General features: G+C 68.3%; 220 protein-coding genes, 1 tRNA gene and 1 pseudogene (2 of these 222 only partly in view). 94 read left to right on the forward strand and 128 right to left on the reverse strand.

Annotation, left to right across the window (positions count from 1 at the left end):
* The 5 genes from D7006_RS20100 to D7006_RS20120 all read left to right on the forward strand — a co-directional run.
* A protein-coding gene (locus tag D7006_RS20100) for an ABC transporter substrate-binding protein (protein WP_229643367.1) crosses the window boundary here: on the forward strand, nt 1–299 show its 3' end. Its footprint begins 724 nt before the window's first position; the window shows 299 of its 1,023 coding nt (coding positions 725–1,023); its start codon lies off the left edge, out of view; its stop codon occupies nt 297–299.
* A complete protein-coding gene (locus tag D7006_RS20105; RefSeq protein WP_237354317.1) occupies nt 296–1,102 on the forward strand; it encodes an ABC transporter permease in 807 nt (268 codons plus the stop codon). The genes D7006_RS20100 and D7006_RS20105 overlap by 4 nt, the downstream gene beginning before the upstream one ends.
* The gene (locus tag D7006_RS20110) at nt 1,099–1,851 is read left to right on the forward strand and encodes an ABC transporter permease (protein ID WP_169123737.1); all 753 of its coding nucleotides are present in this window, start codon (nt 1,099–1,101) and stop codon (nt 1,849–1,851) included. Before D7006_RS20105 ends, D7006_RS20110 begins: the two co-directional genes overlap by 4 nt.
* A gap of 5 nt (nt 1,852–1,856) precedes the next feature.
* Nucleotides 1,857–3,155, forward strand: a complete 1,299-nt coding sequence (locus D7006_RS20115; RefSeq protein ID WP_229643364.1) for an LLM class flavin-dependent oxidoreductase — start codon at nt 1,857–1,859, stop codon at nt 3,153–3,155.
* Between the two features lie 71 nt (nt 3,156–3,226).
* Entirely contained in the window at nt 3,227–3,628 is a 402-nt protein-coding gene (locus tag D7006_RS20120) for a VanZ family protein (protein ID WP_237354318.1), read from the forward strand.
* Here D7006_RS20120 and D7006_RS20125 read toward each other — a convergent pair.
* Together D7006_RS20125 and D7006_RS20130 are read right to left on the reverse strand one after the other, a co-directional pair.
* Nucleotides 3,585–4,190: a copper chaperone PCu(A)C gene (locus D7006_RS20125; RefSeq protein WP_237354319.1), complete on the reverse strand. Its 606-nt coding sequence runs from the start codon at nt 4,188–4,190 to the stop codon at nt 3,585–3,587. The two genes, D7006_RS20120 and D7006_RS20125, sit on opposite strands and share 44 nt — an antisense overlap.
* Nucleotides 4,191–4,292: 102 nt before the next feature.
* Nucleotides 4,293–4,652: a hypothetical protein gene (locus D7006_RS20130; protein ID WP_237354320.1), complete on the reverse strand. Its 360-nt coding sequence runs from the start codon at nt 4,650–4,652 to the stop codon at nt 4,293–4,295.
* A gap of 182 nt (nt 4,653–4,834) precedes the next feature.
* Between D7006_RS20130 and zigA the strand changes: the two genes are divergently transcribed.
* Nucleotides 4,835–6,073, forward strand: coding sequence for a zinc metallochaperone GTPase ZigA (zigA, locus tag D7006_RS20135; RefSeq protein ID WP_229643360.1), 1,239 nt, complete (start codon nt 4,835–4,837; stop codon nt 6,071–6,073).
* Between the two features lie 43 nt (nt 6,074–6,116).
* Here zigA and D7006_RS20140 read toward each other — a convergent pair whose 3' ends face one another.
* A complete protein-coding gene (locus D7006_RS20140) occupies nt 6,117–7,616 on the reverse strand; it encodes a CoA-acylating methylmalonate-semialdehyde dehydrogenase (protein WP_237354321.1) in 1,500 nt (499 codons plus the stop codon).
* A gap of 96 nt (nt 7,617–7,712) precedes the next feature.
* Here D7006_RS20140 and D7006_RS20145 point away from each other — a divergent pair, with 96 nt between their 5' ends.
* Nucleotides 7,713–8,615 carry a LysR family transcriptional regulator gene (locus tag D7006_RS20145; RefSeq protein ID WP_237354322.1) on the forward strand — a complete coding sequence of 301 codons (903 nt, stop codon included), beginning with the start codon at nt 7,713–7,715 and terminating at the stop codon, nt 8,613–8,615.
* On the opposite strand, the gene D7006_RS20150 is transcribed toward D7006_RS20145, so the two are convergent.
* Nucleotides 8,602–9,495: a LysR family transcriptional regulator gene (locus D7006_RS20150; protein ID WP_237354323.1), complete on the reverse strand. Its 894-nt coding sequence runs from the start codon at nt 9,493–9,495 to the stop codon at nt 8,602–8,604. The two genes, D7006_RS20145 and D7006_RS20150, sit on opposite strands and share 14 nt — an antisense overlap.
* Before the next feature lie 129 nt (nt 9,496–9,624).
* On the opposite strand from D7006_RS20150, the gene D7006_RS20155 reads away from it, so the two are divergent.
* Nucleotides 9,625–11,265 (forward strand): GMC family oxidoreductase, encoded by a 1,641-nt coding sequence (locus tag D7006_RS20155; protein ID WP_237354324.1) that lies wholly within the window; start codon nt 9,625–9,627, stop codon nt 11,263–11,265.
* 218 nt (nt 11,266–11,483) lie between these two features.
* Here the strand turns inward: D7006_RS20155 and D7006_RS20160 are convergent, their stop codons facing one another.
* Both D7006_RS20160 and D7006_RS20165 read right to left on the reverse strand, forming a co-directional pair.
* Complete coding sequence (locus tag D7006_RS20160) at nt 11,484–13,016, reverse strand: class I adenylate-forming enzyme family protein (protein ID WP_237354325.1); 1,533 nt, start codon at nt 13,014–13,016, stop codon at nt 11,484–11,486.
* A gap of 168 nt (nt 13,017–13,184) precedes the next feature.
* On the reverse strand, nt 13,185–14,666 hold the full coding sequence (locus tag D7006_RS20165; protein WP_237354326.1) for a PLP-dependent aminotransferase family protein: 1,482 nt from the start codon (nt 14,664–14,666) through the stop codon (nt 13,185–13,187).
* 198 nt (nt 14,667–14,864) lie between these two features.
* Between D7006_RS20165 and D7006_RS20170 the strand changes: the two genes are divergently transcribed.
* Nucleotides 14,865–15,389, forward strand: coding sequence for a CinA family protein (locus tag D7006_RS20170; RefSeq protein ID WP_229643353.1), 525 nt, complete (start codon nt 14,865–14,867; stop codon nt 15,387–15,389).
* A gap of 10 nt (nt 15,390–15,399) precedes the next feature.
* On the forward strand, nt 15,400–16,359 hold the full coding sequence (locus D7006_RS20175; protein ID WP_237354327.1) for a GTP-binding protein: 960 nt from the start codon (nt 15,400–15,402) through the stop codon (nt 16,357–16,359).
* Between the two features lie 64 nt (nt 16,360–16,423).
* Here the strand turns inward: D7006_RS20175 and D7006_RS20180 are convergent, their stop codons facing one another.
* Nucleotides 16,424–16,918, reverse strand: a complete 495-nt coding sequence (locus D7006_RS20180; protein ID WP_237354328.1) for a hypothetical protein — start codon at nt 16,916–16,918, stop codon at nt 16,424–16,426.
* 290 nt (nt 16,919–17,208) lie between these two features.
* Between D7006_RS20180 and D7006_RS20185 the strand changes: the two genes are divergently transcribed.
* The 10 genes from D7006_RS20185 to D7006_RS20230 all read left to right on the forward strand — a co-directional run bounded on the left by D7006_RS20185 (nt 17,209) and on the right by D7006_RS20230 (nt 26,969).
* A complete protein-coding gene (locus tag D7006_RS20185) occupies nt 17,209–17,958 on the forward strand; it encodes an orotidine 5'-phosphate decarboxylase / HUMPS family protein (RefSeq protein ID WP_169123722.1) in 750 nt (249 codons plus the stop codon).
* Entirely contained in the window at nt 17,955–19,412 is a 1,458-nt protein-coding gene (locus tag D7006_RS20190) for an aldehyde dehydrogenase (RefSeq protein ID WP_237354329.1), read from the forward strand. Before D7006_RS20185 ends, D7006_RS20190 begins: the two co-directional genes overlap by 4 nt.
* Before the next feature lie 119 nt (nt 19,413–19,531).
* The gene (locus D7006_RS20195) at nt 19,532–20,788 is read left to right on the forward strand and encodes an amidohydrolase family protein (RefSeq protein WP_237354330.1); all 1,257 of its coding nucleotides are present in this window, start codon (nt 19,532–19,534) and stop codon (nt 20,786–20,788) included.
* Between the two features lie 115 nt (nt 20,789–20,903).
* Nucleotides 20,904–21,776: a carboxylating nicotinate-nucleotide diphosphorylase gene (gene nadC, locus D7006_RS20200; RefSeq protein ID WP_210257822.1), complete on the forward strand. Its 873-nt coding sequence runs from the start codon at nt 20,904–20,906 to the stop codon at nt 21,774–21,776.
* Nucleotides 21,777–21,801: 25 nt separating this feature from the next.
* Entirely contained in the window at nt 21,802–22,557 is a 756-nt protein-coding gene (locus D7006_RS20205) for a pyrimidine 5'-nucleotidase (RefSeq protein ID WP_237354331.1), read from the forward strand.
* 2 nt (nt 22,558–22,559) lie between these two features.
* Entirely contained in the window at nt 22,560–23,687 is a 1,128-nt protein-coding gene (locus D7006_RS20210) for an ABC transporter substrate-binding protein (protein ID WP_169123719.1), read from the forward strand.
* Nucleotides 23,688–23,715: 28 nt separating this feature from the next.
* Nucleotides 23,716–24,600, forward strand: coding sequence for a branched-chain amino acid ABC transporter permease (locus tag D7006_RS20215; protein ID WP_237354332.1), 885 nt, complete (start codon nt 23,716–23,718; stop codon nt 24,598–24,600).
* Nucleotides 24,597–25,478: a branched-chain amino acid ABC transporter permease gene (locus D7006_RS20220; RefSeq protein WP_237354333.1), complete on the forward strand. Its 882-nt coding sequence runs from the start codon at nt 24,597–24,599 to the stop codon at nt 25,476–25,478. The genes D7006_RS20215 and D7006_RS20220 overlap by 4 nt, the downstream gene beginning before the upstream one ends.
* Entirely contained in the window at nt 25,478–26,248 is a 771-nt protein-coding gene (locus D7006_RS20225; RefSeq protein WP_237354334.1) for an ABC transporter ATP-binding protein, read from the forward strand. The genes D7006_RS20220 and D7006_RS20225 overlap by 1 nt, the downstream gene beginning before the upstream one ends.
* Nucleotides 26,241–26,969, forward strand: a complete 729-nt coding sequence (locus tag D7006_RS20230) for an ABC transporter ATP-binding protein (protein WP_237354335.1) — start codon at nt 26,241–26,243, stop codon at nt 26,967–26,969. Before D7006_RS20225 ends, D7006_RS20230 begins: the two co-directional genes overlap by 8 nt.
* A 48-nt stretch (nt 26,970–27,017) precedes the next feature.
* Here D7006_RS20230 and D7006_RS20235 read toward each other — a convergent pair whose 3' ends face one another.
* A complete protein-coding gene (locus tag D7006_RS20235; protein ID WP_237354336.1) occupies nt 27,018–28,733 on the reverse strand; it encodes a SulP family inorganic anion transporter in 1,716 nt (571 codons plus the stop codon).
* Between the two features lie 187 nt (nt 28,734–28,920).
* Between D7006_RS20235 and D7006_RS20240 the strand changes: the two genes are divergently transcribed.
* Nucleotides 28,921–29,415 carry a DUF2165 family protein gene (locus tag D7006_RS20240; protein ID WP_237354337.1) on the forward strand — a complete coding sequence of 165 codons (495 nt, stop codon included), beginning with the start codon at nt 28,921–28,923 and terminating at the stop codon, nt 29,413–29,415.
* 4 nt (nt 29,416–29,419) lie between these two features.
* Here D7006_RS20240 and D7006_RS20245 read toward each other — a convergent pair whose 3' ends face one another.
* The 3 genes from D7006_RS20245 to D7006_RS20255 all read right to left on the reverse strand — a co-directional run bounded on the left by D7006_RS20245 (nt 29,420) and on the right by D7006_RS20255 (nt 33,780).
* On the reverse strand, nt 29,420–30,655 hold the full coding sequence (locus tag D7006_RS20245) for an ABC transporter substrate-binding protein (RefSeq protein WP_237354338.1): 1,236 nt from the start codon (nt 30,653–30,655) through the stop codon (nt 29,420–29,422).
* A 75-nt stretch (nt 30,656–30,730) separates the two neighbouring features.
* Nucleotides 30,731–32,437, reverse strand: a complete 1,707-nt coding sequence (locus D7006_RS20250; protein ID WP_237354339.1) for a dihydroxy-acid dehydratase — start codon at nt 32,435–32,437, stop codon at nt 30,731–30,733.
* Between the two features lie 17 nt (nt 32,438–32,454).
* Nucleotides 32,455–33,780 (reverse strand): FAD-dependent oxidoreductase, encoded by a 1,326-nt coding sequence (locus D7006_RS20255; protein ID WP_237354340.1) that lies wholly within the window; start codon nt 33,778–33,780, stop codon nt 32,455–32,457.
* A 118-nt stretch (nt 33,781–33,898) separates the two neighbouring features.
* On the opposite strand from D7006_RS20255, the gene D7006_RS20260 reads away from it, so the two are divergent.
* Complete coding sequence (locus D7006_RS20260) at nt 33,899–34,951, forward strand: LacI family DNA-binding transcriptional regulator (protein WP_237354341.1); 1,053 nt, start codon at nt 33,899–33,901, stop codon at nt 34,949–34,951.
* A 22-nt stretch (nt 34,952–34,973) separates the two neighbouring features.
* On the opposite strand, the gene D7006_RS20265 is transcribed toward D7006_RS20260, so the two are convergent.
* The 6 genes from D7006_RS20265 to D7006_RS20290 all read right to left on the reverse strand — a co-directional run bounded on the left by D7006_RS20265 (nt 34,974) and on the right by D7006_RS20290 (nt 40,923).
* Complete coding sequence (locus D7006_RS20265; protein WP_237354342.1) at nt 34,974–36,584, reverse strand: MFS transporter; 1,611 nt, start codon at nt 36,582–36,584, stop codon at nt 34,974–34,976.
* Nucleotides 36,581–37,018 (reverse strand): DoxX family protein, encoded by a 438-nt coding sequence (locus D7006_RS20270; RefSeq protein WP_237354343.1) that lies wholly within the window; start codon nt 37,016–37,018, stop codon nt 36,581–36,583. Before D7006_RS20270 ends, D7006_RS20265 begins: the two co-directional genes overlap by 4 nt.
* Nucleotides 37,019–37,021: 3 nt before the next feature.
* Nucleotides 37,022–38,887 carry an amidohydrolase gene (locus D7006_RS20275; RefSeq protein ID WP_237354344.1) on the reverse strand — a complete coding sequence of 622 codons (1,866 nt, stop codon included), beginning with the start codon at nt 38,885–38,887 and terminating at the stop codon, nt 37,022–37,024.
* A 38-nt stretch (nt 38,888–38,925) separates the two neighbouring features.
* Nucleotides 38,926–39,213 (reverse strand): XapX domain-containing protein, encoded by a 288-nt coding sequence (locus D7006_RS20280; protein ID WP_169123707.1) that lies wholly within the window; start codon nt 39,211–39,213, stop codon nt 38,926–38,928.
* A 61-nt stretch (nt 39,214–39,274) separates the two neighbouring features.
* Nucleotides 39,275–40,105: an alpha/beta fold hydrolase gene (locus tag D7006_RS20285; protein WP_305852723.1), complete on the reverse strand. Its 831-nt coding sequence runs from the start codon at nt 40,103–40,105 to the stop codon at nt 39,275–39,277.
* Nucleotides 40,106–40,299: 194 nt separating this feature from the next.
* Nucleotides 40,300–40,923, reverse strand: a complete 624-nt coding sequence (locus D7006_RS20290; RefSeq protein ID WP_169123863.1) for a hydrolase — start codon at nt 40,921–40,923, stop codon at nt 40,300–40,302.
* Between the two features lie 118 nt (nt 40,924–41,041).
* On the opposite strand from D7006_RS20290, the gene D7006_RS20295 reads away from it, so the two are divergent.
* Nucleotides 41,042–41,404 carry a helix-turn-helix domain-containing protein gene (locus D7006_RS20295; RefSeq protein ID WP_169123705.1) on the forward strand — a complete coding sequence of 121 codons (363 nt, stop codon included), beginning with the start codon at nt 41,042–41,044 and terminating at the stop codon, nt 41,402–41,404.
* Nucleotides 41,405–41,596: 192 nt separating this feature from the next.
* On the opposite strand, the gene D7006_RS20300 is transcribed toward D7006_RS20295, so the two are convergent.
* The 7 genes from D7006_RS20300 to D7006_RS20330 form a co-directional block, all read right to left on the reverse strand.
* The gene (locus D7006_RS20300) at nt 41,597–42,493 is read right to left on the reverse strand and encodes an AraC family transcriptional regulator (RefSeq protein ID WP_169123704.1); all 897 of its coding nucleotides are present in this window, start codon (nt 42,491–42,493) and stop codon (nt 41,597–41,599) included.
* Nucleotides 42,494–42,629: 136 nt separating this feature from the next.
* The gene (locus D7006_RS20305; RefSeq protein WP_237354346.1) at nt 42,630–43,253 is read right to left on the reverse strand and encodes a HupE/UreJ family protein; all 624 of its coding nucleotides are present in this window, start codon (nt 43,251–43,253) and stop codon (nt 42,630–42,632) included.
* 46 nt (nt 43,254–43,299) lie between these two features.
* A complete protein-coding gene (locus D7006_RS20310) occupies nt 43,300–43,821 on the reverse strand; it encodes a DUF1097 domain-containing protein (RefSeq protein WP_237354347.1) in 522 nt (173 codons plus the stop codon).
* Between the two features lie 141 nt (nt 43,822–43,962).
* On the reverse strand, nt 43,963–44,301 hold the full coding sequence (locus tag D7006_RS20315) for a nitrile hydratase accessory protein (RefSeq protein WP_051678805.1): 339 nt from the start codon (nt 44,299–44,301) through the stop codon (nt 43,963–43,965).
* A 13-nt stretch (nt 44,302–44,314) separates the two neighbouring features.
* Entirely contained in the window at nt 44,315–44,941 is a 627-nt protein-coding gene (nthA, locus tag D7006_RS20320) for a nitrile hydratase subunit alpha (RefSeq protein WP_169123701.1), read from the reverse strand.
* 55 nt (nt 44,942–44,996) lie between these two features.
* Nucleotides 44,997–45,671, reverse strand: coding sequence for a nitrile hydratase subunit beta (gene nthB, locus D7006_RS20325; RefSeq protein WP_029555657.1), 675 nt, complete (start codon nt 45,669–45,671; stop codon nt 44,997–44,999).
* Nucleotides 45,668–46,039, reverse strand: coding sequence for a hypothetical protein (locus tag D7006_RS20330; RefSeq protein ID WP_237354348.1), 372 nt, complete (start codon nt 46,037–46,039; stop codon nt 45,668–45,670). Before D7006_RS20330 ends, nthB begins: the two co-directional genes overlap by 4 nt.
* A gap of 268 nt (nt 46,040–46,307) precedes the next feature.
* Here D7006_RS20330 and D7006_RS20335 point away from each other — a divergent pair, with 268 nt between their 5' ends.
* The 3 genes from D7006_RS20335 to D7006_RS20345 all read left to right on the forward strand — a co-directional run bounded on the left by D7006_RS20335 (nt 46,308) and on the right by D7006_RS20345 (nt 49,266).
* Nucleotides 46,308–47,459 (forward strand): transporter substrate-binding domain-containing protein, encoded by a 1,152-nt coding sequence (locus D7006_RS20335; protein ID WP_237354349.1) that lies wholly within the window; start codon nt 46,308–46,310, stop codon nt 47,457–47,459.
* 17 nt (nt 47,460–47,476) lie between these two features.
* Nucleotides 47,477–48,124, forward strand: a complete 648-nt coding sequence (locus tag D7006_RS20340) for an ANTAR domain-containing response regulator (RefSeq protein WP_229643328.1) — start codon at nt 47,477–47,479, stop codon at nt 48,122–48,124.
* Nucleotides 48,125–48,294: 170 nt separating this feature from the next.
* Nucleotides 48,295–49,266: an acetamidase/formamidase family protein gene (locus tag D7006_RS20345; protein WP_237356963.1), complete on the forward strand. Its 972-nt coding sequence runs from the start codon at nt 48,295–48,297 to the stop codon at nt 49,264–49,266.
* A gap of 64 nt (nt 49,267–49,330) precedes the next feature.
* Here D7006_RS20345 and D7006_RS20350 read toward each other — a convergent pair whose 3' ends face one another.
* The 13 genes from D7006_RS20350 to fmdA all read right to left on the reverse strand — a co-directional run bounded on the left by D7006_RS20350 (nt 49,331) and on the right by fmdA (nt 62,361).
* Complete coding sequence (locus D7006_RS20350; RefSeq protein WP_237354350.1) at nt 49,331–49,627, reverse strand: GNAT family N-acetyltransferase; 297 nt, start codon at nt 49,625–49,627, stop codon at nt 49,331–49,333.
* Nucleotides 49,628–49,682: 55 nt separating this feature from the next.
* The gene (locus D7006_RS20355; protein ID WP_237354351.1) at nt 49,683–50,765 is read right to left on the reverse strand and encodes a glycerol dehydrogenase; all 1,083 of its coding nucleotides are present in this window, start codon (nt 50,763–50,765) and stop codon (nt 49,683–49,685) included.
* Nucleotides 50,762–51,538 carry an SDR family NAD(P)-dependent oxidoreductase gene (locus tag D7006_RS20360; RefSeq protein ID WP_237354352.1) on the reverse strand — a complete coding sequence of 259 codons (777 nt, stop codon included), beginning with the start codon at nt 51,536–51,538 and terminating at the stop codon, nt 50,762–50,764. The genes D7006_RS20355 and D7006_RS20360 overlap by 4 nt, the downstream gene beginning before the upstream one ends.
* A gap of 19 nt (nt 51,539–51,557) precedes the next feature.
* Nucleotides 51,558–52,397, reverse strand: coding sequence for a carbohydrate ABC transporter permease (locus tag D7006_RS20365; protein WP_229643324.1), 840 nt, complete (start codon nt 52,395–52,397; stop codon nt 51,558–51,560).
* 7 nt (nt 52,398–52,404) lie between these two features.
* Nucleotides 52,405–53,265 carry a carbohydrate ABC transporter permease gene (locus tag D7006_RS20370; RefSeq protein ID WP_169123692.1) on the reverse strand — a complete coding sequence of 287 codons (861 nt, stop codon included), beginning with the start codon at nt 53,263–53,265 and terminating at the stop codon, nt 52,405–52,407.
* Nucleotides 53,266–53,419: 154 nt separating this feature from the next.
* A complete protein-coding gene (locus D7006_RS20375) occupies nt 53,420–54,748 on the reverse strand; it encodes an ABC transporter substrate-binding protein (protein ID WP_169123691.1) in 1,329 nt (442 codons plus the stop codon).
* Between the two features lie 50 nt (nt 54,749–54,798).
* Nucleotides 54,799–55,893: an ABC transporter ATP-binding protein gene (locus tag D7006_RS20380; RefSeq protein WP_237354353.1), complete on the reverse strand. Its 1,095-nt coding sequence runs from the start codon at nt 55,891–55,893 to the stop codon at nt 54,799–54,801.
* A complete protein-coding gene (gene xylB / locus D7006_RS20385; protein WP_237354354.1) occupies nt 55,886–57,442 on the reverse strand; it encodes a xylulokinase in 1,557 nt (518 codons plus the stop codon). The genes D7006_RS20380 and xylB overlap by 8 nt, the downstream gene beginning before the upstream one ends.
* Entirely contained in the window at nt 57,432–58,937 is a 1,506-nt protein-coding gene (locus D7006_RS20390; RefSeq protein ID WP_237354355.1) for an FAD-binding oxidoreductase, read from the reverse strand. Before D7006_RS20390 ends, xylB begins: the two co-directional genes overlap by 11 nt.
* 140 nt (nt 58,938–59,077) lie before the next feature.
* The gene (locus D7006_RS20395; protein ID WP_237354356.1) at nt 59,078–60,121 is read right to left on the reverse strand and encodes a LacI family DNA-binding transcriptional regulator; all 1,044 of its coding nucleotides are present in this window, start codon (nt 60,119–60,121) and stop codon (nt 59,078–59,080) included.
* Between the two features lie 70 nt (nt 60,122–60,191).
* Nucleotides 60,192–60,497, reverse strand: coding sequence for an FmdB family zinc ribbon protein (locus tag D7006_RS20400; protein WP_229643319.1), 306 nt, complete (start codon nt 60,495–60,497; stop codon nt 60,192–60,194).
* A 48-nt stretch (nt 60,498–60,545) separates the two neighbouring features.
* Complete coding sequence (locus D7006_RS20405) at nt 60,546–61,064, reverse strand: AmiS/UreI family transporter (RefSeq protein WP_237354357.1); 519 nt, start codon at nt 61,062–61,064, stop codon at nt 60,546–60,548.
* 70 nt (nt 61,065–61,134) lie between these two features.
* Entirely contained in the window at nt 61,135–62,361 is a 1,227-nt protein-coding gene (gene fmdA / locus D7006_RS20410) for a formamidase (RefSeq protein ID WP_237354358.1), read from the reverse strand.
* 269 nt (nt 62,362–62,630) lie between these two features.
* Here fmdA and D7006_RS20415 point away from each other — a divergent pair, with 269 nt between their 5' ends.
* Nucleotides 62,631–63,344 carry a winged helix-turn-helix domain-containing protein gene (locus tag D7006_RS20415; RefSeq protein ID WP_237354359.1) on the forward strand — a complete coding sequence of 238 codons (714 nt, stop codon included), beginning with the start codon at nt 62,631–62,633 and terminating at the stop codon, nt 63,342–63,344.
* Between the two features lie 6 nt (nt 63,345–63,350).
* Here D7006_RS20415 and D7006_RS20420 read toward each other — a convergent pair whose 3' ends face one another.
* The 3 genes from D7006_RS20420 to D7006_RS20430 all read right to left on the reverse strand — a co-directional run bounded on the left by D7006_RS20420 (nt 63,351) and on the right by D7006_RS20430 (nt 67,577).
* Nucleotides 63,351–64,514, reverse strand: a complete 1,164-nt coding sequence (locus tag D7006_RS20420; protein WP_237354360.1) for a response regulator — start codon at nt 64,512–64,514, stop codon at nt 63,351–63,353.
* Nucleotides 64,504–67,158: an ATP-binding protein gene (locus tag D7006_RS20425; RefSeq protein ID WP_237354361.1), complete on the reverse strand. Its 2,655-nt coding sequence runs from the start codon at nt 67,156–67,158 to the stop codon at nt 64,504–64,506. The genes D7006_RS20420 and D7006_RS20425 overlap by 11 nt, the downstream gene beginning before the upstream one ends.
* Before the next feature lie 182 nt (nt 67,159–67,340).
* Entirely contained in the window at nt 67,341–67,577 is a 237-nt protein-coding gene (locus D7006_RS20430; RefSeq protein ID WP_237354362.1) for a CoA transferase, read from the reverse strand.
* A 50-nt stretch (nt 67,578–67,627) separates the two neighbouring features.
* On the opposite strand from D7006_RS20430, the pseudogene D7006_RS20435 reads away from it, so the two are divergent.
* Nucleotides 67,628–68,371, forward strand: a pseudogene (locus D7006_RS20435) (transposase); the annotation flags it as partial.
* 87 nt (nt 68,372–68,458) lie between these two features.
* Here the strand turns inward: D7006_RS20435 and D7006_RS20440 are convergent.
* The 5 genes from D7006_RS20440 to D7006_RS20460 all read right to left on the reverse strand — a co-directional run bounded on the left by D7006_RS20440 (nt 68,459) and on the right by D7006_RS20460 (nt 74,682).
* Nucleotides 68,459–68,548 (reverse strand) — tRNA-Ser (locus tag D7006_RS20440).
* Nucleotides 68,549–68,958: 410 nt separating this feature from the next.
* A complete protein-coding gene (gene dapD / locus D7006_RS20445) occupies nt 68,959–69,807 on the reverse strand; it encodes a 2,3,4,5-tetrahydropyridine-2,6-dicarboxylate N-succinyltransferase (RefSeq protein ID WP_237354363.1) in 849 nt (282 codons plus the stop codon).
* Between the two features lie 57 nt (nt 69,808–69,864).
* Complete coding sequence (locus D7006_RS20450) at nt 69,865–71,472, reverse strand: peptide chain release factor 3 (protein ID WP_237354364.1); 1,608 nt, start codon at nt 71,470–71,472, stop codon at nt 69,865–69,867.
* 118 nt (nt 71,473–71,590) lie between these two features.
* Nucleotides 71,591–73,483: an autotransporter domain-containing protein gene (locus D7006_RS20455; RefSeq protein ID WP_237354365.1), complete on the reverse strand. Its 1,893-nt coding sequence runs from the start codon at nt 73,481–73,483 to the stop codon at nt 71,591–71,593.
* Nucleotides 73,484–73,719: 236 nt separating this feature from the next.
* Nucleotides 73,720–74,682 (reverse strand): YafY family protein, encoded by a 963-nt coding sequence (locus D7006_RS20460; RefSeq protein WP_237354366.1) that lies wholly within the window; start codon nt 74,680–74,682, stop codon nt 73,720–73,722.
* Nucleotides 74,683–74,766: 84 nt separating this feature from the next.
* Between D7006_RS20460 and D7006_RS20465 the strand changes: the two genes are divergently transcribed.
* Both D7006_RS20465 and D7006_RS20470 read left to right on the forward strand, forming a co-directional pair.
* Complete coding sequence (locus D7006_RS20465) at nt 74,767–75,426, forward strand: glutathione S-transferase family protein (protein WP_237354367.1); 660 nt, start codon at nt 74,767–74,769, stop codon at nt 75,424–75,426.
* A 135-nt stretch (nt 75,427–75,561) separates the two neighbouring features.
* Nucleotides 75,562–76,017, forward strand: a complete 456-nt coding sequence (locus D7006_RS20470; protein WP_237354368.1) for a hypothetical protein — start codon at nt 75,562–75,564, stop codon at nt 76,015–76,017.
* A 63-nt stretch (nt 76,018–76,080) separates the two neighbouring features.
* Here the strand turns inward: D7006_RS20470 and fdxA are convergent, their stop codons facing one another.
* The 3 genes from fdxA to D7006_RS20485 form a co-directional block, all read right to left on the reverse strand.
* Nucleotides 76,081–76,416, reverse strand: coding sequence for a ferredoxin FdxA (fdxA, locus tag D7006_RS20475; RefSeq protein ID WP_168462362.1), 336 nt, complete (start codon nt 76,414–76,416; stop codon nt 76,081–76,083).
* Nucleotides 76,417–76,498: 82 nt separating this feature from the next.
* Nucleotides 76,499–76,774 (reverse strand): RNA-binding S4 domain-containing protein, encoded by a 276-nt coding sequence (locus tag D7006_RS20480; protein WP_237354369.1) that lies wholly within the window; start codon nt 76,772–76,774, stop codon nt 76,499–76,501.
* A 3-nt stretch (nt 76,775–76,777) separates the two neighbouring features.
* Entirely contained in the window at nt 76,778–80,092 is a 3,315-nt protein-coding gene (locus D7006_RS20485) for a helicase-related protein (protein WP_237354370.1), read from the reverse strand.
* 319 nt (nt 80,093–80,411) lie between these two features.
* Here D7006_RS20485 and D7006_RS20490 point away from each other — a divergent pair, with 319 nt between their 5' ends.
* The gene (locus D7006_RS20490) at nt 80,412–81,146 is read left to right on the forward strand and encodes a creatininase family protein (protein WP_237356964.1); all 735 of its coding nucleotides are present in this window, start codon (nt 80,412–80,414) and stop codon (nt 81,144–81,146) included.
* Between the two features lie 194 nt (nt 81,147–81,340).
* Here the strand turns inward: D7006_RS20490 and D7006_RS20495 are convergent, their stop codons facing one another.
* The 9 genes from D7006_RS20495 to D7006_RS20535 all read right to left on the reverse strand — a co-directional run bounded on the left by D7006_RS20495 (nt 81,341) and on the right by D7006_RS20535 (nt 91,765).
* A complete protein-coding gene (locus D7006_RS20495; RefSeq protein WP_237354371.1) occupies nt 81,341–81,958 on the reverse strand; it encodes an NUDIX domain-containing protein in 618 nt (205 codons plus the stop codon).
* A 5-nt stretch (nt 81,959–81,963) separates the two neighbouring features.
* Nucleotides 81,964–83,601 carry an ABC transporter ATP-binding protein gene (locus D7006_RS20500; protein WP_229646544.1) on the reverse strand — a complete coding sequence of 546 codons (1,638 nt, stop codon included), beginning with the start codon at nt 83,599–83,601 and terminating at the stop codon, nt 81,964–81,966.
* Complete coding sequence (locus tag D7006_RS20505; RefSeq protein ID WP_237354372.1) at nt 83,598–84,032, reverse strand: type II toxin-antitoxin system VapC family toxin; 435 nt, start codon at nt 84,030–84,032, stop codon at nt 83,598–83,600. The genes D7006_RS20500 and D7006_RS20505 overlap by 4 nt, the downstream gene beginning before the upstream one ends.
* 11 nt (nt 84,033–84,043) lie before the next feature.
* Nucleotides 84,044–84,274: a hypothetical protein gene (locus tag D7006_RS20510; RefSeq protein ID WP_237354373.1), complete on the reverse strand. Its 231-nt coding sequence runs from the start codon at nt 84,272–84,274 to the stop codon at nt 84,044–84,046.
* 40 nt (nt 84,275–84,314) lie between these two features.
* Nucleotides 84,315–85,523: an ABC transporter permease gene (locus D7006_RS20515; RefSeq protein ID WP_237354374.1), complete on the reverse strand. Its 1,209-nt coding sequence runs from the start codon at nt 85,521–85,523 to the stop codon at nt 84,315–84,317.
* A gap of 3 nt (nt 85,524–85,526) precedes the next feature.
* Nucleotides 85,527–86,639, reverse strand: a complete 1,113-nt coding sequence (locus tag D7006_RS20520) for a microcin C ABC transporter permease YejB (protein WP_024277367.1) — start codon at nt 86,637–86,639, stop codon at nt 85,527–85,529.
* Between the two features lie 96 nt (nt 86,640–86,735).
* The gene (locus D7006_RS20525; protein WP_237354375.1) at nt 86,736–88,637 is read right to left on the reverse strand and encodes an extracellular solute-binding protein; all 1,902 of its coding nucleotides are present in this window, start codon (nt 88,635–88,637) and stop codon (nt 86,736–86,738) included.
* A complete protein-coding gene (locus D7006_RS20530) occupies nt 88,634–90,538 on the reverse strand; it encodes an extracellular solute-binding protein (protein ID WP_237354376.1) in 1,905 nt (634 codons plus the stop codon). The genes D7006_RS20525 and D7006_RS20530 overlap by 4 nt, the downstream gene beginning before the upstream one ends.
* Nucleotides 90,539–91,177: 639 nt before the next feature.
* The gene (locus D7006_RS20535) at nt 91,178–91,765 is read right to left on the reverse strand and encodes a cytochrome c family protein (RefSeq protein ID WP_229646538.1); all 588 of its coding nucleotides are present in this window, start codon (nt 91,763–91,765) and stop codon (nt 91,178–91,180) included.
* 216 nt (nt 91,766–91,981) lie between these two features.
* On the opposite strand from D7006_RS20535, the gene D7006_RS20540 reads away from it, so the two are divergent.
* Both D7006_RS20540 and D7006_RS20545 read left to right on the forward strand, forming a co-directional pair.
* Nucleotides 91,982–92,767: a 3-deoxy-manno-octulosonate cytidylyltransferase gene (locus D7006_RS20540; protein WP_237354377.1), complete on the forward strand. Its 786-nt coding sequence runs from the start codon at nt 91,982–91,984 to the stop codon at nt 92,765–92,767.
* An 8-nt stretch (nt 92,768–92,775) separates the two neighbouring features.
* Nucleotides 92,776–93,636 (forward strand): prephenate dehydratase, encoded by an 861-nt coding sequence (locus D7006_RS20545; RefSeq protein WP_237356965.1) that lies wholly within the window; start codon nt 92,776–92,778, stop codon nt 93,634–93,636.
* A gap of 15 nt (nt 93,637–93,651) precedes the next feature.
* On the opposite strand, the gene D7006_RS20550 is transcribed toward D7006_RS20545, so the two are convergent.
* The 3 genes from D7006_RS20550 to D7006_RS20560 form a co-directional block, all read right to left on the reverse strand.
* Nucleotides 93,652–95,457: a solute carrier family 23 protein gene (locus D7006_RS20550; RefSeq protein WP_169121577.1), complete on the reverse strand. Its 1,806-nt coding sequence runs from the start codon at nt 95,455–95,457 to the stop codon at nt 93,652–93,654.
* Nucleotides 95,450–96,388 (reverse strand): NAD(+) diphosphatase, encoded by a 939-nt coding sequence (gene nudC / locus D7006_RS20555; protein ID WP_237354378.1) that lies wholly within the window; start codon nt 96,386–96,388, stop codon nt 95,450–95,452. Before nudC ends, D7006_RS20550 begins: the two co-directional genes overlap by 8 nt.
* A 91-nt stretch (nt 96,389–96,479) precedes the next feature.
* Nucleotides 96,480–96,905, reverse strand: a complete 426-nt coding sequence (locus D7006_RS20560) for an HIT domain-containing protein (RefSeq protein ID WP_237354379.1) — start codon at nt 96,903–96,905, stop codon at nt 96,480–96,482.
* A 306-nt stretch (nt 96,906–97,211) separates the two neighbouring features.
* On the opposite strand from D7006_RS20560, the gene D7006_RS20565 reads away from it, so the two are divergent.
* The 5 genes from D7006_RS20565 (at nt 97,212) to D7006_RS20585 (ending at nt 104,657) form a co-directional block, all read left to right on the forward strand.
* Nucleotides 97,212–98,471 (forward strand): aspartate kinase, encoded by a 1,260-nt coding sequence (locus D7006_RS20565; RefSeq protein ID WP_229646533.1) that lies wholly within the window; start codon nt 97,212–97,214, stop codon nt 98,469–98,471.
* A gap of 95 nt (nt 98,472–98,566) precedes the next feature.
* The gene (gene ptsP / locus D7006_RS20570; RefSeq protein WP_169121581.1) at nt 98,567–100,834 is read left to right on the forward strand and encodes a phosphoenolpyruvate--protein phosphotransferase; all 2,268 of its coding nucleotides are present in this window, start codon (nt 98,567–98,569) and stop codon (nt 100,832–100,834) included.
* A gap of 81 nt (nt 100,835–100,915) precedes the next feature.
* A complete protein-coding gene (gene prfA, locus D7006_RS20575) occupies nt 100,916–101,998 on the forward strand; it encodes a peptide chain release factor 1 (protein WP_237354380.1) in 1,083 nt (360 codons plus the stop codon).
* Between the two features lie 63 nt (nt 101,999–102,061).
* Complete coding sequence (prmC, locus tag D7006_RS20580; RefSeq protein ID WP_237356966.1) at nt 102,062–102,940, forward strand: peptide chain release factor N(5)-glutamine methyltransferase; 879 nt, start codon at nt 102,062–102,064, stop codon at nt 102,938–102,940.
* A 559-nt stretch (nt 102,941–103,499) separates the two neighbouring features.
* Nucleotides 103,500–104,657: a DUF4167 domain-containing protein gene (locus D7006_RS20585; protein WP_237354381.1), complete on the forward strand. Its 1,158-nt coding sequence runs from the start codon at nt 103,500–103,502 to the stop codon at nt 104,655–104,657.
* A gap of 80 nt (nt 104,658–104,737) precedes the next feature.
* Here the strand turns inward: D7006_RS20585 and cynS are convergent, their stop codons facing one another.
* The 9 genes from cynS to D7006_RS20630 all read right to left on the reverse strand — a co-directional run bounded on the left by cynS (nt 104,738) and on the right by D7006_RS20630 (nt 113,061).
* Complete coding sequence (gene cynS, locus D7006_RS20590) at nt 104,738–105,226, reverse strand: cyanase (RefSeq protein ID WP_051678988.1); 489 nt, start codon at nt 105,224–105,226, stop codon at nt 104,738–104,740.
* A 44-nt stretch (nt 105,227–105,270) separates the two neighbouring features.
* Nucleotides 105,271–106,206 carry an ABC transporter ATP-binding protein gene (locus D7006_RS20595; protein ID WP_237354382.1) on the reverse strand — a complete coding sequence of 312 codons (936 nt, stop codon included), beginning with the start codon at nt 106,204–106,206 and terminating at the stop codon, nt 105,271–105,273.
* Between the two features lie 5 nt (nt 106,207–106,211).
* Nucleotides 106,212–107,051: a nitrate ABC transporter permease gene (gene ntrB / locus D7006_RS20600; RefSeq protein ID WP_169121585.1), complete on the reverse strand. Its 840-nt coding sequence runs from the start codon at nt 107,049–107,051 to the stop codon at nt 106,212–106,214.
* Between the two features lie 4 nt (nt 107,052–107,055).
* Complete coding sequence (locus tag D7006_RS20605) at nt 107,056–108,420, reverse strand: CmpA/NrtA family ABC transporter substrate-binding protein (RefSeq protein WP_169121586.1); 1,365 nt, start codon at nt 108,418–108,420, stop codon at nt 107,056–107,058.
* A 73-nt stretch (nt 108,421–108,493) separates the two neighbouring features.
* Nucleotides 108,494–109,672 (reverse strand): NAD(P)/FAD-dependent oxidoreductase, encoded by a 1,179-nt coding sequence (locus D7006_RS20610; protein WP_237354383.1) that lies wholly within the window; start codon nt 109,670–109,672, stop codon nt 108,494–108,496.
* Nucleotides 109,669–110,295, reverse strand: a complete 627-nt coding sequence (locus D7006_RS20615; RefSeq protein ID WP_237354384.1) for a 2-hydroxychromene-2-carboxylate isomerase — start codon at nt 110,293–110,295, stop codon at nt 109,669–109,671. The genes D7006_RS20610 and D7006_RS20615 overlap by 4 nt, the downstream gene beginning before the upstream one ends.
* A gap of 22 nt (nt 110,296–110,317) precedes the next feature.
* A complete protein-coding gene (locus tag D7006_RS20620) occupies nt 110,318–111,181 on the reverse strand; it encodes a sulfurtransferase (protein WP_237354385.1) in 864 nt (287 codons plus the stop codon).
* An 88-nt stretch (nt 111,182–111,269) separates the two neighbouring features.
* Nucleotides 111,270–112,403, reverse strand: coding sequence for an acyl-CoA dehydrogenase family protein (locus D7006_RS20625; RefSeq protein ID WP_229646525.1), 1,134 nt, complete (start codon nt 112,401–112,403; stop codon nt 111,270–111,272).
* A 91-nt stretch (nt 112,404–112,494) separates the two neighbouring features.
* The gene (locus tag D7006_RS20630) at nt 112,495–113,061 is read right to left on the reverse strand and encodes an OsmC family protein (protein WP_169121591.1); all 567 of its coding nucleotides are present in this window, start codon (nt 113,059–113,061) and stop codon (nt 112,495–112,497) included.
* Between the two features lie 220 nt (nt 113,062–113,281).
* On the opposite strand from D7006_RS20630, the gene D7006_RS20635 reads away from it, so the two are divergent.
* From D7006_RS20635 to D7006_RS20645, 3 genes are all read left to right on the forward strand, one after another.
* The gene (locus tag D7006_RS20635) at nt 113,282–113,917 is read left to right on the forward strand and encodes a TetR/AcrR family transcriptional regulator (RefSeq protein ID WP_237354386.1); all 636 of its coding nucleotides are present in this window, start codon (nt 113,282–113,284) and stop codon (nt 113,915–113,917) included.
* 154 nt (nt 113,918–114,071) lie between these two features.
* Nucleotides 114,072–115,199, forward strand: a complete 1,128-nt coding sequence (locus tag D7006_RS20640; protein ID WP_024277344.1) for a zinc-dependent alcohol dehydrogenase family protein — start codon at nt 114,072–114,074, stop codon at nt 115,197–115,199.
* Between the two features lie 82 nt (nt 115,200–115,281).
* Complete coding sequence (locus D7006_RS20645; protein ID WP_168462333.1) at nt 115,282–115,419, forward strand: hypothetical protein; 138 nt, start codon at nt 115,282–115,284, stop codon at nt 115,417–115,419.
* Between the two features lie 3 nt (nt 115,420–115,422).
* Here the strand turns inward: D7006_RS20645 and D7006_RS20650 are convergent, their stop codons facing one another.
* The gene (locus D7006_RS20650; RefSeq protein WP_237354387.1) at nt 115,423–116,484 is read right to left on the reverse strand and encodes a c-type cytochrome; all 1,062 of its coding nucleotides are present in this window, start codon (nt 116,482–116,484) and stop codon (nt 115,423–115,425) included.
* 177 nt (nt 116,485–116,661) lie between these two features.
* Here D7006_RS20650 and D7006_RS20655 point away from each other — a divergent pair, with 177 nt between their 5' ends.
* The 8 genes from D7006_RS20655 (at nt 116,662) to D7006_RS20690 (ending at nt 122,043) form a co-directional block, all read left to right on the forward strand.
* The gene (locus D7006_RS20655) at nt 116,662–117,264 is read left to right on the forward strand and encodes a 50S ribosomal protein L25/general stress protein Ctc (protein ID WP_024277343.1); all 603 of its coding nucleotides are present in this window, start codon (nt 116,662–116,664) and stop codon (nt 117,262–117,264) included.
* 78 nt (nt 117,265–117,342) lie between these two features.
* Complete coding sequence (gene pth / locus D7006_RS20660) at nt 117,343–117,951, forward strand: aminoacyl-tRNA hydrolase (RefSeq protein WP_229646522.1); 609 nt, start codon at nt 117,343–117,345, stop codon at nt 117,949–117,951.
* Between the two features lie 150 nt (nt 117,952–118,101).
* Nucleotides 118,102–119,199, forward strand: coding sequence for a redox-regulated ATPase YchF (ychF, locus tag D7006_RS20665; RefSeq protein ID WP_169121593.1), 1,098 nt, complete (start codon nt 118,102–118,104; stop codon nt 119,197–119,199).
* 9 nt (nt 119,200–119,208) lie between these two features.
* Nucleotides 119,209–119,670 carry a MaoC/PaaZ C-terminal domain-containing protein gene (locus D7006_RS20670; RefSeq protein WP_237354388.1) on the forward strand — a complete coding sequence of 154 codons (462 nt, stop codon included), beginning with the start codon at nt 119,209–119,211 and terminating at the stop codon, nt 119,668–119,670.
* Nucleotides 119,671–120,140: 470 nt separating this feature from the next.
* Nucleotides 120,141–120,473 (forward strand): hypothetical protein, encoded by a 333-nt coding sequence (locus D7006_RS20675; protein ID WP_237354389.1) that lies wholly within the window; start codon nt 120,141–120,143, stop codon nt 120,471–120,473.
* 192 nt (nt 120,474–120,665) lie between these two features.
* The gene (locus D7006_RS20680; protein ID WP_237354390.1) at nt 120,666–121,010 is read left to right on the forward strand and encodes a hypothetical protein; all 345 of its coding nucleotides are present in this window, start codon (nt 120,666–120,668) and stop codon (nt 121,008–121,010) included.
* An 86-nt stretch (nt 121,011–121,096) separates the two neighbouring features.
* A complete protein-coding gene (locus D7006_RS20685; protein WP_237354391.1) occupies nt 121,097–121,561 on the forward strand; it encodes a MaoC family dehydratase in 465 nt (154 codons plus the stop codon).
* Nucleotides 121,558–122,043: a MaoC family dehydratase gene (locus D7006_RS20690; protein WP_169121601.1), complete on the forward strand. Its 486-nt coding sequence runs from the start codon at nt 121,558–121,560 to the stop codon at nt 122,041–122,043. The genes D7006_RS20685 and D7006_RS20690 overlap by 4 nt, the downstream gene beginning before the upstream one ends.
* Before the next feature lie 6 nt (nt 122,044–122,049).
* Here D7006_RS20690 and D7006_RS20695 read toward each other — a convergent pair whose 3' ends face one another.
* Both D7006_RS20695 and D7006_RS20700 read right to left on the reverse strand, forming a co-directional pair.
* Nucleotides 122,050–123,879 carry an ABC-F family ATP-binding cassette domain-containing protein gene (locus D7006_RS20695; protein ID WP_237354392.1) on the reverse strand — a complete coding sequence of 610 codons (1,830 nt, stop codon included), beginning with the start codon at nt 123,877–123,879 and terminating at the stop codon, nt 122,050–122,052.
* A gap of 139 nt (nt 123,880–124,018) precedes the next feature.
* Nucleotides 124,019–124,198, reverse strand: a complete 180-nt coding sequence (locus D7006_RS20700; RefSeq protein ID WP_024277333.1) for a YdcH family protein — start codon at nt 124,196–124,198, stop codon at nt 124,019–124,021.
* A 178-nt stretch (nt 124,199–124,376) separates the two neighbouring features.
* On the opposite strand from D7006_RS20700, the gene D7006_RS20705 reads away from it, so the two are divergent.
* Entirely contained in the window at nt 124,377–124,583 is a 207-nt protein-coding gene (locus tag D7006_RS20705) for a YdcH family protein (protein ID WP_169121603.1), read from the forward strand.
* A gap of 91 nt (nt 124,584–124,674) precedes the next feature.
* Here the strand turns inward: D7006_RS20705 and D7006_RS20710 are convergent, their stop codons facing one another.
* Nucleotides 124,675–125,160 carry a peroxiredoxin gene (locus D7006_RS20710; RefSeq protein ID WP_237354393.1) on the reverse strand — a complete coding sequence of 162 codons (486 nt, stop codon included), beginning with the start codon at nt 125,158–125,160 and terminating at the stop codon, nt 124,675–124,677.
* Nucleotides 125,161–125,255: 95 nt separating this feature from the next.
* Entirely contained in the window at nt 125,256–126,161 is a 906-nt protein-coding gene (locus tag D7006_RS20715) for a protein-disulfide reductase DsbD domain-containing protein (protein ID WP_237354394.1), read from the reverse strand.
* Between the two features lie 170 nt (nt 126,162–126,331).
* On the opposite strand from D7006_RS20715, the gene D7006_RS20720 reads away from it, so the two are divergent.
* The gene (locus tag D7006_RS20720) at nt 126,332–126,949 is read left to right on the forward strand and encodes a YqgE/AlgH family protein (RefSeq protein ID WP_169121605.1); all 618 of its coding nucleotides are present in this window, start codon (nt 126,332–126,334) and stop codon (nt 126,947–126,949) included.
* A 120-nt stretch (nt 126,950–127,069) separates the two neighbouring features.
* On the opposite strand, the gene D7006_RS20725 is transcribed toward D7006_RS20720, so the two are convergent.
* The 3 genes from D7006_RS20725 to D7006_RS20735 form a co-directional block, all read right to left on the reverse strand.
* On the reverse strand, nt 127,070–128,443 hold the full coding sequence (locus D7006_RS20725; protein ID WP_237354395.1) for a cell wall hydrolase: 1,374 nt from the start codon (nt 128,441–128,443) through the stop codon (nt 127,070–127,072).
* A gap of 124 nt (nt 128,444–128,567) precedes the next feature.
* Nucleotides 128,568–129,491 (reverse strand): methylmalonyl Co-A mutase-associated GTPase MeaB, encoded by a 924-nt coding sequence (meaB, locus tag D7006_RS20730; protein ID WP_237354396.1) that lies wholly within the window; start codon nt 129,489–129,491, stop codon nt 128,568–128,570.
* A gap of 207 nt (nt 129,492–129,698) precedes the next feature.
* Nucleotides 129,699–130,031 (reverse strand): glycine zipper domain-containing protein, encoded by a 333-nt coding sequence (locus D7006_RS20735; RefSeq protein WP_169121607.1) that lies wholly within the window; start codon nt 130,029–130,031, stop codon nt 129,699–129,701.
* A gap of 275 nt (nt 130,032–130,306) precedes the next feature.
* Between D7006_RS20735 and D7006_RS20740 the strand changes: the two genes are divergently transcribed.
* Nucleotides 130,307–130,648 carry a rhodanese-like domain-containing protein gene (locus D7006_RS20740; protein ID WP_237354397.1) on the forward strand — a complete coding sequence of 114 codons (342 nt, stop codon included), beginning with the start codon at nt 130,307–130,309 and terminating at the stop codon, nt 130,646–130,648.
* A 136-nt stretch (nt 130,649–130,784) separates the two neighbouring features.
* On the opposite strand, the gene leuB is transcribed toward D7006_RS20740, so the two are convergent.
* The 7 genes from leuB to argE form a co-directional block, all read right to left on the reverse strand.
* The gene (leuB, locus tag D7006_RS20745; protein WP_169121609.1) at nt 130,785–131,897 is read right to left on the reverse strand and encodes a 3-isopropylmalate dehydrogenase; all 1,113 of its coding nucleotides are present in this window, start codon (nt 131,895–131,897) and stop codon (nt 130,785–130,787) included.
* Nucleotides 131,898–132,033: 136 nt separating this feature from the next.
* Nucleotides 132,034–132,885, reverse strand: coding sequence for an SDR family NAD(P)-dependent oxidoreductase (locus D7006_RS20750; RefSeq protein ID WP_237354398.1), 852 nt, complete (start codon nt 132,883–132,885; stop codon nt 132,034–132,036).
* 27 nt (nt 132,886–132,912) lie between these two features.
* Nucleotides 132,913–133,767 (reverse strand): DMT family transporter, encoded by an 855-nt coding sequence (locus tag D7006_RS20755; RefSeq protein ID WP_237356967.1) that lies wholly within the window; start codon nt 133,765–133,767, stop codon nt 132,913–132,915.
* A gap of 19 nt (nt 133,768–133,786) precedes the next feature.
* Complete coding sequence (locus D7006_RS20760; protein ID WP_237354399.1) at nt 133,787–134,191, reverse strand: (deoxy)nucleoside triphosphate pyrophosphohydrolase; 405 nt, start codon at nt 134,189–134,191, stop codon at nt 133,787–133,789.
* Nucleotides 134,188–135,429, reverse strand: a complete 1,242-nt coding sequence (gene argJ / locus D7006_RS20765) for a bifunctional glutamate N-acetyltransferase/amino-acid acetyltransferase ArgJ (protein WP_237354400.1) — start codon at nt 135,427–135,429, stop codon at nt 134,188–134,190. Before argJ ends, D7006_RS20760 begins: the two co-directional genes overlap by 4 nt.
* Before the next feature lie 123 nt (nt 135,430–135,552).
* Nucleotides 135,553–135,984, reverse strand: coding sequence for a heme-binding protein (locus tag D7006_RS20770; RefSeq protein ID WP_169121613.1), 432 nt, complete (start codon nt 135,982–135,984; stop codon nt 135,553–135,555).
* Nucleotides 135,985–135,992: 8 nt separating this feature from the next.
* The gene (gene argE, locus D7006_RS20775; RefSeq protein WP_237354401.1) at nt 135,993–137,114 is read right to left on the reverse strand and encodes an acetylornithine deacetylase; all 1,122 of its coding nucleotides are present in this window, start codon (nt 137,112–137,114) and stop codon (nt 135,993–135,995) included.
* A 95-nt stretch (nt 137,115–137,209) separates the two neighbouring features.
* Between argE and D7006_RS20780 the strand changes: the two genes are divergently transcribed.
* Complete coding sequence (locus D7006_RS20780) at nt 137,210–137,863, forward strand: DUF1028 domain-containing protein (protein ID WP_237354402.1); 654 nt, start codon at nt 137,210–137,212, stop codon at nt 137,861–137,863.
* A 43-nt stretch (nt 137,864–137,906) separates the two neighbouring features.
* On the opposite strand, the gene D7006_RS20785 is transcribed toward D7006_RS20780, so the two are convergent.
* The 7 genes from D7006_RS20785 to D7006_RS20815 all read right to left on the reverse strand — a co-directional run bounded on the left by D7006_RS20785 (nt 137,907) and on the right by D7006_RS20815 (nt 144,591).
* Nucleotides 137,907–139,064, reverse strand: coding sequence for an ABC transporter ATP-binding protein (locus tag D7006_RS20785; protein WP_237354403.1), 1,158 nt, complete (start codon nt 139,062–139,064; stop codon nt 137,907–137,909).
* On the reverse strand, nt 139,054–139,896 hold the full coding sequence (locus D7006_RS20790) for an ABC transporter permease (RefSeq protein WP_169121617.1): 843 nt from the start codon (nt 139,894–139,896) through the stop codon (nt 139,054–139,056). The genes D7006_RS20785 and D7006_RS20790 overlap by 11 nt, the downstream gene beginning before the upstream one ends.
* Nucleotides 139,896–140,747 carry an ABC transporter permease gene (locus tag D7006_RS20795; protein WP_237354404.1) on the reverse strand — a complete coding sequence of 284 codons (852 nt, stop codon included), beginning with the start codon at nt 140,745–140,747 and terminating at the stop codon, nt 139,896–139,898. Before D7006_RS20795 ends, D7006_RS20790 begins: the two co-directional genes overlap by 1 nt.
* 186 nt (nt 140,748–140,933) lie before the next feature.
* Nucleotides 140,934–141,965 (reverse strand): PotD/PotF family extracellular solute-binding protein, encoded by a 1,032-nt coding sequence (locus D7006_RS20800; protein WP_169121619.1) that lies wholly within the window; start codon nt 141,963–141,965, stop codon nt 140,934–140,936.
* A gap of 228 nt (nt 141,966–142,193) precedes the next feature.
* Nucleotides 142,194–142,613 carry a RidA family protein gene (locus D7006_RS20805; protein WP_237354405.1) on the reverse strand — a complete coding sequence of 140 codons (420 nt, stop codon included), beginning with the start codon at nt 142,611–142,613 and terminating at the stop codon, nt 142,194–142,196.
* An 11-nt stretch (nt 142,614–142,624) separates the two neighbouring features.
* Entirely contained in the window at nt 142,625–143,140 is a 516-nt protein-coding gene (locus D7006_RS20810) for a flavin reductase family protein (protein ID WP_237354406.1), read from the reverse strand.
* Nucleotides 143,137–144,591 (reverse strand): 4-hydroxyphenylacetate 3-hydroxylase family protein, encoded by a 1,455-nt coding sequence (locus tag D7006_RS20815; protein ID WP_237354407.1) that lies wholly within the window; start codon nt 144,589–144,591, stop codon nt 143,137–143,139. The genes D7006_RS20810 and D7006_RS20815 overlap by 4 nt, the downstream gene beginning before the upstream one ends.
* A gap of 226 nt (nt 144,592–144,817) precedes the next feature.
* Here D7006_RS20815 and D7006_RS20820 point away from each other — a divergent pair, with 226 nt between their 5' ends.
* Nucleotides 144,818–145,756: a LysR family transcriptional regulator gene (locus D7006_RS20820; protein ID WP_169121623.1), complete on the forward strand. Its 939-nt coding sequence runs from the start codon at nt 144,818–144,820 to the stop codon at nt 145,754–145,756.
* 6 nt (nt 145,757–145,762) lie between these two features.
* On the opposite strand, the gene D7006_RS20825 is transcribed toward D7006_RS20820, so the two are convergent.
* Nucleotides 145,763–146,251, reverse strand: a complete 489-nt coding sequence (locus D7006_RS20825; RefSeq protein ID WP_169121624.1) for a hypothetical protein — start codon at nt 146,249–146,251, stop codon at nt 145,763–145,765.
* Nucleotides 146,252–146,416: 165 nt separating this feature from the next.
* Here D7006_RS20825 and D7006_RS20830 point away from each other — a divergent pair, with 165 nt between their 5' ends.
* Nucleotides 146,417–146,851 (forward strand): YciI family protein, encoded by a 435-nt coding sequence (locus D7006_RS20830; RefSeq protein WP_237354408.1) that lies wholly within the window; start codon nt 146,417–146,419, stop codon nt 146,849–146,851.
* On the opposite strand, the gene D7006_RS20835 is transcribed toward D7006_RS20830, so the two are convergent.
* A complete protein-coding gene (locus D7006_RS20835; protein WP_237354409.1) occupies nt 146,845–147,807 on the reverse strand; it encodes a glyoxylate/hydroxypyruvate reductase A in 963 nt (320 codons plus the stop codon). The two genes, D7006_RS20830 and D7006_RS20835, sit on opposite strands and share 7 nt — an antisense overlap.
* Complete coding sequence (locus tag D7006_RS20840) at nt 147,804–148,265, reverse strand: type II 3-dehydroquinate dehydratase (RefSeq protein ID WP_237354410.1); 462 nt, start codon at nt 148,263–148,265, stop codon at nt 147,804–147,806. Before D7006_RS20840 ends, D7006_RS20835 begins: the two co-directional genes overlap by 4 nt.
* A 165-nt stretch (nt 148,266–148,430) precedes the next feature.
* Here D7006_RS20840 and D7006_RS20845 point away from each other — a divergent pair, with 165 nt between their 5' ends.
* Both D7006_RS20845 and D7006_RS20850 read left to right on the forward strand, forming a co-directional pair.
* Complete coding sequence (locus D7006_RS20845; protein ID WP_237354411.1) at nt 148,431–148,832, forward strand: response regulator; 402 nt, start codon at nt 148,431–148,433, stop codon at nt 148,830–148,832.
* A 24-nt stretch (nt 148,833–148,856) separates the two neighbouring features.
* A complete protein-coding gene (locus tag D7006_RS20850) occupies nt 148,857–149,264 on the forward strand; it encodes a response regulator (protein ID WP_169121628.1) in 408 nt (135 codons plus the stop codon).
* 73 nt (nt 149,265–149,337) lie between these two features.
* Here the strand turns inward: D7006_RS20850 and D7006_RS20855 are convergent, their stop codons facing one another.
* The 6 genes from D7006_RS20855 to ispH form a co-directional block, all read right to left on the reverse strand.
* Nucleotides 149,338–152,517, reverse strand: a complete 3,180-nt coding sequence (locus D7006_RS20855) for an efflux RND transporter permease subunit (protein WP_237354412.1) — start codon at nt 152,515–152,517, stop codon at nt 149,338–149,340.
* Between the two features lie 12 nt (nt 152,518–152,529).
* Complete coding sequence (locus D7006_RS20860) at nt 152,530–153,756, reverse strand: efflux RND transporter periplasmic adaptor subunit (protein WP_237354413.1); 1,227 nt, start codon at nt 153,754–153,756, stop codon at nt 152,530–152,532.
* A gap of 175 nt (nt 153,757–153,931) precedes the next feature.
* The gene (murJ, locus tag D7006_RS20865) at nt 153,932–155,491 is read right to left on the reverse strand and encodes a murein biosynthesis integral membrane protein MurJ (protein ID WP_237354414.1); all 1,560 of its coding nucleotides are present in this window, start codon (nt 155,489–155,491) and stop codon (nt 153,932–153,934) included.
* Nucleotides 155,492–155,563: 72 nt separating this feature from the next.
* On the reverse strand, nt 155,564–156,019 hold the full coding sequence (rnhA, locus tag D7006_RS20870) for a ribonuclease HI (protein WP_229646349.1): 456 nt from the start codon (nt 156,017–156,019) through the stop codon (nt 155,564–155,566).
* Nucleotides 156,016–156,981 carry a homoserine kinase gene (gene thrB, locus D7006_RS20875; protein ID WP_237354415.1) on the reverse strand — a complete coding sequence of 322 codons (966 nt, stop codon included), beginning with the start codon at nt 156,979–156,981 and terminating at the stop codon, nt 156,016–156,018. The genes rnhA and thrB overlap by 4 nt, the downstream gene beginning before the upstream one ends.
* Nucleotides 156,982–156,984: 3 nt before the next feature.
* Nucleotides 156,985–157,986, reverse strand: coding sequence for a 4-hydroxy-3-methylbut-2-enyl diphosphate reductase (ispH, locus tag D7006_RS20880; RefSeq protein WP_237354416.1), 1,002 nt, complete (start codon nt 157,984–157,986; stop codon nt 156,985–156,987).
* Between the two features lie 253 nt (nt 157,987–158,239).
* On the opposite strand from ispH, the gene D7006_RS20885 reads away from it, so the two are divergent.
* On the forward strand, nt 158,240–158,944 hold the full coding sequence (locus D7006_RS20885; RefSeq protein ID WP_237354417.1) for a DUF1013 domain-containing protein: 705 nt from the start codon (nt 158,240–158,242) through the stop codon (nt 158,942–158,944).
* A gap of 90 nt (nt 158,945–159,034) precedes the next feature.
* Here the strand turns inward: D7006_RS20885 and D7006_RS20890 are convergent, their stop codons facing one another.
* Nucleotides 159,035–159,865 carry a universal stress protein gene (locus D7006_RS20890; protein WP_229646346.1) on the reverse strand — a complete coding sequence of 277 codons (831 nt, stop codon included), beginning with the start codon at nt 159,863–159,865 and terminating at the stop codon, nt 159,035–159,037.
* A gap of 343 nt (nt 159,866–160,208) precedes the next feature.
* On the opposite strand from D7006_RS20890, the gene D7006_RS20895 reads away from it, so the two are divergent.
* Both D7006_RS20895 and D7006_RS20900 read left to right on the forward strand, forming a co-directional pair.
* A complete protein-coding gene (locus tag D7006_RS20895) occupies nt 160,209–161,243 on the forward strand; it encodes a glycosyltransferase family 2 protein (RefSeq protein ID WP_237354418.1) in 1,035 nt (344 codons plus the stop codon).
* A complete protein-coding gene (locus D7006_RS20900; protein ID WP_237354419.1) occupies nt 161,240–162,088 on the forward strand; it encodes a ChbG/HpnK family deacetylase in 849 nt (282 codons plus the stop codon). Before D7006_RS20895 ends, D7006_RS20900 begins: the two co-directional genes overlap by 4 nt.
* 118 nt (nt 162,089–162,206) lie before the next feature.
* Here D7006_RS20900 and D7006_RS20905 read toward each other — a convergent pair whose 3' ends face one another.
* The 7 genes from D7006_RS20905 to uvrC form a co-directional block, all read right to left on the reverse strand.
* Nucleotides 162,207–162,851 (reverse strand): CoA transferase subunit B, encoded by a 645-nt coding sequence (locus D7006_RS20905; RefSeq protein ID WP_229646343.1) that lies wholly within the window; start codon nt 162,849–162,851, stop codon nt 162,207–162,209.
* Nucleotides 162,851–163,564 carry a CoA transferase subunit A gene (locus tag D7006_RS20910; RefSeq protein ID WP_024277290.1) on the reverse strand — a complete coding sequence of 238 codons (714 nt, stop codon included), beginning with the start codon at nt 163,562–163,564 and terminating at the stop codon, nt 162,851–162,853. Before D7006_RS20910 ends, D7006_RS20905 begins: the two co-directional genes overlap by 1 nt.
* Before the next feature lie 107 nt (nt 163,565–163,671).
* Complete coding sequence (locus tag D7006_RS20915) at nt 163,672–164,439, reverse strand: glucose 1-dehydrogenase (RefSeq protein WP_237354420.1); 768 nt, start codon at nt 164,437–164,439, stop codon at nt 163,672–163,674.
* A gap of 145 nt (nt 164,440–164,584) precedes the next feature.
* Nucleotides 164,585–165,055 (reverse strand): molybdenum cofactor biosynthesis protein MoaE, encoded by a 471-nt coding sequence (locus D7006_RS20920; RefSeq protein ID WP_237354421.1) that lies wholly within the window; start codon nt 165,053–165,055, stop codon nt 164,585–164,587.
* A gap of 5 nt (nt 165,056–165,060) precedes the next feature.
* The gene (gene moaD, locus D7006_RS20925) at nt 165,061–165,312 is read right to left on the reverse strand and encodes a molybdopterin converting factor subunit 1 (RefSeq protein WP_237354422.1); all 252 of its coding nucleotides are present in this window, start codon (nt 165,310–165,312) and stop codon (nt 165,061–165,063) included.
* On the reverse strand, nt 165,309–165,950 hold the full coding sequence (pgsA, locus tag D7006_RS20930) for a CDP-diacylglycerol--glycerol-3-phosphate 3-phosphatidyltransferase (RefSeq protein ID WP_210257646.1): 642 nt from the start codon (nt 165,948–165,950) through the stop codon (nt 165,309–165,311). The genes moaD and pgsA overlap by 4 nt, the downstream gene beginning before the upstream one ends.
* 100 nt (nt 165,951–166,050) lie before the next feature.
* Nucleotides 166,051–168,327, reverse strand: coding sequence for an excinuclease ABC subunit UvrC (gene uvrC, locus D7006_RS20935; RefSeq protein WP_237354423.1), 2,277 nt, complete (start codon nt 168,325–168,327; stop codon nt 166,051–166,053).
* A 280-nt stretch (nt 168,328–168,607) separates the two neighbouring features.
* On the opposite strand from uvrC, the gene D7006_RS20940 reads away from it, so the two are divergent.
* Both D7006_RS20940 and D7006_RS20945 read left to right on the forward strand, forming a co-directional pair.
* Entirely contained in the window at nt 168,608–169,213 is a 606-nt protein-coding gene (locus D7006_RS20940; RefSeq protein WP_169121645.1) for an outer membrane protein, read from the forward strand.
* 246 nt (nt 169,214–169,459) lie between these two features.
* A complete protein-coding gene (locus D7006_RS20945; RefSeq protein WP_229646336.1) occupies nt 169,460–170,155 on the forward strand; it encodes an outer membrane protein in 696 nt (231 codons plus the stop codon).
* A gap of 65 nt (nt 170,156–170,220) precedes the next feature.
* Here the strand turns inward: D7006_RS20945 and panD are convergent, their stop codons facing one another.
* Nucleotides 170,221–170,670, reverse strand: a complete 450-nt coding sequence (panD, locus tag D7006_RS20950) for an aspartate 1-decarboxylase (protein ID WP_169121647.1) — start codon at nt 170,668–170,670, stop codon at nt 170,221–170,223.
* A 218-nt stretch (nt 170,671–170,888) separates the two neighbouring features.
* Between panD and D7006_RS20955 the strand changes: the two genes are divergently transcribed.
* Together D7006_RS20955 and D7006_RS20960 are read left to right on the forward strand one after the other, a co-directional pair.
* Entirely contained in the window at nt 170,889–171,896 is a 1,008-nt protein-coding gene (locus tag D7006_RS20955; RefSeq protein ID WP_237354424.1) for a Gfo/Idh/MocA family protein, read from the forward strand.
* A 97-nt stretch (nt 171,897–171,993) separates the two neighbouring features.
* A complete protein-coding gene (locus D7006_RS20960) occupies nt 171,994–173,148 on the forward strand; it encodes a DegT/DnrJ/EryC1/StrS aminotransferase family protein (protein ID WP_237354425.1) in 1,155 nt (384 codons plus the stop codon).
* A gap of 86 nt (nt 173,149–173,234) precedes the next feature.
* Here the strand turns inward: D7006_RS20960 and D7006_RS20965 are convergent, their stop codons facing one another.
* A complete protein-coding gene (locus D7006_RS20965; RefSeq protein WP_237354426.1) occupies nt 173,235–174,341 on the reverse strand; it encodes a polyamine ABC transporter substrate-binding protein in 1,107 nt (368 codons plus the stop codon).
* Nucleotides 174,342–174,447: 106 nt separating this feature from the next.
* Nucleotides 174,448–175,851 (reverse strand): glutamine synthetase family protein, encoded by a 1,404-nt coding sequence (locus tag D7006_RS20970; RefSeq protein ID WP_237354427.1) that lies wholly within the window; start codon nt 175,849–175,851, stop codon nt 174,448–174,450.
* A 287-nt stretch (nt 175,852–176,138) separates the two neighbouring features.
* On the opposite strand from D7006_RS20970, the gene D7006_RS20975 reads away from it, so the two are divergent.
* Genes D7006_RS20975 through D7006_RS20985 form a run of 3 tightly spaced genes read left to right on the forward strand, consistent with a single transcriptional unit; the run spans nt 176,139 to nt 179,207 of the window.
* Nucleotides 176,139–177,656: a CHASE3 domain-containing protein gene (locus D7006_RS20975; protein WP_237354428.1), complete on the forward strand. Its 1,518-nt coding sequence runs from the start codon at nt 176,139–176,141 to the stop codon at nt 177,654–177,656.
* A complete protein-coding gene (locus D7006_RS20980; RefSeq protein ID WP_024277276.1) occupies nt 177,649–178,086 on the forward strand; it encodes a response regulator in 438 nt (145 codons plus the stop codon). Before D7006_RS20975 ends, D7006_RS20980 begins: the two co-directional genes overlap by 8 nt.
* An 11-nt stretch (nt 178,087–178,097) precedes the next feature.
* Nucleotides 178,098–179,207 carry a histidine kinase dimerization/phosphoacceptor domain -containing protein gene (locus tag D7006_RS20985; protein ID WP_229646331.1) on the forward strand — a complete coding sequence of 370 codons (1,110 nt, stop codon included), beginning with the start codon at nt 178,098–178,100 and terminating at the stop codon, nt 179,205–179,207.
* Nucleotides 179,208–179,231: 24 nt separating this feature from the next.
* Here the strand turns inward: D7006_RS20985 and D7006_RS20990 are convergent, their stop codons facing one another.
* The 3 genes from D7006_RS20990 to D7006_RS21000 all read right to left on the reverse strand — a co-directional run bounded on the left by D7006_RS20990 (nt 179,232) and on the right by D7006_RS21000 (nt 181,976).
* Entirely contained in the window at nt 179,232–179,585 is a 354-nt protein-coding gene (locus D7006_RS20990) for a ferredoxin (protein WP_169121654.1), read from the reverse strand.
* Nucleotides 179,586–179,773: 188 nt separating this feature from the next.
* Nucleotides 179,774–180,796 (reverse strand): sulfate ABC transporter substrate-binding protein, encoded by a 1,023-nt coding sequence (locus tag D7006_RS20995; protein ID WP_210257602.1) that lies wholly within the window; start codon nt 180,794–180,796, stop codon nt 179,774–179,776.
* A gap of 193 nt (nt 180,797–180,989) precedes the next feature.
* A complete protein-coding gene (locus D7006_RS21000; RefSeq protein WP_237354429.1) occupies nt 180,990–181,976 on the reverse strand; it encodes an aldo/keto reductase in 987 nt (328 codons plus the stop codon).
* 141 nt (nt 181,977–182,117) lie between these two features.
* Between D7006_RS21000 and D7006_RS21005 the strand changes: the two genes are divergently transcribed.
* From D7006_RS21005 to D7006_RS21025, 5 genes are all read left to right on the forward strand, one after another.
* Nucleotides 182,118–182,726, forward strand: coding sequence for a TetR/AcrR family transcriptional regulator (locus D7006_RS21005; protein ID WP_169121656.1), 609 nt, complete (start codon nt 182,118–182,120; stop codon nt 182,724–182,726).
* 126 nt (nt 182,727–182,852) lie between these two features.
* A complete protein-coding gene (gene ndk / locus D7006_RS21010) occupies nt 182,853–183,275 on the forward strand; it encodes a nucleoside-diphosphate kinase (protein ID WP_024277270.1) in 423 nt (140 codons plus the stop codon).
* 180 nt (nt 183,276–183,455) lie between these two features.
* Nucleotides 183,456–184,163: a TerC family protein gene (locus D7006_RS21015; protein ID WP_169121658.1), complete on the forward strand. Its 708-nt coding sequence runs from the start codon at nt 183,456–183,458 to the stop codon at nt 184,161–184,163.
* A 170-nt stretch (nt 184,164–184,333) separates the two neighbouring features.
* Complete coding sequence (locus D7006_RS21020) at nt 184,334–185,077, forward strand: TerC family protein (protein ID WP_169121659.1); 744 nt, start codon at nt 184,334–184,336, stop codon at nt 185,075–185,077.
* A gap of 66 nt (nt 185,078–185,143) precedes the next feature.
* Complete coding sequence (locus tag D7006_RS21025; RefSeq protein ID WP_237354430.1) at nt 185,144–187,264, forward strand: molybdopterin-dependent oxidoreductase; 2,121 nt, start codon at nt 185,144–185,146, stop codon at nt 187,262–187,264.
* A 65-nt stretch (nt 187,265–187,329) separates the two neighbouring features.
* On the opposite strand, the gene purN is transcribed toward D7006_RS21025, so the two are convergent.
* Genes purN through D7006_RS21040 form a run of 3 tightly spaced genes read right to left on the reverse strand, consistent with a single transcriptional unit; the run spans nt 187,330 to nt 190,030 of the window.
* Nucleotides 187,330–187,989 carry a phosphoribosylglycinamide formyltransferase gene (gene purN, locus D7006_RS21030; RefSeq protein ID WP_237354431.1) on the reverse strand — a complete coding sequence of 220 codons (660 nt, stop codon included), beginning with the start codon at nt 187,987–187,989 and terminating at the stop codon, nt 187,330–187,332.
* Nucleotides 187,986–189,059 (reverse strand): phosphoribosylformylglycinamidine cyclo-ligase, encoded by a 1,074-nt coding sequence (gene purM / locus D7006_RS21035; RefSeq protein WP_169121662.1) that lies wholly within the window; start codon nt 189,057–189,059, stop codon nt 187,986–187,988. The genes purN and purM overlap by 4 nt, the downstream gene beginning before the upstream one ends.
* Nucleotides 189,060–189,100: 41 nt before the next feature.
* Nucleotides 189,101–190,030 (reverse strand): hydrogen peroxide-inducible genes activator, encoded by a 930-nt coding sequence (locus tag D7006_RS21040; RefSeq protein ID WP_237354432.1) that lies wholly within the window; start codon nt 190,028–190,030, stop codon nt 189,101–189,103.
* A 123-nt stretch (nt 190,031–190,153) separates the two neighbouring features.
* Here D7006_RS21040 and D7006_RS21045 point away from each other — a divergent pair, with 123 nt between their 5' ends.
* The gene (locus tag D7006_RS21045; protein ID WP_237354433.1) at nt 190,154–191,659 is read left to right on the forward strand and encodes a catalase; all 1,506 of its coding nucleotides are present in this window, start codon (nt 190,154–190,156) and stop codon (nt 191,657–191,659) included.
* A gap of 99 nt (nt 191,660–191,758) precedes the next feature.
* Here the strand turns inward: D7006_RS21045 and aqpZ are convergent, their stop codons facing one another.
* The gene (gene aqpZ / locus D7006_RS21050) at nt 191,759–192,448 is read right to left on the reverse strand and encodes an aquaporin Z (protein ID WP_029556870.1); all 690 of its coding nucleotides are present in this window, start codon (nt 192,446–192,448) and stop codon (nt 191,759–191,761) included.
* Nucleotides 192,449–192,868: 420 nt separating this feature from the next.
* On the opposite strand from aqpZ, the gene D7006_RS21055 reads away from it, so the two are divergent.
* On the forward strand, nt 192,869–193,150 hold the full coding sequence (locus D7006_RS21055; RefSeq protein WP_237354434.1) for a hypothetical protein: 282 nt from the start codon (nt 192,869–192,871) through the stop codon (nt 193,148–193,150).
* Between the two features lie 122 nt (nt 193,151–193,272).
* Nucleotides 193,273–195,840 (forward strand): carbohydrate-binding family V/XII, encoded by a 2,568-nt coding sequence (locus D7006_RS21060; protein ID WP_237357012.1) that lies wholly within the window; start codon nt 193,273–193,275, stop codon nt 195,838–195,840.
* A gap of 73 nt (nt 195,841–195,913) precedes the next feature.
* Here D7006_RS21060 and mdoH read toward each other — a convergent pair whose 3' ends face one another.
* Nucleotides 195,914–197,746 (reverse strand): glucans biosynthesis glucosyltransferase MdoH, encoded by a 1,833-nt coding sequence (gene mdoH, locus D7006_RS21065; RefSeq protein ID WP_237354435.1) that lies wholly within the window; start codon nt 197,744–197,746, stop codon nt 195,914–195,916.
* A 65-nt stretch (nt 197,747–197,811) separates the two neighbouring features.
* Here mdoH and D7006_RS21070 point away from each other — a divergent pair, with 65 nt between their 5' ends.
* The 4 genes from D7006_RS21070 to D7006_RS21085 are packed head-to-tail and all read left to right on the forward strand — an operon-like array spanning nt 197,812 to nt 201,181.
* Nucleotides 197,812–198,822 carry a zinc-binding alcohol dehydrogenase gene (locus D7006_RS21070; RefSeq protein ID WP_237354436.1) on the forward strand — a complete coding sequence of 337 codons (1,011 nt, stop codon included), beginning with the start codon at nt 197,812–197,814 and terminating at the stop codon, nt 198,820–198,822.
* A gap of 30 nt (nt 198,823–198,852) precedes the next feature.
* Nucleotides 198,853–199,263 (forward strand): 6-carboxytetrahydropterin synthase, encoded by a 411-nt coding sequence (locus D7006_RS21075; protein WP_024277257.1) that lies wholly within the window; start codon nt 198,853–198,855, stop codon nt 199,261–199,263.
* Nucleotides 199,260–200,318 carry a glycosyltransferase family 4 protein gene (locus D7006_RS21080; protein ID WP_237354437.1) on the forward strand — a complete coding sequence of 353 codons (1,059 nt, stop codon included), beginning with the start codon at nt 199,260–199,262 and terminating at the stop codon, nt 200,316–200,318. The genes D7006_RS21075 and D7006_RS21080 overlap by 4 nt, the downstream gene beginning before the upstream one ends.
* Nucleotides 200,315–201,181 (forward strand): SAM-dependent methyltransferase, encoded by an 867-nt coding sequence (locus D7006_RS21085; RefSeq protein WP_237354438.1) that lies wholly within the window; start codon nt 200,315–200,317, stop codon nt 201,179–201,181. The genes D7006_RS21080 and D7006_RS21085 overlap by 4 nt, the downstream gene beginning before the upstream one ends.
* Before the next feature lie 3 nt (nt 201,182–201,184).
* Here D7006_RS21085 and D7006_RS21090 read toward each other — a convergent pair whose 3' ends face one another.
* The 5 genes from D7006_RS21090 to dapF form a co-directional block, all read right to left on the reverse strand.
* Nucleotides 201,185–202,108, reverse strand: a complete 924-nt coding sequence (locus D7006_RS21090) for an SH3 domain-containing protein (protein ID WP_237354439.1) — start codon at nt 202,106–202,108, stop codon at nt 201,185–201,187.
* A complete protein-coding gene (locus tag D7006_RS21095) occupies nt 202,105–202,464 on the reverse strand; it encodes a hypothetical protein (RefSeq protein WP_237354440.1) in 360 nt (119 codons plus the stop codon). Before D7006_RS21095 ends, D7006_RS21090 begins: the two co-directional genes overlap by 4 nt.
* 131 nt (nt 202,465–202,595) lie before the next feature.
* Nucleotides 202,596–203,939 (reverse strand): signal recognition particle-docking protein FtsY, encoded by a 1,344-nt coding sequence (gene ftsY, locus D7006_RS21100; RefSeq protein WP_237354441.1) that lies wholly within the window; start codon nt 203,937–203,939, stop codon nt 202,596–202,598.
* Nucleotides 203,940–203,961: 22 nt separating this feature from the next.
* On the reverse strand, nt 203,962–205,248 hold the full coding sequence (gene mtaB, locus D7006_RS21105; protein WP_237354442.1) for a tRNA (N(6)-L-threonylcarbamoyladenosine(37)-C(2))-methylthiotransferase MtaB: 1,287 nt from the start codon (nt 205,246–205,248) through the stop codon (nt 203,962–203,964).
* Nucleotides 205,248–206,105 (reverse strand): diaminopimelate epimerase, encoded by an 858-nt coding sequence (dapF, locus tag D7006_RS21110; RefSeq protein ID WP_237354443.1) that lies wholly within the window; start codon nt 206,103–206,105, stop codon nt 205,248–205,250. The genes mtaB and dapF overlap by 1 nt, the downstream gene beginning before the upstream one ends.
* 165 nt (nt 206,106–206,270) lie before the next feature.
* On the opposite strand from dapF, the gene D7006_RS21115 reads away from it, so the two are divergent.
* The 4 genes from D7006_RS21115 to D7006_RS21135 all read left to right on the forward strand — a co-directional run bounded on the left by D7006_RS21115 (nt 206,271) and on the right by D7006_RS21135 (nt 210,199).
* A complete protein-coding gene (locus tag D7006_RS21115) occupies nt 206,271–206,918 on the forward strand; it encodes a GyrI-like domain-containing protein (RefSeq protein WP_237354444.1) in 648 nt (215 codons plus the stop codon).
* Nucleotides 206,919–207,009: 91 nt separating this feature from the next.
* The gene (locus D7006_RS25350; protein ID WP_305852686.1) at nt 207,010–209,034 is read left to right on the forward strand and encodes a DUF3300 domain-containing protein; all 2,025 of its coding nucleotides are present in this window, start codon (nt 207,010–207,012) and stop codon (nt 209,032–209,034) included.
* 175 nt (nt 209,035–209,209) lie between these two features.
* A complete protein-coding gene (gene thpR, locus D7006_RS21130) occupies nt 209,210–209,740 on the forward strand; it encodes an RNA 2',3'-cyclic phosphodiesterase (protein ID WP_169121674.1) in 531 nt (176 codons plus the stop codon).
* Between the two features lie 45 nt (nt 209,741–209,785).
* Nucleotides 209,786–210,199 carry a YkvA family protein gene (locus tag D7006_RS21135; protein WP_229645247.1) on the forward strand — a complete coding sequence of 138 codons (414 nt, stop codon included), beginning with the start codon at nt 209,786–209,788 and terminating at the stop codon, nt 210,197–210,199.
* A 3-nt stretch (nt 210,200–210,202) separates the two neighbouring features.
* On the opposite strand, the gene D7006_RS21140 is transcribed toward D7006_RS21135, so the two are convergent.
* Nucleotides 210,203–211,183, reverse strand: a complete 981-nt coding sequence (locus D7006_RS21140; RefSeq protein WP_237354445.1) for an NADPH:quinone oxidoreductase family protein — start codon at nt 211,181–211,183, stop codon at nt 210,203–210,205.
* A 339-nt stretch (nt 211,184–211,522) separates the two neighbouring features.
* Here D7006_RS21140 and D7006_RS21145 point away from each other — a divergent pair, with 339 nt between their 5' ends.
* Nucleotides 211,523–212,044: an invasion associated locus B family protein gene (locus D7006_RS21145; protein WP_237354446.1), complete on the forward strand. Its 522-nt coding sequence runs from the start codon at nt 211,523–211,525 to the stop codon at nt 212,042–212,044.
* Between the two features lie 119 nt (nt 212,045–212,163).
* Here the strand turns inward: D7006_RS21145 and D7006_RS21150 are convergent, their stop codons facing one another.
* Complete coding sequence (locus D7006_RS21150) at nt 212,164–212,610, reverse strand: YidB family protein (RefSeq protein WP_237354447.1); 447 nt, start codon at nt 212,608–212,610, stop codon at nt 212,164–212,166.
* Nucleotides 212,611–212,765: 155 nt separating this feature from the next.
* Here D7006_RS21150 and ccmI point away from each other — a divergent pair, with 155 nt between their 5' ends.
* The 8 genes from ccmI to D7006_RS21190 all read left to right on the forward strand — a co-directional run bounded on the left by ccmI (nt 212,766) and on the right by D7006_RS21190 (nt 219,627).
* Nucleotides 212,766–213,917, forward strand: coding sequence for a c-type cytochrome biogenesis protein CcmI (gene ccmI, locus D7006_RS21155; RefSeq protein WP_237354448.1), 1,152 nt, complete (start codon nt 212,766–212,768; stop codon nt 213,915–213,917).
* Nucleotides 213,914–214,393: a cytochrome c maturation protein CcmE gene (gene ccmE / locus D7006_RS21160; protein WP_229645837.1), complete on the forward strand. Its 480-nt coding sequence runs from the start codon at nt 213,914–213,916 to the stop codon at nt 214,391–214,393. Before ccmI ends, ccmE begins: the two co-directional genes overlap by 4 nt.
* Nucleotides 214,394–214,396: 3 nt before the next feature.
* Nucleotides 214,397–216,385: a heme lyase CcmF/NrfE family subunit gene (locus tag D7006_RS21165; RefSeq protein WP_237354449.1), complete on the forward strand. Its 1,989-nt coding sequence runs from the start codon at nt 214,397–214,399 to the stop codon at nt 216,383–216,385.
* Between the two features lie 5 nt (nt 216,386–216,390).
* A complete protein-coding gene (locus D7006_RS21170) occupies nt 216,391–216,885 on the forward strand; it encodes a cytochrome c-type biogenesis protein (RefSeq protein WP_237354450.1) in 495 nt (164 codons plus the stop codon).
* An 89-nt stretch (nt 216,886–216,974) separates the two neighbouring features.
* On the forward strand, nt 216,975–218,198 hold the full coding sequence (gene rlmN, locus D7006_RS21175) for a 23S rRNA (adenine(2503)-C(2))-methyltransferase RlmN (protein WP_229646868.1): 1,224 nt from the start codon (nt 216,975–216,977) through the stop codon (nt 218,196–218,198).
* Between the two features lie 28 nt (nt 218,199–218,226).
* Entirely contained in the window at nt 218,227–218,619 is a 393-nt protein-coding gene (locus tag D7006_RS21180) for a VOC family protein (RefSeq protein WP_229646235.1), read from the forward strand.
* Between the two features lie 4 nt (nt 218,620–218,623).
* Nucleotides 218,624–219,160, forward strand: coding sequence for a hypothetical protein (locus D7006_RS21185; protein ID WP_237354451.1), 537 nt, complete (start codon nt 218,624–218,626; stop codon nt 219,158–219,160).
* On the forward strand, nt 219,157–219,627 hold the full coding sequence (locus D7006_RS21190) for a hypothetical protein (RefSeq protein ID WP_237354452.1): 471 nt from the start codon (nt 219,157–219,159) through the stop codon (nt 219,625–219,627). The genes D7006_RS21185 and D7006_RS21190 overlap by 4 nt, the downstream gene beginning before the upstream one ends.
* Before the next feature lie 72 nt (nt 219,628–219,699).
* Here D7006_RS21190 and rpmB read toward each other — a convergent pair whose 3' ends face one another.
* Complete coding sequence (rpmB, locus tag D7006_RS21195) at nt 219,700–219,996, reverse strand: 50S ribosomal protein L28 (RefSeq protein ID WP_237354453.1); 297 nt, start codon at nt 219,994–219,996, stop codon at nt 219,700–219,702.
* 225 nt (nt 219,997–220,221) lie between these two features.
* On the opposite strand from rpmB, the gene D7006_RS21200 reads away from it, so the two are divergent.
* A complete protein-coding gene (locus D7006_RS21200; RefSeq protein WP_237354454.1) occupies nt 220,222–220,752 on the forward strand; it encodes an RICIN domain-containing protein in 531 nt (176 codons plus the stop codon).
* Between the two features lie 12 nt (nt 220,753–220,764).
* On the opposite strand, the gene D7006_RS21205 is transcribed toward D7006_RS21200, so the two are convergent.
* A complete protein-coding gene (locus D7006_RS21205) occupies nt 220,765–221,685 on the reverse strand; it encodes a LysR family transcriptional regulator (protein WP_169121688.1) in 921 nt (306 codons plus the stop codon).
* 162 nt (nt 221,686–221,847) lie between these two features.
* Between D7006_RS21205 and D7006_RS21210 the strand changes: the two genes are divergently transcribed.
* A protein-coding gene (locus D7006_RS21210; RefSeq protein ID WP_169121689.1) for a CoA-acylating methylmalonate-semialdehyde dehydrogenase crosses the window boundary here: on the forward strand, nt 221,848–223,324 show its 5' portion. The gene runs 20 nt beyond the window's last position; the window shows 1,477 of its 1,497 coding nt (coding positions 1–1,477); it begins with the start codon at nt 221,848–221,850; the stop codon falls past the right edge of the window.

Here is a 223,324-nt window from a genome sequence, read left to right on the forward strand (position 1 = left end):
CCTCCATCAAGGGCTGGAAGGATGCCTTCTCCGATCCCAAGGGCGCGGTGGACACCATCATGAAGGCCGCCCCCACGCTGGACCGCGCCCACCAGGAGTTCCAGCTCGCCGAGGCCGCCAAGCTGATGACGGCCGGCACGGTAAAGCAGAACGGCCTGTTCTGGATCGACATGGACGCGGTGAAGATCACCCAGCAGCTCTTCCTCGACGCCAAGGTCATCTCCAAGCCCGTCGACCTCGACGCCACCTTCAACCGCTCCTTCCTCGAAGCCATCCCGGTGGCGGACCGCCGTCCGTGAGCGCGGCAACCCTCCAGTCCCCGGCCGCACGGCCGGGGACCTCCCCGCTCGTCACGGCGCTCTTCCGCGCCGTGCGCGGGCTCGCCACCCTCCTCGCCGTGCTGGCGGCGGTGGAGGGGCTCGTCGTCGTCCTCAACGTGAAGCCCTGGTACGTGCCGCGGCCGACCTTGGTGCTGAACGCCATCCTCGCGACGCCCGAGCCCTATGTGCAGGGCTTCCTGCGCACCCTCACCGAGACGCTGATGGGCTTCACCTCGGGGGCGATCTTCGGCGTGGGCATCGCCATCGTCTTCTTCCGCGCGCGGGTGCTGCGCGAACTCATCTTCCCGGTGTTCGTGGTCTCGCAGACCATCCCGGTCATCGCCTTCGGCGCGCTGGTGGTGCTGTGGTTCGGCAACACGCTCATCGCCAAGGCCGCAATCTCCTTCTACCTCACCTTCTTTCCGGTGACGGTGAACGCGCTGCTCGGCCTTGAGAGCGTGGACCCGCGCCAGGAGGCGCTGATGCGCTCCTTCGGCGCCAGCCGCTTCCAACTCCTCACCCGGCTGCAACTGCCAGCGGCGCTGCCGCAGATTTTCGTGGCGCTGCGCCTCGCCTCGGCGCTGTCGCTGGTGGGCGCCATCGTCGGCGAGTGGTTCGGCGACACGGTGGGCCTCGGCGTGCTGCTGCTTCAGGGCATGTACAACGAGAACGTCGTCGCCATCTGGGCCGCCATCGCCATGTGCGCGCTCTTGGGCACCGGCTTCTATGCCGTGGTTGCGGCGGCCGAGCGCGCCCTCGTCTTCTGGGGGGCCGAACAATGAGCGCGCCCAAATCCTCCCGCGCGCTCCAGCGCGGCGCCCTCGGCATGGTCCTGCTGGTCGTCGCCTGGGAAGGCGTCGCCCGTGGCTTCAATCTGCCGGCCTATACGCTGCCCTCGGTTAGCGCCATCCTCGGCAGCATCTTCGACCACCGCTCGACCCTGTTCCTCGCTGGGGCCTACACCTTCGCCGAGGCGCTCTCGGGCTACGTCATCGGCGCGCTCATCGGCATCGGGCTGGCGGTGGTCATCACCCTCATCCCGATGACGCGCAACGCCATCGTGCCGGTGGCCACCTCCATCAATTCGGTGCCGGTGGTGGCGTGGTCGCCGCTCATCCTTCTGTGGTTCGGCATCGGCATGCCGTCGAAGGTGGTGATGGTGGCGCTCGCCGTCTCCTTCACCGTCTTCCTCTCGGCCCTCGCCGGCCTCGACCGGGTGGACCGCCGCTCCGTGGACCTGATGCGCTCGTTCGGGGCGGGGCGGCTCGCCATCCTGTTCCGCCTGCGCCTTCCCACCGCGCTGCCGCTGATCGCGGCGGGCCTGCGCGTCTCCACCGTGCGCGCGGTCATCGTCGCCATCGTCACCGAGATGCTGGGCGCCTATGACGGCCTCGGCTGGGTGATCTACCAGGCGGTGCTGCAGGTGGATTTCGTGAAGGTGTGGTCGGCCATCTTCATCGCCTCGGCCGCAAGCCTCGCCTTCTTCGGCCTCGTCGGCCTCGCCGAACGGCGGCTGGTGTTCTGGAAGTAGAGATCATGACCCGCAAGATGCATTTCGGCCTGTTCCTGCTGGGAACGGGGAGCCACATCGCCGGATGGCGCGTGCCGGGCGCCGTCGACACGTTCGAGGACATCGAGGCGGTGCGCCGCATCGCGGCCACCGCCGAGCGCGGGCTGTTCGACCTCATCTTCATGGGCGACAACCTCAACGCCGATCCGTCCGCGCACCCCTCCTACACCGCCCGCCTCGAACCGCTGACGCTGCTCTCCGCCGTCGCCGGCGCGACGAAGCACATCGGCCTCGGCGGCACGGTCTCCACCACCTATTCCGACCCCTATACGGTCGCCCGCGCCTTCGCCTCGCTGGACCACATTTCCGGTGGCCGCGCGGTGTGGAACGCCGTCACCACCGCCGCCCCGGCCGCCGCCGCGAATTTCGGCACCCAGCATCCGGACCATTCCAAGCGCTACGAGATCGCCGGCGAATTCCTCGACGTGGTGAAGGGCCTGTGGGACTGCTGGGCGGACGACGCCATCGTCGCCAACCGGGAGACGGGCCTCTATATCGACCCCGCCAAGGTGAAGGCGCTCGACCATGAGGGCGAGTTCTTCAAGGTGAAGGGGCCGCTCAACATCTCCCGCGCGCCGCAGGGGCACCCCATCATCTCGCAGGCCGGCGGCTCGGAGCCCGGCCAGCAGCTCGCAGCGCGAACGGCGGACATCGTGTTCGCCGTGGTGCAGGACATGGCGGAGGCGCAGGCCGGCTACAAGTCGCTGAAGGATCGCCTGCCCGCCCTCGGCCGCAAGCCCGAGGATGTCTGCGTGCTGCCGGGCGTGATGCCGGTGGTGGGCCGCACGGCACAGGAGGCGCGCGAGAAGCTCGCCGAGCTGATGCGCTTCGTGGACGCGAAGAACGCTCTGGGCATGCTCTCCGAGCGCTTCGGCACGGACATGAGCGCCTACGACCTCGACGGCCCCATCCCGGACCTGCCCGAGGCCGACACCTACAAGTCGTTCACCGGCGTCATGCTGGCCAAGGCCAAGCGCGAGGGCGGCACCCTGCGCGACGTCTACAACATGGTCGCCGCCGCCCGCGGCCACTGGGTGCTGGTGGGCTCGGCGGAGGAGGTGGCCGACACGCTCCAGCTCTGGTTCGAGAGCGGGGCTGCGGATGGATTCAACGTGATGCCGCCCTATTTCCCCGACGCGTTCGACGATTTCGTCGATCTGGTCATCCCGATCCTGCAGGAGCGCGGCCTGTTCCGCACCGCCTATGAGGGACCGACCCTGCGCCACCTGCTGGGACTGGAGCGGCCGGCCAATCCCAATTTCTGAGCCGGGGCTGGCCTTTCCTTCGCCGCGGTGATGGGCCAAACAAGTCCGTCACCGCGCCCCAGGGATCGCCCATGTCCTCCGTTCCTCCCCCCATGCTGCTCTCTTGGCTCCGGCCGGGAGGGCCGGTGCTGAAGGTGCTCGCCGCCACCTGCTGCCTCGTCATCACCGTGCTGTCGCTGCTGCCGGGGAACGAGCGTCCGCACACCGGCTATTCCGGCAACATGGAGCACGTCGCCGCCTATATCGGCACCGCCGGCTTCGTCGCGCTGGCGCTGCTACGATGGCGCGTAGCGACGATCGTCTTCGCCTTCTCGGCGGCGTCCGCCTTCTTCGAGATCTGCCAGATCTGGATTCCCGGCCGGACATCATTGGTGGAAAACTGGGTCGCCAGCACGCTCGGCGCGTTCGTCGGCGCCGTCGCCGCGCGCTTTATCGTGCTGCCTCTGATGCAGGCGTGGCTCGCCCGCCGCTAAGAGCGGGCACGCCGCTCACTGCCCCAGCGGGTGGTGCATCTTGTCGATGGCGGTCGCGCCGATGGCCTTCGATCTTGTACTGGATCTTGACCTTGCCGGCCTTCTCGAAAGTCAGCGTGGCGTCCATCATCTCACCCTCCTTGAGCTGCTCCTTCAGGTCGATGAAGACGAGGTGATGGCTGCTTGGCTCGAGCACGAGGGTGCCGCCGGCCGGAATCTCCAGCCCGCCCTTGATGGGCATCATGCGCATCAGGCCATCCTTCATGGTCATCTCCTGCAGTTCCACGCGCCGGGTGAAGGGCGCGAAGGCGGAGACCAGGCGGTCGGGCGTCGTGCCGGAATTGTGGATGGCGACATAGCCGGCCCCCATGTCCGAGCCGAGCGGGGTCGCCCGCGCCCAGGGGTGGTCGATGAGCAGGTCGCCGACCTTGTATTCATGGGCCAGAAGCTGCTGCGCCGAGACGAGCAGCAGGCAGAGCGCGAAGAGCGTCGCGGCAAGGATTTCCTCGCCATAGAAGCGGCCAGCCAAGCGGCTGCGCCGCGGGTGCGGACGTTGGGTCATGTTTCCTCCGGAAATGCGATCCGCCTTGGCGGACGTGTGCGTCTGGTCGGCGGCCGAGGCGGTGAACGCCTCAGGCCCAGGAAGCCTCGAGCGCAGGTCGCATCAGGCCGGGGGCGCGCGAGCCGGAGGGAGCGGTCGCGCCGGTGCCAGTCGGACGGCGACGCCATCGCCGCTCCCACGGACCGGCGCAGCGTGACCTTCAGGCAGGTGCGGCGCTGGCGGCGGCGGGCCTTCCAGCGCGTCAAGGATAAGGCAGGCGCCGATGCAGCAATCGTCGGCGGAGATCGCGTGGCCGGACACCCCGCCACTGTCCACATGCGCCGCCGAGACCGCGCAGAGCGTGCCCTCGCCCGTGCCGGCAACGGCCCCACCCGCCAGCCCCGCCAGTAGCAGCTGAAGGACCAGCACATAGGCGCTCAGGATCGCAATCGTCACGCGCGAGGCGGGACGCGGGGCTGCCATGTTGGAGGCCTCAGGCGGCGCAAATCGCGCACGAATCGAGCTTGCCATCGTCTTCAACAGACGAAAAGCACCGTCGTTACGGCACCTTGCTGCGCGCCTTGACGCACGCCCGGATCGCTTTATTGATACATTATATCAATTCTTGCGCGCATCATGTGTGCGCCTGTGTCCGGAGCCTGCCCATGACCCAAATCCGCCGCGACGTCAGTACGGACGCCCGCCTGCCCACCACCGTGCTCTCCGGCTTCCTCGGCGCGGGCAAGACGACCCTCCTCAATCACATCCTCGCCAACCGCGAGGGGCTGCGCGTTGCCGTCATCGTCAACGACATGAGCGAGGTGAACATCGACGCCGAGCTGGTACGCTCCGGCGGCGCCAACCTCTCCCACACCGAGGAGAAGCTGGTGGAGATGACCAACGGCTGCATCTGCTGCACGCTCCGCGACGACCTCCTCACCGAGGTGCGGCGTCTCGCGCAGGACGGGCGCTTCGACTACCTGCTCATCGAATCCACCGGCATCGCCGAGCCCCTGCCGGTGGCCGCCACCTTCGACTTCCGCGACGAGGACGGCCAGTCGCTCTCCGACGTGGCGCGGCTCGACACCATGGTGACGGTGGTGGACGCGGCGAACCTGCTCAAGGATTTCGGCTCCCGCGACTTCCTGCGCGACCGCGGCGAGGTGGCGGGCGACGAGGACGGGCGCACGCTGGTGGACCTCCTGACCGACCAGATCGAGTTCGCCGATGTCATCATCCTCAACAAGGTGTCGAGCATCGACGAAGAGCGGCTGAAGATCGTGCGCGGGGTGGTGAAGTCGCTCAATCCCGATGCGCGGCTGATCGAAACGGACCAGTCCCGCGTGCCGCTCTCCGAAGTGCTGGGGACCGGGCGCTTCGATTTCGAGAAGGCGAGCACGCATCCCGTCTGGTTCAAGGAGCTGAACGGCTTCAAGGACCATGTGCCGGAGACGCAGGAATACGGCGTGTCGAGCTTCGTCTATCGCGCCCGCCGCCCGTTCCATCCCGAGCGCTTCCAGGCCTTCCTGGCGCAGACCTGGCCGGGGCTGGTGCGGGCCAAGGGGCTGTTCTGGCTGGCGACGCGGCCGAAGCGCGTGGGCGAGATGAGCCTGGCCGGCAGCATCTGCCAGACCGGCACCGCCGGGCGCTGGTGGGCGAGCGTGCCGAAGGAGCACTGGCCGACCCAGCCGGACTGGCGCTCCTGGCTGCGGTCCCACTGGGTGCCGGGCTATGGCGACCGACGGCAGGAACTGGTGTTCATCGGCATGGGGCTGGACGAGGGCGCCATGCGCGCGGCCCTCGACGCCTGCCTCGTGGGCCCGGCGGACCCCAAGAGGTTCGACGCCAGCGCCTTCAAGAACCTGCCGGACCCCTTCCCCAACTGGGAAGCGGTGCCGGCCTGAGCCCAACGAAACAGGGAGGGACCTGAGGCCCCTCCCCTTTCGCTCACTTCATGGTGGGCATCACGAACTCGGCGCCGGCGCGGATGCCGGTGGGCCAACGGGTGGTGATGGTCTTGAGGCGCGTGTAGAAGCGCACGCCCTCCGGCCCGTGCATGTGGTGGTCGCCGAACAGCGAGGCCTTCCAGCCGCCGAAGGAGTGGAACGCCATGGGCACCGGGATCGGCACGTTGATGCCGATCATGCCCACCTTGATGCGGTGCGCGAACTCGCGAGCGGCATCGCCGTCGCGGGTGAAGATCGCCGTGCCGTTGCCGAACTCGTGCTTGTTGATGAGGTCGGCGGCGGTGTCGTAGCTGTCGGCGCGCACCACGGAGAGGACGGGTCCGAAGATCTCCTCCTTGTAGATGCGCATGTCCGGCGTCACGTGGTCGAACAGGGTGCCGCCGATATAGTAGCCGTCCTCATAGCCCTGAAGCTTGAGGCCGCGGCCGTCCACCACCAGCTTGGCGCCTTCCGCGACGCCCTGGTCCACATAGCCCGACACCTTCTCGAGGTGCTGCTTGGTGACGAGCGGACCCATCTCGGACTCGGGGTCCGTGCCGGGGCCGACCTTGAGCGCGCGCACCCGCGGCTCCAGCTTGGCCATCAGCGCCTCGGCGGTGGCCTCGCCCACCGGGACGGCCACCGAGATGGCCATGCAGCGCTCGCCGGCCGAGCCGTAGGCGGCGCCCATCAGGGCGTCCACGGCCTGGTCCATGTCCGCATCGGGCATGACGATCATGTGGTTCTTGGCGCCGCCGAGCGCCTGGCAGCGCTTTCCGGTGCGCGCGGCGGTCTCGTAGATGTAGCGGGCGATGGGGGTGGAGCCCACGAAGCTCACAGCCTGGATGTCCGGATCGTCGAGCAGCGCGTCAACGGCGGTCTTGTCGCCGTGGATGACGGTGAACACGCCGTCCGGCAGGCCGGCTTCCTTCAGCCACTGGGCGAGCAGCAGGGAGGCGGAGGGGTCGCGCTCGGAGGGCTTCAGGACGAAGCAGTTGCCGCAGGCCAGCGCCACCGGGAACATCCACATGGGCACCATGGCCGGGAAGTTGAACGGCGTGATGCCGGCGACCACGCCGAGGGGCTGGCGCACCGCGTGGCTGTCGATGCGGGTGCCCACGTCCTCGGTAATCTCGCCCTTCAGGAGCTGCGGAGCAGCAGTGGCGAACTCCACCACCTCCATGCCGCGCTGCACTTCGCCCTTGGCGTCGGAGAACACCTTGCCGTGCTCGGCGCTCACCACCTCGGCGATCTGGTCCACACGCTCTTCCAGGATGCGCAGGAAGGCGTTGAGGATGCGCGCGCGGCGCAGCGGCGTGGTGGCGGCCCAGCCGGGGGCGGCCTTGTTGGCGATCTCCACCGCCGCGCGCACTTCGGCGGCGGACGCGAGCGGCACTTCGCGGGTCTGCGCGCCAGTGGCGGGGTTATAGACCGGCGCCGTACGGCCGCTGGTGCCGGCGACGAGCTTGCCGCCGATGAAGTGGGAAATCTGCGTGGGCATGATGCGCCTCCCGTTTGAATTGCCTCCGTGATGGCGCTTCAAACGACGCGCAGCAATGCTATAGTCCGAGCAGCTGTTGTGCGAAAATTGTAGCCCATGAATCTCCCCCTCGACTGGGACCACCTGCGCGTCTTCCTCGCTGTCGCCCGGCGCGGGCAATTGCTGGCCGCCGCACGGCAGCTGGCGCTGAACCACGCCACCATCGCCCGCCGGCTCGATGCGCTGGAGGCGGCGCTGGGCAGCCCGCTGTTCGACCGCCGCCCCACCGGCTGCGTCCTCACCCAGGCGGGCGAGCGGCTGATGCCGGCGGCGGAACGGGTGGAGGCGGAGATGCTGGGCATCGCCGAGCGCTTCCGCAAGGAGGAGGCCGAGGTCTCCGGCACCGTGCGCATCGGCGCGCCGGACGGGCTCGGCAATTATTTCCTCGCCGCCGAGCTGGGGCGGCTCGCGCTGCTCCATCCCCATCTGGTGGTGGAGCTGGTGCCGCTGCCGCGCACCTTCTCCCTCTCCCGGCGCGAGGCGGACCTCGCCATCGTGCTCGACCGGCCCACCGAGGGCCGCCTCACCGTCTCGCGCCTCACCGACTACACGCTGGGCGCCTATGCCGCCGCCAGCTACATCGCCGCTTTTGGCGCGCCGGAGAGCGAGGCGGACCTTGCCGGCCGGCGGGTGGTAACTGGGGTGGAAGACCTCGCCTATGCCTCGGCGCTGGATTATTCCGGCGTGCTGGAGAAGCACGGCGGCCAGCCCTTCCGCTGCGCCAGCGTCACCGGCCAGATGGAGGCGGTGCGCTCCGGCGCCGGCATCGGCGTGCTGCACGATTTTGCCGCCGCCTATTATGGCGACGCGCTGGTGCGCATCCTGCCGCGCATCGCCTTCCGCCGCAGCTATTTCCTGCTCGCCCATCCCGACACGGTGGAGGTGCGCCGCATCGCCACCGTGCGCGCCTTCCTCGCCCGCCGCTTCCGCGAGGAACGCGCCCGCTTCATCGCCGAATGAACTGCGCGCGGTCCGCCCGAACGGCGGCGGTGATGGCATCGAGCACCGCCCGCACCCGGGCGAGGTGGGCGAGATCGTCATGCACGGAGAGCCAGTAGCTGCGGGTGAGGCGCACCTGCTCGTCCAGCAGCGGCAGAAGGTTCTTATGGGGCGCCGCGAGGAAGGCCGGCAGCACGCCGATGGCGGCGCCGGAGAGCACCGCATTCACCTGCGCGATGACGCTGGTGGAGCGGATGACCGGCTTCAGCTCCACCCCCGGCCCCAATTGCGAGAAGTCGAGGGCGCGGGTGAAGAGCAGTTCCGGGATGTAGCCGGCGAGCACGTGGTCCTTCAGGTTATCCACCGTTGCCGGCCGCCCGCGCCGGTCGAGATAGGCCTGCGTGCCGTAGAGCTGCAGCGTGTAGTCGGTGAGCTTGCGCACCCTGACCTGCCCGGCGATGGGGCGGTCCAGCGTGATGGCGATGTCCACCTCCCGGCTCGCCAGCGAATAGGACCGCGGCAGGGCGACCAGCTCCGTCTCCAGCTTCGGATTGTCGGCCGAGAGCGCGGCGAGCCGCGCCGCGAGATAGCCCACCCCCAGCCCCTCCGGCGCGCCCACGCGCACCCGCCCCGTGGGCTGGCGCTCGCCCTCGCCGAGGCCGGTGATCTTGCGCAGCACGAGGGATTCCATCTCCTCCGCCGCCTGCGCCAGCTTCTGCCCCTCCTCGGTGATGAGGGTCCGCCGCCCGGCGCGGGTGACGAGGGGGGCGCCCACCGCCGCCTCCAGCCGCGCGACCCGCCGGCCCACCGTGGTATCGTCCAGCCCCAGCGCCCGCCCGGCGCCGGCCATGCGCCCGGTGCGGACAAGCTGGAGGAAGATGCGCAGGTCGTCCCAATCCATGATGCGGTGAAGTCCCTGCGGGTATTGAGGCCATCCTGCAAAAATGCAGGATGGATCGGAAACTATCGTCCTTGCGTGCAGAAATCCAAGCTGGGATCACCAGCGGAGAGAAACAAGCGGGAGGCGCCGGTGGAACGGCTCGAAGGGGATTACGACTATATCGTCGTCGGCGCCGGCACGGCCGGCTGCATCGTTGCCAACCGCCTCTCGGCCGATCCGCGCACTCGCGTGCTGCTGCTGGAAGCCGGCGGGCGGGACAACTGGATCTGGTTCCACATTCCCGTCGGCTATCTCTTCGCCATCGGCAATCCGCGCGCCGACTGGATGTTCAAGACCGATGCCGAGCCCGGGCTGAACGGCCGGTCCCTCAATTATCCCCGCGGCAAGGTCATCGGCGGCTGCTCGGCCATCAATGCCATGATCTCCATGCGCGGCCAGTCGGCGGACTATGACCACTGGCGCCAGCTTGGCCTTTCCGGCTGGGGCTGGGAGGACGTGCTGCCGGCCTTCAAGTCGCTGGAGGACCATTTCCTCGGCGCCAGCGACATTCACGGCTCGGGCGGCGGCTGGCGCATCGAGCCGCCGCGCATCGAATGGGACGTGCTGAACGCGGTGGCCAACGCCGCCACCGAACTCGGCATCCGCAAGGTGCCGGACTTCAACACCGGCGACAACGAGGGCGTCGGATACTTCCATGTGAACCAGAAGTTCGGCCGCCGCTGGTCCTCCGCGCGCGGCTTCCTGAAGCCTGCCCTCGGCCGCCCCAATCTCCGGCTGGAGACGGACGTGCTGGCCGACCGCCTCATCATCGAGAACGGCCGCGCCGTGGGCGTGCGCTATCGCCAGAACGGGCGCTGGATCGAGGCGCGCTCCCGCGGCGAGGTCATCCTCACCGCCGGATCCATCGGTTCGGTGCAGATCCTCCAGCGCTCGGGCGTCGGGCCGGGCGAGTGGCTCGCCGAGCGTGGCGTCGAAACGGTGCTGGACCGGCAGGGGGTGGGGCGCAATCTGCAGGATCATCTCCAGCAGCGGGCCATCTACAAAGTCTCCGGCATCCGCACCCTGAACGAGACCTATTATTCCCTGCCCCGCCGCGCCCTGATGGGCGTGGACTACGCCCTGCGCCGGCGCGGGCCGCTCACCATGGCGCCCTCCCAGCTCGGCATCTTCACCAGGTCCGATCCGCATCAGGAGCGGGCGAACATCCAGTTCCACGTGCAGCCGCTCTCGCTCGACAAGTTCGGCGAGCCGCTACACCGTTTCCCGGCCATCACCGTGGCGGCGTGCAACCTGCGCCCCACCTCGCGCGGCGTCGTGCGCATCGCCAATGCCGATCCCGAGGCAAAGCCGCAAATCGCGCCGCATTACCTCACCACCGAGGAAGACCGGCAGGTGGCGGCGGACGCCATCCGCGTCACCCGCCGCCTCATGCGCCAGCAGGCGCTGGCCCCCTACCGGCCGGAGGAATATCTGCCCGGTCCGTCCGTGGGCGACGACGATGCCTCGCTCGCCAAGGCGGCGGGCGATATCGGCACCACCATCTTCCATCCCGTGGGCACGGCGAAGATGGGGCGCGTGGACGACCCCATGGCGGTGGTGGACGAGCGCCTGCGCTTCATCGGCCTCGGAGGCCTGCGCGTGATCGACGCCTCCATCATGCCCACCATCACATCCGGCAACACCAACACCCCCACCGCGATGATCGCGGAGAAGGGCGCGCGGCTGGCTCTTGAGGATGCGCGGGCCGGAGCCAGTTCGGCGGCGGCGTGAGAGCGACCGCGCCGTTGTGATCGCCCGTCCGTCCCTTCCCCCTGAACAGCTGTCATCGCCCGCCTCGTGCGGGCGATCCACGGATGGTCTGGTGGGGTGCCCGGATCACATCGAGCGGACACGCGAAAGGGGTGGATCCCCCGGACAAGCCGGGGATGACGGTGATGGCGGGAAAGGGCCGCTCCCGGTCTTAACCCGCCGCCCAAGCTCCCCCTTCCCTACCCCCTGAGCGCGCGGCGCATCACCTTGCCGGAGCCGGTGCGGGGCAGTTCCTCGATGAAGACATAAGAGCGGGGGCGCTTGTACTCGGCGAGGTGCTCTGCGGCATAGGCTTCGAGCGCCGCCGCATCGGCCTCGGCTCCCGCCTGCAGCACGACGAAGGCGGTGACGAGGGAGACGTCTCCCGATTGCACCTCCGCCACCGCCACCTCGGCCACGTCCGGATGGGCGGCAAGCGCGCGCTCCACCTCTTCCGGCGCCACGCGATAGCCAAAGGCGTTCATCTGGTCGTCGGCGCGGCCCTCGTACCAGAGGTAGCCGTCCGCATCGAAGCGGGCGAGATCGCCGGTGAGGAACCACTCGCCGCGCATCGCCGCCGCCGTCTCGTCCGGCAGTCCCCAATAGCCGAGCATCAGGCCGGGATCGGAGCGATGCACCGCGAGAACGCCGGTGTCGCCCGCCGGAAGCGGGTGGAGGGCGTCCGGGGCCTCGCCCTCGGGCGGCAGCACGACGACCCGCCGCCCAGCCTGCGGCTTGCCGGGACTGCCCGGCCGGGTGGGCACCGCGGGGCCGGAGGAGACGTAGGTGGAAATCTCGCTCATCCCCAGCGCCTCGTAGAGCGGGCGCCCCGTCGCCGCCACCCACTCTGTGTGCAGCGCCGCCTTCAGCGCCTCCCCGGCGGTGAGGCCATGGCGCAAAGCGGGGAAGCGGTCGGGCGTGATGTCGGCATATTTCAGGATGCGCCGGTAGAGGCCGGGCACGGCGGCAAACTGGGTCGCGCCGGTCTCCTCCAACAGATCGAGCCACGCACCCGGCGGGCGATCGCCGAGATGGACGATGCTGGTCGCCCCCACCGCCCACGGGTCCATGAGGCCGACGCCCAGCGTATAGGTCCAGTTGAACGCACCGGCGTGGAAGAGCAGGTCGTCGCCCTTCAGGTCATGCCAGCCGGCGCGCATGGGAATGCGCCCGAGCCCCACCCGCTGGGCATGGGCGACGCCCTTGGGGCGCCCGCTGGTGCCGGAGGTGAAGACCAGGAAGGCGAGGTCGTCCGCCCCCGTGTCGGCGAAATTCATGGCCGATGCCGCGCCCAGCCGATCCATGCCGGCGGCATCGATGACGCCAACGCCCGCGCGCGGCGCCGGCATCACGCCCGAACTGTCGCCCACCACCAGGGCCGCGCCGGAATCATCGAGGATCATCTCCACCTCGTGCGCCGTGAGCATGGTCGAGGTGGGAATGGGCGCGAGCCCGGCGGCGATGGCGCCGAAGAACATCAGCGGGAATTGCGAGGTGTTGCCCACCCGAAGCAGTACCCGCGAGCCGCGCGGCAGGCCGTATCCGGCAAAGCCGCCGGCCACGCGCAGCACGGCCTCCCGCAATTCACCGTAGCTCCACCGCTCGATGATGCGGCCCTTCGGCCCCTCGGCCACCAGCAAGGCCGGCTTGTCTGCCGCCGCGCCCGCCCCGGTGAGGCAGAAGCGGGCGAGGTTGAAGGGATGCGGGGCAGCCTGATTCACGGTGTCGGTCATGGTGCGATCATGGCTGGCGCGCCCCACCCACGCCAGCGCGATTGCAAAGCTTCACGTTGGTATCACCACCATGCCGGAACAGCGCCGAGGACGCCTGCCGCACGACACCCTCACTGACGCAAAAATCCCATTGGGATCAGGCCGTTGAGGTGCCGCCCGCAGGCGCATCTACAGCGCGCCGCGCAGGCGGTGGATGCCAGCCTCGATCTGCTCCTCGGCCAGGGAGGCGTAGCCGAGCAGCAGCCAGTCGTTGCTCACGTCGGCGGTGCCGTATTCATGCCCGCCGCCGTTCTGGATGGTGTAGAGGCCGACATTGCGGCTCTTGGCCAGCGCCGCCATCTGGTGGGCGCGCGGCATGCCCGGCGGCAGCTTCCAGGCGAGGTGGGTGCCCGCCTCCGTGCCGCGCAGTTCCACCCGCCCGAACGCATCGCGCAGGGCGGAGACCAGCACGTTGCGCCGCTGCTGGTAGCGCAGCCGCACCCGCCGCAGGTGGCGTACGAAGCCGCCGGTGTGGAGGAATTCGGCCAGCGCCGCCTGTTCCAGCCACACATGCCCGTTGTCGAGCAGCGCCTTCGCCGCCCCCGCCGCCGGGGCGAGGTGATCGGGGAAGATGGCGAAGCCCGTGCGCAGCCCCGCGCCCAGTGATTTGGAGAAGGTGCCGAGATAGATCACGTTCTCCGGGCTCATGGCCTTGAGCGCCGGCAGCAGCATGCCGCCATAGTGGAACTCGCTGTCGTAATCGTCCTCGATCAGATAGGCGCCGGTCCGGTCGGCCCAGGCGAGCAATTGCTGGCGCCGCTCCAGCGAGAGCACGCCCCCCATGGGGTATTGGTGGGAGGGCATCACATAAGCGAGCTGCGCTGCCACGCCGGCGAGGCGCGACGTGTCGATGCCGTGCTCATCCACCGGCAGCGGGTGGAGGTGCATGTTGACGCTCTCGAACAGATAGGCGGCGCCCTGGCTGCAGGGATTCTCCACCACCACCGCGTCGCCCTCCCGCGCCAGCACCCGCAGCGCGAGGTTGAGGGCGAGCTGGGCGCCGGCGACGATCACCACCTGTTCGGGACGCACATGGATGTCGCGCATCACCGCCACATGGTCGGCGATGGCGGTGCGCAGGGCCATGAGGCCGCAGGGATCGCCATATTCGGTCAGGTTGTGCCCGGCCACGGCGAGGGCATGCAGCACGAGGCGCCGCCACGTCTTCAGCGGGAAGGCGCGCGGATCGGTGCGCTGGGGCCAGAAATCGATGGGGATGCGGCTGGTGTTGAGGATGGAATGGGGCCGGCCGGTGAAGGCGGCGGGCGCCAGCTTCTCGGGCGAGCGCCGCTCCGCCGGAGCCGGCGCCTCCGCGCGCACCGACACAGCCGAGGCGGACGCGCTCACCGACGCGCTCATGGCTGTTTCGGGAACCACCGCCGCCACATAGGTCCCGACCATGGGGCGGGTGACGAGATAGCCCTCGTTGATCAGCCGCTCATAGGCGAACGTCACCGAATTGCGGGAGACGCCGAGCTGCTGGGCGAGATGGCGGGAGGACGGCACCGCCGCCTCGGCCTTCAGCCGCCCATCCAGGATCTGCTGGCGGATCTGCTCGAAGAGCTGTTCCTGAAGGCTCAGAGTGGAGGCGCGGTCGAGGGAGATCAGCACGGGGTCGCATCTCTTTGGTCCGGGCAACACCGCATGTTGGCACCTATTGGGGCCAGTTGCGAGAGGGCCAGTCGCTGACGGCGTTTTGGGGCCACCCCTGCCGCTTGCTTGACTTGACCGGTGGGGGACAACCATTTTCACCGTCGACGCGCGTGCTTTGCTGAATTGGCGGCCGCGCCCGCATCTGAGGCGACACTTATGCCCGACACCGCTTTGCTCCAGGCGGACGAAACCCTGTTTCCCGCGCCCCTCCTCACACTTGCCGCAGATGTGCTGGCGGCCGCGCGGGCGCGGAACATCCGGCTTGCCGCCGCCGAGACGGTGACCTCCGGCCTTGTCGCCGCCTGCCTCACCTCGGTGTCCGGCGCCTCGGAGATCTTCGAGCGGGGCTATGTGCTCTACCATTCCTCCGCCAAGGCCACCGGCCTCGATGTGCCGGCCGCCGTCTCCGCCGCCCATGGCGCGGTGAGCGCGGAGGTCACGCGCGGCCTCGCCCAGGGCCTGCTCGGCCATTCCGAGGCGGGCGCCACCGTCGCCATCACCGGCTATGCCGGGCCCGGCGGCGGCAATGCGGTCAATCCCGTGGGCACCATCTTCATCGCGGTGGCCACCCGGGACGGCGGGCTCGCGGAAGAACGCCACGTCTTCCCCGGCAGCCGGGACAATGTGCGCCTCTGCGCCGTGCAGGCGGCCCTCGCTCTGCTCAAGTCCCAGCTCGCCTGACGCGCCGCGCATGAGCGACATTCCGGTCGTCCTCGTCACCGGCTTCCTCGGTGCCGGCAAGACGACCCTGCTCAACGATCTCCTGAAGCGCCCGGCCTTCCGCGACACCGCCGTCATCATCAACGAGGCGGGCGACGCCGGCATCGACCATGCGCTCATCGAGACCGGCAGCGACGAGGTGATGCTGCTCGAGGGCGGCTGCATCTGCTGCCGCATGAAGGGCTCGCTCAACGCCACGCTCAACGGCCTGTTGCGCCGCCGCGCCATGGACGACTTCGCCTTCCGCCGGGTGGTGGTGGAAACGAGCGGCCTCGCCGATCCCGCGCCGGTGCTCCATGCGCTGATCGCCGATCCGCTGTTCAACCGGCATTTCTCCATCGCCGGCGTGACCACGGTGGTGGATGCCGCAAACTTCGCCTCAACCCTCGCCCATCATCCCGAGGGGATGACGCAGGTGGCCCTCGCCGACCGCATCCTCATCAGCAAGGCGGACCTCGCCACCGCCGACCAGCTCGCCGCCGCCGAGCGCGAGGTGGCGATGCTCAATCCGCTGGCGGAATGCCATGTGCTGCCGGCGTCGGCGCGCGACGGCACGCTGCTGTGGATCGACCCGCGCGAGACGCCGCGCCCGCTCAGCCGACGCTTCTCGGCCACCGGCGTCGGCCATGCGGTGACCACCGCCTCCCTCGCCTTCCCCGGCCGCCTCACCCAGGACCAGGTGGACGCCTGGCTCGACCGGGTGAGTGACCTGTTCGGCGCCGCCTTGCTGCGCCTCAAGGGCATCCTGCATCTGGAAGAGGTGCCGCAGCCGGTGGTGCTGCACGGGGTGCAGGGGCTGGTCTATTCCCCCGGCCTCCTCGCCAACGCGGCGGGGGACGAGAACCGCATGGTGCTCATCGCCCGCGGCATCGAGGAGCAGGACCTCGCCGACGCGCTGACCCTGCTCGCCGGAATGGCGCGCCCCGAGTGAGACCCTAGGCACCCGGGACTGGCCCGCTCGGCCCTCGATCGAAGACCGAGGCCGGTGGCACCAATTACCCGCCGTTGGCCTGGACGCACTGGTTGACGCGGGCCCACGCTTCCTTGGCGCGCTTGCCGAGATTGACCGTCCCCACATCCTCGGAATCCGGCAGCGAGAACTGGTAGGCGCCGGCGGCCACGATATGGTCGATGGCCACGAATGGCATGGTGAACCACATGCGCGTGCCATCTGCACCGCCCGGCACCGTCCATTCCAGCATGCCGCGCGGCTTGCCGGGGACGTTGACGATGGTGCCCTTGAAGTCGCCCTTGCGGCCCTCGGCCTTGACGCTCATGTAGACGTGGCCATCGGTGCGCCGGGCAATGATGTCGTCACGGTTGCCGACCTTGCGCGTGGCGCGGCAATTGATGATGCCGGATTTCTCCGTGGTGGCGGTGAAGGTCCAGCCATCGAAGCCCGCTCCATAGGGCTTGACCTGAGCCTGCGCCCCCGAGCTGGTGGCGAGCGTGGCGGCGACGGCGAGCGCGGCGAGAATACCCGTCTTCATGTGCGGCCTTCATAAGGTGAAAGGTGGCGGGACGGCCTGATGGCACTGGATCTTGCCGAGCCCGAACCATGGTCAAGCTCCAGCAGGGCCATGTTTATGAAACGCCGGCTGAATGCAAGTTGAACGAAGCGTGGCCGAATTGCGCGAAAAGCCGCCCGCGCACCCTCGCCCCGCCCGCAACTGGCCCCATGGGCCGGACTGGCTCCATAAGCCTGTAACAAGCCGGCGCTACCGCGTGTCCCTCCCCGCCCCTAGCGTTCGTGGACAGGATGGAAACGAGCGAGACCGCAATGGCCAGCACTTTTTCGGCGAAGACCTTTTCCGGCACCGTGGGCATCGTCCCCGCCCTCGACATCGAGACGCAGGAGAAGTTCGATGCGGTGGTGAAGGCGACGAGCGGCGTGCCCGGCGTCGCCGGCTACAAGCTCGGCCTCACCAGCGTGCTGCGCCATGGCCTGAAAGAGTCCATGCGGCGGGTGCGCGACCTCACCGACCTGCCCATCCTCTACGACCACCAGAAGGCCGGCCCGGACATGCCGGACATGGCGAAGAAGTTCACCGCCCTCTGCGCCGAGGCCGAGGTGGACGGGCTCATCCTTTTCCCCGTTGCCGGCCCCACTGCGGTGGACGGCTTCGTCGGCGAGGCGCTGAAGGCCGGCATCGCGCCGGTGGTGGGCGGCGAGATCCCGGTCGCCGACTATGGCGTCTCCGGCGGCGGCTACCTCCTCGACAATGCGCTGGACCTCATCCTGGAGCGCTCGGTCCAGGGCGGCGCCGATCATTTCGTCCTGCCCGCGCACGATGCCGCGAAGGTCACGCGCTGGTCGCGCTGGATCGCGGCGAACGTGAAGAACCCGCTGGTATTCCTCACCGGCTTCGGCTCGCTGGGCGGCACCATCGAGGGGGCGTTCGCCGCCGCCGAAGCCTGCCCGCGCCGCTTCGCCATCGTCGGCCGCCTCATCACCGAGGCGAAGGACCCGGCCGCCGCCGCCACCGCGCTCTATGAGAAGATGCAGGCGCTGGAGGCAACGGCGCCATGAACGCCGTGCTGCCGTCCCTCCACCGCGAGCCCTTCGTGGGCGGACGCTTCGTGCCCGCCATGGGCGGCGGCGTCGAGGCGCTGGTCGATCCCTGGACGGGCACGCCCCTCGCCGAGGTCGCGCTGGCGGGTCCGGTGGAGGTGGAGGCGGCGATCCGCATGGCGCGCCATGCCTTCGATGCCGGCGACTGGCCCCATCTTCCGCCCGTGGACCGCGGCGCGGTGCTCCACCGCATCGCGGCCGGGATCACGGCACGGCAGGACAAGTTTGCGCAGATCGAGGCGGTGAACGCCGGCAAGCCCATCTCCGGCGCCCTGCGCGAGGTGGAAGGGGCGATCCGCGTCTTCACTTATTATGCCGGGGCCATGGACAAGGTGTTCGGCGACACCATCCCCCTCGGCAAGGATCTTCTGGATTTCACCCTGCGCGAGCCCCTGGGCGTGGTGGCGCAGATCGTGCCGTGGAACTTCCCGCTGCTCGGCGCCTCTTGGAAGCTCGCGCCCGCGCTTGCCGCCGGCTGCGCCGCCATCCTGAAGCCCGCGCCTCTGACGCCGCTCACCGCCCTGCTCCTTGCCGAAGTGTGCCGCGAGGCGGGCGTGCCCGACGGCTTCCTCTCCATGCTGCCCGGCGGCGCGGACGTGGGGCGGCGGTTGGCGGAGGACCCGCGCATCGACGGCATTTCGTTCACCGGCTCCACCGCCGTGGGGTCGGAAGTGATGCGGCTGGCCTCCGCTTCCATCAAGCGCGTGGCGCTGGAACTCGGCGGCAAGAACGCCGCTTTGGTCTTCGCCGATGCCGACATGGAGAAGGCAGCAGCGAGCGCGGTGGCCTCGGGATTCGGCAATGCCGGCCAGTCCTGCTCCGCCCGCTCGCGCCTTCTGGTGGAGCGCGGCGCGCTGGAGCCCTTCGCCCGTGCCTTCACCGCTGCGGCCGCCAAGCTGAAAACCGGCAAGGCGCTGGACCCCGCGACCAATCTCGGCCCGCTCATCTCCGCCTCTCACCGCGATGCCGTGGACCGTACCGTGGCGCTGGCGCGGGAAGCCGGCGCGGACCTCGTGAGCGGCGGGGTGATGCCCGAGGGCGACGGGTTCTTCTACCCGCCCACCATCCTCTCGGGCGTGGGGCCGGACAATCCCGCCTTCAGCCGGGAGATCTTTGGCCCGGTCTGCTCGCTCACGCCGTTCGACAGCGAGGCCGAGGCCATCGCGCTGGCCAATGACAGCGACTATGGTCTCAATGGCTCCGTCTGGTGCCGCGACATCGGCCGGGCGCTCCGGGTGGCGCGGGCCATGCGCACCGGCATGGTGGCGGTGAACGGCCTGCCGAGCGCCTCGAAGACCAGCGTGTTCGCGCCTTTCGGCGGCTACAAGCGCTCCGGCATCGGCCGTGAGCTTGGCCTACAGGCGCTGGATTTCTACTGCGAGATCAAGAACGTGGTGGTGGACCTCACCTAGCGGAAGACAAAAGGAGCCACCGTCGGCGGGCTGGACCCATCGTTGCGTCGGCGGCTGGCTCTCAATGCCCGGCAAATGGCGTTGCTAACTTTTTGAACAGAGCGAAAGGCAAGGCGCGTATGGCCATCGCAATCGTCGGCGGAACCATGATCGACGGCACGGGGGCGGACCCGGTGCCGAATGCGGTCGTGGTGATCGAGGAAGGGCGCATCGTCGCCGCCGGCCCCGAGAGCCGGGTGAGCGTGCCAGCGGGCGCCCAGAAACTCGACGCGGCGGGGCGCACCGTGCTGCCCGGCTTCATCGACACCCATGTCCACGGCACCTACCGCGCCCGCGACATGCGCCAGCACCTCTTGAACACGCCCACCTACAACGTGCTGAAATCCATCGAGGTGTTCCGCGAGACCATCGCCTGCGGCATCACCACCGCGCGCGACATGGGCGGTGCCGATGCCGGCTTCCGGCAGGCCATCGAGGAAGGCATCATCGACGGGCCGCGCCTGTTCATCTCGCTGGGCATGGTCTCGCAGACCGGCGGCCATGGCGACTACTGGCTCCCCGCCGGCATGCGCATCCAGAAGCGCGCCTGGCTCCCCCACACGGTGGCGGACGGGGTGGAAGAGATCCGCCGCCTGGTGCGCGAGCTTCTCATGCGCGGCGCCGACTTCATCAAGATCTGCGCCACCGGCGGCATCACCTCGGTGACCGACAGCTGGGACGAGCCGCAATTCACCATTGAGGAGATTTCCACCGCCGTCTCCGAGGCCGCCGCCAAGGGCAAGCGCGTGGCCGTACATGCCGAGGGCCTCGCCGGCATCAAGAATGCGGTGAATGCCGGCATCCACTCGCTGGAGCACGGCTGGTTCATGGACGAGGAGAGCGTGGACCGCATGATCGCGGGCGGCATCTGGTGGGTGCCGACGCTGGCCCTGGTGCCGCTCTCCATCGAACATCGCCGCAAAAACACCGCTTGGGCCAGTCACCAATTGGGCCAGGAGGACGTGAAGGACGCGCAGATCTATTCGCTGATGCAGACGCAGATCCCCCTCTGGAAGGAGGCGGTGAAGCGCGGCGTGAAGGTGGCCATGGGCACCGACCAGTCGCACCGCCTGCTGGTGGGCGAGAACATGGCCGAACTCGCCTTCATGGTGGACTGGCTCGGCATGTCGCCCATGGAGGTGATCGTCGCCTCCACCACCAAGGCGGCGGAATGCATCGAGCAGCCGAACCTCGGCGCGCTGAAGGCGGGCTGCATGGCCGACGTGCTGGTGCTGGACGGCGATCCGCTCGCCGACATCCGCATCCTGGAGCAGCGCGACCGCCTGCATCTGGTGATGAAGGGCGGAAAGGCCTTCACGAACCGGCTCGACGGCTGAGCGCTGTCGATAAAATGATTTTGTCAATTGATATAGTAGAAAACAACTGCTAGGCAGCATCACAGAGCCGGGCCGGGAGCGCCCCAGGAGCCGTTTAATGAAGTTGAACCGCTTTATGATCCGGCCTCTCGTCGAGCTGGGCCTTCGCGAGGAGTTAAGCTCCGGCGATACAACCGGAGGCTTTCTCGTCGGCGACGATCCGGTTCAGACGGCCAATATCTACGCCAAGGCGAACGGGATCGTCTGCGGCATGCTGTTCGCCGACGAGACCATCCGTTCCATCGAGCCCGATGCGCGCATCGAATGGCTGGTGGAGGACGGCGCCACGGTGGAGCCCGGCACCGTGCTGATGCGGGTGCAGGCGCGCGCCTCCACCTTCTTCGTCATCGAGCGCTCGGCCCTCGACTGGCTGCAGCAGATGAGCGGCATCGCCACCAAGACGCGCCGCTATGCCGAGCTGGTGAAGCACACCGGCGTACGCATCACCGACACCCGCAAGGGCTGGCCGGGCCTGCGCATGGTGCAGAAATATGCCGTGCGTGTGGGCGGCGCCCACAACCACATCTTCAACCTCGCCAATTGCGTGCTGGTGAAGGACAACCACATCAAGATCGCCGGCTCCATCACCGAGGCGGTGAAGATCCTGCGGGCGAGCGCGCAGCACACCTTCAAGTTCGAGGTGGAGTGCGAGAGCCTGGAGATGGTTCAGGAGGCGCTGGATGCCGGCGTCGAGATCATCATGTTCGACAACATGGACCTCGACGAAATGCGCGAGGGCCTGAAGCTGACCAAGGGCCGCGCCATGACCGAGGCGTCCGGCGGCATCAACGAGACCACCATCGTACCCATCGCGGAGCTTGGTGTGGACGTGATCTCCATCGGCGACCTCACCCACACGGTGAAGGCCCTCGACATCAGCCTCGATGTGCGGGACATCAAGCCGAGCGCTCAGCGGACCATCGACCGCCTCAAGCAGCTCTCGAACTGAACACAGGCGGGCCATGCGCGGGGACATGCCCTTTCGTCTGAGGCCGGGAACGGAGACCTTCGTCTTCGACCTCGACGATACCTTGTACCCGCGCTCCGCCGGCCTGCACGGCCAGATGCTCGCCCGCGTCTGGCTGTTCATCCAGGAATTGACCGGCTGCACGCCGGAAGAGGCGGCGGCGCTGCACGCGCACTATTACGAGACCTACGGCACCTCCCTCGTCGGGCTCCAGCGCCACCACGCGGTGAAGCCGCAGGATTTCCTCGCCTTCGTCCACGAGATCGACCTCTCCGTTCTCGCCGAAAACGCGGAGCTGCGCCTCGCGCTGGAAGCCCTGCCCGGCCGGCGCCTCGTCTTCACCAACGGCTCGCGCGCCCATGCCGAGCGGGTGCTGGAGCGCCTCGGCATATCCGACCTGTTCGAGGGCGTGTGCGACATCGCCGCCTGCGACTATATCGGCAAGCCCGAGCGCGCCGCCTACGACACGCTCGTCGGCCGGCACGGCGTCGCGCCGGACCGCGCCATCATGTTTGACGACCGCGCAGTGAACCTCGCCGTGCCCCACGCGCTGGGCATGCAGACGGTGCTGATCGGCGATCACGGCCTTCCCGAGACGCCGGACGCCGCGCACGTCCATTTCCATTCCCTCGCGCTAGCGCCCGTGCTCGCCCAGATCGAGCCGCGCACGCCCCCGATACCGACGCCAAAGGCCGCACAAAGCCTTCATAAGGGCCCGCAAAATAAGGGCTCATCAACGACCGACCTTCCTCAGGAGCCATGATGATGCACGCCCGTCTCACGCGCCTACTCATCGCCGCCACTGCCGTCTCGCTCGCCGCCGCGCCCGCCTTCGCGGCCGACGTGAAGCTCGGCATCGTGCAGTCCACCTCGGGCGGCTCGGCCGCCCTCTACGGCACCATGCAGAAGAACGGCGCGGAGCTGGCTGCCGCCGAGATCAACGCCTCCGGCAAGCTCGGCGACCTCAAGCTGGTGCCCGTCCACCAGGACGATGCCGGCGATCGCGGCCAGACCGTCAACATCTTCCAGCGGCTCATCAACCAGGACAAGGTGACGGTCATCTTCGGGCCGACGCTGACCACCTCGGCCTTCGCCGCGGACCCCATCGCCAACGCCGCCAAGGTGCCGGTGATCGCCTCGTCCAACACCGCCCCCGGCGTGCCGGCCATCGGCGAATACATCTTCCGCACCAGCGCGCCCGAGGCGGCGGTGTTCCCCGGCGTGCTCGCCTATGCGGTGAAGCGCTACCAGCCGAAGACCGCGGCGCAGATCTACGGCATCGACGACGTGCTGATGAAGGCCGCCTACGGCGTGCACAAGGCCGCCCTCGACAAGGCCGGCATCAAGGTGGTGGCCACCGAGACCTTCCAGAAGGGCGACGTGGACTATTCCGCCCAGCTCACCAAGATCAAGGCAGCCAACCCCGACATCATCGTCGTCGGCGGCCTCGCGGAAGAGACTGCCAACATCGTGCGGCAGGCCCGCCAGCTCGGCATTCCGCAGTCCACCGTCTTCCTCGGCGCCAACGCCGCCATCTCCACCAAGCTCAACGACCTCGCCGGTCCCGCCGCGCAGGGCTTCCTCGTGGGCTCGGGCTGGTTCATCGACTTCGACACGCCCGCCAACAAGGCGTTCGTGGAGGCCTACAAGGCCAAGTACGGCAACGCCCCGGACACCTTCGCCGCCCAGGCCCACGCCGCCGTGACCATCTTCGCCGATGCGGTGAAGCGCGCGGGTGGCGTCTCCGATCCGGCGAAGCTGCGCGCCGCCATCGCCGACACCAAGGACCTCCAGACCGTGCTCGGCCCCTTCTCCTTCGACAAGGACCGCGAGCCGGTGCTGGTCGCCAAGGTGCTGGAGCTGAAGGACGGCAAGTTCCAGCTCGCCCAGTGATCCACCGGCCCGTCCGGGGGATCAGCGCATGACCACCTTCCTGCAGCAGGTCGTGAACGGGCTTTCGCTCGGCTCGATCTATGCCGTCTTCGCCATCGGCTGCACGCTGATCTTCGGCGTGCTGAACATCGTGAACCTGGCGCAGGGTGCCTTCTTCATGGTGGGCGCCTATCTGGGGCTCGAGATCGCCCTCCTCGGCCTGCCGCTGCCTCTGGCGCTCCTCGTGGCGCTGGTGGGCGGCGGCGTGCTTGGCATGGCGTCCGAGCTTCTCGTCTTCCGCGTGCTCCGGCTGCGCGGCGGGCACAAATGGATGGGCCTGGTCGCCAGCCTCGCCCTCGCCCGCCTGCTGGTGGGCGTCGCGCAGGAGGTGTTCGGCACCGCCGTCCACGGCTATCCGCCCAACCCCTTCACCGCCATCGTGTGGGAGATCGGCGGCGTGCGCGTGCAGCTGCTGCAGGTCATCGTGGTGATCACCGCGGTGATCCTCATGGGCATCCTCGGCTTCACCCTGCAGAAGACCTCGGTGGGCCGCGCCATCCGCACGGTCGCCTTCTCGGAGGACGTGGCCCGCATCGTCGGCGTGGAGGTGGGGCGCACCATCCTCATCACCTTCTTCATCGCCGGCGCGCTGGCGGGGGCGGCCGGCGTGCTGCTGGGCCTCCTCTTCAACGTGGTCTCTCCCTTCATGGGCGAGCACATGCTGGTGAAGGGCCTCACCGTGATGATCCTCGGCGGCCTCGGCAACATCCCCGGCGCGGTGGCCGGCGGCTTCCTGCTGGGTCTCGTGGAGGTGTTCTCCGTCGCCTATGTCTCGTCGGCCTTCCGGGATGCCATCGGCTTCGGGCTCATCTTCCTGATCCTGCTGGTGAAGCCCACGGGCCTCTTCTCCGGCTTCGAGGAGCGGCGCGCATGATGGCCGCCCTCGACGGATTTCTCGCCAGCTACGGCAACCTCGTGAACTTGTGCCTGCTGAACACCCTGCTCGCCTACGGCGTGTGGCTGGCGCTGGCGGCCAACATGTTCACGCTGGGCACCGGCGGCTTCATGGCGGTGGGCGCCTATTGCAGCGTCTATTTCACCATGCAGCTCGGCGCGCCCTTCGCCGTGGCGGTGGTGGCGGGCGGGCTGCTGGCGGCGGCGGTCGCGCTCGTCATCGGCGCGCCGGTGCTGCGGCTGAGGGGCGATTACTTCATGCTCGCCACCTTCGCCTTCACCGAGGTGGTGCGCGTGATCGCGCTCAACTGGGACGCCGTCACCGGCGGCGCCATCGGCATCTACGGCATCCCGCGCTACACCGAGACATGGCAGCTGGTGCTGCTGGTTCTCATCGCGCTCTATTTCGTCTTCGCCCTGCGGCGCTCCTATTTCGGCCGGTCCATCGCGGCCATCCGGCAGGACGACGTGATGAGCGAGGCCATGGGCGTCAACGTGTTCGGCCAGCGCCTGTCGCTGTTCGTCGCCTCCGGCTTCGTCAGCGGCGGCGTGGGGGGCCTTGCGGCGCATCTCAACTTCTTCGTCGGCCCCTCGGACTTCGGCCTGCTGCGCAGCGTGGATGCCCTCGCCTACCCCATCCTCGGCGGCGTGAACGCGCTCTTGGGGCCGATGGTGGGCGCCATCTTCACCACCCTGCTGCCGGAGCTGCTGCGCTTCTCCAGCCAGTGGCGGGAGATCCTGATGGGCCTCCTCATCCTCGCGGTGGTGCTGTTCCTGCCCGGCGGGGCGATGTCGCTCCTGCGCTGGCGGCCGCGCAAGGCGGCGGCCCGCCGGCCCTCCACCCAGGGAGCCGAATGATGGCGGCGGCGGAACTCGAACTCTGGCAAGTGGCCAAGCGCTTCCAAGGCGTGGTGGCGGTGGACAGCGTGTCGCTGACCGCCGCCGCCGGAAAGGTGACGGCCCTCATCGGCCCGAACGGCTCCGGCAAGACCACCACCATGAACATGATCACCGGCCTCTATCCCACCGACGCCGGCCACATCCGCCTCGATGGCGTGGACATCGCCCGCCTCGCCCCGCACAAGGTGGCGGCGCTGGGCGTTGCCCGCACCTTCCAGAACATCCGCCTGCTGGCGAGCGAGACGACGCTTGACAACGTGCTCCTCGGCGCCCACCGACACCAGTCCGCCAGCCTGCTCGACGTGCTGCTCGGCCTGCCGGCGGTGAAGCGCAGCGAGACGCGGGAGAAGGCGCGCTGCGAGGCGCTGCTCGATCTCGTGGGCATCGCCGCTCTGCGCGACGTGGCCGTGGGTGGCCTCTCCTACGGCGACCGGCGCCGGGTGGAGATCGCCCGCGCCCTCGCCACCCAGCCGCGCCTGCTGCTGCTGGACGAGCCGGCGGCGGGCATGAACTTCGCCGAGAAGCGCGCGCTGGCCGACCTCGTGCTCGCCATCCGCGACATGGGGATCACCGTGCTCCTCATCGAGCACGACATCGAGTTCGTGGCCCGGGTGAGCGACCATATCGTGGTGCTCAATTTCGGCCGCGAGATCGCCGCCGGCACACCGGAGGAGGTGCGCCGCATGCCGAGCGTGATCGAGGCCTATCTGGGGACCGAGGATGCTTGAGCTCGTCAAGGTCACCTCCGGCTACGGGTCCGTCGCGGCCGTCGAGGACATCGACATCACCGTTCCCGCCGGCGCCTGCGTCTGCCTCATCGGCGCCAATGGTGCGGGCAAGACGACGACGCTGCTCACCATCTGCGGCCTCGTGCGCGCCTTCTCCGGCACCGTGCGCATCGAGGGGCGGGACATGACCGCCCGCCCCGCAGACAGGATCGTCCGCGCCGGCGTGTCGCTGGTGCCCGAGGGACGGCGGGTGGTGGCCTCCATGTCGGTGGAGGACAATCTGAAGGTCGGCGCCTATGTGCGCGGCGGCGATCCGGCCATCGCCGACGACATGGAGCTGATCTACACCCGCTTTCCCCGCCTCAAGGAGCGCCGCTTCCAATATGCCGGCTCCCTCTCCGGCGGCGAGCAGCAGATGCTGGCCATGGGCCGGGCGCTGATGGCGCGGCCCAAGCTGCTGCTGCTGGACGAGCCATCCATGGGCCTTGCCCCCCATGTGGTGAACGACATCTTCGCCACCATCGCCGACATCAACGCCAAGGGCACGACCGTGCTGCTGGTGGAGCAGAACGCCCGCAAGGCACTTTCCGTCGCCAGCTACGGCTATGTGATGGAGCACGGACGCATCCTGTTCGCCGACACCGCCGAGGCGCTGGCCCGCGACCCGCGCGTCATCGCCGCCTATCTCGGCATGCGGGCGGCGGAGACGGCTTCAGCCTGAGTACCGCTTCCGCTCAGGCGCCGCGCGGGCTTTCCTAGTTGCCCTCGCTCATGCGCCGCGCGGGCTGAGAGCCTCGCCGCTCGCCTCGAAGGCGCGATAGGCGTCGTCGAGATCATCGAAGATCATGTCCGGGCCGATGGCATCGAGCAGCCCCGCGCGGTCGAGCAGGGTGCGGACCTCGTCGTGCATCTCGGCGATGCCGAACTTGAGGCCGCGGCGCTCCAGTTCCGCACGCACCTCCTCCAGCGCCGCGGCGGCGGTGGAATCCACCTGCGTGATGGCACTGGCGTCCAGCACCAGCCAGCGTGTGCCGCCGACCAGAGTGTCGGCGATGGCGTCGATGCGGCCCTGCATGCGGTCGGCATTGAAGAACAGAAGATCGCCCTGGATGAGCACGATGGCGAGCCCCGGCACCTGCCGCGCGTCGGCCCGCCGGTGCAGCTTGTAGAAGCCCTCGTGGCCCGGCACCCGCCCGAGCAGCGCGTCGCGCGGATACATCATCTTGTGCAGCAGGTAGGCGAAGGTCGCGCCGATGGCGATCAGCACGCCGTTCAGCACACCCAGGCTGATGGGCGCGAACAGCGCGATCATGGCGAAGGCGAACTCCATGCGGCTGATGCGCCATAGCTGGCGCAGGGCCGGCAGGTCCACGAGGCTCAAAGCGGCCGAGATCAGGATCGCCCCCAGCGCCGGAATGGGCAGGATGGCGAGCGCCGGCTGGAGAAAAAGCACGATGGCGAGCAGCGCCAGCGCCGCCACCACGCTGGCCAGCTGCGAGCGTCCACCCACGCTGGCATTCACCGCCGTACGGGAATCCGAGGCGGTGATGGGGAAGGCGGCGAACAGGCCGGCCGCGACGTTGGCGGCTCCGAAACCCACCATCTCGCGGTTGGCATCCACCGGATAGCCGCCGCGCTCGCCGAAGCTGCGCGCCGTGACGATGCCGGCCGCGAAGCTGACGAGGAAGATCGCCGCCGCGCCGATGAGCAATTGGTCGATCGCCGCGCCGCCCCCGGCCGGCAGCGCCAGCGCAGGCAGGCTGGAGGGGATCGACCCCACCACGGCGATACCGCGCCCCTCGAAATCGAACAGCGCGGAGAGCACCACCGAGAGCACCACGACCACCACCTGCCCCGGCACCGGCAGGCGCGTGCGGCGCACGAGATGGAGCACGGCGAACATGCCGAGCGCCAGAAGCAGCGAGGGCCAGTGCACCTCATGCGCCTTGCGCACCAGCTCGATGACCGGTGCGACGAGCCCGTCCCCGATGATGGGAATGCCGGTGACGCGCTTCAGCTGCCCGACGAGGATGGACAGCGAGATACCGGCGAAGAAGCCCACCAGGATCGGCCGTGACAGGAAGGTGGAAAGCACCCCCAGCCCCACCAGCCGCGCGGCGAAATAATAGCCGCCGACCACGAGGGCGATGAGGGCGGCGACCCCCGGCTTGTCGATGGCCGCGAGGTCCGGCATTCCGGCGAGCACGGCCGCGAGCACGGTGATGGTCGCCGCATCCGGCCCCACCACCAGCTGGCGTGACGGGCCGAACACCGCATAGGCAATGAGCGGCGCGATGGAGGCGTAAAGCCCCGTCTGCGGCGGCAGGCCGGCGATGGCGGGATAGGCGATGGCGCTCGGCAAGCCCACCGCGGCAATGGCGAGCCCCGCGGCGACATCCGTCTTGATCCAGCCTGGCCGATATCCGGCGAAGCTCGCCAGCAGCGTCCGTGGGGCTTCTTGAGAGGACGCGCTGTCCGCTGCCACCGGTCAATCTCCGTCCGCCGGCATGAACGCCGCCGGGCTGGCGGGACCATGCCACAGGCAGGGACGGCCCGGAAAGTCCGTCAAAACCCGGCGTTGCCCTCCTGCGCGCACCGCCTTGCCTCCCGGGCTGCCGCTTCTAGAATCGCCGCGGGAGCCGCATCAAGGCGGCGAGGCGGGGGCAGGAACGATGGTTCTGATCCGGCTGTGCAAGATCGCCCTCGTGGCGACGATCGCCGTCTTCTTCACGCTGGTCGCCTTCGGCAACATCACGGACTACGGGACGAACTGGGCCTTCGTCCAGCACGTGCTGGCCATGGATACCATCTTCCCGGACTCCACGCTGCGATGGCGGGCGATTACCGACGAGCGGCTCCAGACCGCAGCCTATGTCGCGATCATCGCCACGGAGGGGGCCATCGCCCTCGTGCTGTGGGCTGGCGTCGTGCGGATGTTGGCCGCGATCCGCACACCGGGCTTCCGCCGCGCCCGCGCGACGGCCGTGCTCGGGCTCTCCCTCGGCATCCTGCTCTATGGGGGCGGGTTCGTCGTCATCGGCGGCGAATGGTTCGCCATGTGGCAGTCGAAGACCTGGAACGGTCAATCCACGGCCTTCGCCTTCATCGGCTGGATCTCCGCCGTGCTCATCATCCTCCTCCTGCCGGAGCAGGAGGAGGAGCACTGAGCCGTTACTTCACCAGCGGGCAGTTGCCGGCCGCGAGGGGGCGGAAGGCCTTGTCGGCGGGAACGGTGGCGATGAGCTTGTAGAAGTCGTACGGCCCCTTGGATTCCGCCGGGCTCTTCACCTCGAACAGGTGCATGTCGTGGATGGCGCGGCCGTCCGGGCGCACCGCCCCCTTGCCGAACAGCGGATCGTCGGTGGGAATGGCCTTCATGGCCTCCACCACCTTGGCGCCGTCCTTGGCGCTACCCACCTTCTCCACCGCCTTCAGATAGTGCAGCAGCCCGGCATAGACGCCGGCATGGACCATGTTGGGATAACGCCCGCCATTGGCCTCGGCGAAACGCTTGGCGAAGGAGCGGGTCTGGTCGTTCAGGTCCCAGTAGAAGGCCTCCGACAGGAACAGGCCCTGCGCCGTCTCCAGCCCCAGCGCGCTGATGTCGTTGAGCACCATGAGCATGGCGACGAGCTTCTGCCCGGCCTTGACGATGCCGAACTCGGACGCCTGCTTCACCGCGTTGATGGTATCCGCCCCGGCGCTGCCGAGGCCGATCACCTTGGCGCCCGACGCCTGGCCCTGGAGCAGGAAGGAAGACAGGTCGGAGGTGCCGAGCGGGTGCCTGACGGTGCCGAGGATCTTGCCGCCGGCCGCCTTGATGGCCTCGCCCGCGTCGCGCTCCAGCGCATGACCGAAGGCATAGTCCACCGAGATGAAGTACCAGGTGTTGCCACCCGCCTTGGTCACGGCGGTGCCGACCGTGTTGGCCTGGGCCCAGGTGTCGTAGGTCCAGTGGACGGTGTTGGGCGAGCAATCCTTGCCGGTGAGGTCGGAGGTGCCACCGCCGGAGATGATCGCCACCTTGTTCTTCTGCCTGGCGATGCCGCTGACACCCAGCGCCACCGCGGAATTCGGCACGTCCAGCACCGCGTCCACGCCGTCCGTGTCGAACCACTGGCGGGTGACGTTCACGCCGATGTCAGCCTTGTTCTGGTGGTCGGCGGCGACCAGCTCGATGGGCATGCCGGCGACCTTGCCGCCGAAATCGGCGATGGCCATCTTCGCCGCCACCACCGATCCGGCACCGGCGAAGTCCGCCTGCACGCCGGCCTGGTCGTTGAGCACGCCCACCTTAACGCTCTCGGCGCTCGCGCCGCCGGGGAAGGCCGCGCAGACGAGGGCGGCCAGCGCGGTCGAGGCCAAAGCGGACCTCAGTGTCCCGGACCTTGCAGTCTTCCTGGGCATTTCAAACCTCCCGATCCTGTCTGTTCGTTCTTGTTTGTCGAAGGCGTTCAGGGCCGCCTTGTTTGTCGTCGGCCCTCAGGGCCGCATGGGCTTCAGCACGGCGCCCTTGGAGAGCGGCTGCACCATGGCCGCATACTGGCCGAGCCAGCCGCGGATCTGGCTGTGGTCCGGCGCACGCCACACCGCGCGGCGGGCGGCCAGCTCGCTCTCGGAGACTTCGAGATCGACACGGCGGGCGCCAATGTCGATGGAGATGACATCGCCCTCGGCGACGAGGCCCAGCGGCCCGCCTTCCGCCGCCTCGGGCATCACCTGGCCGATGGTGATGCCGCTGTTGAGGCCGGAGAGTTCGCCATCGGTCACCACCGCGACACCGGCGCCGAGACCCGCACCGATCAGGGCCGCCATGAAGCTCGCCGCGAACACCGTGCCCGGTCCGCCCTTCGGCCCGAGGCCGCGCAGCACCACCACGTCGCCGGGCTTGATGGAGTGGGTTTCCAGCGCCTTGATGGCGACGGCCTCATCCTCGAACACCCGCGCCTTGCCGGAGAAGGTGCGCACTTCCGCCGGCACGGCGGAGACCTTCACCACCGCACCATCCGGCGCGAGGGTGCCACGCAGGATGGTGAGGCCCGGCTCGTGGCGGAAGGGATCGGCTAGCGGGCGGATGAAGACGCGGTCGGGCTCCGGGACGTCGGCGAGGTTCTCGCCTAGCGTCTTGCCGGTGACGGTCATCACCGACAGATCGAGCACGTCGCTGAGCTCGCGCATCACGCCCCGGCAGCCGCCGGCCCGGTCGAGATCCTCGATGCGGTGGGGCCCGTTGGGCCGCACGGTGGTGATCTGGGGCGTGTCATTCAGCGCCTCCAGCTCGGCCACGATGTCGATGTCCATCTCGGCTTCGGAGGCAGTGGCCGCGAGATGGCGCACGCAGTTCACCGAGCATCCCGTCGCCACCGCCACGCGCAGCGCATTGCGGAACGCGGCGGGGGTGAGGATCTGCCGCGGCCGGATGTCCTTGAGGATGAGGTCGACGATGGCGGCACCCGCGCGGGCGGCATTCTCCATCAGCGCCTGCGAGCCGGCGCGGATGGGCGCGCTGCGCGGATGGGCCATACCGAGCGCTTCGGAGAGCACATGCATGGTGTTGGCGGTGGCAAGGCCGGCGCACACGCCCGGCCCGGTGATGGCACTGCAGGTCATCGCCTTGAGGTCCGCCAGCGAGATGGACCCTGCCTTCAGCGAGCCGACGCTCTTGTAGACCTCCTCGATGTCCACTTCCTTGCCTGCGCAGAGCCCGCCGAGCTGGTAGCCACAGGGCAGCACCACGGACGGCACGTTCAGCCGCGCGGCGGCCATCAGCTGGCCGGGGGTGGTCTTGTCGCAGGAGGCGAGCAGCACCATGCCGTCCAGCTCCGCGCCTTCCACCTGCACCTCGATGTCGTTCACCAGAAGATCGCGGCTCGGCATCAAATAGCGCGCCTGCCGGCCCGCGCTGGTGACGAAATCGGACGGGGCCACGGTGCGGATCTCGAAGGGCAGGCCGCCGGCATCGCGGATCGCCTGCTCCACCACGCGGCACACATCGTCGAGATGCGCGTAGCAGACCGACAGCTTGCTGGAACTGTTGACGATGGCGATCTTCGGCTTCAGCAGGTCTTCCTCGCTGTAGCCCATGGCGAGCCACTGGGCACGGCGCACCGCCCAGCGGGTGGTGCCCGGCTCGAAATTGCTGCGCAGCGTCGGCTGCAACGCGGACTTGGGCTGTTCGGCGTCGGACATGAAACGTCCCTGTCTCGTCAGTTGAGCTGAGCCCCGAGCGCGTTGAGCGCGGCGCGGATGTCGGAGCCGGAGGGCTGCGCCGCCGGATTGTCGCAGAGCTGGTCGGCGACGAGGCCCATGGCCTGCCCGTAGCCGAAGCACTGGGCGGTGACGCGGGCCGAGGCCATGGCCTCGTGCTCGGCCGAAAGGCAGCGCCCCGCCATCACGAGCCCCGTTCCGGTGGCGGGCAGGAAGCAACCGAGGGGGATCTCGTAATAATCATCGAGGATCCAGTGCAGCTTCGGCTTCTCGCCGGAATGCAGCTCGATGGGCCATGGCGAGCGGCAGATGCCGTCCGCGCGCTTGCGGGCGGAGGTCACATCCTCGTTCTTCAGGAGGTCGCGGCCGACGATCTGCCAGGTCTGGCGAATGCCCACCTGCACGCCGGTGTCGTTGACGAAGGAGGCCTCGCAGCCGGCGATGTGGTCGCGGATGAAACGCGCATATTCGCGCACCTGCTTGCGCCCCTCGATCTCCGCCTCGCTGAGGTCGGCAATGCGGGTGGCGTCCAGCTCGCGCCCGTCCGCGCCGACGATACGCGTGGCGTTGCAGATCAGCTCGCCGGGGCGGGGCGTGGGGAAGAGGAAGATCTTGGCGCGCGGCAGGCGGTAGGCGCCGGAGGCGTTCAGCTCCTGGATGAGCTTCATCACCCGTTCGTCGAGGATGGAATCCGGCCCATGCGCAGCGAGGAAGCGCGCCATGTCCACGCCCAGGATCCGGAAGATCATGGTTGGGTTCTGGATGGCGCCGTCGCGGCCTTTGGTGAGCGCTCGCCCCGCCATGGCCGCCACGTCCGCATCGCCGGAGGCGTCCACGGTGATTCTGGCGCGGACCTCCAGCGGCCCCTGCTTGGTGAAGGCGGTGACACCCCTCACATGGTCGCCCTCGGCGAGGACGCCAGTGACGGTCACGTGGTAGAGCACGCGGATGTTGCCCTCGGCGCCGAGCAGCGCGTCGCTCGCCTCGCGCCAGACCAGCGGATCGTGCACCCGCACATAGGTCTTGCCGTATTGCACCGGGCCGGTGAGCCCGCCGCGCGCTTCCATCCCCGCGATGAACTCGTCCACGAAGCCGTGGACCACCTGCTCCGGCTCTGCGTTGCGGCGGTCGGACGCCGCATAGAGGCCGCAGATGGTGCCGGAGAGGCCCGCCACCGCCGCGCCGCCGCTGAAGCCGTAGCGCTCCAGCAGGATGACGCGCCGCCCCTGCCGGGCTGCCGCAACCGCGCAGGCTAGGCCCGCCGCGCCGCCGCCGACCACCAGCACGTCTGTTTCCAGAACCTCCGCGGCCCTTACGTCGGGCATTTCCACCCATCCTGTTTTTAATTGTTAGCGCTATCATTTGTTAGCGCTAACGTGCTGCTATTGTCAAGCAGGCGGCAGGCCATATGGTGAGCCGGGGTCAGTGGTGACGGAATCGGCGATGCGGCAGAAAAGGGGGGGACGGGCGGCGGGCGTCACCATGGAGGACGTGGCCCGCGTGGCGGGCGTCTCCGCCATGACGGTCTCGCGCGTGCTGCGCCAGCCGACCCTCGTGAACGCCGACCTCAAGGCCCGGGTGGAAGCGGCGATCCGCGAGACAGGCTACATCTACAATCTCGTCGCCTCCTCCCTCGCCTCCCAGCGCAGCGGCATCATCGCGCTGATCCTGCCGACGGTGGCGTCATCCATCTTCACCGACAGCGTGAAAGGGGTCTCCGACGTTGCCCGCACCCATGCGGTGCAGATGATCATGGCGGAGACCAACTATTCCCCGGCCGAGGAGGAAAAGGTCATCGAGGCGCTGCTGCGGCGCCGGCCGGACGGCTTCGTCATCGTCGGCGTTTCCCACACCCGCGCCACGCGGGCCCTGCTGGAGAAATCCGGCGTGCCCGTGGTGGAGACCTGGGACAGCACGCCGACGCCCATCGACAGCCTCGTGGGCCTCTCCAACTTCGATGCCATGAAGGCCATGACCGAGGCGCTGGTGGCGCAGGGCTTCCGCCGCATCGTCTTCGTCGGCACCGCGACCCCCGACCGCCGCGCCCAGATGCGCGCCAAGGGCTATGAGGCCGGCATCGCCGAAGCCGGACTCGGCGCACCGCTCATCCTCAATGCGGGCGATCTCACCAGCATGGAATCCGGCCGCATCGTCGCCGAGCGCATCGCGGCGCTGCGGCCCCGTCCGGACGCGGTGCTGTGCCTCAACGACGTGCTCGCGGCCGGCGCGCTGCTGGCGTTCCAGCGCATGGGCATCGCCGTGCCCGCGGATATCGCGGTCGCCGGCTTCGGCGGGCTCGATTTTTCGAGCCACCTCAACCCGTCGCTCTCCACCGTGGACATCCCGCGCTACGAGATGGGCCAGAAGGCCGCCGAGATGCTGCTCGGCCGCATCGCCGGCACCGCCGCGCAGGGCGGCACCTGCGAGATGGGCTACCGGATCATGCTGCGCGAGAGCACCGGGGGCAGCCGCCCCACGGAGGCCAAGGCCTCCTGACGGGCGCGTCCTGATCGGCCGCCTATCGCGGCGGATCGACACCGATCCAGTGGCGCACCACCGGCGGCGCGTCGCCCTGGTGGAACGAGAGCACCTCCGCCTGCACGTCGGCATCGGCATGGGAGACCCGGCGGTGCTGGCGCCGATGCTCGGCCCAGGATTCCACCATGAACCACTCCAGCATCTCCTCCGGATTGGCGGAATCCTCGCTGATGCCCCAGGCATAGGCCCCGTCCCGGCGCCGGGCGGCAGAAAGGCGCTCCAGCGCCTTCAGGAAGGCTTCCCGGTCCGCCCGCGCCACCCGATACTCGATCAGGATCAGCACCGGCCCCCGGTCGTTGGGGATGGGCTCGGCCATGGCCGGCTCGGGCCAGTGCATGGAGGGCGTCAGATCGGCCTCGCCCGCGGGCAGCGGCATGCGGTGCATGATGAGGCCCACCACCGCGAGGCCGCCGGCCGCGATCACCAGAGCCGCCTGCAGCCCCACCGCCTGCGCCACGAGGCCCCAGGCGATGCTGCCGCCCGCCATCGCACCGTTGAAGACCGTGAGATAGACGGCGAGCGCCCGCCCCCGCACCCAATTGGGCAGGATGGACTGGGCGGTTGCGTTCAGCGTCGTCAGCGCGGTGATCCACGCCGCGCCCATGGCGAGCAGGATGGGCACCGCCAGCCAGCGCGGCGGAGCCAGCGCAAGGGCGACCGTCGCGACGGCGGTGACGAGCGAAGCGGCGAGGATGAGCCCATCCGCCGAAAGTCGGCCGCGCAGCCGTGGCATCAGCAGCGCCCCGCCGATGGCGCCCACACCCACCGAACCGAGCAGCAGGCCGTAATAGGCCGCATCCCCCTTGAGCAGCCCGCGCGCGACCAGCGGCAACAGCGCCCAGACCGCGCTGGCGAAGGCGAAGAAGAAGGCCGAACGCAACAGGACGACATGCATCTCCTTGCTGGACCGCGCATAGCGCAGCCCGGCCCGGAAGGCGCCGGGGAAGCGCTCGCCCAGTTCATCCTGCGGGGTGGCGGGCCGACGCCACCACACGAGGGCGGCGATGACGAAGACGTAGCTCGCCACGTCCGCCCCATAGGTCACCGCCGCGCCGAAGGCGGCGAGCAGCACGCCGCCCAGCGCCGGGCCGATGGAGCGGGAAATGTTGATGCCGAGCGAGTTGAGCGCCACCGCGCTCTTCAGGTCCGACCGCGGCACCAGCTCCGGCACGATGGACTGCCAGGTGGGCGCCATCAGCGCCGCGCCGATGCCGCCGAGAAAGGTGAGCGCGATCAGCGAGGAGACCGTCATCAGCCCGGTCAGCGACAGCAGCATCAGGACGCCGCTGACGCATGCCAGCCCGATCTGGATGGCGATGAGAAAGCGCCGCCGGTCGAGGATGTCGGAGAGCACCCCGGCCGGCATGGCGAGCAGGAACACCGGCAGCATAGCCGCCGCCTGGATGGTCGCCACCGCCGCGGGCGAGGCGGAAAGATCGGTGACGATCCACGCGCTCGCCACGTCGCGCATGAAGCTGCCGGTATTGCCCAGCACGGTCGCCACCCACAGCACGGCGAAGACCGGCCGCTTCAACGGGGCGAAGGCACCGGGCGCGGGCGCGGACGGCGGGGATGGGGGATTTTCGCTCATGCTCGCTGTCCCTCCGCTTTGCCCGCCAGATCGTACCACGCCACCAGCACCAACGCGCCGGCGAGGCCGAGATGCTCGAAGAAGGCGTTGGCGGCGGCGAAACGCTCGGCCCCCGCCATGCCCCAGAATCGGTTGGCGAGCAGGGTCGCCGCGACGGTGAATGCGGCGAGCGCCAGCGCGCCGGCCCAGCGCATGAGGCCGGAGAGGATCATGATCGGCGCGATGATCTCCAGCGCGATCACCCCGGCGGCGAGCGGGGCCGCCGGGGCAAGGCCGAAATGGGTCATTTCAGCGATGGCGCCGGGGAAATCCAGCGCCTTGGTGAGGCCGCCCTGCAGATAGGCCGAGGTCAGCGCGAGCAGCGCGAACGCCCGCACCGGCCGCGGCGACAGAAGCGGCCGGGCGGCCTGTGCGAGGCGGTCGGAAACGCCCATCGCTCAGAACGCCCAGCAGGCGCAGCCCAGCGCGCCGAAGAAGCTCTGCGGATCGCCCACCGGCACGCTTGCGCCCCATGCCCCCGCATGGGCGTGGCCGTGGACGCCGCAGGCCTTGGCGCAGCCGCAGGCGGCGGCGAAGGCGTATTTCTGCGCGCTGTCCTCCTTGCGCGGCTGGTAGCCGCCGAAGGTGCGCACCGGCGACCAGTCCGGCATGGCCGGCGGCAGCGGCGGCGCGAGGTCGCGGAAGGCGCCATCCCCATGCACCGGCACGCCGCCGAGCAGGGTCAGGACCGAGGTGATGTCCTGAATGCGGTCCTCGGACACGGAGAAGTAATCGTCCGAGAGCACGACGAGGTCGGCGAGCTGGCCGTCCTTGATCTGCCCCTTCTTGTCCGGCTCGCTGGAGAACCAGGTGTTGGCCTCGGTCCAGAGCCTGAGCGCGTCTTCCCGGTCCAGCCGGTTCGCTGGCGGATAGAGGGAGAGCCCGCCGAGCGTGCGGCCCGTCACCAGCCACGAGAGCGAGACCCAGGGATTGTAGGAGGCGACGCGGGTCGCATCCGTCCCCGCCCCCACCGGGATGCCGGCGTCCAGCATGCGGCGGATCGGCGGGGTGCGCTCGGCCGCCTTGGCGCCGTAGCGATCGACGAAATATTCGCCCTGATAGGCCATGCGATGCTGCACGGCGATGCCGCCGCCCAGCGCCGCGATGCGGTCGATGTTGCGGTCGGTGATGGTCTCCGCATGGTCGAAGAACCAGTTGAGGCCCTTGAGCGGCACGTCGGAATCGACCTTCTCGAACACGTCGAGGGCGCGCGAGATGGTCTCGTCATAGGTGGCGTGAAGGCGGAACGGCCAGCGGTTCTCGGCGAGCAGGCGCACCACCGGCTCGAGATCGCCCTCCATGGCGCCGGGCAGGTCCGGCCGTGCCACCTGGAAGTCCTCGAAGTCGGCAGCGGAATAGACCAGCATCTCGCCGGCGCCGTTGTGGCGATAGAGGTCGTCCCCCTGCCCCGGCGTGACGGTCTTCGACCAGCCGGCAAAATCCGCCAGCTCCGCCTTCGGCTTCTGGGTGAAGAGGTTGTAGGCGATGCGCACGGTGAGGATTCCCTCCCGGTGCAGATCCTCAATGACCGAATAGTCTTCCGGATAGTTCTGGAAGCCGCCGCCCGCATCGATCACCGAGGTGACGCCCAGGCGGTTCACCTCGCGCATGAAGTGGCGGGTGGAGTTCTTCTGGTATTCGGGCGGCAGCTTCGGCCCCTTGGCCAGCGTCGCGTAGAGGATGGTGGCGTTGGGCTTGGCCACCAGCAGGCCGGTGGGATTGCCGTTGGCATCGCGAATGATCTCGCCGGCGGGCGGATCGGGCGTGTCCTTGGTGTAGCCCACCACGCGCAGGGCGGCGGCGTTGAGCAAGGCGCGGTCGTAGAGATGCAGGATGAAGACCGGCGTGTCCGGGGAGACGGCGTTGATCTCCTCCAGCGTCGGCAGGCGCTTCTCGGCGAACTGGTGCTCGGTGAAGCCGCCCACCACGCGCACCCATTGGGGGGCCGGCGTGACGGCCACCTGACGCTTCAGCATGTCCATGGCGTCGGCGAGCGAGCGCACGCCATCCCAGCGCAGCTCCATGTTGTAGTTCAGGCCGCCGCGGATGATATGCATGTGGCTGTCGATGAGGCCCGGGATCACCCGCCGGCCGCCTACGTCGATGATCCGTGTGGTCGTTCCGGCAAGCCGCATCGTGTCGGCGGTCGTGCCGGCGAACACGATCACGCCGTCGCGCACCGCCACCGCCTCCGCCGTGGGATTGGTGCGGTCGAGGGTGGTCATCTTGCCGTTGAACAGGATGAGGTCGGCGATCTCGCTCATGGTGCGCGCCTTCTGCAGTGGGCGACGAGAATGAAAGCTCAGGATTTGGGAGGGGGCGTGTCGCCCGAGGCGGGCGCATCGGCCGCATCGCGCCGGCCCGGAAGCTGGCCCAGCACGTGGTCCTTGCAGTCGGCGAGGCCCACGGCACGGGCGAGGCCGTCGCCGTTCATCAGATGACGCGCCACCGGCAGGATCTGCTCGCCGACGAGAATGCCGAGCAGCCCCAGCAGCGCCACCACCGGCGGGGCCGGGGAGCGCACGTTGATGAGGCTGTAGACGATACCGACCAGCAGGCCGGCGCCCAGCGAGGCGAGATAGAGCTTCATGGGCCCTCCGGGGGTTCGAACATCCGGCGCCGGCCGGGGGGAGGCCGGCGCCGGAAGGAGGTCACGCCTTGATGAAGGCGAGAAGGTCGGCGTTGATCACGTCCGCATGGGTGGTGCACATGCCGTGCGGATAGCCGGGATAGACCTTCAGCGTGCCATGCTTCAGCAGCTTGGCGGAGAGCAGCGCGCTGTCGGCGATGGGGACGATCTGGTCGTCATCGCCGTGCATCACGAGGGTGGGCACCTCGCACGCCTTCAGATCCGCGGTGAAGTCCGTCTCGGAGAAGGCCTTGATGCCGTCGTAATGGGCCTTGGCGCCGCCGGTCATGCCCTGACGCCACCAGTTCCAGATGGCGCCCTGGGAGACCTGCGCGCCCGGACGGTTGAAGCCGTAGAACGGGCCGGTCGGGACGTCGAGGAAGAACTGGGCGCGGTTGGCGGCGAGCGCCTTGCGGAAGCCGTCGAAGACCTCCATGGGCAGGCCGCCGGGGTTGGATTCGGTCTTCAGCATGATGGGCGGCACGGCGCCGATCAGCACCAGCTTCGCGACGCGCGCCTTGCCGTGCTTCACGGTGTAGTGCAGCGCCTCGCCGCCGCCGGTGGAATGGCCGATGTGAACGGCATTCTTGAGGTCGAGATGGTCCATCACGGCCGCGGCGTCGGCGGCGTAGTGGTCCATGTCGTGGCCGTCGCTGACCTGGGTGGAGCGGCCATGGCCGCGGCGGTCGTGGGCGACCACGCGGTAGCCGTTGTTCACGAAGAACAGGAGCTGCGCGTCCCAGTCGTCCGAGGACAGGGGCCAGCCATGGTGGAAGACGATGGGCTGGGCGGTCTTCGGACCCCAGTCCTTGTAGAAGATCTCGACGCCGTCCTTGGTGGTCACGCTGGGCATGGGTTGAACTCCTTGGGGGGTAGAGACTGAGGGGTTGGAGGCTGCGAAGGCCGCGGCGGGAAAGTCGAGGCCGAGGGCGGCGGCGAGCGCCGCGGTGGCGCCGCCACCGAGCACGGTCCGGCGCGAGACAAGGGGGAACTGTTCCGGGAGGCGCGCGCCGCCCGGTGCATCACTTCCGGTCATGGTCTCGAACCTCAGTGGCCTTCGGAGGCGCCGAACATGGTCTTGGCGTAGATGATGCCGAGGCCGTAGGCGCCGCCATAGGTCTTGGCTATTCCCGTGGTCATGTCGTAGGTCGCGGTGCGGGCCCAGTCGCGCTGGAGCTCCAGCAGATACTGCAGCGAGGTCATGGGCCGGGCGCCAGCCTGGATCATCCGCTGCATGGCGCGCTCGTGCGCCTCGTCGGAGACATCGCCGCAGGCATCGGCGATCACGTAGACCTCGAAGCCCTGCTCGATGGCCGACAAGGCCGGGCCGACGATGCACACGCCGGTCCATAGGCCGGAGAGCACGATGCGGCCCTTGCCGATCTCGTTGACCCGGGCGATGACGGCTTCATCCTCCCAGGTGTTCATGGAGGTGCGGTCGAGCAGCTTCTCGCCCGGGAACGCATCGGTGATCTCGGAGAACATGGGGCCGGAGAAGCTCTTCTCGGCCACCGTGGTGAGGATGGTGGACACCCCGAAGCCAGCGGCGGCGCGGGCGACCAGAGCCGCATTGTTGCGCAGGTTCACGGCGTCGATGGACTTGGTCGCGAACGACATTTGCGACTGGAAGTCGATCATGATCAGCGTATGGTCCTTCGGGGAAAGGAGCATACCGCCGGGGGCGGCGACTGCGTTGGGCACGGTTCATCTCCTGTGTGAGAGCGGGCGCGAAGCTAGCGCCCGACTTGTGCTGAGACCATTAGTTACTGGCGGGATACCGGGCACATCCATGAATTCCCAAGACAAAATCGAGCCGCAGGCAGACAAGGCGTGCATGGCCGAACCCCTCCTGAAGTTCTTCGCTCAGGAGTGGATGGCACATGTGGTCGCGGCACTGTCGCGCCACGGCACACTGCGGTTCGGACAGCTCCGGCGAAGCTTGCCGGGGCCGATTTCGGCACGCGTCCTCTCTGCCCGGCTCAAGGCGCTTGAGGCCGGGGGATATGTGACGCGGCGGGAGATCGAGGGGCGGGTCCGTCAGGTGGAATACAGGCTGACGGACTCGGGTCGCGCCATCGACCTCCTTCTGTCGCAGGCGGAAACGGCCCTGTACCTCGAAGGCACGGCCGGCGCACTGGCTAGCGGGCGCTGACGGCGCCCACCTCTGGCGGTGGACCGCAGCATGTGGAGAACTTGAGCGGGGCAGTGCTCATCGGTTCGATCCCTTGCCGGAAGGCCCGAAGCGGGGCTGACGGGGCGGACTATGGCGTTGCAGCTGGAGCCCGTCTTGCCGAAAAGCCCGCATCCTTGAACGATGGGATTTCCCGAAGACGCCCCCGCTCGCTCAATGGCCGCGCCGCCACAGCCCCGGCGCCGATCCGGTGAGGCGCGTGAAGGTCCGTGTCATGTGACTCTGGTCGGAAAATCCGCAGGTGATGGCGATGTCCGCCAGCGGCAGGCGGGAGCCGACGATGAGATTCCGCGCGCGCTCCACCCGCAGGTGAAGCATCCACTGGTAGGGCGTGAGCCCCGTTTCATCCCTGAAGCACTTGATGAAATGGCCGCGCGAGACGCCGCAGGCGGCCGCGATGTCGGAGATCAGCACGTTCCCGTCGAGCCCCGCGGCGAGCCGTTCCTTGGCGATGGCGAACTGGCGCGGCGAGAGGCCGCCGGGAATGCGCACCGCAGCGCCGTGATAGCGCGTGGCAAGATGGGTCTGGATGGCCGAGACCACCTGATCCAGGAACAGGGGCACCTGCCGCTCCGGCGCATCGAGCATGGGCAGAAGCGCCCGCGAAAGGTGCGCCAGCACAGGGTCTTGCGTGCCGGGGGTGCAGGAAACGCACTCCGCCAGCGGCAGGCCCATCTCGGTGAAGGTCTGGTGCAGCGCCCCGTGCGACACCTCCAGCAGGAAGAAGTCGAATCCCGTCTCGATGTCGGCGCGATAGGTGTCGGAGAAGGAGCGGACATAGCAGCTGTCCGGCGCGAAATCATAGGCGGTCGCCACGCCATCGCCGAAGATGCGCCGGCGGTGCCCGCCAGAGAGTGCCACGCCCATCAGAAGGCCCCGGCCGCTCGGCGGGGTCTCGACCCGGCTCGTGGCCGAGCCCTCGTGCTGCTTGCGGTAGACGACGAAGCCGGTGCCGACCAGTTCCCTCTGGTCTTCGAGCGCCGCGACGGAACAGCCGAGGCTGTCGCGCCGGGTGATTCCACCGGGTGCCGCCGTGTCGAGTCGGGCCATCTGAAGCCTCGGGGCTGGCTTGCTGGTGCGCGAACCTACACCAGAAGCGGGACGGGTAAAATGAAGCGGCGCTGACCTAAGCTGTAGACAAAGGTTTAAAGCCGGCGCCCGTGGGTGGGCGCCGGCTCCCGATCGTTCAGGCCGGGATCAGCTGGGTGACCACCGCCGACAGGCCGATGCCGAAGGCGGCGGCGCCGGCGAGGCGCGGGGCCAGAGACGTGGGGGTCCAGGCGCGGCCCGACGCGACGAGGGCGACACCCGCGCCGATTACCGACTGCACCACCGCGAGGCCGGCGAGATAGGCGACGAGCTGGGTCGGTTCGGCGCCCACGATGGACTCGCCATAAGCGTAGCCGTGGAACAGGCCGGCGATGGCGAACAGGCCGATCCACACCCCGCGCGCAGGCTTTTCCCGGCCGGCGGCGAGCAGGCCGCCGATGGCCACCACGCTCAGCGCGATCACCGTCTCGGCGAACGGCAGGTTCACGAGCTGCACATGCAGCATGACGCCGGCGATGGAGGCCACCACGAAGGCCACCGGCACGAAGGCGCCGAGCCCCATCACCCCGGCGATGAGGCCGGCGGCGACGATGAAGCCGAGATGGTCGAGACCGATCACCGGATGGGCGAGGCCGGAGATGAAGCCTTCGCCGAAGGTCGCGGGCAGCCGCCCGCCCATGGCGTGGTGCGCCTCGGCGGAGGTGGCGGCGAAGAGGGGAACGAGGGACAGGAGCGCGATCCTGCTGACGAGACGGGACATGATGTTCTTCCTTGCTCTGGATGGTTGGAAACGAGGGGGACGGGTCTCAGACGGGGCTGCGCTCCGGCTGGAGCAGCGCCTGCCGGATGCGCGCCGCGCACAAGGCGGAGGCGTAGGCGAAGCAGGCGCCGAGGATCATGGAGAAGGGCACCAGCAGAAGCGCGTTGCGGCCCGTGAGGGACAGCATCGCGGCCGGGGTGAAGGCGTCCGCGTTCTGAGTGAGGAACGCGAAGGTGGCGGCATAGCCGTAGGTCACGGCCGGGATGGAAGAGAACGCCGGGATGTAGGCGGCGAGGATGTAGAGGGCGATGGACAGCCCGACGATGACGGCGCCCACCGTCGGCCCAGGCGCGAGAGTGGCGAGGACGAGCCCCGTCGCCCATGCCACCGCGATGCCGAACACGTTCGAGACGATGGTGGTCCGGAACGCCGCGGCGTCGCCGCCGGAGTGGAAGAAGCACGCCCAGGCGATGAACGCCGCCCAGATGAGGAACGCCTGCGTGGACAGGAACAGCCAGGTGCACAGGCCTCCCAGCACGCCGACGCTCAGGGCCAGGGAAATGATCATGTCGAAGCCTCCGCTGAGGCGGTGAGACAAGCCTCTCCCGTTCCGGCGCACGGGTGGCGCGCCGGGGGCAAGAGACGGCGGTAGGTTGACGGCGATTTATGGCTGGCGTGGCGGCGGACCCGATGCGGCCCGCCGCCCGTCTCAGATCACCTCTTCGCGGGTCCGGTGGAGGAATTCCTCCGTCCTGCGATCCAGCTCCTCGGCGCTGACGAGGCCGCGCTCCAGAGCGAGCTTCTCGAACGCCGCCAGCCACTGCTGGTAGTAGTTCCACGTCTCGTCATCGGGCGCGTGGGACTTGTCCCAGGTGCCGATGGTGCCGATCAGGCTCTGGCGGAAGTCCTCCCACTGGTAGGCCTTGGCCTCGGCGAGGGCGAGAGCCATGCCGAAGGCGCGGCCCTGCCAGGGCTCCTCGAACTGGAGGCTCTCGCAATTGCGCGGGATGGCGCCACGCCCGTCGAGCGATTCCACATAGATGTCCATGGCGGCGATCCCTTCAGGCGGAGACGAGGCCGAGACCCTGCATGGCCTCGGTGGAGACGAGGGCGGCGAGTTTCTCCTCGGGCCAGCCCTCGGTGCCGGCGGGCCGCTCGGGGATCACGAAGTAGCGCACCTGCGCGCTCGAATCCCAGATGTCGATCCTTTTGTCCTCGGGCAGGCTCACGCCGAAATCGGCGAGCACGCCGCGCGGCTCGCGCACGATGCGGGCGCGGAAGACGGGATCCTTGAACCAGTAGGGCGGCAGGCCGAGCAGCGGCCAGGGCCAGCAGGAGCACAGGGTGCAGCAGACCACGTTGTGCGCGGCCGTGGTGTTCTCCACCACGCGCAGGTTCTCGCCCTCGATGCCGTCCTTGAGGCCCAGTTCGGCGATGGCCTTGTTGGCATCCGCGAGCAGGCGCGCCTTGAAGGCCGGATCGGTCCAGGCCTTGGCCACCACCTTGGCGCCGTTGAACGGCCCCATCTCGTGCTCGAAGAAGCGGATGACGCGATCGACCGTGTCGACGCCGATCATGCCCTTCTCGCGGAACAGGGATTCGAGGGCCTTGGTGCGGGCGGCGTAATAGCTCTCGCTCTCCCGCAGATGGTGATGATGTTCGTGGTCGTGATCGTGATCGTCGCTCATGATTTTCCGCTCTGGCTATTGGGCGCGAGGCCGGTTGTTGTGATGAGGAATGAGATCAGGCGGCTTCGAGATAGACTTCGAAGCAGTCGTTATAGAGAACGTCGCCCTTGTCCGGGATGTCGGACCACAGGTCCCGCGTCTTGAACTTGACGAGATAGACCGGCTGGGTGGTGGAGATGCCGTCGGTGGGCACGTTGTCGGCGTAGAGATAGGCGCCCTTGTAGACGGTATCGATCACGCCGACCTTGTTGCGCAGATAGCCGGGCAGCCGGGTGTGGACGGCGGGCGGCATGTCCTTCACACGCACCTTGTCGCCGACCTTGAACAGGGGGTCCACCGCCACGTCCCGATAGGGGTTGGCGCCGGTGTAGAAATACTCGATCACCCGCTCGGTGACGGCGTTGTCCCCGGAATTGGGGAGCGGCGCGTCGGGGTGTTCCAGGAAGTGCTTGGTGCGTTCCTCAAGCTCTTTTTCCGAAATATAGTTTTTCGCCACGAGGAAATGGCACATGCCGCCGAGCCATTTGATGTAGTAGCGATACTTGAAGTAATCGAGCGGGCTCATGCCTTCGGCGAGCACCCGAAGATCCGGCCAGGCCCAGATGCCGGTGCCCATCATGGTGGTGTGGACCGCGAAGAGCTGGGCCTCCCACGGCTCCACGAACACGCGCTTCTCGACGGCCACGGGGCCGAGATTCTCGATGCCCCCGAGGAAATGCTGAACTTTCATGCCGACGCCTCTCTCTGCCATGCCTGCGATCCCAGGCGGATCGCGGGCCTCGGTTGATCCGCCCCTGCCGCCGCGACGGGCGGCCCGCGGAGCGGCGGAACACGAGGAGCCAGGCTTTCAAGGCCGACGAAGATGATCGCCAACGCAAAAAAGCCCGTCAGCACCTCGCTGCGGGCGGCTTTGCCACTGATCCATAAATCATGCTGGCGGCGTCTTGATGAGCGTCCTTGCTCGACGACCGTGAAAACAGTGCGACGCAGCAAAAGAACTGTCAAGCGCGAATTTTCAGGTGCCGGCTTTAGCGCGGAAGCCACGATTTCAGCCGGGGATACAGCCACAGCCGCGCCGTGCCCCGCGGCTTCCGCCATTTATTCCCCGCTTGAATGCGGGACAGTCGCATTTGCGCTTGACACAGCGCCGGCGCACAGTCAGGCTAATTCGTAGGCGATAGGCAAGGATGCCTATTAAGTCGCCATTTGCGAACAGACATTCGGGACAGACCCCGTGGCGATGCAGCCCTCAGGCCGAATGGCCCGAGGGCGTTTTTGTTTGCGGCAAGGCCAGTTCGAACAAGGCTACTTGCGGCGGGCGGGCATCGGCCGGGGCAACCGGGAACGGACACCTGCGGTGAGGGAAATGGCGAGACCCAGCTATCGGATCGGCCTGATGTTCTCCACCACGGGGCCCTACAGCACGGTTGCCGGCGCCATGCTCAACGGCGCGCTGCTCGCCGTGTCGGAGATTGGCGAGGCAGGGCCGGTCGAGCTGGTACCCGTGGTCGTCGATCCGGGCGGCGACCTCTCACGCTACACGGCTCTGAGCGGCCAGCTTCTCGCCGAAGGGGTGCGCCATGTGGTGGGCTGCTACACCTCGTCGAGCCGCAAGGAAGTCATCCCCTGCTTCGAAAAGCATGACGGGATACTCTGGTACCCATCCCACTACGAGGGCTTCGAGAGCGCCGACAATGTGGTCTATACCGGCGCGGCGCCGAACCAGCATATCCTGCCGCTCATCGACTACCTCATGTCCACCTTCGGCGACCGCGCCTTCTGCGTCGGCTCGAACTACATCTGGGCGTGGGAGAACAGCCGCATCCTTCGCGAGACCGTGACGGCGCGCGGCGGCACGGTGGTGGCGGAGCGCTATCTCCCCGTGGGCGAGACGGACCTGCGCAAGCTCGTGGATGCGGTGATCGAGGCGCGGCCCAGCTTCGTCTTTTCGTCGCTCATCGGTGTCAGCGGCCTCGCCTTCCTCAGCGCGCTGCGCCACGCCTGCCTCGCACGTGGCATCGACCAGCCAGGCACCATGCCGGTGGCGAGCTGCAACCTGTCCGAGCCCGATCTGGACGAGCTGGAGCCGGAGGCCCGCGACGGCCACATCTCCTCCAGCGTCTATTTCTCGGCCCTGCGCAATCCGGTGAACGACGCCTTCGTCTCCCGCCATGCCGCTGCCTACCCCTCCGCACCGCTGACCTCGGCGGATGCGGAAGCCTCCTACATCGCGGTGAAGCTGCTGGCCGGCGCGCTGGCCGAGGCCGGCACCGATGAAATCCTCGCGGTGAAGGCCGCGGTGGCGCGCCAGCGTCTCGCCGCGCCCCAGGGCGATGTGTGGGTGGATGCGGAGACCATGCATCTCCATCTCACGCCGCGCATCGGCCGCTCGCGCGGGACGGAATTCGACATCATCCGCGAGGAGCCGGTGCCCATCCGGCCCGATCCCTATCTGGTGCGCTCCGCGCCCACCGACAGCTGGTTCGCATCCGCGCCGCGGCTGCGGGTCGCCAAGTGAAGGGGGCCGGGCCAGCCATGTCGCGCAACCTGCTCCAGAACTTCCGCGGCGCCCGCGCGCTCATCGTCGCCTCCGGCGAGGGCGGCATCGATACGCTGGAGAGCGTGCTCGGAAAGCTCGGACTCGTGGTGGCCCGCGCGGACGTCCCGGAGGCTGGGCGCCATCTCGATCTCGCATTGGTGGAGGAGCGCGCGGACCTGCTCTTCATCGACGGCGACCTCGACAGCGTGCTGCCCTGCGACCTCGGCGCGGCACGCACGCCGCCGGTCCCGGTCATCGGGCTGGTCGGCATCGAGGCGCCGGGCCGGCTGAAGGCACTGATGAACCAGGGGGCCACGGCCTTCCTGCGAAAGCCGGTCTATGCCGGCGCCGTCTACACCACGCTGTTCCTCGGCGTGAACCAGTATCTCCTGCGCAAGGAGATGGCGAGCGAGCTCAACGCCCAGCAGGATCGCCGCCGCCGCCGCAAGGCGGTCATCAAGACCATCCTGCTGCTGATGGAAGAGCATCACGTCGATGACGACGAGGCCTATGTCATGCTCCGCCGCGACAGCATGCGTCGGCGCCAGAGCCTCGAGGATTATTGCGAGGACTACATCTCCGGCCGGTCGAAGCTGACCGCGTCCTCGCCTGAAGCCGAGCCGCGCACCGCGGCCCGGCGCTGACCTTACCGACCCACATCACGACGGAGCCGCCCGGCTCCGCGCACGTGGCAGCTGCCAGCGACGCCAGCCCGCCCGCAAGGAGAAGGCCCATGTCCCGGCAGCACGCATCACGGCCTCTGACGCCGCCCCCCTATTCCCCTCCCGATCCGGCCTGGCTCGAAGGCTCCATCATGGCCGCCCGCGGCGAAGCCAAAGGGCGCGCCGGCGAACGCCACGAGATCACCGAGGCGAGCCAGGGCAAGTATCACTACGTCTACGGCCCCTATGCCACGCCCGTGCTGCGCGTGGATCCGGGCGCGGTGGTGAGCGCCGAGACCCACGACGCTATGGAAGGGCAGATCAAAAACGAGAGCGACAAGCCCTCGGAAATCCTCAACTTTCCCTTCCTCAACCCGCAGAACGGGCCGATCTTCGTCAACGGGGCGGAGAAGGGCGACTGCCTCGCCGTCTACATCCACGACATCGTGCCGCGCGGGCCGCAGCCTATCGGCACCACCTGCATCATGCCGGAGTTCGGCGGCCTCGTCGGCACGGGCGACACCGCGGTCCTCAACGCGCCTCTGCCGGAGATCGTGAAGAAGCTGCACGTGGATCCCGCGACCGGCGTGCGCTGGAACGAGCGAATCAGCCTGCCCTACCAGCCCTTCATCGGCACCATCGGCACCGCGCCGGAGATCGAGGCCATCTCCTCCCTCGTCCCGGACTATTACGGCGGCAACATGGACCTGCCAGACGTGGCTCCTGGCGCCGTCATCTACCTGCCGGTGCATGCGCCCGGCGCCCTGCTCTATCTCGGCGACTGCCACGCGACGCAGGGCGACGGGGAGCTGTGCGGCTTCGCCATCGAACACCCCACCGTGACCACGGTGCAGATCGACCTCATCAAGGGGTGGAACTTCCGCTGGCCGCGACTGGAGACCCACGACCGCATCATGACCATCGGCTCAGGCCGCCCCATGGAGGACGCGGCCCGCATCGCCTATCGCGAGCTGGTGCGCTGGATGGCCGCCGATTACGGCTATGACGAGCTGGAGGCCTACATGCTGCTGACGCAGGCCGGGCATCTGCGCGTCGGCAACATGGTAGACCCGAAGTACACGCTCGGCGCCTCCGTCGACAAGACGCTCCTCGGCGCGGCCTGAGTCACGCCCGTCTGGCAAAGGCTCCGGCGATCACACGATCGCCGGCAGCCTCCGGCCGAGCCGCCTACGCCAGCAAATCCCGCCACTCGGGATGGCGACGGAACTGCGCGGCCACGTAGGAGCAGAGCGGGGTGATCTTGAACCCTTGAGCGCGCGCGTCGGCGATGAGCGCGTCCACGAGACGCGCGGCGATGCCCTGCCCCTCGAAGGCCGGCGGAACGCCTGTATGGGTGACGATGAGCGGGCCATCGCCGCGGCGCTGGTAGCTCAGTTCCGCTTCCGCGCCGCCGCCGAGGCGGATGACATAGCGGCCCCCGTTCGGGCCGTCCTCGCGCTGAACCTCGTGGCTGGCGTCGCTCATCATGCCTCCGTCGGTGGTGCTGCCCCCACCCTAACGGCGATGCTATCCCATCAGTTCATTCCGCGCGCCTCAAGCCCGCGAGCGTGCGGAACGCATCCGCCAGCCGCTCCTTGGAAAGCGGCTGCACGAAGTTGCGAATATAGGGCGCGGTGTCCCAGGACACGGAGACGATGCCGTCCACCACCGCCTCGGTCTCGACGCCGAAATCCTCCAGCGCGCGCGGCAGGTTGAGGAGGGCGTAGAAGGCCAGCATGTCGGCCATGAAATCAGTGTCCCGGCCTTCCGCCAGCAGTTGCACCAGAAGCCCGAGGGCCACCTGCTCGCCATGCAGCGCCCGCGCCACCTCCGGCACCGTGGAGAAGCCACGGGTCAGCGAATGGGCGATGGACAGGCCACCGCTTTCGAAGGCGAGACCGGAGAGGAGGATGGTCGCCTCCACCACACGCTCCACCGCATCATCAGCCGCCTTGCGGGCGACGGCAGCCACCGCCGCCTCGCCGTCCGCGCGGATGGCACGGTAGCAGGCATCGGCGATGGTGACGGCGAGGCTGGTGGGGCGGCCCTTGAAGAAATTCAGCCCCCCGGCGCCAGCGCACTGCTCCACCTCGAACTTCTTGGACAGCGCATCGCCGATGCCCGCCACGAAGAAGCGCGCCGGCGCCTGGACGATGACGGACGTATCCACCAGCACCGCATCGGGATTGGCATCCATCAGCCGCACTTCGCTCAGTACGTGCTGGGCGGTGTAGACCACCACGAGGCGCGAGGTCGGGCTGTCGTTGGACGCGATGGTGGGCACGATGACGAGAGGCGTGCGCAGTGCGATCCGAACGCCCTTGGCGGTGTCGATAGCCTTGCCGCCGCCGACGCCGATCACCACATCCGCGCCCGCCGTCCGCGCCGCCGCGGCGAGTTTGTCGATCTCCGCTGCCGTGCATTCCCCGCCGAAGGTGGCGAAGGTTACCGTCTCGGCCTCCGCCAGCTCGGCCTTCAGGCGCGCGCCGAGCAGATCCATGACGATGGCATCGGCTACCACGAAGGGCCGCCGGCCGTGCAGGCGCGCCAGCGCGCCCAGTTCGCTCAGGGCATCCGGGCCCTGGATGTAGCGGGCCGGAGACCCGAACGCGCGCACGCTCATGCGTCACCCCAGTGGAAATCGCGCTTGCCGCCATCCATGCAGATCAAGGCGCCGTTGATGAAGGCCGCCTGCGTGGAGCACAGGAAGGCGACGAGCGCGCCCACCTCCTCCGGCTGGCAGAAGCGGCCGACGGGATTCTGTCCGGTGATCACCGCCCGCTTCTCCGGCGAGAAGGTGGCGATGAAATCGGTGGCCACATAGCCGGGCGCGATGGCGTTCACCGTGATGCCATCCGCACCCACTTCCTTCGCCACCGTGCGGGTGAAGCCGAGCACGCCGGCCTTGGCCGCCGAATAGTTGGCGACGCCCGGCCGCCCGCCGCCGGTGACATTCATGGACGAGGTGTTGACGATACGGCCGAAACCGTTCGCGCGCATCAGCGGAATGGCGTGCTTGCTGCACAGGAAGGTGCTGCGCAGGTGGGTGGAGACGATGATGTCGAAATCGTCGATCTCCATCTCCACCACACGCCGCCCGAGATGGCGCCCGCCGGCTCCGGCATTGTTCACGAGAATGTCGAGCCGCCCGAAGGCGACCGCCGCCGCTGCCACCACGCCGGCCGCACCCGCCTCGTCGGCCACATCGCCCGGCGCTGCCGCCGCCTCGTGCCCGGCCTGCCGCAGTTCCTCGGCGCAGCGGGCGGCGGCGTCCGCATCGATGTCGTTGATCACGATGCGCGCACCCTCGGCGGCGAGCCCAAGCGCCTCCGCCCGGCCGATGCCGCGCGCCGCGCCGGTGACAAGGGCGACCTTGCCCTGAAGTCCCAGATCCATGTCGGTCTCCGATTGTCGCTCAGCCCTTCACCGCACCCGCCCCGAGCCCCTGGATGAAATACTGGCTCAAGAGTGCGAAGGCGCCGAACAGCGGCAAGGCGATGAGGGTGGAGCCGGCCATGATCTCGCCCCAGCGCAGATCGAACGAGCCGACCATGGAGGCGAGCCCCACCGGCACGGTCTTGTTGGCGTCGGAGCCGATCATGATGAGGGCGTAGGTGTAGTCCGTCCAAGACAGGAGGAAGGAGAAGATGGCCACCGTAATCAGCCCCGGCAGCGACAGCGGCAGCACGACCCGCAGGAAGGCGCCGAGCCGCGTGCAGCCATCCACCATGGCCGCCTCCTCCAGCTCGAACGGCATGCTCTTGAAGAAGCCCCACAGGAACCACACGCCGAGCGGCAACGTGAGGGTGAGGTGGGAGACGATGACGCTGGTGAGCGTGTCGCCGAGCCCGAGCTTGGCGAAGATGGAGAACATGGGGATGGCGATGAGCAGCGGCGGGAACATGTAGGCGTAGAGCATCGCCCCCACGATGATCCCCTTGCCCCGGATGCGGTGGCGCGTGACCGCATAGGCGATCATGATCGAGAACACCATGGTCACCACCACCGTCACGGCCGCGACGATGAGCGAGTTCAGGAACTGGGAGGGATAATCCGTCAGTTCCAGAAGGTTGGTATAGTATTCCCAGGTGAACGGACCCGGCAGCAGAGACGTGGAATTGATGAGCGCCTGTGGTGCGCGGGTGGAGGACACCACCATCCAGTAGATGGGGAAGGCCGAATAAACAGCGATGAGGGCGGCGGCGGCATAGAGCGCCACTCGTCCGGCGAGCGAGCGGGGGGAGGAGCGAGTCATTCCGGCATCACTCCGTGTCAAGCGGGAACAAGCGGAAATAGATGAACACCACCAGCGACAGGATGGCGAAGGAGATGGTCGCCACCGCCGCGCCGCCGCCGATGTCGAACTGACCGAAGGCCTGCTTGTAGGACAGGATGGCGAGATGTTCCGTGGCGCCCACCGGGCCGCCCTGGGTGAGCAGCCAGATGACGTCGAACTTGTTGAACATCCACACCGCGCGCAGCAGCACGATCACCGTGAGGATCGGCTTCAGCATGGGCAGCGTGATGTGGAAGAAGCGCTGCACGGCGTTCGTGCCGTCCACCTTCGCCGCCTCGTAGAGGGAGGACGGCACCGTCTGCAGCGCGGCGAGGAAGGTGGTGGTGACGAAGGGCGTCCACATCCACACGCTCACCAGGATCACCGAGGCCATGGCGGCGCCCGGGCTCTCGAACCATTGCACCTGGGGCAGGCCGAGCGCGGACATCATGGTGGTGAGCACGCCGATGGAGCCGTCCACCATCCACTTGAAGGTCAGCACCACCACCACAGTCGGCAGCAGATAGGGCAGGATGGAGAGGCCGCGCACGATGTTGCGGCCGGGGAAGACCTGGTTGAGCACCAGAGCGAAGCCGATGCCCAGCACCACTTGGAAGATGATGGTGCCGAACGAATAGATGAACCCGTTGATGAGCGCGCGCCAGAACACCCACTGCGAAAGCATGCGCGTGTAATTGTCGAGCCCCGCCCATTTGGGCGCGCCGACGAAGGAATCCATCTGGTAGAAGCTCAGCGACACCGCATAGACCACCGGCGCCACGATGAGCAGTGCGGTCACGGCGAGGCCCAGGAAGAGGAAAGAATAGATCGTCGCTTTGGAGCTCACCTGCGGCGCCTCGCTGGAGCGGCTTGTGACCCTAAGGGGTCAACACGGGAACGCCCGGCCCGGGACCGGAGCTGTGTGAAAGGAATGGCCGGCAGGCCACGATCAGGGCAAAGCCTGCCGGCCTTGCGTCTTCGGGGAAGCCCTCAGGACGCAATCAAGAGGCGATGACCTGCCGCATGCGGTCGGCGGCGGCCTTCACGCACTCGGCGGAGGACATGCCCTTCAGCACCTTGTTCTGAAGCATCTCCGGGAACACGAAGGCCTCGAAGATCTTGCCCGGCTTCAGGCTCGGCGAGGGGCCCTGCGTGTCGATGGAGGTGAGGATCATGTTCTTGTCGGTGAGGAACGACTTCATCATCTCCACCGCCGCATTGTGCTTCTCGATGAGCGGATGGGCCCGCCAGCGCGCATCGTCATAGACATCGAGGCGCGGCGGCTGGAAGTGCAGCGGGGCGGTGTGCAGGAAGTTGATGTACTGGTTCTCCGTGAACCACTTCATGAACTTCATGGCCTCGTCGGACTGGGGCGTCTTCAGCACCACCCAGCCGTCATAACCGTGGTTCACCGCCTGATGCTTACCGGCGGAATCCATGTAGGGCATGATGCCGTACTTGTCGGCCAGCGCCGGGTTGTTGCGCTCGATGGTCTCGATGATCCGGCCCGCATAGGCCGTGTGCGCCACCTTGCCCGAGGTGAAGTTCGACAGCACCTCGCCGAAGCTCGCCTGGCTCGTGCCGGACGGCATGGTCTTGTAGAGATCGCCGAAGAAGTCGAGATAGCGGCTCGCGCGCGGCGCCATGTCCGCATTGTCGAAGATGATGTTCCACTTGTCGTCGAACAGCTGCACGCCCTCGGCCCACATGAAGCCGGGGGAGAGCCAGTTGGTGGCGCCGTTCGAGCCGATGGGGAACAGGGAGCCGGCTGTGCCGTCGCCGTTCAGCGCCTGGCTGTTCTTCAGGAAGCCATCCCAGGTCTTCGGAACCTCCAGCTTGTTCTTCTCGTAGAGATCCTTGCGATAATAGATCCAGGCGAGGTTGTAGTCGTAAGGATACCAATAGACCTTGCCGTCCACCGGGAACAGGATGTTCGGACCCCACTTGTACTTGTCCGTCAGCTCGTTGAGCGGCATCAGCTGCCCCTCGGCGGCGAGGATCAGCACATGGCCGACGAAGGCGAAGGTGGCGATGTCGTAGGGCGTGCCGCCGCGCAGCGAGGTCGTCACCTTGGTGAAGATGCCGTCCAGCGGAACGGAATCCACCACCACCTTGGTGCCGAACTGCTTCTCGTATTCGGCTGCCGCCACCTTCAGCGCGCGGATGCTGTCGATGGAGGTCTCGGCATTGAGGAAGCGGATGGTCTTGGTGCCCTGCGCGCGCACCACGGCGGGGGCCGCGAGCCCACCCGCGGCGATGCCGGCACTCAAGGCTCCTGCGCCCTTCAAAAGGGTCCGGCGTGATAGCCCGTCCTTCTTGATCTCGTCCATGGCGTTCTCCCGATCGTCTTGTTCTGCGTTCTTGTTTTCACTCGGCAAATTCAGGCGGCGGGCCGCCGCCCCACGTCCGCGTCGGCGCGGTTGATCCGCGCTCCGGTTTCCTTGGAGAAGACATGCAGCCGGCCGGGCCGGAACTGGATGGGAAGGGTCGTGCCGTTGCGTACCGCGTCGGTGCGGTCCATGAGCACGCGCAGGCGGACGCCCGCGACCTCGCCGATGCACAGCGTCTGCGCGCCGAGCTGCTCGATCACCGCCACATGGAAAGCGTGCGCGCCCGGCGCCTCGCCGACGCCGATGTGTTCAGGGCGGACGCCGAGAACCAGCGGCGTCCCCTCCGCAGCGGCGATGCCCGGCGGCAGCTCGATGGAGAGGCCGCCGGCCTTGAGCGCGCCGCGCTCCAGATGCCCCTCGATCAGGTTCATCTCGGGCGAGCCGATGAAGCCGGCCACGAACAAATTGGCCGGCCGGTCATACACCTCCAGCGGCGCGCCCACCTGCTGCACATGCCCGTCGCGCATGATGAGGATGCGGTTGGCGAGCGTCATCGCCTCCACCTGGTCGTGGGTGACGTAGACCATGGAGGTCCCCACCTCCTGATGCAGCCGGGCGATCTCCTCGCGCATGCGCACCCGCAGCTTGGCGTCGAGGTTTGAGAGCGGCTCGTCGAGCAGGAATACGTCGGGGTCGCGGACCAGCGCGCGGCCCAGCGCCACGCGCTGCATCTGCCCGCCGGAAAGCTGCTTGGGCTTGCGCTCCAGATAGGGATCGAGCCCCAGCATGGCGGAGGCGGACTTCACCCGGCGGTCGATCTCCGCTTTGTCCATCCGGCGCATCCTCAGGCCGAAGGCGAGGTTCTCGTAGATGGTCTTGTGCGGGTAGAGCGCATAGTTCTGGAACACCATGGCGATGTTCCGGTCCTTGGGCTCGAGGCGGGTCACGTCGCGCCCGCCGATCTCGATGGTGCCGGTGGTGATCTCCTCCAGCCCGGCGATCATCCGCAGCGTGGTGGACTTGCCGCAGCCGGACGGACCGAGGAACACCACGAACTCGCCGTCGCGGATGTGCAGGTCCACGCCATGCACGGCCACCTGCGCGCCGTAGGCCTTGCGGACCTTGTTGAGCCTGACTTCAGCCATGGGTGACCTGCTCCCGGTGCGCGGCAGCGAGGGCGCGCTCGTCCTGTACGAAGGCGTGGATGCGATGGTTGATCGGGGCGAGTGCCGCCTGGATGTCGCAATAGAGCCCGTGGCCACGTGCATAGAGCGCCGCGCGCTCGGGATCGGGCGTGGCGGTGGAGACGATGGCGACGCGGCGCGCCGCATCCGCCTCGTCGCGATAGGCGCCGACGCCGACACCGGCCAGCAAGGCCGCGCCGAAGGAAGCTTCCGCCACCGCCGGCAGCTCCACCTTCACATCCAGCACGTCGGCCACGATCTGCCGCCACAGGGCGCTCTTCGCCCCGCCGCCGGTGAGGCGGGCGGTGGAGAAATCGAGCCCCTTGGCGCGTAGCGCCATGAGGCAGTCCTTCAGCGAATAGGCGATGCCCTCATAGAGCGCCCGCGCGAAATGTCCCGGCCCGTGGTTGAAGCCGATGCCGACGAAGTCCGCGCGCAGCAGCGGGTCCCAGTGCGGACTGCGCTCGCCGTTGAGATAGGGATGGAAGAACAGCCCCTCTGCCCCCGGCCGCACGGCGGCGGCCAAGCGGTCCATCTCGCTAAAAACCTCGCCGCCGTCCTCGCCCGCGCGCTTGAAGAAGGTGTCGCGCAGCCATTTGTGGGCCGAGGCGCAGGAATTGGTGGCCGCGATCACATACCAGTGGTCCGGCATGATGTGGGGATAGTTGATGACCGTGAAATCCGGCCGGGGATGGCGGGAGAGCACGCTCACCGTCGCGGCAGTGGCGAGCTTCACCACGCCGAGGCCCTCGCCGGTCATGCCCGCGCCATAGGTTTCAGCCGCCGTGTCGGACGTGCCGCACACCACGGGCGTGCCCTCGGCGAGGCCGGTCTGCCGCGCGGCTTCCGCCGTCACCTGCCCCACCACCGTCTTCGGCGCCACGATGGGCGGCAACGTCTCCAGCGGCCAGCCGATCATCGCGCACAGTTCGGGAGACCAGCCTCCGGTGGAGGCATCGGCCATCAGGGTGCCGACCGCATCGATGGTGTCCGTCTCCCAGGTGCCGGTGAGGCGGGAGCGCAGCCAGTCCTTGGCGACGTAGAGGCGGCGCACGCGGGCGAAGGCTTGCGGCTCGTGCCGGCGCAGCCACAGCATCTGCGGCAGGGTCCAGGTGGGATTGGCGCGGTTGGCGCCGATCTCCAGGATGCGTGCATCCCATTGCCGGCGCAGGTCTGCCGTCTCGGGGCCGGAGCGCTGGTCGTTCCACAGGATGGCAGGGCGGATCACCACGCCGTCCGCATCCTCCAGCACCTGGGTATGGGCGCCGGCGGAGAAGGAGATGCCGAGCACATCCTGGGGCCGCGCACCGGCTGCCGCGAGGGCGCGGGGCACGGTCTCGCACACCGCGCGCCACCAGTCATGCGGGTCCTGCTCGCTCCAGCCGGGATAGGGCGCGGAGGTGGCGATGGGCGCGGACGCCTCGCCCGCCAGCGTGCCGTCGATGCGGATCACGCTGGTCTTCAGCGCCCCCGCGCCGAGATCGATACCGATGAGGAGATCAGCCGCCACGGCGCACGTCCACCGCTCCGGCAGCCGGGCGCAGGCCCAGCTTGCCGGGATTCATGAGGTTGCCCGGATCCAGCGTGTCCTTGATGGCCTGCAGGACGTCGAGGCCGACGCCCAGCTCCCGTGCCAGCCACGGGTTGCGGAACACGCCGACGCCATGATGGTGGGCGATGGAGCCGCCGTGGTCCAGCGTCAGCGACTGGATGGCCTCCCACAGCCGCGCATGGAGCGGCAGCGCCTCGGCTTCCGGCATGGGCGGCAGGCGGATGGTCATGTATTGGCAGGCGCCCTCGGGATAGATGTGCGACCAGTGCGCGCCGAAATGGATGTTCGGATAGATGGCCCGCACCGCCGCTTCCATGGCGGCATACATACCGGGAATGGCCGACCAGTTGCCGGTCACCTCGATGGTGTCGTTGTAATAGCCCGCCGCCTGCCACTTCTGCGAATAGGCGACGTAGCGGTTTTCCTTCCAGTGATGGTACGGCCCGTCCGGCGCGACCACCGCGCCCTGCGACTTGGCGATGGCGAGGCTCATCTCCTGTTCCGCGCTCACCATGGGCTCGGTGCCGGAAAAGGCGAACACGCCCAGGATGGGGCGCGTGGCGAATGCCTCCAGCCCCTGCGTGCGCTCCGCGCTTTCCGCCGCGTCGTAGAGACGGGCGATGGTCGGGCGCAGCTCCGCCTGCATGATGAGGCGGGCAGTCTCCCACGCCGCTTCCAGCGAGGGGAAGGCCAGCACCACGCCGCGCTCCACCTCGGGCTTCTTCCAGATGCGCAGCGTGACCTCGGTGATGATGCCGAACGCGCCCTCGCCGCCCACCATCAGGTCGCGGATGGAGGGGCCCACCGAGCGGCGGGCGAGCGGGCGCACCTCCAGCAGGCGGCCGTCCGGCAGCACCGCCTTGAGGCCGAGCACGATGTCCTCGATCTTGCCATAGCGGCTGGAGGCCTGTCCGCCGCCCCGGCAGGCGACCCAGCCGCCCACCGTGGAAATCTCGATGGATTGCGGAAGGTGGCCGCAGGTGAAGCCCTCGGCATTCAGCGCCGCCTCGAACTCGGCGCCGTTCATGCCGGCCTCGACGGTGACCATGGCGTTCTGCGGATCGACCGAGACGATCTTGTCCAGCCGGCGCAGGTCCACCATCACCTCATGGGCGAGCGGGATGGCCCCGCCCAGAACGCCGGAGCCGTTGCCGAACGGGATGAGCTGGATGGCGTGCTGCCGGGCATGGCGCACGATGGCGGCCACCTCGTCCGTCGAGCCGGGACGCACCGCGAGGCGCGGCATGACGCCGGCGAGCCGGCCGGAGCGGGCGCGGAAATTGGCGAAGGGCAGGCGGTCATGGGCATAGGCGCGCCGGTCTTCGTCGCCGGTGAGCACGTTGTCGCGACCGACCAGCGCGGCAAGGGCCTCCACCAGCCCCGCATCGGCGCCCGGCGCGTGGGAACCTTCAGCTTCGGCGATGTTGGTTTGGACGGCAGCTGGACCGGTCATAGGCACCTCTTTGGGCGAGAGGCACGGCGATGCGATCCCTTGCGGGCTCCCATGCTGGCGTCCTCCCGGCGTCGTTTCGATCTTGAACAATCGTTTGTTCAAAGCTGTCAGAGAAAGCCGGAGGCGTCAAGCGGGGATGTTCAGAGGGGTGCGGGGCCGGTGGACCCGCGCACCACGAGGGCGCCGGGCGGCAGCGGCGCCACCGGGGCCGGGTCTTCCCCGCCGAGGGCGCGGATGAGGAGGCCGGCGGCGACGCGGCCCATCTCCTCGGTGGGCATGGCGACGCTGGTGAGGGCAGGATAGAGCATGCCCGCGACCGGCGCGTCGTGCAGGCCGATGACCGAGATGTCCTCGGGAATGCGCAGGCCCGCCTCGTGCAACGTCGCCATAGCACCGGCAGCCGAGACGAGGGTGGCGGCCAGCACCGCGGTGGGATGTTGCGGCAGCAGCGCCCGCATGGCCTGTGTGCCGCCTTCGGCAGTGTAGCCCGCCACGCCCACGAGCGCTTCATCGAAGGCGATGCCGGCCGCCTCCAGCCCGTCGCGATAGCCCTGCAGGCGCTCGCGGGCATTGAAGCCGCCCTCGCGGCCGGCGAGATGGGCGATGCGCCGATGGCCGAGGGCGGTGAGGTGTTCCACGCCCTTGCGCGCGGCGGCGCGGCTGTCCAGCACCACCGAGAGGGGCGCGCCGGGCAGGATGCGGTTCATGAGCACGAAGGGCACCCGCGCGGCGGCGAGGTCCGTACGCAGGACCTCGTCGTCGTCGAGGCTCGCGACGAGCAGGCCGTCCACCCGGTTGGTGCGGGAAATCTTGGCGATGGTGGTGGCCGTCTCCCCCGGCTCGCGATGGGAGATGAGCAGCGAATAGCCGCGCTCGGCCGCCTCCAGCTCCGCCCCGCGGATGGCCGAGGCGAAGACCGGGTTGTCGAGCTGGGGCACCACGATGCCGAGCGTGTCCGTGCGCTGGGTCCGAAGCCCGCGCGCCAGCGGATTGGCGAGGTATTGCATATCCTCGGCGATCTTCAGGATGCGGACGCGCGTCTCCTCGCGCACCCGCTGGCTGGCCTCGCCCCTGAGCACGCGCGAGGCCGTCGACATATCGACGCCGGCCGCCCGCGCCACATCCGCCAATGTCACCCGCGCCATCCCGCCGGAGCCCCCCGCCAGATCTCCCTTGTCCACCATCCTCCAGGCACGGGCGTCTTTGCAAGGCGGGCGAAATGCCCCGCCGACCGAGCCGACGGGGCATGGCGTCTCAGTGGCCGAGCGACCAGCGCCGCTCGATGGGGGTGGGCTGCTTCTTGCGGGTGGCGCACAAGGAGCAGCCGCAGCCGGCGAGGTGCTCGCGCTTGACCACCTTGGGCTCGGCGGAGGTCTTCTCCGAGCGGTCGATGGCCCGGCGCAGCTTGCCGTCCATGGTGCCGAGGCGAGGCATCGCCATCTCGCGCGGCGCCTCGCCGCTGCAATTGGGGCAGCAGGCGGGCTGTTCGGCCGCGCTCATGGAGCCCCAGTCGTCGAAGGGCCCGCAGGCCTCGCAGGAATAGGTGTAGAGGGGCATCATCTGTCTCCCGGGGGAAACGGGCGGCCCACGGGCCGCCCGGATGGAACGTCAGGGGTTGAGCCAGCCCTGCAGCAGCGAGAGGCCGGGCACCCAGCCGGTGAGAATGCCGATGAGCACGGTGAAGGCGCCGGTGAACTTCAGGATCGGCTGCTTCATCGTCAGCAGCAGGAAGTAGCAGAACCAGAGCAGGCCCCAGCCCACCCAGTTCCACCCCATCCAGAGCCCGATGGACGTATCCGCCCCCCGCAGCGACTGGATCGCCACCGGTGCCACGGTGATGGCCACGAACAGGCTGAACCAGCCGAGCCCGCGTCCGTCCACCTTGGTCACGCGGTTGTAGGCCACCCAGAAATAGGTGGCGGTGAACAGCAGCGTCAGCGCCGCCCCCTTGATGGAGGCCGCATCCGCCGCCGGGTTGAAGGCCCAGTACGCGGAGATGGCGAGCGTGACGAAGCCCGACACCACGTTCACGACGATGATCTCGCGGTCCTCGATCTTGCCCAGCAGCCAGAGGCCGTTGAGCACCAGAACCGCGCCCACATAGAGCAGGCCAAGTCCAAGCAGCATGATGGATCTCCTCAGCCCCGGCCGGTCGCGCGGCCGGGGCGCCAGGGGTTGCTCCGAAAGTGCCTGGACTTCAGCTCGCGCGGGCGACGTCGACGCCCGAGACCTGCCGGGTGGGACCGGTGGAGTTCGGGTTGATGTCGAATTCGAAGATCTTCGTGGGGATGGCCACCGTCGCGCACACGTTCGGGATGTCCACGATGCCGGCGATGCGGCCCTCCACCGGAGCAGTGCCGAGGATGGTATAGGCCTGCTCGCCCGAATAACCGAACTTCTTCAGGTATTCGATGGCATTGAGGCAGGCCCGCCGATAGGCGACGTGGGCGTCGAGATAGTATTGCTCGCCGGTGTGCTCATCCACCGAGATGCCCTCGAAGATGAGGTAGTCGTCGAAGTGCGGATCGATGGGGCTCGGCTTGAAGATGGGGTTGATGACCCCGTATTTCGCCATGCCGCCCTTGATGAGGCCGACACCGATGTCGATCCATCCGGCCATCTCGATGGCGCCGCAGAAGGTGATCTCGCCGTCGCCCTGCGAGAAGTGAATGTCGCCCATGGAGAGGCCGCCGCCCTTCACATAGACCGGGAAGTAGCAGCGCGAGCCGCGCGACAGGTTCTTGATGTCGCAATTCCCGCCGTGCTCGCGGGGCGGCACGGTGCGCCAGCCTTCCGCCGCCGCCTTGTCGCGCAGCGCGCCGGTCATCTGTCCCATCAGGGCAGTGTCCGCATAGGGCAGCGCCGCAAGCGGCGGCACGCGCTGCGGATCGGTGGCGACGAGGGCGGCCTCGCGGCGGTTCGCCTCGGCCATCAGCTTGTGGTCGGGCAGGCAGCCGATCAGGCCGGGGTGGATGAGGCCGGGATAGCGCACCCGCGGCACGTGGCGGGAGGTGGTATAGATGCCGTGGAAGTCCCAGCAGGACTTCACCGCCTCGGGATAATGCTCGGTGAGGAAGCCGCCGCCGTTCTTCTTGTCGAAGAGGCCGTTGAAGCCCCATTCGGAACCTTCGATGGGGCCGATGTCGAGAATATCCACCACCATCAGGTCGCCCGGCTCGGCGCCTTCCACGCCGAACGGACCGCTCAGATAGTGCACCTTGGTGAGGTCAACGTCGCGCACGTCGTTGGCGCTGTCATTGTTGCCGATCTGCCCGCCGGTCCAGTCGTAGCACTCGACCCGGAACTCGTCGCCCGGCTTGAACATCTCGACCATGGGCAGGTCCGGATGCCAGCGATTGTGGGTCTTGATGGTCTGCTGCTCGGGCGCCTTGTTGAGGTCGATCTTGAAGACGGTCTTTGCCATGGACTTCCTCCTTGGAGGGTGCCGCGGCCTTCGCGCCGCTCTGCGGGCAGCCTTGAAGCCGCCACGCCCGCACCCTGCCCGGAAGCTAGGAAGCCCATGTAATCGGCCTTCGGCATTTGCCCAGCGCCCCATGTAAATTTTTGTAAGCGGCGGCGGCTTGCCCGCCCACCGCGCGCCGGGCGCGCTATTATCCGGGGGCGAAGCGGAGGCTCAGCGCGAGGGTGCACGGCGGGATGATGAACGAGGCTGCGCGCAGTCCGAGAATCCTGATGGTGGACGACGACCGCCGGATGTGCGGCTTCGTCACCAAATTCCTGGCGCGGGAAGGCTTCTGCGCGGATTTCGCGCTGGACGGCAGCGCCATGCGCGATGCGCTGGCGGCGACGCGCTTCGACCTCATCATCCTCGACCTCACCTTCCCGCGCGGGGAAGATGGGCTCTCCCTCGCCCGTGCGGTGCGCGCCGGCTGGGACATGCCGCTGCTCGTGCTCTCGGCCAAGTGCGAGACGGTAGACAAGATCGTCTGCCTGGAACTCGGGGCGGACGATTACGTGACCAAGCCGTTCGAGCCGCGCGAGCTGCTCGCGCGGGTGCGGGCGCTGCTGCGGCGCGCCAACGGCGCCATCCGCGCCCCGGCCCCCTCCCCTGCCCCTGCCGCGCCGCCGGCCGGCCATCACCTGATGTTCGGCGTCTTCCGGCTGGACCTCGACCGCCGCGAGCTGACCCGGCAGGACGGCGCCCGCGTGGCGCTGACCAGCCACGAATTCCGCCTGCTTGCCGCCCTCGCCGAGCGGCCCGGCCGCGTGCTCACCCGCGACCAGATGCTGGACCTCGTGGCGAACCGGCAATGGGCGCCGTTCGACCGCAGCATCGACGTGCTGGTCGGCAAGCTCCGCCGCAAGCTGGAGGATGGCGGCGGCGGGGAGATCATCAAGACCGTGCGTGGCGAAGGCTATGTCTTCACCCCGCCGGCGCCCCACTGACGCTTCTCAAGCGCCGCGCGTGGCCGCCGGCAGCAGCAGCGTGACGCGGGTGCCTGCGCCCGGCTCGCTCTCGATGACGAGGTTGCCGCCCGACTGCCGCGCGAAGCCGTAGACCGTCGCAAGGCCCAGGCCACTGCCGCTCTCCGCCGGCTTGGTGGAGAAGAAGGGATGGAACGCCCGCTCCACCACGTCCGGCGCCATGCCGCATCCGGCGTCCTCCACCACCAGCGCCACATAGGCGCCGGGCAGCATGTCATCCAGAAGCACAGGTGCGCCGGGAGCGAGTTCGCGCGGCTCGGCGCCGAGGCGGATGGCGCCCTGCCCGTCGAGCGCATCGCGGGCGTTGAGCATGAGATTGAGCAGGCTCGCTTCCAGCTGGCGCGCGTCGACGATGGCGTGGCACGGCTCACGCGCGACCTGCCGATCCAGCGCGATGCCGGCGCCCAGCGCGGCGTTCGCCTGGTGGATCACCTGGTCGAGCACATGGTCGAGATCCACGAGGCGCGGCAGCAGCGGCTGCGCCCGGCCGACGGCGAGCAACTGGCGGCTGGCGGCGATGCCTTCCTCGACAGCGCCGAGCGCATCCGCCACCAGCTCGCGCATCACCCCGCGATCACCCGACGGATCACGCAGCACCTCCTCCTGAAGCAACTTGAGATTGCCGCCGACCACGGCGAGGAGGTTGTTGAAGTCGTGGGCGATGCCCGCCGAGAGCCGCCCGATGGCCTCCAGCCGCCGGCTGCGGCGCAGCAGCTCCTCCGCCTGCGCCCGCTCGTGGGCCAGCGCGTGGCGATCGAAGCAGCGGCCGAGGGTGGCGAGAAGGTCGTCGGGATCGAACGGCTTGCAGACATAGTCATAGGCGCCGGCCTGCAATGCCCGGATCGCGGTGGGCACCGAGGCATAGGCCGTCACCATCACCACCAGCAGGTCCGGCCGGATGCGGCCGAGTTCCGTGGCGAGGGCGACCCCGTCCTCCCGCCCGAGGCGGATATCCACCAGCGCGACGCCCGGCGCCTCCGCCGCCATGGCTTCCACCAGCGCCTTCGCGCCCGCGCCGTCATGGGCGACGGCGATGACATAGCCTTCCATCTCCAGCAGGGCGGCGAGGCTGCCGGCGAAGTCCTGGTCGTCGTCCACGATCAGGACGCGTCGTTCCTCCCTACGCGGCATCGGCATGCTCCCCGGCAGCCGGCAGCGTGATGTCGACGCGCGTGCCCCTGCCCGGCTCGGAGCTGATGGAGACGCTGCCGCCGTGGCGCTCGGTGATGCGCTTGACCAGCGCCAGCCCGAGACCAAGACCGAACGGCTTGGTGCTGAACAGCGGCTCGAACAGGCGCCGGCGCACCTCGTCATCCATGCCCACGCCATTGTCGGTGACGGTGATGCGCACCCGCTCGCCCTCCGCCGCGGTGGCGATGGCGACGCGTCCCGGTGGTGCCCCGGCGGGACGTTCCAGCACGGCCTGCATGGCGTTCTGCACCAGATTGACGAGCACCTGCCGGAGCCGCTCGCCGTCCGCCTCGATGATGCGGTCGCAGTCGAGGTCCAGCGCCAGCTCGACGCCGGACAAAGCGCGCAGGTCCGACGCCTGCTCGGCGATCCAGGCATCGAGCGCCAGCGGAACCATGCTGACATCGGGCCGGCGGGAGAATTCCAGCAGGTCCTCGATGATGCGCACGCAGCGCCGCACGTTGCGCTGGATGCGGTCCAGCTCGCCCCGCTCGCGATCGCCGGACAGGGTACTGGTCCGCTGCAGCACCGCAACGGAGGTGGCGAGCGTTCCCAGCGGGTTGCGCAGTTCGTGGCTCACCGTCGCCGTCAACTGGCCGATGGCGGCAAGGCGCTCGCTGCGCGTCAGTTCCTCCCGCGTCTCGTTCAGCTTCTCCAGCGAGCCGACGAGGTTGCGCTCGGCGAGTTCCCGGCTCTCGTTGGACAGCACGATCCACCACGCGCTGATGGCGAGCAGCGGGAGCATGGCGAGGAACACGCGCAGCAGCAGCCCGCCATTGTCCAGATGCGGTGTCTCCGCTCCCGGGTCGATCAGCCGGTAGGTGAGCAGGAACAGCGCCGCGGTGACCACCGTGAGGGCGACGAGGACGCCACCGACCTTGAGGAGGCGCTGGGGCATGTGCGGCGCGATGCGCCGTCGGAACCCCTCGCCGAAATAGCGCGAACGGGAGCTTTCGAGGTCCTGATGCGACTTCTTGCAGGCGTCGTGGCAATGCGCGTCGAGGCTGCAGCAGAGCGAGCAGATGGGACGCTCGTAGAAGCTGCAATAGGCCATGTCGTCCCGCTCGTAGCCGTGATCGCAAATCTCGCAGCGCAGGACGGGCCCGGTGCCCTGCGCCAGCGAGGCATCGACGGGCGGGCGGGCGAGATAATAGCGCCCGCGCGTGGCGAAGCCGATCGCGATGGCGGTTAGGAAGGCGATGAGGAAGGAGAGCGGCGCCGCATAGGCCTCGACGGCCGGACCGAAGACCCCGGTGAAGGCGAGGAGGGAGATCAGCGAGCCCGCCGCCATGCCGCCGCAGCCCACCGGGTTGAAATCGTGCAGGTGGGCGCGTTTGAACTCGATGAAGCCGGGGCTGACCTTGAGCGGCTTCAGCACCAGGAGATCCGCGATGATGGCGCCCACCCACGCCATGGCGATGTTGGAATATACCGCCAGTACCACATCCAGCGTCTCGAAGATGCCGAGCAGCATCAGCAAGAGCGAGATGAGGATGTTGAACACCAGCCACACCACCCGCCCGGGATGGTAGTGGGTCACGCGGGAAAAGAAGTTCGACCACGCCAGCGAGCCGGCATAGGCGTTGGTCACGTTGATCTTCACCTGCGACACCAGCACGAACAAAGTGGCGCAGAACAGGGCCAGCGCCGGATTGTCGAAGACGTGCTGGTAGGCCACGAGGTACATGTAGATGGGCTCAAGCGCCGTCTGGTGCGGCAGGCCGGCGCCGAGGACGAGCACCGCGAGCAGACCGCCGGCGAGGATCTTCAGCCCGCCGATGACGATCCAGCCCGGCCCCGCCATCACCACCGCGCCCCACCAGGCGAGCCGGTTCGAGGCCTTCTTCTCGGGCAGGAAGCGCAGATAGTCCGCCTGCTCGCCGATCTGCACCACCAGCGAGCACATGACGCTCACCGCCGCGCCGAAGGCCAGCGCATCGAACCCGGACGATCCGGTGTCGCGGCCGACGAAGCGGGTCCACGCCGCGACCTCGTCCGGCGCCTTCAGCCAGATCATCACGAAGGGCAGCACCATCATCGCCAGCCAGAGCGGCTGCGTCGCCATCTGCAGCCGCGAGATCATGGTGATGCCCATGAGCGTGACGGGGATGATGACGAGAGACGACATGATGTAGCCGAGCACGAGCGGCAGATCGAAATAGAGCTTCAGCGCCTGCGCCATGATGGCGCCTTCCAGGGCGAAGAAGATGAAGGTGAAGCTCGCATAGATCAGCGAGGTGATGGTCGAGCCGATATAGCCGAACCCCGCCCCGCGGGTGAGCAGATCGAGGTCGATGCCGTATTTGCTGGAGTAATAGGCGATGGGCAGGCTGGTGACGAAGATGAACACCGACACCACGAGGATGGCGAGGCTCGCGTTCGTGAAGCCGTAGTTCAGCGTGATCGAGCCGCCGATGGTCTCCAGCGCCAGAAAGGAGATGCCGCCAAGCGCGGTGTTGGCGATGACGAAGGGCGACCAGCGACGGAAGGACCGCGCCGTGTAGCGCAGCGAATAGTCCTCCAGCGTCTCGTTGGCGATCCAGGAATGATACGACCGCAGAGCGGGCAGTTCGGGCGTTTCCAACGCGTTTTCACCTTGTTATTGCCTCCAAGGCTAGAGGTTCGCGCACGCAGAGGCCAGCCCCTCCGTCCGCGTGTCGCGCCGGTGCCCACAGCCGCCGCCGGCGAGGGCGGTCCAGACAGCCTCGACGCTGTCGGAAAGGTGCGTGCAGAGGCAGAAACCCCGGCAATATCAAGCGACAGCGGTCACGCCTCCCCGCCGCATATGACACCCGCTTTTTTCAGGTCCTGATACTCTCCGGGGGACATCCCGATCTCATCAAGCAATTCGCGATTGTGCTGTCCCAGCCGGGGAGCCGCCAGCCTGATGGAACCGGGCGTCTGGTCGAGCCGCGGCACCACATGGTGCATCGGCAGCTGGCCCATCTCGGCGTCCGGATAGTCGGTGAGCAGTTCGCGTTCGGTGACATGGAGATCGGCCATGCTTGATCTGATCCCCGAACACTGGATCGTTCGGAGTTGAGTTTTCCGCACTGTCATCCCTTGGCCGGGAGGAGCGGAAGACGACGAAGGCATCGAAGTTTTCGGAGGCCCAGAAGGCGTTCATTCTCAAGCAGGGCGCCGATGGGATGCCGGTGGCGGACATCTGCCGCCGGGCGGGCATCAGCCAGGCGACCTATTTCAACTGGAAGAAGAAGTACGAGGGGATGGCGCCGCTGGAGATGCGGCGGCTGAAGCAGCTTGAGGACGAGAACGCCAAGCTGCGGAAGCTGGTGGCGGATCTGTCCCTCGACCGGGAGATGCTGCAGGACGTCATCCGCCGAAAAATGTAAGGCCTGGTCGCAAGCGCGAGCTCGTCGATGCGGTGCGCAGCGAGTGGCAGGTGTCGATCCGGCGGGCCTACGCGATCCTTGAGGTGGACACCTCGACCTATCACTACAAGCCTCATCGACCCGACCAGGCCGGCCTCGCAGCACGGATCAAGGCGATCTGCGAGACCCGCCGTGCGCTACGGCTATCGACGGGTCCAGGTCCTGCTCAGACGGGAGGAATGACATGTCAATCAGAAGCGAACCCGCCGGACCTACAATGAGTTGGGCCTCCAGTTGCGCAACAAGACGCCGAAACGCCGGGTAAAGGCGAAGCTGAGAGAAGACCGAACTCCGGCGGCGCGGCCGAACGATGTCTGGGCGATGGACTTCGTCCACGACCAGCTCGCCACCGGCCGCAAGATCGGCGTGCTGACCGTCGCCGACACCTTCTCGCGGTTCTCGCCGCCTTGTGTAGCAGGCGTGTGTAGCAAGCGACTTCGTAAGCTCTTGATCTTGCGTATCAAACAGGGATTTCAATGCGTTAGGGGAAACTGGCGGAGAGAGAGGGATTCGAACCCTCGATACGGTTTCCCGTATACACGCGTTCCAGGCGTGCGCCTTCAACCACTCGGCCACCTCTCCAGCCGCATGCGCCAAGCGCAAGCAGAACTTTACTCGGAGATGGCCGCCGAAGGCGATCTGTGCGCCTTCAAACACTCTGCCATCCCTTCAGCCGCATGCGCCAAGGCACACGCGGAATATCGGGGTTACGATCTTGAGGCGGGCTGGTTGAAGGCCCGCAATCCCGTCGCCCCTGTTTCCAGCCATCGCCGCAGGGGCGGGGCCGGGTCTCGCCGGTCGTCTCCAAGAAGGCTCGGGGAAGGGAGCGTGCCGCGAGGGCGGCGCATCCAGGCGAGGCGGCGGAATATAGCGGCTCGGCCTTGGTTGGCAAGCCGGAATCTCCGCCTTGCCAACAGGTCGCATCCGCCGCGCCACAGCCCCGGCAGGGCGGCGGCAAATACCGCCGTGGCCCCTCCCCGGCCGGCGCGATCTCAGTCGCGCAGAAGGTCGTTGATGGAGGTCTTGGAACGGGTCTGCTCGTCCACCCGCTTCACGATCACCGCGCAATAGAGCGAGGGGCCGGGCGTGCCGTCGGGCAGCGGCTTGCCGGGGAGCGCGCCGGGCACCACCACGGAATAGGCCGGCACCTCGCCGATGAACACTTCGCCGGTCTGCCGGTCGATGATCTTGGTGGAGGCGGAGATGAACACGCCCATGGAGAGCACGGAGCCGCGGCGCACCACCACGCCCTCCACCACTTCGGAGCGAGCGCCGATGAAGCAGTCGTCCTCGATGATCACCGGGCCGGCCTGAAGCGGCTCCAGCACGCCGCCGATGCCGACGCCGCCGGAGAGATGCACGTTCTTGCCGATCTGCGCGCAGGAGCCGACGGTGGCCCAGGTGTCCACCATGGTGCCCTCGCCCACATGGGCGCCGAGATTCACGAAGGAGGGCATCAGCACCACGTTGGGGGCGATGAAGGCGGAGCGGCGCACCACGGCGCCGGGCACGGCGCGGAAGCCGGCGGCGCGGAACTCGGTCTCACCCCAGTTGGCGAACTTGGAGGGCACCTTGTCCCACCAATGGGCGCCGCCGGGGCCGCCGGGAATGGCTTCCATGTCGTTCAGGCGGAAGGAGAGCAGAACGGCCTTCTTGAGCCACTGGTTCACCGCCCAGGCGCCGTTGGCACCCTGCTCGGCGACGCGGGCGGCGCCGCTGTCGAGGAGGGTGAGGGCCTCGTTCACCGCGTCGCGCACGGTGCCGGTGGTGGCAAAGCCGATCTCGGCGCGCTTCTCGAAGGCGTCGTCGATGATTGCGGAAAGGCGGGCGGCGTCGGTCATGTCATCCTCCGGTGGGGCAGCGTCGGCGCGCGCCCGGATATCAGTGCGGGAAAGGGATCAGGCGCGTTCCTTGACGGCCACGAACTTCAGCTTGGGCCACTCCTCGATGGCGCGGTCCAGCACCCACTGGCTGCGGGCGAGATAGACCGGCGCCTCGTCGCGGTCGCGCGCGGTGGAGGAGCGGTTGAGTTCCAGGAAACGCTCCACCTCGGTCCGCTCGCCGACGATCCAGCGGGCGGTGACGAAGGAGGTGGTCTCGTAGCGGATCGGCACGCCGTATTCCTTCTCCAGCCGCGCGGCGAGCACGTCGAGCTGGAGGGTGCCGACCACGCCGACGATGGGCGCGGGATCGCTGACGGGTTTGAGCACCTGCACGACGCCCTCTTCCGCCATGTCCTGCAGCGCCTTCTGCAGCTGCTTGGCCTTCATGGGGTCGGAAAGCAGCACGCGGCGCAGGATTTCCGGGGCGAAGTCCGGCAGGCCCTCGAACTTGATGCTCTCGCCTTCGGAGAGGGTGTCACCCACGCGCAGCATGCCGTGGTTGGGAATGCCGATGATGTCGCCGGCCACCGCCTCGTCCACCGTCTCGCGCTCCTGGGCGAAGAAGAAGATGGGGTTGGCGATGGCCATGTTGCGCTTCTCGCGCGGGTTGAACAGCTTCATGCCGCGCTTGAAGCGGCCGGAGCACAGGCGCACGAAGGCCACGCGGTCCCGGTGGTTCGGGTCCATGTTGGCCTGCACCTTGAAGACGAAGCCGGAGACGAGATCCTCGGCCGGCTCCACGGTGCGGTCGCCGGCGGCGGACCGCGGCAGGGGGCTGGGGCCGACGGAGCCCAGGCCGAACAGCAGTTCGGCCACCCCCGCCTCCTTCAGCGCCGAGCCGAAATAGACCGGCGAGAGATGGCCCTCGCGGAACGCCGCGAGATCGAACGGCGGCAGCACGCCCAGCGCCAGCGTCAGGCTCTCCACCGCCTCGTTGAGGATGCGCTCCTCCACCCCGTCGAGACCGATCAGGTCCTCCGGCGTCTCGAACGGCACCTCGCGCACCAGCGGGCCGCCGCGCTCGGTGGCGAGCAGCGCGCGCTTGTTGGCGATGTCGATGAGGCCGCGGAAATCCACGCCCATGCCGATGGGCCAGGTCAGCGGGGTGAGGTCCAGCGCCAGGGTGGAGGACACCTCGTCCATCAGCGCGATGGGGTCGAGGCTTTCCCGGTCCACCTTGTTGACAAAGGTGAAGATGGGGATGTCGCGCAGGCGGCAGACTTCGAACAGCTTGCGGGTCTGGCTCTCGATGCCCTTGGCCGCGTCGATCACCATCACCGCCGCGTCCACGGCCGAGAGGGTGCGGTAGGTGTCTTCCGAGAAGTCCGAGTGGCCGGGCGTGTCGAGCAGGTTGAAGACGATGCCGTCACGCTCGAACGTCATCACCGAGGAGGTGACGGAAATGCCGCGCTGCTGCTCGATCTCCATCCAGTCCGAGCGCGTGCGGCGGCGCTCGCCGCGCGCCTTCACGTGGCCGGCCATGCGGATGGCGCCGGAGGCAAGCAGAAGCTTTTCCGTCAGCGTGGTCTTGCCGGCGTCCGGATGGGAGATGATGGCGAAGGTCCGCCGGCGGGCAAAATCGGGCAGGTCCGCGAGGGCGGCGTTGGGCGTCTGGTCGAGCATGGGCGCCTTATAAGGGCAAATCGCGCGCCATGAAATGCCGTGTTGAAACGGCATCGGGGCACGGCGCCGCGCACCGCACCCCGATCCTGCGAGAATGGCCCCCGGCGGGGCCTGAGCCTCAGAACTTGTAGACGATGCCGCCGTTCACGTAGGCACTGGACACCTGGTCCTGGCCGAGCTGCTCACCCACGGTGAAGTTGCACGACAGGCCGTTGGCCGCCTCCACCGTGAGACCCGCCGCGAGGTTGGTCCACGAGCGGCCCGGCTGGTAGACCGGCATGGCGAAGGTGACGGGGGCGGTGAGCAGGCCGGCGGTGACGGAGCGGTCCTGGTTCAGGAAGTCGTAGTTCCAGCTCGCCTGCACATTGGGACGGATGGTGACGCCGGACACCACGAAGGCATAGCTCGCCTGCCCGCCGAGGGTCACATAGAACAGCTCGCGCAGCTGGTTGCCGAACGACATGGCGCTGGAATTGCCGGCGGTCTCCGCATAGCCGTCCACCGTCGCCTGCTGGTAGGTGAGCTGCGCCAGCGGCGTGAGCGTCGCCTGGCCGAAGGTGAAGTCGTAGCCGGTGGCGAGGCGGGCGCCGTAATAGACGCCGCTGGTATTGCCCATGTCGGTGCGCAGGGACGCGCCCAGCGCGAACTGGCGCTGGATCGAATTGTAGTCGATGGAGCCGATGGTGCCGGAGAGCTGGGCGAAGGCGCCGCCGAAGCGGGCATTGGCGTAGATCGTGCCGTTGAACATGTCGGCGTCGTAGCCGCCGCTCAGCGCGCTGAAATTGTAGCTGCCGCTGGCATAGCTCAGCAGGGCGCCGACGCTGATGCCGTTGCCGAAGCCGTATTCCAGGCCCACATAGCCGGCCGTGGCGCTGCCGTCCGAGCCGGAATGGTCGCGGGTCGGGTCGAGGCTGTAGGTGCTGTAATCGATGTTGGTATAGAGCTGGAAGCCCTTGGGCGTGCCCGTGCCGATGCGGGTGTCGAGGGTGCGGTAGATGCCGCGGCCCACATAGATCGGGCTTTCCGCCAGCATGCCGATGAGGCCGGGCGCATCGATGATGGACTCGATGTACTCAGCCAGCAGCGCATGGCCGGCGGGGGTCGGATGCACGACGTCGGCGAAGAGGTAGTCGTTCTGCGCGTTCGGGGCCACGAGGGTGTTCGTGGTGCAGGTGATGGAGAATTCCTGCTGGCAGGCCCGGTCGGTCACGTTGGTGAAGCCGTACATGTGCGGGTTGGCGATCACCTCGTTCACCAGCGCATAGTCGTCCACGAAGATGATGTTCGAGCCGCCAAGGTGGCGCAGGTCCTTGTAGAGGGTCGCGTTGTAGGCGGTGACGGCGGCGCTGAAGAACGGCCCCTCGGGCAGCACGCCGGTGACGGGCGCCTTGGAGATGTCCGGCAGGTTCGGCACGATGATGTAGCGCGCGCCGGCCTTCGAGAGCGTGTGGATGTTTTCCACGTGCTGGTTGGCGGCCGCCACCACATGCTCGATGGCCTTCTCCTCGCTGATGACGCCGAGGTCGAGCAGGATGGCCTGGGTGAAGATGTCGTTGGCGCCCGCCCACATGGAATAAAGGGCGTTCGGCCGGGCCACGCCGCCGGTGGAATCGAGATAGGCCTCGAGCTGCTGCGTCTCGCCGAGGGTATTATACTTGTAGGCCAGGCACTTGGGGATGGCATAGCCCGAATCCACGCAGGCGCCGCCCTGGGCGTAATTGTTGCCGCCCACCACCGTGCTGGTGCCGTTCACCGTGTCGATGGCGAGATAGGGCGAGACGTCGAAGCCGTAATGCTCGCCCACCCGCATGTCCCACACCTGGCCGGGGTTCACCGTGAACCGCACCGACTGGAGCTGGCCGTCGATCACCACATAATAGGTTCCCGCGTCGCTCAGGCTGTCGCCGAACACGTAGAAACTGGAGAATTCGTGCGCCTGGGCGGTCTCCAGCGCGCCGAACGAGACGGTTGAAAGCAACGCGGCAAGGGCAATCGACGAACGTGAAATCATGCTGTGTCCCCCCAAGGCAGCCCCCTTGGAAGGGCGATGGTCCCCGCCAGACTGTGAGAGGATACCGCCCGATCCCGCCGCAGAGGACCACGGCCAAGGTCGTGTTTCCACCAGGCCAAGCTGCCGCTTGTTCAATTTTGGCGATGTGATGCCGGCCCGACACACCCCAGCGTCGCCGGGGCGGGTGGCGGCGACCGGCCGGACACGCCTGAATCGCAGCCATCGCGCCGCCTCGCTCAGGGCGTGTAGCGCTGCCGCATCTGCTCCAGCGTCTGCGTCACGCGCGCCCGCAATTCCGGCGGTTCCAGCACCTCGGCCTCCGCGCCGAAGCGCATCAGCTCGCTCGAGGCCTCCCAGAGCGAGCCGACCCGTAGCGTGACGACCCGCCAGCCCTCGGCGTCCGGCTCCCCCACCACCATGCCCGCCCGCGAGAAGCTGGGGGTGACGTGCTCCAGCATGCGCAGGCCGAGGGGCGAGAGGCGCACCGTCGCCCGGTTCGGGTACATCTCCGCCTCCAGCCGCCTTGTGCTCTCGCCCCACCAGGCGGCGAGGTCGAAGCCGACAGGCGGCTCGAACCGCTCGGCAAGGGGCTCCAGCTCCCGGATGCGGCCGATGCGATAGGTCCGCACGCTGCCCTCGACGGAGCCGACCAGGTACCAGGCGCCGCTTTTCAGCACGAGGCCGAGCGGCGCGACGCGCCGGCGCTTCTCCGCCCGCCAGGACTGGTAGCGGATCTCGATGAGGTGCTGCTCCCACGCCGCCGCCGCGACGGCCTGGAGGAAGGGCGGCTCCTCCGCCTCATAGAACCAGCCGGGCGCATCGAGGTGGAAGCGCGCCCGCATCCGGGCGGCGGCGCTGCGCAGGTTGGCGGGCAGGCCGGCAGTGACCTTGGTCTGCGCCGCGGCCAGTACCGCGCCAAGCCCGAGGGCGGTGGCCGCGTCGCCGAGGCCGGAAAGGAACAGCGCCTGGGCCTCCTGCGCGGAGAGGCCGTTCAGTCGCGTGCGATAGCCCTCCAGCAGCCGGTAGCCGCCGCCCGCGCCCCGCTCGGCATAGACGGGCACGCCTGCCGCGCTCAGGGCGTCGATATCGCGATAGATGGTGCGCAGCGAGACCTCGCACTCCTCCGCGAGGGCCTGGGCGGTGACCGCGCCGCGGGCCTGGAGCACCATGAGGATGGAGAGGAGGCGGCTGGCACGCATGTGGATAGAGCTAGCAAACCTGACAGAAGGTGTCAGCCTTGGCCGGTTAGAGGATGGGTCTCGCCTCGCGCCACAGGAGTTCTCATGACCGCCGACGACACCGTGACCCTGTTCTTCTCGCCTAACACACGCGCCTCCTGCGCGCTCACCCTGCTGGAAGAGCTGGGCGCGCCCTACCGCCTCCATGTGCTCAACATGAAGGCCGGCGAGCAGCGCCAGCCGGCCTATCTCGCAGTCAATCCCATGGGGAAGGTGCCGGCCATCCTGCACCGGGGCGAGCTCGTCACCGAGCAGGTGGCGATCTTCATCTATCTCGCCGACGCCTTCCCTGAGGCCGGCCTCGCGCCTGCCATCGGCGCGCCGGGGCGGGGGGCCTATCTGCGCTGGCTCGTCTTTTACGCGGCCTGCTACGAACCCGCCCTCATGGACCGGGCCCTGGAGCGCGAGGCCGGGCCGGCCTCCATGTGCCCCTATGGCGATTTCGACACCATGCTCGACACGGTGACGCGGGAACTGGCGGGGAAGCCCTATCTGCTCGGCGACCGCTGCACGGCGGCCGACATCCTCTGGGGCAACGCCTTCCACTGGGGTGTGATGTTCAAGCTGGTGCCGGAAACGCCGGTGATCGCCGATTACATCCGGCGCATCACCGGCCGGCCGGCGGCGCTGAAGGTGGCGGAGCTGGATGCACGGGTCGCCGCCGAGCATCAGGCGGCGGTGAACGCCGCCGCATCGCCGGGCTGACCGCCGGACACGGGTCGCCCTCCCCTGCGAAAGGCGCCTTTGCAAAAGGCGGAAATCGCTCCAGAACTGACCGCAAGAAAAGCAGGGTGCCGCATCGGATGATGGCGGCGAGCGATAATCGTGCGGGAGGATCGAATGGATCACAGGACGGGCCACGGACGCGTCGCGGGGTTCGCGCCGCGAGCGCTCCGCCGCACCCTTCGCAATGCCGCTGGCGCCACGCTGCTGCTGCTCTGCGGCGCCGCGCCGGCGCTGGCGCTGATGTCGCCGCAGGTCTACGCCACGGCCCGAGACGGCGCGAAGAGCGTGATCGTTCTGGCGGTGGAGGGGGTGGTAATCACCCCGCGCGCGTTCGGCACCTGCGCGGTGACGGGAACGGTGAAGGTGGTGGAGCGCGGCACGGCCTACGCAGTCGATCAGAAGGTGACGCTCGACGTGCCTTGTGCCCGCCCCAACGCCCTGCCCCCGCTGGGCGGCACCATCTATCAGGAAACCGACAAGCTGCAGGCCGCCAAATTCGGCCGCGCCTATCTCGACGCTGACGGCAAGCTGGTGCTGTCGCAATATTTCCAGCTGGAGGCGCTGCCCTGAGGGGCGTCAGCCATCGGAGCAGACCGTCATGACCGGGCTTGTCCTGGCCATGACGCGCCCCGCTCAGTCGCCCTGACCGGGCTCCGGGGAGAACAGCTCTTCCTTGCCGGGCTTGCCGTCCCACTCCTTGGCGTCGGGCGGGGCGTCGCGCTTCAGGGTGATGTTGGGCCAGGTCTTGGCGTATTCGGCGTTGAGCGCGAGCCACTTCTCCAGCCCCGGCTCGGCATCCGGCTTGATCGCCTCGGCCGGGCATTCCGGCTCGCAGACGCCGCAGTCGATGCACTCGTCGGGGTGGATGACGAGCATGTTCTCGCCCTCGTAGAAACAGTCCACCGGGCACACGGACACGCAATCCATGTATTTGCAGCGGATGCAGTTCTCGGTGACGACGTAGGTCATGGGCAATCCCTTTCGAGGGGTCCGGGTAGCGCAGGCGCACGCGCCACGCAAGCGGCTGCAAGCCGCAGGCCCCTAAACACCGCTACGCTTCTGTTATTTCCTCGAAAAGCGCGAGGGCGGATGTAGCATCTCCCCGCCGCTCCGCAAAGGCGATCACCCGCAGCACCCGCACCTGCCGGTCGAGGGCGATGGTGAGCACCTGCCCCGCCCGCACCATGTGGCCGGGGCTGGTGACCCGCGCCCCGTCGAGCCGCACATGGCCCGAACGGACGAGATCGGCGGCGTCCTCGCGGGCGCGCACCACGCGGGCGTGCCAGATCCAGCGGTCGAGCCTCTGCCGCTCCGCCGGATCCGTCACGGGTCAGCCGCCCTTCTTCTCCGCCTCCAGCCGTGCCTTGAGCGCGGCGAGGGCGGCAAACGGGCTATCCGGGTCCGCCGGCTTCTCGCGGCGACGCTCCTGATGGGCGGGACGGTTGTCCGTCCGCTGCTCGGGACGCGGGCCGCGATGCTCGCGGTTGCCCTCGTTCTCGCGCGGGCCGCGGAACGGGCGGTCGCCGCGCGGCGGACGCGGCGCACGCTCGCCCTCAGGGGCACCGGCCTCGGCGGGGGCATGCTCGGGACGGCGGTGGGGCGGACGGCCATCGCGACGCTCGCCGCGACCGCCACCCTTCTCGCCACCGCGCTCGCCGCGCTCGCCACCCGGACGATCGCCGAAGCGGCGGCCTTCGCCGGCCGGACGCTCGCGACGCGGCGCGCCCGGCGGACGGCCGGGGCGCCACACTTCGATCAGCTCGGGCTCGGCGGGAGCGGCGTCGGCGGCGGGAACCTCGGCAACGACCTCGACGACACCTTCAACCGCCTCGGGGCCGCCGGGGGCAGCAGGCGCCTCCACCTCGGCCGCGACTTCGGCAGTGGTGGGATCGCCCGACACCTCGACCGCCTCGGCCGCAGCCTCAGCCTCGGCCGCATCGGCGAGCACCACGTCAGCGGGCGATTCCTCAACGGGAACGTCCTCTGCGGGCGCCTCAACCAGCGCCTCGTCAGCGGGAGCCTCGTCCACCGATTCGGCCGGCGCTTCCGCCGGGGCGTCGAACAGGAGATCCGCCTCGATGGCGCCTTCCGGCAGCGGGGCCAGCTCCACGGGAGCCGCTTCCGGCGCGGCGGCGGGGGCCTCGGCCTCCGGCGGCGGCGGAGGGCGGCGCTCCATGCGATAGCCCAGCGACTTCAGGATGGAGGCGAAATCCTCCCCCGAGCAGCCGGCCAGCGAGGTCATGCCGACGGTCACGGTGAAGCCGCGCCCGTCCACCGCTCCGGCCGGCTTGGGGCCGGGGGAGTTGGGCCGCCACGCCAGCGCGGGACGGATCAGGTCCGCGAGGCGCTCCAGAATGTCCACGCGCACCGCGCGCTCGCCGCACACGCGGAAGCCGACGGCACGGTAAAGCCCCTTCTGCACCTCGTGGTCCACCGGAATGGAGGTGCGGCCGGAGGCGGCAAGGTGGGGCAGCTCGTCGAGGCCCTTCTGGGCGAGGCCGCCGTGCTTCAGCGCATAAAGCTCCGCCGCCAGCGCGCGCGGGGCGGGCTTGAGCAGCGCCGGCAGGTAGATGTGATGGGCACCGAAGCGCACGCCGTGCCCACGCAGGGTGGCGCGGGCGGCCTGGTCCAGCCCCTTCACCTCGTCGGCGACGCGGGCGCGCTCCAGCACGCCGAGGCTCTCGACGATCTGGAAGGCGATGCCGCGGGCGATGCCGGTGATGTCCTCGGCGGTGCCGAGCTTCATCAGCGGGCCGAGCAGCTTCTCGATATGGGCGGCCACCCACAAAGTAAGGCGCGCCTCCACCTGGTCGCGGGCCGGGCCGGTGAGATGCTCGTCGGCGATGATCTTGAAGCGCGGCTTCAGCACCTCGTCGCCGGGGATGAGCTTGGCCACCGCCTCGCCCGTCCAGCGGATGGTGCCGTCGAAGGTGAGGACGAAGGCCTCGTCCACCGCCTGCGACAGGCGCTGGGCGCGCTGCTCGATCTCGCCGGCCAGTGCCTGCTGGGCGGCGGCGCGCAATGCCTTGGCCTCCTCGCCCCCGGCCGCGGCTGCGGGGTCGGGTGCGAACTGGAAGCCGTGGAGGTGGCCGATGACGTGGCCTTCGACGGTAACGTCACCGGTCTTGCTGATTTCAGTTTCGAGCATCGTGTTCTCTCGCAGGCGCCGCATGAGCACGCTGGTCCGCCGATCCACGAAACGCTGGGCTAGCCTTTCGTGCAACGCATCCGACAGCTTGTCCTCGACCCCTCTCGTGACGCCTTGCCAGTGCTCCGGATCCCTGAGCCAGTCGGGCCGGTTCGCAACGAAGGTGAGGGTCCTCACCTGCGCAATCCGGTTCGACAACGTGTCGATGTCGCCTTCTGCGCGATCGGTCAAGGCGATTTGACGCGCGAACCAGTCATCGGGGATGCGGCCACCCCCTTTTATGTGCCCGAAAAGGGTTCCCACCAGCTCCGCATGGGCGCCCGGGGAGACCTTGCGATAGTCCGGGACCTGGCAGGCATCCCACAGCCGTTCCACGTCGGCGGCGCCGTCGAGACGACCCGTCACCTCCATGTCCCGGCTCATGATTTCAAGCACCGCAACGTCATCGGCGGTGGGCGCGCGGGTCAGGCCCTCCTCCTTCGGCAGGCGCGAAAGGGAGGCGAGGAGCGCGGTGGGAGACTGGAAATCCGCGACGGCGTTGCGCCATTGCAACACCTTCGCAGTGTCGAACACATGTTCCTCCAGCCGCGAGACCAGTTCCTCCTCGAACGGTGGACAACGCCCCGTCGTGCCGAACGTGCCGTCCCGCGTCGCGCGGCCGGCGCGCCCCGCGATCTGCGCCATCTCGGAGGGATTGAGCTTGCGATACTGCCAGCCGTCGAACTTCCGGTCCGAGGCAAAGGCCACATGGTCCACGTCGAGGTTGAGGCCCATGCCGATGGCGTCGGTGGCCACCAGATAGTCCACGTCGCCGGACTGGTAGAGCTCCACCTGGGCATTGCGGGTGCGCGGCGAGAGCGCGCCCATCACCACCGCCGCCCCGCCCCGCTGGCGGCGGATGAACTCGGCGATGGAATAGACCTCGTCCGCCGAGAAGGCGACGATGGCCGAGCGCCGCGGCAGGCGGGAAATCTTGCGCTCGCCGGCGAAGGTGAGGGTGGAGAGGCGCGGGCGCACCACCACGTTCACGCCGGGAATGAGCTTTTCCACCAGCGGGCGCATGGTGGCCGAGCCGAGCAGCAGCGTCTCGTGCCGGCCGCGCCGGTTCAGGATGCGGTCGGTGAAGACGTGGCCGCGGTCGAGGTCGGTGGCGAGCTGGATCTCGTCGATGGCGACGAAGGCCACGTCGAGATCGCGCGGCATGGCCTCCACGGTGGAGACCCAGTAGCGCGGGCCCGCCCCGTGGCGCCCTTTGGGCTTGATCTTCTCCTCGCCGGTGATGAGGGCGACGTTCTCCGAGCCCACACGGTCGACGATGCGCTGGTAGACCTCGCGCGCGAGCAGGCGCAGCGGCAGGCCGATGATGCCGCTCTCATGGCCGAGCATCCGCTCGATGGCGAGGTGGGTCTTGCCCGTATTGGTCGGGCCAAGAACCGCGCTCACCCCCCGCGCCCTCAGATTGCGCGGCAGCACGGCCCATCGGGTGACGTCGTCCATCGGCTCAGGCGCAATCCACTGTCAGGAGGGGTGTCCTGTATCATATCGGGACGGGAGGGCCATGACGAAAGGGGGCCGGCGGACAATCGGCGAACGGGGCGAGACCGAATCACGTCCCGGCCGCGGTTCACGGGCCGTTCCGCGGCGGGGCGCCTGCGCCGCCAGCGCCACCTCCCAGACCCTTGACATCATGCGGCTTTTCCTTCCCATGGAGGTAGGGCGGCGCGGCAGCACGCGCCGGGGGGCGTGGAGGCGAACGGTGTTTCTGAAATGGGCTGAACTTTCCTCACCGGCACTCGCAGCGCTCGACAAGACCCGCATGGTCGCCGTCCTGCCCGTCGCCGCCGTGGAGCAGCATGGCCCCCATCTGCCGCTGGGCACCGACCTGTTCATCGCCGAGGCCTATGTGGAGCGCATCGCCTTCATGGTGCCGCGCGAGGTGGATGCGGTGTTCCTGCCGGTCCAGGCGGTGGGCAAGTCCGACGAGCACATCTCGTTCGCCGGCACGCTCACGCTCTCGCCCGCCACCGCCATCGCCGCCTGGGTGGATCTGGGCCGCAGCCTCGCCCGCGCCGGCGTGCGCCGCCTCGTGCTCATGAACACCCATGGCGGCAATGTGCCGGTGATCGACCTCGTGGCGCGCACGCTGCGGGTGGACCACAAGATGCTGGCCGTCACCTGCTCCATGCACCGCTTCGGCTACCCCGTGGGCCTGTTCTCCGACCACGAGCGGGCGCACGGCATCCATGGCGGGGAGATCGAGACCTCCTTGATGCTCGCCTTCCGCCCCGAGCTGGTGGACATGAGCCATGCCGGGCCGTTCCCACCCTATTCCATCGCCATGAAGAGCGAGTTCCAGCGCCTGCGCGCCAACCACCCCGTCGGCTTCGGCTGGCTGGCGGAGGATCTCAGCCCCGACGGTGCCATGGGTGACGCCACCCACGCCACCGCGCTGAAGGGCGAGGCCGCCTTCGAATACGGCTCCCGCGCCTTCGTGGAGCTGCTGAAGGACGTGGCGGCGTTCGATCTGGCGCGGCTGGAGCCGCATGCGTGAGGGTGGGGGCGCCCGCCATTCCTCGAGCCTGATGGCCTTGGTCCCGACGTCATCCCCCGGCTCGTCCGGGGGATCCAAGGCTCGGCTGGATCGATGTCTCGGGCGTGGTTCAGGCGGGACCGTGGATCGCCCGGACGAGCCGGGCGATGACAGCCTCGAGGGGCTGGCGCCAATGCCGAATGCGGCCAGCGCCCCTACCCCCGCTCCGCCGCCGCGATCAGCTCCGGCAGCCGCGCGCGGTTCAGTGCCAGCCACTGCAAGGCGAGGATCAGCACGCCGTTGAGGCAGCGCCCCTCGGCGATCGCGGCTAGGGCCTCGTCCACTGGCAGCGCGAAGGGCTGCGTCATCTCCGTCTCCTCCCGCGACCCCGCCCGCTCCGGCAGGCGGGAGGCATCGAGGACGCCGAGAAAGATGGAGGCCAGCTCGTCCGTGATGCCGGGGCTGGGCGTGAAGGTCAGGATGGGGAGCAGCGCGCGGGGCGCGACGCCCGCCTCCTCCACGCATTCGCGCCGGGCCGCGTCCTCCAGCGCCTCGCCCGGCTCCACCATGCCGGCGACGATCTCCACCAGATCACCCCGGTTGCTGGAAAGGTGCGCGGACAGGCGGAACTGGCGGATCAACACCACCAGGTCGCGCTCGGGATCGTAACCCAGCACGGCAATCACCTTCCCACCGCGCACGATGTCGCGCACCTGATGGTCGCTGGTGCCGTCGGTATGGTGCAGCACTAGGCGGTAGCGCTCATAGGGGCGGAAGCCCTTGGCCAAAAGTTCCGGGCCTTCCACGTCCACGCGCGCGGGGCGATCTTCCATCACCGTCACTGACGCACCACGCCGTGGCCGGTGGCGTCGAGATTGAAGGCGGCCGCGAACAAGGCGCGGGTGTAGTCCTCCTTCGGATGCTCGAACACGTCGTGCGCCGGCCCCTCCTCCACCATCTTGCCGTTGCGCATGACGAGGATGCGGCTCGCCAGCGCCGAGACCACGCGCAGATCGTGGGAGATGAACATGAAGGTGAGGTCGCGCTTCTTCTGGAGCGCGCGCAGCAGGTCGACGATCTGCGCCTGCACGATCATGTCGAGGGCGCTGGTGGGCTCGTCCAGCACCACGAAGGAGGGCTCCAGCGCCATGGCGCGGGCGATGGAGATGCGCTGGCGCTGGCCGCCGGAGAATTCGTGCGGATAGCGGTGGCGCGTCTCGGGATCGAGCCCCACGTCGGCGAGCGCCGCCACCACCCGCGCGTCCCGCTCGTCCGCGGAGAGCTGGCGCTGGTGGACCAGCAGCCCCTCCCCCACGATCTCCGCCACCGACATGCGCGGCGAGAGCGCGCCGAAGGGGTCCTGGAACACGATCTGCAGGTCCGAGCGCAGCGGCCGCATGGCCTTGAAGCTCAGGGCATCGATGGGCTTGCCGAGGAAGGCGATGGGCCCGGCGCTGGAGATGAGCCGCAGCAGCGCGAGGCCGAGCGTGGTCTTGCCCGAGCCCGATTCGCCCACCACGCCCAGCGTCTCGCCCCGGCGGATGGCGATGGACACCCCGTCCACCGCCTTCACATGGCCCACCGTCTTGCGCAGGATGCCGCGCTTGATGGGGAAATAGACCTTGAGGTCGTTCGCCTCCATCACGAGGGGGGCGTCGGGCGCGATGGGGGCCGGGTCGGGCTTCGGCTCGGCCTTGAGCAGCGCCTGCGTGTAGGGGTGGCGCGGATGCTGGAAGGTCTCCTCCGCCCCGCCCTGTTCCACGATCTCGCCCTTCTGCATCACGCACACCCGGTCGGCGATCTTGCGGACGATGCCGAGGTCATGGGTGATGAACAGCATGGCCATGCCGAGCCTCGCCTGAAGCTCCTTGAGCAGCTTCAGGATCTGCGCCTGCACGGTCACGTCCAGCGCCGTGGTGGGCTCGTCCGCGATGAGCAGGTCCGGCTCGTTGGCCAGCGCCATGGCGATCATCACGCGCTGGCGCTGGCCGCCGGACAATTGGTGCGGATAGGCGGAAAGCCGCTCCTCCGGCTGGGGGATGCCCACCTCGGCGAGCAGTTCCAGCGTGCGGGCGCGGGCGGCATGGGCGGACATGCCGCGATGGAGGATCAGCATCTCCCCCACCTGCCGCTCGATGGTGTGGAGCGGGTTCAGCGAGCTCATGGGCTCCTGGAACACCATGGTGATGTTGTTGCCGCGAATGCCGCGCAATTCCCGCTCGGAGACGGTGAGGAGGTCGCGCCCCTTGAACAGGATCTCGCCCGACGGGTGGCTCGCCGAGGGATAGGGCAGGAGCTTCAGCACCGACAGCGCCGTGACGGACTTGCCGGAGCCGGATTCACCCACGAGGGCCAAGGTCTCGCCCTTGGCGAGCTCGAACGACACGGTCTTCACCGCCAGCGCCGGCGGCGCGCCATCGCCACGGCGGAAGGCGACGGAGAGGTCGCGGACGGAGAGGAGGGGTTCAGCGGTCATTTGGGATTGACGATGTCGTCCACGGTGAAGGGAGAAAGAGGCAGTCGCGCCATGCCAGTCGGCACGGCGATCCGCTCGTCAGCAGAAACAAAGAACCCGCAGCCCCCCAATTGCGCCGTCGCGACATGGATCGCGTCCGGCAGCTTCAGGGAGGCGCGGCCGGCCCGAAGTCGCGCGGCGGCGACCAGAACGGCCCGGTCCACCGGAAACACATCGAAGCCGACGGAGGGCGCGATCATGCCCTGATAGGCTTCGACCACCGCGTCGGCTCCACGCTCCAAGGGTTTCACCAGCACCTCGGACAAGGTCCGTTCGCTGGTCACCCCCGCGAACTCCCCCGCCTCAAGGGAGGACAAGACCCACCAGGCATGATCGGACCGTGCGCCCGTCTGCTCCATGGCGGTGATGAAGACATTCGTGTCGAGATACACGCGAGGCGCCGTCATCGACGATCCCATTCGTCCCGCAGCGCCCGGACATGAACGACGATCTCATCGGTCGTCAGGAACTCCGTCCGGCGCAAATGCTTCCACCGTGTGAAATGACCTGCGGCGGGAGAGATATCAGGCACATCCTCTTCCAGAGACACCGTGACCGACGCATGCGTGATCCCGTCCCGCAAATCCTCGGGCAGCTTTTCCACCGGGTAGTTCTGGCGCACGATCCTGTTCATCTCAGTCAACCTCGCGCATTCATCCTACCACACCCGCCCCTCACCCGAACGTCTTGCGCGGATCGAAGGCGTCGCGCACCGCCTCGCCGACGAAGATGAGCAGGCTCAGCATCACCGCCACGGTGAAGAAGCCGGTGAGGCCGAGCCATGGCGCCTGGATGTTGTTTTTGCCCTGGGAGAGCAGCTCGCCCAGCGAGGGCGAGCCGGGGGGCAGGCCGAAGCCGAGGAAGTCCAGCGCCGTCAGCGTCATCACCGAGGATGACAGGATGAAGGGCAGCATGGTCAGCGTCGCCACCATGGCGTTGGGCAGCATGTGCCGCGTCATGATGGTGAGGTTGCCGACCCCGAGCGCCCGCGCCGCCTGCACATATTCGAAATTGCGCGCGCGCAGGAATTCGGCGCGCACCAGCCCCACCAGCGACACCCAGGAGAACAAAAGCAGGATGCCGAGCAGCACCCAGAAGCCGGGCACCAGCACCGAGGAGATGATGAGCAGGAGATAGAGCGAGGGGATGGCCGTCCAGATCTCGATGAAGCGCTGGAACAGCAGGTCCACCCAGCCGCCGAAATAGCCCTGCACCGCGCCCGCTCCCACGCCCACCACGGACGAGACGATGGTGAGCGCAAGGCCGAACAGCACGGAGATGCGGAAGCCGTAGATGAGGCGGGCCACCACGTCGCGGCCCTGGTCGTCCGTGCCGAGCCAGTTCATCTCAAGGCCGGCGCAGCCGGCGACGCCCTTCTTCTCCGCCGCCGCCTTGCACTGGGCCTCGGTGAGCATCCAGGTGGGTGGGGAGGGCGCGGGGGTGGGCAGGTCCAGATTGTGGGTGGAATAGGAGAAGCGGATGAACGGCCACACCATCCAGCCGCCCTTCTCCGCGATCAGCTTCTGGAGAAAGGGGTCGCGGTAGTCCGCGTCCGTCTCGAAGTCGCCGCCGAACGCGGTCTCCGGATAGGCGCGGAAGACGGGGAAGTAATAGCCGCCGTCGTAGGAGACGAGAATGGGCTTGTCGTTGGCGATGAACTCGGCGCCGAGGCTGAGCACGAACAGCACCATGAACACCACGAACGACCAGTAGCCGCGCCCGTTGCCGCGGAAGTTCGCCAGCCGCCGCCGGTTGAGCGGCGAGAGGGCGAAGCGGCTCTTCGGCTTGCTCTCGCCCGGAGGCGGCAGCGGGCCATGGGCGGTGTCGCGGGCGGCGGGCACATCGGTGGGCGCGCCGGGCTGGAGCACGGGGACGGCATCCATGGCTCAGACCTCCCGCGTCTCGAAGTCGATCCGGGGATCGACCAGCATGTAGGTGAGGTCCGAGATGAGGCCGACGATGAGCCCCGCCAGCGAGAAGATGTAGAGGGTGGCGAACACGACGGGATAATCGCGGTTGAGCACGCTCTCGAAGCCGAGCAGGCCGAGGCCGTCCAGCGAGAAGATGGTCTCGATGAGCAGCGAGCCGGAGAAGAAAGCGGCGATGAAAGCGCTGGGGAAGCCGGCGATAACGATGAGCATGGCATTCCTGAACACATGGCCGTAGAGCACCCGGCTCTCGGACAGGCCCTTCATGCGCGCGGTGGTCACGTATTGCTTGCGGATTTCTTCCAGGAACGAGTTCTTGGTCAGCAGCGTCATGGTGGCGAAGGCGCCGAGCACCATGGAGGTGAGTGGCAGCACTAGGTGCCAGGCATAGTCGGCGATGCGCTCGGGCCAGCTCATCTGCCAGAAATTCTCGGAGGTGAGGCCGCGCAGCGGGAACAGGTCGAGGAAGGAGCCGCCGGCGAACAGGATGATGAGCAGGATGGCGAACAGGAAGGACGGGATGGCATAGCCGACGATGATGACCGCCGAGGTCCATACGTCGAAGCGCGAGCCGTCGCGCATGGCCTTGCCGATGCCGAGCGGGATGGAGATGAGATAGGTGATGAGCGTCATCCACAGGCCGAGGGAGATGGAGACGGGCATCTTCTCGCCGATCAGCTCCAGCACCGAGATGTCGCGGAAATAGGACTTGCCGAAGTTGAAGGTGGCATAGTCCGTGATCATCTTCAGGAAGCGCTCGTGGGGCGGCTTGTCGAAGCCGAACTGCTTCTCCAGCTCCTTGATGAAGGCTGGGTCGAGGCCCTGGGCGCCGCGATACTTGGACGACATCTCCGCCGCCGCCCCCGCCTGTGCCGCCGCGCCCGCCCCGCTGAAATCGCTGCCGCCGCCGGAGACGCGGGAGGTGGCGGAGACGTCCTCGCCGGTCAGCTGCGCGATCACGCGCTCCACCGGTCCGCCGGGGGCGAACTGGATGACCACGAACGACACCAGCATGATGCCGAGAATGGTCGGCACCATGAGGGCGATGCGGCGGACGATATAGGCGAGCATCAGGTTTCCCGTTGCGGCACGTCTGGTGAGGCTAGACCATTCTGGCGGGAAAAGGTTGCCGCTTCACATGAAGAATAATCCATCCGGCGCGACCCCTCAGCCGCCACGGGCGGGCTCGGTTCCGGTGCTCCACCAGGTGTCGAGCACGCCCAGCTCGTAGCGCGGCTTGGTGGCCGGGTGGGCGAACTGGTTCCAGTAGGCGATGCGGTTCTGGCCCGAATACCACTGGGGAATCCAGTAGCGCCCGGCCCTGAGCACCCGGTCCAGCGCGCGGCAGGCGGTGACGAGGGCGGCCGCATCGGCGGCGGCCAGCGCGTCGTTGATGAGGCCGTCCACCGCCGGGTCGGCGATACCCGCCACATTGTAGGAGCCGCGGGTGCGCGCCGCCTCGGTGGAGAAATAGGCGCGCAATTCGTCCCCCGGATAGGGCGCGAAGCTGTAGCGGCGCACCACGAGGTCAAAGTCGAAATTCTGCAGCCGCTGCTGGAACTGGGCCGGGTCCACGATGCGGAAGGAGGCCTCGATGCCCACCTTCTTCAGATGGCCGATGAAGCGCGCGGTGTGGCGCTCCATGCTGCCGTCGCTGTCGAGGAACTCCATGGTGAAGGCCTCGCCCTTGGCGTCCACGAGGCGGCCCTGCTGCACGGTGTAGCCCGCCTCCTTCAGGAGGTTGAGGGCCAGCCGGCGCAAATTGCGGTCCTCTCCGGAGCCATCGGACTGGGGCGGCACGTAGGGCTCGCCGAAGACTTCCTCGGGCAGGCGGTCGCGGAAGGGATCGAGCAGCTTCAGCTCCGCCGGCGAGGGCAGGCCCTGCGCCATCATCTCCGAATTCTGGAAGAAGGAGACGGTGCGGGTGTAGCTGTCATACATCAGGTTCTTGCGGGTCCAGTCGAAATCGAACAGGAGCCCGAGCGCCTCGCGCACGCGGCGGTCGAAGAATTTCGGACGGCGGGTGTTGAAGAACCAGCCCTGCACGCCGGAGAAGCTTTCGTCCGGCAGCGTCTCCACCTTCACCCGGCCCTCGCGCACGGCGGGGAAATCATAACCGGTGGCCCATTCGCGCGCGGTGAACTCCTCGCGGAAGAGATAGGCCTTCGCCTTGAAGCCCTCGAGGCCGGCCACCCGGTCGCGGAAATATTCGTAGCGCACCTGATCGAAGTTGAAGCGGCCCTTCATCACCGGCAAATCGCGGCCCCAATAGGTGGGCACGCGGTTGTACTCGATATAGCGCCCCTGCTCGAAGCGGCCGATGCGGTACGGCCCCGAGCCCATGGGCACCTCCAGCGAGGACTGGCCGAAAGGGTGCTTGGCCAGGAACGCCTTGGAGAAGATGGGCAGCCCCGCCACCGTCAGCGGCACGTCCCGCGCGCGACCCGGCTTGAAGCGGAACACCACCTCGTTCGGCCCGTCCGCCTCGAATGAGGTGACGTCGCGCAGCGCCATGCGGATGGTCTCGTAACCCTCCGCCTTGAACGCCTCGAAGGTCGCCACCACGTCCGCCGACGTCAGCGGCGTGCCGTCATGGAAGCGCGCCTCGCGCCTGAGCTTGAACCGGTAGGTGAGCCCCTCGTCCGCGATGACCACGGAGGAGGCGAGCCGGCCGTACATGGCGCTCTTCTCGTCGCCGGCGGCGGTCATCAGGGTATCGTAGATCAGCTCGATGCCCTGCGCGCCATTGCCCCGCTGGTTGTAGGGGTTCAGCGTGTCGAAGGTGGTGAGCGACTGGTTGTAGTAGGTAGCCCGGCCGAGCTGGGAGAAGGGCCCGCCCTTGGGCGCCTCCGGGTTCACATAGTCGAAGTGGGTGAAATTTGCCGGATATCTCAGGTCGCCGAAGAAGGAGATGCCGTGCCGCTCCACCGCGGCGGCGGACGTGCCCCCCTCCCCTGCCGCGGACTCCGCCGCCGAGGGCGGGGCCGCGGGCGCGCCTTGCGCCCGGGCCAGAGCGGGCACGAGGAGCGCACAGGAGGACGCCAGCAGCGTGCGGCGCGTAAGGCTCATTTGCCCGCTCCCGCGCCGGTCTTCGACGCCTTGGCCGGATCGAACCACCAGATGTCGGGGAAGGCGAAGGAATAGGTGGGCAGCTGCGCCGGATGGGCGAAGCGGTCCCACCGCGCCGTGCGGGTATAGTTCAGCCCCCAGGCGGGGATGACGTATTCGTTCCACAGCAGCACGCGGTCGAGCGCATGGGTGGCGGCGACGAGGTCGGCGCGATCGGAGGCGTAGATCACCTTCTCGATCAGCGCGTCCACAGCCGGGTCCTTGATGCCCGCGAGGTTGCGCGAGCCGTCCCGGTCGGCGGCCTCCGAGCCCCAGAATTCGCGCTGCTCGTTGCCCGGCGACAGCGACTGGCCCCAGCCGGAGACGATGATGTCGTAATCGCGCGAGCGCACGCGGTTGATGTATTGCGAGGTGTCCACCATGCGGATGCTCACCTCGATGCCGAGGCGTTCCAGCGCCGGGCGATAGAACACCGCCACGCGCTCCATGGCGGGGCTGGAGAGCAGGAACTCGATGGTGAAGGGCTCGCCCTTGGCGTTCACCAGCTTGCGGTTCTTCACCTCGTAGCCGGCCTCCTTGAACAGACGCGCCGCCTCGCGCAGGTTCGCCCGCCGCGCCTCTTCCGATCCGCTCTCGGGATTGGTGTAGGCGGTGGTGAACACCTGCGGCGGCACCTTGTCCTTCACGCTGTTGAGGATCTCCAGCTCGCGGCCCTGCGGCAGGCCGGAGGAGGCAAGCTCGGTGCCGGAGAAGAAGGAATTGGTGCGCTTGTACTGGCCGAAGAACAAGGTGTGGTTCATGCCCTCGAAATCGAGCGCGTAATTCAGCGCGCGGCGCACGCGCGGATCCTTGAACTTGTCGCGGCGCAGGTTGGGAATGAAGGCCTGCATCACGCCGGATGAGCGGTTCTCGAACATCTCCAGCACCACGCGGCCATCGGCGCGGGCCGGAAAGTCATAGGCTGTCGCCCAGTTCTTGGCCGAGGATTCCACGCGGAAATCATACTGGTCGGCCTTGAAGGCTTCGAGCATCACCGTATCGTCGCGGAAATACTCGTAGCGCATCTCGTCGAAATTATCCTTTCCGACGTTCACGTTGAGGTCCTTCGCCCAATAGTCCTTCACCCGCTCATAGGTGATCGAGCGGCCGGCGATGAAGCTCTTGATGCGATAGGCGCCCGAGCCCAGCGGCACTTCCAGCGAGCCCTGCGCGATGTCGCGCGGCTTGCCGTTGGCGTCCGTGCCGGTCCACCAGTGCTTGGGCAGGATGGTGAGCTGGCCGACGATCTGCGGCAGCTCACGGTTTCCGGCCTGGTCGAAGGTGAAGGTCACGTCCCGGTCGCCGGTCTTCTCGGCCTTGGTGACGTGGCTGTAATAGAAGCGCTGGTTGGGGTTGTTCTTGGTCAGCGCCTCGAAGGAGAACACCACGTCCTCGGGCGTGATCGGCTTGCCGTCATGCCAGCGCGCATCCGCCCGGATGCGATATGTGACGGAGGAAAAGTCCGCCGGGTAGCTCACCCCCTCGGCGATCAGCCCGTACTCGCTCGCCACCTCGTCGGATGCGGGAACCATGAGCGTGTCGTAGATCAAATTGATGCCGGCCGCGGGCGTGCCGCGCGGCACCACGAAGTTGAAGGTGTCGAACGTGCCATCCTCGGCGAGGCGCAGCAGCCCGCCCTTGGGGGCATTGGGATTCACATACTTGAAATGGGGAAAGCCGGCCGGATAGGCCGGCTCGCCCATGAGCGACAAGCCGTGCTTGAACACGGGCGCGGCGGGGGTGGAGGCGGGAGCGGCCGGGTCCGGCGCCGGTTTCGCCTCCTCCGCGCTGCGGCCGGGCGCCGCGAAGGCGAGGCTCAGCGCGGCGGCGAGGGCAAGGCGGCGGGCGAGGGACGCAAGCATCGGCAACTCCGGTTGGATCGCGCTTCGATCCGGGAATAGCCGATTATGGCACCCGCCGCGACGGCAGAAACATGGCAGCGACGGGCGGGAGAGGCAGGCGCGGGGGCGGCGTGGCGCGGGCCGCGACGCAACGGAAGCCTTGATGCGACAGGATCGGCGGGCCGGGTGAGAGCCGCGGCGCGGAAGGCTGCCGGCGCGAGCGGGATGACAATGGCGTGAAACGGCACTGGGGGGCGGCGTGGGCTGGTGGCTTCCCCATTCACCGCCGTCATCGCCCGGCTCGTCCGGGCGATCCACGGCAGGGCCGGGTCGCGCCCTCGATCATCGCACAAATGGCACGGTAAATCGCCCGGACGAGCCGGGCGATGACAGATGGATAATCTGGAGCGGACAACCTGCGGCGAGGCGCGCGCATCGCCTTCTCTTGACCGTCCGGACGCCCTCTTCCGCAAGGGGAGAGGGGAGGTCGGACGATGACGACAGGAGGCAACAGCGCCGAGCCGCCGAACGCGGCGCGTCTTTCGGCGGCTTGCCGCCCCAAAAGAAAAAGCCCTCCCCCGCCCAGCGGGAGAGGGCTTTCAATCGTCCAGAGCGGTTCAGGCCAGAGGCTATCCCCGGCGCGGAGCCCTCGCGATCAGATCACTTGTGCCCGGCGGGGGCGGCGGCCGGCGCAGCAGCCGGAGCGGCGGCGGCGGTCGGCAGGGGCTTGGGATCGTGCGAGAGCGAGTTGAGATAGGCGATCAGGTCCGCGCGCTCGGCTTCCTTGCCGATGCCAGCGAAGGCCATGGCGGTGCCGGGCACGGCGGCCTTGGGATTGGTGAGGAAGGTGTTGAGCGCCAGCGCGGTCCAGTCGCCGCCCTTGGCCTTCATGGCCGCGGAATAGGCGAAGCCGGCGGCGGAAGCCACCGGACGGCCCACGATGCCGTAGAGGTCGGGGCCGACCTTGGCGCCGGCGCCTTCCTGGAAGTTGTGGCAGGCGGCGCACTTCTTGGCAGCGGCCTGGCCCTTCTCGATGGAGGCGGTGGCGAACAGCTGCTCGATCGGCACCTCGGCCGCCGCCTTGGGCGCGCCGGCAGCGGCTGCGCCTTCCTGCACGGCAATCTCGAAGCCGGGCTTGGCCGGCGCCTCGGGGGTGAACAGGATTTCGGACACGATCCCGAGGCCGAGGGTCAGCGTGAGCGTGCCCAGAACAGCACCCGCGATCTTGTTCAATTCAAAACTGTCCATCGGCGCTACGCCCCTCGGAGGTCCTGTGTCCCACCGGGCGCTGCACCGAAACGGCGCGCTGCCCGGCCCCAAGCATGTCGATGAATGGCGCGCGGGGGAGCCCCACGAACCGTCGGCGACACTAAGCACTTTGAACCGGTCGAAGCAACCCGTATAAGGCGCGCCCCAATGCCACTCCCCGCGTCTGTCCCGGCGCGGCCTTCCGGACCCCGCCCCATGCCGGCCGACACCCCTTCCCCCGCCCCAGCCCCCGCAGGGCATCAGGCCGGGCGCGTGCTCGTGCTCATCCCCGCCCGCATGGCGGCGACGCGCCTGCCGGGCAAGCCGCTTGCCGACGTGGGCGGCCGCCCCATGATCGTCGAGGTGGCGCGGCGCGCGGTCGCAGCCGGCATCGGCCGGGTCGCGGTCGCCACCGACGCCCCCGAGATCGCCGCCGCGGTCACCGCCGCCGGCCTCGAGGCGGTGATGACGCGGGCCGACCACCCGTCCGGCTCGGATCGCATTTTCGAGGCGCTCACCGCCCTCGACCCGGCGGGCGAGGTGGAGATCGTGGTCAATGTGCAGGGTGATCTGCCGACGATTCTACCGAACACCATCCGAACGGCACTGATTCCCCTACTGGAAACCTCGGCTGACATCGCAACATTGGCCGCCGAAATCACCCTGGCCGAGGAGCGCACCGACCCCAACGTGGTCAAGGTGGTGGGCTCGCCGCTGGCGCCGGGGCTGCTGCGCGCGCTCTATTTCACCCGCGCCACCGCCCCCTTCGGCGAGGGGCCATTATACCACCACATCGGCCTCTACGCCTATCGCCGGGCGGCTCTGGAACGCTTCGTCTCCCTGCCTCCGTCGCCCCTGGAGAAGCGGGAGAAACTTGAGCAGCTGCGGGCACTTGAGGCCGGCATGCGGATCGACGTGGCGGTGGTTGACGCGGTGCCGCTGGGGGTCGATACCCCGTCCCATCTGGAAAGGGCACGGGCCCTTCTCGCGCAGGAAAAATGAGCATGCCGATGACTCGACGCATCACCTTCCAGGGCGAGCCCGGCGCCAATTCCCACATCGCCTGCCGCGAGGTCTTCCCTGACTTCGAAGCCGTCCCCTGCCCCACATTCGAGGACGCGTTCGCCGCCGTGGAGAACGGGGCAGCGGCTTACGCCATGATTCCCATAGAGAATTCGGTGGCGGGACGGGTCGCGGACATCCATCATCTGATGCCGCAGTCGAGCCTTTCCATCGTCGGCGAGTACTTCCTGCCGCTCTCCCACCAGCTCATGGCGGTGAAGGGCGCGAGCCTCTCCACCCTCAAGACCGTGCAGAGCCACGTGATGGCGCTGGGCCAGTGCCGCAAGGCCATCCGCACTTTGTCGCTGACGCCGATTATCGGTGCAGATACAGCAGGTTCCGCCCGCGAGATCGCCGAGGCGAACGACGTGACCCGCGCCGCCATCGCCTCCCGTCTGGCGGCGGACATCTACGGCCTCGAGATCCTCGCCGAGAACATCGAGGACGAAGCCCACAACACCACCCGCTTCATCATCCTCACCCGCGGCGCCGACTGGGCTCCGGCAGGACGCGGGCCGGTCATCACCACCTTCGTCTTCCGCGTCCGCAACGTTCCGGCGGCGCTCTACAAGGCCATGGGGGGCTTCGCCACCAATGGCGTGAACATGACCAAGCTGGAGTCCTACCAGCTCGACGGCCAGTTCACCGCCACCCAGTTCTATGCCGACGTGGAAGGCCATCCGGACGACCGCTCCGTGAAGCTGGCGCTGGAGGAATTGGCCTTCTTCTCCAGGGAGATGCGCATCCTCGGCGTCTATCCCGCGCATCCCTACCGGGCGCGGTTCGGGGACTCAGATCCGTCGATCTGAGCAGTCCGCTGGCGTTCAGTGATCGAACCGCACCATGATGCGGGCGCGGCCGCCCGTGCGGCCGAAGCTCACGTGGTCGGACAGATGGGTGAGCATATAGGCGGCGAAGGAGGCCTGCTCCTGGGCGTCGCCCAAAAGCGCCTCCGGTGAGGGCCGCTCCTTCGGCGCCTCCATGACGATGCCGTCATAGACGACCGAGACATCGAGGTGGCTCTCGTCGAACCGCGCACGCAGCTCGATGGGGCCTTCTGCGATGCCGCTGTCAGCCACCAGCTCCAGCGCCTGGGCGACCGTTGGGATGGCCGCGGCGATCACGTCGCGCCGGGCGCCCCAGTTATCGCCCTGATTTTCAAGGAAATCCCGCACGAAGGGGAAAGCGTGCGCCCCCTCCGGCACCTCCTCCACGGCCTCCTGCGCGATGCCGATGCGGAACAGGAGGTTGAGCATGATCGCGCTCAGCGCCCCCACCGTCAGCGGCGTCGAAAACAAGGGCTGCAGCATCAGCGGCAATTGGCGGGTGATGGGCAGAAGCGCCACGGAGAGGCCCGCCAGCACCGAGAGCCCGACCACGAACACCCGCCGCTCGCTGAGGCGTCGGGAGGTCACGAGGTCCATGCCCGCCACCACCAGATAGGCGGAGGTGTAGAGCAGAATTCCGCCGATCACCGGCGAGGGGATGAGGGTAAGCGCCACGATCGCCTTGGGCACGAAGGCGATGGCGAAGATCATGATGCCGGCGGTGAAGCCGATGACGCGCGCCGTGGATTGGGTGGCGAAGGCGAGGCCCACGGAGGAGGACGAGAGCCCCGACTGGAAGCCGGAGGTGAGCCCGTTCAAGATGTTGCCGATGCCGCAGGCCGTCACCGCCCGTTGCGCCGCCGGCATGTGGGCGCGGCGCCAGTCGGCATCGTTCATCTTTTCCAGCGACACGGTGACGGAGAGCACGTCCACGAGGTTCATCACCACCAGCAGCGCCATCAGCGGGAACAGCGCTGGGGCGAACTGGAAGGACGGCAGGGTCAGGGTCGGCAAGGCGAGGAGCGGCGCCGCGGCGATGGCGTCCGGCGCTTCGGGACGTCCGGCCCCAAGCGAGAGCGCCACGATCCAGCCGATGCTCGCCCCCGCGAACACCGCAAACAGCTTCAGTCGCCGCGGCGCGAATACGGTGATGGCGACGATGATGCCTACGGTCGCCAGACTGGAGAGAACGGCATTCTCCTCAACCATGGGGCCATGGTCGAGCCCGAGCGCCCGCCTGAGCGCCGGGCTCGCGAGCGAGACGCCGAGCATGCTCACCGCGACGCCGCACACTTCCGGCGGCAGCAGCACGCGGAGGGGCCGCACCAGTCGGGCGATGAACAGTTGCGCGATGCCGACGAGGAGCGTCGTCGTCGCCATCAGCCCCAGCCCGCCCAGCGCCAGCGCCTGCACCGCCAGCGGGATCGCTCCGGGCGCGGGGATGTGCACGGCGAGATAGCCGGAGCCGAAGCGGGTGCGCATGCACTGGATGATGGTCGCGACCCCGATGCTCATGGCGCAGGCCGAAACCATCGCGGAGATCTGGTCCGCGGGCAGCTTCGCCTCGGTGGCGGCGAGCACCGGGTAGATCAGGAAGGTCACGGCCAGCATGGCGTGCTGGGCGGCGAGCGGGATCAGCGCCGCGGGCGGCACCTTATCGTCGAGGCCGTAGACGAGGGAGGGCGGTCGGCGACCGGTCCGCGTGCCACGGCGGGAATCAGGGAAAAAGCGGTCGAGCAGATGCGTCAGACGGGCAAGGCGCGCCGGGCGTGGAGCACCTTCGGGCGCCGCCGGTTCAAGCATGCCCGCCCTCGATGAAATTGCGGATCAGGTGGTGCGCGACGGCGATGGGCGGCGGCACGAACAGCCCGTCGGGATGGGTGCGGGTGAGCATCAGCGTCACCTCGTCCCGGCCGAACCAGCGGGCATCCTCCAGTTCATTGCGATCGATGACCAGTTCCTCGCTCGTCGCCTCAGCGATGCAGCCGATCATCAGCGACATGGGGAAGGGCCACGGCTGGCTCGCCAGATAGCGCACCTTGCCGGTCCGGACCCCGGCTTCTTCCAGCGTTTCGCGGCGCACCGCGTCCTCGATGGTCTCGCCCGGCTCCACGAAGCCGGCGAGCGTCGACCACATGCCCGGCGCGAAATGCGGCTGGCGGCCGAGCAGGCAGCGGTCGCCGCGGGCGGTGAGCATGATGACGACAGGATCGGTGCGCGGAAAGTGCTGGGCCCCGCAGGAGGGGCAATCCCGCCGCCAGCCGGCGTCCACGATGCGAGAGGCAGCACCGCAATTGGCGCAGAAGCCGTGCCGCGTATGCCAGGCGCACAGTGCCTTGCCGCAGGCCACAGGCCCGAGGTGTTGCGGCGCGATCAGGCCGCTGACGGCAATGGTGCGCAGGTCCGTGACCGTGAGCCCCTCGCCCTCCAGCGTCTCCCGCAGGCCGGGATCGAACCCCATGGCGAAGCGCGGCGCGCCGTCACCCTCGATGCCGAGGAACAGCGCCTCTCCGCGCCCGCGAGCCTCAGCTTCCGCCCGGTCGAAGAGGGGATCGAACACCGGGCCGGCGCCCTTCAGCGCGACCAGTTCTCCCCCGAGCAGGTAGAAGCGGGCTGAAGGATGATCGAGCAGATCGGCGGCGCCGGCACGCAGGTGGCAGGCGCGGTCAAGCGGGCTGTCCACATAACCGAGGGTCGGCCAGGCGCCGAGATCGGGACGGGAAATGAAGGACATGGGGAGACAGCGATTCCGGCGCGAGCGCCGCGTCGGCGGCGCGGACAGACGGTGGCACGCAGGCGCCCCGGAAGCAAGGTCGCCAGACCTGTTAGGTGATGGCGAGGGCGGTGGCGAGGGCCGCGATGCGGCGGTCGCGTTCTGTTTCGGCAAGCGGTACCCGTTCTCCCGCGCCGAACACCGGCCCAGGCCAAGCCGCATCGCCGGGGTCGCGTCCGACCACATGCACGTGGAGCTGGGGCACCACGTTTCCAAGCAGCGCCACGTTGAGCTTGGCACAGTCGGAGACGGTGCGCACCACAGACGAGACCACCGCGATCTCTTCCATCAGCAGGTGACGGTCAGTGAAGGCGAGGTCGATGAGCTCCACCATGCGAGTGCGCCGGGGCACGAGAACCACCCAGAAGAAGCGTGCATCGTCCACTAGGCGCAGATGACACAGAGGGAGTTCGCCGATCGCGGGACCGTCCGCCTCCAAGCGTGGGTCGAGGTGGAAGGCGGCGTGGCTCGTGGTCATGAACAGCTCCCCAAAGGGTAATTAAGTGCCGCACTATGAACCATCGGACAAGCCGAGGCAGTTGCCCCGGCTCCGTCTTGCGGTTATGGAGGCGCCACATGCACCGCACGGCCAAAATATGACGTGTGCGGCAAGGACGTTCAGGAATGTTCGGCTCGGCCACTTCCATTTGCCTAATCATGACCGCCGGCACTCGCTTCGCCGAGGCGCGCGGGCGAAAATGATGCCGGCTGACCCGGTCCGCCGCGGGCGGTGCCGGATTGTGCATGTCCCCCAAGCTTCAAAAGCTCAGGAAAGGCACGAGCGATGGCTCGGCTTGTCATGAAGTTCGGCGGCACATCGGTCGCCAATATCGAGCGCATCCGCAACGTGGCGCGCCACGTCAAGCGCGAGGTGGAGGCCGGCTACAAGGTGGCCGTCGTGGTCTCCGCCATGTCCGGCAAGACCAACGAACTGGTCGCCTGGTGCAAGGATGCCTCCTCGCTCTACGACGCGCGTGAATATGACGCGGTGGTCGCCTCCGGCGAGCAGGTGACCAGCGGCCTGCTGGCCATCACCCTGCAGGAAATGGGCATTTCCGCCCGGTCCTGGCAGGGGTGGCAGATCCCCATCTCCACCGACGATGCCCACGGCTCCGCCCGCATCATGGACATCGACGCCGACCGTCTGGCCACCTCCATCGAGGGCGGCGAGGTGGCGGTGATCGCCGGCTTCCAGGGCATGCACCTGCCCACGGGGCGGATCACGACGCTCGGCCGTGGCGGCTCGGACACCTCGGCGGTGGCGGTGGCCGCGGCGCTGAAGGCCGAGCGGTGCGACATCTATACCGACGTGGACGGCGTCTACACGACCGACCCGCGCGTGGTGCCCAAGGCCCGCCGCCTCGACCGCATCGCCTTCGAGGAGATGCTGGAAATGGCCTCGCTCGGCGCCAAGGTGCTGCAGGTGCGCTCGGTGGAGCTCGCCATGGTGCATAATGTGCGCACCTTCGTGCGCTCGAGCCTTGTGGACCCCGACGCGCCGGAGATGCGCGAGGTCGAGAAGGCGGGAACGCTCATCTGCGACGAGGAGGAAATCGTGGCAAGCCAGATGGAATCGCAGGTGGTCACGGGCATCGCCTTCTCCAAGGACGAAGCCCAGGTCTCCATTCGCCGCGTCGCCGACAAGCCCGGCATCGCCGCCGCCGTGTTCGGCCCGCTGGCGGACGCGCACATCAATGTGGACATGATCGTCCAGAACGTGTCGGCGGATGGCTATACCGACATCACCTTCACCGTCCCCACGGCCGATTTCGAGCGCGCCAAGGCGGTGATCGAGCGGGCCCGCGACTCCATCGCCTTCCAGGCGATCGAAGGCGCCGGGGACGTCACCAAGGTGTCGGTCATCGGCATCGGCATGCGCTCCCACGCCGGCGTCGCCGCCAAGGCGTTCGAGGCGCTCGCGGGCCGTGGTATCAACATCCGCGCCATCACCACGTCGGAGATCAAGATCTCCTTCCTGATAGATGCGGCCTATACCGAACTTGCGGTCCGGACTCTCCATTCGCTATACGGGCTGGACAGCTGAGGGCGGAACCGTTGACGGTAGCCCTGCGGGGGCGCGCCATCCGTTGGATAGCCTCGCGGGGATACTGAACCCGCTCATTTTTAAGGATGCGGCCGATGCGTGGCGCGCTCGGCGGTCCGCGCGTGCTGCTCCGGCGTCTCCGCGAGGTGATGGCGGAGCCGGTCAGCGCGCAGGACCGCCTCGACAAGATCGTTGTGCTGATCGCCGCCAACATGGTGGCGGAAGTCTGCTCGGTCTACGTGCTGCGCGTCGATCAGACCCTTGAGCTGTACGCCACAGAAGGTCTGAACCGGGACGCGGTTCACTTGACCGTCATGAGCGTGAATGAGGGCCTCGTCGGCCATGTTGCCCGCGAGGCCGAATCGCTCGCCTTGCTGGACGCCCAGTCCCACCCCGAATTTTCCTACCGTCCGGAGACGGGCGAAGAGGTCTACAACTCCTTCCTCGGCGTGCCGATCCTGCGCGGCGGCAACACGCTGGGCGTGCTGGTGGTGCAGAACCGCGCCCGCCGCACCTATACGGAAGAGGAGATCGAGGCCCTCCAGACCACCGCCATGGTGCTGGCGGAGATGATCGCCTCGGGCGAACTGACGGCGTTGGCCAAGCCCGGTGCCGAACCCGCCGTGCGCCGGCCGCTCCACCTCAAGGGCGTCGCCCTCGCCGACGGGCTTGGCCTTGGCCATGTGGTGCTGCACGAGCCGCGCATCCGGGTGACCAACGTCATCGCCGACGACGTGGTGAAGGAAACCGCCCGGCTCGACGCCGCCATCGGCAAACTCAGACATTCCATCGACCTGATGCTGGAGGACGACGGCCTCTCCAAGGCCGGCGAGCATCGCGACATCCTCGAAGCCTACCGCATGTTCGCCCACGACCGGGGGTGGATGCACAAAATGCGCGAGGCCGTGCTCTCCGGCCTCACCGCCGAGGGCGCGGTGGAGCGGGTGCAGTCGGATACCCGCGCCCGCATGATGCGCGCCTCCGACCCCTATCTGCGCGAGCGCCTGCACGACCTCGACGACCTCGCCAACCGGCTCCTGCGCGAACTGACCGGCCGGTCCCGCAGTTCGGAACGCGAGGCGCTGCCCGAAAACGCCATCCTCGTCGCCCGCAACATGAGCCCGGCGGCCCTGCTGGATTATGACCGCACCCGCATTCGCGGCCTCGTTCTGGAGGAAGGCGGCACCACCAGCCATGTGACCATCGTCGCCCGCGCGCTGGGCATTGCCGCCGTGGGCCAGGTGGAGAATGCCGCCGGCCTCGCCGATCAGGGCGACCCCGTGATCGTCGACGGCCAGGCCGGCGAGGTGCATCTGCGCCCGCCGGGGGACGTCGAGGAGGCCTATGCCGAGAAGGTGCGCTTCCGCGCCCGCCGGCAGGCCCAGTATGCCGCGCTGCGCACCCGCCCCTCCGTCACCAAGGACGGGGTGCATGTGGACCTTAACTTGAACGCGGGCCTGCTGGTGGACCTGCCGCACATCGCCGAGACCGGCGCTGCGGGCATCGGCCTGTTCCGCACCGAGCTTCAGTTCATGATCGCGTCGGCCTTCCCGCGCATCTCCGAACAGCTGAAGCTCTACCGCGCGGTGCTGGACGCCGCGGGCGACCGCCCTGTGACCTTCCGCACCCTCGATATCGGCGGCGACAAGGTGCTGCCCTACATGCGGACGGTGGAAGAGGAGAACCCGGCCCTCGGCTGGCGCGCCATCCGCCTTGGACTCGACCGGCCGGGCCTGTTGCGCAGCCAGATGCGCGCTTTGCTGCGCGCCGGCGCCGGACGGGAACTGCGCGTGATGTTCCCCATGGTCGCTGCGGTGGAGGAGTTCGATCGCGCCCGGGCCCTCGTGGAACGGGAGCTGACGCACCTGCGCCGGCACGGCCACGGCCTGCCGGACCGGGTCTATGTGGGCGCCATGGTGGAGGTGCCGTCCCTCCTCTTCCAGCTGGACGAGATTCTGTCCCGGGCCGACTTCCTGTCGGTGGGCTCCAACGATCTCGTGCAGTTCCTCTATGCGGCCGACCGCGCCAACGTGCGGGTTGCCGACCGATTCGATCCGCTCTCGCCCCCGGCCCTGCGGGCCTTCCGGCTGGTGGCGGAGGCGGGCATCCGCCATGGCAAGCCTGTGACGTTGTGCGGCGAACTGGCCTCCCGTCCCCTGGAGGCGGTCGCCCTTGCCGCCTTGGGCTACCGCTCCCTGTCGGTCTCCCCGGCGGCCATGGGGCCGGTCAAGGCGATGCTGCTCGAGACCGATGTCTCGGCCGCCCGCAAGGTGCTGCTGCCCTTGCTCGAGGACCGGACCGGCGCGGCCGATCCGCGCGCCGTGCTGACCAAGTTCGCGCGGGACTGCGGCCTGCCGCTCTAGCGGGCGCCCTCGCGCGCCTCTGCTCTTGTCTTGCCCCTTTTCTTGCCTTTCCCCCAAACCGTCCGGATCCGTCAGCCCCTTATGAACACCCTGCCCCTCGCCAAACTCGACCAGCTGGTCGCCCGGCATGCCGAGATCGAGGCCGCCCTGTCCCACGGGGCCGAGGGGGAGGAGTTCGTCCGCCTCGGGCGTGAGTTCTCGGATCTCTCCCCCGTGGTGGAGCAGGTGCGGGCCCTGCGCGACGCGGAACGCGACCTGGAGGGCGCCCGGGAGCTGCTCGCCGATTCGGCCGGCGACCCGGAGATGCGCACCCTGGCCGAGGCCGAGGTGGAGCGGCTGGATGCGCGGATCGCCGAACTGACGACCGCCGTGCGCCTCGCGCTTCTGCCCAAGGACGCAATGGACGAGCGCGGCGTCATTCTGGAGGTGCGCGCCGGCACCGGCGGCGACGAGGCGGCGCTGTTCGCGGGCGACCTCTACCGCATGTATACGCGCTACGCCGCCGACAAGGGCTGGAGCGTGGAGGTGCTGTCCGAGAGCGAGGGCACCATGGGCGGCTACAAGGAAATCGTCGCCGCCGTCCACGGCAAGGGCGCCTATGCCCGGCTGAAGTTCGAGAGCGGCGTCCACCGGGTCCAGCGAGTGCCGGCCACTGAGGCGGGCGGACGCATCCATACCTCCGCCGCCACCGTGGCCGTGCTGCCGGAGGCGGAGGATGTGGACGTGGACATCAACGAGGCCGACCTGCGCATCGACGTGTACCGCGCCCAAGGGGCCGGCGGCCAGCATGTGAACAAGACGGAATCGGCGGTGCGCATCACCCACATCCCCACCAACACGGTGGTGGCGGTGCAGGATGAGCGCTCCCAGCATCGCAACAAGGCCCGCGCCATGGCACTGCTGCGGTCCCGCCTTCTGGACGAAGAGCGCCAGCGCAAGGAGGCCGGCCGCGCCGCCGACCGCAAGGGGCAGGTCGGGTCCGGCGACCGCTCCGAGCGCATCCGCACCTACAATTTCCCGCAGGGGCGCGTGACCGACCATCGCATCAACCTCACCCTCTACAAGCTGGAGGAGGTGATCGCCGGCACCGCGCTCGACGACATCATCGAACCGCTGCTGACCGAGCATCAGGCCGCCCTGCTCGCAGCCGCCGAGGAGGCCTGAGCCGTGCCCGGCCCCGGCGACACACCCGCGGCCGACCTGACCATCGCCCAGTTGCGCCGGCAAATGACCGCGCGCCTCGCCGCCGCGGGCGTGGAGACGCCGGAACTGGATGCACGGCTGCTGCTGGCCCATGCCCTCGGATGCGCGCCAGGCGAGCTTCTAGAGCGCGGCACCACTTCCGCGACGCCCGAGATGTCTGCCGCTGCCCAGGCGCTCCTCGCCCGGCGGCTCGCGGGGGAGCCGGTGGCCCGCATCTTCGGACACAAGGAGTTCTGGAGCCTCACCTTCTGCCTGTCCCCGGACACGCTGGTGCCGCGGCCGGACACGGAGACGGTGGTGGAGGCGGCTTTGTCCCTCTTTCCAGACCGCGCCGCGCCGCTGCGCATCCTCGACCTCGGCACGGGCACGGGCGCCATCCTCGCCGCCCTGCTTGCGGAGCGGCCGACAGCAACAGGCATCGCCGTCGACCGCTCGGAGAACGCGGCCCGGACGGCGCTGGCCAACCTCGAGGCGAACGGCCTTGCGGACCGCGCGTCTGTTGTCGTCGGCGACTGGGGCAGCGCACTCGTCGGTGGCTTTGACCTCGTGGTTTCCAACCCGCCCTACATCGCGGAGGACGAAATGGCTGGGCTTGCCATAGATGTGCGCCTCCACGATCCCCATTTGGCTCTCGTGGCCGGCGCTGACGGCCTCGGCGCCTACCGCACCATCGCCGCCGACCTGCCGCGCCTGCTGAAGCCCGACGGCGTGGCTGTTCTCGAACTTGGCGCGGGACAGGAACCGGCCGTCGCCGCCCTCGTTCAATGCGCAGGGCTGAGGGTTCTCGGCCCGGCGCGCGCCGACCTCGGTGGCATCCCGCGCGCCCTTTGCGCCCGGTGGCACGGGGCCGCAAACGAGACGGCTGACGAAAAAAGGCTTGGAACCTTTGAGGGAAATGGCTAGTGTCAGTCGCAGGAATCGAACCGGGGCATCGGTCCAGAGGGCTGATGCGGGCTTCCGAAATCTCAAACGGATGTTTCGGTCGCTGAGGATGCGAGAGCGTGGAGCGCGCGATGGCGCAGCTCATGCAAGCATCCTGCGGTTGGATCGTTTCACGGTGCTGGATACGCGCGACTCACGGAATGTCGGTGGCGTCTTGGGCGATGTCGTCTCGGGTTGCCACCTCTCGTGTAACGGCGCCCGTGCTGGGGGCACGGAACGGGGCTCGATGATCGGACTGATCCTGATTTCTTGACGACTTTCGCTTTGGTCCAGCGCGGACGCCGGCGCAGGCGGCTTCCGCGGATCTGACGGTCTTGTCCTGCGGACAGAGCAGCGTGCCACGGGCCCATTCCGATGGGGTGGAATTCCGAGGGTTCGTTTCATGAGACGCGCACCGCCGGAGCGGGAAGCCCGGCGGGATATGCGGATTGTACCGGCGCGATGCGGCCGGGCGCAGACGGCGGCGTGAACGCCGGGCGAGTAGAGATCGATCCATATGAGAAATGGTCAGCAGAAGCGCATGCGCGGCCGCAACAACAACCGGCGCAGCTCAAACCCTTTGACGCGGGTGTATGAGTCGAACGGCCCGGATGTGAAGGTGCGTGGGACGGCCCACCACATTGCGGAGAAGTACCAGCAGCTCGCCCGCGACGCTCAGGCCTCCGGCGACCACGTCGCTGCTGAGAACTATTTCCAGCATGCGGAACATTACCTGCGCCTCATCGCCTCGCTGCAGGGTCAGTTCGCCCCGGTGAACGGCTTCGGCCGCGACGAGGACGGCGACGACGAGGACGGGGACGACGTGTCCTCCCTCGACGCGCCCCAGCCTTATGGTCGCAACGACCAGCCCTATGGCCGCAGCGAGCAGCCCTACCAGTCCCGCGACAATCGGGATGATCGGGGGCAGCGCGATGATCGGGGCCAGCGCGACGATCGTGGTCAGAGGGATGACCGGGGCCCACGCGATGACCGTGGGCAGCGGGATGACCGTGGCCAGCGGGATGATCGCGGCCAGCGCGACAACCGGCAGGGCAACTTCCGCCGCAACCGGGATGACGACGAGGGGTACCAGCCGCGCGAGGCCCGCGATAACCGCGAGTTCCGCGAGAATCGGGAACCCCGCGAGAACCGGGAACCGCGCGAGCAGCGTGAACCCCGCGAGCAGCGCGAGCCGAGGGAACAGCGCGAGCCGCGCGAGTTCCGCCGTCGCAACCGCGACGAGAACGGCGAGGGCTTCGTGCCCCGTGCGGCGCGCGCGCCCCGCAGCGACGATGGCGACCAGCAGCCGCGCCCGCCTCGCGCCCCGCGCAGCGAGGAGGCCGAGCAGCCCCGTCCGCCCCGCGCCCCGCGCGTCGAGGAGCAAGATCTCGGCCTGCCGTCCTTCATCACCGGCGCGCCTGCCGTTCCCAAGGAGCGCCCGGAGCCCAAGGCCGAAGTGAAGAGCGAGCCGAAGGCTGAGCCCCGCGAGCCCAAGGCGGAGCCGAAGGCCGAACCGAAGGTCGAGGCCAAGGCGGAACCCAAGGCCGCAGCCGAGACGCCCCGCGAGGAGGGGGCGGAGGCCGCCGAGGCCGATGCCCCGCGTCCGCGTCGCCGCCGCTTCCGCACCCGTGCCGGCGAAGGCACCGAGGCCGCCGCCGAGGCGCCGGCGCCCGAGCAGCCGGTGCTGTTCAACGAATAGGTCTGGGCCTTTCGTCCGAAACAAAAACCCCGCCGGTCACCCGGCGGGGTTTTTCTTTGGCCGCGCGGCGAAGGGCCGGCTCAGCTTTCCTTGAACCCGTAGTCGGGGATGCCCTGCTCGTTACCGTAATATTTGTAGGGCAGGAACTTGCCCGACATGGTGATCTGCACCCGATCGCCCTTGGGGTTCGGCTCGCGCACCATCTCCATGTTGAAGTCGATGGCCGACATGATGCCGTCGCCGAACTCCTCCTCGATGAGCGCCTTCCAGGCCGGACCGTTGACCATCACCAGCTCGTAGAAACGGTAGATCAGGGGGTCGGTGGGCGGCATAGGCGTGCCGGCGCCGCGCATGGGCACCTCGTTGAGCATCCGCTCTTCCACTTCGGAGAGGCCGAACAGCTCGGCGGCCTTCTTCGCCAGCGGCTTCACCAGCTTCATCTGGCCCAGCAGCGCGCCGACGACCAGCACCGGCGACATGCCGCCTATCTCGTCGCAGATGTATTTCCAGGTCCAGCCCTTCTCGCGCTTGATGTCGAGGAGCTTCTCGGTCAGTTGCTCGCGCTTCATTTTCTTATGGTCTCCGCTTGGGTTCGGTCGAAGAGGTAAGCCCGTCAGTCGCGCGCGCTGGCGATGGCGGGGAAGGGAATGGTGTTGGCTGGCGCGGGCGCGGCCTCCGGCGGGCAGCCGAGACGCACCACGGGCGGGTGGCGGCGGTCGTAGCCTGCCGGCATCTCCGCCTTGAACGTGCGGCTGCGGGAGACGAGGAAGTCCACGAGGTGGTTACGCACCGCGTAGTAGTTCTCTTCCCGGTGGATGCTGTCGCGGGCCCGCTCCATGGGCAGCGGATTTTCCACCACCTCGGCGATCATCGCCTCCGGCCCGTTGGTCATCAGCACGATCTTGTCGGCGAGGTAGATGGCCTCGTCCACGTCGTGGGTGATCATAACGACCGTCTGGCCGGTGGACTTGCAGATGCGCCGCACCTCGTCCTGCAACGTGCCGCGGGTGAGCGCATCGAGGGCGGAGAAGGGCTCGTCCATCAGCAGGATCTTCGGCTCGATGGAGAGCGCACGGGCGATGCCCACGCGCTGGCGCATGCCGCCGGAGAGTTCCGCCGGCCGCTTCAGCTCGTTGCCCTTGAGGCCGACGAGATCGATGAAGCGGCGCGCGCGCTCCTCCACCTCGGCGCGCCCCGCCTTCCGCCAGCGGGAGGAAACCGCATAGCCCACATTGCCGATGACGCTCTTCCACGGCAGCAGCGCATGGCCCTGGAAGATCACCGCGCGATCGAGGCTCGGGCCGGAAATGGCCTGCCCGTCCACCACCACCACGCCGTCCGAAGGCTCTTCGAGCCCGGCGAGGATGTTCAGCACCGAAGTCTTGCCGCAGCCGGAATGGCCGATGATGCAGACGAACTCACCCCTCTGCACCGGCAGCCACAGATCCTCGAAGATGGTGGTGGAGCCGCCCCCCGGCGCCGGATAGCGCCGGGCGATGCCCTCGATGGAGATGAATTTGGGATCGCTCTCGGTCTTGGCGTTCTCCATGGCCCTCACTCCGGAAACGTCACGCGCTTCTGCAAGCGCGCGAGAATGAGGTCGAGGGCCATGCCGACGACGCCGATGAGCAGGATTCCGACGATCACATTGGCGATGGAGAGGTTGTTCCACTCGTTCCAAACGAAGTAGCCGATGCCCGTGCCGCCCACGAGCATCTCCGCCGCCACGATAACCAGCCAGGCGATGCCGATGGAGATGCGCATGCCGGTGAGGATGGTGGGCGCCGCAGCCGGCAGGATCACGGTGAAGGCGCGCCGCCACGGCCCCACCTCCAGTGTGCGCGCCACGTTCAGCCACTCCTTGCGCACCGCCCCAACCCCGAAGGCGGTGTTGATGAGCATGGGCCAGACGGAGCAGATGAAGATGACGAAGATGGCCGAGAGGGAGGAATCCTTGATGGTGTAGAGGGCGAGCGGCATCCAGGCCAAGGGCGAGATGGGCTTGAGCACCTGGATGAAGGGATCGAGCGCCCGGTAGGCCAGCGGCGACATGCCGATGAGAAAGCCGATGGGCACCGCCACCAGCACCGCCAGCCCGTAGCCGATGAACACCCGGCCGATGGAATAGAGCAGCTGGAGGCCGAGGCCCTTGTCATTGGGGCCGTTGTCGTAGAACGGCCGCTTGAGGTTGTCCCAGAGCTTACCCGCCACATCGAGCGGCCCCGGCATGGCGGACTTGGCGCCCTGGGTCGCGATGCCCATGAGCTTGGCATATTCGGGATCGAGCGCCGGCCCCGAGCTCGCGCTCGGGGTAACGGCGACCTGCCACAACGCACAGAAGGCGACGAACAGCAGCACCGAGAGGAGGCCGGCGCGCACGCCGAGGCTCTTCATCCGCTCAGCTCCGCTTGATCGCGAAGGAGCTGACATATTCGGCGGGCTTTGCCGGGTCGAACACCTTCCCCATCACCGAGAAGGACTTCATGGTGGTGGCGGGCGGGGTCAGCCCCATCTCCTTCATCACCTTGGCGGCATCGGTGGCGAGGAAGACCTCGTTGGCGACCTTGGTGTAGTCCACCTCCCCCTTGATCTGACCCCAGCGCTTCATCTGGGTCAGCATCCATACGGCGAAGCTGTCCCACGGGAAGGGATCGAAATCGACGCGCTTGGGGTCGTCCTTGATGTTGCCGAGCCCGTCCGCATACTTGCCCACCAGCACCTGTTCCAGAACGATGGGCGGAGCATTGAGATAGGCCGCCGGCGCGATGGCCTCGGCGATGGCCTTGCGGTTCTCGGCCTTCGAGGCATAGCCGGTGGCATCCACGATGGCGCGCAGCAGGGCCGCGTAAGTATTCGGCATGGTCGAGATGAATTCGCGGCTGGCCGCGAAGGAACAGCAGGGGTGTCCGTCCCACATGGTCTTGGACAAGGAATGGATGAAGCCCACGCCGTCGAACACGGCGCGCTGGGCCACGTTGTCCGGGGCGAGGAAGCCGTCGATGTTCTCGGCCCGCAGGTTCGCCACCATCTCCGGCGGCGGCACCACGCGCAGCTGCACGTCGGTGTCCGGGTCGAGGCCATTCTCGGCGAGGAGATAGCGCAGCAGGTAGTTGTGCATGGAGAAGTCGTAGGGGATGGCGAACTTCAGCCCCTTCCACGACTTCACGTCCATCTTGTCCTTGTGCTTGATGCCGAGCGTGAAGGACTGGCCGTTGATGTTCTCGATGGCCGCCGCGACGAACGGGATCGGGTTCGAGCCCAGCCCCTGCGAGATGGCGAGCGGCATGGGCGCCAGCATGTGCGCGGCGTCGTATTCCTTGTTGATGGTCTTGTCGCGCACCACCGCCCAACCGGCCGTCTTCACCACCTCCACGTTCAGGCCGTGCTTGGTATAGAAGCCCATCGGATGGGCCATGATGATCGGCGTGGCGCAGGTGATGGGGATGAAGCCGACCTTCAGGTCGGTCTTCTCCGGCTTGCCGGTCTGGGCGAAGGCCTCGGTGGCGGCGTCGAGCGGGAAGAAGGTGGCGAGGGCCGCCGCCGCGGTGGAGGTGCCGACGGCCTTGAGGAAGGCACGGCGCTTCAGGTCGTTGGGAAACAGCGCCCGCATGAGGCCGGAGGCGACCACCTCCTTGTAGCGCGCCTCATCGGAGAGCGTCGCAGCCCGCTCCGCCGCCGCATGCTCCTCCGCGCTCGCATGCCGCCCGCACAGGCAGCGGCGCAGCGTGGACTTCAGCGAGAACGGGTTGGAAAACATCGACATCAGGGCTCTCCGTGAGGGCTTGCGATGGACCAGACGAATGTGACGCTGGGATAGGGCAATGCCCGTGCCACGCTCACCCGGGAACGGGGACGGGCTGCGGGGTGGCGAGCGCCTTGCGCGCCAGCATGTGGCTTTTGGGATCGTTGACGGAGGCGACCGCGACGAGGCGATCCCCCGCGAAGTACCTGACGCAGAAGCGTCCCGCGGCGACGTCGCCCTCGCATTCGGTGCGGTCGTGCCCGTCGAGAAGGCCGGCGATCTGCAGCTTCACATCATACTGATCGGACCAGAACCAGGGCACCGGATCGTATGCAACCGCTCCACCGCTGATTGCTTTTGCGGCAGCCTTGGCCTGATCGATCGCATTCTGCACGGATTCAAGGCGAACCCGCCGGCCGTAGAGCTTGCTCGGGAAGTTGGCCACGTCTCCGGCAGCATAGATGTCGGGCACGCTGGTGCGGGTCGTCTCATCCACCCGGATGCCGTTTTCCATGACGAGGCCGGCATCGGCGGCGATTTCGCCATTGGGCACCGCGCCCACGGCGGAGAGCACGAGATCGGCCGGGAGCACCCGCCCGTCGGCGAGCTCCACACCCGTCACGCCGTCCGTGCCCAGAATACGGGCGACGCCGGTGCCGGTGAGGACGGCGACGCCGTGCCCCTCGTGCAGCAGGCGGGCGAAATCCGAGATGGTGGTGCAGGCGACGCGAGCGAGAAGCCGCGGCGCGCCTTCCACCACGGTCACGTCGAGCCCGAGCGTCTTCGCCTTGGCGGCGGTCTCCAGCCCGATATAGCCGCCCCCGATGATGACCAGCCGCGCGCCCGGCTGCGCCGCCGCACGGAAGTGCTTCACATCGTCGATGCTGCGGATGGAGAAAACGCCGGGCAGCTCCGCCCCCGGCACAGGCAGCGCGCGGGCGCGGGTGCCGGTAGCGATCAGCAGTGCGCCGTAGGTGAGACGGGCGCCATCGGAAAGCTCCACCTCCTTGCCCACGGGAAAGATGCGGGCGACGCGGGTGGAGAGGCGCATCTCGGCGCCGGCCTCGGCATAGAAGGCGGGCGCCTTCAGCTCCAGCCGGTCTTCGGTCATCTCGCCGCCGAGATAGGCCTTGGAGAGCGGCGGGCGCTGGTAGGGCAGATAGGGCTCGTCGCCGATGACGATGATGGGCTTCCCATAGCCCTCCGCCTTAAGGGAGGTGACGGCCTGCGCCGCCGCCTGCCCTGCGCCGATGATGACGAGCGGCGCGCTCACGACAGATGCTCCTGTGCCACCGGCTCCTGCGCCACACCCAGCGCCGCAGCGACGAACAACAGCCGGTCCTGGCCGAAATACATCTCGCCGTTCACGACATAGGTGGGCGAGCCGAACACGCCGGCCTCGATGGCAGCGGCGGTGTTGCGGGCGATCTTGTCGGCCGCCTCCACGCTGTCGGAAAGGGTGGCGAGCTTCTCGCCATCCAGGCCCACCTCATTGGCGAGGCGAACGAGGTTGTCCCGCTCGGAAATCTGGATGTCCCGCGCCCAGACGGCGGAGAGGCAGGCGCCGATGAGGTCGGCGGGGTCGATGCCCTCGAGCTGCGCCGCCGCGATGAGCCGGCAGGCGGGAAGCGTATCCGTGGGCCAGAACTTCGGCTCGGTGTTGATGGAGATGCCACGCACCTTGGCCCAGCGCACGATGTCCTGCTTGCGATAGGCGTTGCGCTGGGGCGACTGCTTCGCCGGGGCGGTGGAGCCGCCCTCGGCGAAGACCTTCAGGATGTCGACGGGACGCCACAGGATGTCGGCGCCCGCCGCGCGCGCGATCTCGCGCAGGCGGCCGTGCCCCAGATAGGCATAACCGGACTGGGGGCTGAAATAGCAGATGATCTCGGGCACGGCGGGGCTCCTTTGGCTCGGTTCAGCCGAGGGCCGCGGCCGGGTGCCCCTCCTCGATGGGCAGGGACGGATCGCGCGACCACTCGTTCCAGGAGCCAAAATACATCTTCACGTCCTTCACCCCCGCCTCTTTCAGCGCGAGGAAAGTGTTGGAGGCCCGCGCCCCTTTGAAGCAGTAGAGATAGACGGGGGTCTCGGGCGAAATGCCCACGGTGGCGCACTCGGCGAGGATCTCGGCGGAGGACTTGAAGCGCGGCCCTTCGGCGGTCGGCTTCATCATGCGGTACCACTCGATCCACTTGGCACCGGGTATGCGGCCCTTGCGGGGGCAGAAATCCTTGCCATAGGGCGACGAGCTTTCGCCGATCCACTCGTCCACATCGCGCACGTCGAGCTTGGCGACGGCCGGGTCTTCCACCGCCTTCAGCATGGCGCTGGCATCGATGATGACCTCGCCAGCGGCCTGGTCCACCGGGAAGGTGGCGGCCTTGGGCTCGGGCACGTCGGTGGAGACGGGAAGGCCCGCGGCCGTCCAGGCGGCGAACCCGCCATGCAGCACCTTCACCTTCGGATAGCCGAGGAAGGTCAGCAGGAAATAGCCGCGGCAGGACTGGCCGAAGCCGGAATTCATCGACTGCTCGTAGATCACCGCCGTCTCCTTGCCGGAGAGGCCGGCCTTGCCGAAGGCGTCGGCGAATTTTTCCGTCAGCTCGGCATAGCCCTCGGGGGTCGAGGTGGCGAGGAAGGTGAAGATCTCGTGCAGGTTCACCGCGCCGGGGATGTGCCCGGCGGCGTAGCTCGCAGGGTCGCGGGTATCGATGACGACGGTGGGCTCGGACAGGATGAGGGTCGACAGATCGGGCGGCGAAATCAGGATTGCGCTCATGGTGATCCCCTCTTGCGGGTCAGGAGGACACTCTTTCGGAAGGCTCCGGGGGCTTTTGCCCCTCATGTTTTGAAACGGGCGGCCGGCCTCAGGCCGGCATCTGGTCCAGCATCAGCTTCAGCTGCTTGGTGGCCGGCGTGACGATGGCGACGAAATAGGCCTCGCGCAGGCGCCGCTGGCAGCGGGAGGCGCGCACATAGCCGCGGGCACCGCAGTGGAGCATGGCATTATGGGCGGCCTCGACGCTCTTCTCGCCGGCCAGCAGGCGGGCGGAAACGACACGGCGCCAATAGTCCGGGCTCGTATCGAACGGCGTCTCGGCGAGGGTGTTCACTTCCGTTTCCATGGCCGCCAGCGTCTCGCAGAGCTGGTCGGGCTGGACGTCGAGATAGCGGTTCACGTGGCCGAGCGGCTCCTCGACCTCGCGCATCATGGCGATGCAATCGCGGATGAGGCCGATGGCCATGCCGGCCTGGAGCAGGATGAACCCGGCCCGCATCTTCTTCACGAACGACATGGCGTCGTGCGCCAGCACCATGTCGTCGGGAATGAACAGGTCGCGCACCTGCACGCCGTAGGTGCCGGTGCCGTCCATGCCGAGGAACGGCTCGCAGGGCTTCAGCGTCACGGCCGGCTCGGCGCAATCGATGATGGCCATCACCGGCGCGGCGCCGTCCACGGCGAAGATGCAGCCGAAGAAATGGTCGGGGCCGAGGTTCGAGACCCAGGGCAGGATGCCCTTCACCTTGTAGCCGCCCTCCACCCGCGTGCCCTTCAACTTCAGCGTCTCGATGCCGAAGAAGGACTTCATGGGGTTGGACAAAGCGGTGCCGCCGAGCACGTGGCCTGTAGCGACGGCGGCGAGATATTTGGCGCGCGGCGCCTCGTTCTCGGAATTGATGAGGTACCAGACCAAAGTGTTCTGGCACCACGCCATGAAGCCGGTGGCGGCGCAGACCTCGGACACGCGGGACATGCCCTCGATGGCATTGCCCAGCCGGTGGCCCTGCGACAGATGCAGGCGGAAGGCTCCGGCGTCGGCGAAGCGATGCAGGAGCGTTGCGGGATAGGTGCCCTCGTCGATGGCCCGCGCCCAGGCGGAAAGGTCGGTCCGCGCGATCTTGCCGATCTCGGCCAGCGCGATGCCGGCATCGAGATCGGCCGCAGCGGGATCATGCGGCGACAAGGCGGTGACGGCGGCGTGCGGCACAGGCAGCGACATGGTGATCCTCGACGAGGGGTAGGGCGGGAGCCTGCCCGGACAGCGCCGGGCAGGATGCGGCCGAAGACGGCCGGGGCGTTCGGCGTCGGGGTCAGCCCAGCGCCACCTCCAGGTTCACCGGACGCACGAAGGTGTTGGCGACGGGCGACCACTTGGTGACGTGGGAGATGAGCGCGTCGATCTCCTCCTTCGGCACCCCGTCGCACTCCATGTCGACCTTCACGCGCACGTCGGTGAAGCCGACCGGCTTCTCGCTCACGTCGCCCGTGCCCCACACGGCGGTGATGTTGAGGTCGCCCTCGAGCTGCAGCTCCAGCTTGCGAACGGTCCAGCCGCGATGCACCGCATTGGCGTGGAGGCCCACGGCGAGGCAGGAGCCGAGCGCGGCCAGAGAAGCCTCGGAGGGGTTGGGGGCTGTGTCGTCACCGAGCAGGCCCGGGGGCTCATCAACGATGTAGGGCTCGAGATTGCGGATGTAATTGGCGTGGCGGAAGCGGCCTTCGGCGACGGTCTTGCACTTCAGGGTCTTGATGACCTTGGGGTCCGCCTTGCCGGCCGCGATGAGCTTGGCGAGGCCTTCCTTGTCGATGGGCGCAAGGCAGCCCGTGGTCGCTTCTGGCGCGAGGCAGCCGGTCAGTGCGGTCTGGGGCGCAGTCATCAGGATCTCCTTGGGTCGTGTAGACAGACCGGTCTGTCTTATGCACGCGCTGTGCCAGATCCGCCGAGGGCCGCGACGGACTGAAGGAGAACTGCGTTTCCTCATGAGAAATAAGGAACTGCGGGAAAAGTCGGCGGCGCTTGTCCGGCACGTTTCGTGCCTGTAGAAAACAGACAGGTCTGTCTGAGTGCACGCGAAAGTGGCACATTGGTGAGAAGCGATGCAGCAAACGAAGGCAAGCCGCCCCAAGGCAAATCCCCACGCCGCGCCGGACGCCGGCGAGGCCGAGCCGAAGGCGCGCGAGCGCATCCTTCAGGCCGCGACGCGGCTGTTCTGCCAGCACGGCATCAATGCGGTGGGCGTGGACGCCGTGGTTGCCGAGGCGGCGACGGCCAAGGCGACCCTCTACAAATCGTTCGGCTCCAAGGAACGGCTGGTGGAAGCGGTGCTGGAGCGCGAGGGCGCGACCTGGCGCGACTGGTTTCTCGGCGAACTGCTGAAAGGCGAGGCAACCGCCCAGATGCGCCTGCGCCGCATCTTCCCTGTGCTGCGCGAATGGTTCGGCGACGCCCGCTTCTTCGGCTGCCCCTTCATCAATGCGGTGGCGGAGCACGACAAGGCCGACGACCGCATGCGCCAGATCGCCCTCGCCCATAAGAAGGTGGTGCTGGAAACCATCACCCGCCTCGCCGCAGAGGCCGGCGCGCGCGACCCCAACGGTGCCGCCCACCAATTGGGTGTGCTGATCGACGGCGCCATCGTCGCCGCCATGATCACCAAGGACGCCAACGTCGCCCTGCTCGCCGGGCAGACCGCCGACCTCCTGCTGTCCGGCATGACGGCCGAAGCGGCCTGACGGACCCATCTCCGCCTTCCCGCCCGCTCCCGCCCACGCTCCATGCGTCCGGAGCGGGAGACGGCCCACGCCCCCTGCGAAATGCGCAGTCTCCCGCGCTTGACGCTCCGCCCTGCGGCGTCCGAAAACGCGGTAACAGCATCGGGAGGAAAAGATGCAGATCCGCGCCGCCGTCCTGCGCACGTCTCCGGTCAACAAGCCTTATGCGGACACGCGTCCGCTCTCGATTGAAACGGTTCAGCTCGCGCCGCCCCAGGCCGGCGAGGTGCTCATCAAGGTGGCGGCGGCGGGCCTGTGCCATTCCGATCTGTCCGTCATCAACGGCGACCGTCCGCGACAGCTCCCCATGGTGCTCGGTCACGAGGCCGCGGGCGTGGTGGTGGAGACCGGCCCAGGCGTCGACGATCTCAGCGCCGGCGACCATGTGGTGATGAGCTTCGTGCCGACCTGCGGCACCTGCCCCTCCTGCATGGAAGGCCGGGCGCAACTGTGCGGACCGGGACAGGCCTCCAACGGCGCCGGCACCCTGCTCGGCGGCGGACGTCGCCTGAAGTGCGATGACGGCACCGACATCTACCACCTGTGCGGCATCGCCGGTTACGGCGAGTATGCGGTGGTCTCGCGCCGCTCCATCATCAAGATCGACAAGGAGATGTCGCTCATCGACGCCGCCTTGTTCGGCTGCGCGGTGATGACCGGCGTCGGCACGGTGGTGAACACGGCCGGCGTGCGGCCGGGCCAGAGTGTCGCTGTGGTCGGCCTCGGCGGCGTCGGCCTTTCGGCGGTGATGGGCGCGGTGGCGGCGGGCGCCGACCAGATCGTCGCCCTCGACCTGTCGCCCCAGAAGCTCGACCTCGCCCGCCAGATCGGTGCGACCGATACCTTCCTCGCCAGCGATCCGGACATCGTGGAGGCGGTGAAGGAGGCGACCCGCGGCGGCGTGGACCACGCCATCGAGATGGCAGGCTCCGCCCCCGCCTTCGAGCTCGCCTACAAGATCACCCGCCGCGGCGGAACCACCACCACGGGCGGCCTCGCCAATCCCAACGCCCGCATTTCCCTGCCGCCGGTGCATCTCGTCGCCGAGGAGCGCACCATCAAGGGCAGCTACATGGGCAGCTGCGTGCCGCCGCGCGATATCCCGCGCTTCATGGCGCTCTACAAGCGCGGCAAGCTGCCGGTGAACCGCCTGCTCTCCTCCACCGGGCCGCTCGACACCATCAACGAGAATTTCGACCGCCTCGACCGCGGCGAGGTGGTGCGGCACGTCATCGTCTATTGAGGAGCGAGGGGCCGCGGCGGCGCGGCCCCTTCCCTTCCGCGGTGGATCGCCTAATCTGCCGCTCGCGTTTCAAGGAGAAGCCATGCGCGTCGCCATCCGTCTCGCCGCCGTCGCCGCGCTGGCCATCGCCGTTTCCGGCTGCGACAAGTGCGGCAACTGGTTCGGCCAGGGCACGCCGGTGGGCAAGCCGGGCGCCTGCCAGTCCTCAACGCCCAGATAACCCCTACCGCGCCTCTGGATTGGGCACATTCCCCAGCGTCGCCTTCAGCCGAGCGATCTCGGCACGGATGGGGGCGAACGGGCCATATTTGTGCTGGCTCGGCGGAAAGCCGTCCGCATAGGGCCCATAGGGCGTGTCCACCGGCTTCGCGAGCAGGTCCGGGAAGTCGGCCGCGAAGGCGGGACGGGACGGGCGGGGCTGGCTCACCACATAGGCGGCCACATCCCACGCCTCTTCCGCGGACAACACCGGCATCAGCCAGTCGGTGCCGTTGGGCATGTTGTCGTGCACGAAATTGGCGATGGTGATGAGACGGTTCATGCCGGCGCCGTCATTGAAGCTGTCGGGCCCCCACAGGGGCGGCACCCCATAGCCGAAGTTCGCATCCACCGGATTGCGCCGCAGCCCCTCCCCGCCCGAGCGATGGCAGAACTGGCAATTCTGCGCGTAGACCCGCGCGCCGCGCTGCGGATCGGCGGGGCGGTCGAGTTCGGGGACGGCGCCCGCCCCAGCGCCCTCGATGCGCGCGTCCTTTGGCAGGGCGGAGGAGAGCACGCGCAGATAGGCGACCAGCGCCTGCATGGGCAGGGCATCCCGCGGCATGGGCCGTCCATTCATGGAACGCATCATGCAATTGTCGAGGCGGTCCTCGAGTGTCGCCACCTTGCCCGTGCGCGTGGAATAGGCGGGATAGTCCGCTGAAGCCGACACCAGCGGCAGGCCGAATTTCTTGCGCCCGGCGTTGAGGTGGCAGTTCACGCAGGCGAGATTGTTGCCGGCGAAGCGCATGGCCGGGTCCGCCGCATCGGGGCCGATATGGCGCGCCGTCGCCTCCAGCACGGAACGACCGTAGCGCACCAGCTGCCCATAGGCGTCATCGGGCAGGAGGTCCACATCGGGGATGTCCCACACGGCGATGCGGGCGTTGGGGGCAGCGGCGTTAGCCGCCTCGCCGGGCGGGACCGTTGCCGGCTGGGCGAGCGCCGCCCCCGCGGCAAGCACCAGCGCCGCCATGGCGCCGGCCCGCACAACCCATCCCGTCGCGAAGCTGACCCAAGCCCCCATGGCATCCCCCTGCCGGGCGCAAACGCCCGCGATTGTTGCTTTGGCGCCGCCGCACCGTTATAAGCGCGCCTTCGTCCGCGGCATGCGCCCCCCTGGAGGCGTGCCGACGGTCGAAGGCGCGTGTCCGCTGCGGACCGCGCGCCATATCGGACACATATTAAAGTTAGGACAAGTGCCATGACTGCCATCAAGGAACTGAAGGCTGTGGCGCGCCCGCGGGCCGGCAAGGGGGCCGCCCGTGCCGAGCGCCGCGCCGGGCGCGTGCCCGCCGTGATCTACGGCGAGAAGCAGGACCCCATCACGATCTCGCTCGACTTCATCGAGATCAACAAGATCATCTATGCCGGCCACTTCCTCACCACCCTGTTCGAGGTGGACGTGGACGGCACCAAGCACCGCGTCATCCCGCGCGACTACCAGCTGGACGTGGTGAAGGACTTCCCCGTTCACGTGGACTTCCTCCGCGTCTCCAAGGGCACGACCGTGACCGTGGACGTGCCGGTGCACTTCGTAAAGCAGGAAGCCTCCCCGGCGCTCAAGGCCGGCGGCACCCTGAACGTGGTCGCCCACACCGTCGAGCTGGAATGCCCGGCCGAGTCCATCCCGGAAGCTATCGAGGTCGACCTCACCGGCGCCGCCTATGGTGACGCGTTCCACCTGTCCTCCCAGAAGCTGCCCGCGGGCGTGACCTGGGCCGGTCAGGGCGACGACACCCTCGCCACCATCGTCGCCCCCGTGGGCGCCGAGGAGGAGCCGGCGGCGGAAGAGCCCAAGGCCTGAGCGGATCGCTGACGATCCCGGGCGCCGCGCTGGTCTAGAAGCCGCGGCGCCCCGTTTTCCGGGCCGGAGATCCGCCTCATGTTCCTGTTCGCAGGGCTCGGCAATCCCGGCCCGAAATATGCCGGCAACCGGCACAATGTCGGCTTCATGGCGCTCGACGCCATCTGCCGCCGCCATCGCCTCGGCCCGCTGCGCCGCCGCTTCCAGTCCGCGGCCGCCGAAGGCGAGATCGCCGGCGAGAAGGTCATCGCGCTATTCCCCGAGACCTTCATGAACGAAAGCGGCCGGGCCGTCGCCGAGGCCCAGCGCTTCTACAAGATCCCCCTCGACCACATCTTCGTCTTCCACGACGAACTGGACCTGCCCCCCGCCAAGGTGCGGATCAAGAAGGGCGGCGGCAATGCCGGCCATAACGGGCTGAGGTCGATCACCGCCCAGTGCGGCAACGATTACTGGCGCATCCGCCTCGGCATCGGCCATCCCGGCGACAAGGCGCTGGTGCATGCCTACGTGCTCAACGACTTCGCCAAGTCCGAGAAGGGCTGGGTGGATGCCGTGAGCGACGCCTGCGCCGATTTCGCCGAGCTGCTCGTGAAGCAGCGAACGGACGAATTCCAGAACCGCACCCACCTTTTCCTCGAAGCCCAGGGCTTCGGCGAGCAGAAAAGGGTCGGCGAGAAGGGCTGAGGCCGGACCTTGGCCCATACGCCCCTGGCCGGGCGGGTTGCGCACCTAAGGCCCGAGGGGCTATGCGATCCCCAACGGTCGCAGCGCGGCTTGATCCTTATCTCCATCCTGCAGCCGCACCGGCGGGCGGGTGCAACTCCTGAGCGTTCCATGGGCTTCAAATGCGGCATCGTCGGGCTTCCCAACGTGGGCAAGTCCACCCTCTTCAACGCGCTCACCCAGACGGCGGCGGCGCAGGCGGCGAACTATCCGTTCTGCACCATCGAGCCGAACGTGGGTGACGTAGCGGTGCCCGATCCGCGCCTCGACACGCTGGCGGAGATCGCCGGCTCGGGCGCCATCATCCCCACCCGCCTCACCTTCGTGGACATTGCTGGCCTGGTGCGCGGTGCCTCCAAGGGCGAGGGCCTCGGCAACCAGTTCCTCGCCAACATCCGCGAGTGCGACGCCATCGCCCATGTGGTGCGCTGCTTCGAGGATGGCGACGTGACCCATGTGGAAGGCAAGATCGCCCCCGTGGACGACATCGAGACCATCGAGACCGAGCTGATGCTGGCCGACCTCGAAAGCCTTGAGAAGCGCGCCGCGGCGCTGGAGAAGAAGGCCAGGACCCTGGACAAGGAGGGCAAGGACACCCTCGACCTCATGACCCGCGCCCTGGTGCTGCTGCGCGAGGGCAAGCCCGCCCGCTTCGCCGAGGTGAAGCCGGAAGAGGAGAGGATGTTCTCCCAGCTGGGACTGATGACCGCAAAGCCCGTGCTCTATGTGTGCAATGTGGAGGAGACCTCCGCCAAGGCGGGAAATTCCCTCTCCGCCCAGGTGTTCGAGCGGGCGAAACTGGAAGGCGCCATGGCGGTGGTGGTCTCGGCCAAGATCGAGAGCGAGATCGCGGTTCTCCCTCCCGAGGAGCAGAAGGAGTATCTGGAGGCCATCGACCTGGAGGAGCCGGGCCTCAACCGGGTGATCCGCGCCGGCTACGACCTGCTGCATCTCGTCACCTACTTCACCGTTGGACCCAAGGAAGCCCGCGCCTGGACCATCACCAAGGGCACCAAGGCCCCGGCGGCGGCGGGCGTGATCCATACGGACTTCGAGAAGGGCTTCATCCGCGCCGAGACCATCGCCTTCGACGATTACGTGAAGTTCAAGGGCGAGGCCGGGGCCCGCGAGGGCGGCCGCTTCCGCCTGGAAGGCAAGGACTATGTGGTCGCCGACGGCGACGTGCTGCACTTCCGCTTCGCCAACTGAGGCTCCGCGATGGTCGGGGCCGGGCCGCAGTTACTCGGCCGCTTCACCTTCACGGCCGAAGAGATCGTGCGCTTCGCCCGCGCCTACGATCCCCAGCCTTTCCATGTGGATGCGGAGGCCGCCGCATCCTCGCCCTTCGGCGGCCTCATCGCCTCCGGCTGGCATACGGCCTCCATGTGGATGGGCCTGTTCGTGCGCGCCCACGGCGCGGAGGCTGAGGACCATGCGGCGGTGATCGCGCCGGCGGGTGTCGGCTTCGGCATGACCGACCTGAAATGGCTCGCCCCGGTGCGCGCCGGCGACACCATCACCTTCTTCACCGAAATCCTCGACGCCCGCCCCAGCGGCAGCCGCCCCGGCTGGACCATCTATCACCGCACCGGCAGCGCCCGGCGGGAAGATGGGACCGAGGTGATGCGCTTCGAGCTGAAGCATCTGGCGCCGGACGCGCGAGAACCGCGCAGCCCTTAGCACGCCCCAGTTTCATCAAGGAATATAATCCTATATCATCTCCTTCGGATTGACGGAGGAGAGCGGCTGTGTCGCAGACAGATGCAGAATTGGATTCCCTCGACCGAATGCGCCGCCTCACGCGGCGGCTGAACCTCGACGTCGCAACATGGCGACTCAAGCTCGCATTGAAGGGCAGCTATGATCCCAGCCAGCCGCGCATTCCGCGCGGCGAGCCGGGCGGCGGGCAATGGGTCGGAGGCGCTGCGCCAGGAACCATACGGACAAAACCAGTAGGACAAAATATTTCAGTCGCTATGCGCCGAATTTCTCCAGCCTTGGAGGCAGAATGCAATTTTCGACTCAAACAAAACACGCTCTATTGCAACATGCTGAAGTCACGGCCCTGCCACGAGCAAGCATCGTTCCGATACGCCGCTCGCCTGCAGGGCCACCCGATTCCGCCACTCCCTTTCTAGGAATTCCAACTTATGTTGATACTTACGCACAATCTCTACCTGCACAAAAAGAATGAGGATCGAAAAATAGAAATCAGGGTATTCAAACCTGAATTTCTGGGGCCGGCATGGGGATGCCGTTATGAAATCGACTGGCCGGAGGGAACACAGGTCATGATGCCCAATGGCATGGACGCTCTCCAAGCTCTCTCGTTAGCGCTCAAAATGATCGGAGCTGACATCTATACAAGCGCCTATCATCGGGAAGGATCGCTGCGCGCCTTCGAGACCGAGGAGGGCTATGGATTTCCGGTCCCAAACAATATTCGCGATCTTCTTGTCGGCATCGATAAAATGTCATTTTAGCATACCAGCTCATAGCGACGCCGATGATCGGGTCGGAAATCTATTCCTTTCCTGTCAGACGGAAGCCGCGCCGCGCTCCGCCAATCCCGAAGAGGGCACCGCGAGGACGGCCCGTCCCAAGCAATCTGCGTGACCTACTCATCGGCGTCGACAAGATGAGCTTCTGATTTCAGCCCTCCGCGGAGCCCCGCCATGGTGACCCTCACGCACACCCTTTTCATCAGGGGCGAGTCCGGCGACACGCCGGTGGAGATTCGCCTTTACCAGCCCGAACACCTCGTGGAGGACATTGGAGAGTCCTGGGGCTGCCGCTTCGAGATCGATTGGCCGGATGAGACCAAGAGCATGGTCATCCACGGGGTGGATGCCCTGCAGGCGCTCATTCTTTCCATGATGTGCGTCGGCGTGCACCTCTACGTGTCCGAGTATCACGACGATGGCGTGCTCTACGCGCCCGGTCGCGAAGGCGGCTACGGATTTCCTGTCACTCAGAACCTCCGCGACCTTCTGGTGGGGCGCGACAAGGAGCTCTTTTGAGCCGGACGCCCCGGTCATCCCCACGCCCAGCTTGACGTTTGCGTCATCCTCGCCTTCCATCGGCCTCCAACGACAGGGAGGCCGCCTTGCCCGACATCTTCTTCGAAGATTTCATCATCGGTGAGGTGAAGACGTTCGGCTCGCACAAGGTGACGGAGGAGGAGATCCTCGCCTTCGCCCGCGAGTTCGATCCCCAGCCCATGCATCTCGATGCGGCGGCGGGCAAGGCGTCCCTGCTTGGCGGGCTCGCCGCCAGCGGCTGGCATTCCTGCGCCATCATGATGCGGCTCGTCTGCGACGGCTTCCTGCTGCGCACCGCCGGCATGGGCTCGCCCGGCGTCACCGAGAACAAGTGGCTCGCCCCGGTCTTCCCCGACGATGTGCTCACGCTCCGCCGCACGGTGCTGGAGAGCCGCACCTCCAAGAGCAACCCGGACATGGGCCTCGTGACATTCCGCTTCGAGCTTCTGAAAGCCGACAAGAGCGCCGCACTCGACCAGACCTGCGTGGTCATGGTCGGCCGTCGCAATCCGGGAGCGCGCCTCGCATGATGTATTTCGAGGAAGTCGAGGCGGGCGCCACCGCCGCGCTGGGCAACCACACCTTCACCGAGGCGGAGATGCTGGCTTTCGCCCGCCTCTACGATCCCCAGCCGTTCCATGTGGATCCGGAGGCCGCGCGGCGCAGCCCGTTCGGCGCGCTGGTGGCTTCCGGCTGGCACACGGCCGCCATGTGGATGAAGTGCTTCGTCGCCTCCAACATGGCGCTGCCCAAGGAGGCCTCCAAACCCGGCGAAGAAGGCGTGCCGGGCGGAGGCTCCTTCGGCCCGGCCTCGGGCTTCACCAAGCTGCGCTGGCTGAAGCCGGTCTATGCCGGCGACACCATCTCGTTCGCCACCGAGGTGCGGGACAAGATCACCATCAAGTCCCGGCCCCAATGGGGCTTCCTGCGCACCTACAATTCAGGGACCAACCAGCACGGGGATCTCGTCATCGACTTCGAGAGCACCGTGCTGATGCGCCGCCGCCCCTGAGCGGGCCTAGCCCTCGAGTTCCTCTTTCAGGATTTCGAGGCGCAGCCACTCCTCTTCCGCGGCGTCGAGGGCCGCCTGCGTCTCGGCAAGCGCCGCCGAGGCCTTGTCGAAGCGCGCCGGGTCGCGGGCATAGAGGGCGGGATCGGCAATCTCGGCGGCCAGCTTCTCCAGCTTGGCACGCAGGTCATCCATGGTCTTGGGCAGCGTCTTCAGCGCGTGCTGCTCATGGAAGGAGAGCCGGCGCTTCCCCCCGGCTGCGGCGCCGCCCGCCCCCTTGCCGGCTTCCGGCTTCTGCTCGCCACCCTTCGCCTTCGCGGCGGGGGCGCTCTTGTCCCGCGCCTCCACGCCGCGGCCGCGCTGGGACAGCATGTCCGAATAGCCGCCCGCATATTCGCGGAACACGCCATCCGCCTCCGCCATGATGACGCTGGAGACGGTGCGATCGAGGAAGTCACGATCGTGGCTGACGAGGATGACGGTGCCGGGATAGTCCGCCACCATCTCCTGCAGCAGGTCGAGGGTTTCCAGGTCGAGGTCGTTGGTCGGCTCGTCCAGCACCAGCACATTGGAGGGCAAGGCCAGCGCCCGCGCCAGCATCAGCCGGCCGCGCTCGCCGCCGGAGAGCACCGAGAGCGGGGCGTTGGCCTGCTCGGGGGTGAAAAGGAAGTCCTTCAGATAGCCCATCACATGCTTGGGCGCGCCGCCCACCTGCACCTGGTCCGAGCCGCCGCCGGTCAGCGCATCGCGCAGGGTGGTGCCGGGGTCGAGCGCGGCGCGCTTCTGGTCGAGGCTGGCGACTTCGAGATTGGTGCCGAGCTTCACCGTGCCCGAATCGGGGGCAAGCTCGCCGGTGAGCAGCTTGATGAGGGTGGTCTTGCCGGCGCCGTTGGGGCCGATGATGCCGATGCGGTCGCCGCGCAGGATGCGGGTGGAGAAGTCCTTCACCACCTCCCGCTCGCCGAAGGCCTTGGCGATGTGCTTCGCCTCGATGACGAGCTTGCCGGAGGCCTCCGCCTCGCTTACCGCCAGCTTGACGTTGCCCACCGCGCGGCGCTCGTCGCGGCGGTCCTTGCGCATGGAATGCAGCAGGCCCAGCCGGCGCACATTGCGCTTGCGGCGGGCGGTGACGCCATAGCGCAGCCAGTCCAGCTCCGCGACGATCTTGCGGTCGAGCTTGTGGCGCTCCGTCTCTTCCTGCTCCAGCACCTCGTCGCGCCACGCCTCGAACGCGCCGAAGCCCTGCTCCAGCCGCCGGGTCTGGCCGCGATCAAGCCAGACGGTGGCGCGCGAGAGGGTTTCGAGGAAGCGCCGGTCATGGCTGATGAGCACCATGGCGGACTTCAGCCCCTTCAGCTCGCTTTCCAGCCATTCGATGGCCGGCAGATCGAGATGGTTGGTCGGCTCGTCCAGCAGAAGCACGTCCGGCTCCGGCGCGATGACGCGCGCCAGAGCGGCCCGGCGGGCCTCGCCGCCGGACAGGTGAGCGGGGTCTTCCTGTCCGGTGAGGCCCAGCTCGGTGAGGAGATATTGGGCGCGATAGGCATCGTCGCCCGGTCCAAGCCCGGCTTCCACATAGGCCAACGTCGTCGCATAGCCGGAAAAGTCCGGCTCCTGCTGGAGATAGCGCACCGTGGTGCCCGGCTGGAAGAAACGCGTGCCGGAGTCCGGCTCGACCAGCCCAGCCGCCACCTTCAGCAGCGTGGACTTGCCCGAGCCGTTGCGACCGACGAGGCACACCCGCTCGCCCGCCGACACGGAAAGCTCCGCGCCGTCGAGCAGAGGGGTGGCGCCGAAGCGCAGATGGATGTCCTGGAGGAGAACGAGCGGAGGAGCCATGGGGCCGGATTAAAGCCCTCCGGTCCGGAACGCAAAGGCCGTTCGCGCGGAACGACACTTTGCGCCGCTCGTCTCCCGGGACGCAAAGAGGTGCGTGTCGCCCTGCATCACGCAGGCGGCGAGCACATCTCTCAGGCCATCAATGTACGGTGGAAGTCGGATTCAGCTTCGACATCTGGTCCTTGAGAACCAGCTTCTTGCGCTTCAGCTCTGCGACACGAAGAGGATCCGAGGCGGGGCTGTTCATTTCGCGGTTGAGCTCCTGCTCGATGGCCGCGTGACGCCGCTTCAGTTCCTGAAGGTGCGACTGGATGGACATTCTTAGCCACTCCCTGTCTGCAACACGACATCAGTCTGTCACGGAGCCGACGAAGAGTCGACCGCCTTTCCGCCACCTCCGTCGACCTCCCATCTTGCGGCGCGGCATACCCGTGCCATAGTCATTCCAACTGGGGGCGAGCGGGCGGCGGACCTGCGCGCCGGTGACAGGACCGGGCATGACGAGCGACGAGGAACGGGATCTCAAGGTCCACCTGGAACGCCTGAAGCAGGAGCATCGGGATCTCGATGCGGCGATCGAGGCGCTGACCAGCGTGTCGGGAGCGGACATCCTGCAGATCCAGCGGCTCAAGAAGCGCAAGCTGCAGCTGAAGGACCGCATCGGCCAGATCGAGGACGAACTGTTCCCCGACATCATCGCCTGAGCGTGGGGCGGGCGCGAGGCCGGCCCTCCTGAGGAGGGGGCCAAGGCGCGGAGGCCGGGCGTGCCCGGCATCCGTCAGTCGGAACGAAGGATCAGAGCTGGGCGAGCAGCGCGGTGGCGCCGGAGGTGTCGGCCTTGGAGGGCACGTCCTCCACGTTGAGCGTCTTCACCACACCATCCTCGACCACCATCGAATAGCGCTTGGAGCGCACGCCGAGGCCGGCGGCCGAGCCGTCGAAGGTGAGGTCGAGCGCGGCCGCGAAGGACGCGTCGGGGTCCGCCAGGAACACGATCTTGCCGTCGGAGCCGGAGGCCTTTTCCCAGGCGCCCATGACGAAGGGGTCGTTCACCGACACCACGGCGATGGCGTCCACGCCCTTCGCCTTGATGGCGTCGGCCTCGTGCACATAGCCCGGCAGGTGGTTCTTGTGGCAGGTGGGGGTGAAGGCACCCGGCACGGCGAACAGCACCACCTTCTTGCCCTTGAAGATCTCGTCGGTGGTCTTCGGCACGGGGCCGTCCTCGGTGGGAACACGGAAGGTGGCGTTGGGCAGTTTGTCGCCGACCGAAATGGGCATCGTCTTCTCCACAGTCTTGGGCGTTCGCGCCCGCGCCGACAATACGGGCTTTTGACCGGGAGAAAAGCGCTGGCTGCGGGCCGGAACGGCCCAGCTCAGCGTGGCGGCAGCTTCGGAACAGGCACCGTTGTCACGATCGCCTTCGGGCCGTCCACGAGGGTCAGCGTGAGCGGCGTCCCGGAGGGATCGGTGCCGGCGGGAATGCCGTCGAGGGGCAGCTCGAACCGGGCGGCGCCGTCCGGCAGCATGGTCTTCTGCGGCAGCGGCAAGGCCCAGCGATCCGGCCCCTCGGCGAACAGATCGGCCTTGGGATTTTGTGCCTTCACCTCGATGACGAGACGCGGCGGCGTGGCGCTGGCGTCCAGTTCGACCTTCTGCACCGAGGTCGGCTCGGCAACCCCCAGCGGGCGCTCCACCGGCAGGGCCGCACGGGCGGCCGAAATGCGGGACGCCTCGGCGCCGGCGTCGCCGCCAAGCGCGATGGAGAGGTCGGCGCGGGCGGGCATGCAGAGGGCCTCGCACACGGCGAAATCGAATGCGAGAGAAAGCTTGGCCGGCTTGTCCTTGTCCTTCAGCTCCACCTTCAGGGGGAACAGGACCGCGCCCTTGTAGCCGATGGAAAAGCCCCCGCCTCCGTCGGCGAAGCGCTTGGGCGCCGGCCATTCCATCTCTACCCGGGCGACGTTCTCCGAACCGCTCCAGTCCAGCGTCGGCGGCACGCCGCTGTCGCCGGGATAGCGCCAGTAGGTCTTCCAGCCGGGGGCGAGCTTCAGCTCGATGCCCGCATCCGCCGTCGTGCCGGAGACCGCGCCCGCCATCAGGATCACATCCGCGCCCGGCACCTTCACCGGAGGTGCGCTCGCAGCCCATGAGGCCGGCGAGAAAGCGGCAAGCATGGCGCCGGCGAGGAGTGCACGGGCCAACACGCCACGGGACGACACTACGAAGGCGGGCCGGACCGCCGGCCGAGCGCCGAGGGCGCGCTGAGGGGTCGATGTCATGGGCCTAGCGGGTACCCGCTCGCGGCTTCGGCGCAAAGCCCTTTGCCTCACCAATCGCGTGCACAAGCGTGTGACCCGCCGCGGGACTCGCGGCCTTTCGGCAGGGCCTCGGCGCTACCTGCAACGCAATCCGCATTTCCAAGACGGCCGAACGGCGGTACCCTTTCTCCATGACTGCGAGCCAGAACCAAACGATCGAAGGCGGGGGATCGGGTTTCCTCGATGGGCAGATGCTCATCGCCATGCCGACCATGCGCGACGAGCAGTTCGCCCGCACCCTCGTCTACATGTGCGCCCACTCTCCGGAAGGAGCCATGGGCATCGTGGTGAACCAGCCGGCAAGCCACATCGACTTCACCGACCTCCTCGTCCAGCTGGACGTGGTTCCCGCCTCCGAACGCATCCTGCTGCCGAAGAGCGCGGGCACCGTGAAAGTGCTCCGCGGCGGGCCGGTGGAAACGGGACGTGGCTTCGTGCTGCACTCGGCGGATTATTTCGTCGAGAACTCCACGCTGACCATCGACGACGGCATCTGCCTCACCGCGACGCTGGACATCCTCAAAGCCATCGCCGGAGGGCGCGGACCGCGCAGCGCGGTGCTGGCGCTGGGCTATGCCGGCTGGGCGCCGGGCCAGCTCGAGACAGAGATCCAGGCCAACGGTTGGCTGAACTGCCCGGCCGACCCGGACCTGATCTTCGGCGCCGGGGTGGAGACGAAATACGACAGCGCCCTGCGCAAGCTCGGCATCGTCCCAGGCATGCTCTCCAGCGACGCCGGGCACGCCTGAGCGTTGCTCCGCTCAGGCGCCGCGTGGGGGGTTGGGACGTTGCTCCGCTCAGGCGCCGCGCGGGGTTGGGACGTTGCTCCGCTCAGGCGCCGCGCGGGCTGAAGCGCGCGGGGCGTCCGCTCAGTAGCTGTCGCCCCAGCGGCGCGGGCGGTAGAAGGTGTGCACGCCGATCTTGTCCAGCTTGCGCATTTCCCGCACCCAGCTCGGATGCACCCAATAGGCGTGGTAGTGCGTGGCCCGGCCGATGGAGGCGAGCCATAGCTTGCCGTCCAGCATATCGGCGGCGATTTCCTTGGCCTGCACCCACATGTCCGGCTCGCGCACCACGTCCTTCACGTCGTCGCAGGCAAAGGTGAACTGGCAGGCGAGGTGCCTGTGGGCGTTCTGGTAGACCGCTCCGCACACGTCGTTAGGGTAATAGCCGGAGAACACCCGGTTCACGATGACCTGCGCCACCGCAATCTGGCCGCGCTTGGGCTCGCCGCGGCTCTCGAAATAGATGGCTTCCGCCAGGCACTTCTGGGCCCGCGCCAGCTTCTCGCCGCCGAGCTCCAGACGCTGGGCGGGCGAGGGCCAGATGCCGTCGCTGGGCGGCGTCTCCAGCTCCACCGTGCTGTCCAGTGACACGAGATTGGCTTCGCCCTCAGCGTGCGGGGCAGGATGCGGCACATAGCCGTGCTCGGCCAAGGCGGCATACTGGAAGGCGAGGGCCGGAAACAGCACGGGGTCGCGGCTGAACACCGCCACCGGGTCCTGATGCGGCACCGGGCGAACAAGCGCGGTTCTGCCGCCGAATTCGCTCAGGGATTCGTCAGGCTGCGCGTCCCGCGCCAGCGTTTCGGCGGCCCGACGCGCCAGCTCCACTTCCGCAGGAACGTCCTCTGCAGCGGCAACCCGCGCAGCGTCCTGGATGAGGGGCAGCTCCAGAAGGATATCGAGCGCCAGCTCCACATAGGCACCGGACATGTCCCGGTGGGCCGGCGGCTCGACCTGCTCATGCTCCGAGAGCACGAGCGGGGGCGGGAAGGCAAAGGCGTCGTCATCGGCCGTGCTGGCAGCGCTCGCATCAGACGACTGCGTCGCGGACGACTCAAGCGCGGGGGCCACGAGGTCCGACGGCACGGGTCCGATACCGATCTCCGCGCGCGCCACATCCAGCACCGGCTGGCCGGCCACGGCGGCGGCAGCCGCGGCCGGGGTGCCCTCTTCGGAGACAGGCGCGAGGGAGGCGGTGACGATGGTGCCGGGTGCGACAACACGGCGCGCCGGCTTCGCAGCCTCGGCCATCGCCTCCTTCGGAACCTCCGGCAGGCCGGTACCGACCGGCTGCGGCAGATCGAGCGTGGCGAGCTTCAGCGCCCGCGCGGAGCCCGGCCAGAGGCCGAGCCCTGAACCGGCCGTCAGGCCTTTCGGCGCCCGGCCCGATACGTCGTCAGCCCCCGCCCCGCAAGGCGTTGCGACGATGAAGGCGGTGGCGACGAGAAGCGGCGACAAAGCCCGACCGGCCCTCGGCCATCGATCCCGACAAATTCCCATACGCCAGCCCTTGCCGAGACTTCATGTCCCCAATAGGGCGCCGGACCGTTGCCGGTCGGCGACACGCAAGAGCATTGTCCGATCAGTCTTGCCTGGAGGTTAATTTCAGCGCCAGCTCCGCTTCGCGGGCAAACGGCCCCTGCCCCCGCAGGTGGAATTTGCGTGCCCGCGCAAGGCCATGGGTGCCGAAGCGGACGCGCACCGCCTCCTCCACCCACTTGTCCTCCTGCGCAGAACGCTGCGTCGCGCGCTGGTTTTCCGTGTCGAGAAAGGCGCCATGAGCCGCGACCGCCGCCTCGAAGGCGTCGAGCCCCTCCCCGGTCGCCGCCGACAGGCGGATGACCGGCACGGTCCACCCGACCGAGGCGGAACCGGCAAGCGACAAGGCCCCGGCCACCTCGGAGGCGGCGCGTCGGGCGACTTCGGCCATATCCGCCTTGGTGACGACGATGATGTCGGGCAGTTCCATCACGCCCGCCTTCATGAACTGAAGGCTGTCCCCCGAGGCCGGCTGGATGCACAGCACCACCGTGTCGGCGACGAGGGAGATATCGGCCTCCGACTGGCCGACGCCCACGGTCTCGACGATCACCAGATCATAAACCGCGCGCAGCAGCACCACGGCGGCGACCGAATCATCCGAAAGCCCGCCGAGCCGGTCGCGAGCCGCCATGGAGCGCACGAACACGCCGCGGTCGTCGGGATCGGTCTTCATGCGTGCCCGGTCGCCGAGCAGCGCGCCGCCGGTGCGACGCGACGACGGGTCCACCGCCAGCACGGCCACGGTGCGCCCGGCCGCGCGGGCGCGGCGGACCAATGCGTTGGTCAGGGTCGATTTGCCCACCCCGGGCGGGCCGGTGAGGCCCAGCACCTCGGCCTTGCCGGCGCGGGCCGCGGCATCGAGCAGCGCCACGAGGTCAGGCTGCCCGCGGGCGGTCTCCACCAGCGCCAGCGCGCGCGCAACAGCGCGTTTGCCGCCGGCGGCCAGGGTGGCGAGATCGGGCACAGGAGAGGTGCGCGGGCGGTCTGGGGCGTCTGCGGAAGCGGGCTCGGGCTCGGGCGGCATTGGGCCAATCTAGCTGCCGCAGTGCGGGAGGCAACTCACCGCGTTTGCGCGCGAACGGAAAAAGGCGCCGGCAAAAGCCGGCGCCTCTCCCACTGATCGGATCCGTGCGGGGGAACGGAACCGATCAACAGTCCTGAAAATCGAGGGTCAGCCGCAGTAGCCGCGCGACACCTTGACCACGTTGCCGTTGGTCTGGCGCAGGTAGCAGCGGCCGTTATTGCCCCAGAAGTAATAGGCGCGGCGCTGATCCTGCTGGTTGCCGATGATGGCGCCGGTGGTGCCGCCGATGATGGCGCCGGCCGCGACGCCGCCCGCATTGCCCGTCACCGCGCCGCCGATCAGCGCGCCGGCCGTGCCGCCGATGAGGGCCCCGCCCACCGTGTTGTTCTGGGCGCTGGCAGTGACGGCCGAGCCGGCGAGGACGGCGGCGGCAAGGGTGAAGGCGGTGAAAGCGCCGATGGCGGCATTACGGGTCGACATCTTGATCCTTTCCGCATCCGCCGGGCGTCAACCCGCGGCGTGCTGCGATGGCACCTGATCTAGCAAAGGCCACATGAACGCCAGATGAGCGGGCTGTTCGGGCATCGTGCAGCTTCGTCCATGGTTCTGAACCGGGCAAGCTGCGCCGTAAAGACCCACTTCCGTTGCGGGTCCCTGCGCCGACAAGGAACACCTCTTGCATCAGCAAGGCGCTCCGGTGCAGGCTCGCGCCCCCGGGACAAACCGGCTCACAGCTTCGTGTTCAGGACAGGTCAATGAGTGAACGCAACCCCTTCGGCGGGACCATCAGCCACCTCTCCCCGTCGGAGGTCCGTCAGGGACTCGCCGATGGCAGCATCCTTCTCGTGGACGTGCGGGAGCCGAACGAGATTCAGGCCGAGCGCATTCCCGGCGCGGTCAATTTCCCGCTGAGCACATGGAATCCCGCCGCCCTGCCGGATCCGGCCGGCAAGCGCCTCGTCTTCTCCTGCCGTTCGGGCCAGCGCTCGCAGCAGGCGGCCGCGGCGGCGCAGAAGGCGGGCCTGGCCTATGAGGAGCACATGAAGGGCGGCATCATCGGCTGGCGCGAGGCCGGCTTCGACGTCGAGCGCGGCTGAGGCGCAAGCGTCCTAGTGGGGGTGCTCCGGCCAGACCGGGGCACCATTCTTTCGGCGTGGCGCATGGCGCCCGTTCTCGCCGATCCCCCTCCGGTCTCGCCGGAGGGGTCAATGGTCAGAATGGCAGCGCGGCCGCTCAGGCGGTCGCGGCGTCGAGTTCAGCGATGATGGCCTTGCCCATCGCCTCGGTGCCGATGGTCTCCATGCCCGGCGCGGCGATGTCGCCGGTCCGCTTGCCGGAGGCGAGCACGCCCGCAATGGCCTGCTCGATGCGATCCGCCACCGCGCCCTCGTTGAACGAATAGCGCAGCGCCATGGCCAGCGAGCCGATCATGGCGATGGGATTGGCGATGCCCTTGCCGGCGATGTCGGGCGCGGAGCCGTGCACCGGCTCGTAGAGCGCCGCGCGCTTGCCGGTCGCCGCATCCACAGCGCCGAGCGAGGCGGAGGGCAGCATGCCGAGCGAGCCGGTGGCCATGGCCGCGAGATCGGAGAGGATGTCGCCGAACAGGTTGTCGGTGACGATCACGTCATACTGCTTGGGCCAGCGCACCAGCTGCATGGCCAGCGAATCCGCCAGCGCATGCTCCAGCTCGACGTCCTTGTAGGCGCGGGCGTGGAGGTCGGTCACCACCTGCTTCCAGAGCACGCCGGAGCGCATCACGTTGTGCTTCTCGGCGGAGGTCACCTTGTTGCGGCGGGTGCGGGCCAGCTCGAAGGCCACGGCGGCGATGCGCTCGATCTCGTAGGTGTCATAGACCTGCGTGTCGATGGCGCGCTTCTGGCCGTTGCCGAGATCGGTGATGGTCTTGGGCTCGCCGAAATAGACGCCGCCGGTCAGCTCGCGCACGATGAGGAGGTCGAGCCCCTCGACCACCTCGCGCTTGAGCGAAGAGGCATCCGCCAGCGCCGGGTAGCAGATGGCGGGGCGCAGATTGGCGAACAGCTGGAGATCCTTGCGCAGACGCAGCAGGCCTGCCTCGGGGCGCGCCTCATAGGGCACGTCGGCCCACTTGGGGCCGCCGACCGCGCCGAGCAGGATGGCGTCGGCGCCCTTGGCGCGCACCATGGCCGCCTCGGAGATGGCCACGCCATGGGCATCGTAGGCGCAGCCGCCGACCAGATCTTCCTCGATGGCGAAGGAGGCGAGGCCCGCCTGCTCCAGCCACTGAGCCACCCGTTTCACCTCGGCCATGACTTCTGGGCCGATGCCGTCGCCGGCGAGAAGGAGGAGCTTGTGGGTGGCCATGGGTCGGTTCCTCGGGTCTTGATTTACGCTGCGGCATCGCGCCGTTTTTCAGGCCGCCCTGAGGGCGGCGGCTCGGCGCGGAGTGCTAGGGCCTCGCCGGGCCGATGGCAAGGAGGAACACGCCTGCCCGCGGTAGTCAGGCCCCTTTCACGAAGGCCGCGAAGGCCTCCGCATAGTCCTTGTGCCAGCGCGACAACGGCGGGCGGTTCTCGATGATGTCGCCGGCCGCCCAGGCGATGCGCTTCTCGTCCAGCGCGCGGGGCACGTCATTGTCCGGGCAGAGGATGTAGAAATCACCGGCCTCCAGCTTCTCCAGCAGGAAGTCCACGGTCTGCGCAGCGGTCCAGGCCCCCGCCGGCTTCTCGGTCCGCCCTCCTGCCGCCAGCGGGGTGAAGACGAAGCCGGGAATGAACAGCCGCGCCGAGACCCGGCAGTCCGGCGTGTTGCGCAATTCGTGTTCCAGCGCCTCGGTAAACGCCTTCACCCCGGCCTTGGACACGTTGTAGGCCGGATCGCCCGGCGGGGTGGTGATGCCCTGCTTCGAGCCGGTGTTGACGATAAGGCCCGGCCGGCCCCGCGCGATCATCTTCGGCCCGAATGCCCGGCAGCCGTGGATGATGCCCATGAGGTTCACGCCCAGCACCTTTTCCCAATTGGCGAAGGGGCCGAAGATGGCGCTGCCCGGCTGCACGCCGGCATTGTTCATGAGGAGGTCGGTGCCGCCGAAGCGCCCGGCGACCATCTCCTCCAGCCGCTCCAGATCCTCGGGCCTGCTCACATCCGTAGCGACGGCGAGAACGTCGCCGGCCCCGCCCTGCGCCACGGCCGCCACCTGCATGGCGGCGGCATCGAGCTTTTCGCCCGGCAGGTCGGCGATGACCACCTTCAGCCCGCGGGCGGCGAGCTTTTCCGCCGCGGCAAGGCCGATGCCGGACGCGCCGCCGGTGATGACGGCGACAGCGCCGGAGGACAGCGCGGGATGGGTCATGGCGGGGCTCCGTTCAGGTTCGCGCGTTCAACGCCGGGTGGCGACGAAAGCTCCGCCGACGATGAGCGCGCAGGCCACCGCCAGAGAGAGGGACGGCGCTGAGAATCCGGTCGCAACCAGCAGCAGCGTGGAGAGCACCGGCGCCGCATAGGAGGCGACGCCCAGAAGGCGCACGTCGCCGCGCTTCATGCCAATGTCCCAGGTGTAGAAGGCGAGCCCCACCGGGCCGATGCCGAGCAGCGCCACCGCCGTCCACTCCCCCGCCGAGGCGGGCCACACCGTGTCCTCCCACGCGATGTGGCAGAGGGCAGCCAGCACCGCCGTAGCGAGGCAGAAGCCGGCCACCGCCTGCGTCGGCACATCAGCGAAATGGCGCGAGGCGACCGAATAGGACGACCAGATGAAGGCGCAGGCGAAAGCCGCGAGATAGCCGGGCAGGAAGCGCATCTCGATGCCGGAGAAGCCGCCTTTGCCCGCGAGCAGCACCACGGTGCCGGCAAAGCCCATAAACGCGCCGATCACATGCACCCGCCGCAGCCCGCCACCGGGCAGGAAGGCGGAGAGCAGCACGATCAGCAGCGGCCAGAGATAGGCGATGAGCCCCGCCTCGGCCGCCGGCGCCAGCTTCAGGGCGGTGAAATAGAGGAAGTGGTAGCCGAACAACCCGCCAACGCCGTGGAGATAGGCCAGCGGCCGCTGCCTGAGCACGCCGAGCCCCGGCCCGGCCAGCGCCGCGCCCAGCCCCACCGCCCCGCCGATGCCGAAGGTGAGCGCCGTGAGGAGGAAGGGCGGCACCTTTCCCGTCGCAGCCGTGAAGAAGGCGAGCGTCGCCCACAGCAGGATGGCGAGGAAGCCGATGCGGGTCGCCGTTACGGAAGACATGCCGGAAGACATGGGGCAGTCAGGGGCCGAGGAGGTCGATCAGCGCGGGAACCAGCGGTTCGTCGGCGGGCGGCATGGGAATGTCGCGCAGGCGCCCGGGCCGCAGCCATTGCAGGGCCTGATGCTCCTTCTTCTGGATCACGCCCTCCCAGCGGCGGCAGATCCAGAGCGGCATCAGGAGATGGAAGGTCTCGTAGGGATAGCTGGCGAAGGTGAGGGGCGCGAGGCACGCCTCCTTCACCGTGATCCCCAGCTCTTCCTGCAATTCGCGGATCAGCGTCTCCTCCGGCCGCTCGCCGGGCTCGACCTTGCCGCCGGGAAACTCCCAGAGGCCCGCCAGCGCCTTGCCCTCCGGCCGCTGCGCCACCAGCACGCGGCCGTCGCCGTCAATGAGGGCGCAAGCGGCGACAAGGGTGATCTTCACGAGCGATAATCCCCGTTGATCGCCACGTATTCCTTGGTGAGGTCGCAGGTAAGCACCCGGTCGGTGCCGCGCCCCAGGCCGAGGTCGACGGTGAGGTCGATCACGTCGTTCTTCATGTAGTCGGAGACGGCGGCCTCGTCATAGTCGGGGTCGCGGGCGCCCTCATGGGCGACGCGGATGTCGCCGAAGGAGATGGTAAGCAGGTCGCGGTCGGCGGGTTCGCCGGCCTTGCCCACCGCCATCACCACGCGGCCCCAGTTGGCGTCCTCGCCGGCCACGGCCGTCTTCACCAGCGGCGAGTTGGCGATGGACATGGCGATGCGCCGTGCCGACTTGTTGGAGACTGCCCCCGTCACGGTGATGCGCACCAGCTTGCGAGCGCCCTCACCGTCGCGGGCCACCTGCTCGGCGAGGTCGGCGAGCAGCTCGGTGAGCGCGCGCTTGAAGGCCTTCAGCGCGGGATCGTCGATGTTCTTCACCGTCTTGGCGCCACGCTCCTTGGCGGTGCCGGTGGCGAACAGGAGGAGCGTGTCGGAGGTGGAGGTGTCGCCGTCGATGGTGACGGCGTTGAAGGTGGTCTTCACGCCCTTGGAGAGCAGCTTCTGCAGCACGTCGGCGGCAATCGGCGCGTCGGTGAAGACGAAGGAGAGCATGGTCGCCATGTCGGGGGCGATCATGCCCGCGCCCTTGGCGATGCCGTTGATGGTCACCGGCACGTCGCCCAGCAGCACCGTGGCGGTGGCGAGCTTGGGGAAGGTGTCGGTGGTCATGATGGCGCGCGCGGCATCGAGCCACGGCCAATCGACCAATTGACCCGCGGCCTCCGTCAGCGCCGCCTCGAATTTGTTGGCGTCCAGCGGCTCGCCGATGACGCCGGTGGAGGCGAGGAACACTTCCGTAGGCTTGCAGCCGAATGCCTGGGCGGCGAGGTCGGCGGTCAGGCTGGTCGCCTCGCGGCCCTTCATGCCGGTGAAAGCGTTGGCATTGCCGGAATTCACCACCAGCGCCCGCGCCTTGCCCTTCTTCAGCAGCTCGCGGCACCATTCCACCGGAGCGGAAGGGCAAAGGGAGCGGGTGGTGACGCCCGCCACCGTCGTGCCCGGCTCGAACGCCATGGCCAGAACGTCGGTGCGGCCCTTGTATCGGATGCCCGCAGCCACCGTGGTGAAGGTGACGCCCGGCACAGGCTTGAGCTCGGGCACGGACTTCGGCGCGAGGGGAGACACGGTGGTCGACATGGGCAGTCCCCGTTGATGGCGCGCAACCTGTGCCGCAGCTTCAGCCGATAGGCAAGGGCGCTGGCGACCGCATCCGCAGCGGTGCCGGCAAAGAAGCCGGCACCGGCCGAGCCCTTCGCCGCCTCAGATCTGCGCGCCGAGGGCCGCAAGCGCCGCCTTGGCCACGTCCACGTCCTCGCTTCCCTTGCCGGACCCCACACCGATGCCGCCCACGCACACGCCATCGATGATGATGGGGAAGCCGCCTTCCAGATTGGTGAGCCGGCCACCCGCGGCGATGGCCAACTTCAGCTCCAGCGCCGGATCGAGCCGGCTCGTGGGCTGGCGGTGGGAGGCGGCGCTGATGGCCTTGGAGAGGGAGGTCTCCCGCGACAGCAGCTTCGCCCCGTCCATGCGCACGAAGGCGAGGAGGTTGCCCCCGTCATCCACGATGGAGATATTCTGGGGCACGCCCATCTCCTCCGCCCGCGCCACGGCGGCGGCGAGCGCGACCAAAGCGCCGGCATGGGTGAGCTTCGCGGCGGGACGGGTCAGCGGCTTCTGCTCGGTCATCATGGCTCCTTTCAGGGGGTGATCCAGTCGGCGGCGGGACGGCGCAGCAGTTCGGCGAGGCGGGCCAGCATGGCGTCGCATTGGGCCAGCTCATCCCGCCCCACCCATTCGTCAGCCTTGTGGGCGCGGGCGATGTCGCCGGGACCGCACACCAGAGTGGGAATACCGGCTTCGGAATAAAGCCCCGCCTCGGTGCCGAAGGCGATGGTGCCGGGCGGACCATTGTCCCCGCACAGGCGCGCGACCGCGGCGGCCTCGGCGCTGCCGGCCGCCGTGGCGAGGGCAGGATAGGAGGAGAGCTCCTCCACCACCAGATCCGCCTCCTCCGCCTCGGCCTTGAGGGCGGCGCGCGCCTCCGCCACCAGCGCCTCGATACGGCGCAGGATTGTGGGGGTGTCGGCGCCCGGGATGCTGCGCAACTCGAATTCCATCACCGCTTTGTCCGGCACCACGTTCAGCGCCCCGCCGCCATGCAGCGAGCCGATATGCAGCGTCGCATAGGGTGGATCAAAGGCCTGGTCCCACGCGCCGTGGCGCAAGTCGTCGGCAAGGTCGGCGAGGCGGGCGGCGAGACGCGCGAGTGCGGTCACCGCATTGGCCGCGCGGTGCGGCAGGGCGGAATGGCCCGTGCGGCCGGTGGCAGTGACACGCCAGCCGGTCTTGCCCTTGTGGGCGCGCTTCACCTTCATGCCCGTGGGCTCGCCGACGATGCACAGGAGCGGCGGCGCCGGAAGGGCGGCCAGCAGCGCCACGAGATCGCCCACGCCCTTGCAGCCGATCTCCTCGTCATAGGACAGCGCCACATGCACCGGCGTCTCCAGCGCAGCGGCGGCGAAGGCGGGCAGCGCAGCGAGCACGCAAGCCACGAAGCCCTTCATGTCGGAGGTGCCGCGCCCGTAGAGGCGATCTCCCCGCGCGGTCAGCGCGAAGGGATCGCTGGTCCAGGGCTGGCCCTCCACGGCCACCACGTCCGTATGGGCGGAGAGCACGACGCCCGGCCGCTCTTCGGGGCCGATGGAGAGGAGCAGAGCGGTGCGGTCCCTGGCCGCATTGGGCAGATGGCGCACGCGGGCGAACGGCGCGGCGATCTCGGCGATGCGCGCGACGATCTCGCCATTCTCCGTATCCGTCACCGAAGGAACGGAAGTGATTTTTTCAAGTATTTCTTCCGTCGATACTTGCATCTTCAGGCCGTCATATCTAGAAAATCACCGAAAAGGAGACGGGAATGACCTATTCCATCGCCGCCCGATGCCCCGATACGGGCGCCTTCGGCATCGCTATCACCTCGTCCAGCATCTGCGTCGCCAGCCGCTGCGCGTGGGTAAGCCCGCTCGGCCTCGTGACGACGCAGAACGTCACCGACCCGGCCCTCGGCCCGGCCGGCCTTGTTCTGCTGCGGCAGGGGCTCGGCGCCGGAGGCGTACTGTCCACGCTGCTCGCCGGCACGCCGGAGCCCGCCTTCCGGCAGGCAAGCGTCATCGACCGCTACGGGCAGGTGGCGTGGCATTCGGGGGCCGAGGCCCTGCCCATCGCGGCCGCGGCCGAAGGGCCCGGCTGCATCGCGCTTGGAAACCTGCTGGTGAACGACGGCGTCCCCAAGGCCATGCGCGATGCCTTCCTCGCCGGCGAGGGCCTGCCCCTGGCCGAGCGCCTCATGCGCGGGCTGGAGGCCGGATTGGCCGCCGGCGGCGAGACCGGGGACGAGCACGCGGCGGGCCTCCATGTGGCCCGCACCTATGATTGGCCAGTGGTGGACCTGCGCGTCGACTGGCACGAGGCCCCCATCGGCGCGCTGCGCAGCCTGTGGGATCGCTATGCCCTGGAGCAGCCGGCCTTCGAAAGCCGCGCGCGCAACCCCTCCTCCGCCCCGGCCTTCTGACGGCGAACCCGGCGCGCCGGACGAGAACCGGCGCGCCGCTGCGTCAGGAAACATCGGAAGCGAACGCCACCGCATCGGCAGGCGAGAAATCGAGCGAGACTCGGGTGCCCACGGGCCAGCGCGTGGAGGCACCATGCCCCGGCACGCGCACAGTGACTCGGCCACCGCGCGCGGCAGCGACATCCACCAGAACGTCCACGTGCGAGCCCTGATAGACGTGGGTCGCCACCGTGCCGGAGACCAGCCCCTCCCCTTCCGCGATGCGCACCGCATCGGGCCGAACGAACAGGTCCACGGCGGCGCCGGGGGCAATCCCCTCCAGCGTATCCGCGCTGACGCTGAGCCGCCCTTCGGCGATCAGCACGGTCGCGGTCTCGCCGATGCGCCGCTCCAGCCGCCCGGGCAGCACGTTCACATCGCCGACGAAGGACGCGACGAACGGGTCGAGCGGCCGGCGATAGATCTCGTCCGGCGTGCCCACCTGGCGGATGCGGCCCTGCGACATGACGGCGATGCGGTCCGACATGGACAGCGCCTCGCTCTGGTCGTGGGTGACGAAGATGGTGGTGACACCGAGCCGGCGCTGGATTTCCTTCAGCTCCACCTGCATGGCGCCGCGCAAATTCTTGTCGAGGGCGGAGAACGGCTCGTCCAGCAGCAGCACCTTGGGCCGGATCACCAGCGCACGGGCCAGCGCCACGCGCTGCTGCTGGCCGCCGGAAAGCTGGCGCGGCTTGCGCTCGCCGAATCCGTCGAGTTTCACCAGCGCCAGCGCCTCGGCGACGCGCGTGTCGATCTCGCGCTTCCCCACGCCGCGCATCCTGAGGCCATAGCCCACGTTCTTCGCCACGTTCATGTGCGGGAACAGGGCGTAGTTCTGGAAGACGACGCCGATCTCGCGATCATAGGGCGCGGTCTCGGTCATCAGCCGTCCGCCGACGAAGATCTCGCCGCCATCCGCCTCGAGAAACCCGGCGATGAGGTTGAGCAGCGTGGTCTTGCCGCAGCCGGAGGGTCCGAGCAGCGTCATGAACTCGCCATCGGCGATCTTCAGCCATGCCTCATGCAAGGCAGTGGCATCGCCGAAGCGCTTGGTGACGCCGTCGATCTGGACGCCGGCAACGCGCGCGGCAGCGTCCGCGGCGGGCGCGGAGACGGCGGGGGAGACGGGCTCCCGGGGATCGATGCGTTCAGCGGACATGCTCAACGTTCAGAACCTTTCCGAGGCCAAGGAAGGCGTTGGCGATGGTGAGAACCAGCGCCGTGACCACGATGTAGATGACGGACAGCGCCGCGAGCGTCGGATCGGCATATTCGCGGACGTAATTGTACATGGCCACCGGCAGCGTCTGCGTCGCCTGGGCGGTGACGAAGAGCGAGGCGGTGAACTCGTTGAAGGACAGGATGGCCGCGAACAGCCAGCCCGAGAACAGGCCGGGGATCAGCAAAGGCAGCGTCACGGTGAACAGCGCCCGTCCGGGCCGGGCCCCGAGGCTTGCGGCGGCGAGCTCCAGCCGGCTGTCGAGATTGCGCAGCGACACATAGACCGAGCGCATCACGAAGGGCAGCACCAGCACCACGTGGCAGACGATGACGAGGGCGAAGGTGCGCGTCGCGTGGATCTGCGCCGCGAGGATGAGGAAGCCGAGACCGATGGTGAAATGTGGGATCACCAGCGGCGACGTCAGCACCGCCTCAAGCGCCATCTTGCCCCGGAAGCTGTAGCGGTCGAGGGCGAAGGCGAAGCCAGCCCCCACCACCAGCGCGATGGACGAGGCGAAGGCGGTGATGATGAGGCCGTTGCGAAAGCCCTCGGAGAAGTCCCGGTAGGAGAAGGCCCGCGCGAACCAGCGCGTGGACCAGGCCTGCGGGGGGAAGGAGAGGATGGCGCGGTCGTTGAAGGCGGAGATTCCCACCACCACCGCCGGCAGGATGATGAAGGCCACCACCAGCCACACCGCGCTCCAGCCGGCGATGGCGAGAATCCGCTCACCGGCTTTGGCGGAGATGAGACGCTTGCGCGGAGCGGACATCAGTGGGCTCCGATCTTTTCCAGCGGCTTGATGGCCTGTTTCGCCATGGCGAGCACCGCGAAGGTGAGCGCGAGGCCGGTGACGGAGAGGGCCGCCGCGAAGGGGAAATTGAAGGACGCGAAGCCGAGCTGGTAGACCAGCGTCGAGATCATGCTCACCTTGCCGCCGCCGATCATCTGCGGCGTGGCGAAGGCGGAAAACGTCCAGGCGAAGGCGGTGGAGACGCCCGCCACCACGCCGGGCATGGAGAGCGGCAGAGTCACCGTGAGAAAGGCCTTCACCGGCCCTGCGCCGAGGGAGGTCGCCGCCTTCTCGTAGTCGCGATCGATGTGCGAGAGCGCGGCCGAGAGCATGATGACCATCACCGGCAGCGTCACATGGACGAGGGCGGTGACCACGCCGAAGGTCGTGAACATCATCTGTATCGGCCGGTCGATGAGCCCCAGGCCCTTCAGCACCGAATTGATGAAGCCGGTATTGCCCAGCACGATGATCCAGGAATAGGTGCGCACCACCTCGCCGAGGAAGAGGGGCGTGACGGCGGTAATCAGCAGGAAGGATTTCAGCGTCACGTTCCGCGTCCGCACCAGCGCGTAGGCGAGCGGATAGGCCACCACCAAAGTGATGAGCGCGGTGAGCAGGCAGATCCACACGGTCTGGATGAACACCTGTGCATAGAGCGGGCGCAGCAGCGCGAAGAAATTGTCCAGCGTCAGCCCGCCGGGATTGAGCGAGCCCGGCACGTAGGCGCGGAAGGCATATTGCAGGATCGCCGCGAGCGCCGCCGCGGAGGCGATGGCTGCCAGCGTCGCGGGGGCGACGAACAGGGCGAGGAAGGGGCGCTTGTTCACAGCTCTCGCTCTTGGTTTGCGGTCCGGATCGAGACCGGTCGAAACGGGAGGCTAGGCGCCGGCGGAGGCAGGGAAGATGACAGGGGACCCATCTTCCCTGCCCGCCGCGCTACGGAGCCGCTTCCGGGTCAGGGCAGTCTAACGGAAGCGGTTATCCGCCTCACCCATCGATCACTCGCCGATCACTCACTTGGCGATCATGTTTTCCGAGAACCACTTGCGCCACTCGGCGGTCTTCTCCGCGCGGAGCTTGTGGTCGATGATGATGGTCTCCTTGTCCCACTGCTCGGCAGTGGTGAAGACGCCGGGAAGCTTCGCGGTTTCCGGGCTCACCTTGGCGCCGAGCACGGTGGGCGAGCCCTTCTTCAGCTCAGCGATCTTGCCCTGCACCTCGGGATCGAGCGCGGTGTTGATGAACTTCTCCGCCAGCTCGCGGTTCTTGGAACCCTTCATGATGGCCATGGTGTCGATGCCCAGCACGCCGCCTTCCTTCGGGATGACGAGCTTGATCGGGACGCCCTGCGCGATCATGTAGTAGGCATTCATGGACAGCATGATCTGCACCGGCGTCTCGCCGGTGGCGATGAGCTGCTGCGAGTTCGCGTCGTTGGTGTAGAAGGCCTTGAAATTGGGCTTCAGCGCCAGGAGCTTCTGCTCGCCCTTCTGCCAGTCCGCCGGCGAGCCGCCCGCCAGCAGGGCCGAGACCGCGATGATGTGGCTGGGGTCGAAATCAGGCGCCGCCAGCATCCCCTTCAGCTCGGGATTCCACAGGTCTGCCCAGGAGGAGAAATTGATGTTCTTGGGCGTCAGGTCCGGCCGGTAGCCGATGGTGTAGACATAGGCCCAGGCACCGATGTGATAGGGGCTCACCTTGGCCTGCGGCACCAGCTTCGACGCATTCGGCATCTTCGAGAGGTCGAGGGTCTCGAACAGGTCGTCATTGGCGTAGAGCCAGCCCACATGGGCGGTGGTGAAGGTGATGTCGCTCTCCGGCGAACCCTTGGCGAGCTTCGCCTTGTTCAGCCGATCAATGGTGCCGCCGGTGATGTATTCCACCTCGACGCCGGTATCCTTGGTGAACTTCGAGGCGATGGCCTCCGCGATGAGGTCGCGGAAGCTGCCGCCCCACGTGCTCACCACCAGTTTTTCCGCCGCGCTCGCCGGGCCCGCCACGAAGGCGGCCAGCGCGAGCCCGAGGGCAACGATCTTGCCGTTCATCCGTCTCTCCTCTGGATCCGCCTTCTGGCGGTTTATTTTCGTGTGACCGCGAAGGTCGCCGATACGTAAATCTACGTAATTCGGATGACGATGGAAGCAAAAAATGCCTCCACAAGCCGATTTTTATTTTGAAAATCAATATTTTGTCGGGGCAACGCAAATATTCCCCGCGCCAGTTGTGGCGCAAGGAAAATGGAACGCGGCGGCGTCGCAACGCGTAGCGGCGCCTCAGGCGCGCTCGGTCGGGATCTCGGCGATGATGTCGATTTCCATCAGATATTCGGGCTTTGCGAGGCCCTGCACGATGATGCCGGTGGAGACCGGGAAGACGCCCTTCAGCCACTGGCCCACCACGCGATAGACCGGTTCGCGATAGGCCCGATCGGTGATGTAGATGACGATCTTGACGATGTCCTCAAGCTTCGCGCCGGCTTCTTCCAGCAGCACCTTGGCGCAGGCCATGGCGTTCTCGGTCTGCGCCGCGGCGTCGCCGACACCGACGATGTTGCCGTCGAGGTCCATGGCCGTCTGGCCACGCAGATAGACGGTGTTGCCGGCGCGCACCGCCATGCACACGTCATTGTCGAGCTTCTGCTCTGGATAGGCGTCCTTCGTGTTGAAGGGGCGGATGCGGGTATGGGTCGGCACGGTTCTGGGCCTCATGCAGCGGTCAGGCGCCGGTAGGCGCGGTTGGCATAGAGCAGCGGCTCGGCCTCATCCTCGAGGCCGTGGACGGCGGTCACGGCACCAACGACGATGCGGTGGGTGCCGTAGGCGTGATGGGTGGCGAGGCGGCAGTCGAAGCTCATGAGCGCGCCGTCGAGCACCGGCGCGCCGCTCTGCGCGGCCCGCCAGTCTGCGCAGGCGAACTTGTCATCGCGAAACTGCGGCACCTGCCCGGCGAAGGTGTCGGAGACGTGCGACTGGTGGTGCGCCAGCACATTGGCGACGAACACGCCGTTGGCCTCGATCACCTTCAGCGCATTGCTCTGCTCGTGGATGCAGAGGATGACCGAAGGCGGCTCCATGCACAGCGACGCCAGCGAGGAGACCGTGAGCCCCGCCCGCCCCGCAGGGCCGTCGGTGGCAATCACCGCTACACCCGACGCCATGCGGCGCATGGCTTCGCGGAACAGGCCCGCATCCACCGGCGAGATTTCGGCAGCCGCGCTCATTTCAGCGATCCCATGACATTGTCCGAAAGACCCGCGGTCTTGCGCACGAAGTCGAGGGGGCCGGAGAAATCGAAGCTCTTGTAGACCGCCGCGAGGTGGTTGAAGTGCGGGGCCTGCGCGAACTGCACGAAGGCGAGGCGGTGGCCGGCATAGTCGGAGGATACAAGATCACGGGCGAAGGCGAGCAGCTTGCGCCGGTCCTCGGACTCCCAATTGTCGTTGAGCGTGTAGAACTTCTTCAGCCACTCGGCCGTGCCCTCGGCCTCGAAGGCGGCGACGTTGGGCGTCACGCAGATCTGCCCGCCGATCAGCTCGCGGGTGGCATGCATCATGGTCGGCAGCTGCGAGCAGGCGAGCACGCGGCCGGCATAGAGGATGGACTGGTTGGGCATCAGCAGGCCCGCCGGGCTCTTCTCCGCCAGCGCGATGGAGGCGGTGAGGTGGGCGTTGATGCCCTCCCGGTACACAGCGAGATCCGCCAGCTTCTCCTGCACCGACTGCAGCTTGTCGAGGCCGGTCTGCTTGGCGTTCCAAAGCGCCGCGCCGATCATCATGTCGGCGACATAGAGGAGGCGCAGCACGTAAGGATAGGCCGAGTAGCGGTGCAGCGTGCCGCGCACGAACTGGGCCGCCTTGGTGTAGCGATAGAAGAAGACGTCTTCCCAGGGGATCAGCACGTCGTCGAACACCACCAGCGTATCCACCTCGTCATAGCGGTTGGCGAGGGGATAGTCTTTCGGGTTGCTGCGGCCGGCGAAGGAGGAGCGGCAGATGTGCTTCACGCCCGGCGCCCCCATCTTCACGATGCAGCCCAGCGCGTAGTCGCTTTCCTTCTCGTCCGTCCAGGCGCCCACGGTGGGCTTCAGATAGGCCTGGTCGGCATAGGCAGCGGCGGTCTCGTACTTGGCGCCGCGGATGATGATGCCGGCGTCCGTCTCCTTGGTGACATGCACCATCATGTCCGGGTCGCGCTCGGAGATGTGGCGGGAGCGGTCGCCCTTGGGATCGGTGTTGGCAGAGACGTGGAAGGGGTCTTCCTCCACCACGCGGCGGATGTGGTTGTCGATGTTGGCGGCGAAGCGTGGATCGATCGCCGCCAGCATGTCGCGGCCGTCCTGCAGCGACCACATCTCGCCGATGGTCTCGTCGCCGACGCGGGTGACGACGCCGCCCACGTCCTTCAGCAGGATATCGACGCCCTTGCGCTTGGCGTCCCAGTGCGCGGTCTCGGTGGGCGGCTGGTGGAAGACGGAATGCACCGCATTCTCCTCCACATAGGTCAGCGCCGGAGCGGTCGCCTCCTCGTGGTGGAGGTCGTACATGCGGGCCTTGATGTCGACGATGGGCTTGAAGGCGGGATGGGTGGTGACGTCAGCCACGCGCTCGCCGTCGATCCAGATCTCGCGGCCGTCGCGCAGGCCTTCCTTGTACGCGGCACCGGTCCTGATCATCACGCCTGCTCCCGAATTGGTCATGCCCACGATTGGAGCAAGAGTGGGCGAGGCCGCGGGATCGATAAAATATTTTATCTTTGGCGAAAAGATTGGCTTTTCTGATCCAGATCAATGCGCGACACTGGCGGCTCACCGGAGCCCCGCCTGTGACCAAGCCGAACCCTCCCGGCGATCCCCCGCGCCCGCGCCTTTGCTACGCCCCCGCCTGCAGGGGACGGGCGACATGAACGTGTCGCTCAGGGCGCTCAAATATGTCGTGGCGGCCGCGGACCTCGGCAACGTCACGGAAGCCGCGCGCCAGCTCAACGTCTCCCAGCCATCGATTTCCGCCGCCATCGCCCAGACCGAGGCGGAGCTGCGCATCCCGCTGTTCATCCGCCATCATGCGCGCGGCATTTCGCTGACGCCCGCCGGCCAGCGTTATGTGAACGAGGCCCGGCATCTCCTCGCCCACGCGCGCGATTTCGCCCAGAGCGCACAGGCGCTGGGCGACACGCTGAGGGGCGAGATTTCGCTCGGCTGCTTCCTCACCATCGCGCCGCGCTTCATGCCCGCTTTGCTGGCGCGTTTCGCGGAGGTGCAGCCCGGCATCACGGTGAAGCTGGAGGAAGGCGACCAGAAGGAGATCTTCGACGGCATCCTCTCCGGCCGGTTGGAGATCGCTGTGTCCTATGGCTATGCGGTGCCGGAGGATTTCTCCGGCGAACTCCTCATCGACCTGCCGCCGCTCCTCGTGCTCGCCGCCGATCATCCCTTGGCGCGCAAGCCCGTGGTCTCGCTGCGGGACGTGGCCGACGAGCCCTTCCTGCTCTACGATCTGCCCCACACGCGCGACTATTTCTTCTCGCTGTTCGAGTCCTGCGGAATCACCCCGCGCATCGCGTATCGCTCACGCTCCTACGAGCTGATCCGCGGCCTCGTCGGCCAGAAGCGCGGCTACACGCTGCACAATGCCTCGCCGCGCACCACCATGGCCTATGACGGCAGCCGGGTGGCCGTGCGGCCGCTGAAGGAGCAGCTGGCGCCGGTGCGCGTCATGCGCCTGTCGCTGCGCCGGCAGCCCATGCGGCCGGCGGTGGAGGTGTTCGCCCGCTTCCTCGCCGACGCCTTCTCGCCCGGCGGCATGTTCGCGCCGGGCTCGATCGCGCCAGATATGGACTAGGCCGCCTCAGCCGCCGATCTTCTTGCCGGCGGTCCAGCAATCCTGCACCGCGCCGATGGCCTGGCCGGCATCGGTCATGTCCCAGTCGAAGGACTTGCCGGCGATCTTGAGCGAGACGCGGCCGCCCTGACGCAGGGCATTGAGCACGTCATCCGTGATGAACACGCGCTCGCGCACGCCGGGCTGGCTGGCGACCAGCTCCACCGGCTGCGACGCCTTGCCGATCTCCAGCGATCCGGAGACCTTGCTGCCCGGCTTGAGGCTGAGGTCCGGGAAGGCGATGGCCCACTTGCCGTTCGGATAATAGAGCAGGCCGACAATGCCGCCGGACGTCTTGGTGACGCCCCGGCACAGGAAGAACTTGCCGTCGTCCAGCACGGTCTCGACCTTCCACTGGCCGAACGCGCGGAACTGGGTATTGGTCTGCTTGCCCGCCTCGGCTGCCCCCGCGGCCATGACCGCCGCCGCCACGATCGCGATTCCCCAGAAACGCATGTCATTCCCCTGCATCTGCCCGCCACGCCCAACCGGCACGCCGGAGTCCGGCCGCAGCCAGACCCTGTGCAATTCACCCGCTAAATTTGCCCGCATCGTGTCGGGGGCGGCGTTCGTCCACCGTCCTTATAGCATCGAGCCGATCCGCCTCAGAGGGAGAGCGACATGCGCGTGATGGTGATCGTGAAGGCGACCGCGGACAGTGAAGCCGGGCTGATGCCCTCCCCCGAACGGCTGGAAGCCATGGGCCGGTTCAACGAGGAGTTGGCCAAGGCCGGCATCATGCGTGACGGCGCCGGGCTCAAGCCCTCCAAGCTGGGCAAGCGCATCGGCTTCGACGGGGCCTCCCGCATGGTCATGGACGGGCCCTTCGCCGAGACCAAGGAGCTGATCGCCGGCTACTGGCTCTGGGAGGTGAAGGACATGGAGGAGGCGGTCGCCTGGGTGAAGCGCTGCCCCAACCCCATGCCCGGCCCGAGCGAGATCGAGCTCCGCCCCCTCTACGAGATGGAGGATTTCGGCGATGCCGCCACCGAGCAATCGCTGGCGCCGCACGAACGGGCGCGGGAGATTCTCGCGGGACGCGACGGGGCTCAGTAGCCCCGCGCCGGGTCCACCCGGTTCTGTACCTCTTCGCCCTCCTCCACCCTGCGGATGTTCTCCGCGATCTGGGCGGAGGCGCTGGCGGGGATGGCGATGGAGGCGAGGTGCGGCGTCACCAGCACGTTCTCCATGCCCCAGAGCGGGCTCTCAGGGGGCAACGGCTCCACCTCGAACACGTCGAGGGTCGCCTCGGAAATGGCGCCGGAGCGCAGCGCCGCGATCAGCGCTGCCTCGTCCACCACCGGCCCGCGGGCGACGTTGATGAACTTCGCCCCCTTCGGCAGCAAAGCGAGGCGCCCGGCGTCGAGGAGATGGCGCGTCTCGCCGGTGAGCGGAAGCATGACCACGAGGATGTCCGCCTCGGCGAGAAAGCCCGGCAGCGTGCCGGAACCGTTAAAGGTCTTCACGCCTTCAAGCTGCTTCGGCGAGCGGGACCAGCCGCGCACGTCGAACCCATGGCGTACCAGCTCCAAAGCGGCCGTAGAGCCGAGTTCTCCCAGCCCGAGCACGCCGACGCGGATCTCCCCCGCCGTGCGCGGATGCACATAGTGCCAGCGCCCCTCCCGCTGCGCCCGCTCGAAGGTCGGAATTTCGCGGGCATGGCGCAGCACGCAGAACAGGACGAAGGACGCCATCATCTGCGACATGTTCGGATCGGAGAGGCGGGTGATGGGCACGTCGGGAAGGTCATCCCGGGCCACCAGCGCATCGACGCCGGCGCCGAGATTGATGACCAGCCCGAGATTGGGAAAGCGCGCGAAGAACCCCTGCGGCGGCTTCCAGACGAGAGCATAGCGCACATCCGCGGGATCGCCGTCCACGGCACCGGTCGCGACGTCGGCGATCCGCACATCGAGGCCGGGCATCGCCGCCTGAAGCGCGGCCTTCCACTCCACGGCGTCGTCGAAGGCGCTGTAGAACACCAACGCCCCGCGCGAATCCCGTCCCGTCACTTGCCACCCTCCGCCCTGCGCTCGCCGGCGAGCTTCGCCGCGGCGCCGATAGCAAGCTCGTAGCCCAGCGCGCCGAGCCCTGCCACCACGCCGGTGGCGGCCTTCGACACGAAGGAATGGTGCCGGAAGGGTTCGCGCTTCCAGATGTTGCTCATGTGGGTCTCGATGATCGGCCCGTCGAAGGCGAGCAGGGCATCGAGAATGGCGATGGACGTATAGGTGAGGCCGGCGGCGTTGATGACGATGGCATCCGCCTTCAGCCGCGCCTCCTGGATCCAGTCCACGATCTCGCCCTCGTGGTTGGACTGGCGGAAGTCCAGCGACACGCCGAGCCCGGCCGCATAAGCGAGACAGCGCTCGCGGATGGCCGGGAAGCTCTCGCGCCCGTACGTGCCGGAGGGATCGAGGCCGTAGAGGTTGGCGTTGGGTCCGTTGAGAAAGAAGATCGTCAGGGCCAAGGGGGTCGTCCTGCTGCGAGAGGAGGCCGCAAACGTCGCGCCGGAAGGGGCATCCTGCCAATCGGAAGATGAAATGAGCCGGATCGGCTTTTTTGATCGACCGTATTGGGGAACCGAAGCGCGGCCGCCGCGTTTTCAAGCTGCACCTTGGAGTGGGCAACAAAAATGACACTTGGGGAAGCCCAGCCGATGGCGGAGCCGGTATCTCTCACCGTGCTGCTGGTCGAGGACGACGCGCTCGTGCGCATGGTGACGGCCTCGGAGTTGCGTTCCGCCGGACTGCTGGTGATCGAGGCCGTGTCGGCCGAGGAGGCGCATGAGGCCATCATCGCCGGCCTGCATGTGGATGTGGTGTTCTCCGACGTGCACACCGAGGGCGCGCTGGACGGCTACCAGTTCGCCCTGCTGCTCAAGGCCGAGCGACCGCATCTGCCGGTGATCCTCACCTCGGGCCAGTTCGACCGTTCGGTTGCGGCCGTGGTCGCGCCGTTCCTCGCCAAGCCCTACCGGGTGGAGAGCGTGCTGCAGATCATCCAGGCCCAGCTTCAGGGGAGAGCCGGTTCCTAATCGCTGATCGAGGAAAGGCGACTGATGAACGACAACCGTCCCAGCGAACTCCCGCCCGTCGTGCTCGTGGTCGAGTCCGACATTCTCGTGCGCCACGTGATCGCGGAATATCTGCGCACCTGCGGCTACGAGGTGCTGGAAGCGGCGACGGGCGCCGAGGCCGAGATCATCCTTGAGGTGGAAGCCGAGCGGGTCGAGGTGGTGCTGGCCGATGCATCCGCCACCGGCGACCGCGAGGGCTTCGCCCTGTCCCAGTGGCTGCGGGAGGCGCACCCGAAGATCGACGTGATCCTCGCCGGCTCCACCGCCATGGCGGCCGCCCACGCCACCAATCTGTGCGAAGACGGACCGGGGGTCGACAAGCCCTACCAGCCCCAGCAGATCGTCAACCGCATCAAGTGGCTGAAGTCGCGGCGCGACAAGGGGCGGTGATCCATCCAGCCACGGCGCTGAAACGAAAACGGGCGGCCCAGGGCCGCCCGTTCGCGTTTGAGGCCTGTTGTCCTCACTCCGCCGGAGCGGGGTGGGACGGAGGCGGCACGGCCGCCTCCTTGCGGCGGCCGATGGACCCGATCCACTGGGCAAAGACGTAGAACACCGGGGTGAACACGAGGCCGAACAACGTCACGCCGATCATGCCCGAGAACACCGCCGTGCCCAGCGCCTGCCGCAGCTCCGCGCCCGCGCCGGTGGCCCACACCAGCGGCACAACGCCGAGGATGAAGGCGAGCGAGGTCATGATGATCGGGCGCAGACGCAGCCGCGCCGCCTCCACCGCGGCCTCGCGCCGGCCGTGCCCCTGATCCTGCAATTGCTTGGCGAATTCCACGATGAGGATCGCGTTCTTCGCCGCAAGGCCGATGAGCACGATGAATCCCACCTGGGTCAGGATGTTGTTGTCCTGCCCCCTCAGGATCACGCCGATCAGCGCCGCGACGAGGCACATGGGCACGATGAGGATGACCGCCAACGGCAGTGTCAGGCTCTCATACTGCGCCGCCAGCACCAGGAAGACGAACACCACGCCCAGCGCGAAGGCGAAGATGGCCGTGTTGCCCGCGCGCTGCTGCTGGTAGGCGAGCGCCGTCCATTCATAGGAGAAACCCTGCGGCAGCACCTTGGCCGCCAGCTCCTGCATGATCTGGATGGCCTGGCCCTGCGAGTAGCCGGGGGCCGGGGAGCCGTCGAGCTCGGCGGTGGGATAGAGGTTGTAGCGCGGCACCCGGTAGGGACCGGAAATGTCGCGCACGGTGGTGAAGGAGCCGAGCGGCACGGTCTGCCCGTTGGCCGAGCGCACCCGGATCGAGAGCACGTCCTTGGGGTCGAGGCGGAACGGCGCGTCGGCCTGCGCCTGCACCCGGAAGGTGCGGCCGAACAGGTTGAAATCGTTGACGTAGGACGAGCCGATATAGGTCTGCAACGCCGAGAACACGTCGGCGACGTTGACCTGGAGCAGCTGCGCCTTCTGCCGGTCGATGTCGAGGAAGAGCTGGGGCGTCGAGGTCTCGAACAAGGAGTAGACCTGCATCAGCCCCGGCGTCTGCGCCGCCGCGCCCATCATGGCGTAGGTGGCGTTGCGCAGAGCGAGGAGGCCCGCGCCGGAGCGGTCCTCCAGCATCATGCGGAAGCCGCCGGCATTGCCGATGCCCTGCACGGGCGGCGGCTGAACCACGATCATCTGCGCTTCCTGGATGGACGCCACCTTGCCGAACAGCACCTTCTGGATGGCGGCCGCCGTCTGGTCGGGATGCCCCGCGCGCGAGGTGAACGGATCAAGGATCACGAACATGGCGCCGGCGTTCGGGGCATTGGTGAAGGTGGCGCCCGAGAAGCCGGCGATGTTGACGATGTGGCCGACGCCGGGCGTGCCCAGCACGAGGTTGCCGGCGCGCTTCATCACGTCTTCCGTGCGCTGCATGGAGGCGCCCGGCGGCAACTGCGCGACGACGATGAGGTAGCCGCGATCCTGCTGCGGGATGAAGCCCTGCGGCGTTGTGGCGAACAGCCAGCCGCCGAAGCCGACGATGCCGGCGTAGACGATGAGCACGAGGGCGACGAACCGCACGAGGCGGGCCGACATCCAGGCATAGCCGTTGCCGACCTTCTCGAAGCCCCGGTTGAACAGGCCGAAGAAGCCGACGATGGGCCGGGCGTACCACGCCGGCTTCTCGTGCTTCGACCGGTGCGGCTTCAAGAGCAGCGCGCACATGGCCGGCGAGAGGGTCAGCGACACGAGGAGCGAGATCAGCGTCGAGCCGGCGATGGTCAGAGCGAACTGCCGATAGAACTCGCCGGAGATGCCGGTAATGAAGGCGGTGGGCACGAACACCGACGACAGCACGAGCGAGATGGCGACCAGCGCCCCGCCCACCTCGTCCATGGTCTTGTAGGCGGCATCGCGCGGGGAGAGCCCCGCCTCGATGTTGCGCTCCACGTTCTCGACCACGACGATGGCGTCGTCCACCACGATGCCGATGGCCAGCACCAGGCCGAACAGCGACAGGTTGTTCAGCGAGAAGCCGAACAGCGCCATGACGAAGAAGGTGCCGATGAGCGAGATCGGGATGGCGAGGATGGGGATGATCGCCGCCCGCCATGTCTGCAGGAACAGGATCACCACCAGCACCACCAGCACGATGGCCTCGCCGATGGTGTGCACCACGGCGTCGACCGACTGCTGGATGAACTCGGTCGGGTTGTAATAGATCGCGTACTTCAGGCCGGCCGGGAAACCCTTGCCGATGCGGGCCATCTCCGCCACCACGGCATTGCCGGTGGCGAGCGCGTTCGAGCCCGGCCGCTGGAAGATGCCGAGATTGATGGAGATGTCCTTGTCGAGGAACGACGTGGACGCATAGTCCTGCGCCGCGATCTCGACCCGGCCCACATCTTTGAGCCGCACCAGCGCCTGATCGGTCTGCTTGATGACGATGTCGGCGAACGCCTGGGGGTCGGAGAGCCGGCCGAGGGTGCGCACGGCGATCTGGAACGCCCGCTGGTTGGGCACCGGCGGCTGGTTCAGGATGCCCGAGGCCACCTGCACGTTCTGCGCCTTCAGCGCCTGCACCACGTCGGTGGTGGTGAGGTTCAGCGCGGAGAGCCGGTCCGGATCGAGCCAGACCTGCATCGCATATTCGCGCGAGCCGAACACCGTGATGGAGCCGACGCCGTCGATGCGCGACAGCACGTCCTTCACCTCGATATTGGCGAAGTTCGAGATGAACAGCGGATCGCGCGAACCGTCCGGCGAATAGAGGCTGACCACCAGGAGGAGGTCGGGCGAGGCCTTTGCCGTCACCACGCCCACCTGCTGCACCTCGGCCGGCAGGCGCGGGGCGGCGATGGCGACGCGGTTCTGCACCTGCACCTGGGCGATGTCGAGATTGGTGCCGATGTCGAAGGTGACGGAGATGGAGAAGCGACCGTCCGCCGTCGAGTTCGACGACAGGTAGATCATCTTCTCGACGCCGTTGATCTGCTGCTCGATGGGCGCGACCACCGTCTCGGCGACGATCTCGGCCGAGGCGCCGGGATACTGGCCGGTCACCGTGATGACGGGCGGGGCGATGTCCGGATACTGGGCCACCGGCAGGCGCAGATAGGAGACCGCGCCGAGGATGATGACCACCACCGACACCACCGAGGCGAAGATGGGACGGTCAATGAAGAAGTGGGAGAAGCGCATGATGCCGCCTCCTCACTTGGAGGCGGCGGAGGAGGAACCGGCAGGCGCGCCCGGCGCCCCCGCGGCCGGCGCGGCGCCGGCGACCTGCGGCGTCACGGTCACGCCGGGCCGCACGCGCATCAGGCCGTTCACCACCACCTTGTCGTCGGGGCCAAGGCCCTCACGGATCACCCGCATGTCACCCTGCAGCGGGCCGAGGGTCACGAACTTCTGGCTGACCTTGTTGTCGGGGCCGACCACGTAGACGAACTTCTTCACCTGCTCGGTGCCGATGGCCACATCCGGCACCACCAGCGCCTGATAGGGGTCGGAGGACTGGAGCCGGATGCGGGCGAACATGCCCGGGCGGAACAGGCCGGTCTTGTTGTCGAAGATGGCACGCCCGCGGATGGTGCCGGTCTCCCGGTCGACCACGTTGTTGAGGAAGTCGAGCTTGCCCTTGTGGACGAAGTCCTTGTCATCGATGAGCTTCAGCGCGACCGGGTCACCCTTGAAGTCGGTGCCGCCCTTGCGGCGGGTGAGGCGCAGCAGCGAGGCCTCGTCGATGGTGAATTCGAAGCGGATCGGGTCGGTGGAGACGATCACGGCCAGAAGCGTGGGCGTGCCGCCCGTGCCGCCGGTGACGTAGTTGCCGACCGACACCCGACGGTCGCCGATCTGCCCGGACACCGGCGCCTTCACCTCGGTGAAGCCGAGGTCGAGCTGGGCGGAGCGGACCTGCGCTTCTTGCGACTGCACGATGGCGGCGGCGGTGCGCTCGGCCTGGGTGCGCTGATCGAAGGCCTGCTTGGAGATGGCGTTGGAGGTCTTGTCCTCCAGCAGCGTACGGGCGCGCTCAAGGTCCGCCTTGGTGAAGTCGAGATTGGCTTTGGCCTGGGCGAGATTGGCCTGGGCCTGATCCACCGCGATCTTGAACGGGCGCTGGTCGATGGTGAAGAGCACGTCGCCCTCCTTCACCAACTGGCCGTCGACGAAATCGATCTTGTCCAGATAGCCGGAGACGCGGGCACGCACGTTCACTTCGTCGATGGCGACGAAGCGGCCGACATATTCGTCGGTGTCGGTGACGTTCGCGGAGGTCGGGGTCGCCACCGTCACCTGGGGCGGCGGGGGGGCACCCTGCTGCTGCGCAGTGGGCTGGCCGCAGCCGGCAAGCGCCAGCGCGAGTGCGAGCACCGGAACGGCCGCAGCGGCGGAAGCGAAATGGCTGGCAACGGAAAGACGCGGGGCAGGCGACATGGGCATCCGGCTCCTCGACGGACGGGTGTCCGCGCATGATCTTTTTCGGAGAAGGTTCGGCACCTCCCGCAACCGATGAGCCGAGACCGGAAAATCGGCGGATCGATAGCACAGCGCGGGTGCGATGCAAAATAGCAGATTTGCGGAATGTCAAATTTGGAAGGCTTCCGAGGCCTCAGGCCGCGGGCGGTAGCGGCGGAGGCGCCCGCCGTCCGATCACACCGGCGATAAAGCCCCGGCCAAGCAGCAGCCATAGTCCGGCGAGATAGGCGGCGCCTCCCCCCAGCACCACCAGCGCCAGCATCAGCTCGTCGCGCGCGCCCATCCCCCCGGGCAGGATCGCCGATGCCGCGGCCTGCGCCCCGACGAGCGCGGCGCCCACCACCACCAGCAGCCCCACGAGCCGTACCAGATGCCCGCCGAGGGCCGCATCGCCCACCGGATAGCCCCGGCGTACGGCGAACAGCACGAGCAGACCCACATTGATCCAGCCGCCCACCGCCGTGGCGAAGGCGAGGCCCACCTGGGCGAAGCTGCCCATGAGCGCGAACTTGAGCGCCACGTTGAGCGTGACCGCGGACAAGGAGGCGATCATCGGCGTCTTGGTGTCGCCGCGGGCGTTGAACGGGGCGATGAAGGCGCGCACCACCACGAAGGCGAGAAGGCCGACGCCGTAGGCGCGCAGGGTTGCCGCCGCATCCGCCGCATCTGCCGCCGTGAAGGCGCCGCGGGCGAACAGCGCCCGCATGGTCAGGTCCGGCACGAGAAGCGCGGCGGCGACGAACGGAATGGCGAGAAGCGCCGCCAGCTCGATGGAGCGCGCCTGGGCGTGGGCCGCCCCGGCATCGTCCTTCGCCGCGAGGCGCCGCGACATTTCCGGCAGCAGCACGGTGCCGACCGCGATGCCGACCACGCCGATGGGCAGCTGGTTGATCCGGTCCGCATAATAGAGCGCGGAGAGCGCGCCCACCGGCAGGAAGGTGGCGATGATGGTGTCGGCGAAGAGGGCGATCTGCACCCCGGCCGAACCGATGATGGCCGGCCCCAGCGCCTTGAGGAACTGCCGCGTGCCCGGATCAAGCTTCGGCCGGGCGAAGCGCAGCCCGAGGCCGTGCCGCTCCGCATCCACGCCCACGACGAACAACTGCGCCACGCCCGAAATCAGCACGCCCCAGGCCGCCGCATGGCCGGCCGTCGGGAACAAAGCGGCGCAGAGCAGGGTGCTGACCATGCAAACATTGAGCAGGATGGGGGCGGCGGCGGCCACGGCGAAGCGGTCGGAGGCATTGAGCGCGCCCGTCACCAGCGTCGCGATGGAGATGAGCGCCAGATAGGGGAAGGTGATGCGGGTGAGCGTCACCGCGAGGTTGAAGCGCGCGCCATCCTCCGCGAGGCCCGGGGCCAGCAGCGAGACGAATTGCGGCGTGAAGCCCAGCGCTAGCGCCAGCAGCACGGCATGCACCAGCGTCATGGCGGTGAGGATTTCGTCGGCGAACCCGCGCGCCACGGGCACGCCGTCCTGCTCCCTGAGCCGGGCATAGGTGGGCACGAAGGCGGCGTTGAACGCACCCTCGGCGAAGATGGCGCGGAAATGGTTCGGCAGCCGGAAAGCGATGAGGAAGGCGTCAGCCACCGGGCCGGCACCAAGCACGGCCGCCATCACCACGTCGCGGATGAAGCCGGCGAGACGGGAGAGCAGCGTCAGGCCGCCGACGGAAAGGATATTTCGGAACATGGGGTGCGGGCGGCCGGCGGTCTGGCGAAAGGGTGGCCGGACCCTAATGGCCCGCGCGCGGCAAGGAAAGCCTCACCCGCCGAGGCGGGCCTTCAGCTTAAACGGGGCCATGCCTTCGCGGGCGAGTTCGTCGGCGCGCTCGTTTTCGGCGTGGCCGGCGTGGCCCTTCACCCAGTGCCAGCGAATCTCGTGGCGCTTGAGCGCCTCGTCGAGGCGCTCCCACAGGTCCTGGTTCTTCACCGGCTTCTTGTCGGCGGTGCGCCAGCCGTTGCGCTTCCAGCCGTGCATCCACTTGGTGACGCCGTTCTTCAGATATTCGCTGTCCGTGTGCAGATCGACCGCGCACGGCTCCTTGAGGGCCTCAAGGGCCGAAATGGCGCCCATCAGCTCCATGCGGTTGTTGGTGGTCAGCACCTCGCCGCCGCAGAGCGGCTTCTCGTGGGCGCCGAAGCGCAGCAGCGCGCCCCAACCGCCGGGGCCGGGATTGCCGGAGCAGGCCCCGTCGGTGAAAATCTCCACGGACTTCATGCAGCGAGACCGTAATCCTGCGCCCGCTCCACCGCCTGGTGGAAGCGCAGCTTTTTGAGATATTCCAGCGGGTCCTTGGGCCGCACCAGCGCCCCCTCCGGCACGTTCAGCCAGTCCACGAGGCGAGTCAGCAGGAAGCGTAGCGCCGCACCGCGGGCGAGGCGCGGCAGGGCCGCCTTCTCATCCTCCGACAGGGGCCGCACGGCCTCATAGCCGGCGAGCAGCGCCCTTCCCTTGGTGACGTTGTAGGCGCCATCCGCCTCGAAGCACCAGGCGTTCAGGCAGATGGCCACGTCGTAGGCGAGGAAGTCGGTGCAGGCGAAATAGAAGTCGATGATCCCCGAGAGCTGGTCGTCGAGGAAGAAGGCGTTGTCCGGGAAGAGATCGGCATGGATCACGCCCGAGGGTAGGTCCTGCGGCCAGTTCGCCTCCAGCACGGCTAGCTCGGCCGCGACCGCTCCGGAGAGGCCCGGAGCCACCGTGTCCGCCGCGGCGCCGGCCGCCTCGAACAGCGGCCGCCAGCCGGCGACGGAGAGCGCATTGGCCCGCTTCAGCGGAAAATCCGCTCCGGCGAGATGCAACTGGGCAAGGCCCCGCCCAAGCTCCGCGCAATGGTGGGCCGTTGGCCGGCGCACCGAGACGCCCGGCAGGAACGTGACCATCGCCGCCGGCCGCCCCGCAACTTCCGCGAGGATCGCGCCGGACCGCGCCGCCACCGGCTCGGGGCAGGACAGGCCGCGCGCGGCGAGGTGCTGCATGAGGCCGACGAAGAACGGCAGGTCCTCGCGCCGCACCCGCTTCTCGTAGAGCGTGAGGATGTAGCTTCCCGTCGTGGTCTGGACCAGGAAGTTGGAATTCTCCACGCCCTCGGCGATGCCGTGGAAGGAAGTGAGGGAGCCGATGTCGTAGCCCGAGAGGAAAGCCTCCAGCTCAACCGGCGCCACATCCGTATAGACCGCCACGCTCTACTCCGCCGCCGCATCCGGCCGCAGCACGCGCGGCAAGGGGAAAAAGACGTCTTCCTCCGTGGAGGTCACGGTCTCCACGCGCACGTCGTAGCGCGCGGCGAAGGCGTCGATGATCTCCTCCACCAGCACTTCCGGGGCCGAGGCGCCGGCGGTGACGCCGAGGCTGGACAGGCCCGAGAACACCGACCAGTCAATGTCCGCCGCCCGCTGAACCAAGGCGGCACGGGGGCAGCCCGCCCGTTCTGCCGCCTCGCGCAGGCGCTGGGAATTGGAGGAATTGGGCGCACCCACCACGATCAGCGCGTCCACCTTCGGCGCGATGACCTTTACGGCCTCCTGCCGGTTGGTGGTGGCGTAGCAGATGTCTTCCTTGTGCGGCTCGGCGAGCTTGGGGAAGCGCCGGCGCAGGATGGCCACCAACTCCGCCGTGTCGTCCAGCGACAGGGTGGTCTGCGTCACATAGGCGAGGTTTTCAGCGTCCGGCGGCGTCACCCGCTCGGCCTCATCGGCCGTCTCGATCAGGGTGAAGGCGCCATCCGGCAGCTGGCCGATGGTGCCCACAACCTCGGGATGGCCCTTGTGGCCGATGAGGAGGATGTGGCGGCCGCGCTTGAAGTGCACCTGCGCCTCGCGGTGCACCTTGGTGACCAACGGGCAGGTGGCGTCGATGGCGAAGAGGTTGCGGCCGGCGGCCGCCTCCGGCACCGACTTCGGCACGCCATGGGCGGAGAAGATGACCGGTGCGGTGGTATCCGGCACCTCGTCCAGCTCCTCGACGAAGATGGCGCCCTTCCGCTTCAGGTCTTCCACGACATATTTGTTGTGCACGATCTCGTGCCGCACATAGACCGGCGCACCGTAGAGCTTGAGCGCCTGCTCCACGGCATCGATGGCGCGCACGACGCCGGCGCAGAAGCCGCGCGGCGCCGCGAGCAGGACTTTCAGCGCGGGCTTTTCGGCGGGCGCGGCACGGTCGGGCACGATCGGGGTGTCGGACATGGCGCGAATTGGCGACCTCCTTGGGCCGGTGTCAAGCTTCGGCGGCGATTTCCGAGCCGACAGCATTGCGGGAATTGCAACTTGTGACCGGCCCGCTTATGTTGGCGCCATCCCGGACACATGCGATGCATTCCGCGGTCCGCCCCGAAAGGTGGGGTGGCCAGGCGAAGACGCATATGCCCGACGCATTCTTTCATGACCGGCACGTCCCACCCCGACGGGCCCGATAGACCAACAAGCCCAAGAGGCCGTCATGTCGAACGTACCTTTGATGCCCAAGGCCACCGCCGTCTGGCTCGTGGACAATACGGCGCTCTCCTTCGAGCAGATCGGCGACTTCTGCAAGCTGCACCCGCTTGAGGTGAAGGGCATCGCCGACGGCGAGGTGGCGCAGGGGATCAAGGGGCTCGACCCCATCTCGACCGGCCAGCTGTCCCGCGACGAAATCACCCTCGCGGAGAAGGACCACAACCGCCGGCTGCGCCTGCTCGACCCCAAGGTGCGCCTGCCCGAGCAGAAGAAGCGCCGCGGCCCGCGCTACACCCCGGTGTCGCGCCGCCATGACCGACCCAACGCCATCCTCTGGCTGCTGCGCAACCATGCGGAGCTGAAGGACGCGCAGATCATCCGCCTGGTCGGCACCACCAAGGCGACGATCCAGTCCATCCGTGACCGGTCCCACTGGAACTCGCCCCAGCTCTCGCCCATGGACCCGGTGACGCTCGGCCTGTGCAGCCAGATCGACCTCGATTTGGAAGTCCAGCGCGCCGCCAAGGACCGTCCGGCCGTCGTCGGCCAGGAAGACCGCGGCGCCACCCTGCTGCCGGCGGATGTCACCACCGGTCACGACGAACACGAGGACGAAGCGCCGAAGGGCCGCGAGAGCCTCGATCTCGAGACCGTGTTCGCCAAGCTCGGCGGTTCGAAGAAGAACGAGGCCGAGGACGACGAGGACTGAAGCCTCGCCTCCTCTGCACCATTGGAAACGAAAATGCCCCGGCTTCGGCCGGGGCATTTTTGTTTCGGGACCGTCCAAACTGGAGCGCCCTCAGTGGGCCATCAGCACCGGCACGGTCATGGTGTTGAGGATTTCCCGCGTCACGCCGCCGACGATCATCTCGCGGAGGCGCGAATGGTTGTAGCCGCCCATCACCACGAGGTCGGCACCCTGGTCCGAAACCTCGTTGAGGATGGCCGAGGCCACCGACTCGCCCGAGGCGACCGGCAGCTTGCGCACAGTGGCGGACAGGCCGTGGCGCGAGAGATGGCGCGCCACTTCGGTCCCGGCCGTATCTTCATCATCGGCATGGGTGACGACCCGGAAGATCTCCACCACCTTGGTCCGGTGCAGCAGAGGCAGCGCCTCGGCCAGCGCACGCGCGGCCGGACGGCTGCCGTCCCAGGCCACCACGACGCGCTCGGCGGTGAAGGGCTTGGTCTGGACGTAAGGCACGATGAGGACGGCGCGGCCGGACTCCATCAGCACCGTCTCGGAGATCACCTCTTCCGGACCGGGCTTGTCGGGATCCGGCTGGGCGACGACCGTGAGATCATAGAGCCGCGCCAGTTCGGCGAAGCTGTTGGCCGCGACGCCGAGCGAGGCGGAGAGGCTGCGCACCTCGTGCGACAGGCCCGCCGCCGCGGCAGCGGCGGAGAAGCGCGCGGCCGCCTTTTCGGCGGCGGCCTGGTTCTCCAGCACCTGGGCATCGATGAAGTCGGTCGGCAGGGCGCCCATGTAGAAGGGCGGAACGTCGATCTCATACGCCACCGACAGCCCCGTGAGATGGGCACCGAAGCTGGCGGCAAGGCTCGCCGCGTAGTCGCAGGCGACGTCCGTCTCGACCCCTTGGGCGAGATTGACCAGAATGTCGCGAATCATGTGGGAAGGCCCCCGTTCGGCCGTTTGAACGACGCGACCTTACCCTAAACTCGCCCAAAGTCTCGGGTCTTGATGTGGAGCAATCGGCTCCGGTCTTCGGGGTCGCACGCATGCGGCGGGAAATGACCGGATCAGCCAAACATCCCCTGGAAATGACGACGCGGCCGCCCTGGGGGAAGGCGGCCGCGCCAATGGCACGATCACTTGGGGGGGATGATCGCGCTGACCTGAGAACGCCGGTTCCGCCGCCGGGTTCCACGTGGATCGAAAAAATTTTGCGCAATTGTCCGCAGCCCCGGCTAGATGCGGTCTCCATCCCCGGCGCGGGATCGACGGTAGTATCATGACACCTGACTTAAGCATCGTCATACCGCTGTACAACGAAGCCGCCGGCCTTCCCGGCTTCCACGACCGCGTCACGGCCATCGCCTCGGCCGAGGCGGAGCGGCGCGGGATGCGGGTGGAGATCGTCTATGTGGACGACGGCAGCCGCGACGGCTCGGCGGCGGTCGCGGCCTCCCTCCCGGCGGATCGGGCGGACGTGCAGGTGGTGGCTCTCAGCCGGAACTACGGCAAGGAGGCCGCCCTCATGGCCGGCCACGACCATGCCCGCGGCGATGCGGTGATGTTCATGGACGGCGACGGCCAGCACCCGCCCGAGATGATCCCGATCTTCATCGGCCTGTGGAAGGACGAGGGCTGGGACGTCGCCTATGCGGTGAAGGCCGATCGCTCCGACGAGGCGACGAGCCGGCGCATCTTCGTGCACACCTTCTACAAGCTGCTGAATTTCGGGGCCACGGCCCGTATTCCCGAGGATGCCGCCGATTTCCGCATCCTCTCCCCGCGCGCTGCGGCGGCCCTGCGGCGGATGCCGGAGCGCAACCGCTTCTTCAAGGGCCTGACGAGCTGGATCGGCTTCCGGCAGGTGGCCGTGCCCTATCGCCCGGCGCCCCGGGCCCATGGCTCCACGTCGTTCAACTTCCTGCGGCTGCTCGGCCTGTCCATGGAGGCGCTCACCTCCTTCTCGCCGGCCCCGCTGCGGCTTGCCGCCCTGTTCGGCGCGGCGCTCGCGGGCCTCGCCTTGTTCTATGGCAGCTGGATCGTCGTGGAACGCCTCGTGTGGGGCATCCCCCTGCCCGGCTATCCGTCCATCGTCGTGGGCCTGATGGTGATCGGCGGCACGCAATTGCTGGTGATGGGGCTGATGGGCGAGTACATCGCGCGCATCCTGTCCGAGATCAAGGCGCGGCCTGTCTATTACGTGGCCGACCACGTCTTCAACCGCGCGCCCCAGGCGGAGCTGGACGTGCCGGCGCACGGACAGGCGCAGGTGATCTCCCATCCGGCGGTTCTCGCCTCGCGGGGCGACCAGTGAAGCGCGTCATCCTCTGCGCCGACGACTACGCCATTTCCCCCGGCGTATCCGAGGCCATCGCGGCGCTGATCGCCGACCGGCGCATCAATGCCACCTCGGTGATGACCGTGTTCGACGGTCTTGGCCCCGCCGCGCGGGCTCTGGACGATGCCGCGGCCGACACCGGCGCCAGCATCGGCCTGCATGTCACCCTCACCGGTGCCTTCGCGCCACTGACGGCGGGCATGGCCGAACCGTCAGGCGCCCTCCCCGCCTTGCCCCGGCTTCTGCTCTCGGCCCTCGCGCGCCGGCTCGATGCCAAGGCGGTGGAGGCGGAGGTGGAGGCGCAGTTCGCCGCCTTCCAGGACGCCTTCGGCCGGCCGCCCGACCATGTGGACGGGCACCAGCACGTGCATGTGCTGCCGGTGGTCCGCACGGCGGTCATCGCCGCCACGGCACGCCACGCCCCCCGTGCGTTTCTGCGGGATGTGACCCCGGCGCGCGGAGCGCTCAACGGCCTCGACATCAAGGGCCGCCTGATCGGCGCCTTCTCCACCGGCTTCGCCCGCGATGCGGCGCGCGCGGGGCTTGTGACCAACCGCGGCTTCGGCGGCGCCTACGATTTCTCCGGCGACCATGATTTTGCGACGCTGCTTGGCCATTTCCTCGCCGGCGTGCCGGATGGCGGGCTGGTGATGGTGCATCCCGGCCGGGTGGATGACCCGCTCGTCGCCCGCGATCCCCTCACCCATCAGCGGGAGGTGGAATACGGCGTGCTGCGCGGGTCGCAATGGCGCGACATCCTCGACGCCGCCGGTGTCAGCCTCGCGTTGCCGGACCTTCGCCGGACGAAGGCCGCCGCCTGAAGCGTTTCCGAGCCAAGTGGGTACCGGTTCGCGTGAAGGAAACGCGAAAAACGAGACACCCTGAACGAAAAAGGCGCCCGTGAAGGGCGCCTTTCCGAACCGTCCTTGCGAAGCGCGATCAGGCGAGCCCGACCTCGAACTTCGCCTCGGTCTTGGCCTTGATCTCGTCGAGGGTCACGCCCGGCGCGAGTTCCTTCAGCACCAGCGTGCCGCCGCGCTTGGTGAACTCGAACACGGCGAGGTCGGTGATCACGAAGTCGGTCACGTGCGTGCCGGTGAGGGGCAGCGTGCAGCGCGTGACCAGCTTGGGCGCGCCGGACTTCTCCACATGCTCCATGAGCACGATGACTTCCTTGGCGCCGGCCACGAGGTCCATGGCGCCGCCCATGCCCTTCACCATTTTGCCGGGGACCATCCAGTTGGCGATGTCGCCTTCCTCGGACACCTGCATGGAGCCGAGGATGGACAGGTCCATGTGCCCGCCGCGGATCATGGCGAACGAATCGGCGCTGGAGAAATAGGAGGTGTCGGGCACCTCGGTCACGGTCTGCTTGCCGGCGTTGATGAGGTCGGGATCCTCCTCGCCCTCATAGGGGAAGGGGCCGATGCCGAGCATGCCGTTCTCGCTCTGGAAGCTCACGGTCATGCCGGGCGGCAGGGCGTTGGCGACGAGGGTGGGGATGCCGATGCCGAGGTTCACGTAGAAGCCGTCGCGGATCTGCTGGGCGGCGCGGGCCGCCATCTGCTCACGGGTCCAGGCCATCACTTCACCTCTTCACGCTTGCGGGTGGTCACCTTCTCGATGCGCTTCTCGGCGCCGACCTCGACCACGATGCGGTCCACATAGATGCCGGGGGTGTGGATGTTCTCGGGATCGAGCTCGCCGACCTCCACCAGCTCCTCCACCTCGACCACCGTGATCTTGCCGGCGGTGGCCATCATCGGATTGAAGTTCCGCGCGGTCTTCCGGTAGACGAGGTTGCCTTCCTTGTCGGCCTTCCACGCCTTGATGATGGAGAGGTCGGCGACGAGGCCGGTCTCCAGCACGTAATGCTGGCCGTTGAACTCGCGGGTCGGCTTGCCCTCGGCGATGATCGTGCCGTAGCCGGTCTTGGTGTAGAAGCCGGCGATGCCGGCGCCGCCGGCGCGGATGCGCTCGGCCAGCGTGCCCTGCGGGTTGAATTCCAGCTCGAGGTCGCCGGCGAGGTAGAGCTGCTCGAACAGCTTGTTCTCACCCACGTAGGACGAGATCATCTTTTTGATCTGGCCGTTGGCGAGCAGGATGCCGAGGCCGAAATCGTCCACGCCGCAATTGTTGGACACCACGGTGAGGTGCTTCGGGCCGAGATCGCGGATCGCCGCGATCAGGTTCTCGGCGATGCCGCACAGGCCGAAGCCGCCCGCCATGATCGTCATGCCGTCCGAAACGATGCCCTCCAGGGCACTCTTCGCGTCCGGATACACCTTGTGTCGCATCACTTCCTCCTGGGCGCTCCCTGGGGCGCTGGCACCGAGATGAACTTATTGGGACATGGGGCGAAGCGAAAGCGGGTCCGCCGCGCAATCGCCTCCATGGGATTGGCTCAAAGCGACGATACGAGGTGACCGCCGTCCACCGCCAGCGTCGTGCCTGTCACATAGGCGGACGCATCGGAACTCAGGAACAGGAGCGGCCCCTCCAGATCGGCAAGGGCGCCGAGCCGCCGGGTGGGAATGCGCCGCACCAGCGCCTGCCCCGCTTCCGTGGCGAAGAAGTCGCGGTTGAGATCGGTCTCCACATAGCCCGGACACAGGGCGTTGGCGCGGATGGAGTGCCGCGCCCATTCCAGCGCCATGGACTTCGTCAGCTGCACCAGCGCCGCCTTGGATGCGGCATAGGCGGCCACCTGCCCGGCGACCCGCAGCCCGAGGATGGAGGCGACATTGATGATGGAGCCGCCCTTTTTGGCCTCGGCCATGGCCCGCGCCGCGGCCTGGGCGACAAGGAAGGAGCCCTTCAAATTGGTGTCGATGATGCGGCCGAAATCCTCGGCCGTCTCGTCCATCAGCGGCGTGGTGCCGGTGACGCCGGCATTGTTCACGAGGATGTCGAGCCCGCCGAAAGCCTCGACGGTCGCGGCAACCGCCGCGGCGGCGGATGCCGGATCGGTCACGTCGAGGGCGACGGCAATGGCGGTGCCGCCGGAGGCGTTGATCTCGTCGGCGAGGACGGCGCAGGCCTCGGCCCGGCGCGCCGCAAGCGCGACCTTGGCACCCGAGGCCGCCAGCCGGCCCGCGAAATACGCACCAAGACCCCCGGACGCCCCCGTCACCAACGCGGAGCGCCCGTCCAGCGAGACACGGAAATCCATGAAATTCTTCCCGGTAGCGTTTCTCTCACCTGCCCTGGGACCGTTTGCCGGTTCTTGAAAAGCGAGCGTCCGTTTTTCATAGCCGCGGCCCATGCTGCGGCGCAAGTGTCGCAGTGCAGATGGGGCACGGGAGCGGCGGCGGGGCCTATTCCCGCCAGCGGTCCGCGGCCGCGTCGTCGCTGGCCTTGGCCTCGACCCAGCCCCCGGAGCGGGCGACATCGAGCGGCTCTTCCTTCTTCCAGAAGGGGGCGCTGGTCTTCAGCCAGTCCATCAGGAATTCGGCGGCGGCGAAGGCGGCGGCACGGTGGTACGAGGCGGTGGCGACGAAGACGATGGGATCGCCCGGCTCCAGCCGCCCGTGCCGGTGCACCACGATGGCGCCGGTGAGCGGCCAGCGGCGGCGGGCTTCCTCGACGTGGCGCTCGATCTCCTCTTCCGCCATGCCGGGATAATGCTCCAGCGTCAGCGCGGCGAGACCCGCGCCGTCCGGGCCGGCATCGGCGCGGCAGAGGCCGGTGAAGGTCACGATGGCGCCCACATCCGTGCGCCCGGCGGCGAGCGCGGCGCTTTCCGCCACGGCATCGAACGGCTCACGCTGGATGCGGACGGCGAACATGGGCGTCAGCCCCCCGTCATGGGCGGAAAGAAGGCCACTTCCCGTGCGCCGGCGATGGCGGAATCCGGCTTCACGTGGCGGCGGTCGATGGCGGCGCGCACCACGGCGGGATTGTCGAAGGCGTAGGCATGGGCCTCGTCCTGCGCGGCCAGCCAGCGGGCGAGGTCGGCGACGGTTACGACCTCGGCGGGAGGCGTAACCTCCTCCTCGGCGAGCCCCACACGCTCGCGCAGCCACGCGAAATAGAGCACCTTCACCGCTCGTCCTCCACCAGATGGCGGGCGCCGGCGCGGAAATAGTCATAGCCGGTGTAGAGCGTGAGCACGGCCGAGATCCACAGCAGGGTCAGGCCGACGAGGTTCACCCCCGGCAGCACCGCCTCGCCCGCCGTGCCGGTGATGAGCACGCCCACGGCGACGAGTTGCAGCGTCGTCTTCCACTTGGCGAGGCGGGAGACCGGGACGGACACCCGAAGTTCGGCCAGGAACTCGCGCAGGCCGGAAACGAGGATTTCCCGACACAGGATGACGATGGCCGCCCAGAGCGACCAGCCGCGGATGGTGCCATCGGAGGCGAGCATCAGCAGGCAGGTGGAGACGAGCAGCTTGTCGGCGATGGGATCGAGCATCCGCCCGATGGCCGATTGCTGGGACCAGGCGCGGGCAAGGTAGCCGTCGAAGAAGTCGGTGATCGCCGCCGCCACATAGATGAACAGAGCCACCCAGCGCAGCCACACCCCGCCGGCGAGGATGTCCGACCAGAACAGGCTCGCGGCCACCAGCGGCACCGCCACGCAGCGCGAATAGGTAAGGATGTTCGGCAGCGACAGGGCATGCCCGCGGGAAGGCCGCTCGGTCGCGGGCGGGGCATCGGATCGTGTCGCTGCGTCGGACATGAGCACCACTTGATAAAGCACGGCCGCGATGGGACGCATCGCGCAGGTCATCGTTCCTATTTAGGCCGGGCGGGCGGCCGGCGAAAGCCTTGAAGGCTCCTCATGATGAAGGCCGCTCGTGGAAATAATCATACACCGCCTTGGCCGTACCAGCATTGATGCCCGCCACCTGCTCCAGATCGGCGAGTGACGCGCGCTCGATGGCCTTGAGCGTGCCGAAGTGGCGCAGCAAGGCGCGCTTGCGGGTCGGCCCCACCCCCGGAATGGCCTGAAGCCCGGCTTCCGTGATGTCCTTCTTGCGCCGCGCCCGGTGCGAGCCGATGGCAAAGCGGTGCGCCTCGTCGCGCAGCCGCTGGATATAATAGAGCACCGGATCGCGCGGCTCCATGCGGAACGGCGTGCGGCCGGGCAGGAAGAACTGCTCGCGCCCCGCCTCGCGGTCGAGCCCCTTGGCGATGCCCACCAGCGGCACGTCGGTGATGCCAAGCTCCTCCAGAACCTTCCGCGCGGCATTGAGCTGGCCGAGGCCGCCGTCGATCAGCACGAGATCGGGCCATGGCGAGGCGCCGGTGGCATCGGGCAGTACATCGGGCTCGTCTTCCGTCTCGGGCTCGGCCGGTGGTGCGGTGGAGGGGTCGTCACCTCTCACCTCACCCCCCAAGGCGAGCGGAGGCTCCGGCGACGCTTCGGTCCCTGCGGCGGCCTCGATCGGTGCCCGATGGTCTTCGGTGTCCCCGCCCAGCACAGCCGGTGCTCCCTCTTCCCTTCCGGGAGAGGGCGGGGGTGATGGGGGCACGGCCTCGGAAGCACTCGGAGCATTCTCCCGCGGCGCCTCCTTCAGCAGCCGCGCGAAACGGCGCGTCAGCACCTCGCGCATCATGCCGAAGTCGTCGCCCGGCACGAGATCGGCCGACTTGATGTTGAACTTGCGGTATTGCGACTTCCGGAACCCCTCCGGCCCCGCGACGATCATGCCGCCCACCGCGTTGGTGCCCATGATGTGGGAGTTGTCGTAGACCTCGATGCGCTGGGGCGGTGCCTTGAGGCCGAAGGTGGCGGCGACGCCCTCCAGCAGCTTCGCCTGCGTCGCGCTTTCGGCGAGCGTGCGCGCCAGCGCCTCGCGCGCGTTCTGCAAGGCGTGGTCGACGAGGTCGCGCTTCTCACCGCGCTGGGGCACGGCGATCTCGACCCGATAGCCGGCCTTCTCGGACAAGGCCTCGGCCAGAAGCTCCTGCTCCTCCACCTTGTGGGACAGCAGGAGAAGGCGCGGACAGGGCTTATCCTCGTAGAACTGGGCGAGGAAGGCGCCGAGCACCTCGGCTTCGGTCAGCGAGCGGTCGGCGCGGGGATAATAGGCGCGGTTGCCCCAGTTCTGACCGGTGCGGAAGAAGAACACCTCCACGCAGGTGGCCCCGCCCTGCTGGTGGCAGGCGAACACGTCCGCCTCCTCCACCCCGCGCGGATTGATCCCCTGCGACCCCTGCACCGCGGAGAGCGCGGCAAGGCGATCCCGCAGGCGCGCGGCGCGCTCGAACTCCAGTTCCTCGGCCGCCTGCTCCATCTCCTTGGCCAGTTCCTCCTTGATGGCGCGGGAGCGGCCGGAGAGGAAGGCGCGGGCCTCGCGCACCAGCTCGGCATAGTCCTGATGGCTCACCTCGCCCGTGCAGGGGCCGGCGCAGCGCTTGATCTGGAAGAGAAGGCACGGGCGCGTGCGATTCTCGTAATAGCTGTCGGAGCAGGAGCGCAGCAGGAAGGCGCGCTCCAGGGCGTTGATTGTACGGTCCACCGCCCAAACGCTGGCGAACGGGCCGTAATAATCCCCCGGACGGTTGCGCGCGCCGCGGTGCTTGGCGATCTGCGGCGAGACGTGATCGGCGGTGATGAGGATGTAGGGGAAGGACTTGTCGTCCCTCAGCAGCACGTTGAAGCGCGGCTTCAGCTGCTTGATGAGGTTGGCTTCCAGCAGCAGCGCTTCGGGCTCGGTGCGGGTGGAGACGAACTCCATCTGCGCCGTCCCGGCGATCATGCGGGCGATGCGGTTGGTGTGGCCGACGGGGCGCGTGTAGCTGAGCACGCGCTTCTTGATGCTCTTGGCCTTGCCAACGTAGAGCACGGTGCCGTCCGCCGCGATCATGCGGTAGACGCCCGGCCCGTTGGGCGCGTGCTTCACCGCGCGGATGATGGCGGCGCGGCCCGTGGCGAGGCTTTCCTCTCCCGGCAGCGTCTCGTCCGCGGGCTCGAGCTCGAGAAGGACGGCCTCTTCCGTCTCTTCCGCCGTTCCCTCACCCGCTCCCGGCGGCAAGGCTTCGCTCGGCGCGCCACCATCGGCGCGGGCAAGGGCAATCTCGGGTGGGGCGGCGGGGCGGCGGCGGGTCATGGATGCGTATGTAATGCGCCCGGTGCCCGGAGGGAACGGCGGAGCCGGCCGCCTGCTTTCACCGGGCGTCAACCATAGCGGCATTCGATTCTTTGGCCGGTCCGCGCGCCAGCCCCGCACAAGGCCAAAAATCCACATTCAGCGCAAAGTCATAGATAGTTACTACGTCATCAACCATGAGCGCGATCGACAGCAACCGCAGAGAATTAGGCAAGTTTCACCTGCGAGGGTGCGCGGAAGGCCGGATGCCAACCGGCCGGCCCCTCTCGGAGGATGATCCATGCGTATCCGTCTGCTTGCATCCGCCGCTGCACTGGCGGGCTTTGCTCTCGCCACGCCGGCCGGAGCGGCCGACCTCGGCTATCCGGCGCCCTACGTGCAGCCGGTGGCAGCCTTCACATGGACGGGCTTCTATCTGGGCGCCAATGCCGGCTATGGCTGGGGCTCCTCGTCCTTCAGCAGCCCGGGAGGTTTCCTCGGCGGCTTCCAGGCCGGCTACAATTTTCAATTCGGCAGCCCGTTCGTGCTCGGCGTCGAGACCGATTTCGCCTTCTCCGGCATGTCGGCCGGAGCCTACAGCCTCAACAATCTCGGCACCGTCCGCGCCCGCCTCGGCTATTCGTTCGACCGCGTGCTGGTCTACGGCACTGGCGGCTTCGCCTATGGTCAGGGCAGCGCGAACTTCTTCAGCCTCACCTCCTCCTCCACCCAGACCGGATGGACTTTGGGCCTCGGCGCGGAGGTAGGATTTGACCGAAACTGGTCTGCGAAGCTGGAATATCTTTATGTAGACTTGGGTAGCGCCACGTTCGCAACTGCGGTTGGTCCGGTAAATACTGGCTTGGATGCCAATATTCTTCGCGCGGGCGTGAATTATCGATTCTAGCGGGGGACGTAACGCAAGGAAAAGAAATGCGGCTAAACATGGGAACAATCCCAAATATGCCGCGTTTACGCGCCATTGTGTCACGGGAATTAAGAAAAGTTAGGAAAAGGCCACATCTCTGCCCGGTTTGATTTTTCGGGTGTGGCCGGATCGCTACAGACGGCACCGGGCAGGAGCTGTAAGAAAGAACCACCCGACGGCGACCTCCTCCGGGAGGGGCCGGCGAAACCACAAAGGTAGATACTCATGTTGAAGCGTGCACTTCTGGGCGCCACCGCCCTGGTTCTCCTCGCCGGCACCGCCTCCGCGGCCGACCTGGCCACCCGCTATCCGGTGAAGGCCGCCCCGATCCCCGTGCAGGTCTTCTCCTGGACCGGCTTCTACATCGGCGGCAACGTGGGCTGGGGCTGGGCTGACAACACCTACGACTACACCCCCTTCGCTTCGCCCACCTATAGCTACAGCCCCGGCACGTCCAACGGCTTCACCGGCGGTCTGCAGATGGGCTACAATTACCAGTTCGCCAACAACGTCGTGCTCGGCGTTGAGACGGACTTCAACTGGGCCGACATCAACACCAGCGGCGTTCTGCTCGGCGGCCCGCTCGGCGGCGGCGTGATCGACCAGAAGGTCGACTACTTCGGCACCATCCGCGCCCGCCTCGGCTATGCCATGGACCGCTTCCTGCCGTACATCACCGGCGGCGTGGCCTATGCCAACACCAAGTACACCGACCCCTACGGCCTCTCGGACAGCAACCTGAAGTGGGGCTGGACCGCCGGCGCCGGTGTCGAGTACGCCCTCACCAACAACTGGACGATCAAGGCCGAGTATCTCTATCTCGGCTTCGACAACAGCAAGACCAACTACATCAACGGCGATCAGCTGTCCGTCGGCAGCAACATCCAGACCGCCCGTCTCGGCGTGAACTACAAGTTCTGATCCGAAGCACCCCCTTGCATTGGGCCCCCGGCATCGCCGGGGGCCTTTTGCTTTGGGCGGTCCATTCAGACATCCGTCCGCAGCGGCACCTTCTTCTCCGAGCCGCTTTCGTCGCGCACCGCGAATCGGTAGGCGCCCGCGCTGTCGCGGGAGACCTCGTAGGTGAGCCGGCCGGTGATGCGGTTCTCCTTGTCGAAGGTCAGCACCTTCGGCCGCAGCGCCACGATCTCCCCTTCCGGCACATAGACCGAATTGCAGATGATGACCTCGTCGCCCGGCTGGCAGGTGCGTGCCGCCGCGCCATTGAGGACACAGCAGCGCGAACCGCGCTCACCCAGGATGACGTAGGTGGAGATGCGGGCGCCGGAATTGCGGTTCCAGATCTCCACGAACTCCAGCGGCAGGATGCCGGCCTCTTCGCAATGCTCGGGATCGAGCGTGATGGAGCCGTGATAATTGAGGTCGGCCCCGGTCACGGTCAGTCCGTGCAGCTTGCCGGCGACGATCTTGCGCATGCCCCTGTCCCCTCCTCCCTCAGTCTGGTCCCGGCGGGTGATAGGCCGGCCCATCGCCGGAGGAAATAGGATGCGGCCATCCCCCGCACCCGAGCGCGCGGTAACACGGGGATGCAATTCTTGAACGGGGCCAGGGGCCGGATTTGACCCACTGCCTCGCCTTCTTAACTATGATCGTGCTAGAGCGCGCAATCGTTGAACGGCAGAAGAGGGCTGAAATGGCTCATCCGGCAGCGCCCGATCAGGAGCGCGCCTCGAACCGTCCGGTACGCATCGGCGTCACGGGCATCGGCATCATGGGATCGAATCACGCCCGCGTGCTGGCTGAGCTCCCAGGCGCGGAACTGGTTGCGGTTGCGGATCCCGATCAGGCGCAGGCCCAGCGGGTCGCCAATTTTCTCGGCTGCAAGGCGGTGGGCGACCACCGCGAGCTCCTCGCCCTCGGCCTTGACGCCGTGGTGGTGGCAGCGCCCACCCATCTACACCACCCCATCGCCCTCGACGTGATCGCCGCCGGCTGCTCGGTGCTGGTGGAAAAGCCCGTCGCCTCCACCACCGAGGAAGGCCGCGAGATCGTGGCCGCCGCCCGCGAGAAGGGCGTCACCCTCATGATCGGCCATGTGGAACGGTTCAACCCGGCGGTGCGCGCCATCAAGGACGCCATCCGCGACGAGAACCTGCTGTCCATCGCCATCACTCGCGTCGGCCCCTTCCCGCCGCGCATGTCGAATGTGGGCGTGGTGATCGACCTCGCGGTGCACGACATCGACCTGATCCGCTGGTTCACCGGCTCGGACATCCTGGAAGTGCAGCCGCAGACCCGCGCCGCCATCGCCGAGCGCGAGGACATCGCCCTGCTGCAGTTCCGCACCGCCACCGGGGCGCTGGCGCACATCAACACCAACTGGCTGACGCCCTTCAAGGCGCGCACGGTCCACGTCGCCACCTCCAAGAAATACGTGATCGGCGATCTGCTCACCCGTCAGGTGACCGAGCATTTCGACTATCGCCCCGACGGCTCCTATTCCACCCGGCATCTGCCGGTGGCCTATGCCGAGCCGCTGCGCGCGGAACTGGAGAATTTCCTCTCCTCCGTGCGCACCGGCCGTCCGCCGGAAGTGACCGGCGAAGAGGGTGTGGCGAGCCTGGAGATCGCCATGGCCTGCCTGCCCGGCGCCGCCGCCTCGGCGCGCGCCTCCTCCACCAAGCGCCGCGCGGTGGGCTGAGCCTGCCGCTGAACGCGTGCCGCGCCGGCGTTTCGCCGGCGGGCCGGTGCGCGCCTGCGAAACGCCCGGGCTTCCGGGCCTTCTGAACGGACCTGAGATGACCTCTCCCGCGTCGGGCGCCAGCGCCCCCATCGCCTTCATCGACCTTGCCGCCCAGCGCGCCCGCATCGGCCGCCGTGTGGATGATGCGGTGCAGGCGGTGCTCGCCTCCTGCCGCTTCATCAACGGCCCGGAAGTGACCGAGTTCGAGCAGAAGCTCGCCGCGTTCGCCGGCGCGAAATATGCCGTCTCCTGCTCCAGCGGCACGGATGCGCTGGCTTTGCTGCTGATGGCCTGGGGTGTGAAGGCGGGCGACGCCGTGTTCTGCCCGGCCTTCACCTTCTGCGCCACCGCCGAGGTGGTGCCGTGGGTGGGCGCCACCCCGGTATTCGTGGACGTGAAGGAAGACACCTTCAACATGGACCCGGAGAGCCTGGAGCAGGCGATCCAGGTGGCCATCGAGCAGGGCCTCGACCCGCGGGTGGTGATTCCGGTGGATCTGTTCGGCCAGCCGGCGGACTATGACGCCATCCTGCCGATCGCCGAGAAGTACGGCCTCAAGGTGCTGTGCGACACGGCGCAGGGCTTCGGCGGCACCTGGAACAACCGGCGCACCGGCTCCATCGGCGATGCCACCGCCACCTCCTTCTTCCCCGCCAAGCCGCTGGGCGCCTATGGCGACGGCGGCGCCATCCTCACCGACAACGAGGAACTGGTGACCATCCTCAAGAGCCTGCGCGAGCACGGCCAGGGCGTGGACAAATACCAGAACGTGCGCATCGGCATGACGGCGCGCCTCGACACCATCCAGGCGGCGGTTCTGCTCGAAAAGCTCGCCATCTTCGAGGACGAGATCGCGGCGCGGGAGAAGGTGGCCCGGCGCTACAATGAACTGCTCAAGGACGTGGCCGGCGTGCCGGTGGTCGATCCGCGGGCGACGTCGGTGTGGGCGCAATACACCATCAAGCTCTCCCCCGGCGTGCGCGACGGCCTCGCCGAGAAGCTGAAGGCCGAGGGCGTGCCCACCGCCGTCTACTACCGCCTGCCCATGCACCTGCAGCCGGCCTATCGCCACTACCCCTCCGCCGGCGCCATCCTGCCGGTGTGCGAGGCGCTGGCGGAGGAGGTTATCTCGCTGCCCATGCACGCCTATCTGGACGAGGCGACGCAGGACCGCATCGTCGACGCGGTGAAGCGGGCACTGGCCGCCTGAAAACACAGGACGGACCAATAAAAAGGGCCGCGGGAGATATCTCCCGCGGCCCTTTCCGTTTCAGACCGGCATGAACCGGCCGCGCCTCACTTCCCGCGCTTGAAGGTGTTCCAGGTCTTGGTGATGACCCGCTGCACCGGCGGTTCGTTGGTGGTGACGATGAAGAGGCGGTCGAAGACCTCCTTCGTCGGATAGATGGACGGATTGTCCATGATCTCCTTGTCGATGAACTTCTGCGACGCGAGGTTGCCGTTCGCGTAGGAGATGAAGTTCGAGTTCTTGGCCGCCACTTCGGGCTTCATCATGTAGTTGATGAAGGCGAGGGCATTGTCGATGTTCTTCGCATCCTTCGGGATGGCGAAATTGTCGAACCACATGAGCGCGCCTTCCTTGGGCAGCACGTAGTCCACGTTCACCGGCTTCTTCTTGGTCTTCTTGGCGGCTTCCTGGGCACGGGTCTTGGCCTGGTAGACGTCACCCGACCAGCCGAGGGCGATGCAGATGTCGCCGCGGGCCAGCGCGTTGATGTAGCCCGAGGAATCGAACTTCTTGATGAAGGGCCGGATGGTCATCAGCAGCTCGCCGGCCTTGGCGATGTCCTCAGGATTCTTAGAGTTGGGATCCAGCCCCAGATACTTCATGGCGGTCGGGATCACCTCTTCCGGACCGTCGAGCACGTAGACGCCGCAATCCTTCAGCTTGGAGAGGATTTCCGGCTTGAAGATGATGTCCCAGGTGTTGAGCGGGATGTCGCCAAGGCGCTCCTTCACCTTGTCCACGTTGTAGCCGATGCCGGTGGTGCCCCACATGTAGTTGACGGCGTGGGCGTTGCCGGGATCATAGACGGCGAGACGCTGCGTCACCTCGGGCCAGGCATATTGCAGGTTCGGAAGCTTGGACTTGTCGAGGGGGATGAACACGCCCGCCTTGATCTGCCGCTGCAGGAAGGAGCCCGACGGCACCACCACGTCGTAGCCGGTCTTGCCTGCGAGCAGCTTCGTCTCCAGCACCTCGTTGCTGTCGAAGACGTCGTAGCGGACCTTGATGCCGGTTTCCTTGGTGAAGTCTTCCAGAACGGTCGGATCGATATAGTCCGACCAGTTGAAGACGTTGACGACCTTGTCCTGGGCCGTCGCCACGCCGGTAAGACCCAGCGTGACCACGACGACTGCAGCTAGCGTTTGGCGAAGCATCCGCCGTTCTCCTCTTGCGCGGGGCGGGCTTTTTCTGCCGTCCCGGTGGTGGAAGGCTATTGCGTTGCGGCACACCGCTCAACAGGAAACGGGGGCGCCGCAGTGCTCACAGGTACGTGTCGTACTCCAAGGGCAGAATCTGGCGAGTGAAGGCGGCAAGCTCCTCCCGCTTCATCACGCCATAGATGCGGCGGTAATCTTCGCCGAAGGCGCGGGCGATGAAATCGGAGGCGAAGAACCGCCGCACAGCCTCCTCCATGGAAGGCGAAAGACGCTCTGCCTCATGCTCATAGGCATTGCCGGAAAGCGGCGCGGGGGGCTCGATCTCCCGCTCCAGCCCCTCCAGCATGCCGGCGAGGATGCCGGCGAGCACGAGATGGGGATGGGCTTCCGCCCCCGCGATGCGGTGCTCCAGCCGGCGCGCGGCGGGCGGCCCGTTGGGCACGCGCACCGCCACCGAGCGGTTGTCATAGCCCCAGCTGATGGAAACAGGCGCATAGGAGCCGGGCACGAGGCGCCGGTAGCCGTTGTAGCTCGGCACGAACAGCAGCGTGGACTCCGCCATGGTGGCGAGCAGCCCCCCGGCGGCATGGCGCAGCGCGCGGTCGCCCACCCCGTCCGGCTTGGCGAAGAGATTGCCGCCGGCCGTCTCCATCAGGCTCACATGGACATGCATGCCGTTGCCCGCGAAATCCACCAGGGGCTTGGCCATGAAACTCGCGCGCAGGCCGTGGCGGCGGGCCACGCCGTCGATGAGCCGGCGCAGCAATATGGCGTCGTCCGCTGCCGCCAGCGCGTCCACCCGATGGTAGAGATTGACCTCGAACTGCCCGGGGGCTGCCTCGGAAATCACCGTGTCCGCCGGCAGGCCCTGCTGCTCGCAGGCGGCGCGCATGTCGTGCAGCACCGGCGCGAAGGCATCGAGGTCGGACATGGAATACATGTTCTGGCGCGCCTGCCCGGTGGCCGGAAACACCGGCTCCGGCGGCGCGCCCGGCACGTCGGACGGCTTCAGCAGATAGAATTCCAGCTCGAAGGCGACGCAGGGGGCAAGGCCCCGCGCGGTAAAGCGATCCACGATGCCGGCGAGCTGCTGGCGCGGATCGAGCTTCCACGGCGCGCCTTTGGCCGAGCCGTCCGGCTCGTGCATGGTGATGAGCACCTGCGCGGTGGGCCGGGGCGCCCAGGGCACCGGTTTCAGCGTGCCCGCTACCGGCCAGCACAGACCGTCCTTGTCGCCGGTCTCGAGGTGGATCTCGGTGGCCTCCACCTCGCAGCCCCAGATATCGAGGCCGAAGATGGAGAGGGGGATGGCCACCCCATCCTTCCAAATCTTGGTGATGGACCGTCCGGGGATCCATTTGCCGCGCAGCACCGCGGACGTGTCGGGCAGAAGAACTTCCACCACCTCCGGCTCGCCGTAGGTGGAAAGATAGGCCGCAACCTCGTCGGCAGGCTCTGCGGCGGCAGAGGCCTCGTCGGGTCGGCGGCCGGGGAGTGTGACCGGCATGATACTCCGTCTTCACAAAAGCGACGTTCAAGCCGCATCCAAGCGCTAACGTGGGGAACCTTCAAGCGCGTCCGCACTTATCACACCTTGAACGGGCGCGATTTGACCCCGGAGAGGTTTCCTTTTACCGCTCAGCCGGAGAGGCGGGACGAAATGGGACATCAGGCGGTTCGCCCCCTCTGTGAGGCGGCTTCCGCGAGCGGCTCGGGCCAGGCCCGCTCGGCCACCTCTGGCGGGCGGGAGCGCAGGCGCGCGCGCCGTTTGATCACGAAAGGGCTGTCCCTCTCATGACGGCCACCCTCACCCAAACCGCCCCCCGCCCGTGGGCACACCGTCTCGCGACCCCGGGACCGACGCTGCTCCTGCTGCTCGGCTTCGCCATCCTCGTCGCCATCAGCGCGTCCTCCATCACCCTCATCCACCGCGCCCGGTCGGATGCGGAGAGCGTCGCCCATACCCTTCGGGTGATGAACGCCGTTTCGCAGCTGCAGGTCCTCATCCGCCGCACGGAAAGCGCCGAACGCGGCTACCTGATCACCGGCCGCGAGGGCTTTGCCCGCTTCTACGAGCAGTCGAAGGCCCAGACAGGGCCCACCCTCGAACAGATCGCCACCCTCATCACCGATAATCCCGAGCAGCAGCAGCGCTTGGCCGAGGCCCGCACCCTGATCGCCGAACGTCTGGCGTCCTATGAGCAATCCATGGCGCTGCGGACCGCGGGCGATCTGGAGGGAGCCGTCGCCGACCTGCGGGCCGATCGCACCGAGGGCGCCATGACGCGCCTCGGCACGCTGCTGGTGGAGATGAAGGCCGCGGAGACCGAGCTGCTCGACGAGCGCACTGACGCCTCCCACGACAGCACGGTCTGGCTGACCGTGGTCAGCCTCGCCGGCCTCGCCGTGGTGCTCGCCCTCGGCGCTCTCGCCCTCACCCTCAATCGTCGCCAGATCGACGCCTTGAAGGCGGCGCAGCGCGAGCTGGAGGCCGCCAACCAGGGACTGGAGAAGCGCGTCGCCGAGCGTACCGCCGACCTCAAGGAAGCCAACGACGAGATCCAGAGCTTCGCTTACATCGTCAGCCATGACCTGCGCTCGCCCCTGGTCAACATCATGGGCTTCACCAGCGAGATCGAGGCCATGCGCGGCGACCTGTTCGAGCGCCTCGCCCAGCTGCGGGCGCAGGCGGGCGACGCGCCGGAGGCCGATGCTGAGCTCGCCGCCGATTTCGAGGAGGCGCTCGGCTTCATCAAGACGTCCATCACCCGGATGGACCGGCTCATACACGCCATCCTCGCCTTGTCGCGGGAAGGCCGGAAGGAATTCGTGCCGGTGGACGTGGACATGGGCCAGCTGTTCGCCAACCTGCGGGACAGCATGACCCACCAGTTGCACGAGGCCGGCGGCGAGATCGCCATCAAGCGCCTGCCGGTGATCCAGTCCGACCGGCTGGCGCTGGAGCAGATCTTCACCAACCTCCTCGACAACGCCTTCAAGTATCGGCGGGACGACGTGCCGCTCCGCGTGGAGGTGAGCGCGGTGGACACGCCCGGCTTCGTCACCTTCGTCATTCAGGATAATGGCCGCGGCATCGATCCCAAGGATCGCGGCCGGGTGTTCGAACTGTTCCGCCGCTCGGGCCGGCAGGACCGCCCCGGCGAAGGCATCGGCCTTGCCCATGTCCGCGCGCTGGTGCGACGTATGGGTGGCCTCATCTCACTCGATTCCAAGCTGGGCGAAGGCTCCACCTTCAAGGTGACGGTGCCGCGCCGCCTGCCCACGGAGACCGGAAAGAAGGACCATGGTTGAGCACGTCACCATCATCATGATCGAGGACGATGAGGGCCATGCGCGCCTCATCGAGAAGAACATCCGGCGCGCCGGCGTGAACAACGAGATCGTCGCCTTCAGGGACGGCACCAGCGCCGTCAACTTCCTGTTCGGCGCCGATGGCAGCGGGCGCGAGAGCAGTGGCCGTGCGCTCCTCGTGCTGCTGGACCTCAATCTGCCCGACATGACCGGCGTCGAGATCCTCGGCCGCATCAAGCAAAACGAGCATCTCAAGCGCTCGCCCGTGGTGGTGCTCACCACCACCGACGACAAGGTGGAAATCCAGCGCTGCTATGACCTCGGCGCCAATGTCTATGTGACGAAGCCGGTCAATTACGAGAATTTCGCCAATGCGATCCGGCAGCTTGGCCTCTTCTTTTCCGTCATCCAGGTGCCGGAGACCGACTGATGGAATGCGCCGTGTCCGACCCTCTGGCAGTTCAACCGGACGCGGCATCCGCCCCGCCGCCGCCGCTGCGCGTGCTCTATGTGGACGACGACCCCGCCCTCGGGCGGCTGGTGCAGCGCCAGCTCGGGCGCCTCGGGTTCGAGGTGGTTCCGGCCTTCTCCGGTGAGGACGGGCTGGCACGGCTCGGCACCGAGCGCTTCGACGTGGTCGCCCTCGACCACTACATGCCGGGCCAGGACGGCATGGCTACCCTGCGCGCCATCCGCGCCCTCGAAAACGCCCCGCCGGTGGTCTATGTCACCGGCGCGCAGGACGGGCGCCTCGCGGTCGCCGCCCTCAAGGCGGGTGCGGCAGACTATGTGGTGAAGGAGGTCCAGGCCGATTTCATCGAACTGCTGCGCGCCGCCTTCGTGCTGGCGGTGGAGCAGGTGCGCATGCGCCGCGCCCACGAGGCGGCGGAGGCCGAAATCCGCGCCGCCCGCGACCGGTTCGAGGCGCTGGCCGCCGAACGGGCGCTGCTCCTACGCGAGATGAACCACCGCGTCGGAAACTCGCTGCAAATCATCGTGTCGCTGCTCAACGTGCAGGCCGGTGCCACCGAAGATCCGCGGGTGAAGGAAGCGCTGAACTCCGCCCGCAACCGCGTTTCCGCCGTGGCCCAGGTGCATCGGCGCCTCTACACGTCCGACCAGATCGCGACCGTCGCCCTCGACCAGTATATCGGCTCGCTGCTGGACGACCTTCAGGTGTCGGCACACCGCGAGCATGGCGGCATCACCCTCACCTATGATGCGGACCCCATCCACATCGACCCGGATCGTGGCGTGGCGCTGGGCATCATCGCCACCGAGCTCGTCATCAACGCCATGAAATACGCCTATCCCGACGGCGAGGGGCCGGTGCGGGTGAAGCTGAAGCGCATGGGCGACCGGCTCGACTTCACCGTGGAAGACGATGGCGCCGGCATATCGCCGGAAAAGCCGGCGACATCCACGGGCCTCGGCAACCGCATCGTCAAGGCCATGTCCATGAAGCTCGGCTGCGAGCCGACATTCGACCCGCGGGAGCGCGGCACCTGCGTGCGCCTCACCTTCCGCCTCGCCGATCGCGGCAAGGCGTGAGGGCTTCCCGCCGCAAGGACTTGGTCAGATGCGGGGGACGATGATGAGCCGTTCCACCGGCTTGCCGCCGAGCAGGTGCGAGGTGACGATCTCGTCTATGTCCTCGGGGGTCTTCGGCGTGTACCAGATGCCCTGCGGATAGACGACCATGATGGGCCCCGCCTGGCAGAAGCTCAGGCAGCCGGAGGAGGTCATGGCGATGTCGCGGCGGCCGGAGGCCTCCAGCTTCTTCCCCAGGCGTTCCCACAAAGGCTGCGCGCCATTGGCGCCGCAGGAGCCGCGCGGATGCATGGGCGGCCGCTGGGTGAAGCAGCAGAAGACGTGGTGGGTGTAGACCTGCGGAATGTCGAGGACTTCGGCTTCGGCGGCTTCGGACATGACGGCTCGCGGCTCGGTGGGTTTCCTGGAGCCATTCAAATTGCATGCCGCCGCGCGGCTTTCGCCAGAAAGCCGTTGCAGACCAGAGCCATAGGCCAATGGAAACGCCGGCGCCCCGAGGGGACGCCGGCGCGGGTCGCGACATTGGCGGGAATGCGACACGGCGCGGCGCCCGCCGCGTCAGAAGGTCATTTGCCCACGAACAGGCTGTCGAGCTTGCCGCCGGAGGCGAAGTGGGTGGCCTGCACCTTCTCCCAGCCGCCGAACACGTCCTCCACCTTCACGAGGCGGATGGGCGGGAACTGGTCCTTGAACTGTTCCGCCACCTTAGGGTCCACCACGCGGTGGAAGGCCTTGGCCGCCACCGTCTGGCCGGCGGGGGAATAGAGGAACTCGAGATAGGCCGTGGCGGAAGCGCGAGAGCCGCGCTTGTCCACCACCTTGTCCACCACCGCCACCGGGAACTCGGCGAGCAGGCTCACGGACGGCACGACGGTGAGGAGCTTCTTGTCGGGATAGAGCCCCTCGATGGTGCGGGTCTCCGCCTCGAAGGTCACCAGCACGTCGCCCGTGTCGCGCTCCACGAAGGTGGTGGTGGCGGCGCGGCCGCCGGTGTCGAACACCGGCACGTTGGCGAGCAGCTTCTTCACGAAGGCATCCGCCTTGGCGGCGTCACCCTTGTTCTGCTCCAGCGCATAGGCATAGGCAGCAAGATAGGTGTAGCGCGCGTTGCCCGAGGTCTTGGGGTTCGGGAAGATGACCTTCACGTCGTCGCGGACGAGATCGGACCAGTCCTTGATGTTCTTCGGGTTGCCCGCACGCACGAGGAAGGCCGGGAAGGAATAATAGGGCGAGGCGGAGTTGGGGAACTTCTTCGGCCAGTCCTTCGCCACATAGCCGGCCTTGGCGAGGGTATCCACGTCGATCACCTGGTTGAAGGTGACCACATCCGCCTCCAGCCCCTCGATGACCGCGCGGGCCTGTCGGGAAGAGCCGGCGTGGCTCTGGTTCACCGTCAGCTCCTGGCCGGTCTTCGACTTCCAGAACGGGATGAACTCGGCATTGACGGCCGTGAACAACTCCCGGGAGATGTCGTAGGAGACGTTCAGCAACGTGTTGGGCCCCTGCTGGGCCAGCGACGGCCCGGCGCCGAACGGGGCCGCGGCCGCGCCGGCGAGCGCGGTGGCGAGGAGGGCGCGGCGGGTGATCATGGAACGTGCTCCCGATTTCACATTTCACAATTGATGAAATGTTATATTCACATGCACCGTGTCTAGCATGTGAAATCCGGACTGTGAACGTCCCGGTGCGCGGGACTCCCAGAAACTTTCCCCATGGGAATAGGAAAGGCCCGCGAACAGGTCGCGGGCCTTCAAGAATTGCGGGCGGATCAGACGTCCGGCGTCAGAGATTCAGCATGGCCATGGCGGCCTCGGGATAGCGGGTGCCGGCCACGGCCTCGGGTGCGAAGAAGGCGTCGAGGGTGGAGACCTCCTCCGGCGAGAGGCGGATGCGGGTCGCAGCCACGTTCTCCTCCAGATACTTCTGCCGCCGCGTCCCGGGGATCGGGATCACGTTGTCCTGCTTGTTGAGGATCCAGGCCAAGGCAATCTGCGCGCTGGTAGCGCCCTTCGCCGCGGCGAAGTCCTTCAGCGCCTCCACAAGCGTGAGGTTGGCCTTGAGCGCATCGCCGCTGAAGCGGGGATTGGCGCGGCGGAAATCGTCGGCGGCGAGCGTGTCGGGGCTCGTCACCGCGCCGGTCAGGAAGGAACGGCCGAGCGGGGAATAGGCGACGAAGGCGACGCCGAGCTCGCGGCACGCCGCCAGCATTTCCTCTTCGGGATCACGGCTCCACAGGGAATATTCGATCTGCACCGCGGTGATGGGATGCACCGCATGCGCCTTGCGCAGCGTCGCCATCGAGCATTCGGACAGACCGAGGAAGCGCACCTTGCCCGCCTCCACCAGCCCCTTCATGGCGCCGACCGTCGCCTCAATGGGCGTCTTGGGGTCCACGCGGTGCTGGTAATAGAGGTCGATGGTATCGATGCCGAGCCGTTCGAGGCTGGCATCGCAGGCGGAGCGCACATAATCCGGCGTGCCGGAGACGCCGAGGCGCTCGCCATTGGGGCCGCGCACATTGCCGAACTTGGTGGCGAGGATGATCCTGTCGCGCCGCCCCTTCAGGAAGCGGCCGAGCAGGCGCTCGTTATGGCCGACGCCGTACATGTCGGCCGTGTCGAAGAAATTTATGCCGAGGTCGAGAGCGGCTGCTAGGGTCGCGAGCGACTGTTCGTCGTCGCTTGGCCCATAGAATTCAGACATGCCCATGCAGCCGAGACCGATGGCGGACGCGGACAGGCCCGAGCGACCGAGGGAGCGATGGTCCATGGGGGACCTCATATGAAGGGGAAAGAAGGGAAGCACAGCCAGGCGGACCCGCGCTGGCCATGAATGTAAACTACACCGTATAGTGTACTTATGTCAAGCGACATTCCCTCCCCGCCGCCCGTGCCGGGCGCCGCGATAGATTTGGCACCGGCTGACGCCCGGCCGGGGCGCGACCGCCGCACCACTGTGCCGCGCATCCGCGCCGCCGCGCGCCGGCTGTTTCTGGAGCGCGGCTATGAGGGCACCTCCATGGATGCCGTCGCGGCGGCCGCTCCCGTTTCCAAGCGCACGCTCTACCAGCACTTTCCCGGGAAGGCCGAGCTGTTCGCCGCGGTCATCGACGACGCATGGTCCCACTTCACCCGCGCGCCGATCCTGCCCGGAGACACGGCCGGCGACCCGCGCGCGGTGCTGCGCGCCTATGTGGGACGCCTCACCGAGCACTGGGAACGGCCGGACGTGGTGCCGCTGCTCCGGCTTGTGATCGCCGAGGCGCCGCGCTTTCCCGAGCTGTCCCAGGCCTATTTCGCCGTGGGCAAGGAGCCGGCACTGAAAGGCCTCGGCGCCTATTTTGCCACCCTCGCCGCCGAAGGCCGCCTCGCCACCAGCGATCCGCAGCTCGCGGCGGCACAATTCCTCGGGGCCATCAAGGAACCGCTGTTCTGGCCGCGGGTGCTCGGCGTGCCGGTGGCGTTCGACGTCACCGCCGCCGTGGAGCGGGCCATCGACGGAGTACTGAAGGACCGCTGAGAGGGCGTCCCCTCGCCCCTTCAATTACCCCTTCCCTTGCCCCTTCGGCGCCCCCCTGCTAAGAGCCGCGCCATCCGCGGGATGCTCGCGGCATTCCTCTTCCAAGAACAGACAGGACGGTCCCCCATGGCGATCGAGCGCACTTTCTCGATCATCAAGCCCGACGCCACGCGTCGGAACCTCACCGGCGCCATCAATGCCGTCATCGAGAATGCAGGCCTCAAGATCGTGGCCCAGAAGCGCATCCGCATGACGCGCGAGGAGGCCGAGACCTTCTACGCGGTCCACAAGGAGCGCCCCTTCTTCGGTGACCTCGTGGCCTTCATGACCTCCGGCCCGGTGGTGGTGCAGGTGCTCGAAGGCGAGAACGCCGTCGCCAAGTACCGCGAAGTGATGGGCGCCACCAACCCGGCGAACGCCGCCGAGGGCACCATCCGCAAGCTGTTCGCCGAGTCCATCGAGGCGAATTCCGCCCACGGCTCCGACAGCACCGACAATGCGAAGGTGGAGATCGCCCAGTTCTTCTCCGGCAATGAAATCGTCGGCTGAACTGGTATTCGATTAGGATTCCGCGGCGCGCGATCGAATTTGTGCGCCGCGGCGTCCGGTTTTTCTTGAGGGTTCCTCTCGGGCAGATTAACGTAGCGTCAAAATCCAAAATACGGCGCACCAGACGCAGAATACAATTGCGCAGTGACGCCGACGCTCAAATGGCCCGGGGTAGGGATCATGTCGCTCGATTCACCAGTGCTCTGGCTGGCGCTGCTGCAGATCATTTGGATCAACGTTTTGTTGTCCGGCGACAACGCGGTGGTGATCGCCCTCGCCTGCCGCTCATTGCCGGAGAAGGTGCGCCGAACGGGCATCATCCTCGGTGCCGGCGTGGCCGTCGGCCTGCGCATCATTTTCACCGGCATCGTCGCGACACTTCTGGCCCTGCCGTGGCTGAAGCTCGTGGGCTCCCTCGCCCTCATGTGGATCGCGGTGGACCTCGCCAGCCCTGACGAGGGCGGCGAAGAGGCCATTCAATCCAGCGACAACCTCTGGAAAGCCGTGGGCACGGTGGCGGTGGCGGACATCGTCATGAGCCTCGACAACGTGGTGGCCGTAGCCGCCATCGCGGATGGCAACTGGTTCCTGCTCATCTTCGGCCTCGCCATCTCCATTCCGCTCATCATTGCCGGCTCGTCGCTGGTGATGTCGCTCATCAACCGCTTCCCGCTGCTGGTCTGGGCCGGCGCGGCGCTGCTCGGCTGGGTCGCTGGCGACATGCTGCTCGGGGATGTGGCCATCATCGAGCGCCTGGGCGAAGAGACCACCCATCACCTCCACCGCATCGTCTCCGCCGCCGGCGCTGCCCTCGTGGTCGGCCTCGCGCTGGCCCTGCGCTGGTACAAGGGTCGGCGCGCGCACGCCCACGACGACATCGCAGCCTGAGACGATCGACATGAAAGGGGCCGCATCCGGCCCCTTTTTTCTGCCTCTTAATTGACGTAACGGAAGTTTTGTCGCGTCATCAACATGACGCAACGTAAGAATAACTGCGGCGCGCCGAGCCCCAGTCCGGCCTCGCCCGCATCACCAGCCTTCACCACATGGAGTGGACGATGGATTTCACCGCCCCGACCTTCTGGGTCGCCCTTCTGCAGATCATCTGGATCGACCTGCTGCTGTCCGGCGACAATGCGGTGGTGATCGCCCTTGCGTGCCGCTCGCTGCCGGCGAAACAGCGCAAATGGGGCATCCTGCTCGGCGCCGGCGCGGCGGTGGGCCTTCGCATCCTGTTCGCGCTGGCGGTGTCCTACCTCCTCGGCGTGCCGTTCCTGAAGGTGGTGGGCGGCCTGCTGCTGTTCTGGATCGCCATCAAGCTCGTCACCGACAATGGCGGCGATTCCCACGAGGTCGCGGCTTCGGACAGCCTGTGGAAGGCGGTGCGCACCATCGCCATCGCCGATGCGGTCATGAGCCTGGACAATGTGGTGGCCATCGCCGCCGCCGCGCGCGGGCACTGGGAATTGTTCGTGTTCGGGCTGCTGCTCACCATCCCGCTCATCATCTTCGGCTCGCAATTGCTGCTCTCGCTGCTCACCCGCTTCCCCATCCTCATCTGGGCCGGCGCTGCGCTGCTCGGCTGGATCGCCGGCGAGATGCTGGTGGGCGACGTGATGGCGCTCAGCTACATGCAGCAGCTGAACCCCGCACTGGTGAAGGTGGCCGAGGACGGGCTGCACCCGGCCGCTTTGCCCCATTATGTGGCCAGCACCATCGGCGCCCTCTTCGTCCTGGGGCTCGGCTACGTCCTGCGCAACCGCGGGCGCGACCGCGCCGCCGAGGCCGGGCACGGCGCCTGAGCCTCCCCGCAAGAGATGTGAAAAGGGGGCGACGGCACGCGTCGCCCCCTTTATTGTCTCAAGGCCATGAACGTCCATGCCCCGACCGTTTCGCACACCGCCCACAGCCCGGTTGCGACCCACCCGTCCGTCTGTCCCCATGACTGCCCGTCCGTCTGCGCCCTGAAGGTGGACGTGATGGCCGATGGCCGCATCGGCCGGGTGCATGGCTCCAAGGACCAGCCCTATACCGCTGGCGTCATCTGCGCGAAGGTTGCCCGCTATGCCGAGCGGGCGAACCACCCGGACCGCCTGGCCCATCCGTTGCTGCGCACCGGCCCCAAGGGCTCCGGCCAGTTCACCCGCATTTCCTGGGACGAGGCGCTGGACCGGGTGGCCGAAGGCCTCCTCAAGGCCGAGCGGGAGCACGGGGCGGAGTCCGTCTGGCCCTATTATTACGCCGGGACCATGGGCCTCGTGATGCGCGACGGCATCAACCGGCTGACCCATGTGAAGCGCTATTCGCGCTTCTTCTCCTCCATCTGCGTCAATCCCGCCTGGAGCGGCTACATGGCCGGTGCCGGCCGCATCGCCGGCGTGGACCCCCGGGAAATGGCGGCCTCCGGCCTCATCACGCTCTGGGGCACCAATGCGGTGTCCACCCAGGTCAATGTGATGACCCACGCCATCCATGCGCGGAAGCGCCACGGCGCGAAGATCGCGGTGGTGGATGTCTATCGCACGCCCACCATGGAGCAGGCGGACATCCCCCTCCTCATCCGCCCCGGCACGGACGGGGCGCTGGCCTGCGCCGTAATGCATGTGCTCTTCCGCGACGGTTTCGCCGACCGCGCCTACATGGATCAGTACGCCCGCGACGCCGCCGCGCTGGAGGCGCATGTGGCGACGCGGACGCCCGAATGGGCTTCCGCCCTCTGCGGCCTGCCGGTGGCCGAGATCGAGGCCTATGCGCGGCTCGTGGGCACGACGCCGGCCTCCTATTTCCGCATCGGCTACGGCTTCTCCCGCAGCCGCAACGGCGCGGTGAACATGCACTCGGTGGCGTCCATCCCCGTGGTGGCCGGAAGCTGGCAGCATCTCGGCGGCGGCGCGCTCCACTCCATGTCCGGCACCTATGGCTGGCGCAAGAAGATGATCGAGGGGCTCGACCGGCTCGATCCCACCGTGCGCGCCCTCGACCAGTCCCGCATCGGCCCCATCCTGGTGGGCGAAGAGGATGCGCTGGCGGGCGGCGGCAAGGTGGCGGCGCTCTTCATCCAGAACACCAATCCGGTCGCCGTCGCGCCCGAGCAGGAGAAGGTGAAGCGCGGCTTCGCGCGGGAAGACCTGTTCGTGGCGGTCCACGAGCAGTTCATGACCGATACGGCCCGGATGGCCGACATCGTGCTGCCCGCCACCATGTTCACCGAGCATGACGACATCTATGGCGCCGGCGGACATCCCCACATCCAGATCGGCACCAAGCTGGTGGAGCCCCCGGGCGAGTGCCGCACCAATCACGACGTGATCTGCGCCCTGGCGTCACGCCTTGGCGCCGAACACCCCGGCTTCGCCATGACCGCCCGCGAATTGATCGACTGGACCCTGCGCGAGAGCGGACGGGGCCCGGTGGAAGCGCTGGAGGAGGCCCGCTTCATGGACGTGGGCCAAGACTTCCGCGCCGCCCATTTCCTCGACGGCTTCGGCCATCGCGACAAGCGCTTCCACTTCGCGGTGGACTGGGCGAACCTCTCCTTCCCCGCGCCCGGCAAGTTCGGCCCGGTGGCCGACATGCCGGCCCTGCCCGACCATTGGGCGGTGATCGAGGAGGCGGATGCGGAGCATCCCTTCCGGCTCGTCACCGCGCCAGCCCGCAACTTCCTCAACTCCTCCTTCACCGAGACGCCCACCTCGCAGGAGCGGGAGGGCGCGCCCTCTTTGCTGGTCCATCCTGAGGACGCGGCGGCGCTTGGCGTCGCGGAGGACGATCTCGTGGCGGTAGAGAACCCGCGCGGGCGGGTGGAGCTGCGCGTCCGGCTGTTCGACGGGCTGCGGCGCGGCGTCGTCGTCTCCGAGCAGATCCAGCCGTCCGGCGCCCATCGCGGCGGGCGCGGCATCAACACTTTGACCGGCGCCGACCCGGTGGCGCCGGTGGGCGGCGCTGCGTTTCATGACAACAAGGTGCGGGTGGTAAAGATCGAGGCGTGAGGCTCTCACGCCTCGGCCTATCTCAGGAGCGCCAGCACTGGGGACAGCGGGCACCCGCCCGGGAATTAAACCCCCGGCGAAACCAGCGCCGGCAGCCCGCCTTTGGCGCCGCGGATCTCCACGCGCTCGTCGGCGACCTTGAGGCGGCCGGCGGCCAGAAGCTCCAGCCCCTTGGGATAGATCACGTGCTCCTGCGCCAGGACGCGGGCGGCGAGGACGTCCGGCGTGTCGTCGGCTTCCACCGGCACGGCCGCCTGGAGGATGATCGGCCCCTCGTCCATCTCGGCGCGCACGAAATGGACGGTGCAGCCGTGGAAGCGCACCCCCGCCTCCAGCGCCCGCTCGTGGGTGTGCAGGCCTTTGAAGCTCGGCAGGAGCGAGGGGTGGACGTTGATCATGCGGTTGCGCCAGCGTTCCACCAGCCAGGGCGTGAGCAGGCGCATGAAGCCAGCGAGGCAGACGATCTCGATGCCCTCGGCCTTCAGATAGGCGTCGAGCGCCGCGTCGAAGGCGAGGCGGTCGCTATAGCCCTTGTGCGACAGCACGAGGGTCGGCACGCCGTGCTCCTTGGCGAAGTCCAGGCCGGCGGCGTCCTCCCGGTTGGAGAGGACCAGCGCGATCTCGGCCGGGAAGTCCGGCGCCTCGGCGGCCTTCACCAGCGCCGCCATGTTGGAGCCGCGGCCGGAGATGAGAATCGCGGTGCGTTTCGGCGCCGCCTCGCTCATGACGCGAACCCGAAGTCGGCGGCCCCGTCATAGACCACATGGGCCGCGCCGGTGCCGGGCTCGATGACGCCAAGGCGGATCACCGTCTCGCCCGCGGCGGCGAAGGCGTCGGCCACCTCCTCCTCCCGCTCCACCGGCACCACGACGGCCATGCCGACGCCGCAGTTGAAGGCGCGCAGCATCTCTTCCGGCGCCACCGCGCCAACGCTGGCCAGCCAGCGGAAGACCGGAGGGACGATGAGGTTGGACAGGTCGATGCGGGCGATGGTCCCGGCCGGCAGCACGCGCGGCAGGTTCTCTGTGATGCCGCCGCCGGTGACATGGGCGAGCGCCTTCACCGCGCCGGTCGCGCGGATGACGGACAAGACGCTCTTCACATAGAGGCGAGTGGGGGTGAGGAGCGCGGTGCCGAGGTTCTGGCCCTTGTGGAAGGGGGCCTCGTCGGTCCAGGCAAGGCCGGACCGCTCGACGATGCGGCGCACCAGTGAATAGCCGTTGGAATGCACGCCGTCCGAGGCGAGGCCGAGGATCACGTCGCCCGGCCCCACATCCTTGCGCGGCAGCAGCTCGGTGCGCTCGACGGCACCGAGGGAGAAGCCGGCGAGGTCATAGTCGCCGTCGCGGTACATGCCCGGCATCTCGGCCGTCTCGCCGCCGATGAGGGCGCAGCCGGCTGCCTTGCAGGCCCGCGCGATGCCCGCGACGATATGGGCGCCCACATCCGGCGCGAGGCGGCCGGTGGCGAAATAATCGAGGAACAGCAGCGGCTCGGCGCCCTGGACCACGAGGTCGTTGACGCACATGGCCACGAGGTCGATGCCGATGGTGTCGTGAACGCCGGTATCGATGGCGATCTTGAGCTTGGTGCCCACGCCGTCGGTGGTGGCGATAAGGAGGGGATCGGCAAATCCCGCCGCCTTCAGGTCGAACACGCCGCCGAAGCCGCCGATGTCCGCGTCGGCGCCCGGCCGGGCCGTCGCCTTGACCAGCGGCTTGATGAGATCGACCAGGCGGTTGCCCGCATCGATGTCCACGCCCGCGTCGCGGTAGGAAAGTCCGTCCTGAGCCATAGGATCCCCGTCTTTGCGCGGGGCTTAGCCGCGAACGCGGGTCAAAGCAAGGCAGAGCGCCGGTCTTCGCCGTCTTGCACAGCCGGGCGGCAGGCCCGGACCATGGCGGCGACCTGCTCCACGTCGTCCCGGAACGGCAGAGTGCGCCGCCAGACGAGACCGATGGTGCGCGACGGCGCGGGATCGGGAAAGCGCAGCAGCCGCACGCGCGGGATGCGCCCGCCCTCGGAGGCGACGAACATCTGCGGCAGCAGCGTCACGCCCTGCCCGTTGGCGACCAGCTGGGCCAGCGTCGACAGGCTGGAGGCGCCGAAGCGCCGCAGCTGGCGAGCGTCCACCTTGCGGCAGACGTTGAGCGCCTGGTCCCGGAAGCAGTGGCCGTCCTCCAGCAGCAGGAGGTCGGCGGCGAGGATGTCCTCGGCGGCGGCGGTCTCGCCCGCAAAGTCCGCCGAGCTTTCGGGAACGGCGAGCAGGAACGGGTCCTCGAACAGCGCCATGGTCTCCAGCGCCGGATGTTCTACCGGCAGGCTGAGGATGACGAGGTCGAGGTCGCCATGGGCGAGGTCGTTCACCAGCTGCTCGGTCTGGCTCTCCCGCAGCGCGATCTCCACGCCCGGCCAGCGGCCCGCCATCTCCGGCAGCAGGCGCGGCAGGAGATAGGGCGCGATGGAGGGGATGACGCCGAGCCGCATCCGCCCTTCCAGCAGCCGCCCCCGGTCGCGGATGGTGCGCTCCATGTCGGCGAGGGCGGCGAGCACGCCACGGGCGCGCGATGCCGCCTCCTCCCCCACCGGCGTCAGGCGCACACCGCTCCGCCCCCGCTCGACCAGGCGCACGCCCAGCGCCTCCTCCATCTCGCGAATCTGCATGGAAAGGGCCGGCTGGGTGACGGCGCATTCCTCCGCCGCGCGGCCGAAATGACGGTGGCGGGCGAGGGCGTCGAAGTAGCGAAGCTGACGGGTGGAGAGCACTCGATAAGATTACCTTATCGAAAACTCAATGCAATCTGATTTGTCCTTATTCCAACTCACAGCCATGCTGCGCTCCGGTTGATCCGCCGCCGTCACGGCGCGAGTCCAAGCAGGGAGCCCTTCATGACGCGACCCACCCTCACCACCACCGCCGGCAATCCCATCGCCGACAACCAGAACTCGCTGACCGCCGGTCCGCGCGGTCCGGTGCTGATGCAGGACTATCAGCTCCTCGAGAAGCTCGCCCACCAGAACCGCGAGCGCATTCCCGAGCGCGTGGTGCACGCCAAGGGCTGGGGCGCCTTCGGCACCCTCACCATCACCGGCGATATCTCGAAATACACCAAGGCCAAGGCGCTCCAGCCCGGCGCGCAGACGCCCATGCTGGCCCGCTTCTCCACGGTGGCCGGCGAACTCGGCGCGGCGGATGCCGAGCGCGACGTGCGCGGCTTCGCGCTCAAGTTCTATACGCCCGAGGGCAACTGGGACCTCGTGGGCAACAACACCCCGGTCTTCTTCGTCCGCGACCCCTACAAGTTCCCGGACTTCATCCACACCCAGAAGCGCCACCCCAAGACCAACCTGCGCTCCCCCACCGCCATGTGGGACTTCTGGTCGCTCTCGCCGGAGAGCCTGCACCAGGTGACGATCCTGTTCTCCGACCGCGGCCTGCCCGTGGGAGTCCGGAACATGAACGGCTACGGCTCGCACACCTATTCCTTCATCAACGAGGCGGGTGAGCGCTTCTGGGTGAAGTTCCACTTCAAGACCCTTCAGGGCCACAAGCACTGGACCAATGGCGAGGCCACCGAGGTGGTCGGCCGCACCCGTGAATCCACGCAGGAGGATCTGTTCACCGCCATCGAGCGCGGCGAATTCCCCAAGTGGAAGGTGCAGGTGCAGGTGATGCCGGAGCTGGATGCGGAGAAGACCTCCTACAATCCCTTCGACCTCACCAAGGTGTGGCCGCACGGCGAGTATCCGCCCATCGACATCGGCGTCATGGAGCTGAACCGCAATCCGGAGAACTATTTCGCCGATATCGAGCAGGCGGCTTTCTCGCCGTCCAACATCGTGCCCGGCATCTCCTTCTCGCCGGACAAGATGCTGCAGGCCCGCATCTTCTCCTACGCCGACGCCCATCGTTATCGCATCGGCACCCATTACGAGCACCTGCCGGTGAATGCCCCCAAGTGCCCGGTGCATCACTACCACAAGGACGGCGCCATGCGGTTCTTCCCGCAGGTGACCGGGAATACCGACGCCTATTACGAGCCGAACTCGTTCAACGGCGCCGCCGAGGACGCCAAATATGCCGAGCCGCCGCTGCAGATCTCGGGCGATGCCGAGCGCTACAGCCACCGCATCGGCAATGACGACTTCTCCCAGCCGCGCGCCCTGTTCGAGCTGTTCGACGCCGGCCAGCGCCAGCGGCTCTTCAGCAACCTCGCGGCGGCCATGTACGGCATTCCGCAGGAAATCGCCGACCGGCAGATCGCCCTCTTCACCAAGGTCCACCCGGAATACGGGGCGGGCGTGAAGGCGGCGCTGGAGCACGAGACCCGCGCCAAGGCGGCGGAGACGGCCCAGCAGCAGAAGAACCCGGCGGGCCCTGTCGCCGCCGAGTGACGTGATCCCGGAGCGGGGGTTTGCCGGGAGCCCCGACCCGGCAAACGGAAAGGGGGCGCGCCTCGCCGGCGCGCCCCCTTTTTATTTCAGCTGAAGATCTCAGTCCTCAAGCACCTTCAGCTTGAACAGGAGGCCGGCGAGATAGGCGCCCACCAGCGGCACCACGATGAACAGCCAGAGCTGCGAGATGGCCTTGCCGCCCGCGAACAAGGCCGGGCCGATGGAGCGGGCCGGGTTCACCGACACGCCGGTGACGGGAATGAAGACGATGTGGATCATCACCAGCGACAGGCCGATGGCGAGGCCCGCCGCCTGGGTGATGCCCGCCTTGGAGGTGGAGCCGAGGATCACCACCAGGAACACGAAGGTGCCCACCAGCTCGGCGAGGATCGCGGCGCCGAGGCCGTAGCCGCCGATATAGCCCTCGCCCCAGCCGTTCTGGCCGAGACCGGCGGTCTTCACATCGAAGCCCGCGAGCTTGCCGGAGGCGATCATGAACAGGATGGCGGCGCCGGCGATGCCGCCCAGGATCTGGGCGATCCAGTATTTCGGCACTTCGGAGGTGGGGATGCGGCCGGCGGCCCAGACGCCGATGGTGACGGCGGGATTGATGTGGCAGCCCGACACATGGCCGATGCCATAGGCCATGGACGTCACGGCAAGGCCGAAGGCAAAGGCGATGGCGAGCATCCCAATGGGTGCCGAGCCATAGCCGGTGAGCACCGCGGAGCCGCAGCCGAAAAGAACGAGAACCGCTGTTCCGATGAACTCGGCGACGTATTTATTCATTGCCCAGTCTCCCCTGCGCGCTGTCTCCCGGCGAGGACCGGGCACTGAGCGCGCATCCGTCACAGTTCAGGAGCCGAATTCGCCGCCCGGACCGAACGAAACCGGGCGGACTCGCCTCCAATCAGGCGCCCCCTGAGGACACGCCGCAGCTCAAGCCAACTCCGCCCAAAGGCAGAGATCAAGACTGCAACTTCAAATCGGGGTGGCTCGCGCGCACCTTTTTGACGTGCGGCAGCGCAGCATCGCGTACCGCGCTCGCGAAAAGATGAACGGAAGGTAAAGGCCCGTGTCGGCACGGGTTCAGCCCCGGCGTCGTACAAGCAGGGTGAAAACATCCTCCATTGAGGGGACGACCTGCCCCGGTCCGGCGTTCTAAGCCGGCCACGCGACGTCGAACAAAGAGCTGCCCCGGACCCTGCCATGAAGACCTCCTCCCTGATTGCGGCTGCCGCCACCACCTTCATCGCCATCGCCGCCTGGGGTGGCGGCGACCTCGTGCGCGCCTTCCCCGGCGATGCCGCTCCCGCCATGGCGAAGGCGGATCAGCCCGCGGCGCGCAACGTCGCCTATCAGTGGCGCGACTATTGGGATCGCGGCGGGGCGGATGCTGCGACGCGGGCCTGCCCGGCGCGCAAGAGCATCAGCCTCTCTTGGGAGGGCCCGCGCCTGTCCTGGCAGCGCAGCTGCGCCCGGCCTGGCTGAGCTTCACCCCTCGCGCGCCACGATCGGGCGGTGCAACCGCCGGGAGCCTCCCGCCACGCTGACGTTCGCCCGCGAACATGGTAGGTGTGCCCCGCCCCGGCGTTCGGGGAGGGAGGGAGTTCATGAAGCGACTTTGGACCGGCGCCTCAGCCGCAGCGCTGGTTGCAGCTGCGACGCTGTGGACCGCGACGGCCGACGCCCAGCAACCCCAGTCGACACCTCAGGCGCAGGCCCAGCCCGCGGCCGCGCCCTCCGCGCCGCCGACATGGCCGCGCGTCTATGACCTGCCCGACAACCAGGTGCTTCAGCTCTACCAGCCGCAGATCGATGCCTGGACCGGCGACACCATGTCCGGCCGCGCCGCGGTGGCCATCGGCGCCAAGACCGGCGCGCCCACCTACGGCATGGTGAAGTTCTCCACCCGCGTCGCCATCGACAAGCCGGCGGGCCTCGTCCATTTCGCCACCTTCACCATCGAAGGCGTGCAGGTGCCCACCGAGCCGGGCAAGGCCAGCGAGATCCGCTCGGCCCTCCAGACCCGCCTGCCCCCGGACGGCATGACCATGCCGCTGGACCAGCTCCAGGCGAGCTATGCGGTCAACCAGGAACTGGCCAAGGTCCAGACCCAGCCGGTGGACAACACCCCGCCGCAGATCCTGTTCGCCACCACCACCACCGTCCTCATCCCCATCTCCGGAGAGCCGGTGCTGCGGCCGATCAAGGGCGTCAGCGGCTTCCAGCGGGTCATCAACACCCGCCCGCTGCTGCTGAAGGACGATGCCGGCACCTATCATCTGGAAGCCGCCGGCCACTGGTACGAGACGCCCAGCCTTACCGGCACCTGGATCGTCACGCCCCAGGTCTCCGATGCCCTCGCCTCCGCCGGCAAGGCCGCCATCGCCGAGACCCCGGCCGATCCGCTGCTCAACAACGAGAAGAAGCCGATCAACCCGGCCCCGGCCATCTTCGCGGTCACCAAGCCGACCGAGCTGATCCAGACCGACGGCCAGCCGCAGATGCTTCCCGTGGCGGGCACCAACCTGCTCACAATGAACAATGCCGATCACGCGGTGTTCATGGAGACCACGTCCAATTCCTATTACGTCCTGATTTCGGGCCGCTGGTTCAAGGCGCCCGACCTCAAGGGGCCGTGGGCCTTCGTCGCCAGCAACGCGCTGCCCAAGGACTTCTCGAAGATCTCACCGAACGATCCGAAGGCCAACGTGCTGGTCTCGGTCGCCGGCACGCCGCAGGCGAAGGAAGCGGCCATCGCCGCCACCATCCCGCAGACGGCCACGGTGAAGCGGAGCGTGGAGCTGAAGGTCGCCTTTGAGGGCGCGCCGAAGTTCGAGCCCATTAGCGGCACCGCGCTGGCCTATGCGGTGAACACCGCGACCCCGGTGATCCGCCTCGCGCCCGACCGCTTTTATGCGGTCAACAACGGCGCCTGGTTCGTGGCGGTCGATCCGGCCGGCCCCTGGCGGGTCGCCGATGTGGTGCCGGACGTGATCTACACGATCCCGGTGTCCTCGCCGATGCACTACGTCACCTACGTCCGCATCTATGGCTCAACGCCGGATGCGGTGGTGGTGGGCTACACCCCCGGCTATATGGGCGTCGTCGTGGCGCCCGGCGGCACGGTGGTCTATGGCACCGGCTACAATTGCGTCGGCTATGCCGGCTTTGCCGACTGGTATTCCTGCCCCGTTACCTACGGCGTCGGCGCCGGCTTCGCGCTGGGCCTCGACACCGGCTTCGCCTTCGGCTTCGCCGCCGGCTGGGGCTGGGGCGCGGCGGTCTATCCCTATTGGGGCCCCTACTGGCATCCCTATGGCCCCTATGGACCTTATGGACCCTACGGCCCGTGGGGCGGCCACTGGGGCTACACCAACCTGAACCAGACCAACCTCTACGGCCGCTGGGGCGGCGCCGCGACGGTCAACCACGCCTGGGGCACCACCTGGAACGGCACCGACTGGTCGGGCCGCGACTGGCACGGCACCACGGCCAACGGCACCAACTTCGCCGGCCGCTCGGGCGCCGCGTTCAATCCCTATTCCGGCAATTATGCCGCAGGCCGGGAGAACGCCCGCTACAATCCCACCACCGGGGCCCGTGGCGAAAGCCGCGCCGGGGTGGAAGGCAATGCCTATACGGGCAATGCCGTCGCCGGCCGTGAATCCGCCGGCGCCAACCCCACCACCGGCACCTATCACGCCTCCCAGACCGGCGTGACCGACAAGAACGGCAACGTGAACGTCAACAGCCGCGGTGTCGCCGGCAATGCCAAGACCGGCAACGCGGTGGCCTGGGACAACGGACACGTGGCGGTGGACCATGACGGCAACGTCTACCAGCACAACGACAATGGCAGCTGGAGCCAGCACACCACCTCGGGCTGGCAGAACACCACCCGCGACACTTCCAGCCTGGACCGCGAGGAACAGGCGCGCTCCTGGGGCAACCAGCGGGTGTCGAGCTATGGTGGCGACGGCTTCGGCGGCGACGCCTATGGCCGTGGCGACAGCTTCGGCTCCGGCGGCTTCGACCGCGACTTCGGCGGCTTCGGCGGCGGCGATCGCTTCGGCGGCGGCAGCAGCTGGGGCGGCGGAGACCGTTTTGGTGGCGGCGGCTTCGGTGGAGGTCGTGGCTTCGGCGGGGGGTTCGGCGGCGGCTTCGGTCGGCGCTGATCCGCCCCCCCCTCGCACAGAACAGGAAAGGCCGAGCTCACGCCCGGCCTTTTCGTTTCTGCGCCGTCTCGGATCAGGCCGCCCGGCGGGTCTCGAAGCTTTCGCCCGCGAGCAGGCGCTGCACCCGGCTGGGGCGGAACTCCTCCGGCACAGCGCACAGGCCAAGGCGCACGCAGAGCCGGCCGAGGCGCGGATCGGCGGTGGCCATGGTGAAGGGAATGGCGAGGACATAGCCCGCCAGAACCGGCGCCGCCCACAGCGCCAGCACCGGCTGCACCGCCAGCAGCGCGACGAGCACCGCAAGGCCGAACACCGTCTGCGGCCAGAACGCCCGTGCCGCATGGGCGAAGTCCACCCCATGGCCATCGCGCGCCTGCGCCCGCCAGGATGCGCGCACCCGGCCCAGCAGTAGGCGAACCATCTCCAGAGTCACCGCCATGGCGGTGATGGCACTGAGCAGGAAGGAGAAGACCAGCTCCACCGCCACCGAACCGGCAAAGCGCAGCGCGCCGCCATAGCGGGCGACGCCCCCCGCGGTCAGCAGAACGTCCGCGACACCGGCGAGCTTGGGCAGGAGCGCCATGGCCATCATGCCCCCGTAGAGCGCGAGGGCGAGGCCGGTGGGATAGGCCGGCCCGGCCTCCGCCGCCGCCAGCGGCAGCAGCGCCAGCAGCGTCGGATGCGCCGGCACCGTCACGAACATCAGGATGGCCCAGACCAGCTGGAACCGGCTCATGGGCTGGAGGCTCGCCGCGAGGCCCGGCACGGTCAGCAGGCGCAGATACTGGAGATTGCCGAGACACCAGCGCAGGTCGCGGCCGACGAAATCGGTGGCGGCCGGCGGGTTCTCCTCATAGCTCTCGCTCTCCACCGGCAGCACGCGCACCTCGTAGCCGGCGCGGCGCATGAGCACCGCTTCCACCTGATCGTGGGAGAGCACGGGTCCACCGAACGGCGGGCCGCCGGGAAGCTCGGGCAGGTGGCAGGCGTCGCGGAAGGGGGCGACGCGGATCACCGCATTGTGCCCCCAGAACGGCCCGCAATCCCCCGCCCACCAGCTCGCGCCGAGGGTGTAGCTGCGCATGCCGTGGCGCATGCCGAACTGGAAGATGCGCCCGAACGCGCTCGGCGAGGGCAGGCCCACCACGAGGCTCTGGAGGATGCCGAGGCGCGGATAGGCCGCCATCAGGCGCACCATGGAGAGGATGGTGTCCGCCCCCATCAGGCTGTCGGCATCGAGCGGCAGCATGAAATCGTAGCGCTCGCCCGCATCCGTGCAGAAGGCGCGGATATTGCCCGCCTTGAAGCCGGCATTGTCGGCCCGGCGGCGGTAGAAGATGCGGGAAGGCCCCTCCTGCGCGCGCCACGCCGCCACCAGCGCCTCCTCGGCGGCGGCGATCTCCGGCCGCGAGGTGTCGCTGAGCACATGGAAATCGAAGGCGCCGCCGTGACCGGACAGGTCGAGATCCGCCTTCACCGCCTTCAGCCGTGCCAGCGCCCGCGAGGGGTCCTCATTGCGCACGGTGAGGAGGATGGCGGTGCGCGCGGTGATCGGCCCTTCGGGCAGAGGCGGGGCGAGGAAGGGCGCCGCGGCCTCGACGCCCCGGCGCCGCCCGTGCAGCAGGTAAAGACCCACCGCCGCATTCCAGAAGCCGATGGCATTCCAGGGCGTGATGGCCAGCGCGCAGACCAGCAGCAGCCCATCCACCACCGAGAAGCCGTCATGGGCGCCCAGCGCCACCATGCCGACGAGAACGAGGGCGACCGTCGCGACATTTGCGACGAGCATGAACAGACGGCGCCGCCGGAGCGTTGAGAGCGGCTGGATCAAGGCCGGCGTCAGCGTCGCCGACGCAGGTGCGGGTTTCTCGGGAAGCGTGGACAGTGGACCGGACCTTGAAGACATGCATAGCTCCCTGGGTGCCGGCGGCCCGCGGCGACGAAACCCCAAGCGTATACGAGAGCCAAAGCATGGCCGTTCATCCTGCGTCAACTTGCCACGCTTCGGTTTTCGCCCGCGCGCTCTGGTACATCGCGCCCGGCGTGAGCGAGTTGAGACCCGGCGTGCTGCCGGCCGTGGACGAGGCGACAGCGCAGGTTCGCACCCTCTATAGCGCCGTCAGCCGCGGCACCGAGCGGCTGGTTTCGGCGGGCCTTACCGATCCCGTTCACCGCACCCGCATGCGCGCACCGTTGCAGGAAGGCGAGTTCCCGTTTCCCGTGAAGTACGGCTATTGCGCCGTCGGCGAGGTGGAAATGGGGCCGCCCGAGCTGCTCGGCCGCCGCGTCTTCTCCCTCGCGCCCCATCAGGAGCGCTTCGTCGCGCTGCGCGAGATGCTGGCCCCGGTGCCCGACGCCGTGCCGGCGCGGCGCGCCACCCTCGCCGCCAACATGGAAACCGCCCTCAACGCGGTATGGGACGGCGGCGCCGGCCCCGGAGACCGCATCGTCGTGGTGGGCGCGGGGCTCGTCGGCCTGCTGGTCGCCTATCTGTGCTGCGGCTTGCCCGGCGCGGAGGTGACGGTGGTGGATACCGACCCCGCCCGTGCCGCGGTGGCTGCCACGTTCGGCGCGCGGTTCCTGCCCGCCGCGCCCGGCCCGGCCGATCTCGACGCCGATCTCGTCTTCCACACCTCGGGCTCCTCGGCCGGCCTCAACATCTGCCTCGCCTGCTGCGGCGACGAGGGCCGCGTGATCGAGATGAGCTGGTACGGCGACCGGCCGGTGGATGTGGCGCTGGGTGGCGGATTCCACCACAAGCGCCTCGCCATCGTCTCCTCGCAGGTGGGCGCCGTGAGCCCGGCCCGCCGTCCGCGCTGGAGCCGCCGCCGACGCCTGCTCAAGGCCTTGGACCTCCTCGCCGACGACCGGCTCGATGCGCTCATCACCGAGGAGGTCGCCTTCAATGATCTGCCGGCCCGGCTGCCGCGTATCCTCGCAGCCGGAGCGGAAGGGATCGCCACCGTCGTCAGGTATGGCTGAGGCCGGACCACCGGACAGAAAGGACATTCAATGTACGCGGTAGAGGTGCGGGACCACATCATGATCGCCCATTCATTCCGGGGCGACCTGTTCGGCCCGGCGCAGGCGCTGCACGGGGCGACCTTCGTGGTGGATGTGGCCTTCTATCGCGAGGACCTGACCGAAGAAGGCGTCGTGGTGGACATCGCCCGCGCCCATGAGGCGCTGAAGGGCGTGCTCGGCCCGCTCAACTACAAGAATCTCGACGAGGTGCCCGCCTTCGCCGGCCGCAATACCACCACCGAGGTGCTGGCCCGCCACGTGTTCGACCACATGGCCGCCGCCGCCCGCTCCGGCGATCTCGGCACCGGGGGCGACGGCATCGTGCGCATCCGGGTGTCGCTGCACGAATCCCACGTCGCCCGCGCCTGGTACGAGGCCGACATCGGCCCTGCCGCGTGAGCGCTCCCGCGCGGCCGGCGGTGGCACTGGTCCATCCCGGCGCCATCGACACTCCCAGCGGCGGCTATGCCTATGACCGGCGCATCCTCGCCGGCCTCAAGGCGCAGGGTTTCGATGCGGTGCCGCTCTCGCTCCAGGGCGGCTTCCCCTTTCCCACGACGGACGAGATCGGGCCGGCCCTCGCCGCTCTTGCCGCGACACCTTCCGGCACCGTGCTGCTGGCGGATGGCCTCGCCCTCGGCGCCCTGCCGGGCGAGGCCCTGCGGCGGCTCGAACGGCCTGTGGTGGCGCTGGTGCATCATCCCCTTGCGCTGGAGACTGGCCTCTCTGAGGAGATCGCGGCCCGCCTGCTGGAGAGCGAGGCCGGGGCGCTGGCCGCTGCCGCCGCCGTCATCGCCGTCAGCCCGGAGACGCGGCGGATGCTGGTGGAGCGCTATGGCGTGCCGCCGGAGAAGATCACCCTCGCCTTGCCCGGTACCGCCCCCGCGGCCCGCGTGCTGGCGGACGGCCAGCCGCCCCGGCTCATCGCAGTGGGGTCGCTGACGCCCCGCAAGGGCTATGGCGTGCTGCTCGACGCTCTCGACGGCCTCACGGATCTCGACTGGACGCTGACCATCGTCGGCAGCCCGGATTTCGAGCCCGGGACGGCGCGGGAGATCGCCGCCCGCGCGGCCGGATTTGGCCCCCGCATCCGCCTCGCCGGCGCGCTCCATGTGGCGGCGCTGGACGAGGCCTATGCGGCCGCCGACATCTTCGTCCATCCCTCCTTCTATGAGGGCTATGGCATGGTGCTGGCCGAGGCGCTGCGGCGCGGCCTGCCCGTCATCTGCACCACCGGCGGCGCGGCGGGAGAGACCGTTCCCGACGGGGCGGGCCTCAAGGTCGCTCCCGGCGATGTGAAAGCCCTTGCGGCGGCGCTGCGCGCGCTGCTCGTCGATCCCGCGCGCCGGCGGGCGATGGCCGATGCCGCCTTCGCCGCCGGCACGGCCCTGCCCGACTGGTCCGACACCGTCGCCGTGATCGGCCGGGTCGTGATGGAGGTCGCCGACCGATGAGCGAATTGACCCCCGCGCCTGCCGCGACCTTCTCCGCCGGGTGGCTCGCTTTGCGGGAAGTCGCCGACCATCGCGCCCGCGCGGCGGCGCTCGAGGCGGAACTCGCCGCCCGACTGTCCCCCCTCGCCGAGCAGCGCATCGTCGATCTCGGCGCTGGCTCCGGCTCCAATCTCCGGGCCCTCGCGCCGAAGCTCGGACCGCGCCAGCACTGGATATTGGTGGACCACGACGACACCCTCGCCGAGGCCGCCCGGACCGCCTTTCGCGCCTTCGCGGACGGCTGGCGGGAGGATGGCGGGACCTTGGTGCTCGATCTCGCGGGCAAGGAGGTGACGGTGGAATTTGCTTTGCGCGACATCGCCGCCGATCCCGCCGCGCCGCTGGCGTTCCGGCCCCATCTCGTCACCGCTTCGGCCTTCTACGATCTCGTGTCGGCGGACTGGTGCCGACGCTTCGCGGCAGCGTTCGCCGGCAGCGGCGTGGTTCTCCATGCGGCGCTGACCTGCGACGGCCGGGATGCCTGGTCGCCTCCTCATCCGGCGGATGCGGAAATCGCGGACGCCTTCCGCGCCCATCAGGGCACCGACAAGGGCTTCGGCCCCGCCACAGGCGCGGACGCGGCCACCATCCTCGGCGAGGCCCTTGAAGCTGCGGGCTACGCCATCGAGACCGCAAATAGCCCGTGGCGGCTCGACGCCGGCGACCGGCAGCTGATCGCCGAGCTGGCGAAAGGCACCGCGCAGGCGGCGGTGGAGAGCGGTCGCGTGCCGGCCGCGGTCGCCGCGGACTGGCATCAGGCGCGGGCGATGGCGCAGGGCTGCGTCATCGGCCATGTGGACCTGCTGGCGATGCCGCGGGGCTGACAGTCAGCTGCAGTTCGTGACCTGATTGGAGCAGATGCCGCGCCACCAGCCGCGCTTGCCATCCCGGCTCTTCGTCAGCGCCCAGTTGGCCGAGCAGGCGTAGAGGCGCTCCAGCGTGCCGTCGATGGGCAGGTTGCCGGAGGGGTCGGCCGCGTCATCGCCGGGCGGGATGTCCTTCGCATCGACGTTGGGGGCCTGGTGCAGGCGCATCACCGGCATCTGCGTGTTGGCATAGGCGCCGCCGGCCTTGTCCGCCGGGATCCAGCCGGCGCCCTTATAGGTCTTCGGATAGGAGCGGGGCGGCGGATCGTCATAGGGCGCGCCGGGCGGGGTGGCGTTGCGGATGCGGAACCAGCCGTCCTTGTAGCCGGTGATCTCGAACTCCACGTGCCAGCTGTCGTCCTCGCCCTGTCCGGACTCGGGCGTGTGGCGCGGCGGGGCGAGGGTGCCGACCACCTTCGCCGTGGCGGAGGGAGCCGCCCGCACGGCAAGGCCCTTGCGGCTCTTGTCGATGGACCATGCCCGGATATGGCAGGGCTCGACCCCCGCCTCCGCCTTCTGCTTCGCGAGACCGGCGAGGATTTCGCCCTGATCCTCCGCGAAGGGATCGTCGCCGGCCGGGTCCTGCGGGGTGCGCGGGCGCACGGTGGCCGAGACAACCTTCCGGGCATCGCCCTCCGGCGCCAGCGTCACCTCCAGCACCTGCCCGGGCGCGAAGGCGCTGCCCGGCGTCCCGGGATCATCCGTGCCGGCGGGAAAGACGGCGATCAGCGCCGTCTGGCCCAGTTCGCCCGCGCGCAACACGCGGCCTGCGACCAGCGTCTTCGGCAGGTGCGCCGTGGCGGCGGCGACCCACGTCGGGTCTTCCGCTCGTGCCTCGCCGACCAGCACCGGCGCCGCGAGCGCGAGGAGGAAAAGGCGCCTCATTGGGGCGCGATGATCTTCAAAGGGGTGGTGTAGGGCTCGACCCGCAGGCTGTCATTACCGAGGATGCTGACGCGCGCCACCGGCGCCTGCTCCAGTGCCCCATCCGCCCCCTTGCGCACCGCATAACGCCAGAGCGTCACCTCGCCCTTCGCCTTCAGCGCACGGCCGATGGCCGTCACGTCGCTGCCGCCGAGCGCTGTCACGTCCTGCGGCGCGAGGCCGACGACGATCTCGTCCTTCACCGTGACGATTTTGAACAGCGGCGTCGTCTCCGCGCCCGAGGCCGCTCCGGCGAGGACCAGAAGGCTGCCGGCGACCAGCGACAGGGAGAACAGGCGGCGGGTGGGACGGGTCATTGCGGCGATCCTCGGGATGGCGCACGGCGGCGCTCAAGGCCGACATTTCCCGAGGAACGGCGGATTCGCAACCGCCGCGTGCCGAAACGGCAGCAGGGCGGCAGAGTGCTACCGCACAGCCGCGAAAGACCTCATTCCAGCCCGGCGATGGCCCGTGCGAAATCCCGCGCCGCGAACGGCTGGAGATCGTCCTGCCCCTCGCCCACGCCGATGAGATGGATGGGCAGCTTGTGCTTCGCCGCGATGGCCACAAGGATGCCGCCGCGCGCCGTGCCGTCGAGCTTGGTCATGACGAGGCCGGTGACGCCCGCGATGCGTGCGAAGGCCTCCACCTGCGAAAGCGCGTTCTGGCCCACGGTGGCGTCGAGCACGAGAAGCACCGCATGGGGCGCGGTGGGCTCCTGCTTCTTGATGACCCGGACGACCTTTTCCAGCTCGGCCATCAGCTCGGTGCGGTTCTGCAGCCGGCCGGCGGTGTCGATCATCAGGATGTCCGCGTTCTGGGCGCGCGCCTCGGTAATGGCGTCATGGGCGACGCCCGCCGCATCGGCCCCCTGCTCGCGGGCGATGACGGTGGCGCCGGTGCGCTGGCCCCACACCTTCAGCTGCTCGATGGCAGCGGCACGGAAGGTGTCGCCGGCGGCCAGCACCACCTTGCGGCCCTCGACGCGCCACTGGGAGGCGAGCTTGCCGATGGTGGTGGTCTTGCCCGATCCGTTGACGCCCACCATCAGCAGGATGAACGGCTTGTGTGCGGTGTCCACCACCAGCGGCGTGGCCACCGGAGCGAGGATGCGCTCCACCTCGGCGGCAATGAGGCTCTTGACCTCCTCGGCCGAGATCATCTTGTCGTGCCGACCGCGCCCCACGTCCTCGACGATGCGCATGGAGGTCTCGACGCCGAGATCAGCGCGGATCAGCACCTCCTCCAGCTCCTCCAGCGTCGCCGCATCGAGCTTGCGCTTGGAAACGAGGTCGGTGATGCCCTGCCCGAGGCTGGAAGCTGTGCGGGCGAGACCCGAGGCGAGGCGGCTCCAGAAGCCCTTGCGCGGCTCCGGGGCCGGGGCCGTGGCCACGGGTTCCTCCGCCGGCGGAGGGAGGTCGGGCGGGGGAGCTTCGGCGGCGAGGGCCGGGGTCGGCTCAGGCGCGGGGGCTTCAACAGGTTGGGGGACTTCGACCGGCTCGGGCGTGACCTCGGCGACGGGCTCGGGCTCCGCCTCGGCGACCGGCTGCTCCTCGATCGCGGCAACCGGCTCGGGCGCGACGGGCTCGGGCGCAGGGGCCTCCGCAGCTTCGGCGGCAACGCTTTCGACCGGTGCCGGTGCGGGCGCTTCCGGTGCGACGTCCGATGGAGCAGGCTCCGGCTCGATGGGAGCGGGCTCCGGCGCAACAGGCGTTTCGGCCGCCGGCTCGCCCTTCAGCCAGCCCCAGAAGCCGCGCTTCTTCTTGTCGTTTCCGCCGTCCTGCTGGCTCATGCCCGAAATCCCATGAAATGCGTCACGCCGCGATGAGCCGAGCGCCGTCATGCCCGGCGATCCTCAGATCGGCGAGGCTGCCGCGCACGGCCGCGCCGGAGAGGCGCACCGGGGTGAAATGTTCGGTATGTCCGCGCCCGCCCGCTTCCACCAGCACCGTGCGGCGCCGGCCGACTTCGGCCGACAGGTGCCGGCGCAGCAGCCCTGCCCCGGTCTCACGCAGCCGCGCCGCGCGCTCGGCAACCAGCGCCGGGGCAAGCTGCGGCATGCGGGCCGCTGCCGTGCCCGGCCGGGCGGAATAGGGGAAGGCGTGGAGAAAGGCGAGGCCTGCCTCCTCCGCGAAGTCGCGCGTGGCGCGGGCCTGCGCCTCGGTCTCGGTGGGAAAGCCGGCGATGATGTCGGCACCCAGCACCACGTCCGGCCGCGCCTGCCGGAGCGCGGCGATGAAGGCGAGCGCCTCGGCCCGGCTATGGCGGCGCTTCATGCGCTTCAGGATGAGGTCGTCGCCGGACTGGAGCGAGAGGTGCAGATGCGGCATCAGCCGCTCCTCCTCGGCCAGCGCCCGCATCAGCTCGGCATCCGCCTCCACCGCGTCGATGGAGGAGAGGCGCAGCCGCTTCAGCTCGGGCACGCCGGCGAGCACCGCCCGCACCAGCCGCCCGAGGGTCGGCGCGCCCGGAAGGTCGCCGCCATAGGCGGTGAGATCGACGCCGGTCAGCACGACCTCGCCATGCCCGCTTGCGACGAGCCGCGCCACCTGCGCCACCACCGCGCCCATGGGCACGCTGCGCGAGGGGCCGCGGCCGAACGGGATGATGCAGAAGGTGCAGCGGTGGTCACAACCGTTCTGCACCTCAACGAAGGCGCGGGTATGCCCCTCGAACCGGTCGGCGAGATGGGGCGTCGCCTCGCGCACCGCGGAAATGTCCTGGACCTGCACCTTCTGCTCGGCCGAGACGCCGAAATCCAGGGAGGTGCGGGCGGCCGCCCAAGTCTCCACTGTCGTCTTGGCGGCATTGCCAAGCACGAGGTCCACCTCGTCCATGGCGGCGAAGGTGGCGGGCTCGGTCTGCGCGGCGCAGCCGGTGACGATGACCTTGAGCGCGGGATCACGTCGGCGAGCGCGGCGGATGGCCTGGCGCGCCTGCCGCACGGCTTCGGCCGTCACGGCGCAGGTATTCACCACCAAGGCGCGCTCCAGCCCTGCGGCCGTGGCGGCACGGGCGATGCCATCGCCTTCCAGCGCGTTCAGGCGACAGCCGAAATTGACCACATCGACGCCTCTTTGCTCGCCCGGCCCCTCCGCCATCAGGCGGCCTCCCCCAGCATGGCGGGGGTGAGGGTACCGGCGAACTCATGCTCCACCGGCCCGGTCATCAGCACGTGGCCGTCGCTCTCACGCCATTCGATCTCCAGCGGCCCGCCGGGCAGCGTCACTGTGACGGCCCGGCCGGTGCGGCCGGTGCGAACGGCGGCGACCCCGGTGGCGCAGGCGGCGGTGCCGCAGGCCCGGGTCCGGCCGGCGCCGCGCTCCCACACATGAAGCAGGATGCGGTCCGGCGCGGTGAGGCTGGCGAACGAGATGTTGGCGCGCTCGGGGAAGAGCGGATGATGCTCCAGCGCGGCGCCGAGGCCCTCGACATCCATGGCGTCGGCATCGGGGACGAAGAAGATGGCGTGGGGATTGCCCATGCTCACCATCACCGCCGGCCCGAGATTCTCGAAGCCGGGCACCAGGACGGAGGCGGTGTCGCCCACATCATGGGCCAGCGGAATGTCGCGCCAGCCGAGGCGGGGGGCGCCCATGTCCACCTTCACCTGCCCGTCCGGGCGCAGGGTGCAATCGAGCAACCCCGCCTCGCTCTCGAACAAGACGTGGGGCGCGCCCGTGCGCTCGGCCTCCAGCGCCGCGATGCAGCGTGTGCCGTTGCCGCAGGCGGCGGAAAGCGAGCCGTCATTGTTGAGGATGCGCACGAAGGCAGCGGTGTCCGCCCGGCGCGGCGGATAGAGCACCATGGCCTGGTCGAACGGCAGCACGGAAGGGCGCGCCAGCGCCCGCGCGGCGGCGGGCGGCACCTCCACCGGATCGGCGCGCAGGTCGAGGACGAGGATCTCATTGCCGAGACCATTCATCTTCACGAAGGGGCGGTGGCTGAGCGGGTTCACGGGCGTCCGGGGCTGTCCTGATAGGTCTTTGCCCTATATGGCGCCGTTCCGTCCATCACACCACCCCCGCGCCGCCTGCAACCCGCCGCAATGGCGCCGAACTGCGGCATGAGAACATGCTAGACAGAGTGCGTCGCGGCCCTTCGGCCCGCGGGAGGATGGACGATGACGGGCGTTTGGGGGACGAGGCTCGGACGGGCGGCGGTTGTTTTCGGGCTGATGATGGCGCTGGTGGCTCCCGCGGCGGCGCAGGCCCCGCAGAAGGGGCCGGACGCTTTGACCCCGCCGCCGGTGGTGGACCCGAAGAAGGTGGAGACGACCCCCGTCACGCCCGGCGCGCCCGCCGCGTCGACCTTTGCGCCGGACGAACTGACCCTGTCGCCGGTACCGGTGCTGACGATCTCGGGCTCTTCCTCGTGGGAAGACGCCTATGACAAGCTGGTGGAGGCCGTCCGCAAGGCCGACACCGAGCTGAAGCGGCTGGGCCTGACGCAGGCCGGCCAAGTGTTCGTCATGTACAACACCAGCGACGATCGCGGGTTCGACTATGAGGTGCAGGTGCCGTTCTCGGGCACCACCACGCAGAAGCCGGCGGAGCCCATGAAGCTCGGCGGCTCCTTCGCGGGCAAGGTGTTGCGGTTCGTCCATACCGGCTCGTTCGGCGACATGGACAACACCTACGAGCAGATCGCCAACTATCTCGACGAAAAGAACATCGAGCAGAACGACCTCTATATCGAGCGCTACCGCACCGACCTCCTGACCGCCTCCCCCGAGGCGCTGGAGATCGAAATCCTCGTGCCCCTGCCCTGAGCAGGCCCAGCAAGAAATAGAGCAACATCAAGGACACGGTGGCGCCGACAGGTCTAACCTTCGGTCAAAACGCCGCCACAAGGAGGGCCGCATGGGTGGCATATCCGTAAGAAACTGCGTCAAGGGGCGGACGGGAAACCTTTCGCGCATCGCCGTCGCGGCGGTGTTCGGCTGGTCCACCATCTACCCGGCCCTCGCCCAGACACCGCCCCCCGGGCCGCAGGGCGCCCAGGGCTATCCGCAGGGAGGGCCTCCGGCTGTCCAGCCCGGCACCGTCCCGCCGGCGCCGCAGGGCCAGCCGCTGCCGCCGCCTCAGGCGGGCGATCAGGTGCAGCCGGCCTATTCGCTCAGCGAGCTTGAATATCTGCTTGGCCCGGTGGCGCTCTATCCGGACCCGCTGCTCGCCATCCTGTTCCCGGCAACCCTGTTCCCGGAACAGCTGGTGGAAGCCTACAACTGGATCATCGCCAATCCCGGCCCCGTCCAGGAACGCAACTTCACCGCCGTGGATGCCTTCAACTGGGACTCCTCGGTGAAGGCGCTGGTGCGTTTTCCCGACGTCATCATCCTGTTCCACGAGCATATGGAATGGGCGGAATCCCTCGGCCTCGCCTTCTCGACACAGCCGCAGGACGTCTCCAACACCATCCAGATGCTGCGCGCCAAGGCGCAGGCGGTCGGCAATCTGCAGACGACGCCGCAGCAGGTGGTGACGACGCAGGAGGTTCCCACGAGCAGCGGCGGCAGCGGCCCCGCGCGCACCATCTACATCCAGCCGGCCGATCCCGAGCGGATCTACGTGCCGGCCTATGACAGCTCGGAGGTGTTCACCACCTTCGCCACCGGCGCCCTGGCGTTCGGCGCCGGCGTGCTGGTCGGCTCCTACTGGAACAACAATTGGGGCTGGAACAACCGGCCGTGGAACTCGGTGTGGGTCGTGCCGCCGCGCTGGGTGCGTCCGCCCTATTGGGGTCCGGGCTGGGGTGGCGGCAGGCCCCCGGTCTGGGGACCCGGACCGTGGCGTCCCGGCCGTCCCGGCGTGCCGCCGCCGGTCCGTCCCGGCTGGCCGGGTGGCCCTGGCGGTCCCGGTCGTCCGGGCTGGCCCGGCGGTCCGGGTGGCCCCGGCTGGCCGGGTGGTCCGGGAGGCCCCGGCGGTCCGGGACGTCCCGGCTGGCCTGGTGGTCCTGGTGGGCCCGGTGGTCCTGGAGGCCCCGGCCGTCCCGGCTGGCCCGGTGGACCCGGAGCACCGGGTGGTCCCGGTGGACCCGGCCGTCCCGGAATGCCCGGATATCCGGGTGGACCGGGCGTCGGTCCAGGCCGTCCCGGAATGCCTCTCGTTCCCGGTGCCCCCGGCCGTCCGGGCTATCCCGGTGGTCCGGGCCGTCCCGGCACGCCCGGCTATCCCGGTGGACCCGGCGTCGGCCCCGGCCGTCCTGGAATGCCTGTCGTTCCCGGTGCCCCCGGCCGTCCCGGATATCCGGGCGGCCCGGGCATGGGACCGGGTCGCCCCGGCTATCCCGGCACGCCCGGCGTCGGACCCGGTCGTCCCGCCCGCCCCGGCATGCCCGGCAACATCCCCGGCCAGCCCGGCGCGGGTCCCGGCCGTCCTGGCTATCCCGGCACACCCGGCGTCGGACCCGGTCGCCCCGGCCGTCCCGGCATGCCCGGCAACATCCCCGGCCAGCCCGGCGCGGGTCCCGGCCGTCCTGGCTATCCCGGCACACCCGGCGTCGGCCCCGGTCGTCCGGGCCGTCCCGGCCAGCCCGGTGTCCCGGGCGCTGGACCGAACCGGCCCGGCTATCCCGGTGCCGGACCGAACCGGCCCGGTTATCCGAACGCGGGCCCCAACCGGCCCAACCGACCGTCGGCACAGCCGAACCGGCCAGCCAACGTGCGGCCGCAGAACCGGCCGCAGCAGATGCGTCCGCAACAGCGGCCCCAGCAGATGCGACCCCAGCAAAGGCCGCAGCAGATGCGTCCGCAACAGCGGCCCCAGCAGATGCGGCCCCAGCAACGGCCGCAGCAGATGAGGCCCCAGCAGATGCGTCCGCAGCCGCGGGCCATGCCGCAGCAGAGGGCGGCGCCGCAGAACCGCCCGCGGCCCGGCCAGCGCTGAGCCCCCGACATTTCGCCCGGCTCCGGCCGGGCGGTTTGTTTCAGCGTCGCCGAAGGCGTGGCAGAGCCCTTTCCTTCGGCGCGCGAATCTCCTTCACTGCAAGCGTTGGGCCCGCGGTTGCGCCGCGGTCGCTCGTGAGACCGGCACCGTTCCGCCGGCCTTCGCGGAGGGTTCAATGCCGCGACTGTTCACCGCCATCGAGATTCCCCCAGAGGTGGGGCTCGGCCTCTCCATGCTGCGGGGCGGGCTGTCCGGCGCGCGCTGGATCGACCAGGACAACTACCACGTCACCCTGCGCTTCATCGGCGACGTGGACGACGCCACCGGCCGCGACATCATGCTGATGCTGGGCCAGGTGCGCCGCCCCGCCTTCGACATCGCGCTGGACGGGCTGGACCAGTTCGGCGGCCACAAACCGCGCGCGGTGTTCGCGGCGGTGAAGGCCAATGCGGCGCTGATGGAGCTGCAGGCCGAGCAGGAGCGCATCATGCAGCGCCTCGGTCTTGGCGCGGAACGCAACTACAAGCCCCACGTCACCCTCGCCCGGCTGCGCGACGCCTCCTCTCGGCAGGTGGCAGATTACCTCGCCGCGCGCGGCTCCTTCCGCACCCCGCCGTTCCGCGTGCCGCGCTTCGTGCTGTTCTCCTCGCGGGACTCGGTCGGCGGCGGCCCCTATCTGGTGGAAGCGGCCTACCCGCTCCTCTAGCCCCCGGCCCTTGCGGCCGGCCGGGCGGTCCCCATTTCACTGTGCATGACCACGCACACGCTGAACCCCGATGATTTCGACCGGCTCTCCGGCGCCGAGCGCGACAAGGTGGCCGAAGACGAAGCCAGCGTCCGCAAGGGCTTCTGGAAGAAGATGCGCGGCGCGGCCCGGCACGTTCCCTTCGCCGAAGACGCGGTGGCGAGCTATTACGCCGCCCTCGACCGCCAGACGCCGCTGCGTGTGCGGGCGACCCTGTTCGGCGCACTCGCCTATTTCATTCTGCCGTTCGACCTGACGCCGGATCTCCTGCCCCTGATCGGCTTCGGCGACGACGCGGCGGTGCTGATGGGCGCGCTCAAGCTGCTCTCGGGCCATGTGAAGCCGGAGCATTACGAGGCGGCGCGATCCGCCCTCGATCCCGACGGCCGGCCGACCACAGAGGACGACCGACCGGCCTGAGCTTCAGTCCGCGATGGTGAGCACGACCTTGCCCTTCACCCTGCGCCCGGAAATCTCGCCAAGGGCCTCGGCGCAGTGTTCCAGCGGGAAGGTCTTGTCCACGTGCGCGGAGATGCGCCCGTCCCGCGCATAGCCCATCAGTTCCGCCACCGCGTCGCGCAGCCAGCCGGGATTGGCCCGGGCATGGGTGCCGAAGGCGACGCCGCGCGCGTCGCAATTCTTCACCAGCAGCAGGTTGAGCGGGATCTTGGGGATCTCGCCGGCGGCGAAGCCCACCACCAGGAAGCGGCCGAGCGAGCCCAGCGCCCGCAGGGCCTGCTCGGCCATGTCGCCTCCCACGGGGTCGTAGACCAGGTCCAGCCCCTTCTCGCCGCCGAAGGCCTTGAGCGCGGCCTTGAGGTCGCCGGAGGCATAGTCGAAGCCTTCGTCCGCGCCGTGCTCCAGGGCGAAGCGCACCTTATCCGGCGAGGAGGCGCAGGCGATGATGCGGGCGCCGAGCACCCGGCCGAGTTCCACCGCCGCGAGGCCCACGCCGCCCGAGGCGCCGAGCACGGCGAGCCGCTCGCCCGCCTTCAGTTCGCCGCGGTCCCTGAGGGCGTAGAGCGCCGTGCCATAGGTGACGATGAGGCCGGCCGCCTTCACGAGGTCGAGGTCATCCGGCACCTTGGCCAGGAACTGGGCGGGTGCCGCGACATACGCGCGCGCCGCCCCGTAGGTCTGATAGCCGCACACCCGGTCGCCCACGGCAAAGCCGGTCACGCCCTCGCCCAGCGCCGCCACATGGCCGGCATATTCCGCGCCGGGGGAGAAGGGCAGCTCGGGCTTCACCTGGTAGAGATCGCGGATGATGAGCGTGTCGAAGAAATTAAGGCCGATGGCCGCGACCTTCACCAGCACCTCACCGGGACCGGGCACCGGCTGCGGCAAGTCGCGAATCTCGAGGGTTTCGGGGGCACCATGGCGCGCGCACACCACCGCTTTCATGAACGCTCCTTCTCTCCCGCATGAACGGGACCGGATTACCAAAAATTAACCCAACTGGGTGGAAGCACGGGGTAAATACGCCCTTCCGCGACGGCACCGGCCCCTTACGAACCCTGCGCCTTGCGCTTCACCGAGCGGCCGGACAGTCTCGCAAAGTCCCATGGCGCAACGAATCGGGCGAATTCGCACGTCCGGCGCATTGAGCGGAGCCGAGCCTTTGGGTTAGGAAAACGCAAGACTACCCCGCCATTTTTTTGACCGCCTGCGCAGCTACCCGACAGCCGGCGGCCAGCCCGAAGTCAGTTTGCCTTAAAGGGCCCCAGCGATTTAGGAGAAGCCATGACGCTTCCTCGTGTCCATCCTGCTCTCCTGGGCATGTTCCTCGCCTGTGCCGCAGCCGCCCCGGCCGCAGCGCAGGGTCAGCCTCAGTCGAAGGCGGTGGCTCAGTTCGGCGACTGGAGCGTCTACGTCTCCACCTCCAGTCCGAAGGTCTGCTACGCCATCTCCCAGCCGAAAACCCGCGCGCCCGAAGGGCTGAAGCGCGATCCGGCCTATTTCTTCATCTCTACCCGTCCCGGTGAGAACGTGAAGAACGAAGTGACCGTCACCATGGGCTTCCCCCTGAAGGAGGGCTCCGACGCCACCCTCACGGTCGGCAACGCGACGCTCCAGCTCTACACCAAGGATCAGGGCGCATGGGTGCGCAACGTGGCGGACGAATCCAAGCTCGTGGAAGCCATGAAGCGCGGCAAGGACCTCACGGTCGCCTCCACCTCCCTGCGCGGCAACGTGACCACCGACAAATATTCGCTGGTCGGCCTCGGCCAGGCGATCGATCGGGTGGCGCAGGAGTGCAAGTGAGGGATGCGGCTGAGCGGATGCCGCTAAGCGCGTTCAGATGATGCGTAAGGGACGGGCTAAGCCCGTCCCGGAAATCTCCGTCCCGACACTCACCGTCCCGGAAATCACCGGCCGGGCAATCACCGGCCAGGAAGATCCAGCACGCCGTTGGGGCTGAAGCGGTCGATGATGGCCGGCAGGTGCTTGGCCAGGAGTTCCGGCAGCATCTCCGGCTGGAGGCCGAGGCCGTTCGCAATGGCGTTGAGGGGTTCGGCGCCCAGCGCATTGACGATCTCGTCCGCGCTCACCGGCACGTTGGGGCCGGTGGAAAGCCAGCTCTCCACCTCGTGCGCCAGCCCCGCCTCGTGCAATTGCGCCAGCACGCCCTCGATGCTGCCATACGGCGTCTTCGCCAGCGCCCCGTCGAGAATGCCGGGCAGTGCCGTGGCCATGGGGCCGCTCAGGAGCGTGTCGATGAGGGCGCCGGCGCCCTCGGGCCCGGCACGGCCAAGCATGTTGGACAGCATGCCGCCCATCATCTGGTCGAACAGGCCCATCCGCGTCTCCTCCGCGCTGTTGCGCTGCACGATGCGGCGCGCCGTGCGTTGGTGTACCGGATCGCCCGGACGGTGTCGATCTGGCGCGGATCGGTCACGAACGCCTGATCGCCTGCGGCTCCGCGCCGCTGGGACGGCGTGTGACCTATGCACGACGATCGTCAGCCGCTAACGGCTCGCAGGTGATGATTTCACTCCCTCTGTTCACGGCCCTCGCCCTCATGACCGCCGTCGCGGCCCTCGCCGTGCTGTGGCCGCTGTCGCGCGCCCGCACCATGAAGGCGACGCGGGAGGCGGACCTCGCCGTCTATCGCGACCAGCTCGCCGAGCTCGCCCGCGACGCCAAGTCCGGCCGCCTGCCCGCCGCCGAGGCGGAGGCCGCGCGCATCGAGGTCGCCCGGCGAATGCTGGCCGCCGACGCAGCGGCCGATGCCGCCTCCGCCGACCCGGCCATCGCCGGCCGGCGCCGGCGCGCGGCCGCCATCGTGGCGCTCGTCTTCGTCCCGGTCTGCGCCGCCGCGCTCTATGCGGTGATGGGCTCGCCCGGCATTCCCGGCGCGCCCCTCGCCGAGCGCCTGTCGGCGACGCCGGATCGCAGCGACGTCGCGATCCTGGTGCGCCGCGTGGAGGAGCACCTCCAGAAGAACCCCAATGACGGGCAGGGCTATGAAATCCTCGCCCCCATCTATCTGCGCCTCGGCCGTCCCGAGGATTCCGCCCGCGCCTACGGCGAAGCCATCCGCATTCTCGGCCCCACCGCCGAGCGCCTGTCGGCACGCGGCGACGCGCTGGTCGTGGCGGCGGACGGCCTCGTCACCGCGGACGCCGCCAAGGCCTTCGCCGCCGCGCTCGCGCTGAACCCGGCCGAGCCGCGCGCCGCCTATTTCCTCGGCCTCGCCGCGGAGCAGGACGGGCGCACGCAGGATGCGGCGCGCATCTGGGGCGACCTGCTCGCCCGCACGCCGGCTTCGGCCCCCTACCGGCCCGTGGTGGCGGAGGCGCTGGCCCGCGTCGGCGGTACGGTCCCGCCCGCAGCATCTTCCCCTGCGACACCGGGTCCCGGTGCCGCCGATGTCAATGCGGCCGCCCAAATGTCGCCGCAGGACCGGAACGCCATGATACGTGGCATGGTGGAGCGTCTCGCCGCCCGGCTCGACAAGGAGCCGAACGACATTGACGGCTGGGAGCGGCTGATCCGCGCCTACGGCGTGCTCGGCGACAAGGACAAGGCAGACGCCGCGCTCAAGACGGCGCGCGCTGCCTTCAAAGACGATCCGGCGGCCCTCGCCCGTCTCGACGCGGCGGAGAAGGCCCTGCCGACAGGAGGAAAAGGATGACGCGCAAGCAGCGCAGGCTGATCCTCATCGGCGCCGGGCTCGGCGTGCTCGCGCTTGCCGCCGGCCTCATCCTCTCGGCGCTCAATGACACAATCGTCTTCTTCCGCACCCCCACCGAGGTGGCGCAGAAGCAGGTGACGCCCGGTGCGCGCCTCAGGCTCGGCGGGCTGGTGGAGACCGGGAGCGTCACCAAGGCCGGCACGCTCACCACCTTCTCCATCACCGACGGCAACGCCACGGTGAAGGTGGCCTATCAGGGCATCCTCCCCGACCTGTTCCGCGAGGGTCAGGGCGTGGTGGCCGAAGGCGCGCTCCAGCCGGACGGCCAGTTCAAGGCCGACAGCGTGCTTGCCAAGCATGACGAGAAATACATGCCCCGCGAAGTCGCCGACGCGCTGAAGCAGCAGGGTCTCTGGAAGGACGGGGCGCCCGCGCCCGGTGCCGCTTCCCCCTCCACCCGCCAGCCCGGGAGCTGAGGCATGATCGCCGAGATCGGGCAATACGCCCTCGCCCTCGCCTTCGCGCTGGCCCTCGCGCAGGTGATCCTGCCCGCCTGGGGCGCGGGGCGGGGCGACGCCGTGCTGATGGGCTCCGCGGGGCCGATCGCCCTCGCTCTGTTCGGCTTCGTCGCCTTCGCCTTCGGCGCGCTGGTGCAGCTCTACGTCACCTCCGACTTCACGGTGGTGAACGTGGTGGAGAACTCCCACTCCCAGATGCCGCTGGTCTACCGCGTGACCTCCACATGGGGGAACCACGAAGGCTCCATGCTGCTGTGGGTGTTCGTGCTCGCCATCTTCGGCGCGCTGGTGGTGGTGTTCGGCGCCAACCTGCCGGACCGGCTCAAGGCGCTGGTGCTGTCGGTGCAGGGCGCGGTGGCGGCGGCCTTCCTCTCCTTCATCCTGTTCACCTCAAACCCGTTCGCGCGGATCGTGCCCCCGCCGGCCGAGGGACGCAGCCTCAATCCCATCCTCCAGGACCCCGGCCTCGCCATCCATCCGCCGCTGCTCTATCTCGGCTATGTGGGGCTCTCCATCTCCTTCTCCTTCGCCATCGCGGCGCTGATCGAGGGGCGGATCGACGCCGCCTGGGCGCGCTGGGTGCGGCCCTGGACGCTGGCGGCCTGGGTGTTCCTCACCCTCGGCATCGCGGTGGGCTCCTACTGGGCCTATTACGAGCTGGGCTGGGGCGGCTGGTGGTTCTGGGACCCGGTGGAGAACGCATCCCTGATGCCGTGGCTCGCCGCCACCGCGCTGCTGCATTCCGCCGTGGTGATGGAGAAGCGCGACGCGCTGAAGGTGTGGACCATCCTCCTCGCCATCCTCGCCTTCTCGCTCTCGCTGGTGGGCACCTTCCTGGTGCGTTCGGGGGTGCTGACCTCGGTGCATGCGTTCGCCACCGATCCGGCGCGGGGCGTGTTCATACTTGGCATCCTCACCTTCTTCATCGCCGGCGGACTCGCGCTGTTCGCCTTCCGCGCCTCCGAGCTGAAGCAGGGCGGCCTCTTCGCGCCGATCTCGCGGGAGGGGGCGCTGGTGTTCAACAACCTGTTCCTCACCGCCGCCACCGCCGCGGTGCTGGTGGGCACGCTCTATCCGCTGGCGCTCGAAGCCTTCACCGGCGCCAAGATTACGGTGGGCCCGCCCTATTTCAATCTCGTGTTCGGCGGGCTGATGCTGCCCCTCGTCTTCGCCATGCCGTTCGGCCCGCTGCTCGCCTGGAAGCGCGGCGACATCCTCGGCGCGGCGCAGCGGCTGATGCTCGCCGCAGGGCTCGCCATCGTCGCGGCGGTGGTGACGGCGGCAGCGACCACCGGCGGTCCGGTGCTGGCGCCGCTGGCGGTGGGCCTTGCCGCCTTCATCATGCTCGGCGCCCTGACCGACCTCGCCGAACGCGCCGGCCTCGGCCGCGTGGGGGCGAAGGTGGCGCTCGCCCGGCTCGCCGGCGTGCCGCGCTCGGCTTATGGCACGGCCATCGCCCATTTCGGCGTGGGCGTGTGCCTGCTCGGCATCGTCTGCGAGACCTCGTGGAGCCTTGAGAAGATCGCCGCGGTGAAGCTCGGCGACACCATCACCATCGGCTCGCGCACCCTCACTCTCGACCGGCTGGAAAACCGCACCGGGCCGAACTTCCGCGCCCGCACCGCCGTCTTCTCCATCCGCGACGGCGGCGTCCCGGACGGCACCATCGAGGCCTCTCGCCGCACCTTCGCCGCGCGGCAGATGGCCACCACCGAGGCGGGGCTGCGCACGTTCGGCTTCAGCCAGCTCTATGTAAGCATGGCCGAGGAAGCCGCCGACGGCCATGTCTCCGTCCGCGCCACCTTCAAGCCGTTCGTGACGCTGATCTGGCTCGGCGCGGTGGTGATGGCGCTGGGCGGCGTGCTCTCCCTCGCCGACCGGCGCCTGAGGGTGGGCGCACCACGTCCGGCGGCGAAGAAGCAGCGCCAGGCCGTGGCGCCGGCGGAGTGAACGCCATGGCACCGAACCCGCGCCCCCTTCTCGCCGCGCTCCTGCTCCTCCTCGCCCTCGGCAGCCCGGCCTTCGCCGTGCAGCCGGACGAGGTGCTGGGCGATCCGGTGATGGAAAGCCGCGCCCGCACCATCTCGGCGGAACTGCGCTGCATGGTCTGCCAGAACCAGTCCATCGACGATTCTGACGCGCCGCTGGCGAAGGACCTGCGCATCATCGTGCGCGAGCGGCTGAAGGCGGGCGACAGCGACAGCCAGGTGCTGGACTTCATGGTGGCCCGCTACGGCGAATTCGTGCTGCTCCGCCCGCGCATGTCCTGGCGCAACGCTCTTTTGTGGGGGGCGCCCATCCTCGTGCTGCTGCTGGGCGGCCTCGGCGCCATCCTCGCTTTGCGCCGCCGCAGCGCCGCGCCCCCGGCGCCCCGCCTTTCGGCGGCCGAGGAGGCCCGGCTGAAGGCGCTGCTCGCCGAGGGCGACGGGGCCGGCACGAACAAGCCCTGAGGCGGACGCGGGGCGGCTCCCGCATTCTTCCCGTGGAAAGGTGGGCCGCGAGGGATTATGTGTGGCGGATGATGTCCACGCCCGAAGCCATGCCCGACCCCACGCTCACGCCTGAAACCGCCGTGCCCCCCATGGCTCCCGAGGTTGCGCCTGCGCGCGCGTCCCTCGTCGGCCTCGACCGGGACAAGCTGGGCGATGCGCTCGACGCCATCGGCGTGAAGGGCTCCGAGCGGCGCATGCGCGTCAACCAGCTCTGGCACTGGATCTACCTGCGCGGCGCCCTCGACTTTTCGGAGATGACCAACGTCTCCAAGCACCTGCGCGCCCGGCTGGAAGAGGCCTACACCCTCGCCCGCCCCGAGATCGTGGCAGAGCAGGTGTCGCAGGATGGTACCCGCAAGTGGCTGCTCCGCTTCCCGGCGGACCACCCGGGCGAGCGGCCGCACGACATCGAGACGGTCTACATCCCCGAGAGCGACCGCGGCACGCTGTGCGTCTCCTCGCAGGTGGGCTGCACGCTGAACTGCTCCTTCTGCCACACCGGCACCCAGCGCCTGGTGCGCAACCTCACCGCCGCCGAGATCGTGGCGCAGGTGATGGTGGCCCGTGACCGGCTGGGCGACTATCCCGGCCGCGAGCGCGCCGTCGGCCCCGGCCTGCCCACCGAGGGCGACCGGCTCGTCACCAACATCGTCTTCATGGGCATGGGCGAGCCGCTCTATGCCTATGACAGCGTGAAGGAAGCCATCGAGACCCTCTCGGACGGCGACGGCCTCGGCCTCGGCAGAAGGCGCATCACCGTCTCCACCTCCGGCGTGGTGCCGGAGATCGAGCGGCTGGGCTCGGAAGTCGGCCCCATGCTGGCCATCTCGCTGCACGCGGTGCGCGACGATCTGCGCGACGTGCTGGTGCCCATCAACAAGAAATACCCCATCAAGGAGCTGATGGAGGCCTGCCGGACCTATCCGGCCGCTTCCAACGCCAAGCGCATCACCTTCGAATACGTGATGCTGAAGGGCGTGAACGACTCGCCCGCCGATGCCCGCGCGCTGGTGAAGCTGCTGGAAGGCGTGCCGGCCAAGATCAACCTCATCCCCTTCAACCCCTGGCCGGGCACGCAATATGAGTGCTCGGACTGGGAGACCATCGAGCGCTTCTCGGACATCGTGTTCCGCGCCGGCTATGCGAGCCCGGTGCGCACGCCGCGCGGGCGCGACATCCTCGCCGCCTGCGGCCAGCTCAAGAGCGAGAGCGAGAAGCTCACCGCCCGCGAGCGCCTCGCCTACCGCGCCATGATGGCCCAGGCGGAATAGCGCCCGCCCCTTTCCGGAGACGCGTGCCATGCTCGACCATGTGGGGATTTCGGTTCACGACGTGGCGCGCTCCCGCGCCTTCTACCTCGCGGCGCTCGCCCCCCTCGGCTACGGCATCCTCATGGAGGCGAGCCCCCCGGGCGGGCATCATTATATCGGTTTCGGCGTGATCGGCTCCGGCAAGCCGGACTTCTGGATCGGCGATGCGCCGGTCGCCACCGGGCACCTGCATCTCGCCTTCGCCGCGACGGACCGCGCGGCGGTGGATGCCTTCTACGCCGCCGCCATCGCCGCCGGTGCGCGGGACAATGGCGCGCCGGGCCTGCGCCCGCATTACCACCCCAATTATTACGGGGCCTTCGTGTTCGATCCCGATGGCCTCAACGTGGAAGCCGTCTGCCACCTGCCCGAGACCGCCTGAGCCCATGGACAACCTCGTCCGCCTGCTGCTGCGCTTCGTTCTGGTGCCGCTCGGCTATTTCGCGTCGGTGATCGCGGGAGCGTGCGTGATCCTCATCGGGGAGTGGCGCATCGGCTCGCTGTTCACCGCCGCCGATCCCGGCGACCGGGCGCTGGGCTTCATCGTCGCCATCGCCACCACCGTGGTGGTGCTGTTCATGTTGCTGATGCTCATGTGGCTGGTGGCGGCGGTGGGCATCCTGTTTTCGGAGGCCTTCGCCATCCGCTCGTGGATGTTCCACGTGGCCAATGGCGTTGTCTCGGCCTGGATCGGCGCCCAGCTCTTCGCGCCCACCGATGGCGCGACGGCGGTGGCAGGCGATCCCTTCTATGTGGTGGCGGCGGGCCTTGCCGGCGGCCTTGCCTATTGGCTGGTGGCAGGCTCCACGGCCGGCTTCTTCAAGCCCATCCTGCGCTCGCCCGCCGAGCGGGCCGGCGCCCTGCCCCCGCCACCCCGCCGGCCGGACCTGTCGCCGCCCTCGCCTGAGTCGCCCCCCAGATGAGTCCCGGCGCCGACGGTCCCGGTGCGGCCCGGCGCACGGGTCGTCTGGCGTTGGCCTATCTCGCGTCCGTCCTCGTCACCGTAAGCCTGCTGCCGCTTGTCGGCGCCGCCATGGACCGGATAGCGCCCGCTCCCGGCGCGTCCGAGGGGCTGGCGCTGTATTATGGCGTGGCGATCGCGTCCGCTGGCTTCGCCTATCTGCTCGCTGCCGTATGCGGACTTGTGCCGGCACTGGTGTGGATCGCCGTCTCGGAACGGAAAAGCCTGCGCCATCCGCTCTCCCATGTGGCGGCCGGCGCGATCTGGGCCGCGGCGGGCTGGCTGGGCTTCTCCCTCGTCACCGATTCTCTCGGCGACCCGCTGCTGGCGCGGGTGACGATCGACCTTCTCATCGCCGGTGCCGGCGGAGGCCTTGCCTACTGGGCCGTGGCCGGGCGCAGCGCGGGCGGCGGCACACCCCGTCGCTGAGAAGCGCACCCACGACGAAAAACCGCGGACGTTGCCGTCCGCGGTTCAAAACGTCTCGGGAAACCCGAAGGCTCAGGCCGCGGCAGCGGCAGCGGCGGCCTTGGCGATCTGGCGCTTGAGGTCGAGGGCAACGGGAGACAGCTCCTCGTCGCGGGCCTTGGCGAGGAAAGCGTCGAGGCCACCGCGGTGGTCCACGCTCTTCAGCGCGTTGGCGCTGATGCGCAGGCGCACGGAACGCTTCAGCGTCTCGCTCTCCAGCGTCACGTTGCACAGGTTCGGCAGGAACCGGCGCTTGGTCTTGCGGTTCGAGTGGCTCACGAGGTTGCCGCTCTGAACCCCCTTGCCGGTCAGGTCACACCGCCGGGACATGGCGAAAGTCCTTTTTTCTTCGTATGGCGCGGGGAACGCGTCGGGGCCAGAAGACCCGCGTGCACTCACCCGCTCTATCGGGAAGCGGCTCCTATAGGGGGAGAGGGGGAGCCAGTCAAGGTGCGGAGCATATTGCCTCCGCCCGGACCTTGCTATGAGAATGACGTTACGGCCAGGCTTGACGGGGAACAAGGGTCGAGCCTGATGGCCGGGATGGGGGATTTCATGAACATCGGAAACTGGCTTTTCGCCGCCGCGCTGTCGACGGCGGGGATCTTCTGCGCGGGCGAGGCGAGCGCGCAGGGCAAGTTCATCGTCAACCAGCTCTCGGGCAAGTGCATCGACGTGTCCGGCGCCCCCGGCACCAAGAATGGCGCGCCGCTGATCCTTTATACCTGCGAGTTCTCCGGGCTGAACCCCAACGGGACGCCTACCGACCAGATGTGGGAAGTCCTGCCGCAAGGCTTCATCCGCAACGCCCTTTCCGGCAAGTGCATCGACGTGCCCGGCGCTCCCGGCATCAAGGCAGGGACCGCCCTGATCCTTTATGATTGCGAGCTTTCCGGGCGGAACCCCAATGGCTCGACCACCGACCAGCAGTGGCAGTTCACCAAGGAGGGGCTGATCCGCCATCGCCTGTCCGGCCTGTGTCTCGATGTGCGCGGCGCCCCCGCCACCGCCAACGGCACGCGCCTGCAGCTCGCCACATGCGAGGTGGCTGGCGGGCCGTCCGACCAATACTGGCGCCTGAAGTAGAGCGCCGCCGCCTCACCCCGGCATCAGCACCCCCCTGCCCTTCTGCGCCGCCTCCGCGATGAAATCGGCGGCGACGCGGATGCGGGCGAGGTCGCGGGTGTCGGTGTGGGTGAGAAGCCAGAAGGTGCGCGTCAGCCCCACCTCCGTGGGCAGGATCGGCACCAGCCCCTCCGGCCCCTCGCCGGCGAACAGATCAGCCATGAAGCGAGGGAGCACGCACACGCCGGCCCCCGCGCGGGTCGCCGTCATCTGGGCGACGAGGCTGGAGCTTTTCAGGCGCACCCTGAGGTCCTTGGCCACCAGAGGCACGTAATCCAGCTCGGGCGCGTAGATCAGGTCGTCCACATAGCCGATGAAGCGGTGACGCTGGAGCGCCGCGCGGCTCTCGATGGCCCCATGCTTCTCCAGATAGGCGCGGGCGGCATAGAGGCCGAGCCGGTAGTCCGTGAGCTTGCGCGCGTGGAGCCGCCCCTCCTTCGGCCGCGAGAGCGAGATGGCGATGTCCGCCTCGCGCTTCGACAAGGAGAAAAGCCGCGGCATGGCGAGGAGCTGGATGTCCAGCTCCGGGTGCAGATCCGAGAGCGCACCGATGCGCGGGGCGAGGAAGAACGTGCCGAAGCCGTCCGGTGCACCGATTCGCACCGTGCCGGAAACGCCGAGGTCCGATCCGGCGATCTCGCCCTGTGCCGAGAGCGCCAGCGTCTCCATGCCCTCGGCTGCGGCGAGCAGGCGATCCCCGGCGGCGGTCAGCGCATAGCCGTGGGGGCGCCGGTCGAACAGCTTCGCCCCCAGCGCCGCCTCCAGCGCGGCGATGCGACGGCTCACGGTGGAGTGCTCCACCTTCAGCCGCGCCGCCGCCACCGTGAGCCGTCCGGCCCGCGCCACCGCGAGGAAGAAGGTGAGGTCGGACCACTCGAAATCGCCGCCGGGCATGGCTCTCGGGACTGTGAAAGGGTGCACATCAATGGTGCGGAGATTGCCGTAGCTGTGCACAAAAAGATAGGGCAGTGTGCCGGCCAACGAACGCTGCCGGGAAGCGGTGGCGCCGCATTGGAAACGCATTCCCCAGAAGATGCCCAAGGAGGCACCCGCATCATGCGTGAGATCGGCCATTTCATCGGCGGCAAGCATGTGCCCGGCACGTCCGGTCGTTTCGCCGACGTCTACCAGCCCATGACGGGCGACGTGGTCGGCCACGTGGCCCTCGCCTCCAAGGACGAGCTCGCCGCCGCCGTCGCCAACGCCAAGGCCGCGCAGCCCGCCTGGGCCGCCACCAATCCGCAGCGCCGCGCCCGCGTGCTGATGAAGTTCCTGGAGCTGGTGCACCGCGACTACGACATGCTGGCGGACCTGCTCGCTCGCGAGCACGGCAAGACCGTGCCCGACGCCCGCGGCGACATCCAGCGCGGCCTCGAGGTGATCGAGTTCGCCATCGGCATCCCGCACCTCATGAAGGGCGACTTCTCCGACAGCGCCGGCCCGGGCATCGACATCTATTCCATGCGCCAGGCGCTGGGCGTGGTGGCCGGCATCACCCCGTTCAACTTCCCGGCCATGATCCCCATGTGGAAGTTCGGCCCGGCCATCGCCTGCGGCAACGCCTTCATCCTGAAGCCGTCCGAGCGTGATCCCGGCGTGCCCATGCACCTCGCCGAGCTGATGCTGGAAGCCGGCCTTCCCCCCGGCATCCTCAATGTGGTGAACGGCGACAAGGAAGCCGTGGACGGCCTGCTCGACCATCCCGACGTCCACGCCATCGGCTTCGTCGGCTCCTCGGCCATCGCCCAGTACATCTATGCCCGCGGCGCGGCCAACGGGAAGCGCATCCAGGGCTTCGGCGGCGCCAAGAACCACATGATCATCATGCCCGACGCGGACATGGACCAGGCCGTGGACGCCCTCATCGGCGCCGGCTACGGCTCCGCCGGCGAGCGCTGCATGGCGATCTCCGTGGCGGTGCCGGTGGGCCCCGAGGCGGCCGACAAGCTGCTGGAAAAGCTCGTTCCCCGTGTCGAGAACCTGAAGATCGGCCCGTCCACCGACGGCTCCGCCGACTTCGGTCCCCTCGTCACCCGCGAGGCGCTGGAGCGCGTGCGCGGCTATGTGGACCTCGGCGTACAGGAAGGCGCGCAGCTGCTGGTGGACGGCCGCGGCTTCAAGATGCAGGGCTATGAGAACGGCTTCTACATGGGCGGCTGCCTGTTCGACCATGTGACCGCCGACATGCGCATCTACAAGGAAGAGATCTTCGGCCCAGTCCTCTCCGTGGTGCGCGCGCCGGACTACAAGGAGGCCCTGCGCCTTCCCACCGAGCACGAATACGGCAACGGCGTCGCCATCTTCACCCGCGACGGCGATGCCGCCCGCGACTTCGCCTCCAAGGTGAATGTGGGCATGGTGGGCATCAACGTGCCGATCCCGGTGCCGCTCGCCTACCACACCTTCGGCGGCTGGAAGCGCTCCGGCTTCGGCGACCTGAACCAGCACGGCCCGGACGGCGTGCGCTTCTACACCAAGACCAAGACCGTCACCTCCCGCTGGCCCTCGGGCATCAAGGATGGCGCGGACTTCG

Source organism: Xanthobacter sp. YC-JY1 (assembly GCF_021730305.1).
Lineage (GTDB): Bacteria > Pseudomonadota > Alphaproteobacteria > Rhizobiales > Xanthobacteraceae > Xanthobacter > Xanthobacter flavus.

Coding starts and splice junctions, on each gene's coding strand:
- D7006_RS20705 (WP_169121603.1), top strand. CDS start 124,377: ATGACGAGCGACGAGGAACGGGATCTCAAGGTCCACCTGGAACGCCTG.
- D7006_RS20550 (WP_169121577.1), bottom strand. CDS start 95,457: ATGCTTGAACCGGCGGCGCCCGAAGGTGCTCCACGCCCGGCGCGCCTT.
- D7006_RS21060 (WP_237357012.1), top strand. CDS start 193,273: ATGAAGCGACTTTGGACCGGCGCCTCAGCCGCAGCGCTGGTTGCAGCT.
- D7006_RS20885 (WP_237354417.1), top strand. CDS start 158,240: ATGTCGAACGTACCTTTGATGCCCAAGGCCACCGCCGTCTGGCTCGTG.
- D7006_RS20490 (WP_237356964.1), top strand. CDS start 80,412: ATGGTCGCCGTCCTGCCCGTCGCCGCCGTGGAGCAGCATGGCCCCCAT.
- ispH (WP_237354416.1), bottom strand. CDS start 157,986: ATGTCCGACACCCCGATCGTGCCCGACCGTGCCGCGCCCGCCGAAAAG.
- D7006_RS20255 (WP_237354340.1), bottom strand. CDS start 33,780: ATGCCCGACGTAAGGGCCGCGGAGGTTCTGGAAACAGACGTGCTGGTG.
- D7006_RS20305 (WP_237354346.1), bottom strand. CDS start 43,253: ATGTCCCGTCTCGTCAGCAGGATCGCGCTCCTGTCCCTCGTTCCCCTC.
- fdxA (WP_168462362.1), bottom strand. CDS start 76,416: ATGACCTACGTCGTCACCGAGAACTGCATCCGCTGCAAATACATGGAT.
- purN (WP_237354431.1), bottom strand. CDS start 187,989: ATGAGCGAGGCGGCGCCGAAACGCACCGCGATTCTCATCTCCGGCCGC.
- D7006_RS20675 (WP_237354389.1), top strand. CDS start 120,141: ATGTTGATACTTACGCACAATCTCTACCTGCACAAAAAGAATGAGGAT.
- D7006_RS20635 (WP_237354386.1), top strand. CDS start 113,282: ATGCAGCAAACGAAGGCAAGCCGCCCCAAGGCAAATCCCCACGCCGCG.
- rpmB (WP_237354453.1), bottom strand. CDS start 219,996: ATGTCCCGGCGGTGTGACCTGACCGGCAAGGGGGTTCAGAGCGGCAAC.
- D7006_RS21145 (WP_237354446.1), top strand. CDS start 211,523: ATGACGCTTCCTCGTGTCCATCCTGCTCTCCTGGGCATGTTCCTCGCC.
- D7006_RS20145 (WP_237354322.1), top strand. CDS start 7,713: ATGAATCTCCCCCTCGACTGGGACCACCTGCGCGTCTTCCTCGCTGTC.
- D7006_RS20850 (WP_169121628.1), top strand. CDS start 148,857: ATGAACGACAACCGTCCCAGCGAACTCCCGCCCGTCGTGCTCGTGGTC.
- D7006_RS20625 (WP_229646525.1), bottom strand. CDS start 112,403: ATGTCGCTGCCTGTGCCGCACGCCGCCGTCACCGCCTTGTCGCCGCAT.
- D7006_RS20770 (WP_169121613.1), bottom strand. CDS start 135,984: ATGATGACCGAGCAGAAGCCGCTGACCCGTCCCGCCGCGAAGCTCACC.
- D7006_RS21075 (WP_024277257.1), top strand. CDS start 198,853: ATGTACGCGGTAGAGGTGCGGGACCACATCATGATCGCCCATTCATTC.
- D7006_RS20380 (WP_237354353.1), bottom strand. CDS start 55,893: ATGGCTGAAGTCAGGCTCAACAAGGTCCGCAAGGCCTACGGCGCGCAG.
- D7006_RS20910 (WP_024277290.1), bottom strand. CDS start 163,564: ATGCGACACAAGGTGTATCCGGACGCGAAGAGTGCCCTGGAGGGCATC.
- D7006_RS20180 (WP_237354328.1), bottom strand. CDS start 16,918: ATGAAGACGGGTATTCTCGCCGCGCTCGCCGTCGCCGCCACGCTCGCC.
- D7006_RS21000 (WP_237354429.1), bottom strand. CDS start 181,976: ATGGACCATCGCTCCCTCGGTCGCTCGGGCCTGTCCGCGTCCGCCATC.
- D7006_RS20465 (WP_237354367.1), top strand. CDS start 74,767: ATGACCGCCGACGACACCGTGACCCTGTTCTTCTCGCCTAACACACGC.
- D7006_RS20980 (WP_024277276.1), top strand. CDS start 177,649: ATGGTTGAGCACGTCACCATCATCATGATCGAGGACGATGAGGGCCAT.
- D7006_RS20500 (WP_229646544.1), bottom strand. CDS start 83,601: ATGACCGCTGAACCCCTCCTCTCCGTCCGCGACCTCTCCGTCGCCTTC.
- D7006_RS20175 (WP_237354327.1), top strand. CDS start 15,400: ATGAGCGACATTCCGGTCGTCCTCGTCACCGGCTTCCTCGGTGCCGGC.
- nthB (WP_029555657.1), bottom strand. CDS start 45,671: ATGAAAGTTCAGCATTTCCTCGGGGGCATCGAGAATCTCGGCCCCGTG.
- D7006_RS20495 (WP_237354371.1), bottom strand. CDS start 81,958: ATGGAAGATCGCCCCGCGCGCGTGGACGTGGAAGGCCCGGAACTTTTG.
- D7006_RS20170 (WP_229643353.1), top strand. CDS start 14,865: ATGCCCGACACCGCTTTGCTCCAGGCGGACGAAACCCTGTTTCCCGCG.
- D7006_RS21165 (WP_237354449.1), top strand. CDS start 214,397: ATGATCGCCGAGATCGGGCAATACGCCCTCGCCCTCGCCTTCGCGCTG.
- dapD (WP_237354363.1), bottom strand. CDS start 69,807: ATGACCGACGCCGCCCGCCTTTCCGCAATCATCGACGACGCCTTCGAG.
- D7006_RS20715 (WP_237354394.1), bottom strand. CDS start 126,161: ATGACATCGACCCCTCAGCGCGCCCTCGGCGCTCGGCCGGCGGTCCGG.
- nadC (WP_210257822.1), top strand. CDS start 20,904: ATGATCCGGCCTCTCGTCGAGCTGGGCCTTCGCGAGGAGTTAAGCTCC.
- leuB (WP_169121609.1), bottom strand. CDS start 131,897: ATGGCCACCCACAAGCTCCTCCTTCTCGCCGGCGACGGCATCGGCCCA.
- D7006_RS20790 (WP_169121617.1), bottom strand. CDS start 139,896: ATGTCCGCTCCGCGCAAGCGTCTCATCTCCGCCAAAGCCGGTGAGCGG.
- rlmN (WP_229646868.1), top strand. CDS start 216,975: ATGCCCGACCCCACGCTCACGCCTGAAACCGCCGTGCCCCCCATGGCT.
- D7006_RS20510 (WP_237354373.1), bottom strand. CDS start 84,274: ATGAACAGGATCGTGCGCCAGAACTACCCGGTGGAAAAGCTGCCCGAG.
- D7006_RS21090 (WP_237354439.1), bottom strand. CDS start 202,108: ATGAGGCGCCTTTTCCTCCTCGCGCTCGCGGCGCCGGTGCTGGTCGGC.
- D7006_RS20430 (WP_237354362.1), bottom strand. CDS start 67,577: ATGGCCGATCTCCATGTCACCGAACGCGAACTGCTCACCGACTATCCG.
- prmC (WP_237356966.1), top strand. CDS start 102,062: ATGACCGCGCGCCTCGCCGCCGCGGGCGTGGAGACGCCGGAACTGGAT.
- D7006_RS20405 (WP_237354357.1), bottom strand. CDS start 61,064: ATGCTGCTTGGACTTGGCCTGCTCTATGTGGGCGCGGTTCTGGTGCTC.
- D7006_RS20560 (WP_237354379.1), bottom strand. CDS start 96,905: ATGACCACGAGCCACGCCGCCTTCCACCTCGACCCACGCTTGGAGGCG.
- D7006_RS20630 (WP_169121591.1), bottom strand. CDS start 113,061: ATGACTGCGCCCCAGACCGCACTGACCGGCTGCCTCGCGCCAGAAGCG.
- D7006_RS20265 (WP_237354342.1), bottom strand. CDS start 36,584: ATGAGCGAAAATCCCCCATCCCCGCCGTCCGCGCCCGCGCCCGGTGCC.
- D7006_RS21135 (WP_229645247.1), top strand. CDS start 209,786: ATGACCACGCACACGCTGAACCCCGATGATTTCGACCGGCTCTCCGGC.
- D7006_RS20530 (WP_237354376.1), bottom strand. CDS start 90,538: ATGCTTGCGTCCCTCGCCCGCCGCCTTGCCCTCGCCGCCGCGCTGAGC.
- D7006_RS21205 (WP_169121688.1), bottom strand. CDS start 221,685: ATGCCCGGCGGCGATTTCGAGTGGTCCGACCTCACCTTCTTCCTCGCG.
- D7006_RS20270 (WP_237354343.1), bottom strand. CDS start 37,018: ATGGGCGTTTCCGACCGCCTCGCACAGGCCGCCCGGCCGCTTCTGTCG.
- thpR (WP_169121674.1), top strand. CDS start 209,210: ATGCCGCGACTGTTCACCGCCATCGAGATTCCCCCAGAGGTGGGGCTC.
- D7006_RS20230 (WP_237354335.1), top strand. CDS start 26,241: ATGCTTGAGCTCGTCAAGGTCACCTCCGGCTACGGGTCCGTCGCGGCC.
- D7006_RS20340 (WP_229643328.1), top strand. CDS start 47,477: ATGTCGCGCAACCTGCTCCAGAACTTCCGCGGCGCCCGCGCGCTCATC.
- D7006_RS20780 (WP_237354402.1), top strand. CDS start 137,210: ATGACCTATTCCATCGCCGCCCGATGCCCCGATACGGGCGCCTTCGGC.
- D7006_RS20525 (WP_237354375.1), bottom strand. CDS start 88,637: ATGAGCCTTACGCGCCGCACGCTGCTGGCGTCCTCCTGTGCGCTCCTC.
- ccmI (WP_237354448.1), top strand. CDS start 212,766: ATGATTTCACTCCCTCTGTTCACGGCCCTCGCCCTCATGACCGCCGTC.
- nudC (WP_237354378.1), bottom strand. CDS start 96,388: ATGTCCTTCATTTCCCGTCCCGATCTCGGCGCCTGGCCGACCCTCGGT.
- D7006_RS20250 (WP_237354339.1), bottom strand. CDS start 32,437: ATGTCCGACGCCGAACAGCCCAAGTCCGCGTTGCAGCCGACGCTGCGC.
- D7006_RS20400 (WP_229643319.1), bottom strand. CDS start 60,497: ATGATGCCCCTCTACACCTATTCCTGCGAGGCCTGCGGGCCCTTCGAC.
- D7006_RS20125 (WP_237354319.1), bottom strand. CDS start 4,190: ATGACCCAACGTCCGCACCCGCGGCGCAGCCGCTTGGCTGGCCGCTTC.
- D7006_RS20645 (WP_168462333.1), top strand. CDS start 115,282: ATGCGCGTCGCCATCCGTCTCGCCGCCGTCGCCGCGCTGGCCATCGCC.
- zigA (WP_229643360.1), top strand. CDS start 4,835: ATGACCCAAATCCGCCGCGACGTCAGTACGGACGCCCGCCTGCCCACC.
- D7006_RS20195 (WP_237354330.1), top strand. CDS start 19,532: ATGGCCATCGCAATCGTCGGCGGAACCATGATCGACGGCACGGGGGCG.
- D7006_RS20845 (WP_237354411.1), top strand. CDS start 148,431: ATGACACTTGGGGAAGCCCAGCCGATGGCGGAGCCGGTATCTCTCACC.
- D7006_RS20695 (WP_237354392.1), bottom strand. CDS start 123,879: ATGGCTCCTCCGCTCGTTCTCCTCCAGGACATCCATCTGCGCTTCGGC.
- D7006_RS20920 (WP_237354421.1), bottom strand. CDS start 165,055: ATGTTCGCCGTCCGCATCCAGCGTGAGCCGTTCGATGCCGTGGCGGAA.
- D7006_RS20545 (WP_237356965.1), top strand. CDS start 92,776: ATGACTCGACGCATCACCTTCCAGGGCGAGCCCGGCGCCAATTCCCAC.
- D7006_RS20670 (WP_237354388.1), top strand. CDS start 119,209: ATGGTCGGGGCCGGGCCGCAGTTACTCGGCCGCTTCACCTTCACGGCC.
- D7006_RS21200 (WP_237354454.1), top strand. CDS start 220,222: ATGAACATCGGAAACTGGCTTTTCGCCGCCGCGCTGTCGACGGCGGGG.
- D7006_RS20860 (WP_237354413.1), bottom strand. CDS start 153,756: ATGTCGCCTGCCCCGCGTCTTTCCGTTGCCAGCCATTTCGCTTCCGCC.
- D7006_RS20520 (WP_024277367.1), bottom strand. CDS start 86,639: ATGCTCGCCTATATCGTCCGCCGCATCGCCCTCATGGTGCCGACCATT.
- D7006_RS20140 (WP_237354321.1), bottom strand. CDS start 7,616: ATGCCCACGCAGATTTCCCACTTCATCGGCGGCAAGCTCGTCGCCGGC.
- D7006_RS20735 (WP_169121607.1), bottom strand. CDS start 130,031: ATGTCGACCCGTAATGCCGCCATCGGCGCTTTCACCGCCTTCACCCTT.
- D7006_RS20915 (WP_237354420.1), bottom strand. CDS start 164,439: ATGGATTTCCGTGTCTCGCTGGACGGGCGCTCCGCGTTGGTGACGGGG.
- D7006_RS20815 (WP_237354407.1), bottom strand. CDS start 144,591: ATGATCAGGACCGGTGCCGCGTACAAGGAAGGCCTGCGCGACGGCCGC.
- D7006_RS21095 (WP_237354440.1), bottom strand. CDS start 202,464: ATGACCCGTCCCACCCGCCGCCTGTTCTCCCTGTCGCTGGTCGCCGGC.
- D7006_RS21025 (WP_237354430.1), top strand. CDS start 185,144: ATGAACGTCCATGCCCCGACCGTTTCGCACACCGCCCACAGCCCGGTT.
- D7006_RS20830 (WP_237354408.1), top strand. CDS start 146,417: ATGCGCGTGATGGTGATCGTGAAGGCGACCGCGGACAGTGAAGCCGGG.
- D7006_RS21045 (WP_237354433.1), top strand. CDS start 190,154: ATGACGCGACCCACCCTCACCACCACCGCCGGCAATCCCATCGCCGAC.
- D7006_RS20280 (WP_169123707.1), bottom strand. CDS start 39,213: ATGAAGCTCTATCTCGCCTCGCTGGGCGCCGGCCTGCTGGTCGGTATC.
- uvrC (WP_237354423.1), bottom strand. CDS start 168,327: ATGACCCGCCGCCGCCCCGCCGCCCCACCCGAGATTGCCCTTGCCCGC.
- D7006_RS20595 (WP_237354382.1), bottom strand. CDS start 106,206: ATGGAGAACGCCAAGACCGAGAGCGATCCCAAATTCATCTCCATCGAG.
- aqpZ (WP_029556870.1), bottom strand. CDS start 192,448: ATGAATAAATACGTCGCCGAGTTCATCGGAACAGCGGTTCTCGTTCTT.
- D7006_RS20330 (WP_237354348.1), bottom strand. CDS start 46,039: ATGGCGGAAGCCGCGGGGCACGGCGCGGCTGTGGCTGTATCCCCGGCT.
- D7006_RS20120 (WP_237354318.1), top strand. CDS start 3,227: ATGTCCTCCGTTCCTCCCCCCATGCTGCTCTCTTGGCTCCGGCCGGGA.
- rnhA (WP_229646349.1), bottom strand. CDS start 156,019: ATGAAGTCCGTGGAGATTTTCACCGACGGGGCCTGCTCCGGCAATCCC.
- D7006_RS20640 (WP_024277344.1), top strand. CDS start 114,072: ATGCAGATCCGCGCCGCCGTCCTGCGCACGTCTCCGGTCAACAAGCCT.
- D7006_RS20515 (WP_237354374.1), bottom strand. CDS start 85,523: ATGGATGCCGTCCCCGTGCTCCAGCCCGGCGCGCCCACCGATGTGCCC.
- D7006_RS20470 (WP_237354368.1), top strand. CDS start 75,562: ATGGATCACAGGACGGGCCACGGACGCGTCGCGGGGTTCGCGCCGCGA.
- D7006_RS21185 (WP_237354451.1), top strand. CDS start 218,624: ATGGACAACCTCGTCCGCCTGCTGCTGCGCTTCGTTCTGGTGCCGCTC.
- D7006_RS20535 (WP_229646538.1), bottom strand. CDS start 91,765: ATGGACAGTTTTGAATTGAACAAGATCGCGGGTGCTGTTCTGGGCACG.
- D7006_RS20995 (WP_210257602.1), bottom strand. CDS start 180,796: ATGATCACCCGCCGCGCCCTCCTCGCCACCGCGCTCGCCGGCGCGGCC.
- D7006_RS20420 (WP_237354360.1), bottom strand. CDS start 64,514: ATGCCGCGTAGGGAGGAACGACGCGTCCTGATCGTGGACGACGACCAG.
- D7006_RS20460 (WP_237354366.1), bottom strand. CDS start 74,682: ATGCGTGCCAGCCGCCTCCTCTCCATCCTCATGGTGCTCCAGGCCCGC.
- D7006_RS20890 (WP_229646346.1), bottom strand. CDS start 159,865: ATGATTCGCGACATTCTGGTCAATCTCGCCCAAGGGGTCGAGACGGAC.
- D7006_RS20375 (WP_169123691.1), bottom strand. CDS start 54,748: ATGGACGAGATCAAGAAGGACGGGCTATCACGCCGGACCCTTTTGAAG.
- D7006_RS20220 (WP_237354333.1), top strand. CDS start 24,597: ATGATGGCCGCCCTCGACGGATTTCTCGCCAGCTACGGCAACCTCGTG.
- pth (WP_229646522.1), top strand. CDS start 117,343: ATGTTCCTGTTCGCAGGGCTCGGCAATCCCGGCCCGAAATATGCCGGC.
- D7006_RS20260 (WP_237354341.1), top strand. CDS start 33,899: ATGCGGCAGAAAAGGGGGGGACGGGCGGCGGGCGTCACCATGGAGGAC.
- D7006_RS21055 (WP_237354434.1), top strand. CDS start 192,869: ATGAAGACCTCCTCCCTGATTGCGGCTGCCGCCACCACCTTCATCGCC.
- mdoH (WP_237354435.1), bottom strand. CDS start 197,746: ATGTCTTCAAGGTCCGGTCCACTGTCCACGCTTCCCGAGAAACCCGCA.
- prfA (WP_237354380.1), top strand. CDS start 100,916: ATGAACACCCTGCCCCTCGCCAAACTCGACCAGCTGGTCGCCCGGCAT.
- panD (WP_169121647.1), bottom strand. CDS start 170,670: ATGCGCAAGATCGTCGCCGGCAAGCTGCACGGACTGACCGTGACCGGG.
- D7006_RS20605 (WP_169121586.1), bottom strand. CDS start 108,420: ATGTCGATGTTTTCCAACCCGTTCTCGCTGAAGTCCACGCTGCGCCGC.
- D7006_RS20650 (WP_237354387.1), bottom strand. CDS start 116,484: ATGGGGGCTTGGGTCAGCTTCGCGACGGGATGGGTTGTGCGGGCCGGC.
- D7006_RS20360 (WP_237354352.1), bottom strand. CDS start 51,538: ATGGATCTGGGACTTCAGGGCAAGGTCGCCCTTGTCACCGGCGCGGCG.
- D7006_RS20895 (WP_237354418.1), top strand. CDS start 160,209: ATGACACCTGACTTAAGCATCGTCATACCGCTGTACAACGAAGCCGCC.
- D7006_RS20585 (WP_237354381.1), top strand. CDS start 103,500: ATGCGCGGCCGCAACAACAACCGGCGCAGCTCAAACCCTTTGACGCGG.
- D7006_RS20190 (WP_237354329.1), top strand. CDS start 17,955: ATGAACGCCGTGCTGCCGTCCCTCCACCGCGAGCCCTTCGTGGGCGGA.
- D7006_RS20905 (WP_229646343.1), bottom strand. CDS start 162,851: ATGGCCTGGACCCGTGAGCAGATGGCGGCCCGCGCCGCCCAGCAGATC.
- D7006_RS21190 (WP_237354452.1), top strand. CDS start 219,157: ATGAGTCCCGGCGCCGACGGTCCCGGTGCGGCCCGGCGCACGGGTCGT.
- fmdA (WP_237354358.1), bottom strand. CDS start 62,361: ATGGCAAAGACCGTCTTCAAGATCGACCTCAACAAGGCGCCCGAGCAG.
- D7006_RS25350 (WP_305852686.1), top strand. CDS start 207,010: ATGGGTGGCATATCCGTAAGAAACTGCGTCAAGGGGCGGACGGGAAAC.
- D7006_RS21070 (WP_237354436.1), top strand. CDS start 197,812: ATGGCCGTTCATCCTGCGTCAACTTGCCACGCTTCGGTTTTCGCCCGC.
- D7006_RS20275 (WP_237354344.1), bottom strand. CDS start 38,887: ATGAGCGAGATCGCCGACCTCATCCTGTTCAACGGCAAGATGACCACC.
- D7006_RS20945 (WP_229646336.1), top strand. CDS start 169,460: ATGTTGAAGCGTGCACTTCTGGGCGCCACCGCCCTGGTTCTCCTCGCC.
- D7006_RS20975 (WP_237354428.1), top strand. CDS start 176,139: ATGACGGCCACCCTCACCCAAACCGCCCCCCGCCCGTGGGCACACCGT.
- ychF (WP_169121593.1), top strand. CDS start 118,102: ATGGGCTTCAAATGCGGCATCGTCGGGCTTCCCAACGTGGGCAAGTCC.
- D7006_RS20355 (WP_237354351.1), bottom strand. CDS start 50,765: ATGAGCGTGCGCGCGTTCGGGTCTCCGGCCCGCTACATCCAGGGCCCG.
- D7006_RS21115 (WP_237354444.1), top strand. CDS start 206,271: ATGACGGGCGTTTGGGGGACGAGGCTCGGACGGGCGGCGGTTGTTTTC.
- D7006_RS20680 (WP_237354390.1), top strand. CDS start 120,666: ATGGTGACCCTCACGCACACCCTTTTCATCAGGGGCGAGTCCGGCGAC.
- D7006_RS20345 (WP_237356963.1), top strand. CDS start 48,295: ATGGCCGCCCGCGGCGAAGCCAAAGGGCGCGCCGGCGAACGCCACGAG.
- D7006_RS20245 (WP_237354338.1), bottom strand. CDS start 30,655: ATGCCCAGGAAGACTGCAAGGTCCGGGACACTGAGGTCCGCTTTGGCC.
- D7006_RS20855 (WP_237354412.1), bottom strand. CDS start 152,517: ATGCGCTTCTCCCACTTCTTCATTGACCGTCCCATCTTCGCCTCGGTG.
- D7006_RS20335 (WP_237354349.1), top strand. CDS start 46,308: ATGGCGAGACCCAGCTATCGGATCGGCCTGATGTTCTCCACCACGGGG.
- D7006_RS20785 (WP_237354403.1), bottom strand. CDS start 139,064: ATGTCCGCTGAACGCATCGATCCCCGGGAGCCCGTCTCCCCCGCCGTC.
- D7006_RS20290 (WP_169123863.1), bottom strand. CDS start 40,923: ATGCTCCTTTCCCCGAAGGACCATACGCTGATCATGATCGACTTCCAG.
- ptsP (WP_169121581.1), top strand. CDS start 98,567: ATGCGTGGCGCGCTCGGCGGTCCGCGCGTGCTGCTCCGGCGTCTCCGC.
- ntrB (WP_169121585.1), bottom strand. CDS start 107,051: ATGAAGAGCCTCGGCGTGCGCGCCGGCCTCCTCTCGGTGCTGCTGTTC.
- D7006_RS20205 (WP_237354331.1), top strand. CDS start 21,802: ATGCCCTTTCGTCTGAGGCCGGGAACGGAGACCTTCGTCTTCGACCTC.
- D7006_RS20185 (WP_169123722.1), top strand. CDS start 17,209: ATGGCCAGCACTTTTTCGGCGAAGACCTTTTCCGGCACCGTGGGCATC.
- D7006_RS20310 (WP_237354347.1), bottom strand. CDS start 43,821: ATGATCATTTCCCTGGCCCTGAGCGTCGGCGTGCTGGGAGGCCTGTGC.
- D7006_RS21140 (WP_237354445.1), bottom strand. CDS start 211,183: ATGAAAGCGGTGGTGTGCGCGCGCCATGGTGCCCCCGAAACCCTCGAG.
- D7006_RS20350 (WP_237354350.1), bottom strand. CDS start 49,627: ATGAGCGACGCCAGCCACGAGGTTCAGCGCGAGGACGGCCCGAACGGG.
- D7006_RS20720 (WP_169121605.1), top strand. CDS start 126,332: ATGACTGCGAGCCAGAACCAAACGATCGAAGGCGGGGGATCGGGTTTC.
- D7006_RS20130 (WP_237354320.1), bottom strand. CDS start 4,652: ATGGCAGCCCCGCGTCCCGCCTCGCGCGTGACGATTGCGATCCTGAGC.
- D7006_RS20810 (WP_237354406.1), bottom strand. CDS start 143,140: ATGAGCGCGGCTGCCGAAATCTCGCCGGTGGATGCGGGCCTGTTCCGC.
- D7006_RS20115 (WP_229643364.1), top strand. CDS start 1,857: ATGACCCGCAAGATGCATTTCGGCCTGTTCCTGCTGGGAACGGGGAGC.
- D7006_RS20940 (WP_169121645.1), top strand. CDS start 168,608: ATGCGTATCCGTCTGCTTGCATCCGCCGCTGCACTGGCGGGCTTTGCT.
- D7006_RS20965 (WP_237354426.1), bottom strand. CDS start 174,341: ATGCTTCGCCAAACGCTAGCTGCAGTCGTCGTGGTCACGCTGGGTCTT.
- D7006_RS20365 (WP_229643324.1), bottom strand. CDS start 52,397: ATGACTCGCTCCTCCCCCCGCTCGCTCGCCGGACGAGTGGCGCTCTAT.
- D7006_RS20240 (WP_237354337.1), top strand. CDS start 28,921: ATGGTTCTGATCCGGCTGTGCAAGATCGCCCTCGTGGCGACGATCGCC.
- nthA (WP_169123701.1), bottom strand. CDS start 44,941: ATGAGCGACGATCACGATCACGACCACGAACATCATCACCATCTGCGG.
- D7006_RS20225 (WP_237354334.1), top strand. CDS start 25,478: ATGGCGGCGGCGGAACTCGAACTCTGGCAAGTGGCCAAGCGCTTCCAA.
- ndk (WP_024277270.1), top strand. CDS start 182,853: ATGGCGATCGAGCGCACTTTCTCGATCATCAAGCCCGACGCCACGCGT.
- D7006_RS20455 (WP_237354365.1), bottom strand. CDS start 73,483: ATGATTTCACGTTCGTCGATTGCCCTTGCCGCGTTGCTTTCAACCGTC.
- D7006_RS20820 (WP_169121623.1), top strand. CDS start 144,818: ATGAACGTGTCGCTCAGGGCGCTCAAATATGTCGTGGCGGCCGCGGAC.
- cynS (WP_051678988.1), bottom strand. CDS start 105,226: ATGAAGCGCGAGCAACTGACCGAGAAGCTCCTCGACATCAAGCGCGAG.
- D7006_RS21170 (WP_237354450.1), top strand. CDS start 216,391: ATGGCACCGAACCCGCGCCCCCTTCTCGCCGCGCTCCTGCTCCTCCTC.
- D7006_RS20295 (WP_169123705.1), top strand. CDS start 41,042: ATGAATTCCCAAGACAAAATCGAGCCGCAGGCAGACAAGGCGTGCATG.
- D7006_RS20215 (WP_237354332.1), top strand. CDS start 23,716: ATGACCACCTTCCTGCAGCAGGTCGTGAACGGGCTTTCGCTCGGCTCG.
- D7006_RS20655 (WP_024277343.1), top strand. CDS start 116,662: ATGACTGCCATCAAGGAACTGAAGGCTGTGGCGCGCCCGCGGGCCGGC.
- ftsY (WP_237354441.1), bottom strand. CDS start 203,939: ATGAGCCAGCAGGACGGCGGAAACGACAAGAAGAAGCGCGGCTTCTGG.
- D7006_RS20955 (WP_237354424.1), top strand. CDS start 170,889: ATGGCTCATCCGGCAGCGCCCGATCAGGAGCGCGCCTCGAACCGTCCG.
- D7006_RS20565 (WP_229646533.1), top strand. CDS start 97,212: ATGGCTCGGCTTGTCATGAAGTTCGGCGGCACATCGGTCGCCAATATC.
- D7006_RS20315 (WP_051678805.1), bottom strand. CDS start 44,301: ATGGACATCTATGTGGAATCGCTCGACGGGCGTGGCGCCATCCCGCGC.
- D7006_RS20990 (WP_169121654.1), bottom strand. CDS start 179,585: ATGTCCGAAGCCGCCGAAGCCGAAGTCCTCGACATTCCGCAGGTCTAC.
- D7006_RS20710 (WP_237354393.1), bottom strand. CDS start 125,160: ATGCCCATTTCGGTCGGCGACAAACTGCCCAACGCCACCTTCCGTGTT.
- D7006_RS20150 (WP_237354323.1), bottom strand. CDS start 9,495: ATGGATTGGGACGACCTGCGCATCTTCCTCCAGCTTGTCCGCACCGGG.
- D7006_RS21015 (WP_169121658.1), top strand. CDS start 183,456: ATGTCGCTCGATTCACCAGTGCTCTGGCTGGCGCTGCTGCAGATCATT.
- D7006_RS20740 (WP_237354397.1), top strand. CDS start 130,307: ATGAGTGAACGCAACCCCTTCGGCGGGACCATCAGCCACCTCTCCCCG.
- mtaB (WP_237354442.1), bottom strand. CDS start 205,248: ATGGCGGAGGGGCCGGGCGAGCAAAGAGGCGTCGATGTGGTCAATTTC.
- D7006_RS20690 (WP_169121601.1), top strand. CDS start 121,558: ATGATGTATTTCGAGGAAGTCGAGGCGGGCGCCACCGCCGCGCTGGGC.
- D7006_RS20210 (WP_169123719.1), top strand. CDS start 22,560: ATGCACGCCCGTCTCACGCGCCTACTCATCGCCGCCACTGCCGTCTCG.
- D7006_RS20390 (WP_237354355.1), bottom strand. CDS start 58,937: ATGACCGGTCCAGCTGCCGTCCAAACCAACATCGCCGAAGCTGAAGGT.
- D7006_RS20620 (WP_237354385.1), bottom strand. CDS start 111,181: ATGAGCGCAATCCTGATTTCGCCGCCCGATCTGTCGACCCTCATCCTG.
- D7006_RS20300 (WP_169123704.1), bottom strand. CDS start 42,493: ATGGCCCGACTCGACACGGCGGCACCCGGTGGAATCACCCGGCGCGAC.
- D7006_RS21180 (WP_229646235.1), top strand. CDS start 218,227: ATGCTCGACCATGTGGGGATTTCGGTTCACGACGTGGCGCGCTCCCGC.
- purM (WP_169121662.1), bottom strand. CDS start 189,059: ATGGCTCAGGACGGACTTTCCTACCGCGACGCGGGCGTGGACATCGAT.
- D7006_RS20450 (WP_237354364.1), bottom strand. CDS start 71,472: ATGCTCGACCAGACGCCCAACGCCGCCCTCGCGGACCTGCCCGATTTT.
- murJ (WP_237354414.1), bottom strand. CDS start 155,491: ATGTTCCGAAATATCCTTTCCGTCGGCGGCCTGACGCTGCTCTCCCGT.
- D7006_RS20970 (WP_237354427.1), bottom strand. CDS start 175,851: ATGCCGGTCACACTCCCCGGCCGCCGACCCGACGAGGCCTCTGCCGCC.
- D7006_RS20110 (WP_169123737.1), top strand. CDS start 1,099: ATGAGCGCGCCCAAATCCTCCCGCGCGCTCCAGCGCGGCGCCCTCGGC.
- D7006_RS20485 (WP_237354370.1), bottom strand. CDS start 80,092: ATGGACGACGTCACCCGATGGGCCGTGCTGCCGCGCAATCTGAGGGCG.
- pgsA (WP_210257646.1), bottom strand. CDS start 165,950: ATGTCCGACGCAGCGACACGATCCGATGCCCCGCCCGCGACCGAGCGG.
- D7006_RS20415 (WP_237354359.1), top strand. CDS start 62,631: ATGGTGGACGACGACCGCCGGATGTGCGGCTTCGTCACCAAATTCCTG.
- D7006_RS20960 (WP_237354425.1), top strand. CDS start 171,994: ATGACCTCTCCCGCGTCGGGCGCCAGCGCCCCCATCGCCTTCATCGAC.
- D7006_RS20800 (WP_169121619.1), bottom strand. CDS start 141,965: ATGAACGGCAAGATCGTTGCCCTCGGGCTCGCGCTGGCCGCCTTCGTG.
- D7006_RS20755 (WP_237356967.1), bottom strand. CDS start 133,767: ATGTCTTCCGTAACGGCGACCCGCATCGGCTTCCTCGCCATCCTGCTG.
- D7006_RS20160 (WP_237354325.1), bottom strand. CDS start 13,016: ATGACCGACACCGTGAATCAGGCTGCCCCGCATCCCTTCAACCTCGCC.
- D7006_RS20540 (WP_237354377.1), top strand. CDS start 91,982: ATGCCGGCCGACACCCCTTCCCCCGCCCCAGCCCCCGCAGGGCATCAG.
- D7006_RS21085 (WP_237354438.1), top strand. CDS start 200,315: ATGAGCGAATTGACCCCCGCGCCTGCCGCGACCTTCTCCGCCGGGTGG.
- D7006_RS20825 (WP_169121624.1), bottom strand. CDS start 146,251: ATGCGTTTCTGGGGAATCGCGATCGTGGCGGCGGCGGTCATGGCCGCG.
- D7006_RS20700 (WP_024277333.1), bottom strand. CDS start 124,198: ATGTCCATCCAGTCGCACCTTCAGGAACTGAAGCGGCGTCACGCGGCC.
- D7006_RS20285 (WP_305852723.1), bottom strand. CDS start 40,105: ATGCCCAGCGTGACCACCAAGGACGGCGTCGAGATCTTCTACAAGGAC.
- D7006_RS20750 (WP_237354398.1), bottom strand. CDS start 132,885: ATGACCCATCCCGCGCTGTCCTCCGGCGCTGTCGCCGTCATCACCGGC.
- argJ (WP_237354400.1), bottom strand. CDS start 135,429: ATGTCGACCACCGTGTCTCCCCTCGCGCCGAAGTCCGTGCCCGAGCTC.
- D7006_RS21020 (WP_169121659.1), top strand. CDS start 184,334: ATGGATTTCACCGCCCCGACCTTCTGGGTCGCCCTTCTGCAGATCATC.
- ccmE (WP_229645837.1), top strand. CDS start 213,914: ATGACGCGCAAGCAGCGCAGGCTGATCCTCATCGGCGCCGGGCTCGGC.
- D7006_RS20395 (WP_237354356.1), bottom strand. CDS start 60,121: ATGGTGGACAAGGGAGATCTGGCGGGGGGCTCCGGCGGGATGGCGCGG.